This is a genomic window from Rhodococcus sp. RCBS9 (assembly GCF_029457415.1).
Classification (GTDB): Bacteria; Actinomycetota; Actinomycetes; order Mycobacteriales; family Mycobacteriaceae; genus Rhodococcus_F; species Rhodococcus_F qingshengii.
In genome coordinates this window covers 4,407,198-4,637,883 of record NZ_CP120422.1, presented here as the reverse complement: position 1 = coordinate 4,637,883, position 230,686 = coordinate 4,407,198, and the positions used below count along the sequence as shown (strand labels likewise).

General features: G+C 62.1%; 177 protein-coding genes and 4 tRNA genes (2 of these 181 only partly in view). 44 read left to right on the top strand and 137 right to left on the bottom strand.

The window, feature by feature from the left end:
- The 19 genes from rpsE to rpsJ form a co-directional block, all read right to left on the bottom strand.
- On the bottom strand, positions 1-562 hold the 5' portion of the coding sequence (gene rpsE / locus P0M12_RS21705) for a 30S ribosomal protein S5 (RefSeq protein WP_003940718.1). 110 nt of this gene lie to the left of the window's left edge; the window shows 562 of its 672 coding nt (coding positions 1-562); the start codon lies at positions 560-562; its stop codon lies beyond the left edge, outside the window.
- 31 nt (positions 563-593) lie between these two features.
- Positions 594-1,001: a 50S ribosomal protein L18 gene (rplR, locus tag P0M12_RS21700; RefSeq protein ID WP_003940996.1), complete on the bottom strand. Its 408-nt coding sequence runs from the start codon at positions 999-1,001 to the stop codon at positions 594-596.
- A gap of 1 nt (position 1,002) precedes the next feature.
- A complete protein-coding gene (gene rplF, locus P0M12_RS21695; protein WP_003940970.1) occupies positions 1,003-1,542 on the bottom strand; it encodes a 50S ribosomal protein L6 in 540 nt (179 codons plus the stop codon).
- A gap of 14 nt (positions 1,543-1,556) precedes the next feature.
- Positions 1,557-1,955: a 30S ribosomal protein S8 gene (gene rpsH, locus P0M12_RS21690; protein WP_003940873.1), complete on the bottom strand. Its 399-nt coding sequence runs from the start codon at positions 1,953-1,955 to the stop codon at positions 1,557-1,559.
- Positions 1,956-2,406: 451 nt separating this feature from the next.
- On the bottom strand, positions 2,407-2,592 hold the full coding sequence (locus P0M12_RS21685; protein WP_003940698.1) for a type Z 30S ribosomal protein S14: 186 nt from the start codon (positions 2,590-2,592) through the stop codon (positions 2,407-2,409).
- 4 nt (positions 2,593-2,596) lie between these two features.
- On the bottom strand, positions 2,597-3,163 hold the full coding sequence (gene rplE / locus P0M12_RS21680) for a 50S ribosomal protein L5 (RefSeq protein WP_003940924.1): 567 nt from the start codon (positions 3,161-3,163) through the stop codon (positions 2,597-2,599).
- A 1-nt stretch (position 3,164) separates the two neighbouring features.
- Positions 3,165-3,482: a 50S ribosomal protein L24 gene (gene rplX, locus P0M12_RS21675; RefSeq protein WP_003941019.1), complete on the bottom strand. Its 318-nt coding sequence runs from the start codon at positions 3,480-3,482 to the stop codon at positions 3,165-3,167.
- Positions 3,482-3,850 carry a 50S ribosomal protein L14 gene (gene rplN, locus P0M12_RS21670; RefSeq protein ID WP_003940951.1) on the bottom strand — a complete coding sequence of 123 codons (369 nt, stop codon included), beginning with the start codon at positions 3,848-3,850 and terminating at the stop codon, positions 3,482-3,484. The genes rplX and rplN overlap by 1 nt, the downstream gene beginning before the upstream one ends.
- 346 nt (positions 3,851-4,196) lie before the next feature.
- The gene (gene rpsQ, locus P0M12_RS21665; protein WP_003941020.1) at positions 4,197-4,478 is read right to left on the bottom strand and encodes a 30S ribosomal protein S17; all 282 of its coding nucleotides are present in this window, start codon (positions 4,476-4,478) and stop codon (positions 4,197-4,199) included.
- Positions 4,475-4,711 (bottom strand): 50S ribosomal protein L29, encoded by a 237-nt coding sequence (gene rpmC, locus P0M12_RS21660; protein ID WP_003940734.1) that lies wholly within the window; start codon positions 4,709-4,711, stop codon positions 4,475-4,477. Before rpmC ends, rpsQ begins: the two co-directional genes overlap by 4 nt.
- Positions 4,711-5,127: a 50S ribosomal protein L16 gene (gene rplP / locus P0M12_RS21655; protein ID WP_003940899.1), complete on the bottom strand. Its 417-nt coding sequence runs from the start codon at positions 5,125-5,127 to the stop codon at positions 4,711-4,713. Before rplP ends, rpmC begins: the two co-directional genes overlap by 1 nt.
- 3 nt (positions 5,128-5,130) lie before the next feature.
- Positions 5,131-5,937: a 30S ribosomal protein S3 gene (gene rpsC / locus P0M12_RS21650; protein WP_003941003.1), complete on the bottom strand. Its 807-nt coding sequence runs from the start codon at positions 5,935-5,937 to the stop codon at positions 5,131-5,133.
- The gene (gene rplV, locus P0M12_RS21645) at positions 5,937-6,341 is read right to left on the bottom strand and encodes a 50S ribosomal protein L22 (RefSeq protein ID WP_003940717.1); all 405 of its coding nucleotides are present in this window, start codon (positions 6,339-6,341) and stop codon (positions 5,937-5,939) included. The genes rpsC and rplV overlap by 1 nt, the downstream gene beginning before the upstream one ends.
- A complete protein-coding gene (gene rpsS, locus P0M12_RS21640; RefSeq protein WP_003940820.1) occupies positions 6,338-6,619 on the bottom strand; it encodes a 30S ribosomal protein S19 in 282 nt (93 codons plus the stop codon). Before rpsS ends, rplV begins: the two co-directional genes overlap by 4 nt.
- Before the next feature lie 13 nt (positions 6,620-6,632).
- Positions 6,633-7,469, bottom strand: coding sequence for a 50S ribosomal protein L2 (gene rplB, locus P0M12_RS21635; protein WP_003940895.1), 837 nt, complete (start codon positions 7,467-7,469; stop codon positions 6,633-6,635).
- A gap of 39 nt (positions 7,470-7,508) precedes the next feature.
- Positions 7,509-7,814 carry a 50S ribosomal protein L23 gene (rplW, locus tag P0M12_RS21630; protein WP_003940990.1) on the bottom strand — a complete coding sequence of 102 codons (306 nt, stop codon included), beginning with the start codon at positions 7,812-7,814 and terminating at the stop codon, positions 7,509-7,511.
- A complete protein-coding gene (rplD, locus tag P0M12_RS21625) occupies positions 7,811-8,485 on the bottom strand; it encodes a 50S ribosomal protein L4 (protein WP_003940723.1) in 675 nt (224 codons plus the stop codon). Before rplD ends, rplW begins: the two co-directional genes overlap by 4 nt.
- Entirely contained in the window at positions 8,482-9,138 is a 657-nt protein-coding gene (rplC, locus tag P0M12_RS21620) for a 50S ribosomal protein L3 (protein ID WP_003940826.1), read from the bottom strand. The genes rplD and rplC overlap by 4 nt, the downstream gene beginning before the upstream one ends.
- A 17-nt stretch (positions 9,139-9,155) precedes the next feature.
- Positions 9,156-9,461 carry a 30S ribosomal protein S10 gene (gene rpsJ, locus P0M12_RS21615; RefSeq protein WP_003938093.1) on the bottom strand — a complete coding sequence of 102 codons (306 nt, stop codon included), beginning with the start codon at positions 9,459-9,461 and terminating at the stop codon, positions 9,156-9,158.
- A gap of 552 nt (positions 9,462-10,013) precedes the next feature.
- Between rpsJ and P0M12_RS21610 the strand changes: the two genes are divergently transcribed.
- The 5 genes from P0M12_RS21610 to P0M12_RS21590 all read left to right on the top strand — a co-directional run bounded on the left by P0M12_RS21610 (position 10,014) and on the right by P0M12_RS21590 (position 15,073).
- The gene (locus tag P0M12_RS21610; protein ID WP_277376803.1) at positions 10,014-10,490 is read left to right on the top strand and encodes a hotdog fold domain-containing protein; all 477 of its coding nucleotides are present in this window, start codon (positions 10,014-10,016) and stop codon (positions 10,488-10,490) included.
- Between the two features lie 85 nt (positions 10,491-10,575).
- Complete coding sequence (locus P0M12_RS21605; protein WP_042922406.1) at positions 10,576-11,100, top strand: chorismate mutase family protein; 525 nt, start codon at positions 10,576-10,578, stop codon at positions 11,098-11,100.
- Positions 11,097-13,181 carry an aminodeoxychorismate synthase component I gene (gene pabB, locus P0M12_RS21600; RefSeq protein ID WP_277376801.1) on the top strand — a complete coding sequence of 695 codons (2,085 nt, stop codon included), beginning with the start codon at positions 11,097-11,099 and terminating at the stop codon, positions 13,179-13,181. Before P0M12_RS21605 ends, pabB begins: the two co-directional genes overlap by 4 nt.
- A gap of 8 nt (positions 13,182-13,189) precedes the next feature.
- A complete protein-coding gene (locus tag P0M12_RS21595; protein WP_269614507.1) occupies positions 13,190-14,089 on the top strand; it encodes a prephenate dehydrogenase dimerization domain-containing protein in 900 nt (299 codons plus the stop codon).
- A gap of 6 nt (positions 14,090-14,095) precedes the next feature.
- Positions 14,096-15,073, top strand: a complete 978-nt coding sequence (locus P0M12_RS21590) for a diiron oxygenase (RefSeq protein WP_277376800.1) — start codon at positions 14,096-14,098, stop codon at positions 15,071-15,073.
- A gap of 121 nt (positions 15,074-15,194) precedes the next feature.
- Here the strand turns inward: P0M12_RS21590 and P0M12_RS21585 are convergent, their stop codons facing one another.
- Complete coding sequence (locus P0M12_RS21585) at positions 15,195-16,052, bottom strand: glycosyltransferase family 2 protein (protein ID WP_064073940.1); 858 nt, start codon at positions 16,050-16,052, stop codon at positions 15,195-15,197.
- 404 nt (positions 16,053-16,456) lie between these two features.
- Here P0M12_RS21585 and P0M12_RS21580 point away from each other — a divergent pair, with 404 nt between their 5' ends.
- From P0M12_RS21580 to P0M12_RS21560, 5 genes are all read left to right on the top strand, one after another.
- Positions 16,457-17,428, top strand: a complete 972-nt coding sequence (locus P0M12_RS21580) for a daunorubicin resistance protein DrrA family ABC transporter ATP-binding protein (RefSeq protein ID WP_020969036.1) — start codon at positions 16,457-16,459, stop codon at positions 17,426-17,428.
- Complete coding sequence (locus P0M12_RS21575) at positions 17,425-18,288, top strand: ABC transporter permease (RefSeq protein WP_054781949.1); 864 nt, start codon at positions 17,425-17,427, stop codon at positions 18,286-18,288. Before P0M12_RS21580 ends, P0M12_RS21575 begins: the two co-directional genes overlap by 4 nt.
- Positions 18,285-19,145, top strand: a complete 861-nt coding sequence (locus tag P0M12_RS21570; protein ID WP_058039006.1) for an ABC transporter permease — start codon at positions 18,285-18,287, stop codon at positions 19,143-19,145. The genes P0M12_RS21575 and P0M12_RS21570 overlap by 4 nt, the downstream gene beginning before the upstream one ends.
- A gap of 118 nt (positions 19,146-19,263) precedes the next feature.
- Positions 19,264-20,301, top strand: a complete 1,038-nt coding sequence (locus P0M12_RS21565) for an alpha/beta hydrolase family protein (protein WP_058039005.1) — start codon at positions 19,264-19,266, stop codon at positions 20,299-20,301.
- 86 nt (positions 20,302-20,387) lie between these two features.
- Positions 20,388-21,290: an alpha/beta fold hydrolase gene (locus tag P0M12_RS21560; RefSeq protein ID WP_064443511.1), complete on the top strand. Its 903-nt coding sequence runs from the start codon at positions 20,388-20,390 to the stop codon at positions 21,288-21,290.
- Between the two features lie 173 nt (positions 21,291-21,463).
- Here the strand turns inward: P0M12_RS21560 and P0M12_RS21555 are convergent, their stop codons facing one another.
- The 10 genes from P0M12_RS21555 to P0M12_RS21510 all read right to left on the bottom strand — a co-directional run bounded on the left by P0M12_RS21555 (position 21,464) and on the right by P0M12_RS21510 (position 87,843).
- Positions 21,464-36,868, bottom strand: a complete 15,405-nt coding sequence (locus P0M12_RS21555; protein ID WP_277376798.1) for a non-ribosomal peptide synthetase — start codon at positions 36,866-36,868, stop codon at positions 21,464-21,466.
- Between the two features lie 273 nt (positions 36,869-37,141).
- The gene (locus tag P0M12_RS21550; RefSeq protein ID WP_277376797.1) at positions 37,142-50,992 is read right to left on the bottom strand and encodes a non-ribosomal peptide synthetase; all 13,851 of its coding nucleotides are present in this window, start codon (positions 50,990-50,992) and stop codon (positions 37,142-37,144) included.
- 93 nt (positions 50,993-51,085) lie between these two features.
- Entirely contained in the window at positions 51,086-79,873 is a 28,788-nt protein-coding gene (locus P0M12_RS21545; RefSeq protein WP_277376796.1) for a non-ribosomal peptide synthase/polyketide synthase, read from the bottom strand.
- Positions 79,874-80,330: 457 nt separating this feature from the next.
- Positions 80,331-80,936: a 3-oxoacid CoA-transferase subunit B gene (locus P0M12_RS21540; RefSeq protein ID WP_039973146.1), complete on the bottom strand. Its 606-nt coding sequence runs from the start codon at positions 80,934-80,936 to the stop codon at positions 80,331-80,333.
- A gap of 41 nt (positions 80,937-80,977) precedes the next feature.
- Entirely contained in the window at positions 80,978-81,733 is a 756-nt protein-coding gene (locus P0M12_RS21535; RefSeq protein WP_007730192.1) for a CoA transferase subunit A, read from the bottom strand.
- A 3-nt stretch (positions 81,734-81,736) separates the two neighbouring features.
- Positions 81,737-82,564 (bottom strand): CoA ester lyase, encoded by an 828-nt coding sequence (locus P0M12_RS21530; protein WP_003942031.1) that lies wholly within the window; start codon positions 82,562-82,564, stop codon positions 81,737-81,739.
- Positions 82,561-83,049, bottom strand: a complete 489-nt coding sequence (locus P0M12_RS21525) for a MaoC family dehydratase (RefSeq protein WP_054186882.1) — start codon at positions 83,047-83,049, stop codon at positions 82,561-82,563. Before P0M12_RS21525 ends, P0M12_RS21530 begins: the two co-directional genes overlap by 4 nt.
- Complete coding sequence (locus P0M12_RS21520; protein ID WP_007730190.1) at positions 83,046-84,209, bottom strand: acyl-CoA dehydrogenase family protein; 1,164 nt, start codon at positions 84,207-84,209, stop codon at positions 83,046-83,048. The genes P0M12_RS21525 and P0M12_RS21520 overlap by 4 nt, the downstream gene beginning before the upstream one ends.
- Positions 84,209-86,248, bottom strand: coding sequence for an acetyl/propionyl/methylcrotonyl-CoA carboxylase subunit alpha (locus tag P0M12_RS21515; RefSeq protein WP_042453639.1), 2,040 nt, complete (start codon positions 86,246-86,248; stop codon positions 84,209-84,211). The genes P0M12_RS21520 and P0M12_RS21515 overlap by 1 nt, the downstream gene beginning before the upstream one ends.
- 5 nt (positions 86,249-86,253) lie before the next feature.
- On the bottom strand, positions 86,254-87,843 hold the full coding sequence (locus tag P0M12_RS21510; RefSeq protein ID WP_007730188.1) for a carboxyl transferase domain-containing protein: 1,590 nt from the start codon (positions 87,841-87,843) through the stop codon (positions 86,254-86,256).
- Positions 87,844-87,941: 98 nt separating this feature from the next.
- Between P0M12_RS21510 and P0M12_RS21505 the strand changes: the two genes are divergently transcribed.
- Both P0M12_RS21505 and P0M12_RS21500 read left to right on the top strand, forming a co-directional pair.
- Positions 87,942-88,541 (top strand): TetR/AcrR family transcriptional regulator, encoded by a 600-nt coding sequence (locus tag P0M12_RS21505; RefSeq protein WP_003941968.1) that lies wholly within the window; start codon positions 87,942-87,944, stop codon positions 88,539-88,541.
- Between the two features lie 63 nt (positions 88,542-88,604).
- Positions 88,605-89,336 carry a GTP pyrophosphokinase family protein gene (locus P0M12_RS21500; protein ID WP_007730187.1) on the top strand — a complete coding sequence of 244 codons (732 nt, stop codon included), beginning with the start codon at positions 88,605-88,607 and terminating at the stop codon, positions 89,334-89,336.
- Positions 89,337-89,491: 155 nt separating this feature from the next.
- Here the strand turns inward: P0M12_RS21500 and P0M12_RS21495 are convergent, their stop codons facing one another.
- A complete protein-coding gene (locus tag P0M12_RS21495; protein WP_003942027.1) occupies positions 89,492-89,752 on the bottom strand; it encodes a GlsB/YeaQ/YmgE family stress response membrane protein in 261 nt (86 codons plus the stop codon).
- 188 nt (positions 89,753-89,940) lie between these two features.
- Between P0M12_RS21495 and dctA the strand changes: the two genes are divergently transcribed.
- Both dctA and P0M12_RS21485 read left to right on the top strand, forming a co-directional pair.
- A complete protein-coding gene (gene dctA / locus P0M12_RS21490; RefSeq protein ID WP_209921411.1) occupies positions 89,941-91,338 on the top strand; it encodes a C4-dicarboxylate transporter DctA in 1,398 nt (465 codons plus the stop codon).
- 551 nt (positions 91,339-91,889) lie between these two features.
- The gene (locus P0M12_RS21485; protein WP_277376795.1) at positions 91,890-92,744 is read left to right on the top strand and encodes a glycosyltransferase family A protein; all 855 of its coding nucleotides are present in this window, start codon (positions 91,890-91,892) and stop codon (positions 92,742-92,744) included.
- A 45-nt stretch (positions 92,745-92,789) separates the two neighbouring features.
- Here P0M12_RS21485 and P0M12_RS21480 read toward each other — a convergent pair whose 3' ends face one another.
- From P0M12_RS21480 to P0M12_RS21470, 3 genes are all read right to left on the bottom strand, one after another.
- A complete protein-coding gene (locus P0M12_RS21480; protein ID WP_277376794.1) occupies positions 92,790-94,154 on the bottom strand; it encodes a PQQ-binding-like beta-propeller repeat protein in 1,365 nt (454 codons plus the stop codon).
- Positions 94,151-95,596: a hypothetical protein gene (locus tag P0M12_RS21475; RefSeq protein ID WP_277376793.1), complete on the bottom strand. Its 1,446-nt coding sequence runs from the start codon at positions 95,594-95,596 to the stop codon at positions 94,151-94,153. The genes P0M12_RS21480 and P0M12_RS21475 overlap by 4 nt, the downstream gene beginning before the upstream one ends.
- A gap of 183 nt (positions 95,597-95,779) precedes the next feature.
- Entirely contained in the window at positions 95,780-98,026 is a 2,247-nt protein-coding gene (locus P0M12_RS21470; protein WP_277377930.1) for an MMPL family transporter, read from the bottom strand.
- Positions 98,027-98,250: 224 nt separating this feature from the next.
- Between P0M12_RS21470 and P0M12_RS21465 the strand changes: the two genes are divergently transcribed.
- On the top strand, positions 98,251-99,699 hold the full coding sequence (locus P0M12_RS21465; protein ID WP_277376792.1) for a hypothetical protein: 1,449 nt from the start codon (positions 98,251-98,253) through the stop codon (positions 99,697-99,699).
- A gap of 55 nt (positions 99,700-99,754) precedes the next feature.
- On the opposite strand, the gene P0M12_RS21460 is transcribed toward P0M12_RS21465, so the two are convergent.
- The 24 genes from P0M12_RS21460 to mftA form a co-directional block, all read right to left on the bottom strand.
- On the bottom strand, positions 99,755-100,867 hold the full coding sequence (locus tag P0M12_RS21460) for an NDMA-dependent alcohol dehydrogenase (RefSeq protein ID WP_209921396.1): 1,113 nt from the start codon (positions 100,865-100,867) through the stop codon (positions 99,755-99,757).
- Positions 100,868-100,914: 47 nt separating this feature from the next.
- Positions 100,915-102,414: an aldehyde dehydrogenase family protein gene (locus P0M12_RS21455; protein ID WP_019744236.1), complete on the bottom strand. Its 1,500-nt coding sequence runs from the start codon at positions 102,412-102,414 to the stop codon at positions 100,915-100,917.
- Positions 102,415-102,522: 108 nt separating this feature from the next.
- A complete protein-coding gene (locus P0M12_RS21450; protein ID WP_003942072.1) occupies positions 102,523-104,190 on the bottom strand; it encodes a helix-turn-helix domain-containing protein in 1,668 nt (555 codons plus the stop codon).
- 4 nt (positions 104,191-104,194) lie between these two features.
- The gene (locus tag P0M12_RS21445; RefSeq protein WP_039973143.1) at positions 104,195-105,832 is read right to left on the bottom strand and encodes an AMP-binding protein; all 1,638 of its coding nucleotides are present in this window, start codon (positions 105,830-105,832) and stop codon (positions 104,195-104,197) included.
- 207 nt (positions 105,833-106,039) lie between these two features.
- Positions 106,040-107,317 (bottom strand): MFS transporter, encoded by a 1,278-nt coding sequence (locus tag P0M12_RS21440; RefSeq protein WP_125052559.1) that lies wholly within the window; start codon positions 107,315-107,317, stop codon positions 106,040-106,042.
- A 331-nt stretch (positions 107,318-107,648) separates the two neighbouring features.
- Complete coding sequence (locus P0M12_RS21435; protein WP_065455895.1) at positions 107,649-108,188, bottom strand: hypothetical protein; 540 nt, start codon at positions 108,186-108,188, stop codon at positions 107,649-107,651.
- A gap of 142 nt (positions 108,189-108,330) precedes the next feature.
- Positions 108,331-109,629, bottom strand: coding sequence for an HAD-IB family phosphatase (locus tag P0M12_RS21430; protein ID WP_158170592.1), 1,299 nt, complete (start codon positions 109,627-109,629; stop codon positions 108,331-108,333).
- A gap of 82 nt (positions 109,630-109,711) precedes the next feature.
- Positions 109,712-110,485 carry an ethanolamine ammonia-lyase subunit EutC gene (eutC, locus tag P0M12_RS21425; RefSeq protein ID WP_007730164.1) on the bottom strand — a complete coding sequence of 258 codons (774 nt, stop codon included), beginning with the start codon at positions 110,483-110,485 and terminating at the stop codon, positions 109,712-109,714.
- Positions 110,482-111,906, bottom strand: coding sequence for an ethanolamine ammonia-lyase subunit EutB (locus tag P0M12_RS21420; protein WP_019744243.1), 1,425 nt, complete (start codon positions 111,904-111,906; stop codon positions 110,482-110,484). Before P0M12_RS21420 ends, eutC begins: the two co-directional genes overlap by 4 nt.
- Positions 111,903-113,375 (bottom strand): ethanolamine permease, encoded by a 1,473-nt coding sequence (gene eat / locus P0M12_RS21415; RefSeq protein ID WP_003941913.1) that lies wholly within the window; start codon positions 113,373-113,375, stop codon positions 111,903-111,905. The genes P0M12_RS21420 and eat overlap by 4 nt, the downstream gene beginning before the upstream one ends.
- Positions 113,376-113,540: 165 nt before the next feature.
- The gene (locus P0M12_RS21410; RefSeq protein ID WP_158170593.1) at positions 113,541-114,101 is read right to left on the bottom strand and encodes a DUF779 domain-containing protein; all 561 of its coding nucleotides are present in this window, start codon (positions 114,099-114,101) and stop codon (positions 113,541-113,543) included.
- A gap of 91 nt (positions 114,102-114,192) precedes the next feature.
- Positions 114,193-115,716 (bottom strand): aldehyde dehydrogenase, encoded by a 1,524-nt coding sequence (gene adh / locus P0M12_RS21405; protein ID WP_007730158.1) that lies wholly within the window; start codon positions 115,714-115,716, stop codon positions 114,193-114,195.
- Between the two features lie 143 nt (positions 115,717-115,859).
- On the bottom strand, positions 115,860-117,173 hold the full coding sequence (locus P0M12_RS21400) for a helix-turn-helix domain-containing protein (protein WP_047268928.1): 1,314 nt from the start codon (positions 117,171-117,173) through the stop codon (positions 115,860-115,862).
- A 105-nt stretch (positions 117,174-117,278) separates the two neighbouring features.
- A complete protein-coding gene (mftG, locus tag P0M12_RS21395) occupies positions 117,279-118,760 on the bottom strand; it encodes a mycofactocin system GMC family oxidoreductase MftG (RefSeq protein WP_158170594.1) in 1,482 nt (493 codons plus the stop codon).
- Positions 118,757-120,154, bottom strand: coding sequence for a mycofactocin biosynthesis glycosyltransferase MftF (mftF, locus tag P0M12_RS21390; RefSeq protein ID WP_007730153.1), 1,398 nt, complete (start codon positions 120,152-120,154; stop codon positions 118,757-118,759). Before mftF ends, mftG begins: the two co-directional genes overlap by 4 nt.
- 97 nt (positions 120,155-120,251) lie before the next feature.
- Positions 120,252-120,944, bottom strand: coding sequence for a mycofactocin biosynthesis peptidyl-dipeptidase MftE (mftE, locus tag P0M12_RS21385; RefSeq protein WP_054186896.1), 693 nt, complete (start codon positions 120,942-120,944; stop codon positions 120,252-120,254).
- An 84-nt stretch (positions 120,945-121,028) separates the two neighbouring features.
- Positions 121,029-121,640, bottom strand: a complete 612-nt coding sequence (locus P0M12_RS21380) for a hypothetical protein (RefSeq protein WP_277376788.1) — start codon at positions 121,638-121,640, stop codon at positions 121,029-121,031.
- Positions 121,641-121,692: 52 nt separating this feature from the next.
- Entirely contained in the window at positions 121,693-123,642 is a 1,950-nt protein-coding gene (locus P0M12_RS21375; RefSeq protein ID WP_158170595.1) for a mycofactocin system FadH/OYE family oxidoreductase 2, read from the bottom strand.
- A complete protein-coding gene (locus tag P0M12_RS21370; protein WP_064689523.1) occupies positions 123,642-124,469 on the bottom strand; it encodes a mycofactocin-coupled SDR family oxidoreductase in 828 nt (275 codons plus the stop codon). The genes P0M12_RS21375 and P0M12_RS21370 overlap by 1 nt, the downstream gene beginning before the upstream one ends.
- The gene (locus P0M12_RS21365) at positions 124,466-126,397 is read right to left on the bottom strand and encodes a mycofactocin system FadH/OYE family oxidoreductase 1 (protein ID WP_277376787.1); all 1,932 of its coding nucleotides are present in this window, start codon (positions 126,395-126,397) and stop codon (positions 124,466-124,468) included. The genes P0M12_RS21370 and P0M12_RS21365 overlap by 4 nt, the downstream gene beginning before the upstream one ends.
- A 26-nt stretch (positions 126,398-126,423) precedes the next feature.
- Positions 126,424-127,602 (bottom strand): pre-mycofactocin synthase MftD, encoded by a 1,179-nt coding sequence (gene mftD / locus P0M12_RS21360; protein ID WP_003942047.1) that lies wholly within the window; start codon positions 127,600-127,602, stop codon positions 126,424-126,426.
- Positions 127,603-127,657: 55 nt separating this feature from the next.
- Complete coding sequence (mftC, locus tag P0M12_RS21355; RefSeq protein WP_003942089.1) at positions 127,658-128,875, bottom strand: mycofactocin radical SAM maturase; 1,218 nt, start codon at positions 128,873-128,875, stop codon at positions 127,658-127,660.
- Positions 128,876-128,951: 76 nt separating this feature from the next.
- Positions 128,952-129,239, bottom strand: coding sequence for a mycofactocin biosynthesis chaperone MftB (gene mftB / locus P0M12_RS21350; RefSeq protein WP_007728309.1), 288 nt, complete (start codon positions 129,237-129,239; stop codon positions 128,952-128,954).
- Positions 129,224-129,319 carry a mycofactocin precursor MftA gene (mftA, locus tag P0M12_RS21345; protein WP_277376785.1) on the bottom strand — a complete coding sequence of 32 codons (96 nt, stop codon included), beginning with the start codon at positions 129,317-129,319 and terminating at the stop codon, positions 129,224-129,226. The genes mftB and mftA overlap by 16 nt, the downstream gene beginning before the upstream one ends.
- 150 nt (positions 129,320-129,469) lie before the next feature.
- On the opposite strand from mftA, the gene mftR reads away from it, so the two are divergent.
- Together mftR and mftM are read left to right on the top strand one after the other, a co-directional pair.
- The gene (gene mftR, locus P0M12_RS21340) at positions 129,470-130,069 is read left to right on the top strand and encodes a mycofactocin system transcriptional regulator (RefSeq protein WP_003941984.1); all 600 of its coding nucleotides are present in this window, start codon (positions 129,470-129,472) and stop codon (positions 130,067-130,069) included.
- Between the two features lie 29 nt (positions 130,070-130,098).
- Positions 130,099-130,932, top strand: a complete 834-nt coding sequence (gene mftM / locus P0M12_RS21335; RefSeq protein WP_065352150.1) for a mycofactocin oligosaccharide methyltransferase MftM — start codon at positions 130,099-130,101, stop codon at positions 130,930-130,932.
- 6 nt (positions 130,933-130,938) lie between these two features.
- Here mftM and P0M12_RS21330 read toward each other — a convergent pair whose 3' ends face one another.
- Positions 130,939-131,142 (bottom strand): DUF4287 domain-containing protein, encoded by a 204-nt coding sequence (locus P0M12_RS21330; protein WP_003942010.1) that lies wholly within the window; start codon positions 131,140-131,142, stop codon positions 130,939-130,941.
- A gap of 141 nt (positions 131,143-131,283) precedes the next feature.
- On the opposite strand from P0M12_RS21330, the gene P0M12_RS21325 reads away from it, so the two are divergent.
- On the top strand, positions 131,284-131,496 hold the full coding sequence (locus P0M12_RS21325) for a TOBE domain-containing protein (RefSeq protein ID WP_003942061.1): 213 nt from the start codon (positions 131,284-131,286) through the stop codon (positions 131,494-131,496).
- Between the two features lie 16 nt (positions 131,497-131,512).
- Here P0M12_RS21325 and P0M12_RS21320 read toward each other — a convergent pair whose 3' ends face one another.
- Positions 131,513-131,938: a DUF6314 family protein gene (locus P0M12_RS21320; RefSeq protein WP_003941962.1), complete on the bottom strand. Its 426-nt coding sequence runs from the start codon at positions 131,936-131,938 to the stop codon at positions 131,513-131,515.
- A gap of 110 nt (positions 131,939-132,048) precedes the next feature.
- Between P0M12_RS21320 and P0M12_RS21315 the strand changes: the two genes are divergently transcribed.
- Positions 132,049-132,525: a MaoC/PaaZ C-terminal domain-containing protein gene (locus tag P0M12_RS21315; protein WP_003942052.1), complete on the top strand. Its 477-nt coding sequence runs from the start codon at positions 132,049-132,051 to the stop codon at positions 132,523-132,525.
- A gap of 233 nt (positions 132,526-132,758) precedes the next feature.
- Positions 132,759-133,547, top strand: a complete 789-nt coding sequence (locus P0M12_RS21310; protein ID WP_277376782.1) for a thioesterase family protein — start codon at positions 132,759-132,761, stop codon at positions 133,545-133,547.
- 11 nt (positions 133,548-133,558) lie between these two features.
- Here the strand turns inward: P0M12_RS21310 and P0M12_RS21305 are convergent, their stop codons facing one another.
- Positions 133,559-135,229 (bottom strand): anibiotic ABC transporter, encoded by a 1,671-nt coding sequence (locus tag P0M12_RS21305; protein WP_158170599.1) that lies wholly within the window; start codon positions 135,227-135,229, stop codon positions 133,559-133,561.
- Positions 135,226-136,161: an ABC transporter ATP-binding protein gene (locus tag P0M12_RS21300; RefSeq protein ID WP_003942009.1), complete on the bottom strand. Its 936-nt coding sequence runs from the start codon at positions 136,159-136,161 to the stop codon at positions 135,226-135,228. Before P0M12_RS21300 ends, P0M12_RS21305 begins: the two co-directional genes overlap by 4 nt.
- Positions 136,162-136,229: 68 nt before the next feature.
- Here P0M12_RS21300 and P0M12_RS21295 point away from each other — a divergent pair, with 68 nt between their 5' ends.
- The gene (locus P0M12_RS21295; RefSeq protein ID WP_007728322.1) at positions 136,230-136,724 is read left to right on the top strand and encodes a helix-turn-helix domain-containing protein; all 495 of its coding nucleotides are present in this window, start codon (positions 136,230-136,232) and stop codon (positions 136,722-136,724) included.
- Between the two features lie 83 nt (positions 136,725-136,807).
- Entirely contained in the window at positions 136,808-137,347 is a 540-nt protein-coding gene (locus tag P0M12_RS21290; RefSeq protein WP_064443509.1) for a hypothetical protein, read from the top strand.
- Here P0M12_RS21290 and P0M12_RS21285 read toward each other — a convergent pair.
- Genes P0M12_RS21285 through P0M12_RS21275 form a run of 3 tightly spaced genes read right to left on the bottom strand, consistent with a single transcriptional unit; the run spans position 137,344 to position 140,661 of the window.
- The gene (locus P0M12_RS21285) at positions 137,344-138,027 is read right to left on the bottom strand and encodes a response regulator transcription factor (protein ID WP_042453153.1); all 684 of its coding nucleotides are present in this window, start codon (positions 138,025-138,027) and stop codon (positions 137,344-137,346) included. The genes P0M12_RS21290 and P0M12_RS21285 overlap by 4 nt on opposite strands.
- On the bottom strand, positions 138,024-139,397 hold the full coding sequence (locus P0M12_RS21280; RefSeq protein WP_003941844.1) for a GAF domain-containing sensor histidine kinase: 1,374 nt from the start codon (positions 139,395-139,397) through the stop codon (positions 138,024-138,026). Before P0M12_RS21280 ends, P0M12_RS21285 begins: the two co-directional genes overlap by 4 nt.
- Before the next feature lie 58 nt (positions 139,398-139,455).
- Positions 139,456-140,661, bottom strand: a complete 1,206-nt coding sequence (locus tag P0M12_RS21275; RefSeq protein WP_003942060.1) for an iron-containing alcohol dehydrogenase — start codon at positions 140,659-140,661, stop codon at positions 139,456-139,458.
- 435 nt (positions 140,662-141,096) lie between these two features.
- Between P0M12_RS21275 and P0M12_RS21270 the strand changes: the two genes are divergently transcribed.
- On the top strand, positions 141,097-141,459 hold the full coding sequence (locus tag P0M12_RS21270) for an RNHCP domain-containing protein (protein ID WP_158170600.1): 363 nt from the start codon (positions 141,097-141,099) through the stop codon (positions 141,457-141,459).
- 11 nt (positions 141,460-141,470) lie between these two features.
- Positions 141,471-141,890 (top strand): RNHCP domain-containing protein, encoded by a 420-nt coding sequence (locus P0M12_RS21265; RefSeq protein WP_058038126.1) that lies wholly within the window; start codon positions 141,471-141,473, stop codon positions 141,888-141,890.
- Here P0M12_RS21265 and P0M12_RS21260 read toward each other — a convergent pair.
- From P0M12_RS21260 to mdo, 4 genes are all read right to left on the bottom strand, one after another.
- Entirely contained in the window at positions 141,879-142,226 is a 348-nt protein-coding gene (locus tag P0M12_RS21260) for a hypothetical protein (protein ID WP_158170601.1), read from the bottom strand. The genes P0M12_RS21265 and P0M12_RS21260 overlap by 12 nt on opposite strands.
- Positions 142,227-142,282: 56 nt before the next feature.
- A complete protein-coding gene (locus P0M12_RS21255; RefSeq protein ID WP_042921003.1) occupies positions 142,283-143,806 on the bottom strand; it encodes a VWA domain-containing protein in 1,524 nt (507 codons plus the stop codon).
- On the bottom strand, positions 143,803-144,885 hold the full coding sequence (locus P0M12_RS21250) for a MoxR family ATPase (RefSeq protein ID WP_063314739.1): 1,083 nt from the start codon (positions 144,883-144,885) through the stop codon (positions 143,803-143,805). Before P0M12_RS21250 ends, P0M12_RS21255 begins: the two co-directional genes overlap by 4 nt.
- A gap of 86 nt (positions 144,886-144,971) precedes the next feature.
- On the bottom strand, positions 144,972-146,246 hold the full coding sequence (mdo, locus tag P0M12_RS21245; protein WP_003942095.1) for an NDMA-dependent methanol dehydrogenase: 1,275 nt from the start codon (positions 146,244-146,246) through the stop codon (positions 144,972-144,974).
- Positions 146,247-146,607: 361 nt separating this feature from the next.
- Between mdo and P0M12_RS21240 the strand changes: the two genes are divergently transcribed.
- Positions 146,608-147,663 (top strand): ferredoxin--NADP reductase, encoded by a 1,056-nt coding sequence (locus P0M12_RS21240; RefSeq protein ID WP_003941851.1) that lies wholly within the window; start codon positions 146,608-146,610, stop codon positions 147,661-147,663.
- On the opposite strand, the gene P0M12_RS21235 is transcribed toward P0M12_RS21240, so the two are convergent.
- Positions 147,635-148,939, bottom strand: a complete 1,305-nt coding sequence (locus P0M12_RS21235) for a glycosyltransferase 87 family protein (protein WP_277376780.1) — start codon at positions 148,937-148,939, stop codon at positions 147,635-147,637. The two genes, P0M12_RS21240 and P0M12_RS21235, sit on opposite strands and share 29 nt — an antisense overlap.
- 38 nt (positions 148,940-148,977) lie before the next feature.
- On the bottom strand, positions 148,978-149,715 hold the full coding sequence (locus P0M12_RS21230) for a DNA alkylation repair protein (RefSeq protein WP_277376779.1): 738 nt from the start codon (positions 149,713-149,715) through the stop codon (positions 148,978-148,980).
- 361 nt (positions 149,716-150,076) lie between these two features.
- Here P0M12_RS21230 and P0M12_RS21225 point away from each other — a divergent pair, with 361 nt between their 5' ends.
- Positions 150,077-150,445: an SPW repeat protein gene (locus P0M12_RS21225; protein ID WP_003941901.1), complete on the top strand. Its 369-nt coding sequence runs from the start codon at positions 150,077-150,079 to the stop codon at positions 150,443-150,445.
- A 71-nt stretch (positions 150,446-150,516) separates the two neighbouring features.
- On the opposite strand, the gene P0M12_RS21220 is transcribed toward P0M12_RS21225, so the two are convergent.
- Both P0M12_RS21220 and P0M12_RS21215 read right to left on the bottom strand, forming a co-directional pair.
- On the bottom strand, positions 150,517-151,281 hold the full coding sequence (locus tag P0M12_RS21220) for an aspartate/glutamate racemase family protein (RefSeq protein ID WP_070162580.1): 765 nt from the start codon (positions 151,279-151,281) through the stop codon (positions 150,517-150,519).
- Positions 151,282-151,323: 42 nt separating this feature from the next.
- On the bottom strand, positions 151,324-152,559 hold the full coding sequence (locus P0M12_RS21215; protein ID WP_277376778.1) for an FAD-dependent oxidoreductase: 1,236 nt from the start codon (positions 152,557-152,559) through the stop codon (positions 151,324-151,326).
- A 127-nt stretch (positions 152,560-152,686) separates the two neighbouring features.
- Here P0M12_RS21215 and P0M12_RS21210 point away from each other — a divergent pair, with 127 nt between their 5' ends.
- The 5 genes from P0M12_RS21210 to P0M12_RS21190 are packed head-to-tail and all read left to right on the top strand — an operon-like array spanning position 152,687 to position 155,230.
- On the top strand, positions 152,687-153,154 hold the full coding sequence (locus P0M12_RS21210) for an Asp23/Gls24 family envelope stress response protein (protein ID WP_003941912.1): 468 nt from the start codon (positions 152,687-152,689) through the stop codon (positions 153,152-153,154).
- Entirely contained in the window at positions 153,151-153,528 is a 378-nt protein-coding gene (locus P0M12_RS21205; RefSeq protein ID WP_042453130.1) for a hypothetical protein, read from the top strand. The genes P0M12_RS21210 and P0M12_RS21205 overlap by 4 nt, the downstream gene beginning before the upstream one ends.
- A 1-nt stretch (position 153,529) precedes the next feature.
- Complete coding sequence (locus P0M12_RS21200; protein ID WP_003942043.1) at positions 153,530-153,709, top strand: hypothetical protein; 180 nt, start codon at positions 153,530-153,532, stop codon at positions 153,707-153,709.
- Positions 153,696-154,670 (top strand): DUF6286 domain-containing protein, encoded by a 975-nt coding sequence (locus P0M12_RS21195; RefSeq protein ID WP_007728390.1) that lies wholly within the window; start codon positions 153,696-153,698, stop codon positions 154,668-154,670. The genes P0M12_RS21200 and P0M12_RS21195 overlap by 14 nt, the downstream gene beginning before the upstream one ends.
- Complete coding sequence (locus P0M12_RS21190) at positions 154,667-155,230, top strand: hypothetical protein (protein WP_054187810.1); 564 nt, start codon at positions 154,667-154,669, stop codon at positions 155,228-155,230. The genes P0M12_RS21195 and P0M12_RS21190 overlap by 4 nt, the downstream gene beginning before the upstream one ends.
- A gap of 137 nt (positions 155,231-155,367) precedes the next feature.
- On the opposite strand, the gene tuf is transcribed toward P0M12_RS21190, so the two are convergent.
- From tuf to P0M12_RS21120, 14 genes are all read right to left on the bottom strand, one after another.
- A complete protein-coding gene (gene tuf / locus P0M12_RS21185; RefSeq protein ID WP_003941926.1) occupies positions 155,368-156,558 on the bottom strand; it encodes an elongation factor Tu in 1,191 nt (396 codons plus the stop codon).
- Between the two features lie 125 nt (positions 156,559-156,683).
- Positions 156,684-158,786, bottom strand: coding sequence for an elongation factor G (gene fusA / locus P0M12_RS21180; protein WP_007728394.1), 2,103 nt, complete (start codon positions 158,784-158,786; stop codon positions 156,684-156,686).
- A gap of 200 nt (positions 158,787-158,986) precedes the next feature.
- Complete coding sequence (rpsG, locus tag P0M12_RS21175; protein ID WP_003941856.1) at positions 158,987-159,457, bottom strand: 30S ribosomal protein S7; 471 nt, start codon at positions 159,455-159,457, stop codon at positions 158,987-158,989.
- On the bottom strand, positions 159,457-159,831 hold the full coding sequence (gene rpsL, locus P0M12_RS21170) for a 30S ribosomal protein S12 (RefSeq protein WP_003941908.1): 375 nt from the start codon (positions 159,829-159,831) through the stop codon (positions 159,457-159,459). Before rpsL ends, rpsG begins: the two co-directional genes overlap by 1 nt.
- Before the next feature lie 409 nt (positions 159,832-160,240).
- The gene (locus tag P0M12_RS21165) at positions 160,241-160,786 is read right to left on the bottom strand and encodes a DUF3558 domain-containing protein (protein ID WP_058227502.1); all 546 of its coding nucleotides are present in this window, start codon (positions 160,784-160,786) and stop codon (positions 160,241-160,243) included.
- Positions 160,783-161,331, bottom strand: coding sequence for a DUF3558 domain-containing protein (locus P0M12_RS21160; RefSeq protein WP_047268916.1), 549 nt, complete (start codon positions 161,329-161,331; stop codon positions 160,783-160,785). The genes P0M12_RS21165 and P0M12_RS21160 overlap by 4 nt, the downstream gene beginning before the upstream one ends.
- Positions 161,332-161,414: 83 nt before the next feature.
- On the bottom strand, positions 161,415-162,026 hold the full coding sequence (locus P0M12_RS21155; protein ID WP_003942008.1) for a TetR/AcrR family transcriptional regulator: 612 nt from the start codon (positions 162,024-162,026) through the stop codon (positions 161,415-161,417).
- 60 nt (positions 162,027-162,086) lie between these two features.
- Positions 162,087-162,872: an enoyl-CoA hydratase family protein gene (locus P0M12_RS21150; RefSeq protein WP_047268915.1), complete on the bottom strand. Its 786-nt coding sequence runs from the start codon at positions 162,870-162,872 to the stop codon at positions 162,087-162,089.
- A gap of 13 nt (positions 162,873-162,885) precedes the next feature.
- On the bottom strand, positions 162,886-164,046 hold the full coding sequence (locus tag P0M12_RS21145) for an acyl-CoA dehydrogenase family protein (RefSeq protein WP_003942033.1): 1,161 nt from the start codon (positions 164,044-164,046) through the stop codon (positions 162,886-162,888).
- The gene (locus P0M12_RS21140) at positions 164,046-166,031 is read right to left on the bottom strand and encodes a biotin carboxylase N-terminal domain-containing protein (protein ID WP_058227501.1); all 1,986 of its coding nucleotides are present in this window, start codon (positions 166,029-166,031) and stop codon (positions 164,046-164,048) included. Before P0M12_RS21140 ends, P0M12_RS21145 begins: the two co-directional genes overlap by 1 nt.
- An 8-nt stretch (positions 166,032-166,039) precedes the next feature.
- Complete coding sequence (locus P0M12_RS21135; protein WP_003941989.1) at positions 166,040-167,638, bottom strand: carboxyl transferase domain-containing protein; 1,599 nt, start codon at positions 167,636-167,638, stop codon at positions 166,040-166,042.
- Positions 167,635-168,783 carry an acyl-CoA dehydrogenase family protein gene (locus tag P0M12_RS21130; RefSeq protein ID WP_007728404.1) on the bottom strand — a complete coding sequence of 383 codons (1,149 nt, stop codon included), beginning with the start codon at positions 168,781-168,783 and terminating at the stop codon, positions 167,635-167,637. Before P0M12_RS21130 ends, P0M12_RS21135 begins: the two co-directional genes overlap by 4 nt.
- Positions 168,780-170,501 (bottom strand): acyclic terpene utilization AtuA family protein, encoded by a 1,722-nt coding sequence (locus P0M12_RS21125; protein WP_058227500.1) that lies wholly within the window; start codon positions 170,499-170,501, stop codon positions 168,780-168,782. Before P0M12_RS21125 ends, P0M12_RS21130 begins: the two co-directional genes overlap by 4 nt.
- Positions 170,498-171,319 (bottom strand): TIGR03084 family metal-binding protein, encoded by an 822-nt coding sequence (locus P0M12_RS21120; protein ID WP_058227499.1) that lies wholly within the window; start codon positions 171,317-171,319, stop codon positions 170,498-170,500. Before P0M12_RS21120 ends, P0M12_RS21125 begins: the two co-directional genes overlap by 4 nt.
- A gap of 109 nt (positions 171,320-171,428) precedes the next feature.
- Between P0M12_RS21120 and P0M12_RS21115 the strand changes: the two genes are divergently transcribed.
- Genes P0M12_RS21115 through P0M12_RS21105 form a run of 3 tightly spaced genes read left to right on the top strand, consistent with a single transcriptional unit; the run spans position 171,429 to position 173,658 of the window.
- Positions 171,429-172,229: a crotonase/enoyl-CoA hydratase family protein gene (locus P0M12_RS21115; protein ID WP_003942035.1), complete on the top strand. Its 801-nt coding sequence runs from the start codon at positions 171,429-171,431 to the stop codon at positions 172,227-172,229.
- The gene (locus P0M12_RS21110) at positions 172,226-173,086 is read left to right on the top strand and encodes an EamA family transporter (RefSeq protein ID WP_058227497.1); all 861 of its coding nucleotides are present in this window, start codon (positions 172,226-172,228) and stop codon (positions 173,084-173,086) included. Before P0M12_RS21115 ends, P0M12_RS21110 begins: the two co-directional genes overlap by 4 nt.
- Before the next feature lie 44 nt (positions 173,087-173,130).
- Positions 173,131-173,658, top strand: a complete 528-nt coding sequence (locus P0M12_RS21105) for a gamma carbonic anhydrase family protein (RefSeq protein ID WP_003941993.1) — start codon at positions 173,131-173,133, stop codon at positions 173,656-173,658.
- A gap of 40 nt (positions 173,659-173,698) precedes the next feature.
- Here the strand turns inward: P0M12_RS21105 and P0M12_RS21100 are convergent, their stop codons facing one another.
- The 7 genes from P0M12_RS21100 to P0M12_RS21070 form a co-directional block, all read right to left on the bottom strand.
- Positions 173,699-174,685, bottom strand: coding sequence for a pirin family protein (locus tag P0M12_RS21100; RefSeq protein ID WP_039972959.1), 987 nt, complete (start codon positions 174,683-174,685; stop codon positions 173,699-173,701).
- Between the two features lie 20 nt (positions 174,686-174,705).
- A complete protein-coding gene (locus P0M12_RS21095) occupies positions 174,706-175,179 on the bottom strand; it encodes a MarR family transcriptional regulator (RefSeq protein WP_042453108.1) in 474 nt (157 codons plus the stop codon).
- Positions 175,166-176,260, bottom strand: coding sequence for an LLM class flavin-dependent oxidoreductase (locus P0M12_RS21090; protein WP_007728412.1), 1,095 nt, complete (start codon positions 176,258-176,260; stop codon positions 175,166-175,168). The genes P0M12_RS21095 and P0M12_RS21090 overlap by 14 nt, the downstream gene beginning before the upstream one ends.
- A gap of 147 nt (positions 176,261-176,407) precedes the next feature.
- Entirely contained in the window at positions 176,408-177,940 is a 1,533-nt protein-coding gene (locus tag P0M12_RS21085; protein ID WP_058227496.1) for a DHA2 family efflux MFS transporter permease subunit, read from the bottom strand.
- Positions 177,937-178,407, bottom strand: coding sequence for a MarR family winged helix-turn-helix transcriptional regulator (locus P0M12_RS21080; RefSeq protein WP_003941890.1), 471 nt, complete (start codon positions 178,405-178,407; stop codon positions 177,937-177,939). The genes P0M12_RS21085 and P0M12_RS21080 overlap by 4 nt, the downstream gene beginning before the upstream one ends.
- 89 nt (positions 178,408-178,496) lie before the next feature.
- Entirely contained in the window at positions 178,497-179,462 is a 966-nt protein-coding gene (locus tag P0M12_RS21075) for an NADPH:quinone oxidoreductase family protein (RefSeq protein WP_003941986.1), read from the bottom strand.
- Positions 179,463-179,541: 79 nt separating this feature from the next.
- On the bottom strand, positions 179,542-180,198 hold the full coding sequence (locus tag P0M12_RS21070; protein WP_039972951.1) for a TetR/AcrR family transcriptional regulator: 657 nt from the start codon (positions 180,196-180,198) through the stop codon (positions 179,542-179,544).
- 65 nt (positions 180,199-180,263) lie between these two features.
- Here P0M12_RS21070 and P0M12_RS21065 point away from each other — a divergent pair, with 65 nt between their 5' ends.
- Together P0M12_RS21065 and P0M12_RS21060 are read left to right on the top strand one after the other, a co-directional pair.
- Complete coding sequence (locus P0M12_RS21065; protein ID WP_218679928.1) at positions 180,264-181,253, top strand: NAD(P)-dependent alcohol dehydrogenase; 990 nt, start codon at positions 180,264-180,266, stop codon at positions 181,251-181,253.
- A gap of 44 nt (positions 181,254-181,297) precedes the next feature.
- The gene (locus tag P0M12_RS21060; RefSeq protein ID WP_218679927.1) at positions 181,298-182,056 is read left to right on the top strand and encodes an acyl-ACP thioesterase domain-containing protein; all 759 of its coding nucleotides are present in this window, start codon (positions 181,298-181,300) and stop codon (positions 182,054-182,056) included.
- On the opposite strand, the gene P0M12_RS21055 is transcribed toward P0M12_RS21060, so the two are convergent.
- Complete coding sequence (locus P0M12_RS21055) at positions 182,053-182,253, bottom strand: hypothetical protein (RefSeq protein ID WP_003941897.1); 201 nt, start codon at positions 182,251-182,253, stop codon at positions 182,053-182,055. The two genes, P0M12_RS21060 and P0M12_RS21055, sit on opposite strands and share 4 nt — an antisense overlap.
- A gap of 73 nt (positions 182,254-182,326) precedes the next feature.
- Between P0M12_RS21055 and P0M12_RS21050 the strand changes: the two genes are divergently transcribed.
- A complete protein-coding gene (locus tag P0M12_RS21050; protein ID WP_007728426.1) occupies positions 182,327-182,824 on the top strand; it encodes a histidine phosphatase family protein in 498 nt (165 codons plus the stop codon).
- A gap of 13 nt (positions 182,825-182,837) precedes the next feature.
- On the opposite strand, the gene P0M12_RS21045 is transcribed toward P0M12_RS21050, so the two are convergent.
- Positions 182,838-183,845: an LLM class flavin-dependent oxidoreductase gene (locus tag P0M12_RS21045; RefSeq protein ID WP_277376774.1), complete on the bottom strand. Its 1,008-nt coding sequence runs from the start codon at positions 183,843-183,845 to the stop codon at positions 182,838-182,840.
- Positions 183,846-183,933: 88 nt separating this feature from the next.
- Here P0M12_RS21045 and P0M12_RS21040 point away from each other — a divergent pair, with 88 nt between their 5' ends.
- Complete coding sequence (locus P0M12_RS21040; protein WP_003942070.1) at positions 183,934-184,320, top strand: glyoxalase superfamily protein; 387 nt, start codon at positions 183,934-183,936, stop codon at positions 184,318-184,320.
- Positions 184,321-184,484: 164 nt separating this feature from the next.
- On the opposite strand, the gene P0M12_RS21035 is transcribed toward P0M12_RS21040, so the two are convergent.
- The 27 genes from P0M12_RS21035 to P0M12_RS20905 form a co-directional block, all read right to left on the bottom strand.
- A complete protein-coding gene (locus P0M12_RS21035) occupies positions 184,485-188,441 on the bottom strand; it encodes a DNA-directed RNA polymerase subunit beta' (RefSeq protein ID WP_003941914.1) in 3,957 nt (1,318 codons plus the stop codon).
- Positions 188,442-188,558: 117 nt separating this feature from the next.
- Complete coding sequence (gene rpoB, locus P0M12_RS21030; RefSeq protein ID WP_003942068.1) at positions 188,559-192,065, bottom strand: DNA-directed RNA polymerase subunit beta; 3,507 nt, start codon at positions 192,063-192,065, stop codon at positions 188,559-188,561.
- A 461-nt stretch (positions 192,066-192,526) separates the two neighbouring features.
- Positions 192,527-193,390: a hypothetical protein gene (locus tag P0M12_RS21025; RefSeq protein ID WP_065352141.1), complete on the bottom strand. Its 864-nt coding sequence runs from the start codon at positions 193,388-193,390 to the stop codon at positions 192,527-192,529.
- A 45-nt stretch (positions 193,391-193,435) separates the two neighbouring features.
- Positions 193,436-194,164: a hypothetical protein gene (locus P0M12_RS21020; protein ID WP_315872977.1), complete on the bottom strand. Its 729-nt coding sequence runs from the start codon at positions 194,162-194,164 to the stop codon at positions 193,436-193,438.
- 99 nt (positions 194,165-194,263) lie between these two features.
- The gene (locus P0M12_RS21015) at positions 194,264-195,511 is read right to left on the bottom strand and encodes an MCE family protein (protein WP_007728444.1); all 1,248 of its coding nucleotides are present in this window, start codon (positions 195,509-195,511) and stop codon (positions 194,264-194,266) included.
- On the bottom strand, positions 195,508-196,785 hold the full coding sequence (locus tag P0M12_RS21010) for an MCE family protein (protein WP_003941859.1): 1,278 nt from the start codon (positions 196,783-196,785) through the stop codon (positions 195,508-195,510). Before P0M12_RS21010 ends, P0M12_RS21015 begins: the two co-directional genes overlap by 4 nt.
- On the bottom strand, positions 196,782-198,035 hold the full coding sequence (locus P0M12_RS21005; protein ID WP_003941941.1) for an MCE family protein: 1,254 nt from the start codon (positions 198,033-198,035) through the stop codon (positions 196,782-196,784). Before P0M12_RS21005 ends, P0M12_RS21010 begins: the two co-directional genes overlap by 4 nt.
- Positions 198,035-199,030 carry an MCE family protein gene (locus P0M12_RS21000; RefSeq protein ID WP_003942053.1) on the bottom strand — a complete coding sequence of 332 codons (996 nt, stop codon included), beginning with the start codon at positions 199,028-199,030 and terminating at the stop codon, positions 198,035-198,037. The genes P0M12_RS21005 and P0M12_RS21000 overlap by 1 nt, the downstream gene beginning before the upstream one ends.
- Positions 199,027-200,106 (bottom strand): MlaD family protein, encoded by a 1,080-nt coding sequence (locus tag P0M12_RS20995; protein ID WP_003941932.1) that lies wholly within the window; start codon positions 200,104-200,106, stop codon positions 199,027-199,029. Before P0M12_RS20995 ends, P0M12_RS21000 begins: the two co-directional genes overlap by 4 nt.
- The gene (locus P0M12_RS20990; RefSeq protein WP_003942007.1) at positions 200,103-201,464 is read right to left on the bottom strand and encodes an MCE family protein; all 1,362 of its coding nucleotides are present in this window, start codon (positions 201,462-201,464) and stop codon (positions 200,103-200,105) included. The genes P0M12_RS20995 and P0M12_RS20990 overlap by 4 nt, the downstream gene beginning before the upstream one ends.
- A complete protein-coding gene (locus tag P0M12_RS20985; RefSeq protein WP_003941894.1) occupies positions 201,461-202,321 on the bottom strand; it encodes an ABC transporter permease in 861 nt (286 codons plus the stop codon). Before P0M12_RS20985 ends, P0M12_RS20990 begins: the two co-directional genes overlap by 4 nt.
- Before the next feature lie 5 nt (positions 202,322-202,326).
- The gene (locus P0M12_RS20980; protein WP_277376771.1) at positions 202,327-203,121 is read right to left on the bottom strand and encodes an ABC transporter permease; all 795 of its coding nucleotides are present in this window, start codon (positions 203,119-203,121) and stop codon (positions 202,327-202,329) included.
- 9 nt (positions 203,122-203,130) lie between these two features.
- Entirely contained in the window at positions 203,131-204,252 is a 1,122-nt protein-coding gene (locus P0M12_RS20975) for an ABC transporter ATP-binding protein (RefSeq protein ID WP_007728450.1), read from the bottom strand.
- Positions 204,253-204,511: 259 nt separating this feature from the next.
- On the bottom strand, positions 204,512-204,898 hold the full coding sequence (gene rplL / locus P0M12_RS20970) for a 50S ribosomal protein L7/L12 (protein WP_003941857.1): 387 nt from the start codon (positions 204,896-204,898) through the stop codon (positions 204,512-204,514).
- Between the two features lie 78 nt (positions 204,899-204,976).
- The gene (gene rplJ, locus P0M12_RS20965; protein WP_003942074.1) at positions 204,977-205,561 is read right to left on the bottom strand and encodes a 50S ribosomal protein L10; all 585 of its coding nucleotides are present in this window, start codon (positions 205,559-205,561) and stop codon (positions 204,977-204,979) included.
- Positions 205,562-205,980: 419 nt separating this feature from the next.
- On the bottom strand, positions 205,981-206,673 hold the full coding sequence (locus tag P0M12_RS20960) for a hypothetical protein (protein ID WP_042453090.1): 693 nt from the start codon (positions 206,671-206,673) through the stop codon (positions 205,981-205,983).
- Between the two features lie 134 nt (positions 206,674-206,807).
- Positions 206,808-207,527 carry a 50S ribosomal protein L1 gene (gene rplA, locus P0M12_RS20955; RefSeq protein ID WP_003941982.1) on the bottom strand — a complete coding sequence of 240 codons (720 nt, stop codon included), beginning with the start codon at positions 207,525-207,527 and terminating at the stop codon, positions 206,808-206,810.
- A 109-nt stretch (positions 207,528-207,636) separates the two neighbouring features.
- The gene (gene rplK / locus P0M12_RS20950; RefSeq protein ID WP_003941896.1) at positions 207,637-208,071 is read right to left on the bottom strand and encodes a 50S ribosomal protein L11; all 435 of its coding nucleotides are present in this window, start codon (positions 208,069-208,071) and stop codon (positions 207,637-207,639) included.
- 66 nt (positions 208,072-208,137) lie between these two features.
- Positions 208,138-208,974, bottom strand: coding sequence for a transcription termination/antitermination protein NusG (gene nusG / locus P0M12_RS20945; protein ID WP_003942049.1), 837 nt, complete (start codon positions 208,972-208,974; stop codon positions 208,138-208,140).
- A gap of 84 nt (positions 208,975-209,058) precedes the next feature.
- On the bottom strand, positions 209,059-209,562 hold the full coding sequence (gene secE, locus P0M12_RS20940; protein ID WP_003942030.1) for a preprotein translocase subunit SecE: 504 nt from the start codon (positions 209,560-209,562) through the stop codon (positions 209,059-209,061).
- A gap of 31 nt (positions 209,563-209,593) precedes the next feature.
- A tRNA-Trp gene (locus P0M12_RS20935) sits at positions 209,594-209,666 on the bottom strand.
- Between the two features lie 173 nt (positions 209,667-209,839).
- Positions 209,840-210,265 (bottom strand): (3R)-hydroxyacyl-ACP dehydratase subunit HadB, encoded by a 426-nt coding sequence (gene hadB, locus P0M12_RS20930; protein ID WP_003941909.1) that lies wholly within the window; start codon positions 210,263-210,265, stop codon positions 209,840-209,842.
- On the bottom strand, positions 210,252-210,806 hold the full coding sequence (hadA, locus tag P0M12_RS20925; protein WP_019744315.1) for a (3R)-hydroxyacyl-ACP dehydratase subunit HadA: 555 nt from the start codon (positions 210,804-210,806) through the stop codon (positions 210,252-210,254). The genes hadB and hadA overlap by 14 nt, the downstream gene beginning before the upstream one ends.
- Before the next feature lie 86 nt (positions 210,807-210,892).
- Positions 210,893-211,060 (bottom strand): 50S ribosomal protein L33, encoded by a 168-nt coding sequence (gene rpmG, locus P0M12_RS20920; protein ID WP_003941903.1) that lies wholly within the window; start codon positions 211,058-211,060, stop codon positions 210,893-210,895.
- Between the two features lie 61 nt (positions 211,061-211,121).
- Positions 211,122-211,194: transfer RNA gene (locus P0M12_RS20915), tRNA-Met, on the bottom strand.
- A 45-nt stretch (positions 211,195-211,239) separates the two neighbouring features.
- A tRNA-Thr gene (locus tag P0M12_RS20910) sits at positions 211,240-211,312 on the bottom strand.
- Between the two features lie 331 nt (positions 211,313-211,643).
- Positions 211,644-211,726: transfer RNA gene (locus P0M12_RS20905), tRNA-Tyr, on the bottom strand.
- Between the two features lie 224 nt (positions 211,727-211,950).
- On the opposite strand from P0M12_RS20905, the gene P0M12_RS20900 reads away from it, so the two are divergent.
- The gene (locus P0M12_RS20900; RefSeq protein WP_003941854.1) at positions 211,951-212,442 is read left to right on the top strand and encodes a YajQ family cyclic di-GMP-binding protein; all 492 of its coding nucleotides are present in this window, start codon (positions 211,951-211,953) and stop codon (positions 212,440-212,442) included.
- Positions 212,443-212,513: 71 nt separating this feature from the next.
- On the opposite strand, the gene htpX is transcribed toward P0M12_RS20900, so the two are convergent.
- Together htpX and P0M12_RS20890 are read right to left on the bottom strand one after the other, a co-directional pair.
- Positions 212,514-213,377, bottom strand: coding sequence for a zinc metalloprotease HtpX (htpX, locus tag P0M12_RS20895; RefSeq protein WP_007728460.1), 864 nt, complete (start codon positions 213,375-213,377; stop codon positions 212,514-212,516).
- A gap of 154 nt (positions 213,378-213,531) precedes the next feature.
- Positions 213,532-214,581 carry a polyprenyl synthetase family protein gene (locus P0M12_RS20890; RefSeq protein ID WP_037129929.1) on the bottom strand — a complete coding sequence of 350 codons (1,050 nt, stop codon included), beginning with the start codon at positions 214,579-214,581 and terminating at the stop codon, positions 213,532-213,534.
- A 98-nt stretch (positions 214,582-214,679) separates the two neighbouring features.
- Here P0M12_RS20890 and P0M12_RS20885 point away from each other — a divergent pair, with 98 nt between their 5' ends.
- Positions 214,680-215,948, top strand: a complete 1,269-nt coding sequence (locus P0M12_RS20885) for a geranylgeranyl reductase family protein (protein WP_042925612.1) — start codon at positions 214,680-214,682, stop codon at positions 215,946-215,948.
- A gap of 55 nt (positions 215,949-216,003) precedes the next feature.
- On the opposite strand, the gene P0M12_RS20880 is transcribed toward P0M12_RS20885, so the two are convergent.
- The 4 genes from P0M12_RS20880 to menD form a co-directional block, all read right to left on the bottom strand.
- Complete coding sequence (locus P0M12_RS20880) at positions 216,004-216,702, bottom strand: demethylmenaquinone methyltransferase (protein ID WP_003941879.1); 699 nt, start codon at positions 216,700-216,702, stop codon at positions 216,004-216,006.
- Between the two features lie 37 nt (positions 216,703-216,739).
- Positions 216,740-217,885 carry a glycosyltransferase family 1 protein gene (locus P0M12_RS20875; protein ID WP_197523597.1) on the bottom strand — a complete coding sequence of 382 codons (1,146 nt, stop codon included), beginning with the start codon at positions 217,883-217,885 and terminating at the stop codon, positions 216,740-216,742.
- Positions 217,886-217,953: 68 nt separating this feature from the next.
- The gene (locus P0M12_RS20870) at positions 217,954-218,397 is read right to left on the bottom strand and encodes a DUF3592 domain-containing protein (RefSeq protein WP_003941990.1); all 444 of its coding nucleotides are present in this window, start codon (positions 218,395-218,397) and stop codon (positions 217,954-217,956) included.
- Entirely contained in the window at positions 218,394-220,007 is a 1,614-nt protein-coding gene (menD, locus tag P0M12_RS20865) for a 2-succinyl-5-enolpyruvyl-6-hydroxy-3-cyclohexene-1-carboxylic-acid synthase (RefSeq protein ID WP_158170611.1), read from the bottom strand. Before menD ends, P0M12_RS20870 begins: the two co-directional genes overlap by 4 nt.
- 68 nt (positions 220,008-220,075) lie before the next feature.
- On the opposite strand from menD, the gene P0M12_RS20860 reads away from it, so the two are divergent.
- The gene (locus P0M12_RS20860) at positions 220,076-220,678 is read left to right on the top strand and encodes a flavin reductase family protein (protein WP_039972961.1); all 603 of its coding nucleotides are present in this window, start codon (positions 220,076-220,078) and stop codon (positions 220,676-220,678) included.
- A gap of 58 nt (positions 220,679-220,736) precedes the next feature.
- A complete protein-coding gene (locus P0M12_RS20855) occupies positions 220,737-221,564 on the top strand; it encodes a siderophore-interacting protein (RefSeq protein WP_042453072.1) in 828 nt (275 codons plus the stop codon).
- A 66-nt stretch (positions 221,565-221,630) separates the two neighbouring features.
- Here P0M12_RS20855 and P0M12_RS20850 read toward each other — a convergent pair whose 3' ends face one another.
- Genes P0M12_RS20850 through P0M12_RS20840 form a run of 3 tightly spaced genes read right to left on the bottom strand, consistent with a single transcriptional unit; the run spans position 221,631 to position 223,767 of the window.
- On the bottom strand, positions 221,631-222,077 hold the full coding sequence (locus P0M12_RS20850) for a hypothetical protein (RefSeq protein WP_003941973.1): 447 nt from the start codon (positions 222,075-222,077) through the stop codon (positions 221,631-221,633).
- Positions 222,078-222,125: 48 nt separating this feature from the next.
- Positions 222,126-223,121 carry an o-succinylbenzoate synthase gene (locus tag P0M12_RS20845; RefSeq protein WP_158170612.1) on the bottom strand — a complete coding sequence of 332 codons (996 nt, stop codon included), beginning with the start codon at positions 223,119-223,121 and terminating at the stop codon, positions 222,126-222,128.
- Position 223,122: 1 nt separating this feature from the next.
- Positions 223,123-223,767, bottom strand: coding sequence for a PaaI family thioesterase (locus P0M12_RS20840; protein WP_037129937.1), 645 nt, complete (start codon positions 223,765-223,767; stop codon positions 223,123-223,125).
- Between the two features lie 83 nt (positions 223,768-223,850).
- Between P0M12_RS20840 and P0M12_RS20835 the strand changes: the two genes are divergently transcribed.
- Both P0M12_RS20835 and P0M12_RS20830 read left to right on the top strand, forming a co-directional pair.
- Positions 223,851-224,744, top strand: coding sequence for a 1,4-dihydroxy-2-naphthoyl-CoA synthase (locus tag P0M12_RS20835; RefSeq protein WP_024487301.1), 894 nt, complete (start codon positions 223,851-223,853; stop codon positions 224,742-224,744).
- A gap of 28 nt (positions 224,745-224,772) precedes the next feature.
- Positions 224,773-225,162: a VOC family protein gene (locus P0M12_RS20830; RefSeq protein WP_003941917.1), complete on the top strand. Its 390-nt coding sequence runs from the start codon at positions 224,773-224,775 to the stop codon at positions 225,160-225,162.
- 97 nt (positions 225,163-225,259) lie between these two features.
- Here the strand turns inward: P0M12_RS20830 and P0M12_RS20825 are convergent, their stop codons facing one another.
- The 5 genes in view from P0M12_RS20825 to P0M12_RS20805 are tightly spaced (at most 60 nt apart) and all read right to left on the bottom strand, a layout consistent with a single transcriptional unit that may run on beyond the window.
- The gene (locus P0M12_RS20825) at positions 225,260-225,619 is read right to left on the bottom strand and encodes a hypothetical protein (protein WP_003942018.1); all 360 of its coding nucleotides are present in this window, start codon (positions 225,617-225,619) and stop codon (positions 225,260-225,262) included.
- A gap of 2 nt (positions 225,620-225,621) precedes the next feature.
- Positions 225,622-226,380 (bottom strand): ABC transporter ATP-binding protein, encoded by a 759-nt coding sequence (locus P0M12_RS20820; RefSeq protein WP_003941866.1) that lies wholly within the window; start codon positions 226,378-226,380, stop codon positions 225,622-225,624.
- On the bottom strand, positions 226,377-227,120 hold the full coding sequence (locus P0M12_RS20815; protein WP_007728482.1) for an ABC transporter ATP-binding protein: 744 nt from the start codon (positions 227,118-227,120) through the stop codon (positions 226,377-226,379). The genes P0M12_RS20820 and P0M12_RS20815 overlap by 4 nt, the downstream gene beginning before the upstream one ends.
- Complete coding sequence (locus tag P0M12_RS20810; RefSeq protein ID WP_003941895.1) at positions 227,113-229,371, bottom strand: ABC transporter permease; 2,259 nt, start codon at positions 229,369-229,371, stop codon at positions 227,113-227,115. Before P0M12_RS20810 ends, P0M12_RS20815 begins: the two co-directional genes overlap by 8 nt.
- Before the next feature lie 60 nt (positions 229,372-229,431).
- Positions 229,432-230,686: the 3' portion of an ABC transporter substrate-binding protein gene (locus P0M12_RS20805; protein ID WP_003942040.1), read on the bottom strand. Its footprint extends 170 nt past the window's final position; the window shows 1,255 of its 1,425 coding nt (coding positions 171-1,425); its start codon lies beyond the right edge, outside the window; its stop codon occupies positions 229,432-229,434.

The window sequence follows — 230,686 nt, the reverse complement described above, 5'->3', positions numbered from 1 at the left end:
CCTTGAGCGCAGCAACGGTCGCATGCACGACGTTGATGGCGTTGTCGCTACCGAGCGACTTCGACAGGATGTCCGCGATACCAGCGCACTCCAGCACGGCGCGCACAGCGCCACCGGCGATAACACCGGTACCGGGGCTTGCCGGGCGAAGCATGACGATGCCGGCAGCAGCCTCACCCTGAACGGGGTGAGTGATGGTGTTGGCGATCATCGGGACGCGGAAGAAGCTCTTGCGAGCCTCCTCGACACCCTTCTGGATGGCCGCGGGAACTTCCTTGGCCTTTCCATAGCCGACGCCGACCAGTCCGTTGCCGTCTCCGACGATCACCAGAGCGGTGAAGCTGAAGCGACGACCACCCTTGACGACCTTGGAAACGCGGTTGATCGTGACAACGCGCTCGATGAACTGTGACTTCTCCGCAGCGTTTCCGCCACGGCCACCGTCGCGACGGTCACGGCCGCCACCACGGTTGTCCCCACGAGCGTTGCTGTTGTCACCGCTGTTGGGGCCATTCTGTCCGGCGGGTCCGCTTCCGCCGTCACGCCTTTGACGTCCCGGCATCAGGCTGTCCTTCCGTTGAAAATGTTGGTCATCAGAACTTCAACCCGCCTTCGCGAGCCGCGTCTGCCAGGGCCGCGATGCGACCGTGGTAGCCGTGTCCGCCGTGGTCGAAGACAACTGCTTCCACGCCGGCAGCCTTGGCGCGCTCGGCGATCAGCTGACCGACCTTCGCGCTCGCAGCCTTCTTGTCGCCTTCTGCCACGCGCACGTCTGCTTCGATGGTCGACGCGGAGGCCAGGGTGTGGCCGGCCAGGTCGTCCACGAGCTGGACGTGGATGTGGCGCGAGGACCGGTTGACGACCAAGCGGGGACGCTCGGGCGTGCCGGAGACCTTCTTGCGGAGACGGAAGTGACGACGCGTCTTCGAGAGACGACGCTTGGTGGACGCATCCTTGCCCAGCGGAATCCGCTTGGCTTTCTGGTTTGCAGTCTGGCTCATATCACTTACCCGTCTTTCCGACCTTGCGGCGGATCTGCTCACCCTCGTAACGCACGCCCTTACCCTTGTACGGGTCCGGACGACGGAGACGACGGATGTTGGCCGAGATCTGCCCGACCTTCTGCTTGTCGATGCCGGACACCGAGAACCGGGTGGGCGACTCGACGACGAAGGTGATGCCTTCAGGAGCCTCGATCGGCACCGGGTGGCTGAAGCCGAGCGCGAACTCGAGGTCCTTGCCCTTCAGTGCCACACGGTAACCAACACCGTGGATCTCCATCTTCTTCGTGTAACCCTCGGTGACACCGGTGATGATGTTCGCAACCAGGGTCCGCGACAGACCGTGCAGCGCGCGGCTACGACGCTCGTCGTCGGGGCGCGTGACGCTCAGCGAGCCGTCCTCTGCCTTTTCGATTGCGATGGGCTCGGAGATGGTCAGCGCGAGGGTGCCCTTGGGACCCTTGACGGTGACATCCTGGCCGCTGATCGTGACGTCAACGCCCGCGGGGACGGTGACCGGAATCTTTCCAATACGCGACATTGTGGTGGCCTCCCTTACCAGACGTAGGCGAGGACTTCCCCGCCTACTCCTTGATTGGCCGCCTGGCGATCGGTGAGCAGACCGGACGACGTGGAGATGATGGCCACGCCGAGGCCTCCGAGGACCTTGGGCAGGTTGGTGGACTTCGCGTAAACCCGGAGACCGGGCTTGGAAACGCGACGCACGCCGGCGAGGCTACGCTCGCGGCTGGGACCGTACTTCAGATCGACGATGAGGGTCTTGCCGACCTCTGCGTCTTCGGTACGGAAATCGGAGATGTAGCCCTCGCGCTTGAGGATCTCGGCGATGTTCGCCTTGATCTTCGAGTGGGGAAGCTTCACCTCATCGTGGTACGCCGTGTTGGCGTTGCGCAGACGCGTCAAGAAGTCTGCGATGGGGTCAGTCATGGTCATAGGTCGACCTCGACACCTTTCTCGCTGTGGTTCCCATGCAACACCGGACGAATCCGATCGTGGGCCTCCAGCAATTCGGCTGGGCCGTCCGACTTGTGTCAGACGGCGTAAGTTACCGCACCGAGCTGAACGCATGCGTCAGCCACGGCAACCGCTCTAGTGTAGGGAACTTTGGCGCAGGTGTCCACCGGGATCCCATGTCGCCTCCCCCACTGCCGCCCGAAGGATGCGATCGGGAAGCTATCGACGCACCCCGAAATCTGAACTGCTCGTTCGGCACCGAAGAACGACACCGACGAACGATGATCGCTTTCAACCAGAGTCGCAGCGGGGCAGTTCTTTTCAGGATCGGCACGATTCACATCTCGATGAAAACCACGAATGGGCGTGGGTTCCAAAGGAACCCACGCCCATTCACATGCGTGGTGTGACGAAGCCCAAGGGCCTCAGATCACCAAGAGCTCTTGCGAACTCCGGGAAGCTCGCCGGCGTGAGCCATCTCGCGAACGCAGATACGGCACAAGCCGAACTTGCGGAACACCGAGTGCGGGCGACCGCACCGCTGGCAGCGGGTGTAGGCGCGAACCGCGAACTTGGGCTTCTTGTTGGCCTTGTTGACCAATGCCTTCTTAGCCATGCGCTCAGTTCTCCTTGAACGGGAAGCCGAGGTGCTTGAGCAGTGCACGGCCTTCTTCGTTGTTGGTTGCGGTGGTCACGACGGTGATGTCCATGCCGCGGGGGCGATCGATCTTGTCCACGTCGATCTCGTGGAACATCGACTGCTCGTTGAGGCCGAACGTGTAGTTGCCGTTGCCGTCGAACTGGTTGCCCGAGAGACCGCGGAAGTCGCGGATACGGGGCAGAGCGACAGACACGAGGCGGTCCAGGAACTCCCACATGCGGTCACCACGGAGGGTGACGCGTGCACCGATGGGCATACCTTCGCGGAGCTTGAACTGCGCGATGGACTTACGTGCCTTGCGGATCTCGGGCTTCTGGCCCGTGATCAGCGACAGGTCATGGACAGCGCCGTTGATCAGCTTGGCGTCACGGGCGGCGTCGCCGACGCCCATGTTGACGACAACCTTGACGACGCCGGGGATCTGCATGACGTTCGAGTAGTCGAACTCGCTGTTGAGCGCGTCCTTGATCTCAGCGCGGTAGCGTGCCTTGAGGCGCGGCTGGACCTTGTTTTCGGTGGAGGTCATGTCAGATGTCCTTCCCGTTCTTCCGGGAAATCCGAACGCGCTTGCCGGACTCTTCGTCGGTGCGGTAGCCCACGCGGGTGGGGTTTCCGTCCGAGTCGACGACTGCAACGTTGGAAACGTGGATCGGGGCTTCCTGCGTGACGATGCCGCCGGAGGATGCTCCGCGCTCGTTCGCGGAAACCGCGGTGTGCTTCTTGATTCGGTTCACGCCTTCGACGAGGACCTTGTCGGTCGCGGGGTAGGCCTGAATGACCTTGCCCTTCGCGCCCTTGTCCTTGCCGGCGATGACCAGAACGGTGTCACCCTTGTGCACCTTCATCACAGCACCTCCGGGGCAAGCGAAACGATCTTCATGAACTTCTTCTCGCGCAGCTCACGGCCGACGGGTCCGAAGATGCGGGTTCCACGGGGATCACTGTCAGCCTTGATGAGCACTGCAGCGTTCTCGTCGAACTTGATGTAGGAACCGTCCGGACGACGGCGCTCCTTGGTCGTGCGAACGATGACGGCCTTGACGACCTCACCCTTCTTGATGTTTCCACCGGGGATTGCGTCCTTGACGGTGGCGACGATGACGTCACCGATCCCGGCGTAGCGACGTGACGAACCGCCGAGAACGCGGATGCAAAGGATTTCCTTGGCACCCGTGTTATCAGCGACGCGAACTCGCGACTCCTGCTGAATCACTTGATCTCCCTAGACCTGGAATTTCGTGCGCAACGGATTACCGACCCGGTGCGCGCGGTCATTGTTGCCACCTGCGTCGTGTCTGAGCTGCAGTCCCACCGACTGACGTCGGGAGACGATCACTGCAAGCACCGTTCGAGCTGCGCACGTGAAGACACACCTCTGCCACAGGCAACCGTTCTATTGTAGGGAAGGGTTCACCGAATACCAAATCAGCCGTACTCGACGCAACTCGAACCCTTCGCCCGGAAAGCCCCGAAAGCCCCCGGAAAGCCGAATGGCCCACTCCCCCAAGGGGAAGCGGGCCATTCGGTGATACTCGATCAGCTCGAGGATTCGATCAGGCTTACTTGGCCTTTTCGAGGACCTCGACCAGACGCCAGTGCTTCGTCGCGGACAGCGGACGGGTTTCCATCAGCTGAACGCGGTCGCCGACGCCGGCAACGCCGTTCTCGTCGTGCGCCTTCACCTTGGTCGTACGGCGGATGATCTTGCCGTAGAGCTTGTGCTTGACGCGGTCTTCGAGCTCGACCACGATCGTCTTTTCCATCTTGTCGGACACGACGTATCCGACACGGACCTTACGGCTCGCGCGCTCTTCTGTGCTCACTGCTTTTTCCTCACTCATGCCGCGTCACCTGCATCCGGACCCACAGCGAGTCCGAGCTCACGCTCACGCAGGACGGTGTAGATGCGCGCGATCTCGTGACGAACGGTGCGCAGTCGTCGGTTGTTGTCCATCTGGCCGGTAGCCATCTGGAAACGAAGGTTGAAAAGCTCTTCCTTCGACTCACGGAGCCGGGTGACCAGCTCGTCTTCACTGAGCTCGCGGAGCTCTGCTGCTGGGGTTCCAGTAGCCATCAGAACTGCTCCTCTCTGGTCACGATCCGGCACTTGCACGGGAGCTTGTGCATCGCGCGGCGCAGGGCCTCACGAGCAATCTCCTCGTTGGGGTATGTCATCTCGAACAGAACGCGTCCGGGCTTGACGTTGGCAATCCACCACTCGGGCGAACCCTTACCGGAACCCATTCGGGTTTCGGCCGGCTTCTTCGTGAGGGGGCGATCCGGGAAGATGTTGATCCAGATCTTGCCGCCACGCTTGATGTGCCGAGTCATGGCGATACGAGCGGACTCGATCTGCCGGTTGGTGATGTAGGCAGGCTCGAGAGCCTGGATGCCGTAGTCACCGAAGGTCACCTGGGTACCGCCCTTGGCGGCACCCGAACGGCTCGGGTGGTGCTGCTTGCGGTGCTTGACCCGCCGTGGGATCAACATGCGTCAGCCCTCCTGATTCTGTTCAGTTGCGGGAGCATCGGCGGTTGCGGTCGCTGCGCGGCCGGCCTCGGTGCTGGTCGCAGTGGTACCGGTGGCACCGGAACGACGCGGACGGCTCGGACGCTCACGACGCGGGCGATCCCCGGCCGGTGCGGCCGTGTTGGCGGCGAGCTCACGCTTGCCACCGACGATGTCGCCCTTGTAGATCCAGACCTTGACGCCGATGCGACCGAAGGTGGTCTTGGCCTCGTAGAGGCCGTAGTCGATGTCCGCACGAAGCGTGTGCAGCGGCACACGGCCTTCGCGGTAGAACTCCGACCGGGACATCTCGGCGCCGCCGAGACGACCGGAGCACTGAACGCGGATTCCCTTGACGTTGGGCTGACGCATGGCCGACTGGATGGCCTTGCGCATTGCACGACGGAAGGCAACGCGGTTCGAGAGCTGCTCGGCCACACCCTGTGCGACGAGCTGTGCTTCAGCTTCTGCGTTCTTGACCTCGAGGATGTTCAGCTGAACCTGCTTGCCGGTCAGCTTCTCGAGCTCGGAGCGGATGCGATCGGCTTCGGCGCCGCGGCGGCCGATGACGATGCCCGGACGTGCAGTGTGGATGTCCACGCGAACACGGTCACGGGTGCGCTCGATTTCGACCTTCGCGATTCCTGCGCGCTCCATGCCGGTGGCGAGGAGCTTACGGATCGCGACGTCTTCCTTGACGTACTCCGCGTACTGCTTGTCTGCGTACCAGCGAGACTTCCAGTCGGTGGTGATGCCGAGACGGAAGCCGTGCGGGTTGATTTTCTGGCCCACTACTGAGCACTTCCCTTCCGGCGATTACGGGTCGATGTTCCGGTCTTCGGCAGGCTCTCCACGATCACGGTGATGTGACTGGTGCGCTTGCGAATACGGAACGCACGTCCCTGTGCACGCGGCTGGAACCGCTTGAGGGTCGCGCCCTCGTCCACGAACGCCGTAGCAACGACAAGCGTGCTGGGGTCGAGGTCGAGGTTGTTCTCGGCGTTGGCTGCTGCGGAGGCGATCACCTTGGCGACCGGCTCGCTCGCTGCCTGCGGCGCGAACTTCAGGATGTTCAGGGCGTCTTCAACCGAGCGCCCGCGGACCAGGTCCACAACTCGACGTGCCTTCATCGGCGTAACGCGAACGTGCTTCGCTACAGCCTTGGCAGTCGGGTTGGCGGTTTCGGTGTTGCTCATCGCCTCTTCGCCTTCCGATCATCCTTGATGTGACCCTTGAACGTGCGGGTCGGTGCAAACTCTCCGAGCTTGTGTCCGACCATGGAGTCGGAAACGAACACGGGGACGTGCTTGCGGCCGTCGTGAACTGCAAACGTGTGGCCGATGAAGTCCGGGATGATTGTCGAACGACGGGACCAGGTCTTGATGACCTGCTTGGTTCCCTTTTCGTTCTGTACATCCACCTTCGCGAGGAGGTGGTCATCGACGAACGGGCCCTTCTTAAGGCTGCGTGGCATCCTTCACTCCCTCCTAGCGCTTGTTCTTGCCGGTGCGGCGGCGACGGACGATCATCTTGTCGCTTGCCTTGTTCTTGCGGGTACGGCCTTCAGGCTTACCCCACGGGCTGACCGGGTGGCGTCCACCTGAGGTCTTGCCCTCGCCGCCACCGTGCGGGTGGTCGACCGGGTTCATCACGACACCACGAACGGTCGGGCGCTTGCCCTTCCAACGCATACGGCCGGCCTTGCCCCAGTTGATGTTCGACTGCTCGGCGTTGCCGACCTCGCCGACGGATGCGCGGCAGCGCACGTCGACGCGACGGATTTCACCGGAAGGCATACGCAGCGTGGCGTAGCTGCCTTCCTTACCGAGGAGCTGGATGCTGGCGCCTGCGGAACGAGCCATCTTGGCTCCGCCGCCGGGACGCAGTTCCACACCGTGGATGGTGGTACCAGTCGGGATGTTGCGCAGCGGCAGGTTGTTGCCCGGCTTGATGTCGGCGCCTGCACCGGACTCGACCGGTGAACCCTGCACCAGGCCCTTGGGGGCGATGATGTAGCGCTTCTCACCGTCTGCGTAATGCAGGAGTGCGATGTTTGCTGTGCGGTTGGGGTCGTACTCGATGTGAGCGACCTTTGCCGGGATGCCGTCCTTGTCGTTGCGACGGAAATCGATCAGTCGGTATGCACGCTTGTGTCCGCCACCCTTGTGACGGGTGGTGATACGACCGTGTGCGTTACGTCCACCGCGACCGTGCAGCGGGCGAACCAGCGACTTCTCGGGGGTCGACCGAGTGATCTCGGCGAAGTCCGAGACGCTCGAGCCACGACGGCCCGGTGTTGTCGGCTTGTACTTACGGATTGCCATGAGTCTTCTCGTCCTCTATGTCTCGTCAAGTCCCGGCGCTTACGCGACCGGTCCTCCGAAGATCTCGATGGGCTTGCTGTCAGCGGACAGGGTCACGAGCGCGCGCTTGGTGTCCTTGCGCTTGCCGTAACCGAATCGGGTCCGCTTACGCTTGCCCTGACGGTTGGCGGTGTTGACGCTGGTCACCTTGACGCCGAAGACCTTCTCGACGGCAATCTTGATCTGCGTCTTGTTCGAGTCCGGGTGCACCAGGAAGGTGTAGGTGCCTTCCTCGATCAGTCCGTAGGACTTCTCGGAGATGACCGGAGCGAGCAGGATGTCGCGGGGGTCAGCGATGGTGCTCACTTGGCGTCCTCCTTGTTCTGAGCGCTCTCTGCGGGCCCGTGGATGAACGCGTTGAGTGCCTCGACGCTGAACACGACATCGTCTGCATTGAGCACGTCGTAGGTGTTGAGCTGGTCGGGTGCAATGGGATGCACGCCTTCCAGGTTCTGCACGCTCTTCCAAGCGGCTACATCCTGGCGACCCACGACGAGCAGCAGCTTCTTGCGATCCGAAATCTCGCCGAGGAACGCGATAGCGCCCTTGGTCGAAGGCGTCTGCCCTGCAACCAGTTCGGTGATGACGTGGATGCGCTCGTTGCGTGCGCGGTCAGAGAGGGCTCCGCGAAGAGCGGCTGCCTTCATCTTCTTGGGGGTGCGCTGGCTGTAGTCACGCGGCTGCGGGCCGTGAACGGTTCCGCCGCCGACGAACTGCGGTGCGCGAGTCGAGCCCTGGCGTGCGCGGCCGGTGCCCTTCTGGCGGTACGGCTTCTTGCCACCGCCGCGGACGTCGCCGCGGGTCTTGGTGGAGTGGGTTCCCTGACGAGCAGCTGCGAGCTGCGCGACGACAACCTGATGGAGAAGCGCGATGTTGGCCGGAGCGTCGAAGATCTCAGCGGGGAGATCGACGGTGCCGTTGGTCTTGCCGCCGGCGACCTTGACGTCCAGGGTCAACTTGGTCTCGGTGCTGGTCATGCCCGTGCACCACCCTTCACTGCACTCTTGACGATCACGAGGCCGCCCTTGCGGCCGGGGATCGCACCCTTGATCAGCAGCAGGCCGTTCTCTGCATCCACCTTGTGGACCGAGAGGTTCTGCGTCGTGATGCGGTCGCTACCCATGCGTCCGGACATGCGCATGCCCTTGAACACGCGGCCGGGAGTTGCACAGCCACCGATGGAGCCCGGGCGGCGGTGAACAGCCTGGGTACCGTGCGACGCGCCCTGTCCCTTGAAGCCGTGACGCTTCATGGTTCCGGCGAAGCCCTTGCCCTTGCTGGTTCCGGTGACGTCGACGTATGCGCCGTCCTCGAAGACCTCGGCGGTGAGCTCCTGGCCGACCTCGTAGTCGGAGGTGTCCGCAACGCGGAGCTCCACTACGTGGCGACGCGGGGTCACACCAGCCTTGGTGAACTGGCCGGAAGTCGGCTTGTTCACCTTGCGCGGGTCGATGGCGCCGAACGCGAGCTGAACGGCGCTGTAGCCGTCACGCTCTTCGGTACGGATCTGGGTTACGACGTTCGGCCCAGCCTTCACGACGGTGACCGGGACAACCCGGTTGTTCTCGTCGAAGACCTGGGTCATGCCGAGCTTGGTGCCCAGGATTCCCTTGATCTTGGTATCAGTCATTGTTTTTGTCTCCGCCGTCACTGAATGTTCACGTCGACACTGGCCGGAAGGTCGATGCGCATGAGCGCGTCAACCGTCTTCGGCGTCGGGTCGAGAATGTCGATCAGCCGCTTGTGAGTACGCATCTCGAAGTGCTCGCGCGAGTCCTTGTACTTGTGCGGCGAGCGGATGACGCAATATACGTTCTTCTCGGTCGGCAACGGCACAGGTCCAACGACGCGGGCACCCGTACGGGTTACCGTCTCGACGATCTTGCGCGCTGACGCGTCGATCGCCTCGTGGTCGTAGGCCTTGAGCCTGATGCGGATCTTTTGTCCCGCCACGCTTAGTGTCCTTTTCTTGCCGCGTTTCGTAGCCCGCCTGGTCAGGCTCGAGCTACCTCGTCTGCACAGTCCTTGCCTGGACGATGACACGACGAACACTGAAGCGATCGGGACCAAGTCCAAGTTCTCGGGAGTACCGAGATTCGGATCGAGATCAGGATCTGCTGCCGCTGTTCGTTTGTCATTGTTCTCCGGTACACGCGGTCGGGCGTGTCGCCTTCTCACTCATCCTGCGCCGGACAATCTTTCGATTATCTGGCACGTGATGCGTACCGGACGTGTTCGATGTCGAACACAAAGTAGGTACTGCTGCCGTCCTGCATTACTTCTCGTCTTGCATGGTCACAGTCGTTGACCCGATTACCCTGACGGGATCTGCGATCGATCGTCTGTGACGTCTTACCCTTACCCGATCACGGCCGCAATCGACCGCGTCCCGGACAAGGCAACCCGACCAGTATGCCGTACCTGGCCCAAATCCTCAACTCCCCCGAACTGCCTTTTCCGAGTGAGCTGCGCGACAACAACCTTACTCAGAAGTAAGATACGCCTATGACTACCTCCAGCCCTACCTATCGCGGATGGCAGAAATTGCCGGACAACTCCCTCGGACATGCAGTTTTCTCGGCGGCGATGTCCATTCGCGTGCCCTATTTCGCCTCTGTTCTCCCCCGGGTGACCAAGTTGGAACCAGGGCTCTGCGAGGTCCGCTCCCCCAAATGGTGGGGCGTCCACAACCATCTCGGCACTTTTCACGCGATCGCTGCCTGCAACCTCGCGGAGGTCGCGATGGGCATGCTGAGCGAAGCGACGGTTCCGAACTCCCACCGCTGGATCCCCAAGTCGATGAAGGTCGACTACCTCGCCAAGGCCGAGACCGGCCTGCGGGCGGTCGCCCGACTCGAGACTTTGCCGGACTTCGCGGCGATCGAGAGTGGCACGGAACTTCTCGTTCCCATCTCGATCTTCGACCGGGGCGGCAAGGAAGTAGTCCACGCCGAAATCACCACCTGGGTCTCCCCCAAGTAGGCACTCACGAACCCGCCTGCATCGCAACCTGATTCGCCCGCCAAACAGGTTTCGCAGAATTAGGCACCACCGCAGGTTTCGGCGAATGACGATCGTGGAACACCTCCCCGAACGGCGATGGTCGGTCGGGGTGCCGGTGTCCGGAGGTGGGTTGCGTTCCGGGCACCACATTGTCGACCTCGCGTCACGCCGAGCACCGGGAGGCCTCGTGGAAGAGTTCTTGACCACAACGAGTTCCGAAGCAGGCACGCAGACCTCGTCGTATCCGGACGAGGCCGAGGGATTGGACAGCTTCCGGCGCGACCTCGACGCCATCGACGCTCTACTTCTCGAGACGGTGCGGCAGCGGCTGGAACTCTGCCTGCGCATCGGCGAGTGGAAGCGCTCCCGCGAGGTTCCGATGATGCAACCCGGCCGCGTGCGCGTCGTGCAGGAGCGGGCGCGTGAATTCGCTCGTAGACACGACCTCTCTCCTGACTTCTTCAACGCCCTGTACGAGCTGATGATTGCCGAGACCTGTCGACTCGAAGACCTGGTGATCAACGCACCTGTTGAGGAGGAGGACACTGTTCGGGAATCCGTCGGACCGAGATCAGGATCATCGACATGAGTTCCCGCACCCTTCTGGTGGACAATTACGACTCGTTCACCTACAACCTGTTCACCCTGTTGACCGAGGTCAACGGGGTTGTGCCGACCGTGGTCCGCAACGACGCGGATTGGGATTCCCTCGATCTCGCGTCGTACGACAACGTGGTCATCTCCCCAGGTCCCGGCCGGCCGGATCGCGACCGTGATTTCGGAATCAGCCGCCGTTTCATCGAAGAAGCGCCTCTCCCACTTCTCGGTGTCTGTCTCGGCCACCAGGGCCTGTGCGAGTTGTTCGGCGCGGACGTGGTGGTTGCGCCCGTACCGATGCACGGCCGAATTTCGCTGATCGATCACGACGGCTCGGGCATTTTTGCCGGACTTCCGTCGCCGTTCCGAGCTGTTCGCTACCACTCGTTGACCGTCGAGAATCTGCCGAACGCCTTCGTTCGTACCGCGTGGACGTCCGACGGTCTGCTCATGGGTGTCCGGCACCGGACCAAGCCGATGTGGGGCGTTCAGTTCCATCCGGAGTCCATCAGCACCGAGTTCGGCATAGATTTGCTCGCGAACTTCCGCGATCTGTCCGTGGGACGCACTCTGGATTCGGTGATCCGACCCGAACCTGCTCCGCAAACACCCGACCTGCGGCCGGCGATCAACTACGACGTCGACGACGTGATTCTCGATTTTGCAGTGGACCCGTCGGCGGCCTATGCAGCACTGTTCGCCGACGGCACGAACGCGTTCTGGCTGGACCGCGCGGCAACCGCAGAGCCGAGTGCGCGCTTTTCGATTCTCGGCGATTCGTCGGGGCCGCTGGCTGAGTTCATCACGTACGACGTGCAAGCCGAGGTACTGACTGTCAGCCGAAAAGGCTTGTCCGACGAGCACATTCGAGTTCCGTTCTTCGATTACTTGGACGCACAACTCGCGACGCGCTTCGTGCCCTCCCATCCGGAACTCGACTTCAACCTCGGCTACGTGGGCTACCTCGGCTACGAACTGAAAGCACAGACCGGAGGAAGGGCAGTCCATCCGGCACCCACTCCTGATGCTGCTCTGGTGTTTGCCGACCGCGCCGTCGTCATCGATCACACCGCGGGCCGCACTCACGTTTTGAGGTTGCGCGAGAAAGTCCGCGACGCCGGCTATGACGATTGGCTCGAATCGACCGTCGACACCTTGGCGCGGATCGGCGCGGACCTTCCGGAACGCACCCCGGTTCCGCTGATCAGCGACACCGTCTGGACGCAGGCTCGCCTTCGGCATGATCGCGATCAGTACCTGTCGTTGATCGGAACGGCCCTCTCGGAGATCCGGGCGGGTGAGTCCTACGAGGTGTGTCTGACCAACATGGCGAGCGTCGACGAGACGATCGATGCACAGCAGGCGTTCGAGTATCTGCGCTCGATCAATCCGACGCCGTACAGCGCACTTCTCGACTTCACCGGCATCTCGGTGGTCTCGGCCTCGCCTGAGCGGTTCCTTCGTGTCGACTCGGCCGGCAACGTCGAGTCCAAGCCGATCAAAGGGACCCGCCCGCGCGGCGTCACCCGAGCGCGTGATGCTGCCCTACGGCAGGACCTGCTCGACAGCGAGAAGGACCGCGCCGAGAACCTGATGATCGTGGACCTCACCCGCAACGACCTCACCAAGGTCTGCGTTCCGGGAAGTGTCCACGTTCCGAGGCTGTTCGCGATCGAGTCGTACTCGTCCGTTCACCAAATGGTGTCGACGGTGCGCGGACACCTGAGTCCGGGGTCGTCGGCGGTGGACTGTGTGCGTGCCGCGTTCCCCGGTGGATCGATGACCGGCGCCCCGAAGGTACGGACGATGGAGATCATCGACCGTCTCGAATCCGGCCCTCGTGGGGTCTACTCGGGATCGATCGGGTACTTCGCGCTCGGTGGCGCCGCGGACCTCTCGATCGTGATCCGGTCGCTGGTCTGTACCGAGAGCGGCGTGACCTTCGGAATCGGCGGTGCCATCACAGCGTTGTCCGATCCGGAAGAAGAATTCGACGAGACCACGGTCAAGGCGTCCACGCTGCTCCGTGCGCTCGACGCGGTGTCCTCGCGGGTCCTCGAGTACGGCGGGTAGATCCAGCCATGACGGCGTCATCAGGCACAGCGACGGTTGTCGGCGGGCTGGGTGCCGTCGGATCCATGTTCGTCGAACTGCTTCGCGCCGGGGGGTCGACCGTCACCGTCGTCGACCCAGCAGGCAGCGATCCCGACGGAGATGTAGTCGTCGGAGACATCACGAAACCCAGTGAGCAAGTCCTCGCGCACGTGGAGTCCTCGCGCATCATCGTGCTCGCGGTTCCCGAACAGGTCGCTCTAGCCGCACTACCGAGCCTTCGGACATCCGGCGCTCTCGTTGTGGACACGCTGTCGGTCAAATCGCGGATGGACGCAGCAATCGCCGACGCCGGCCGAGAAGGGGAGTTCCTCGGACTCAACCCCATGTTCCGTCCGTCGCTCGGGCCGCGCGGTCGGGCCGTCATCGCAGTGCCGTACGTCGGCGGTCCGCAGTCCGACAGATTCCTCGACGTCGTGCGCTCGTGGGGCGCGTCGGTCGCGGTGATGGACGCCGATCGTCACGACCGGTTGGCTGCGGCCACCCAGGTTCTGACACACGCGTCGGTGCTGGCTTTCGGCGTTGCCCTGGCCGAACTCGGAGTTTCCGCGGACGAACTCCTCGCGGTCGCCCCTCCCCCGCATCGGGCCTTGCTCGCGCTCCTGGCGCGTGTAGCCGGCGGCGAACCGGAGGTGTACTGGGACGTACAAGCGGGCAATCCGTACGCAGGTGCGACACGAAAAGCACTGTTCGATGCCACCGCACAGGTGGACAGGGCGGCCGAGACCCTCGGCGACTTCACGACGCTGATGAAAACCGCCGACGCAGCGCTCGACAATCGCTCAGGCGAATTGAACGCGGAGTGCCAGAGCTTGTTCGATCGCATTTCCGAAGGGCACGGAGAGATCGCCGAAGGGCACAGAGAGTAGGGCACGATGAGACCTGGAGTGAGTCCGCCCAGCCTCCCGGAGTACGACGCCTCCGATCCGGTCGAGAGTGCAATCGTCCGCCGCCTTGCGAGCAATTGGGCGCGCCGGGCAACCGTGAAGAAGGCGGAACCGGAACTGGACGATCTCTTCGATTCGTCGCTGTCCGACTACCCCGAAGCACTTCTCCCGTTCGCGGAGCATCCGACCTACCTGGCATTGAGCCCCGAGCAGAAGCAACGCCTGCAAGCCTGGGCATGGATCGCGTTCAACAAGAACGTCATGGACATCGAGAAGTACGTCGTCAATCCCGGCTTCGACGTTCTCGCCGAAGACCGACTCGGCGTCGGTCTCGGAGATTGGGCTGCAGTGGCGGTCAATCAGGCGATGGTCGACGAGCAATATCACACGCTCATGCACTTCAATGCCAGTTCAGCGACCCGTCGAGGCAGGGGCTGGGGGCTGCCGGCGAAGGCACTGCCAGACGTCCTGACGGTCCGCACGCGGGCGCAAGCTCTCGACGCAGCCGAGGGGCCTCGCAAGATTGCCCTGACACAGTTGGCGTTCATGACCGTCGCCGAGGTGTCGATCACCGCATACCTCGACCTGATCTCGGACGATCCGGGCGTTCAGTCGATCAACCGCGCGACAATCCGGTTGCACGCTCGCGACGAGTACTGCCATGCCTCGATTGCCGGGGAACTGGCGGTGCTGGTCTGGGATTCCCTGGGTGGTGGAGATCGCAGCTATCTACTCGAAGGTTTCGAGGACGCAATGCGTGCGTTCAGCGGGACCGACTTCGGCGCGTGGCGAGCAATCATGGAAATTGAAGCCATACCTGGAGGACGGAAGATGCTCGACGATGTCGCATTGGAACCGCACAACGAACTGTTCGTGCAGGACTACAGTGGAATAACGTCCCTGCTCCAAAAGCTGCAAGTTACACCAGAAGTAACAATCGCTGCAGATAAATATTCTGCCAGTTAATCCCGTGCAATAAAAGAAATAGTTCGCAACGAACGAGAACCAGCAATAGTCCGCAATTATCGGGCACTCCCGATTTTTCAGCTAGACACGAGCGTTCTCGAATAAATACCGGACGGATTTATCAAGAAAAGACGGGAAGATCCCGCGCCCGCTGCCTCCGACCCAAGACCCGAGACGAGAGTTGTCCGGAATCCTTGTCATAAATTCGATAAAGAGGCCACAAGATTGCATGCAGAATACTGTCTGCTGCAATCAAGAATGTTAACTTCCAATTCGATACACCATGATGCTCGAGGGTTTTCTTCGATGCTCGATTATATCGTGCATACACTCGCGGCGAACTAACTCCACGTCTACCCGAAACCTTTGCGGCCATGCTCGAGATCTGCCCCACTGCGCAACGAACATGCGCCATGCAGAGGGATAGATCGATATCCTCATGAATGTCGGTTCGATCGCTGACCGCACCCCTAACGGCCAACCAAGCCGACCGACGCATCGCCATGTTACTGCCTGGAACTGCAACAACGGGCCGAACCGCCCCCTGAGCCCCGCGACCGAGTCGCCAATTCGTCCATCGGCGCTGAAGGCCGGCGATCGGAGATTCATAAAGGTAAGTCAGGCCAGTTACGCCCGAGAAATCGTCGCGACGCTCGAAGAATTCGTGAACCGCAACGGCCCAGTCTTCCCCCACGATCGTATCCGCGTCGATACGTCCGATAATTTCTCCACTCGCCGCGTCAAACCCTTTGTTTCTCGCATGCACCACCCCGGGGCGGGATTCTTTGAGAAGCCGAACCTTGGGACAACTACTTTGATACTTCTCGATCAACTCGGAAGTGTTGTCCGAGGAATTATTGTCAACGATGATGATTTCGTCGACATATTCACCTTGAGCAATGAGCGCTTCGATGCACGTTTCGATGTATTCAGATTCATTAAAAGCCGGAACAACCACCGACAACGTCGCGTTCGCCATTTCCCAACGGTATCGCGAATCTCTCCACAAGACATCGAGCAGCGGGCCCAGGGGACCAACCGGAAGGAATCGGGGGACTTTCGTCACCGGTCAAATCAAAGACCTCCGGTCCGCGCAACCGAATACCCACCTGCGCAGATGCGCTGAAAATCTATTTGGTCATTCGTTCAATTAGAAGAGATCTTTACGTTACAAAGAATATTTGTGATTCTTGCCACAAGGTGAAATCGAAGGTGAGAGTTGCTGGCAGGAGCCACATACTCCCTCTCACGCGTCCGATTGCCCGAGTGTCGGTTTGACCCTCCGGTAACATCTGAGCGGAGATCACGGATAGAAGACAGAAGGCATCTGTGCGCCCGTCGGGAGCGCGTGCCCGTTCCGACAATGCAGACAGCGGAGTGTTGATGCCCTTTTCCACGGACGCAGCGGTACTAGTGGAGGACGTACACAAGTCCTTCAAGAACGTGCACGCGCTGCGAGGGATCAACTTCACCGCCCCACGTGGGACAGTGCTCGGCATCTTAGGTCCCAACGGCGCAGGCAAGACGACGACGGTGAAGGTCCTCTCCACGCTCATTCGTCCCACCAGTGGACGCGCGATGGTGGCTGGCTACGACGTAGTGCGCAATGCTCCCGAGGTTCGACGCTCCATCATGATGACCGGGCAGTTCGCCGCCCTGGACGATTCACTCACCGGCCGGGAGAACATCGAACTGTTCGGCAGGTTGATGGGTCTCGACCGAATGTCGGCGAAGGTGCGCGCTGCCGACCTGCTCTCTCAATTCGACCTCGTCGAAGCAGGATCTCGAGTAGTGAGGAACTACTCCGGCGGTATGCGCCGACGAATCGATATCGCGTGTGGCCTGGTTGTTCGCCCCGAGGTCGTTTTCCTCGACGAGCCGACCACCGGCTTGGATCCGCGCAGTCGGCAGAGCGTCTGGTCGCTGGTCCAGTCACTGAAGGAGCAGGGAATCACCGTGCTCCTGACAACTCAGTACCTCGAAGAGGCAGATTTACTGAGCGACAACATCATCGTCATCGACAAAGGCGCAGTCATTGCTGAGGGGACTGCTGACCAACTGAAGGCGCGAACCGGCGCAAGCTTCTGCGAGATTGTGCCCGCAGATCTCAAACAGCTGCCTCATGCGGTCCATGCCCTGGGCAATCTGGTCCCCCGCGACTTCAGATTCGATCTGGCACAAGAAAGCGGTCGCATCGCTATCCCCGCACCTGTCGGCGCAGGAACCCTCTCCGAAGCGCTGCGTCGTCTGGACCACGCACGGATTCCGCTTGCAGACATCGCGCTTCGTCGCCCGTCACTCGATGACGTCTTTCTTTCACTCACAGGTGAACAGCACGTAAGCGAGACGCCGTGACGACAACTACAAAATTCGGGGTCGATCAAGTGACTGTCCGCGGGGAAAGTCGCAGCAAGATTGCAGTCCCCGAGGCTTTAAGCGTTGGAAAGCACCGCCGACCGCATCCATCAGCGATCAATCAGTGGTGGGTGCTGACTGCACGCACCGTCAAATCGATGGTCAAGCGCTATGAGCTGCTCGTTGCAGTCATCGCACCGCTGATCTTCACGATCGGGTTCTACCTTCCCTTGAAGTTCGTCATGCAACTTCAAGGGATCAACTACGCGCAGTTCTTGATGCCGATCATTGTCCTGCAGGCGATGGCATTCACATCGATCTCGGCTGCTCAAATGTCTTCGACCGAATCGATCACCGGCTTCAGCAACCGGATGAAAACCATGCCGGTCGTCGGCCCGATCCCGCTGCTGTCCCGTCAATCCAGTGGGTTCGTCAGATCAACAGTCTCGCTTGCTGCCGCATTGGCGTTCGGCCACTTGATCGGTTTTCGATTCTCAGCCGGAGTCGGGCAGGCCGTCTTGTTCTGCGCTGTCGCCCTGGCGTTCAGCACCTGCCTGTCCTTCGCTGGTGACGCCATCGGCTCATTGTCGAAGAGCCCGCAGGCCACCAGTCAAGCGCTGACATTGCCACAGTTGATTCTGGGGATGTTGTCCTGCGGTTTTGCGCCCGAGACCGGCTTTCCCGAGTGGATTCGGCCGTTTGTACGCAATCAACCGGTATCGCAGTTTTCATTCGCCATGCGTGATCTTGCACAAGGCGGAGTCACCTGGAGCGTCCTGTTTCCCGTCGTTGCGTGGACTATCGGGTTGATCGTCGTGTTCGCGCCACTCGCGTTCTGGGCAAGTATGAGGCGGTCATGAACGAACCGACAGATCGATTCATGGCTGTAGTCCGCCCGGTCGAGGGGTTCAACTTCCCTTACCCGGATAAAGCGCTCCCCGAGAACTCGTTCAAGGCGCTGGTCGTGCACAGTGGGATTCAGGCTAAACGCCTGCTGCTCACCTGGCTGCGAGATCCGTCGACGGCCATTCAAGCCCTCATATACCCAGCATTCATGTTGCTCATGTTCCGGGTCGTATTGGGCAATTCGATTACAGCAGCAACCGGCCAGTCGAGTATTTTCGGGACAGTTCCACTGATCATCCTCGTAGGCGCTATGTTCGGGTCGATTGCGAGCGCCGTCGGCCTCAAAGGTGAACGCGCGTCCGGACTGCTGAGTCGATTCTGGACGCTCCCCGCGCATCGCGCCTCGAGTCTCGTCGGACGCATGATCGCAGAAGCAGTCCGAGTTCTTCTCACGTCAATCGTGATTCTCGGCGTCGGCTATCTGCTGGGGTTCCGATTCAATCAAGGTCCGCTGGCGGCCTTCGCGATCTTGGCGTTGCCCGTCATTTTCGGCGTCGGTTTTGCCATGATGGTGACGGCCCTGGCCACTGTCTCCGACAACTTGCCGCTCGTCGAAATCGTATCCATCTCGTGCACACTATTGATGTTCTTCAATTCCGGATTCGTCCCTGTGATGGCCTACCCGAAGTGGCTTCAACCAGTGGTGGCAGAGCAACCGATGTCCGTCGCTATCGACACGATGAGAGGGCTGTCGTTGGGCGGTCCTGTGGCGGAACCCCTCGTCAAGACGCTGATCTGGTCCATCGGCATGATTCTGGTCTTCGTCTACCCAGCAATTCGGGGATACCGACGCGCCGCGGCGATGTCGTAACGAATACAGACCGCAAACCGACTTCACAGTTCGAGAAACAAGTGGCACCAGGGATGAGCATCGATGTACCCGTGCCACGCAACGAGAGGTATCTAACTTGACGCGTACAAGGCAGTCCATGTGGAGGCGCGCTACCGGTGTCGCCGCGGTGACGATGGTGTGCGCTCTGGTTCCGGCCGGTATCGCAACTGCGTCGCCTGTCACTCACCAGGGCGGCGGAGATTCGGTGGAGCCCGTCACGAGTGGTTCTTACGTCGTCTCAGTCGAGCAAGTGAACGATCGCCAAAAGATCGTGAATGTATACGCGGCGTCGATGGACCGCGTTGTTCCAATTCAGGTCATCACTCCTGCCGATGACTCCGCGCCCCGTCCCATCCTGTACTTGCTCAACGGAGCCGGTGGTGGACAAGATTCCGCTACTTGGGAGTACCAGACCGATGTCGTCGACTTCTTCCAGGACAAGAACGTCAACGTCGCGACGCCAGTTGGTGGACGCCTGTCGTACTACACCGACTGGCAGAAGGAAGACCCGAAACTTGGTAAGAACATGTGGAGCACTTTTCTGGGTAAGGAGCTCCCCCCGTTGCTGAACAAGCAACTTGGCAGCAATGGCGAACAGTCGATTGCAGCAATCTCGATGTCGGGTACTTCTGTGCTCAACCTGGCGATCGAGTACCCAGGTTTTTACAACTCCGTTGCCGCATTCAGCGGGTGTGCTCAGACCAGCGATCCGCTCGGCCAGCAGTTCGTCAAGACCACCACGGAGTGGATCGGCGGCGTTGACGACGTGCAGAACATGTGGGGTCCGTTCGACGGCCCCGGTTGGCGGGAACACGACCCCCTTGTGAACGCTGAGAAGCTGCGTGGCACACAGATTTACATGAGCACCGGCAGCGGGCTCCCCGGTTTCCCCAATGACACCCCTGCTAATCCGCGCATCCAGGACGGCCGCGCTGCGATGTTCGACCAGATCGTTGTCGGCAGTCCGATCGAGCTTGCAACCAACCTGTGTACCTCCAACATGGCGAAGCGGCTCTTCGAACTGAATATTCCGGCAGTAGTGGATTTCCGACCAACAGGTACCCATTCATGGGGCTACTGGCAAGACGATCTACACAAGTCCTGGCCATTCATCGCACAGTCTCTGGGCGTCTGATTCAAGTGCCTCGTGCTGGCTTCAACTCCAGCACGAGGCACCGATTAGCTTCATAGGAGGAATCAGCGGTGCGGTTCATTCGGATCATGCTGGTCGTACTGGGAACGTGTTTCCTGCTGTCTGGCACCTCAGTTAGTGCCCTGGCGGATGATCGAGAACCCAGCCCTGGTTTCGCGACTATGGGTCCATCGCCGGCGGGCTCCAACAACTGGAATTGCGTTCCGAGCGCCGATCATCCTCGTCCGGTAGTTCTCATCCATGGAACAACCGCGAACATGGTTGATACCTGGGCTGAACTTTCCCCGCAACTTGCTGATCTCGGCTACTGCGTATTTGCTCTCAATTATGGAGGGGCACGGGAAATCTTCAATCCCAACGCTCTCCAATGGGGTATCAGGGACATTGCGACTTCAGCGAAAGAGCTTGCAACCTTCGTTGATTCAGTTCGCCGTCATACGGGTGCAGGCCAGGTGGATCTCGTAGGCCACTCCCAAGGGGGAGTCGTCGCTCGCCAGTACCTGAAGTTCGACGGTGGTTCGACTCCGGAAGATCCGTCGAAAAACGCCGTCCATTCTCTGGTCACCCTCGGCGCTACCAACCACGGAACGACCTTCGGCGGCTTGCAAGCAAACGCCAAACAACTCTCAGATATGGGGCTTCCTGGAGACCTCTTGGTTCAGGCGATTTGGGGACCAGCCGGTGTTCAACAACTTCAAGGGACACCGCTGTTGACTGAGCTCAATGCGGGCTCGGAAACCCAACCGGGAGTTACGTATACCGTAATCGCGACCGCTCACGACCAGATTTCAACCCCTCCGGAAGCTTCGTTCCTTACCGCAGGCCCCAATTCCGTTGTAAACAACGTCTGGGTCCAGGATGGATGCCCAGGCAACACTGCCTCGCATGCGGGGCTGGTTCGTGACGCGCATTCGTTGGACCTCGTAAAATCCGCGCTCGATCCGGAATTCACGCCGATCCCCTGCGCATAGCTGCCCCAGACGTCGAGATGGTCAGCCGCAGCGGTCGAAATCGCACGCTCGACAAACTCCGATCGACAAGCGTGCGCTGTCACGGGTGAACATGACCTCCTACAAGGCCAATCACGAAGAGCGAAGCATACGAGCCTGGCCGTCGCCCGACCAGGCTCGTATACGCCGGTTGATCAATCAGCGGCGCCACCGCGCAACACACGCTCAATGATCAGCCCGATAGCGCGAACGCCTTCAGGAGACATCATCTCCAGGTGGTGAACGTCGACCATTTCATCCGTCAGTTCTCCTTGCGCGTACGGACCCCAAACCTTATCGGCTTGCTTTGCGTCCGAACGATCCAACGAACTCACGAAGGTGATCGGCCCCCCGAACGACTGCGGCCGATGGGCGTTGATCAGCTTCGCCGAAATCGCAATGCTTGTGAGCAACCGCTTGATCGCAGACGCATCGAGTCCGATTCTCTCTCCGTCGACAGCCGTCAAGATCTCTGCAGACCTTTCGACCGACAATTCATCGAGCTTTTCGTTCTCGCCGAAGACAATCCCCATTGCAGCCAACTCAGCGCGCACCTGGACAGCGTGCTCTGATTCGTCGCGTGTTTCCGGCGAACCGTCCAGCAAGATCAACGCCTCAACGATCTCGCCTCGCTCCTCCATCTTCGCCGCAACCGCTTGAGCAATGATCGCGCCGAGCGACCAACCGAGAATTCGGTACGGGCCTGACTGCTGAACCCGGGTGATCTCATCCACGTAGCGATCCGCGTAATCGTCAAGGGATCGTCCTTGGAATGCCTCATCAGTCAGAACAGGGCTCTGCAATCCATAAAGCGGAATCGAACGGTCCACAACAGCCGCCAACGGCGCAAAAGGCCACGCCAGTCCAACGAGTGGATGAACACAGAACAACGGCACATCGCTCCCTGTCGTTCTCAGCGGCAGAAGCGTTCGTAGTGCATCATCGGTTTTCGCATCGAAGCCCACCCGAATTCCGAGTGCAATTCGTTCTGCAAGTTCGCTGACCGTCGAAGTAGCGAAGATGAGTCGCAGTGGGACCTCCACGGAAACTGCTGCGCTCAGCCGAGCAGCAACCCTCGCTGCGACCAATGAGTTGCCACCCAACTCGAAGAAGCTGTCGTCCGCTCCGATGTGCTCGACACCGAGAATCTCCGAAAAGACGCTTGCGACAAGTAGTTCAGCTTCGGTAGTGGGAGCCCGGAACACCGCAACCTCGAACACCGGCTCCGGCAACAACTTCCGATCCAACTTCCCCGAAGCATTGAGCGGCAACGCATCCAACACCACAAACTGCGACGGCACCATATACGACGCCAACCGCTCCCCCACACCCACCTTCACCACATCAACATCAACCGAAGACCCCACCGCAGCAGTGACATACGCAACCAACTGATCACGCCACACCACCACCACCACAGAACCCACACCCACCTGATCCCGAACCGCAGCCTCGATCTCCCCCAACTCGATCCGCTGACCACGCAACTTCACCTGAAAATCACTACGACCGACATACTCGAGCTCACCCGACACACCGATCCACCGCACCACATCCCCCGTGCGATACATCCGCGAACCCACCCCACCGAACGGATTCGCCACAAACCGCTCCGCCGACAAATCCACCCGCCCGAAATACCCACGAGCGACCTGCACACCCGACAAATACAACTCACCCGCAACACCCACCGGCACCGGACGCAACCGCGAATCCAACACCAACACCGACGAATTCCACACCGGAGCACCCATCGGCACCACCACACCCACACCATCGAGCGGACCCGCCGCCGTCGCATGCACCGTGAACTCCGTCGGACCATACAAATTATGAACCTCAACCGACGGCAACACCGACAACACCCGACCCACCACCGACGCCGGCAACGCCTCACCCGCCGCGAAAATCACCCGCAACGAACCCAACCCACCACCACCGAGACGCGAAATCGTCGCCTCCGACGTGTCGACCAACTGATCGACGAACACCTCCAACATCGACGGCACAAACGAGACCATCGACACCGACTCCGCCGCCACCACCGACGCCAAATACCCCGGATCCCGATGACCGTCATGAGTAGCCACCACCAACCGAGCACCCACCGCCAACGGAACAAACAACTCCCACACCGACACATCGAACGTCACCGGAGTCTTGAACAACACCACATCAGAACCCGACACCGCATAACGCTCCGCCAACCACGACACCTGATTGACCACACTGCGATGACTGACCGCCACCCCCTTCGGCCGACCCGTCGACCCCGACGTGAAAATCACATACGCCGTATTCCCCGACCGCAACGGCGCAACCCGATCCACATCCGAGACAGGAGCATCCGAAAAACCAGACACATCAACAACATCAACCTCGACCACCGGCACCACACCAGCATCGAAACCAACATCAGAAGTACTGACCACACACACCGGCGACGCCGCCGCCAACACATACCCATTACGCTCCGCAGGCTGATCCGGATCCACCGGAACATACCCACCACCAGCCCTGAGCACACCGTAAACCGCAACCAACAAATCAACCGACCGACGAACCGCAACACCCACCAACGACTCCGGCCCCACACCCACCGAAACCAAATACCTGGCAAAACGATTCACCCGAGCATCGAACTCCGCATACGACAACGACACACCCTCGAACGAGAGCGCTACCGCATCCGGAGACGCCGCCACCTGCGCATCGAACCCGTCCAACACCGACACACCCGCAACCTCACGAGCCGTATCATTCCACCCCTCGAGCACCAACGAACGCTCAACAGAATCCAAAATATCAACGTCACCAACAATGGTTGACCGATCAGCAACGACGGCAGCCAGGATGCGTTCGAATCGGGTTGCCATCGAGGCCACCGTCGACTCGTCGAACAGATCCGTCGCGTACGTGAACTGCGCCGCCATCCCGGCCGGGGCACCGGACTCGTCGAACTGCTCGACCATGGTCAACTGCAGATCGAACTTCGCCGCCACCGCGCCGGTATCGACGCCCGCAACCTTCAGATCGCCCAACTGCAACCCGGTCTGGCGTGCGCTCTGGAACGAGAGCATCACCTGGAACAACGGATTACGCGCCTGCGACCGCGCCGGATTGAGCACCTCCACCAACCGCTCGAACGGCACATCCGCATGCGCAAACGCACCCAGATCGCCCTCACGAACCCGACCCAACAACCCCGAGAACGACTCCGAAGAATCCACCTCGGTCCGCAACACCAACGTATTGACGAACATCCCGATCAAATCATCGAGAACCTGCTCACCACGACCCGCCACCGGAGTACCGATCGCAATATCGGACGTCCCCGACAACCGCGACAACAACACCGCCAACGCCGCATGCACCACCATGAACAACGACGAATTCGACTCACGCGCAGCGTCACTCAACGACACATGCACATCACGATCAATCACGAACGAATACGCAGCACCACGATTGGACGCCACCGCCGGCCGCGGACGATCAGCCGGCAAATCCAACTGATCCGGCAACCCCGACAACGCCGACTCCCAGAAACCGATCTGACGCGAAATCAACGACGACGGATCATCTTCCGAACCGAGAGTCTCCCGCTGCCACAACGCGTAATCCGCATACTGCACCGCCAACGGCGTCCACCCCGGCACCTCACCCCGAGAACGAGCCTCGTACGCCACCATCACATCACGCGTCAACGGCCCCATCGACACACCATCACCACTGATGTGATGAACCACCATCGCCAACACGAACTCCGACTCCGACACCGCGAACAACCGCGCCCGAACCGGAACCTCCACCGCCACATCGAAACCAGCCGACAAGAACTCCGTCACCGCACCAACGACATCGGACTCCGACACCGCCACCGGCGACAAATCCAACCGCACCCGATCCGCAGACAACACCTCCTGGAACCCGACACCGTCGACCTCCGGATACACCGTCCGCAAAATCTCATGCCGACCAACAACATCCGACACCGCAGCCTGCAGAGCCTCCACATCCAACAACCCCGACAACCGAATCGCCACCGGAATATTGTCAACATTGGATCCCGGGTCGAATCGGTTCAAGAACCACATCCGCTGCTGCGCCAACGACAACGGCACACGCTCCGGACGCACCCGAGCAGTCAACGCCGCCCGCGCACCCGAACCAACCTCCGACTCCACCCGAGCAGCCAACAACTCCACCGACGACGCCTCGAACAACACCCGCACCGGAACCTGCGCATCGAGCGCCTGCCCCAACCGAGCCGCCACCCGAGTAGCAATCAAAGAATTACCACCCAAAGCAAAGAAATCATCATCCAACCCGACACGCTCGACCCCGAGAACATCCCCGAACACCGACGCGACGATCTCCTCCACCGCCGTCACCGGAGCCCGGAACACCGCAACCTCGAACACCGGCTCCGGCAACAACTTCCGATCCAACTTCCCCGACGCATTCAGCGGCAACGCATCCAACACCATGATCAACGACGGAACCATGTACGACGGCAACACCGCACGCAGCGAATCCGTAAGCGCTACAACATCAACCACCGCACCCGACACCGGCACCACATACCCAACCAAGCTGTCACCCGACTTGGCCGAAACAACAGTCACTGCAGATGCGGATACCGATGCATCAGCCACCAAAGCCGACTCGATCTCCCCCAACTCGATCCGCTGACCACGCAACTTCACCTGGAAATCACTACGGCCGATGTACTCCAGCTCCCCCGACGCATCCCACCGCACCAAATCGCCCGTGCGATACATCCGACCGCCCCCGCTGCCATCGGCAAACGGGTTCGCAACAAACCGATCCGACGACATTGCGGCCCGCCCGATATACCCGCGCGCCAACTGAATGCCCGATAGATAAAGCTCGCCGACAACACCCCTTGAAACCGGGTGCAGCCTGGAATCCAGGACTAGCAGCCCTGTATTCCACACAGCAGAACCAATCGGGATCGACACGGTCTCGTCCGATGTGACTTCATGGAAGGTCACATCAATTGCAGCCTCGGCAGGACCGTACAAATTCTCCAAGCGTGCTGATGGCATCACTCCGAAAACTTCCGCGGCAGTGCCAACTTTCAAGGCCTCGCCACCGGAAAACACCAGCCTCAAGGAAGGAATATTGCTGGCATATTCGGCTGAAATGAATAGGGCCATCATTGCAGGCACGAAGTGCGCGACCGTGACCGCATGCTCCCGGATCAACTTCGCTATGTACTGAGGGTCACGATGGCCATCCGGTTCGGCGATCACCATGCGCGCGCCTACTTGGCACGGCCAGAACAACTCCCAAAGTGAAACGTCAAATGTGGACGGAGTCTTGACCAGCACCACGTCCGACGGGTCCAAATTGTATCGATCCTGGCGCCAAAGCATCTGGTTTACTACGGCGATATGCGATACCAGGACGCCTTTCGGCGTCCCGGTAGAACCGGAAGTGAAAATCACATACGCAGGGTGATCTCCCCGAAGAGCAGACAGTCGCTCTGAATCGGTGATCGGATCAGTCGAATACGTATGCAGGTCAAGACTGTCAACATCAACCCAGGAAGTCGGCAACTTCGCGTCGAGTCGACCATCAACCGTAAAGTCACGCGAGTACAAGACAACGGCCGGCGCCGCCGTTCGCAAAACATAAGAGACGCGTTCAGTCGGATGCGATGGGTCCAGGGGTACATATCCGCCACCTGCACGAATCACCGCATGGGCTGCGATCACCCAAGATATAGACCGCCCCATGAGCACGCCGACCAGAACCTCAGGTCCAACACCTTGCGAAATCAGATGTCGGGCCAATCGATTGACGCGCGAATCGAATTCGCCATAGGTCAAGCTTTCGTCACCGTAAATCAGCGCAACATCCATAGCGCGCTGAGCCGTACCGACGACATCCACCAATCGCGTCGCGGGCAGATCCCGACGACTGGCGCGCGATCTGTTGTAGATCTCAATTCGTTCAACACCATCAAGAAGATCGACTTCTCCCACCAGCGCCGATGAATCGTCGAGAACTGTGCGCAGGATGCGTTCGAATCGGGTTGCCATCGAGGCCACCGTCGACTCGTCGAACAGATCCGTCGCGTACGTGAACGTCGCCGCCATCCCGGCCGGGGCACCGGACTCGTCGAACTGCTCGACCACGGTCAACTGCAGATCGAACTTCGCCGCCACCGCGCCGGTATCGACGCCCGCAACCGTCAGATCGCCCAACTGCAACGCGGTCTGCTCCATGTTCTGGAACGAGAGCATCACCTGGAACAACGGATTACGAGCCTGCGACCGCGCCGGATTGAGCACCTCCACCAACCGCTCGAACGGCACATCCGCATGCGCAAACGCACCCAGATCGCCCTCACGAACCCGACCCAACAACCCCGAGAACGACTCCGAAGAATCCACCTCGGTCCGCAACACCAACGTATTGACGAACATCCCGATCAAATCATCGAGAACCTGCTCACCACGACCCGCCACCGGAGTACCGATCGCAATATCGGACGTCCCCGACAACCGCGACAACAACACCGCCAACGCCGCATGCACCACCATGAACAACGACGAATTCGACTCACGCGCAGCGTCACTCAACGACACATGCACATCACGATCAATCACGAACGAATACGCAGCACCACGATTGGACGCCACCGCCGGCCGCGGACGATCAGCCGGCAAATCCAACTGATCCGGCAACCCCGACAACGCCGACTCCCAGAAACCGATCTGACGCGAAATCAACGACGACGGATCATCTTCCGAACCGAGAGTCTCCCGCTGCCACAACGCGTAATCCGCATACTGCACCGCCAACGGCGTCCACCCCGGCACCTCACCCCGAGAACGAGCCTCGTACGCCACCATCACATCACGCGTCAACGGCCCCATCGACACACCATCACCACTGATGTGATGAACCACCATCGCCAACACGAACTCCGACTCCGACACCGCGAACAACCGCGCCCGAACCGGAACCTCCACCGCCACATCGAAACCAGCCGACAAGAACTCCGTCACCGCACCAACGACATCGGACTCCGACACCGCCACCGGCGACAAATCCAACCGCACCCGATCCGCAGACAACACCTCCTGGAACCCGACACCGTCGACCTCCGGATACACCGTCCGCAAAATCTCATGCCGACCAACAACATCCGACACCGCAGCCTGCAGAGCCGCCACATCCAACAACCCCGACAACCGAATCGCCACCGGAATATTGTTCGCCGACGACAACGTATCGAAACGGTTCAAGAACCACATCCGCTGCTGCGCCAACGACAACGGCACCCGCTCCGGACGCACCCGAGCAGTCAACGCCGCCCGCGCACCCGAACCAACCTCCGACTCCACCCGAGCAGCCAACAACTCCACCGACGACGCCTCGAACAACACCCGCACCGGAACCTGCGCATCGAGCGCCTGCCCCAACCGAGCCGCCACCCGAGTAGCAATCAAAGAATTACCACCCAAAGCAAAGAAATCATCATCCAACCCGACACGCTCGACCCCGAGAACATCCCCGAACACCGACGCGACGATCTCCTCCACCGCCGTCACCGGAGCCCGGAACACCGCAACCTCGAACACCGGCTCCGGCAACAACTTCCGATCCAACTTCCCCGACGCATTCAGCGGCAACGCATCCAACACCATGATCAACGACGGAACCATGTACGACGGCAACACCGCACGCAGCGAATCCGTAAGCGCTACAACATCAACCACCGCACCCGACGCCGGCACCACATACCCAACCAAGCTGTCACCCGACTTGGAGTCAGAGTGCATCACGACGACGGCGTCGTTTACGTTCTCATGCGTGAGCAGGGCTGATTCGATCTCACCCAGTTCGATCCGCTGACCACGCAACTTCACCTGGAAATCACTACGGCCGATGTACTCCAGCTCCCCCGATTTGGTCCATCGAACCAAATCTCCGGTGCGGTACAACCTGGCGCCGGCTGATCCGAATGGATCGGCGACAAATCGCAGCGCCGTCATAGCAGGCTCACCGTGATATGCACGAGCCACCTGCGGTCCACCCAAATACAGTTCACCGGCCACACCCACCGGCACTGGCGCCAACCGGCCGTCAAGCACAACAGTGGACGCGTTAGCGACGGGCGTACCGATCGGGACGACCACCGCCTCAGGAGTCGCCTCCCAAGCTGTTACCACCTCGACCTCGGCAGGCCCGTACCAGTTGTGCAGGCTCGCCGAGGCGTACCCGCTGAATCGGCGTACGGTGTCGGCGCTCAACGCCTCTCCTGCGACAAAGACTCGACGCACCGATTCCGGCAGCGGCGCGGGCACCGCGGACATGAATGCGCTCAACATCGACGGAACGAAATGCACCGTCGTGACCCGCTCTTGAGCGATGGTTTTCGCAAGATAATCTGCGTCCCGGTGTCCATCGGGAACCGCGATGACCAGTTTCGCGCCAGTTTGGAGAGTCCAGAACAATTCCCAGACCGAAATGTCGAAGGTGATCGGCGTTTTGTGCAGTACCACATCCGAGCAATCAAGCCTGTAGGTCGCCTGAGCCCACACCAACTGGTTCACCGTTGCGCTGTGTGTAATGGCAACGCCCTTGGGTCGACCTGTCGAACCTGAAGTGAAGATCAGATACGCCGTGTTTTGCGATCGCAAAGGCGAATTGCGTTCAGAGTCGGCAATCCGGCGAGATGGGAACCCGTCCAAGTTCAGAGCCTCGACAGTCACCATCCGTCGACCCGTCGACGCGAACTGATCGCGAGCGGTAGTCAGAATCAGTACCGGATCCGCCGCCTCTACGACGTACTCGGTGCGTTCTGCTGGATGATCTGGATCGATAGGAACGTAGGCGCCCCCAGCCTTCAGAACGGCGTAGATCGCAACCACGAGGTCAATGCTCCGACGCATCGCCACACCGACCAACTGCTCAGGTCCGACTCCTTCGGAAATGAGGTGACGCGCGAGTTGATTGACCTTGGCATCGAACTCCGCATACGTAAGTTCAATTGCGTCCATGGCCAACGCGACAGAGTTAGGCGTCCGCGCAACCTGCTCGTCGAACAACGAGACCAGCGTCGCATTGTCCGAGCACAAAGATCCGGCCGAAACAGCTTGTGCCAGTACCTGTTCACTCTCGCTCTGTGAGAGTACGGGAATATCACCCACCAGTACGTCCGGAGTTGCGGACACTGTGCTCAGAATTCGCAACAGACGATCGACGAATTCCAGCACCGTTGATTCGTCGAACAGGTCGGTTGCGTAGTTGAACGACCCGTGTATCCCTGAGGGTTCTCCAGACTCGCTGATGACCTCGGACAGAGTGATCTGAAGGTCGTATTTCGCCGTTCCCGAGTCCGCTTCGATCCCGGAAATCGTGAGTTCTGGCAACACGAACTGCGTTTGCGCAAAGTTCTGGAACACCAACAAAACCTGGAACAGCGGTGAGTGCGCAGTAGAACGCACGGGGTCGATCTCATCCACCAACCACTCGAACGGCACATCCGCATTGGCAAACGCCGATAGATCGATTTCACGCACCTGCTCCAGGAACGAACCGAATCCCTCCGACGCTTCGACGTTCGTGCGTAAGACCAGCGTGTTGACGAACATACCAATCAGATCGTCGAGTTCGGCCTCCCCGCGTCCTGCGACAGGAGTACCAAGCACCACGTCCGTGGAACTGCTCAGTCTGGACATCAAAACAGCCACAGCCGCGTGAATGACCATAAAGACAGTGACGTTGTGACCCTCTGCAAGCCTCGACAAGTCTGAATGAAGGCGTGCATCGATCGTGAAATTGACTGTCGCTCCGCGTAACGACTGAATCGCGGGCCTTGCACGATCCAAGGGGAGATTCAAAACGGGGGGGACGTCAGCCAACTGAGTTCGCCAATACGCAATTTGCTTCGACGCGATCGAGTCCGGGTCACCATCTGAGCCCAACATCTCGCGTTGCCACAACGCATAGTCCGCGTACTGCACTCCGAGAGGTGCCCACCCCGGAACCACCCCCCGAGATCGGGCCTCATACGCGACCATGACATCGCGCCCGAGTGGCCCGACTGAGGAACCGTCTCCGGCAACGTGGTGGATCACGACAACCAACACGTAGTCGCCAGAGCCAAGGCTGAACAGTTTCGCTCGAACGGGGACCTCAGCACCGACGTCGAATCCCTGTCCGACAACCTCTGCTACGCGCAGCATTACAGACTCGGCGTCGACCTCGACTGGACTCAAGTCCAGCACGACCTCTTCGGGTGGAACAATTACCTGCATTGGTCCATCTGGATCGCTTGGGTACAACGTTCTGAGCGACTCGTGCCGTGCCAGGACATCGGAAACAGCAGCTTTCAGCCCCGCCACGTCCAGCTTCCCTGAAAGCCGGATCGCGAGAGGGACATTGTAGACCGGCGACTCTGGGTCGAGTTGGTTCAGAAACCACATCCGTTGCTGTGCAAGGGACAACGGCACCCGCTCCGGACGCACCCGAGCAGTCAACGCCGCCCGAGCACCCGAACCGATCTTGGTCTGAACCCGGGCAGCCACGCGCTCGACCGAGGACACCTCGAACAGCACCCGTACCGGAACCTGCGTATCGAGCGCCTGCCCAAGGCGGGCAACCATCCGAGTCGCAATCAGCGAATTGCCACCCAAAGCAAAGAAATCATCATCAAGCCCGACCCGATCCACACCCAACACCTCGGCGAAAACCGAGGCAACCGACTCCTCCACCGGAGTCACCGGAGCCCGGAACGCCGCAGCCTCGAACACCGGCTTCGGCAACAGCTTCCGATCCAACTTCCCCGAAGCATTCAGCGGGAACGCATCCAACACCATGATCTGCGACGGCACCATATACGACGGCAACACCGACCCCAACGAATCCACAAGCGCCGCAACATCAACCACCGCTCCCGACGTCGGCACCACATACCCCACCAACTGATCACCGGTCTTGGTCGACACCACCGCCACCGACGACACCGACACCGACACATCGGCCACCAGGGCCGACTCGATCTCCCCCAACTCGATCCGCTGACCCCGGAACTTCACCTGGAAATCAGTGCGCCCGATGTACTCGAGCTCCCCCGACCAGCCCCACCGCACCAAGTCCCCCGTGCGGTACATCCGATCGCCGACACTGCCATGAGTGAACGGATTCGCGACGAAGCGATCCGCCGACAAATCCGGACGAGAAACATACCCACGAGCCAACTGATCACCCGCAAGATACAACTCTCCCGCAACACCCGCCGGCACCGGACGCAATCGCGAATCCAAGACGAAAACCTGCGAATTCCACTGCGGCACACCAATAGAAGCCACACCACCGTGGACAGCATCCGTCACATCCGCGAACGTGATCGACACCGCGGCCTCGGTCGGACCATACAAGTTGTGAACCCGCGCGCTTGAAACAACACCGAAATCGCGCACCGTCTGCGCCGGCAACGCCTCACCGATGACGAACACATCACGTAGCGAATCCAACTGGCTGGCAGAGACTTCCCCCGCGAACACCGACAGCATCGTCGGCACGAAGTCCGTCACCGTCACGCGCTGATCAGCGATCACCGACGCCAAATACCCCGGATCCCGATGACCGTCATGAGTGGCCACCACCAACCGAGCACCCACCGCCAACGGCAGGAAGAACCCCCACAAAGACACGTCGAACGTCGTCGCAGTCTTCTGCAGATACACATCCGACCCGGTCAGAACATACTGCCCCTGCATCCACGCCATCTGATTGACGATCGCCGCATGCGAAACCGCCACACCCTTCGGCTTCCCCGTCGACCCCGACGTGAAAATCACATACGCAGCATTCGAAACACGCAACGGCGCAACACGATCCACATCAGAAACAGGCGCATCCGAGAATCCGGACACGTCCAGCTCGTCTATCAACACCACATCGAATTTACTCGGCAACACCACACCGTCACCAGCAGTGGACAACACACAGACCGGTGCCGCGGTCTCGAGAATATGACCATTGCGCTCGACCGGATGATCCGGATCCAACGGCACATACGCCCCACCCGCAGCAACCACTGCATACATACCAACCACAAGGTCAACCGACCGGCGCATCGCCAACGCCACCAACGACTCCGGCCCCACGCCCACCGAAATCAGATACCGTGCAAGACGGTTCACCCGAGACCCGAACTCCGCATACGTCAGAGACTGCCCCTCGAACACCACCGCCACCGCATCCGGCGTCGCCGCCACCTGCGCAACAAACCCGTCGAGCAACAAAGCACCAACAGTCAACTCGTGAACAGTGTCATTGACCGCCACCAGCACCTGCGAACGCTCGCCCTCACCGAGCAACTCCACATCCCCGACAACCGAATCAGGCTCCGCCACCATTGCTTCCAGAACACGCACCAACCGCTCCGCAAACGAAACAACTGTCGACGCGTCGAACAGATCCGTCGCATACGTCAACGACATCGGCATCCCCACACCGACGCCGTCCTCCTCCAACGGCGTCACCGTCAACTGCAGATCGAACTTCGCGATCTCGACACCGGCGTCGAAACCGGCAATCGACAGTCCCGGCAACTCCACGACATCCTGCGCCATGTTCTGAAAGAACAACGCAACCTGGAACAACGGATGATGGGCCTGCGACCGCGCCGGATCAAGCACTTCCACCAAACGCTCGAACGGCACGTCCTCGTTGCCGAACGCCCCGAGATCGACCTCACGAACCCGACCCAATAACGCCGAGAAAGACTCCGAAGAATCCACCTCGGTCCGCAACACCAACGTATTGACGAACATACCAATCAGATCGTCCAGCTCCGGCTCACCCCGCCCTGCGATCGGAGAGCCCACCACAACGTCGTCACTACCGCTCAGCCGCGCCAACAACACCGCCAACGCCGCATGCACCACCATGAACAACGACACATTACGATCAAGCGCCAACTGCTCGAGCGCTCGATGTAACCGCGCGTCTATCGAAAACTGGTAACTCGCACCCTGATTGGATGCCACCAACGGCCGCGGGCGATCCGCCGGCAGCTCGATCCGCTCCGGCAACCCCGCCAACACCGACGTCCAATACCCCAACTGCTCAGACATCAACGACGACGGATCACCCTCGGACCCCAACACCTCACGCTGCCACAACGCGTAATCCGCATACTGCACCGCCAACGGCGCCCACCCCGGAACCTGTCCACCCGCACGCGCCACATACGCCATCGACACATCACGCACCAACGGACCCATCGACACACCGTCAGCAGCGATATGGTGAATCACCAACGCCAACACAAACTCCGACGAACCCGTCTGGAACAAACGAACCCGTAATGGCACCTCGACCGTGACATCGAACCCCTCTGCCACCACTGGCGTCAGCACACCGAGCAAGTCGGCCGCGTCGACAGTTTCGGGCAATACAGTTTCCACGAATTCGTCCACCGGAAGTACTTGTTGGAACCCGATGCCCTCGAATTCCGGATAGACGGTCCGCAACACCTCGTGCCGCGCAACAACATCCGACAGCGCTGCGGACAGTGCCGAAACATCGACGGCACCGGACAACCGCAACACGATCGGAATGTTGTTCACACCAGACACAGAGTCGAATCTCGACAAGAACCACATCCGCGACTGTGCAAGGGAAAGAGGTATCCGCTCCGGACGAGAGCGAGGGGCCAAGGCAATTCGCACACGCCCCGCTGAATCTGACAAAACAGATGCAAGACCGGAGACTGTCGAGTACTCGAAGAGCGTTTTGACCTGAACCCGCACATCGAAAGCCGCACTGAGACGCCCGGCCAATTTCGCAGCAATCAACGAGTTGCCGCCGAGTTCGAAGAAGTCGTCGTCAGCGCCGACTCGGTCCACCCCCAAGAGTTCTTCGAATATGCGCGCGACCACGACCTCACCATCGGAGGATGGCGCTACAAACTCTCGGGCCTCGAATACGGGATCAGGAAGTGCTGCTGAATCCAGCTTTCCTACTGGCGTCAAGGGAATCTCGTCGATGACAACGACAGCCGCCGGAATCATGTGACGGGGAAGATCCGTCTTGACCACTGCCAGGACGTCATCCCCGGACAGCACGGCTCCAACTGCAGGAAGCACATAAGAGATGAGAGCCGTTTCACCGCTGGGCAACACTCGCCCGAGCGTTGTCACGAACTCGACCCGTTCGTCGAGTGCGATGACCGCGTCGATTTCAGTCAACTCGATGCGGAAGCCACGGATCTTGACCTGGGAATCGGACCGTCCGACGTATTCGACGCTACGATCGCCGGCAGCACTTTCCGTCCACCGCACCACGTCCCCCGTGCGGTACATTCGTTCACCCTGTGCCCCAAAGGGATTCGCGATGAATCGATCGGCCGTCATACCTGCCAAATTGTGGTATCCGCGCGCAACCTGCGGCCCTGCAAGATAGAGCTCACCCGTAGTCCCCGTCGGTACAGGCTGCAAGCGGGCATCCAATACCAAAGACGCTGCACCACGAATCGGACCACCGATCGTGACGGGATCACCCGCGCCGAGTTCCGTCATGTTCGTGACGATCGTCATCTCGGTCGGGCCGTACGCGTTGACAAAGTGGCGTCCGGGCGCCCACTTCGCGACCAACTCTGGCGGACACGCTTCACCCGCGACCACGACGACAGCAACATCGTCGAGTCCAGATGGATCCACCGATGCGAGCACCGAAGGAGTAGCGCCGACATGCGTCACTCGCTCTGTCTTGATCAGCTCGGCTAGCTCGGGCCCACCGTAGATGCTCGATGGGGCAATCACCATGACGGCGCCAGCCCCGATCGTCTCGAGTAGTTCGAAGATCGATACGTCGAAGCTTGGAGTCGTGAAGTGCAAAACCCGCGAATTGCCGTCGAGCGACAGCATGCGAATTTGCTCTCGCTGCAGGACGGCTAGCCCCGAATGCGAAACAACAACACCCTTGGGTCGCCCTGTGGAGCCGGATGTGTAGATGACGTACGCGGCGTGCTGCTCACGCAGTGTCCTTACCCGCTCGTCATACGTCACTGGCGCGCCGGAGACAGCGGCCAACGACTCGACAGTGTCCGAAGCATCGATCGAGATCCACCCGACCGAGTCGGTTAACCCGGCGCGTGCACCCTTAGTGGTCAACCCGACCGAAACTCCAGAATCGCTGATCATGTAGGCCACGCGATCGGCTGGATAGTTCGGATCCACCGGGACGAAGGCGGCGCCGGACTTGGCGACTGCCCACAGTGCCAGAACGGACTCGATGGACCGCGGTATCGAAATTGCAACCCGATCCTCTGGCCCCATGCCGCCGGCGATCAACAATCTCGCCAAACGAGACGATTGCTCGTCCAACTCTGCGTATGACAGCGAACGTCCTTCGAACCGCAACGCCTCCCGCTCGGGCCCCAGCTCGACGGCCGCCGCCAGCAGTTGCGGAAGCAACGAGGTGCTGGCACGACGGCCGCGTGCCGGACGCTCTCGACGTGCCTTGCGAGCTACCGAAGTCCCTGGCGTCACACCATCGGAGCTCATGCGGTCACGACCTGCACTCGAACGGCATGCTGGAGGAACACGTGCTGCGTCAAGACAATTTCACCTTCGCTTTGGTACTGCAGTTCGATCAGTATTCGCAGGAATCCGATCACTTCCGAGGTTCTACCCTTGACCTGGGCAAATCGCGTTCGACGTCCCGGTAAAGCCCCAATAGTTGATCGGACACACCGAACCATTGTTACAGCTGTCGCGGAGTGGACATCATCGGACTGTTCGGGATATGGGAGTCCATCAACTTCGTGAACGGCGGCGTCAGCTCAGAGTCCACGTCGCGGGATCACACGCCAGGCGTAGATCTGGCAAAGCTCCTTCGACAACACCTGTGAAGACGTCTGTCGGACCAACCGCGTGCGAAACCCACTCCTCTGCAAGTAGCTCCTGTACCTCTGCGTCCTTCGCCGCTTCCGAGTACAGCAGTACGACGCCACCGACCGCTCCGCCAAGCAGAATAGTCAGAATCGATGTTTCGTCTTCCTCGGGACCGAAGTACATCAAACGCGATTCATAGTCGACATCGTGCTTCTGCGACATCGCGTCCAACTTCGCTGCGAGCTCTCCATGGGTGATCTGGCCAGGGTGCGAACCGGGAACCACGACCGCGATGTCGTCCGCGCTCAGCGGACGAAGCCGGTCCGTGTAGTTCACGGAACGACTCGAGTACGACGCCACCAACTCGATAACATCTGGCTGGTCCAAGTCGAGGCTCGTGTCCAGCGGTACGTCAGATTCGGCCTCACCCGAAATCAACGCCAAGGCCACACTCGGAGCCGTTTCTGTCCCACGTGCTGCTCCTGTAGCTCCTACCAGAGCTGCCGCGCCGGCTTTGGACAGCGCCCAGGCCGCCACCACCAGTTCGATGCCACGCAATCCTGTGATCCCCACCGTGTCGCCCGGACCGATCCCAAGATTGATCAGGTGGCGAGCGAGGCGAGATGATCGTGCATCGACCTCGTGGTAAGTCATTTCCTCCTCATCGCACACGACTGCGACAGCATCAGGATCAGCCTCTACGGAATTTGCCAATCGCTGTGGCACGAGTCGGCCCGTCGGAGCGCCAACGGCCGGGGGCGGCGTTGTGTCCACGGAGCCGAGGACTTCTGCTCGTTCGGAGTCGGTGAGCAGTTCGATGTCACCAATCGGACGTGAAGGATCCGAGGAGACCCGATCTAGAACGCGGACGAAGCGCTCGACATGTGCGTCGGCGGTTGCTTGGTCGAAAAGGTCCGCAGCGAAAACCAAATGGCCGAGCAACCCTCCCGTTACCGGATCTGAACTGAGATTGAGTTGGAGGTCGAACTTCGCAGTCGCCTCCACACCCTCGACAGCCGTGATCTTCAAATCCGGCAGACTGAACGAGGCTCCTGCCATCGGTTCGACCGACAGTGCAACCTGGAAGAGCTCGCTCGCTGACGCCGACAAGGCGCCGGTTACTTCCTCGAACGGGATGTCTCCGTTCGCAAATGCCTCGAGATCGACGTTTCGGACGAGCGAGACCAAGTCGCCGAATCCCGCTCCGAGATCCGGAGCGGTCCTGAGTGCAAGCGTGTTGACGAACATTCCGACTATGTCGTCCAGTTGCTGCTCACCTCGCCCGGCCACTACCGTTCCGATCGCGAAATCTCGGCTTCCACTCAACCGTGCGATGAGTACTGCAAGCGCAGCGTGCACAACCATGAACAATGTGGCGTTGTGTTCGCGCGCAATCTCGTTGAGCCGCGCCGCCGTCTCCGCGTTGACGGAGAACTCCGAGACACCGGCACGTGCAGACATCTGCGCGGGTCGCTGACGGTCGGAAGGCAATCCGGGCGTCGACGACACACCGTCCAACGTCCGGCGCCAGAAGTCGAGTTGCCGTGCAGCCTGTGAGCCGACCTCGCCAGCGCTACCGAGTACTTCGCGCTGCCAGATCGCGAAGTCCGCGTACTGAACAGTCAACGGCGTCCACGACGGCGCGGTGCCGCGCACGCGAGCCTCGTAGGCGACCATCATGTCTCGGGCAAGAGGTCCCATCGATTCACCGTCAGCGGCGATGTGATGAGCGACCAAGACGAATATGAAGTCTGCCGGGCCCAACTCGAGCAACCCAGTGCGTACAGGTACCTCCTGAGCTACGTCGAATCCGGTCGTCACCAACTCCACGACGCGATTGAACGCCGCGGCCTCGTCGTCCACCTGAATCGTTTCGAGAGGCGAAAGGAGTTCGTCGATCGCGACGATTTTCTGAACCGGCCCTTCGATGTCACTCGGGTAGCTGGTCCGGAGCGACTCATGTCGAACCAAAACGTCGTGAAGAGCCTGGCGCAAAGCCGCGACATCCAAGTTCCCTGTCAATCGCAGAGCCAACGGAATGTTGTATGCCGCAGAACCGGGATCCATCTGGTTTACCAACCACATTCGCTGCTGGGCCAAGGACAGAGGAAGACGTTCTGGACGTTCCCGCGCCTCCAACTCCATCCTCGCACCGGAACCTGCGGTCTTTTGGACTACTACAGCCAAACCTTCCACTGTCGAGTTCTCGAACAGCACGCGCACCGGGACCTGCGCATCGAGTGCCTGCCCCAATCTTGCTGCCAACCTGGTAGCGATCAACGAATTACCACCCAGCGCAAAGAAATCGTCATCCAGACCGACCCGCTCCGTGCCCAACACATCTCCGAACACCGACGCAACAATTTCCTGCACCGCTGTGACCGGCGCCCGAAACTCTGCTGCCTCGAATACCGGTGACGGGAGAGCCTTTCGATCCAATTTGCCCGACGCATTGAGTGGAAGCTCGTCGAGGACAAGAACCTTCGAGGGCACCATGTACGTCGGAAGCACGGCCCGGGCAGACTCCAGAACTTCCGACGCATCTACTGCAGTTCCCACGACATACCCGACCAGGCTGTCGCCGAACGTCGCATCGCTGTGCAGGACGACCACCGCATCTGAAACCGCCTCGTGCGAGATCAGAGCAGATTCGATCTCGCCGAGTTCGATACGCTGCCCCCGCAGTTTGACCTGGAAATCCGATCGGCCGATGTACTCGAGCTCGCCCCGACCGTTCCACCTGACGAGGTCGCCGGTTCGATACAACCTGCTGCCGCCATCTGAGGCGCCCCTTTCCCCGCCCGCAAAGGGGTTGGCGACGAAACGCTCCGCCGTCAACGCCGCTCGGTTTCCGTATCCGCGACCGACACCGACACCACCGACATACAACTCGCCGATCACGCCCGGCGGCACCATACCCAACGACCGATCCAGAACGAACAGATCCATGTTCGGCACCGGTGCACCGATCGGAACGCTGACGGTGTCATGCGCAGTCACCGCGTGGAACGAGACCACGTCCGACGCTTCCGTCGGGCCGTAACTGTTCACCACGCGTACTCCGCCTGACAACAAACTGCCAAGACGATTAAGCCGGATCGACTCGCCTCCAAGGAACACAACATCGAGAACGCTCAAAGCAGACTCCTCGTCGGAATCCACCACGGCTTCGAACGCGCTCGGCGACATGTTCGCCACTGCAACGTCACCGTGCCCGACGCGAGCAACGATCGCATCCGGATCGAAACCGTCCGAGGCAAGCACTACGCTCCGACCGCTGCTCAACGCTGCCCAGACGTTCTTCTGCGTCAAGTCGAAACTCGGTGACGACGCGATCAATAGACCACCAGTTTCGGGCAACTCGCTGCGGTACCAGGCCACCGTGTTCTCGATGCCGGCCATCGGCACCAACGTCGGCTTCGGACGACCCGTCGAACCGGATGTCGAAATGACATACCCCAAGCGGTCCCCCGCACCGAGTTCACGCCATCGATCCGTCGGCCTCTCCACCATCGGCGAATCGCGCATGATGCTGTCGAGGACGATCACGTCCACCGCCAGATCGAGAGTCGTCGTACTCACCGCGCATCGGGCACCGGTGTCGGCGATTATCGCTTCGATCCGATCCTGTGGGTACGACGGATCGATCGGCCCGTACGCAGCACCCGCCTTCCACGCCGCCAACATACCTACGACCCACTCGACCGACCTCGGCACGATCAACGCGACGACGTCATCCGGACCGACGCCGGCCGCCGTCAATCGCTCGGCCACCACGTTTGCGTAGGCGTCGAGCTGCCCATAGGTCAGCGCCTCGCCATCGCACTCGACGGCAAGAGAATCAGGCGTCCGCCCAACCTGTTCTTCGAACATCGCAGTCAAGGACGCGCCTGCCAACGCTGTGCGCCCACCAGCGGACCAGCTGAGAAGGTTGCTGCGCTCAGCAGCGGTAAGTACGTCGATATCACCCAACCGAACTGACGGATCAACAGTGATCTCAGCAAGGATGCGCCCGAACCTGCCGGCAAAGCCTGCCACCGTCGACTCGTCGAACAGATCCGTCGCGTACGTGAACTGCGCCGCCATCCCCGCCGGGGCACCCGCCTCGTCGAACTGCTCGACCATGGTCAGCTGCAGATCGAACTTGGCCGCCACCGTGTTGGCGTCGATTCCCGCAACTGTCAGATCGCCAAGTCGAAGCACCGACTGCTCCATGTTCTGGAACGACAGCATCACCTGGAACAACGGATTACGCGCCTGCGACCGCGCCGGATTGAGCACCTCCACCAACCGCTCGAACGGCAGATCTACGTGCGCAAACGCACCCAGATCGCCCTCACGAACCCGACCCAACAACCCCGAGAACGACTCCGAAGAATCCACCTCGGTCCGCAACACCAACGTATTGACGAACATCCCGATCAAATCATCGAGAACCTGCTCACCACGACCCGCCACCGGAGTACCGATCGCAATATCGGACGTCCCCGACAACCGCGACAACAACACCGCCAACGCCGCATGCACCACCATGAACAAGGACGAATTCGACTCACGGGCAATTTTTTTCAAAGAATGATGCTCTGGCGCGTCGATAACGAAAGCGTGTTTGGCGCCACGATTGGACGCCACCGCCGGCCGCGGACGATCAGCCGGCAAATCCAACTGATCCGGCAACCCCGCCAACGCCGACTCCCAGAACCCGATCTGACGCGAAATCAACGACGACGGATCATCTTCCGAACCGAGAGTCTCCCGCTGCCACAACGCGTAATCCGCATACTGCACCGCCAACGGCGTCCACCCCGGCACCTCACCCCGAGAACGAGCCTCGTACGCCACCATCACATCACGCGTCAACGGCCCCATCGACACACCATCACCACTGATGTGATGAACCACCATCGCCAACACGAACTCCGACTCCGACACCGCGAACAACCGCGCCCGAACCGGAACCTCCACCGCCACATCGAAACCAGCCGACAAGAACTCCGTCACCGCACCAACGACATCGGACTCCGACACCGCCACCGGCGACAAATCCAACCGCACCCGATCCGCAGACAACACCTCCTGGAACCCGACACCGTCGACCTCCGGATACACCGTCCGCAAAATCTCATGCCGCACAACAACATCCGACACCGCAGCGTCCAACGCCGCCACATCCAACAACCCCGACAACCGAATCGCCACCGGAATATTGTTCGCCGACGACAACGTATCGAAACGGTTCAAGAACCACATCCGCTGCTGCGCCAACGACAACGGCACCCGCTCCGGACGCACCCGAGCAGTCAACGCCGCCCGCGCACCCGAACCAATCTCCGACTCCATCCGCGCAGCCAACAACTCCACCGACGACGCCTCGAACAACACCCGCACCGGAACCTGTGCATCGAGCGCCTGCCCCAACCGAGCGGCCATTCGAGTAGCAATCAAAGAGTTTCCGCCGAGTGCGAAGAAGTCGTCATCCAGACCCACTCGCTCGACCCCGAGTACCGCCGAGAAAACAGAAGCGACAATTTGTTCTACCGGCGTGACCGGGGCCCGGAACACCGCAACCTCGAACACCGGCTCCGGCAACAACTTCCGATCCAACTTCCCAGACGAGTTCAGAGGCAACTCGTCCAAGACCATGATCGCGTTCGGAATCATGTAGACAGGTAGCGATTCAGGAAGCGCATTCCTCAAGACTTCTACGTCGATCACAGAATCCGGGACCGCGATCACATATGCGACCAGCTGATCGCCCATATCGGTGGATGCCACAGTGACCACACACTGAGCTACCGTCGAATGCGCCAGCAGAGCTGACTCGATCTCACCCAGTTCGATCCGCTGACCACGGAATTTGACCTGAAAATCGGTACGCCCGACATACTCGAGTTCGCCTGCGGTGTTCCACCACACCAGGTCCCCGGTGCGATACATCCGACTGACACCGGGATTGATTTCACCGTTCGTGTCGCTCGCCTCCACAAATGGGTTCGCGACAAAACGATCACTGGTGAGATCGGGTCGCGCGACGTAACCGCGCGCCAGTTGATCACCGGCCAGATACAGCTCACCCGCAACGCCTACCGGCACCGGCTGCAACCGACTGTCCAACACGTAGACCTGCGAGTTCCACTCGGGCACCCCGATCGGAATCCCTGTTGATTCCGATCCATCGACCTCGTAGTAGGTGATCGAGACCGCAGCCTCGGTTGGGCCGTACACATTGTGCAGGCCTGCAGACGACACCTGAGCGAATGCACGCACCGTCTCGACCGGCAATGCCTCACCGATCACGAATACGTCCCTCAGTGACACCAATGCGTGTTCCGGAACCGAAGTCGCGAAGACGGTCAACATCGATGGAACGAAGTCCGTCAGCGTCACCCGATGATCTTCGATCAGACGAGCCAGATACGCGGGATCTCGATGGCCGTCGTGAGATGCCAGCACCACTCTCGTACCGGACAAAAGCGCAGTGAAGTATCCCCACAACGAGACGTCGAATGTCGTAGCAGTCTTCTGCAAATAGACGTCTTCTGGGCCGATGGCGTACTGATCCTGCATCCACAGGACCTGGTTCACGATGGCGTGATGCGACACCGCAACGCCTTTGGGCTTGCCCGTGGAACCCGAGGTGAAGATCACGTAGGCGGCATTCACATCATGCAGACGACCGCGACGATCAGCATCGGAAATGACTGAAGCCGAGTAGCTCGAAAGATCGACATTGTCGATCAACAGCACGTCGGCGCCGTTCGGCGCTACGAAAGCGTCCCTCGTCGTCGACAGCACACAGACTGGATCGGCCGTCGTGAGGATGTGCCCGATTCGCTCGGCGGGGTGATCGGGATCCAAGGGCACGTAGGCTCCGCCCGCGGCGATCACCGCGTACATACCTACTACCAGATCGAGCGATCGACGCATCGCCAAGGCCACCAACGATTCGGGCCCGACACCATCTTCGATCAGCTTGCGTGCCAATTTGTTCACACGTTCCGACAACTCGCCATAGGTCAGCGACTGGCCGTCGAACACCACGGCAACAGCATCGGGTGCCAACGCAACGCGAGTGTCGAACAGCGAAGCCAATGTCTCACTGTTCCCGACGTCATGTGCGGTGGAGTTGCGCGCAGTCAACAGCGACTCGCGCTCGGCCTCGTCCAACAGCTCGATGTCACCCACGGTGATCGACGGATCCACGACCACCTGTTCGAGGATCCTGGTGAACCGATCGGCGAATCCACGAATCGTCGACTCGTCGAACAGATCTGTGGCGTATGCGAACTCGGCGAACATGCCGTCTTCGAGCGCATCTTCGACGCGGGGAGCGAGAGTAAGTTGAAGATCGAATTTCGCGATACCGGCATCGAACTCGACGCCTGAGACTTCCAATCCCGAAAGCTCCAAAGCATCCTGCGACATGTTCTGGAAGAACAACGCGACCTGGAACAGCGGGTGATGTGCCTGCGATCGGGTGGGATCGAGCACCTCGACCAGCCGCTCGAACGGAACATCGCCGTTGCCGAGCGCCTGAAGGTCTGTCCTCCGCGTTGCCGAGACGAGCGCACTGAACGAACTGGCGAGGTCAACAGGAGTCCGCAGGACCAGTGTATTCACGAACATACCGATCACATCGTCGAGCGCCTTTTCGCCTCGCCCTGCAACCGGAGTACCGATCACGATGTCACTGGTACCGGACAACCTTGCGAGAAGCACGGCGAGGGCCGAATGCACCACCATGAACAGCGATGCGTTCCGCTCGCGTGCGAGTGAGTCCAAGCTCGACCGAATCTCTTCGCTGACGGAGAAGCGATACGTAGCGCCACGATTCGAGGCGACGACCGGGCGGGATCGGTCAGCCGGTAACGCAAGCACTTCCGGAGAATCACGGAGGACGGAGCGCCAGTGGTCCAGCTGAGCCGAGATCAACGAATCCGGGTCGTCCTCGTCGCCGAGGACCTCCCGCTGCCAGAGTGCATAATCGGCGTACTGTACCTCGAGCGGAGTCCAATTCGGAACGCCGTTCGAAACCCGAGCGGTGTAGGCAACCATGACATCCCGAGTCAACGGGCGCATCGAGAAGCCGTCCGCTGCGATGTGGTGCACAACGAAGGCCAGAACGTACGAATCCTCTGCAAGTTCGAACAACCCGACTCGAACCGGAACGGTTGACGTCACGTCGAAACCCTGGAGCGCGAAACTCAGAAGTTCGTTGTGAATATGCGAGGCGTCGATGACCTTCGGTGTCAGTTCAACCGGCACCTCGGACGACGGGAGGACTACCTGGTGTCCTTGTCCACCTTGCTCCGGATAGACGGTCCGGAGCGACTCGTGGCGTTCGATTACATCAGAAATCGCATGCCTCAGCGCCGAAACATTCAGGACGCCTTTGATATTCAATGCGATTGGAATGTTGTTGACGGCAGAATCAGGATCGAAGCGGCTGAGGAACCACATTCGCTGCTGAGCTAGTGAGAGTGGGATCAACGCCGGCCGTGGGCGGGCCACGAGCGCGGTCCTCCCTCCTGCCCCTGCGATCAACTCAACCTGCGCTGCCAAACCTTCGACAGTCGAAGCATCGAACAACACCCTCACCGGAACCTGAGTGTCGAGCGCTTGACCTACGCGAGCCACCAACTGCGTTGCGACCAAAGAGTTTCCGCCGAGCTCGAAGAAGTCGTCATCCAGACCGACCTGTTCCAACCGGAGAACATCTCCGAAGACGCCGGCCACAGCGATTTCGGCGACACTCGACGGTGCCCGAAACTCGCGCGCCACGAACACCGGATCCGGAAGAAGCTTCCGATCCAACTTCCCCGACACACCCAACGGCAACTCTTCCAGCACCATCACCACCGCCGGCACCATGTAACCCGGCAGACGACCCGCAACAACTCTCTTCAACTCGTCAACGTCCACCACACCACCAGCGGCCGTAACGTACGCAACCAACACATCCTCACGCACAACCACAACTACCGACGACACCGACTCGTGCTCACGAATCACCGACTCGATCTCACCGAGCTCGATCCGCAAACCGTGCAACTTCACCTGAAAGTCACTACGCCCGATGTACTCCAACTCGCCCGACGCAGTCCACCGCACCACATCACCGGAGCGATACATCCGCCCACCATCACCCGAGAACGGATTCGCCACAAATCGATCCGACGACAAATCCGGCCGACCCACATACCCACGAGCCAGCTGAACACCCGCCAGATACAGCTCACCCGCAACACCTACCGGCACCGGACTCAATCGAGAGTCCAGAACAAACACCTGCGTATTCCATACCGGAGCACCGATCGGCACCCCCAGAACATCCGCCGGCACCACCTCGTGGAACGTCACATCCACCGCCGCCTCGGTCGGACCATACAAATTGTGCACCCCGACACCCGGCAACACAGCCCACACATCGGCAACAACACTCGCCGGCAACGCCTCACCTGACGCGAACACCCGAGTCAGCGAAACACACGCAGCCACAGACGAATCCGTCACGAAAACCTCGAGCATCGACGGCACGAAATGCACCGTCGTCACACCCTCCCCCACAATGACCGACGTCAAATACCGCGGGTCACGATGCCCATCCGGCACAGCCACCACCAACCGAGCACCAACCTGCAACGGCCAGAAAAGCTCCCACACCGACACATCGAACGTGAACGGCGTCTTCTGCAACACCACATCCGACGAATCCAACCCGTACTCGTCCTGCATCCACGCCAACCGATTCACAATCGCCGCATGCGAAACCGACACACCCTTCGGACGCCCCGTCGACCCCGACGTGAAAATCACATACGCCGCATTGCCCGACCGCAAAGGCGAGACCCGATCGATATCCGAAACAGAGTTATCCGAAAAACCAGACACATCAACAACATCAACCTCGACCACCGGTACCACACCGGCATCGAATCCAACGTCAGAGGTACTGATCACGCATACCGGCGACGCCGACTCCAACACGTACGCATTGCGCTCCGCAGGCTGATCCGGATCCACCGGAACATACCCACCGCCAGCCTTGAGCACGCCGTAAACCGCAACCAACAAATCAACCGACCGACGTACCGCCACACCCACCAACGACTCCGGTCCCACACCCACCGAAACCAGGTACCGGGCAAGACGATTCACCCGCGAATCGAACTCCGCATATGACAGCGAAACACCCTCGAACGACACAGCTACCGAATCCGGCGACGCCGCAACCTGAGCATCGAACACGTCCACCAACGACACATCCGCAACCTCATGCGCAGTGCTATTCCACGACTCGAGCACCAAAGATCGCTCACCCGAATCGAACATATCCACATCACCAACCCGAACCGAGGGATCGGCAACCACTGCTTCGAGAACTGAAATCAACCGCTTTCCGATTGATTTGGCAGACGACTCGTCGAACAGGTCGGTCGCATAGACCAGTGCGACGGTCAAACCACCGACCTTGTCCGCGGTATCAGATTCCCACACAGTGAATTGGAGGTCGAACTTCGCGGCCGACGACTCTACGTCCAGTCCGGAAATGCGCAGTCCCGGAACCTCCAGACTTTGCTGCATGCTCTGTCCCAAGTTCTGCAGCGAGAGCATCACCTGGAACAACGGGTTCCGTGCCTGAGACCGGGCGGGGTTGAGTACCTCCACCAGTCGTTCGAATGGCACATCGGCGTGCCCGAAGCCGCTGAGGTCGGATTCGCGCGCCCGCGAAATCATGTCCCGTGCCGAAGCTTCGAGATCAACCTCCGTGCGGAGGACGAGTGTGTTGACGAACATTCCGATCAGGTCGTCGAGAGCTTGATCGCCTCGACCGGCGACCGGAGTGCCGATCACGATGTCCGAAGTCCCCGACAACCGCGCCAGCAGAATCGCCACGGCACTGTGCAACACCATGAACAGAGATGCGTTGTTGTCGAGCGCAATTCGATTGAGAGCCTGGTGGAGATCCGGCTCGATCGTGAATGTGTGCCCGGCTCCCCGGTTCGACGCGACGCGCGGGCGCGGGCGGTCCGACGGAAGATCGAGCTGATCGGGGATACCGGCCAACGCGTGGCGCCAGTAGTCGACCTGGCGAGTGATCAGAGAATCCGGGTCGTCTTCACTGCCGAGAACCTCGCGCTGCCACAGTGCAAAGTCGGCGAACTGTACGGGCAGCGGAGCAAGATCGTGCGAAATTCCCTGTGTCCGAGACACATAAGACGAAACGATGTCCTTGGTCAACGGTCCCATGGAGAACCCGTCACCGCTGATGTGATGGACGACGAACACGAGGACGAATTCGTCGGCGGCGAATTGGAAGAGTGCCGCCCGAATCGGAACCTCGGTGGTCACGTCGAATCCCGGAGTCACGAAGTCGGTCACGCGCTCGACGATCGCCGACTCGTCCACCCGTATGGGAGTCAGGTTCGGTACCACGGCTGCAATGTCGACCAGGCGCTGATATCCGACGCCGTCGACCTCCGGGTACACAGTCCGAAGGATCTCGTGCCGCTCGATCAAATCCTCGAGTGCGCCTTGCAACGCATCGACATCGAGCGCTCCGCTGAGCCGCAGCGCGACCGGAATATGGTCGACTGCCGATTCTGGTTCGAATCGATTGAGGAACCACATGCGCTGCTGTGCCAAAGACAGCGGAACCAACTCGGGGCGCTCGCGAGGGATCAGGGGAACGTGAGCCTTGCGGTCTTCTGAGATTTTCGCTTCGTCGATGAAGACGGCAAGTTCTGCGGCGGTGGGTGCGTCGAAGAAGTTGCGCATGTCGATGGCGATGCCGTGTTCGGCATTGATCCGCGCAACCACGCGAGTGGCGAGCAATGAGTTGCCGCCCAGTTCGAAGAAGCCGTCATCTGCCCCTACCCGATCCTGCCCAAGTAGATCGGCAAAGATCGCGACCACACCGGCCTCGGTGGGTGTCGCGGGCTCGCGATACTCAACCGTCTTCGACGCGAATTCGGGTGTGGGCAAAGCCTTTCGATCCAGTTTGCCGCTGGCGTTGAGCGGAAACTCGTCCAGTTCGACGAACATGGCAGGGATCATGTAGTCGGGTAGCCGTTCGCCAAGCGACGACGTCAGATTCTCAGAATCGATACCCTCGGCGACGATGTAGGCCACCAAGTTGTCACCGATCGTTTCGTCCGAATGGACGATCACCACGGCTTGGGAAACACCTTCGCAATCGAGCAGTGCCGCCTCGATCTCACCGAGCTCGATGCGCAGACCGCGGAGCTTGACCTGAAAGTCGGTGCGACCGATGTATTCGAGCTGACGGTTCGCTCCGGCACCGCGCCAGCGCACCAGGTCTCCGGTTCGGTACATCCGGGATCCGTCAGTAGCGCCGGGCCGCGCCACGAAGCGGTCTGCCGTGAGATCGGGACGCGACACGTATCCCCTGGCCAGCTGAATCCCGGCAAGATAGAGCTCTCCTGCTACACCCGACGGCGAGGGCCGCAGCGCATCGTCGAGCACCAGGAGCTCGGTGTCCGCAACTGCTGCACCGATCGGCACCGACACCTGATCCTGCTCGCCGGTTTCGTAATAAGTCACGTCGACGGCGGCTTCGGTCGGGCCGTACAGGTTGTGGAGTCCAGCGCTGCTGACCTCGCGCAGACGTGCCGCCGTTCGAGCCGGCAACGCCTCACCGGAAGCGAACACGTAGCGAAGGGTTTTGACCTGCGCAACAAGGGGTTCGGCGACGAACACGGCGAGCATCGACGGCACGAAGTGCACCGCCGTCACTCCGCGCTCGATCATCGTGCGAGCCACGTACACCGGATCACGATGTCCGTCGGGTTCCGCGATCACCAGCGATGCACCGACCTGCAGCGGCCAGAAGAACTCCCACACGGACACATCGAAAGTGAAGGGTGTCTTCTGCAAGATCACGTCGTCGGCAGTGAATCCGTACTCGGTCTGACGCCATTGCAGGTTCGCGACGATGGCACGGTGAGAGACTGCAACGCCTTTGGGGCGTCCGGTCGATCCGGACGTGAAGATGACATACGCAGTGTTGTCCGCGCGCAGCGGCGCCAACCGGTCGGCGTCGGTGACAGTTGTCTCGGCACGACCCGACAAGTCGAGGGTGTCGACGTCGAGCGTGGGCGTACCGTGCGGCAGCACCACGGCATCGGACGTTCGTGTGAGCACAGCCGTGGGCTTCGCGATCTCGAGTACGTAAGCGAGACGGTCGGCAGGATGATCCGGGTCGAGTGGAACGTACGCGCCGCCGGCCTTGACGATCGCGTACATCGAGACGAGGAGATCGATCGATCGACGCATCGCGAGACCGACGAGGCTGTCCGGTCCGACACCTGCCGCGACGAGTTCACGGGCCAGGCGGTTCGCCCGCGCGTCGAACTGCGCGTAAGTGAGCTGCGTTCCGGCGTAATCCAGCGCGAGCGCATCCGGCGTCCGCTCGACCTGCTCGTCGAAGAGTCCTGCGAGGGTCACGTGTGCATCGGACTCCGACGCGACCTCCACGATCGAAGTGCCGTCGGTGATGAGACGGTCGACCACCGCGCCGAGACCGTCGGCCTCGCTGCCGATCAGCTCTGGCAGCACCGTGGAAACGACAACAGGAACCAGGGCATCCGCCCCCAATGCCCCACCCATCGCGGTGTCGAGAGTGACCAACTCGTCATTGAGTCGTCCGTAGCTGATTTCGGTTCCACCGTGGCTCAGAGCCACACGATCAGGATCTACCGCCGCAACTGCAGCCACCAACTTCGGCAGATCTTCGATCGTCAGCGACTGCGGTCCCGGAATACCGACGGACATCTACACTTCCTCCAACTGACTTTCGTGAAGTGCGCCCCGGTCGAGCACAGCGTTCTGCTCGGCCGGAGGCGTTCACTGGGCAAATACTGAATGTTACCCGGCCGTACCCCCACGGCCCGCTGACACCGACTGTGCGTCAGCTATCACCGAGCTCACAAGTGTGGCGAGACCGTCGACGCCAAGTGCCGGCAGGATGCCCGGAACAAGTCCGGCGAGCGACACAGAAACCAGAGCATCGGGGGCGAGAGCAGCCCCCATGGCGGTACGCATGGCAACGAGCTTGGTCGACAACTCACCGAAGGTGACAGCCTGATCACCGTGGGTGAACGCAATTGCCTCAGGATCGGCGGCCGCCGCTGCGGCTGCCAGTTCGGGTAGGTCCGCCGCGGACTTCGGCTCGGCAGCGCTCGCTTCCTCGCGTTCCTGCTCGGTCACGATGTCGATCGTGCGAATCACGACCCCGGGATCGGTCACCAGTTCTTCGAGCACCCGCCCGAATCGCGCCGCAAAAAGCGCGATGGTCGATTCGTCGAACAGGTCGGTCGCATAGGTGAAACGCATCCTCAGCCCGGACAGCACCCCGGCATCGTCGAATTGCTCGATACCGGTGAGCTGCAGATCGAACATCGCCTGGTCGAAACCGTTGTCGACCGCAGAGAGCTCGAGGCCCGGGAGCTGGAACGTACCGAGAGCCATGTTCTGGAAGGTGAGCATGACCTGGAAGAGCGGCGAGTATGCGTGAGAGCGCTCTCGCCCCAGTTCGTCGACCAACCGCTCGAACGGTACGTCGGCATTGGCGAATGCCGACAAGTCCTTGTCCTTCACGTGTGCCAGAACGTCGACGAACGTCGAAGCAGGCGCGATCTCCGTTCGCAAGACCAACGTGTTGACGAACATCCCGACAAGATCGTCGAGCGCCCGCTCACCTCGACCCGCGATCGGCGTACCGATTGCGATGTCGTTCGATCCACTCATCTTCGCCAACAGCACGGCCAGGGCAGTGTGAACCACCATGAAGACTGTCGAGTTCTGCTCCCGTGCGATCGTCGCGAGCCGGTCCGTGGTCTCGGAATCGACGGCAAACTCGAATTCCGCACCGCGCATGCTGGCCCGCGCCGGCCGCGGCCGGTCGGTCGGCAGTTCCAGAAGCTCCGGAGTGCCCTTGAGCTCGTTCACCCAGTGCGCGAGTTGACGGCCCAGCTGACTGTCCGCGTCCTCCGGCGATCCGAGGACATCACGCTGCCACAGCGTGTAGTCGGCGTACTGCACCTCGAGCGGAGCCCACTCCGGGGTCTCCCCGCCGGTACGTGCGGTGTACGCAACCATGGTGTCTCTGATCAACGGAGCCATCGAGAAGCCGTCACCGCTGATGTGGTGAATGACAACGACGAGGACCCGCTCGGATTCGTCGACCTCGAAGAGACGGATTCGCAACGGAACGGCTGTCGTGACATCGAAGCCCTCGCGAACTGTGTCAGCCACCTGCTCGGCGACCGACGCTTCGTCGGTTGCGATCACTTCCAGTCCCACCGCCGCTGCGGAGCGAGGCAGGATCATCTGAACCGGTCCGTTGCCCCGGTCCGGGTATACCGTCCGGAGCACTTCGTGACGCTCGATCAGATCCGACACCGCTGAGTGAAGTGCGTCGACATCGAGTGCGCCGGACAGCCGGATCGCGACGGGGATGTTGTACGCACCCGAGGTCTTGTCGAACTGATTGAGCACCCACATACGTTGCTGCGCCAACGACAGCGGAATCTCGTGCGGACGCACCTGAGCCACCAACGGTGGGCGGCCACCAGATCCCGCGTGTTCGAGAACCCTCGACGCCAATGCCCCGACAGTCGACGCCTCGAAGATCACGCGGACCGGAATCTGCGCGTCCAACGCCTCACCCAGCCTCGACACGACCTGCGTCGCGACGAGAGAGTTTCCGCCGAGCTCGAAGAAGTCGTCGTCGAGTCCGACCCTCGCCACACCGAGTACGTCAGCGAACACACCCGCCACGATCTCTTCGACGGGGTTGGTCGGCGCACGGAATTCGGTCGCCTCGAATTCGGGGTCGGGCAGGGCTTTGCGATCGACCTTGCCGTTGATGCTGAGCGGTAGTTCGTCCAAGACCATCAATGCCGCCGGCACCATGTAACTCGGCAACTCAGCCACAAGAGTCCGCTTCAAGGTTTCGACATCGATGCTTTCCCCGCTTTGAGGAACGACGTAGCCGACAAGTCGATCACCGATACGCGCATCCGACTTGGCCACCACCACAGCGGAGTCCACGCTGGCCTGCTTGCGAAGAAGCGCTTCGATCTCACCGAGTTCGATGCGGTAGCCACGGATCTTGACCTGGAAGTCGGCGCGCTCCACGTAGTCGAGTTCGCCGTTCTCCGTCCACCGGACGAGGTCGCCCGTGCGGTACAACCGCGAACCCGCGTCACCGAAGACGTTGGCCACAAATCGTTCCGACGTCAGATCCGCGCGACCGTGATAGCCGCGAGCAAGCTGGGCACCGGCGAGGTAAAGCTCCCCGGTGACTCCGACGGGGACCGGATGCAAACGCGTGTCGAGCACGAACACCTGCGTGTTCCATTCGGGGGCACCGATCGGCACCGAGGTCGTATCGTCCGAACCGACGACGTGCGCTGTCACCGAGACGGCGGCCTCGGTCGGACCGTACAGATTCACCAACTGCGCGTCGCTGAGTTCTGCGAACTCGGTCGCGGTCGCGGCCGGCAACGCTTCACCGATCGCAAGCACCTGACGAAGTGATTCCGGAAGGCCATTTTCCGATGCCGACTGCAACATCGCGAGCATCGACGGCACCGCGTGGAGCGTCGTGATCTTCTCCCGGGTCATCAGGTCGAGCAGGTAGCTCGGGTCCTTGTGACCTTCGGGTTCGGCAATCACCAGTCGTGCACCGGAAGTCAGTGCCGACCAGAACTCCCAGACCGAGAGGTCGAACGTTGCCGCGGTCTTGAGCACCATCGCATCGGATCGGTCCAGGCTGTACTGATCGCGCTTCCAGAGAATCTGGTTGACCACCGCCTGATGCGAGATCGCGACGCCCTTCGGTCGCCCCGTCGATCCCGACGTGAAGATCACGTAGGCGGTGTTGCCCACTCGCAGTGGAGCAATCCGATCCGCATCGGTAACCGTCGCTTCCGCGTAGGACGCGAGATCGATCGTGTCCACCTCGATCACGGAATCACCGAACGCCGGATTCTTCGCAGTGGTCGAGGCGGTGAGGACGCAGACCGGATCTGCCATGGTCAACACGTACTCGATGCGGTCCGCCGGGTGGTTCGGATCGATCGGTACGTATCCACCACCTGCCTTCACCACCGCGTACATGGCGACCAGCAGTTCGACCGATCGCTCGATTGCCAACGCGACCAACGACTCCGGACCGACACCGGTTGCAATCAGATGGCGTGCGAGACGGTTCACACGTGCATCGAACTCGGCGTAGGTCAGCGACGTGTTCCCGGCGATCACTGCCACCGCACCCGGGTTCGAACCGACCTGCTCGTCGAACAGTTCGACCAGAGTGACTCCCGGGACGGAGTGATCGGTCTCGTTCCAGCGGTTCAGGATCCGGTCGCTCTCGGACGAATCCAGCAGCGCGAAGTCGCCGACGGTCAACGACGGATCGGACGCGATCTCCGCGAGCAATCGCACGAATCGATCGGCGAAGTCCTGCACGGTCGACTCGTCGAACAGATCATGCGCGTAGCTGAACATCGACGTGATGCCGGCTGCAGATCCGTTCGCGTCGTACCGATCACTGACGATCAACTGAAGATCGAACTGCGCGACCCCGTTGTCGATATCGACGCCCTTGACGGTGAGCCCCGGAAGCTCGAGCCCTCCGGTTTCCATGTTCTGGAAGAGGAAGCCGACCTGATAGAGCGGATGACGAGCGGTCGAACGTGGTGGGTTGAGCACCTCCACGAGTCGCTCGAAAGGAACGTCCGAATGTGCAAATGCTTGAAGGTCGGTCTCCCTGACACGTCCGAGCAGGTCGAGGAACGGCGCGCCGCTGTCGATCTGCGTACGGAACACCAAGGTGTTCACGAACATGCCGATGAGATCGTCGAGTGCCCGCTCACCACGTCCTGCAATGGGTGTACCCACCGCGATGTCCTCGGTTCCGGACAGTCGAGCCAACAACATCGCGAACGCAGTGTGCGTGAGCATGAACAGCGTCGAATTGTTTGCCCTGGCAAGACCGCTCAACCGAGCATGCAACTCTGCATCGATATCGAAGTGCAGGTAACCACCGCGGAATGACTGCGTCGCGGGGCGCGGCCGGTCGGCGGGAAGTGCAAGCTGATCAGGCAGCCCGGCAAGAGCATTGCTCCAGTACGCAATCTGCTGCGAAGCAATAGATCCCGCGTCTTCCTCACTGCCCAGCACCTCTCGCTGCCACAGGCTGTAGTCGGCGTACTGAACGTCGAGAGGAGCCCAGGACGGTGTGTACCCGGCAACCCGCGAGGCGTATGCGGTCACGACATCCCGAGCGAACGGTGCCATCGAGGAACCGTCGGCGGAAATATGATGAATCGCGACACCGAGTACGTATTCGTCGGAAGCCAACTGGAACAACCGGATACGAATCGGAATCTCGCGTGTGACGTCGAAGCGCGTCGACGCCAGCGCGACCAACTCACCTTCGAGTTCGTCCACGCCAGTCGGTTCTGCGACGATTTCGTCCGACCAACTCGACACGGGCTTGACGACCTGCACCGGACCGTCTCCGATTTCCGGGTAGACGGTTCGAAGTGATTCGTGCCGCCCGATCACATCAGAAATCGCCGCGCTCAGCGCCGAGACGTCAAGATCGCCCTGAAGGCGCAGCGCCATCGGGATGTTGTATGCCGCTGCACTCCCGTCGAATCGGTTGAGGAACCACATACGCTGCTGCGCCAACGAAAGCGGAATCCGCTCTGGCCGCTCGACCGCGGTCAGCGCGACTCGCCCACCCGACCCGGTCCGGCTTTCGGCGTGCGCTGCGAGATCCTGCACCGTGGATGCTTCGAACAGAACTCGAACCGAAAGTTCGGTGTCGAGAGCATCGGCGATTCGTTTGATCGTGCGAGTGGCGTTGAGAGAGTTGCCGCCGAGCTCGAAGAAATCGTCATCGAGACCCACACGATCAACACCCAACACCTCGGCAAACACCGACGCAACGATCTCCTCCACCGCCGTCACCGGAGCCCTAAACACCGCAACCTCGAACACCGGCTCCGGCAACAACTTCCGATCCAACTTCCCCGAAGCATTGAGCGGCAACGCATCCAACACCACAAACTGCGACGGCACCATATACGACGCCAACCGCTCCCCCACACCCACCTTCACCACATCAACATCAACCGAAGACCCCACCGCAGCAGTGACATACGCAACCAACTGATCACGCCACACCACCACCACCACAGAACCCACACCCACCTGATCCCGAACCGCAGCCTCGATCTCCCCCAACTCGATCCGCTGACCACGCAACTTCACCTGAAAATCACTACGACCGACATACTCGAGCTCACCCGACACACCGATCCACCGCACCACATCCCCCGTGCGATACATCCGCGAACCCACCCCACCGAACGGATTCGCCACAAACCGCTCCGCCGACAAATCCACCCGCCCGAAATACCCACGAGCGACCTGCACACCCGACAAATACAACTCACCCGCAACACCCACCGGCACCGGACGCAACCGCGAATCCAACACCAACACCGACGAATTCCACACCGGAGCACCCATCGGCACCACCACACCCACACCATCGAGCGGACCCGCCGCCGTCGCATGCACCGTGAACTCCGTCGGACCATACAAATTATGAACCTCAACCGACGGCAACACCGACAACACCCGACCCACCACCGACGCCGGCAACGCCTCACCCGCCGCGAAAATCACCCGCAACGAACCCAACCCACCACCACCGAGACGCGAAATCGTCGCCTCCGACGTGTCGACCAACTGATCGACGAACACCTCCAACATCGACGGCACAAACGAGACCATCGACACCGACTCCGCCGCCACCACCGACGCCAAATACCCCGGATCCCGATGACCGTCATGAGTAGCCACCACCAACCGAGCACCCACCGCCAACGGAACAAACAACTCCCACACCGACACATCGAACGTCACCGGAGTCTTGAACAACACCACATCAGAACCCGACACCGCATAACGCTCCGCCAACCACGACACCTGATTGACCACACTGCGATGACTGACCGCCACCCCCTTCGGCCGACCCGTCGACCCCGACGTGAAAATCACATACGCCGTATTCCCCGACCGCAACGGCGCAACCCGATCCACATCCGAGACAGGAGCATCCGAAAAACCAGACACATCAACAACATCAACCTCGACCACCGGCACCACACCAGCATCGAAACCAACATCAGAAGTACTGACCACACACACCGGCGACGCCGCCGCCAACACATACCCATTACGGTCCGCAGGCTGATCCGGATCCACCGGAACATACCCACCACCAGCCCTGAGCACACCGTAAACCGCAACCAACAAATCAACCGACCGACGAACCGCAACACCCACCAACGACTCCGGCCCCACACCCACCGAAACCAAATACCTGGCAAAACGATTCACCCGAGCATCGAACTCCGCATACGACAACGACACACCCTCGAACGAGAGCGCTACCGCATCCGGAGACGCCGCCACCTGCGCATCGAACCCGTCCAACACCGACACACCCGCAACCTCACGAGCCGTATCATTCCACCCCTCGAGCACCAACGAACGCTCAACAGAATCCAAAATATCAACGTCACCAACACGCACCGAAGGATCGGTGGCTACGGAGGAGAGCAGTCGAAGAACTCTGTCCAGCAACGCAGTTGCGTAGTCGGCATCGAAGAAGTCCGGTAGGTACCGCAGCGTCAAGTGCAACTGCTCGTCGAGTGCGATCAGCAGGGTCAACGGGTAGTTCGTGGAATCGTCCGAGGCAATGTCGTCGATCATCATTCCGTCGAGAACATCCGCCTGTGCGGCGAGGCCCTCACGGTCGACCGGGTACGACTCGAATACAACCAACGTGTCGAACAGTGTTCCGACGTCCGCTGCTTTCTGGACATCGGTCAAACCGAGATAGTGATGATCAAGCATTCTCGCCTGCTCGATCTGGACCCTGGCAACCAATTCTTCGACGGACTCCGCGGCGTCGAGGCGCACCCGCACGGGGAGGGTGTTGATGAACAACCCGACCATCGATTCGACGCCGGTGAGCGCCGGTGGCCGGCCGGACACTGTTGCACCGAAGACAACGTCGTCGGTTCCGGTCAACGCACCGAGCAGGACCGCCCACGCGCTCTGCACGATCGTGTTGGCGGTGACCCCGAGTCGTGCGGCCAGAGCGGTGAGCGCCGCGGTTGTCTCCGACGACATCGACACGTTCAGCTTCTGTGACAGCGCGGTGAATTCCTGTCCGCCTGTGACCTGAGCAAGCAGCGTCGGCTCTTCGACGCCGGAAAGCACATCCGCCCAGGCTGTGAGTGATCGATCACGATCCTGATCGACAAGCCACGCCAGGTAATTGCGATAGCTACGCACACGCGGAAGAACCGAGTCGTCACCACGCGTCGCGTACAGCGCCAACAGGTTCTGCAAGAGCAGTGGCACCGACCAACCGTCGAGAATAATGTGGTGATTCGCCACCACCAAGCGATAGTCCCCCTCCGCCATGGTGACGAAGGTGAACCGAATCAACGGCGGTGACGCCATGTCGAAGTGTGTCGCCTGGTCAGCCGTCAAAACTTCGTTCAGAGCTGCCTCACGGTCGACGGCCGCAATATCGCTGAGATCGATGTTCCGCCACGGGACTGGAACGTCTTCGAGGACTATCTGGACCGGCGTTCCGTCGTCGTCGGCCGTGAATGCCGTTCGCAGGTTCGCATAACGGTCGATGATTCCCTGTGCTGCAGTGCGCAAGCGGTCGGCATCCACCTTCCCGGACAGAGTGAGAATCATCTGCACCGAGTAGAGGTCGACGCTGGATTCTGCCAACATCGCGTGGAAGAGCAAACCGGACTGCAGCGGTGCCAGGGGCCAGATGTCGGTCACCGTACCGAATCGATTCTCGAAGCCGTCGATATCTCGTTGGCTCACGGAGACAAGCGGCACGTCGGACGGTGTGAGTCCACCGGCTCCGACGGAGCGAGAATGCTCCGCCAGGGCAGTCAGTGCTTCGACCCAAATCTGTGCAAATGTCTCGACACTCTCGCCGTCGATGGCACCGACGGGGTATGCGAAAGAGGCCTCCAGAACAGCACCGTCTGCGCCGTCGTTGACGATCGCATTGATGTCGACGACCTTGTTTGCGGGCATGTCGACGTCTTCGGGTGCCGACACGTTGGCGAAATCGCCGGCCGGCAGCCACCCGAGTCCCTCGACGCCTGCCGGAAGATCCTCGGCGACAACTCGTCCCAGGTAGTTGAAGCTGACCTGTCCCCCGGCGAAGCGAGAAAGCACTGCGCGCGTGTCTTCGTTCAGGTAGCGCAGCAGTCCGTACCCGACGCCCTTGTCCGGGATCGCCAGAAGCTGTTCCTTCACTGCTTTGATCGCGTGTCCCGCCGAATCACCTCCGGCGAAAGCGTCACCCAGATCTACCTCGGAAAGATCGAGACTGATCGGGAAGGCAGCGGTGAACCAGCCAACGGTCCTTGACAGATCCGCGCCAGGAATCACGGCTTCTTCGCGACCGTGGCCCTCGAGTTGCAGCAAGGCAGACGTCGAGTCGATTCCGGCTCGGCGACGCCACTCGATCAGCGCGAGTGCCAGTCCAGCGAGCAGGCCGTCGTTGGCGCCGCCGTTGAAAACCTCCGGCAGCGTGGTCAACAGAGTCTCCGTCACCTGAGTGGGGACCGTCACGCTTATCCGCTGAACCGTTGCCGCAACGTCGACGGCAGAGTCGTACGCCCTCTTACCCAGCACCGGGTCCGGTGTCTGCAACACCTTCCGCCACGTATCCAGCTCGGCCACACGCGAATCCCGATGGGCCTCTTCGGACAAAGCATGAGCCCAGCGTCGCATCGACGTACCGGTCGGCTCGAGAGCAACATCCCCCGTCGTTCCGGCTACATCCCCCGTCGTTCCGGCTACATCCCCCGTCGCTCCGCTCGCCCCGGCCATCTGAGCCGCAGCCGACACCAGATCCGGAACGATGATTCGCCAGGAGACCCCGTCGACGATCAGGTGATGTGCAGCGATGATCAAGCGCCCGGTGCGAGTGGGACCGAAGTCGACCCACACGAACTGAACCATTACGCCGTCCGCCGGATTCAACCGGCCGAGAGCCTCGTCGAGGCCCTTGGAAGCCGTGAGAACAATTGTCGACTCGTCCGCAGCCGCGTCGACATCGACGCGGCTGAGCAGATCCTCGACGTCCACGGTTCCGGGCTCGGAGACCGACATCCCCCATCCGCGACCGTCGGAGATCAGCCGCGAGCGGAACATGTCGTGGTGGTCGACGACTGCAGCGAGTGTTCGCACGATGTCGGCTCGCTGCACTCCGAGTGGAAGCTCGAGAGTCATCGTCTGTGTGAATCGGTTGTAGCTGCCACCGCGCTCGACCATGAATCGTTCGATCGGCGTCAACGGCATCCAGCCGACTCCACCGCCCGGCAACTCCTCGAGCACCACCGCGGCCTCGACGTCGGCGGCATACTTCGCCACTTCGGCCAATGCCGCGACAGTCTTGCTCTCGAAGACGTCACTGGGTGCGAATACGACCCCACGTGCCTTCGCACGAGAGACGAGTTGGATGGACATGATCGAGTCGCCGCCCTGAGCGAAGAACGAGTCGTCGGTGCCGATGCGATCCAGGCCGAGAACGTCCGCGAAGATCTCGCTCAGGATTTGTTCCATCTCGGTGACCGGGGCGCGGAATTCCTTGGTCTCGAAAACCGGTGCTGGGAGCGCTTTTCGGTCCAGCTTGCCTGCCGGACTGAGCGGCATGTCCGAGGAGACCATGACCGAAGCCGGAACCATATGGGCCGGAAGGGTTCTGGAGACGAATTCGATCAATTCCGCCGAAGTGACCGAAGCGTGCTTTCCGGTGAACACGTACGACACCAGCGCCGGGGCACCCGACGGCAGGGTCGTACCCATCGTCGCAGCGAACTCGACCTCGGGGTGTGCCGTCAGCGATGCATCGATTTCGCCCAGTTCGATACGGAAACCGCGAATCTTGACCTGGAAATCGTTGCGGCCCACGTATTCCACGGCGTAGGTGGAGGGTGCCGTTCCAGCGACCCAGCGCACCACGTCACCGGTTCGGTACATTCGCTCGCCCGGATTACCGTGCGGGTTTGCCACGAATCGATCGGCACTCAAGCCTGGACGACGATGATAGCCGCGGGTCACCTGAGGACCGGACAGATACAGCTCGCCCGAGACTCCCAGTGGAACTGGATTGAGTCGTGTGTCCAGGACGAATGCTGCCATGTCACCGATCGTGGCGCCGATGTCCATTCGGTCACCGGGCAGAAGCGGAACGCTGACGTTCGTCACGATCGTCGTCTCGGTCGGGCCGTAGACATTCAGGAATGTCCTGGGAGCCGAAGCCGACGTGGCCGATCCGTCCCCTGTCGTCCACTTGCTGATCAGTTCCGGCGAATACGCTTCGCCACCCACGCCTACCACCGTCAGGTCGTCCAGGCCGCTCGGGTCCATCGACGCCAGGGCAGCGGGTGTGATGAACGCATGCGTGACTCGTTCGCTACGGAACACCTCAGCCAGTTCGTCGCCGCCGTACACGCCAGGCGGGACGATGACCATCGTCGCGCCGGTGGCCACCGCGAGGAACAACTCGAGCATCGACGCGTCGAAACTCGGTGACGCGAAGTGCAATGTCCGCGAGGTGGGCTTCACGAGGTAGTGCGCGGCCTGCGTGACACTGAAGCTCGCCAGTCCCGCGTTGGTCGCGACAACGCCCTTCGGCAGTCCTGTCGTGCCGGAGGTGTAGATGACCCAAGCCGGATGAGCAGTCGTCAGTGCACGGACACGTTCCTCGGCATCTATTGGCGCTCCGGACACTCCGGCGATCATCTGTTCGCCGAGCGGTCCGTCCACGACCAACCACTCGACGTCGTCGGCGAGATTCGGACGTTCGACGTCGAGGGTCAGGCCAACCTTCGCACCCGAGTCGCTGAGCATGTGCGCGATACGGTCTGCCGGATAGTGCGGATCGATCGGAACGACCGCTGCCCCGGTCTTCGACACTGCCCAGACCGCGAGTACCGATTCGACGGATCTCGGAATCGACACCGCCACAAGATCTTCAGCCCCGAGACCACGGTTGATCAAAACGCGGGCCAGCCTCGACGACCACTCGTCGACCTCGCGATACGTCATGGACCTACCGGCCGCGGCCTGCGCCGTGCCGGGGTAGCGCAAAGCGACGTTGTCCGGGTAGCGCGCAGCAGCGTCGGCAAGAATCTCGGCCAACGGCGCCTGCGCTACTCCTGACGAAGCCCTTTGACTCGTCAGAACCTCACGCTCGGACGCGTCGAGGATTTCGATGTCACCCACTGAAGTTGCGGGGTCCGTCGCAATTCCGTTCAGAATGCGCATCAATCGTGCGGCGAATCCGCGGACGGTCGATTCGTCGAACAGATCCGTCGCGTACGTGAACGTCGCCGACAGCCCTTCTGATACCTCACTGATCGTGAGCTGCAGGTCGAACTTGGCCACGGTCTCGTCGATTTCGAACTCGGCCGCCGTCAGACCGGGCAGAGCCAACGAGTTCTGCCCCAGGTTCTGAAATGCCAATGCCACCTGGAACAGCGGGTGATGTGCCCTCGACCGAACGGGATCCAGCACTTCCACGAGCCGCTCGAACGGAAGGTCCGAGTGCGCGAACGCCTGAAGGTCGGTTTCCCGAGCCGAGGCCAGAAGTGTTGTGAACGCCGCCGAAGGATCAACCTCGGTACGCAAAACCAGGGTGTTGACGAACATTCCGATCAAATCGTCGAGTTCGGATTCACCTCGCCCGGCCATCGGTGCACCGATGTTGATGTCCGTTGTTCCCGACAGACGAGCGAGAAGCGACGCCAGAGCCGCATGGACCACCATGAACATCGACGCATTGTGTTCCCGGCCCACGCTGATCAGCCGCTCATGCAATTCCTGACCGATCGAGAATTCGAATGTCGCTCCCTGACCGGAGAATACCGCCGGCCGAGCCCGATCCCCCGGAAGATTCAACTGTTCGGGCACGCCGTCCAGTGCTTGCGCCCAGTAAGTGATCTGTTGCGCGATGACGGACTGCGGATCGTCCTCGGACCCGAGAACCTCACGCTGCCACAACGAATAGTCGGCGTACTGCACCGGCAACGGCGTCCAGGTCGGAGCCTGGCCGTTGGTTCGGGCGTAGTAGGCGGTCATGACGTCGCGGGTCAACGGGCCCATCGAGAAACCGTCGGTCGAGATGTGATGCACCACGAATACCAGAACGTGCTCGTCGGCCTTGATCTGGAAAAGCTTGGCGCGCAACGGCACCTCGGCCGTCACGTCGAAGCCTGCCGCTACGAAGTTCGTTACCTCGGAAACGATCTCCGAATCCGAGACTGAGGTTGCAGCGAGGTTCACGTCGACATCAGCCGGTGCAACGATCTTCTGGTAGCCGACGCCGTCGACCTCGGGGTAGACCGTGCGCAGAACCTCGTGACGGCCGATAACGTCGGCGACCGCTTGCTCCAGCCCCAAGACGTCCAGTTCTCCGGTGAGAGTTATCGCAACCGGGACGTTGTTCCCTGCCGAGCTCGTATCCAACTGGTTGAGGAACCACATGCGCTGCTGCGCCAACGACAACGGAACCCGAACCGGACGCACCTGCGCAGTCAACGCCGCACGTGAACCGCCACCGACATGAGAACCCAAACGAGCAGCCAACGCCTCCACCGTCGACGCCTCGAACAACTCCCGCACCGACACCGAAGCATCCAACGCCTGACCCAACCGAGACGTCACCTGCGTCGCAATCAGCGAATTACCACCGAGCGCGAAGAAATCATCATCCAAACCAACACGCTCGACGCCCAGAACATCCGCAAACGTCTGCGCAACAACCTCTTCCACCACCGACGTCGGAGCACGGAACACCGCAACCTGCAACGACGGAACCGGCAACGCCCGACGATCCAACTTCCCGTTCACCGTCAACGGAATCGAATCCAACACCACAAACGCCGACGGCACCATGTACTCCGGCAACAACGAACCCACCGACACCCGAAGATCGTCGACCGAAACGCTCACACCCGCAGCCGGAACCACATACGCCACCAACCGCTGATCACCCGGAGAATCCTCACGAACAACCACCGCCGTCTGCGCCACCGACACATCCGCCAACACCGCAGACTCGATCTCACCGATCTCGATCCGGAAACCACGGATCTTCACCTGATCATCCGCGCGACCCAGATACTCCAAATCACCAGCACTGTTCCACGACGCGACGTCACCCGTGCGGTACAACACCTCGCCGGCATTGAACGGATTCGCCACAAACCGCGTCGACGTCAACCCCGCCTGACCCAGATAACCCCGAGCCAACTGAACACCAGAGACATACATCTCACCCGCGACACCAACAGGCACCGGAGCCAAACGCGTATCGAGCACGAACACCTGCAGACCCGAAATAGCCTGACCCACAACACTCGCCGACGCATCCGCCGCCAACGCAGCATCCAACACACGATGGCTCACATGCACCGTCGTCTCCGTGATGCCGTACATGTTCACCAACGTCGGCGCGAAGTCACCGCGGCGGCCGTACCAATCCGACAAGCGACGCAACTCGAGCGCCTCGCCGCCGAAAACAACCCACCGCAACGACAACTCAGCAGCCCGACCGGATTCCGACGCCAACCGATCAGCCTCGGCCAACTGATAGAACGCCGACGGCGTCTGATTGAGCACCGTCACCCGCTCAGCAGCAAGCAACTCCAAGAACTGCTCCGGCGACCGCGACGTCACATAATCCACAACCACCAACGTGCCGCCGTACAACAGCGGACCCCACAACTCCCACACCGAGAAGTCGAACGCATAACTGTGGAACATCGTCCACACATCGGATTCGTCGAACCCGTACACACCCTCGGTATTCGCAAACAACTTCGCCACCGTCGTGTGCGGAACCTGCACACCCTTCGGGCGACCCGTCGAACCCGACGTGTAAATCACATACGCAACATTCGACGACCGCAACGGCGCAACACGATCCGCATCCGAAACCACCGAGCCATCGAACTCCGACACATCCACCGCGTCGATATCAACCACCGGCAAACCAGCGGGCAACACCAACTCACGCCCGGACCACGAAATCGCAGCCACCGGAGCAGCATCAGCCAACATGAACTCGACACGATCAGCCGGATACGACGGATCCACCGGCAAATACCCCGCACCGGACTTCACCACCGCCAACAACGCCACCACAAGATCCGCCGACCGCGGCAACGCCACCGCCACCAACGACTCCGGACCACAACCCTGAGCAATCAACCTGCGCGCCAAACGATTAGCCCGCACCGACAACTCACCATACGACAACGACTCGCCACCGAACCGCACCGCAACCCGATCACCAAACCGCGCAGCAGCATCATCGAACCACGCCGACAACGTCGAATCCACACCACTGTCGACACCCGTGTCGCTCCATGACAGAACGCGATCCAACTCACAGGCGCTCATAACATCCACGTCGCCAACGGCAGCGGCCGGATTCGCGACAACGCCACGGAGGACGGACACGAACCGATCAGCGAACTCGGCCGCTGTCGACGCGTCGAACAGATCCGTCGCGTAGGTCAGGGTGCCGGACATACCGGCGTCAGCGGCGTCTTCAAGTGTGAATTGCAGATCGAACTTGGCCAGTGCTGCGTCGAATTCCACAGCAGCGGCGGTGAGTCCGGGCAGTTCGAGAGCACTCTGTCCAAGGTTCTGGAACGTCAACGCCACCTGGAACAACGGATGACGAGCCTGCGAACGAACCGGATCGAGAACCTCCACCACACGCTCGAACGGAACATCCGCATGCGCGAACGCCTGCAAATCCACCTCACGCGCCGACGCCAACAACTCGGCAAACGACATCGACGGATCAACCTCGGTACGCAGCACCAAGGTATTGACGAACATACCGATCAGATCGTCGAGCTCGGCTTCACCACGACCCGCGATCGGGGCACCGATCGCAATGTCGGTCGTCGCGGACAGTCGTGCCAACAGCACCGCCAGAGCCGAGTGAACAACCATGAACGGAGTTGCGTTCGTTGCCTTGGCCAGTTCGTCCAGCTCAGACCACAGCTGCGGTTCGATGGTGAAACTGTGATTGGCGCCGCGCCCTGAAGCAATCTCGGGACGCGGACGATCACCAGGCAGATCCAACTGCTCCGGAAGATCAGCCAACGCATCCGACCAGAACGCAATCTGCTTCGCGATCATGGACTGCGGATCGTCCTCGGACCCGAGAACCTCACGCTGCCACAACGAATAGTCGGCGTACTGCACCGGCAACGGCGTCCAGGTCGGAGCCTGGCCGTTGGTTCGGGCGTAGTAGGCGGTCATGACGTCGCGGGTCAACGGGCCCATCGAGAAGCCGTCGGTCGAGATGTGATGCATCACGAACGACAACACGAAGTCGTCATCGGCGACCTGAAAAAGCTTGGCGCGCAACGGAACCTCGACAGTAACATCGAAGCCCTGGGCGAAGAACGAATACAGCTCCGCCTGGATTCGGTCGTTTGTGACGCGTTCTGCGCCGAGATCGATCGAGACATCTTCTACCGAGCAGATCTTCTGGTAGCCGACGCCGTCGACCTCGGGGTAGACCGTGCGCAGAACCTCGTGGCGGCCGATAACGTCGTGAACTGCCGAATTCAGGGCCGCCAGATCGAGCGCACCCGTGAGCCGAACGGCAACAGGGACATTGTTGACAGCAGAATCGGTGTCGAATCGGTTGAGGAACCACATGCGCTGCTGCGCCAACGACAACGGAACCCGAACCGGACGCACCTGCGCAGTCAACGCCGCACGTGAACCGCCACCAACATGAGAACCCAAACGAGCAGCCAACGCCTCCACCGTCGACGCCTCGAACAACTCCCGCACCGACACCGAAGCATCCAACGCCTGACCCAACCGAGACGTCACCTGCGTCGCAATCAGCGAATTACCACCGAGCGCGAAGAAATCATCATCCAAACCAACACGCTCGACGCCCAGAACATCCGCAAACGTCTGCGCAACAACCTCTTCCACCACCGACGTCGGAGCACGGAACACCGCAACCTGCAACGACGGAACCGGCAACGCCCGACGATCCAACTTCCCGTTCACCGTCAACGGAATCGAATCCAACACCACAAACGCCGACGGCACCATGTACTCCGGCAACAACGAACCCACCGACACCCGAAGATCGTCGACCGAAACGCTCACACCCGCAGCCGGAACCACATACGCCACCAACCGCTGATCACCCGGAGAATCCTCACGAACAACCACCGCCGTCTGCGCCACCGACACATCCGCCAACACCGCAGACTCGATCTCACCGATCTCGATCCGGAAACCACGGATCTTCACCTGATCATCCGCGCGACCCAGATACTCCAAATCACCAGCACTGTTCCACGAAGCGACGTCACCCGTGCGGTACAACACCTCGCCGGCATTGAACGGATTCGCCACAAACCGCGTCGACGTCAACCCCGCCTGACCCAGATAACCCCGAGCCAACTGAACACCAGAGACATACATCTCACCCGCGACACCAACAGGCACCGGAGCCAAACGCGTATCGAGCACGAACACCTGCAGACCCGAAATAGCCTGACCCACAACACTCGCCGACGCATCCGCCGCCAACGCAGCATCCAACACACGATGGCTCACATGCACCGTCGTCTCCGTGATGCCGTACATGTTCACCAACGTCGGCGCGAAGTCACCGCGGCGGCCGTACCAATCCGACAAGCGACGCAACTCGAGCGCCTCGCCGCCGAAAACAACCCACCGCAACGACAACTCAGCAGCCCGACCGGATTCCGACGCCAACCGATCAGCCTCGGCCAACTGATAGAACGCCGACGGCGTCTGATTGAGCACCGTCACCCGCTCAGCAGCAAGCAACTCCAAGAACTGCTCCGGCGACCGCGACGTCACATAATCCACAACCACCAACGTGCCGCCGTACAACAGCGGACCCCACAACTCCCACACCGAGAAGTCGAACGCATAACTGTGGAACATCGTCCACACATCGGATTCGTCGAACCCGTACACACCCTCGGTATTCGCAAACAACTTCGCCACCGTCGTGTGCGGAACCTGCACACCCTTCGGGCGACCCGTCGAACCCGACGTGTAAATCACATACGCAACATTCGACGACCGCAACGGCGCAACACGATCCGCATCCGAAACCACCGAGCCATCGAACTCCGACACATCCACCGCGTCGATATCAACCACCGGCAAACCAGCGGGCAACACCAACTCACGCCCGGACCACGAAATCGCAGCCACCGGAGCAGCATCAGCCAACATGAACTCGACACGATCAGCCGGATACGACGGATCCACCGGCAAATACCCCGCACCGGACTTCACCACCGCCAACAACGCCACCACAAGATCCGCCGACCGCGGCAACGCCACCGCCACCAACGACTCCGGACCACAACCCTGAGCAATCAACCTGCGCGCCAAACGATTAGCCCGCACCGACAACTCACCATACGACAACGACTCGCCACCGAACCGCACCGCAACCCGATCACCAAACCGCGCAGCAGCATCATCGAACCACGCCGACAACGTCGAATCCACACCACGATCGATCTGGCCGGCACTGAAGCGGGACAGCAGGTTTCGTTCTCCATCGACCAAGATGTCAACGTCACCCACCGCTACGGTGGGATCAGCAGTCACCGCACGGAAGGTCCTTACCAGCCGATCACCGAATTCCACAACGGTCGACTCGTCGAACAGATCCGTCGCATACGTCAAAGAGGCGGACATTCCGGCGGGTGCGCCGGCCTCGTCGGTTCGTTCGGTCAGGGTCAACTGGAGGTCGAATTTCGCCAGCGCAAGATCGGCACTTTCGATCGACACTTCGAGGTCGCCCAGTTCGAGCGTTGTCTGTTCGTGGTTCTGGAACGTCAATGCCACCTGGAACAGCGGATGACGAGCCTGCGAACGAACCGGATCGAGAACCTCCACCACACGCTCGAACGGAACATCCGCATGCGCGAACGCCTGTAGATCCACTTCACGCGCCGAAGCCAACAGATCCGTGAACGACATCGACGGATCAACCTCGGTACGCAACACCAAAGTGTTGACGAACATACCGATCAGATCGTCGAGCTGCGCCTCACCGCGACCCGCGATCGGTGTACCGATCGCGATGTCGGTCGTTGCGGACAAACGAGAAAGTACGACGGCGAGCGCTGCGTGAACAACCATGAACGGTGTCGAGTTACTGCTGTGCGCAATCGAATTGACAGCTTCGTGCAGGGTGGCGTCGATATCGAACTCGACCTCGGCTCCGCGCCCTGAAGCGACCTCGGGACGCGGACGATCGGCAGGCAGATCCAACTGCTCCGGAAGATCAGCCAACGCATCCGACCAGAACGCAATCTGCTTCGCGATCACGGACCGCGGATCGTCCTCGGACCCGAGAACCTCACGCTGCCACAACGAGTAATCGGCGTACTGCACCGGCAACGGCGTCCAAGCCGGCACCGACGCTCGTGTACGTGCTTCGTAGGCAACCATCACGTCACGGGTCAACGGACCCATCGAGAAACCGTCGGTCGAGATGTGATGCACGACGAACACCAGGACGTATTCGCTGTCGCCGACTTTGAAGAGCTTGGCGCGCAACGGGACTTCGGACGTCACGTCGAAGCCGACTGTCGCCAGCTCGGCGACGCCCGCAGCCAGGCGATCTTCCGTGATCGACACGGGGCTGAGATCGACGACAACGTCTTGGACGTCGAGGACGTCCTGATAGCCGACGCCGTCGACGTCTGGATACACAGTTCGCAGTGATTCGTGTCGGCCCACGACATCGATCACGGCGGCGTCAAGAGCTGCCACATCGAGGGCGCCCGAAATCCTGATCGCCGCCGGGACGTTGTTCACTGCCGACGCGGGTTCGAACCTGTTCAGGAACCACATGCGCTGCTGCGCCAACGAAAGTGGGATCCGAGCTGGCCGGGGCTGCTGCACCAGTGGGGCGGTGGCGCCCGAACCGGCGTGCAGCTCGAGCCGGACGGCGAGTGACTGCACGGTCGACGCTTCGAAGAGCGCACGAACCGGAACGCTTGTGTCGAGCGCCTCTCCCAGCCGAGCGGCGACACGGGTCGCGATCAACGAGTTGCCGCCGAGTTCGAAGAAATCGTCGTCGCGGCCAACCTGTGCGACTCCGAGAACTTCGGAGAACACCTGCGCGACAGTCTCTTCGACGGTCGTGATCGGCGCCTGGTACACCTTGGACTCGAATACGGGCGAGGGCAGAGCCTTGATGTCCGTCTTGCCCGCGGTGGTCAACGGAATCGAATCGAGCACCAGTACCGAGTCGGGGACCATGTAGCCGGTCAGGAACGTCGACACCGACTCGATGACCTGTGCGGGATCCACCTCGGCGCCGGCCTGCGGCACGACGTATGCAACGAGACGATCTCCGAAGTGATCGTCGGAACGAACGAGAGCAACAGCTTGCGCAACGCCCGCGCAACGGGTCAGCGCGGCCTCGATCTCGCCGAGTTCGATACGGAACCCACGGATCTTGACCTGGAAGTCACTGCGGCCCACGTACTCCACTGCGCCACCGTCGATCCACCGGACCACGTCACCCGTGCGGTACAACCGCTCTCCCGGCGCCCCGAACGGGTCTGCGACAAAACGACCCGCTGTCAATGCCGGCTGTCCCAGGTATCCACGAGCGACCTGAACACCCGACACGTACAACTCACCTGCGACACCAACCGGAACGGGCTGCAAGCGGCCGTCCAAGATCCGCGCGGCCATTCCCCGAATCGGGCCGCCGATGTTCATACGATCAAACGCGGTCAGCGTATCGCTGATGTTCGAGGCGACTGTCGACTCCGTCGGACCGTACGCATTGAAGAATCCACGCACACCGCCATCCGGAAGCGGCACCGCCCACTTGGCAACGAGAGACCGCGAACTGGCTTCGCCACCGACGACAACCACCCGCAACGCGTCGAGCCCGCTCGGATCCACTGATGCCAGCGCAGCGGGCGTCACGAACGCATGCGTCACGCCCTCCGAGCGCAAGATCTCGGCCAATTCCGCGCCGCCGTACACCGTCGTCGGCGCAATCACCATCGTCGATGCTGCTCCGAATGCCATCAGCAACTCGAGAACAGAAGCATCGAAACTCGGCGAGGCGAAATGCAGCGTTCGAGCATCCGCGGTCAGCGCATAGCGCTCGACCTGCTCGGCGCAGAAGTTCGCCACACCCGCATTGGTGACCACAACGCCCTTGGGCAGACCCGTGGTGCCAGAGGTGTAGATGACGTAAGCAGGCTGCCGCTCGTCGATCGCACTGCGTCGATCCGAATCACTCACCGGCGCGCAAGATTCTGCCGCGCACGCCGCCACTGTCTTCTCGTCGTCGAGAACAACCCACGTCAACGCCGACGGCAATCCTGCCTCGACGTCACTGAGCGCAAGACCCAGCACCGCACCGGAATCGGAGATCATGTGGGCGATACGGTCAACCGGATACGTCGGGTCGACGGGCACGAATGCAGCACCCGTTTTCACCACTGCCCACAGAGCGAGAACCGAATCGGCCGAACGCGGAATCGCGATCGCGACCCGATCCTCCGGCCCGACGCCCTTCTCAATCAGAACACGAGCGAGTCGCGACGACCGCTCGTCGAGTTCGCGGTAGCTGATCGACTGACCGTCGAAGCGAATCGCATCCGCCGACGGATCCAAAGCGGCCGCCGCTGTGAGGATCTCGACCAGGGTTCCCGAGACCGACTGACCTCCATGAACATCGGCCAGCACACCCCGCTCGGCCGCATCGAGAATATCGATGTCACCGACGACAATCGAAGGAACCGACACGACGGTCTCGAGGATACGAACCAGACGCCGAGCAAACCCCTCGACCGTCGAAACGTCGAACAGATCTGCAGCAAACGTGAATTCGGCCGAGAGCCCTTGCTGGATCCCGTCTTCGCCGATCGACTCTGTTACTGCGAGTTCGAGGTCGAACTTGGCAGTGGTCGTGTCGATTTCGGCGGCCTTGATCGCCAGTCCCGGCAGTTCCAATGCCGTTTGCGCGAGATTCTGCAAGGACAGCACGACCTGGAACAGCGGATGTCTGGCCTGCGACCGGGCGGGAGCCAAGACGTCCACCAACCGCTCGAAGGGCACGTCCGAGTGAGCGAACGCTCCGAGCGCAGAATCACTCGCCGCAGCCAGCAGATCCGTGAATGCCTGGGCCGGGTCGACCTCGGTCCGCAGAACAAGCGTGTTGACGAACATGCCGACGAGATCGTCGAGCGCCTCGTCGCCACGACCGGCAACGGGAGTGCCCACGGCGATGTCCGAGGTCCCGCTCAGTCGGGCCATCAGAACGGCAAGCGCCGAGTGCAACGCCATGAAGAGCGTCGCGTTGTTCTCCCGTGCCAGCGCGTCCAATCGACGGTGCACATCCCCGGAGATCTCGAACGCGAATCGCTCGCCGCGCATCGACGCCACATCAGGCCGAGACCGGTCCGACGGAAGCTCGATCACATCCGGTAGGTCTGCCAGAGTCTCGGTCCAGTACGAGATCTGCTGCGAGATCAGTGATTCCGAGTCGTCTTCCGACCCCAGAACCTCACGCTGCCACAACGAATAGTCGGCGTACTGCACAGTCAACGGCTGCCACGCCGGCGCGATCCCGTCCTTGCGTGCCGAGTAGGCAATCATGACATCGCGAGCCAGGGGCGCCATCGACCAACCGTCAGCGGCGATGTGATGAACCACGATCGCAAGGGTGTGCTCGGTGTCGCTGACCGTCAACAGGCGGACACGGATCGGCACGTCGACAGTGACGTCGATCGCTGAGGATCCGATTGCAGCGACTCGACTTTCGAGCTCGTCCGGATCCGAAACCGACTCCACGGTCAGCCCGCCGAACGCCTCCGAAAGCGACAGAATCGACTGCTTCGGTCCGGAAGCCCCGTCCGGATATACCGTTCGGAGCACCTCGTGCCGGGCCAGTACGTCCTCCAGCGCCATTTCCATCGCGGCAGTATCGAGATGACCAGTCAGGTGCAGAGCAAAAGTGATGTTGTAAGCAGCTGAGTCGGTGTCGAAGCGGTTCAGGAACCACATGCGCTGCTGCGCCAGCGACAACGGAATTTCCGCGGGACGCACCTGTGCGACGAGCGCCTTCTGCCCGCCGCTACCTACGTGCGACTCGATGTGTGCGGCGAGCGCCTCGACGGTGGAAACGTCGAACAGCGTTCGCACCGGCACCGTAGTGTCGAGCGCCCGCCCCAATCGGGAGGTGACCTGAGTAGCCACCAGGGAGTTGCCACCGAGTTCAAAGAAGTCGTCGTCGAGGCCGACTCGTTCCACTCCGAGAACATCCGCAATCACCTGCGCGACAATCTCTTCCACCGGCGTGGTGGGTGCACGAAACTCGCGGACCTCGAAAACAGGCTCCGGCAAAGCCCGGCGATCCAATTTGCCCACCGGGGTCAACGGAACCTCAGCGAGTTCCATGATGACGGACGGAACCATGTAGCTCGGCAGAGCCTCCGCCACGAACGAGGCGAGCACGTCCCGATCGAAACTCGACCCGTCAGCCAGTTCGACGTAGGAAACGAGGGTTGTGACACCCGCCGCGCCTTCGCTTCCGACCGTCACCGCGAAGCGCACAGACTCGTGCGAGGACAGAACTGCGTCGATCTCACCGAGTTCGATACGGAATCCGCGAACCTTGACCTGGAAGTCACTGCGGCCGACGTATTCGAGAACCCCCGCGTCACCGCGCGCGTCTCCGCCGGTCCAGCGCACGACATCGCCGGTACGGTACATTCGCTCGCCATCCGGCGAATACGGGTTGGCGACAAACCGTTCCGCAGAAAGGCCTCGCCGCTCATGGTAGCCGCGAGCCAATGCAGCGCCCGCAAAGTAGAGCTCTCCCCTGGTACCGACTGGAACAGGATGCAGACGCTCGTCGAGTACCAGTGCCGACATGCCCTCGACGGGACGCCCGATGTCGATCGATCGGCCGATCGCGAGATCGCCGAACGACGAGATGATAGTGGTCTCGGTCGGACCATACCCATTGAAGTAGGCGCGCCCTGGGGCCCATTTCGCCAGCAACTCGGGAGTGGTCACGTCACCGCCGACGGAGACGACTCGCAATTCAGGCAGCTCTGCCGGCTCCATGGTCCCGAGTACTGCGGGAGTGATGATCGCGTGTGTGACCTTCTCGGAATGAAGAAGATCCGACAACTCGTGTCCACCGATAATTGTCGACGGAACGATCACCAAAGTTGCACCCGCGGAGAAGGCGACCATCCATTCGAGTACCGACGGGTCGAAGCTCGGTGAACAGATATGGAGGAAGCGCGAGGACTGTTCTACCTCGTAGCGACGCTGTGCTGCGTCTCTGACCCCACGGAGTCCACCGTGAGTGACGCTGACACCCTTCGGTTTTCCCGTGGAACCGGATGTGTAAATGACATATGCAACGTGAGAACTGTGAATCGGAGCGATTCGGTCCTCGTCCGTGACCGGCGCTGAAGATTGCGCCGACAGTTCTCCGTTCAGCGCCTGGCCGTCAAGGACCAACCATTCTGTGACCGCAGGAAGCTGATCTACGAACTGTCCCGACGTGAGTCCCATCGCGGACGAAGAATCGGCCAGCATGTGCCGGACACGATCTTCCGGATAACTCGGGTCGACTGGGACGTATGCCGCCCCTGACTTCGCCACCGCCCATACTGCACAGACCATCTCGTACGAGCGAGGAAAGGCGAGAGCAACAATGGTCTCGGGGCCGGCGCCACGTCCGATCAGAACCCGTGCGAGCTTCGACGACTGCTCATCGAGCTCTCGATAGGTGATCGATCGACCCTCGAAGCGCACAGCAACCGAATCCGCCTCAGCCGTGCCGGACAGGAAGATGTCGACGAGACTCTGCCGGGGCATCGTGTCATCCGCGGCTACGACCGTCAGATCGGTGCGCTCGGAGCGTGAGAGCAGGTCGATATCGCCGACGATCGTTTCAGGTCGGGTAGCCACGGCATCGAGGATGCGCACGAACCGAGTAGCGAAAGTGTTCACCGTGGCCGGATCGAACAGGTCCGTGGCATAGGTGAAGGTGGCGCTCAAGACGTCCGAGTCTTCGCTGCCTTCAGGATTCTCGGACACCATGAGCTCGAGATCGAATTTGGCGACCGGTACTTCCAATTCAGCTGCAACTGCTTTGACACCTGAGAATTCCAGTTCGCGTCGTCCACTGATCTCCGCAGTGAGCGCAACCTGGAACAGCGGGTGTCGAGCCTGCGAACGCGCCGGACTCAGAACTTCGACCAACCGCTCGAACGGCACATCGGCATGCCCGTAGGCAGACAAGCCCGATTCCCTTACCCGAGCGAGCAACTCTTCGAATCGTTCGTTCGGATCGACCTCGGTGCGAAGCACCAGGGTGTTCACGAACATGCCGATCACGTCGTTGAGCGCTTGATCGCCTCGCCCACCGATCGGGGCACCGATCGCGATGTCGGAGGTACCACTGAGCCGGCTCAACAGCGTTGCATATGCCGCCTGCAACACCATGAACAGCGAGACGCTCCTCGAGCGCGCCAACTCGTTCAACTTGCGCGTCGTGCGTTCGCTGATCTGAAAATGGTGCTTGGCGCCGTGATTGGACGCGATGGCAGGACGAGGTCGGTCGGTCGGCAGATCCAACTGATCCGGCAGATCGGCAAGTGCCCGGCGCCAGAAGTTTATCTGGCGAGACGACTCCGAGCGCGGGTCTTCGTCGGATCCCAGTGCTTCGCGCTGCCACAGGGCGTAGTCGGCGTACTGAATTGGCAGCGGCGTCCACGCCGGCGCAGACTTCTCACTTCGCGCCGAGTAGGCGACGAGAAGGTCACGTGCGAGCGGACGGAACGACAGTCCGTCTGCAGCGATGTGATGGAGAACCATCACCAGGACGTAGTCCGTCGGAGACACCTCGAAGAGGGCAACCCGTACCGGGATTTCGAGCGTCACGTCGAAGCCGCGAGACGCCACGTCGAACAGCGCCGCGTCGAGATGCGAATTCCGAATCTTGACCGGATTCAACTCCACCGCGGCCCGGTCGACCGGCAGAACCAGCTGTTGCGCGGTTCCGTCGACATCAGGGTAGATCGTCCGCAAGGACTCGTGTCGCTCGAGAAGATCCATCACCGCGGCATGCAGGGCGGACGGGTCCACCGAACCGGTGAGCCGGACCGTGAACGGAAGATTGTAGGCGGGCGTCGACGGATCGAGACGGTTGATGAACCACATGCGCTGCTGCGCAAGCGAGAGCGGGACGACCTCGGGACGAGGCTTGGCGATCAGCGGGGTGAGCTGCCTGGCGTTGCCCGCCACCGACTCGGCGCGGGCCGCCAGGGTGGCGACCGTGGTGGATTCGAAGAGCTCTCGAACGCCGAGTTGCACTCCCAATGCCGAACCCACTCGCGTCACTAATTGTGTTGCAACCAGAGAGTTTCCACCGAGCTCGAAGAAGTCGTCATCGATACCGACGCGCTCGACACCGAGAACGTCGGCAAACACGTCCGCCACGATGCGTTCGATTTCGGTGCGGGGCTCGCGGTACTGCTTCGCACTCGCGAACACCGGCTCGGGCAACCCGGCACGATCCAATTTGCCACTCGTGTTGAGCGGCAACGCATCGAGCACCATCAACGCGGCCGGAACCATGTACGACGGGAGGCTTCGGCCGGCGAACTCACTGAGCACCGCAGCATCGATGTTTCGGCCTGGACCCGGCACGACGTAGCCGACCAATTGATCACCGGTCGGGGTGACGGTCACCAAAACGACAGCCTGCGAAACGTCGGGGTGCGCCAGAAGGACGGTCTCGATCTCGCCGAGTTCGATGCGCTGCCCGCGGAACTTCACCTGGAAGTCTGTACGCCCGATGTAGTCGAGATTTCCGTCCTCACGGCGACGAACGAGGTCGCCGGTCCGGTACATACGCTCACCGGCCGTGCCGTACGGATTGGCTACGAACCGATCCGAGCTCAGGTCCGGTCGACCAACGTATCCGCGCGCGAGTTGAACGCCGGCGAGATAGAGCTCACCCGGCTGCCCGATGGGGGTCGGGCGAAGTTGTCCGTCCAGTACGTGCGCCTGAGTGTTCCACTGCGGCATACCGATCGGCACGGAAGTAGTATCCGTGGCCACGGCCTCGTAGTACGTGACCGATACCGCGGCTTCGGTCGGACCGTACAGGTTGTGCAGTCCGGCTCCACAGAGTTCGCGGAAGGCGGAAGACGTCTCGGGCGGGAGCGCCTCGCCGATGACGAACACGTGGCGCAACGAATCACAAGATCCGGCAGGTGCATTCGCAGTGAACAGCGTGAGCATGGATGGCACGAAGTCGGTGATCGTGACGCCGAGCTCCGCGATCTTGTTCGCCACGTAGATCGGGTCTCGATGACCGTCCGGAGTCGCGACGACGAGCGTGGCGCCGACCTGCAACGGCATGAAAAATCCCCACAGCGACACGTCGAATGTCGTAGCGGTCTTCTGCAGGTAGATGTCCGACGCCGAAAGCCCGTACTCGGCGTTCATCCACTGAAGCTGATTGTTGATCGCCGAGTGAGTGACCGCGACACCCTTGGGTCGACCGGTCGAACCCGAGGTGTAGATCACGTACGCAGTGTTCGAGAAATGCAAGGGAGACAGGCGATCCGCGTTGACGATCGGTCTGCTGTCGAGCTGCCCATAGTCCAGTGTGTCGATCTCGATGACCCGTGTGCCCGAGGGCAGATCCACGTCGTCCCGCGCAGTGGTCACAACACACGTGGGCTGCGCCGACTCGAGAATGTAGGCGGTGCGGTCGGCTGGGTGGTCGGGATCCACCGGTACCCAGGCTCCGCCGGCCTTGGCAATCGCGTACAGACCGACCATCAAGTCCAAAGACCTGCGGATCGACAGTCCTACAAGCGATTCGGGCCCAACACCCATGGCGATGAGTTGACGAGCCAAACCATTTGCGCGAGAGTCGAATTCGGCGTACGTGAGGCTGGCGCCTTCGAAAATGACAGCGGTGGCATCGGGAGTTCTCTCGACCTGACGCTCGAATGCTTCGGTGATGGTCTGCGAGGCAACGTGGAAGCCGGTGCGGTTCCACAAGGCAACCTTGTTTCGCTCCTCGTCGGTTGCGACAGGAAGATCCCAGACCTTGCGGCTCGTTTCGGCCGAGACGAACTTCTCGAGAAACTCCACGAACCGCGAGTGATTTCGCTGGGCGTCCGCGGGCGCGTACAGATTGGGATTCGACTCGAAGTCGATGTGTGTGCGGGTATCGCCGACGCTCTGATACAGGTTGACACCGAGGTCTTCGATCAAACCCGTGGACAAGATGTGAAGTTCGCCGACGAGGGGCCCGAACGCCAACTCGGTGGAAAACATCATGATGTTGATCCACGGGCCGAAGAATCCGCCCCGGCCCGGCCCGTCACCGCCGCGAACCATGTCCTCGTGTCGGTATCGCTGGTGGCGCAGTGCGCCGGACATTTCGTTCCTGACGTCGTCCAGAAGCTCCTGGACGGTGGTGTCCGCAGTGACGGTCAGTCGCAGCGGCACGACGTTGGAGACCATGCCTCCGGATCGACGCAGCACGGCTGTTGTTCGACCGGAAACGGGCAGACTCAGCGACACGTCCTCTCGCCCGGTCATCTGAGCGAGGTACGCCGCAAACGCCGCGACGACAGTGCCGGCAACAGTGGTCTTCTCGATGCGCTCGAGGAACCGCCCGAGCAGAGCCTCGACGTGGTTGGACAGCGCTGCACTGTCGATCCGACTGACTGGAGCCGGCGCGGCACTTCGACCCGCGAGGCTCGAGATCTCGTCGAGATTCTCGATCTTGTCTGCCCAGTACTTGCGATCGGTTTCGAAACGACTCGACTGGCGGTACTTGTTGTCCACCTCGTAGACGTTCCGGAGATCGGAGGCCTCACTCGGCTCCGGATCCCGGCCCTCCACGCGCGCCGAGTACAGCTCCGCCACACGAGTGACGAACGTCGACGCACCGAATCCGTCGAGAATTGTGTGGTGGACCCGCGTGTACCAGTAGTAGCGATTCTCGCCGAGCCGCAGGATCGTGGCAGAGATCAAGCGGTCCGTGAGCATGTCGATCGGCCGGCTGCGATCTGCTCGCATCCACCGCATGGCAGCGTCGTGCGAGTCGTCTTCACTACGAAGGTCGACGTAACCGACCGAATCATCGAGTGTGGGGTCGATGATCTGGTAAGGCTGGGCGTCGATCTCGAAGATCCGGACGAAGGCCGACCCGATTTCGCGACCGGCGTCTGCGCAGGCCTGCCGAAGGGCGTCAAGTTCCAGAGCACCACGGAGTTCGACGTACTGAGCGATGTTGACCGGAACGGCGGGATCGAGGTGTTGCGCGAACCACATACCGAGCTGGGCCGCGGAAAGCGGGAATGCGTCGGATCGCTGAACGTCTTCCGGCGAGCTGCCGACCTCCGGCTTGCCGCTCCCCAGTTCTCCGTTACCCAGCGAATTCACGCCCACAGCCTCTCTTCCACACCATTGCGCACCCGTGCGAGCCGAACGTCCGATTCGCAGCAGCTACCGACCTCATCCAACCTCGACGAGCCAGAACCACCCATTGTCTCCGATACATAGGTGACAAGAGAAATCCATACCCCGGTGTATCGACGGTTTTGTTGCAATTCGTTACAAATCGCCCAGCTCATCTACCCCCCGATCGCATTGCCGAAACGCACCGTTCAGACGCGGCGCGCGACACCTCTCCCCCTGGGACAATCAATTGCAACCGACGATCTACACCCCAATCCACATCAGTCACCTCGGACAATTTACAGGGCCGCCGGGTACTGGGTGTCTGAGCTCGAACAAGATTCGACAGTCGCTGATCGAGACTATCGGTACTCGCCGACAGACCGACGAAAGAACGCGCCGACCAGCGGTCGGCGCGTTCTTCGATTTACGGTACGAAGCTTCAGGAAAAGCCCACACCAGTCACACTCTTCAGGTGCTCGCTGCTGACCCCTGGAGCCAGCTCCACAAGCTGCAGCCCGTCCGCGGTGACGTCCAGCACTGCCAGGTCGGTGATGATCCGGTTGACGACGCTCTGACCGGTAAGCGGCAGCGTGCAGGCCTCGACGATCTTGGGATTGCCGTCGCGGTCGGTGTGCTCCATCACGACGATGACGCGGCGGGCACCGTGGACCAGGTCCATCGCCCCGCCCATGCCCTTGACCATCTTGCCCGGCACCATCCAGTTGGCAAGGTCACCGGTCTTCGATACCTGCATCCCGCCGAGCACCGCGGTGTCGATGTGACCACCGCGGATCATGCCGAAGGAGAGAGCCGAGTCGAAGAACGCGGCGCCTGAATTGACGGTGACGGTTTCTTTACCGGCATTGATGAGGTCAGCATCGACCTGATCATCGGTCGGATACGGTCCGGTACCGAGGATGCCGTTCTCGCTGTGGAGGACCACCTTGACGCCCTCGGGCAGGTAACTGGGGATCAGCGTCGGCAGGCCGATGCCGAGGTTGACGTACTCCCCCGGCCGCATCTCGGCGGCAGCGCGAGCGGCCATCTCGTGGCGAGTCCAACCGATACGGGTTTCCTCTGCACTGGTCACTTGGTGCCTCCTGAGACGGTCCGCTTCTCGATCCGCTTCTCCTGTGGGCCTGTGTGTACGACGCGCGCGACGAACACTCCAGGTAGGTGCACGTGCGCGGGGTCGATGTCGCCCGGCTCGACGAGGTTCTCCACCTGCGCGATGGTGATCCGGCCGGCCATGGCAGCAAGCGGGTTGAAGTTCATCGCCGTCTTGTTGAAGACGAGATTTCCTTCGGTGTCACCGTAGTCCGCATGCACGAGCGCGAAGTCAGCGGTGATCGCCTCTTCCAATACATACGTGCGGCCACCGAACACTGCCGTCGCCTTCGGTGGCGACGCCACGGCGATCGAACCGTCCGGGTTGTATCGCCACGGCAAGCCGCCCTCGGCGATCGGGGTGCCGACGCCGGCCGGAGTGTAGAACGCCGGGATGCCGGTACCGCCTGCTCGCAGCCGCTCGGCCAGCGTCCCCTGCGGCGTCAACTCCACTTCGAGCTCACCGGCGAGATACTGGCGCGCGAACTCCTTGTTCTCCCCCACGTACGACGCCGTCACCCTGGCGATCCGGTGCGCGCCGAGCAGAATGCCGAGACCGTAGTCGTCGACACCGCAGTTGTTGGAGAACACCTCGAGATCGGTGGCGTCGCCGTCGGCGATCGCCGCGATCAGTGCGTCGGGAATACCGCACAGCCCGAAGCCGCCCACTGCGAGCCTGGATCCGCTCGCGATGTCGGCAACTGCCTCAGCTGCCGTATTCACGACTTTGCTCATCCGTTAGTTCTCCTTCTGCTGAAAGATTCCGGCTCGGTGAAGAAGCTTCTCGGCGTGACGGAGAACGGGAGCGTCGACCATCTTGCCCTCGAACGCGAACACACCACGTTCAGTAGACACCGCGGCAAGCACTCGTGTGGCCCAGTCGATCTCTTTTTCCGAAGGTGCGAAGGCCCCGCGGATGACCTCGACCTGACTCGGATGGATCGCAACCTTCACGTCGAAGCCGACTGCGACGGCATCAGCGGACTCGACGCCCAGGCCGACGAGGTCCTTGATGTCGAGGTACACGGAATCGACAGCCAACCGGCCGTAGCTCTTCGCGGCCAGGAGAGACGTCGATCGGACGTGCTTGGCAACGTCGCGGTACGAACCGTTCGGGTGCCTGCTCGAGTTGCCGCCGAGACCGGCAACAAGATCCTCGGCTCCCCACATGACACCGATGGCGTTCGCAGCAAGCGCGATGTCGGCCACGGCGAGGGCTCCTCGCGGGGACTCGACGAGCGCAACCACGTCCGCCGGTGCGAGCGAGAGGACGTCCTCGGCCGATTCGCACTTGGACAGCATGAGACGCGAATAGTGTGTGCCGTCCAGCGCGATCAGATCGAGTTCGTGATCAGGCGTACCGACCGGATTGACGCGCACGACCGTCCGCTCCGGATCGAGAGGCGTGTCGATCAGGGCTGCACGTGCGGCTTCCTTGTCGGCCGGAGCCACACCGTCTTCGAGATCGAGGATCACGACGTCGGCAACAGCCGCGGCCTTCGCATAGCGCTCGGGACGATCCGCCGGGCAGAACAACCACGCCGGCCCCGGCGGTGTCCACGTCATGAGGACACCTCTGCCGGACGCAGTTGCACCAGTGTCTTGCGCGTGGCCAGTGCGACGACGTCACCGTGCTGGTTACGCCCGGTGTGCACGAGCGTCACGATGCCTTCACCTTGACGGCTCTTCGATTCGCGCTTGTCCGCGATGAGCGTCTCGGCATACAAGGTGTCGCCGTGAAAGAGCGGCTTCGGGAAGCTGATCTCGGAGAAACCGAGGTTCGCCACGATGGTGCCCTGCGTCAACTGCGCGACGGACAGGCCGACGATGGTCGACAGGGTGAACATCGAATTGACCAGCCGCACACCGAATTGAGTGTCCTCGCTGTACGCGGCATCGAGATGCAACGCCTGCGTGTTCATGGTCAAAGTCGTGAACAGGACGTTGTCAGCCTCGGTCACCGTCCGGCCTGGGCGATGCTCGTAGATCGCGCCGACCTCGAACTCCTCGAACCAGAGCCCGCGCTGAGTGATCTTCTTGGGGTTCGTCACAGCCCTGCCTCACGAGCGATGAGCATCAACTGCACCTCGGTCGTTCCCTCACCGATTTCGAGGATCTTGCTGTCACGGTAGTGGCGCGCGACGGCGTACTCGTTCATGAAGCCGTATCCGCCGTGGATCTGCGTGGCGTCACGGGCGTTGTCCATGGCAGCTTCGGAGGAAATCAGCTTGGCGATAGACGCCTGCTTCTTGAACGGCTTGCCCGACAACATGAGTGCGGCCGCGTCGTAGTACGCGGTACGTGCGACGTGGGCACGAGCCTCCATACGCGCGATCTTGAACGCGATGGCCTGGTTGTGTCCGATGGGGCGACCGAACGCCTCGCGTTCCTTGGCGTACTTGATCGACTCGTCGACGCAGCCCTGGGCGGCACCGACGCTCAACGCGGAAATAGCGATGCGGCCTTCGTCGAGGATGCGCAGGAAGTTCGCGTAGCCGCGGCCGCGCTCACCGAGCAGATTCTCTTCGGGGACACGAACATCGGCGAACGTGAGCGGATGGGTGTCGGATGCGTTCCAACCGACTTTGTTGTACGCCGGTTCGGCCGTGAAGCCGGGCGTCGTGGTCGGCACGAGGATCGTCGAGATCTCCTTCTTGCCGCCGTCCTTGACACCCGTGACCGCGGTGACCGTCACGAGCTTGGTGATGTCGGTGCCCGAGTTGGTGATGAACTGCTTGTTGCCGTTGATGATCCACTCACCGCTGTCGAACTTCGCGGTGGTCTTGGTTCCGCCGGCGTCGCTACCCGCACCGGGTTCGGTCAGGCCGAAGGCAGCCAACGACTTGCCGCTGGTGAGCTGCGGAAGCCACTCCTGCTTCTGTGCCTCGTTACCGAAACGGTAGATCGGCATGGCACCAAGGGACACACCAGCTTCGAGAGTGATCGCGACGCTCTGGTCGACCTTGCCCAGCTCTTCGAGCGCCAGGCAGAGTGCGAAGTAGTCGCCGCCCATTCCGCCGTACTCCTCGGGAAACGGCAGGCCGAACAGTCCCATGTCGGCCATCCCGGCCACTACCTCGTACGGGAAGGTGTGGTTGGCGTCGTGCTCGGCAGCAACCGGTGCCACTACGGTCTTCGCGAAATCCGCAACCGTCTTGGCGAGCTGCTGGTATTCGTCCGGAAGCGCTCCGGTGGCAAGGTAATCGGACATCAGGCGTCTTCCTTCTGCGTCGTGTTCTCGGTCTTTACTTCTGCAGTCTCTTCGTCCGCGACAGGTACCACGCGGGCCAGAACCTGATCCACCATCACCTGATCGCCCTGACGGACAAGCACTTCCACGATCCCGTCGATCGGGGACGTCAAGGAGTGCTCCATCTTCATGGCCTCGACCACGACGAGTGGTTGTCCCGCGCTCACTGCCGCGCCGTTCTCGACGTTGACTGCGATGACGGCACCGGGCATGGGGCTGGCGATTTCGGCGTCACCGGCATGCTTGTCCTCACCGCGAACGCTGACTTCGGCTACCTCGCGCACGTGCCAGGTTCCGCCGCCTGCCAGCCACAGACCGCCATCGGTCTGGGCGACGACAAACGTGCGTCGACGTCCGTCGATCACCACCGCCAGTTCGGATCCCGTCAGGGTCGCGCTGAATGCGCGAGGCTGTGAACCTTCGACCTCGACCTTTGCATCCGCGGGAACGCCGACGATCGCAACGTGCGCCGTTCGGGTGCCGGCGGAGAGCCTGATGCTGGTCGGAGCGGGAGTTCCGACGCGCCACCCACTCGGGACGTCCCAGGGATCAACGGATTCCGAAGTTGTCCACCGCGAGAGCCAGCGATACGCCGCGGCAGCAATGAGTACCTCGTCGGAGGCGTCGGCTGCGACAAAGTCTTCGACGCGACGATCGAGCAGACCGGTGTCGAGGTTGCCCGCGATCACATCCGGATCAGCGAGGAGGAACCGTGCGAATTCGATGTTGGTCACGACTCCGAGCACTGCGGTGTCACCGAGTGCGCGATCGAGCTTGCGCAGTGCGCCCGCGCGGTCGGGAGCGTGGGCGATGACCTTGCTGAGCATCGGGTCGTAGTCACTGCCGACGACGGTGCCCGCGAGCAGTCCGGAATCGACGCGCACGCCGGAACCTGACGGCTCGACCAGATCGACGACGCTGCCGCCGGTCGGCAGGAATCCACGGCCCGGATCCTCCGCGTACACACGAGCTTCGATGGCGTGCCCGGTCAGCGTGATGTCACTCTGGGAGAAGGCCAACTTCTCCCCTGCTGCCACACGGACCTGCCATTCGACCAGATCCAGTCCGGTCACCATTTCGGTGACGGGATGCTCGACCTGCAGTCGGGTATTCATCTCCATGAAGAAGAACTCGTCCGGCTTGTCGGCGGAGACGATGAACTCCACGGTGCCGGCGCCGGTGTAATCGACGCTTCGAGCGGTGTTGCAGGCTGCCGCGCCGATCCGGTCACGGGTCACCTGATCGAGCAGCGGCGACGGAGCCTCTTCGATGACCTTCTGGTGACGCCGCTGCAGGCTGCATTCGCGCTCACCGAGGTGGACGACGTTGCCGTGCTGGTCGGCGAGAACCTGGACCTCGATGTGCCGGGGCCGCAGGACGAATCGCTCGAGGAACAGGGTGTCGTCGCCGAACGACGACGCGGCCTCACGACGGGCACTGCGAAGAGCCTCGGCCAGGTTGGCCGGATCCTCGACCAGGCGCATTCCCTTGCCACCGCCGCCTGCCGAAGGCTTGACCAACACCGGGTAGCCGATGTCCTCGGCCGCTGCGATCAGTTCTTCGTCGGTCAGATTCGGGCGAGCGATACCCGGGACCACCGGCACGTCGAACGCGGCAACCGCATTCTTCGCGGTGATCTTGTCACCCATCACCTCGATGGCGTGCTCGGAGGGGCCGAGGAAGGCGATTCCGGCAGCCGCACAGGCAGCCGAGAATGCCGAGTTCTCCGACAGGAAGCCGTAACCGGGGTGAATACCCTGAGCACCGGTGGACTTGGCAGCGTCGATGACCTTGTCGATGACGAGGTAGCTTTCACGCGCCGCGGCCGGTCCGATGTTGACGGCAGTGTCGGCCTCGCGGACGTGGCGAGCATTCGCGTCGGCGTCGCTGTAGACGGCGACGCTGCGAATTCCCAACTCACGCAACGTGCGGATCACGCGAACCGCGATCTCACCGCGGTTGGCCACGAGAACAGTATCGATAGTGCGCAACTCAGTCATTTCGCTCACATCCGGAAGACGCCGTAGGAGACCGGCTCGATCGGCGCGTTCGCGCACACCGAAAGGGCCAGGCCGAGAACAGTTCTGGTATCTGCGGGATCGATGACACCGTCATCCCACAGCCGCGCAGTGGAGTAGTACGGATTGCCCTGAGCCTCGTACTGCTCGCGGATCGGCGCCTTGAAGGATTCTTCGTCCTCGGCCGACCACGGATTACCCGCGCTGTCGAGCTGCTCGCTACGAACCGTCGAGAGCACCGAAGCTGCCTGCTCGCCGCCCATGACCGAGATGCGCGCGTTCGGCCACATCCACAGGAAGCGAGGTGAATACGCGCGTCCACACATGGAGTAGTTGCCGGCGCCGTACGAGCCGCCGATGACAACTGTCAGCTTGGGGACCCGCGCACACGCGACTGCCGTGACCATCTTGGCGCCGTGCTTGGCGATGCCGCCGGCCTCGTAGTCGCGTCCCACCATGAAGCCCGCGATGTTCTGCAGGAACAGCAGCGGCACACTGCGCTTGTCACACAGTTCGATGAAATGTGCTCCCTTCATGGCGGATTCGCCGAAGAGCACGCCGTTGTTGGCGATGATGCCGACCGGGTGGCCCTCGATGTGCGCGAAACCGGTGACGAGCGTCTTGCCGTATTCAGCCTTGAACTCCTGGAACGCGCCACCGTCGACGAGCTTGGTGATGACCTCGTGCACGTCGTACGGAGTACGGGGATCAGTCGGAACGACGTCGTACAGCTCGCTCTGATCGGCGACGGGCGGAACCGTGGAGATGACGTCCCACGGGCGCTCGGACCGGGGGCCGAGCGTGGCAATGATGTTGCGCACGATCCGAAGTGCGTCGCGGTCGTCCTCGGCCAGGTGGTCGGTGACGCCGGAAACCTTGGAGTGCAGGTCGCCGCCGCCGAGCTCTTCCGCCGTCACGATCTCGCCGGTGGCTGCCTTCACCAGCGGCGGGCCGCCGAGGAAGATGGTGCCCTGGTTGCGGACGATCACTGCTTCGTCGCTCATCGCGGGCACGTAGGCGCCGCCCGCGGTGCACGAACCGAGAACCGCGGCGATCTGGGGAATCCCCTTGGCGCTCATGGTCGCCTGGTTGTAGAAGATCCGGCCGAAGTGCTCACGGTCCGGGAAGACCTCGTCCTGGCGCGGCAGGAAGGCGCCGCCGGAGTCGACGAGGTAGATGCAGGGAAGGTTGTTCTGCAGCGCAACTTCCTGCGCGCGCAGGTGCTTCTTCACCGTCATCGGGTAGTAGGTGCCGCCCTTGACCGTCGCGTCGTTGGCAACGATGACGCACTCGCGACCCGACACACGACCGATACCGGTGATGACGCCGGCGCCCGGGCACTCGTCGTCGTACAGGCCGTTGGCCGCCAGTGGGGACAGCTCGAGGAACGGGCTGCCCTGGTCGAGCAGCGAGTCGACGCGATCTCGCGGCAGTAACTTCCCTCTGCTCACGTGACGCTCGCGAGAGCGCTGGTTGCCACCCAGCGCTGCTTGCGCCAGTTTCTTCTTCAGTTCGTCCACCAGAACGGTGTGATCGGACCGGTAGCCCGATCCTTGCGTGATTCCACTGGGAGTCATCCCGCCGCCTTCGCCATGAGTTAATGCTCGATAACTGAAACTAGATTAACTATGATTAACTGAGTTGTCCAGAACACAAGCGAAGAAAGATCGAGAGAATGACCTCTGAGCAGGTAGCAGCTCCGACGCGACGCGATCAGATGAAGGCCGACCGTCGACGTCAGCTCTTGGACGCCGCCGCCCGGTTGATCGCCGAGCGCGGATTCGTGAGTGTGCGACTCGAAGACCTCGGCGCCGCCGTCGGCATCAGCGGCCCGGCCGTGTACCGGCATTTCCCCAACAAGGATGCCGTCCTCGTGGAACTTCTCGTCGGCATCAGCACGCGCCTGCACGAAGGCGGCTCTGCGGCAGCGGAGGCAGCGGACTCACCGAGCGCCGCACTCGACGCACTGGTGGAGTTCCACCTCGACTTCGCGCTCGGCGAGCCGGACCTGATCCGCATCCAGGACCGCGACCTCGAAAGCCTGCCGGCCGACGCGCGTCGACAGGTACGCCAGACGCAGCGCAAGTACGTCGAGGTGTGGGTCGGGGTGCTCGAGCAACTCGATCCCCAACTCGATCAGGCGGACGCACGAATCAAAGCGCATGCCACCTTCGGTCTGATCAACTCGACCCCTCACAGCGCCAACCCCGCTTCGCCGGCACGCGCGCGTCGAGTCCTGCGGGATATGACGCTCGCCGCACTGCGCACCCACTGAAACCGGACACGGCACAATCGGTGGCAGACTGGTTACACCAGCTAACAGATGAGGGTGCCGAACGTGGAAGACAGCAGTGGGGTCAGCAGGGCCGATTTCGCCGAACTGCGGACCGAGTTCTCCCGCTTCATGATGTTGTACCAATTCGGAATCTCCGAACTGATGACCAAGGTGAACATCCTCAAGGACGAGTTCACTCACATCAATCAGTACAGCCCCATCGAACACGTGACGTCACGGGTCAAGTCGCCGGACAGCATCCTGCGTAAGGCTCAACGCCTGAACATCCCGCTCACGATCGACGACATCTCGAAGAACATCTTCGACATCGCTGGAGTACGTATCACCTGCAGCTTCATTTCCGACACGTACCGAATCGCCGAGATGCTCACCAGCCAGACGGACCTTCGGGTGATCGAGCGCGAGGACTACATCGCCGATCCGAAACCCAACGGCTACAAGAGCTTGCACTTGATCGTCGAGGTCCCGGTTTTCATGAGTGACCGCGTCAGGCACGTACCGATCGAACTTCAGATCCGCACGATCGCGATGGATTTCTGGGCGAGCCTCGAACACAAGATCTACTACAAGTACAACCGCGAGGTTCCCGTCGAACTCCTCGACGAACTCACCGAGGCTGCAGCCGCGGCACACCGCCTGGACGTCAAGATGGAACGACTCAACGACGAGTTCGCCAAAATCAAAGCGCTACCGCATCCTGACGACGAAATCCTCGAGCAGGATCTGCCGGCGCAGTTCCTCGAGGCGCTGCATCTTCAGCGACGGGCGCTCTGAATTCGGTCCCCCTCCCCTGAGCGAACGCGCCTTTCGGCGCATCTGAGGCGACGAAAGTGCCGTTCGCTCACAACTGGGGTCGGACAACTAGGGCAAACCAAAAGTGCGCCCTCCCGAACTTCGGGAGGGCGCACTTCGCGAATTGCGTTGGCTTGCTATTTCTTGCCCGTGACGGCGCTGTAGCCGATCGAGAGCACGGCCGCCGCGGCGATGCTGATGATCCAGCGGATCCAGTCGATTCCACCCGTGTCGCCCTTGTCCGAGATCGCTCCCCAGACCCAGTACCCGATAAGCGCTCCGGCGATACCCAGCACGACGGTCACGATCATGCCGTACTGCTGCTTACCTGGCAGTACGAGACGAGCCAGGATTCCGATGACTGCGCCGAAAATGATGGTTCCGATAATTTGCCCCATGACAGCCCCTCTCACACGTCGTGCATGCACGCGGACGGAAGATCACCGCTCAGAGAAACAATAACCACAGTCACACACAACTGTCGCTTGTTGACCGAATTGTTGTCCGAGATGCAACCTCGACGCGTTACATCCACGACATTCGCGAGTTATTTTTTCGCAATCAAGCGGACCTACCGTTCCCATCCATGCCAACTTCCGTAAAACTGCCGAACAGCGAGCTCGCGCGACTCGCCAACAAGCCGCCCTGGTACCGATCACTGTTCGTGCAATTGATCGCCGCTATCGTCATCGGTGTTCTCATCGGCTGGTTGTGGCCGGAATTCGGCGCGAACCTCAAGCCCCTCGCCGACGGGTTCATCAAGCTGATCAAAATGCTGATCGCGCCGATCATCTTCTGCACCGTTGTGATCGGGATCGCCCACGTCGGGGATCTGAAGGCCGTGGGGCGTATCGGCGTCAAAGCACTCATCTACTTCGAGGTCGTGACCACCTTCGCCCTGTTGTTCGGGCTGCTCATCGGAAATCTGATGAAGCCGGGTGCGGGATTCGACATCGATCCGGAGACGCTGGCGAACGGTGCGGACGCCGTGGCCGCCAAGACCGGAAGTGGCGAACTTCCCCACACCGTCGAATTCCTGCTCAATATCATTCCGGTGTCGATAGTTTCGGCCTTCGCCGAGAACGCACTCCTCCAAGTCCTCTTCTTCGCCGTACTGTTCGGGCTCGCATTGGCCAAGGCGGGCGAGAGTGGACCACCGATCGTGTTCGAACTCGTCGATCGTCTGAGCCATCTGTTCTTCACGATTATCGGCTGGATCATGAGACTGGCGCCGTTGGGCGCTTTGGGCGCGATGGCGTACATCGTCGGTCAGTACGGGATCGCTTCGCTCGGAAGTTACGGAAAGCTGATCGCCGCATGCTATCTCGCCGCCGTCCTGTTCATCCTCATCCTGGCCGCGATAGTCAGGTACCTCGCGGGCGTGAACCTGTGGAAGTTCGTCAAGTACATCAAGGACGAACTCTTCCTCGCTTTGGGAACGGCGTCGACCGAAGTAGTTCTGCCCCGAATCATGGTCAAGCTCACCAACGCCGGATGCTCGCGCACTACAACAGGATTGGTGGTGCCTACCGGCTACTCGTTCAATCTCGACGGCGCGACGCTGTACCTGTCGATATGCATGCTGTTTCTGGCGCAGGCACTCGGCGTGGACCTGACACTCGGTGAACAGATCACTGCCGTCCTGGTTCTGATGCTCACCTCGAAGGGAATGGCCGGCGTGCCGGGATCGTCATTCCTGGCGCTGTCGGCCACCGTGGCCGCAATCGGTCACGGCGCAATTCCAGTTGCCGCAGTCGCTCTCCTACTGGGCGCCGATCGAATCATGGATTCGATGCGGGTGTCGGTGAACCTGCTCGGGAACTGTGTCGCAACCTTCGTGGTCGCCAATTGGGAGGGGCAGCTCGACAAGGAGCGCATGCGCCGAGTGCTCGACGGAGAAGACGTTCCACCGCTCGAGGAAGTCGATTCGATCACGGGGAAAACCGTTCCGGCACCCGAAACCGAAGGCATCCTGACCCGATAGGTAGGTGCCGGCTGCTGTTTGCACATCGGAAATCGGTGCTGAAGAGTCGCGGGGGGCAGACTTCACTGGAAAATCCAGACCGACAGCTACAAAAGCAAATATTTGCAGATGGCGACAACCCGGCCGACGAGGGACCGTTGAATCTACAAATACGACACTTGCGCTGCACCGACTCCACTTCACTGAAAAGCAACTTGCGACATCCAGATATTGCCCGGCGGTTGCCGCAGTGGCGATTCACAATTCAGCGAACGGGCAGCATTATATTTGCCGGAATTAGAAGGACTAAAGTCCGGTGTTCGACCGACGAATAGACTCGAGTGGGTAAAAATCAATCAGTTCCGAAAGGCTTATTCTGCATGCATTTATGCCATGCCAGCTGCACTTATGCTGATAGTTTCCCGCAATAAGCTGTTGCAGGATTGGTCATATGGCCCTCGGTTCAAATTGTCCGAATGGTCACCTATTGCTATCGTAACCTTTGCGAAGGACTGGACCCGATTGCCCAGCAAAGGAATACAGTGACCGCATCCATGCAGGATATTGAACACTTGTCCACTAATCGACTTTCGGTGGTTGTTCCGGTATTCAACGAAGAGAACGCGGTTTCCGGCTGCGTCGAGCGTCTACTGACCCAGTCGGAAATCGATGAGATTCTGATTGTCGACAACAACTCGACGGACGGTACTGCATCGATCATCCAGGAGTTCGCCGAGAAGTACGACAAAGTCAGATATGTCTTCGAGGCCCGCCAAGGCGTCGTACACGCCCGGAACGCGGGCTTCGACGCCTCGACCGGCAACATCATCGGTCGTATCGACGCGGACACACGAGTACAACCGGGATGGGCAGATGCGGTCAAGGGTTTCTTCCAACGCAGCACCGCTCATTCAGCGGTTGCCGGACTCACCTACCTCTTCGAATCGCCGTTTGCTCGAATCCACCGCTACGCACTGGACAGGCAGGTGAAACAGGGGAAGTTCGATTGCGAACGTCAAGTACTCGCTGTCGCCGGAGCGAACATGGCGATCAGAAAGAGCGCATGGCTGTCCGTCCGCGAGCAAGTCAGTGACCGGCCGGACATCCACGAAGATATCGACCTTTCACTGTGCCTTCGGGAGGAAGGGATGACGATCGGTCAGATCGCCGACATGCGAGCAGAAACGTCCGGTCGACGCGGTGAAACCCCTCCGTTGGAGTACCTGAAGTACAACCAAGCATCCGAATCGGTTCTGCACCTTCACAACATCATGAATTGGCGCCTCAAACTGACCATCTGGGGCGACTCGATGCTCCACGCGCTCGTGTGGCCCGTCTACCGCATCTACAACTTCGAGCAGGAGCGCCTGGAGTTCAGGCGCTTGTTCGGCATGTCGAAAGGTCGAATCATGCCAGTTCACCAGTAACCCATCGAATTTCGCTAATCACCGAAGGTTCGCAGCCACCGAATTTCACGACAGTTTCAACGCCGTGATGCGGTCTTCACTGGAACGCAATAGCACCTTCTCCCCCGCCCACAGCTCGCGCGGCATCATCCAAGGCGTGAACTCGTCGTCCCCGTCCCGGTCCACCCGAATTTCCCAACTACGTTGGCCTGTACGGACATTCGTTCCGTAGACGTTTCCCTCGTCGATAACGACATCGCCGTGCCAGACAACCTCCCCGGCGCGCTCGGCGTTCGATCGCCACAGGACCTCACCGGTGAGCAGGTCCACGAACTGGACCTCGGGCTCGGAACCAGAACGGGTCACGGCAACCACGTTGCCGATCACCGCCAACGACTGTGCGGTGTCGAAGACTTCACTGTTGGACCACAACTTCTCACCCGAAGTCCGGTCGAAACCGCTGTGTCCCAGAATGATCGGAGTCGATCCTCCTGCGGGATTATCTCGGCTGTATCGCCCGCCGTAGTACGAGGACTCCGAGGGCAGTTCGTCTGTCCTGGCGAACTCGCGCCCGTTCTGATCGAGCGCGTACTCACTTGTCGGACGGCCATTGCCTTCGCAACCGCCATCCGACACCAATGTCACGCCGTCCGACGATGTGTGCGCGGTCGAGCAGGTGGAGTAACCGTGCACCCAGCGCTGTTCACCCGTCTTCAGATCGAATCCCAGAGACTCGTCGAGAGTGATCACGCCCAGAGCGCCGTGCACCGACATCACCGGATCGACGTATCCGGCTTCCCACGATCCACCGACGTCGAACGCTTTGGACCAGTTCGCTTCCGGATCGTCGACGGTTCCGCTGTGCACGCGAACGTCGTTGCTCTCGATATCACCCTCGAGCGCGAGGACCGTGTCACCCGAGATAACCGCGATGATCGGTGCCCACGGCGTCTTGATGTCTCGACGCTCTCCTGTCTCGATGTCGAAAAGTGAGTACGAACCACCGGATACGTACGGCCCGGAGAAACACAGCACCGAACTGCCGAGCAGAGTCTCGGAGCAACCACCGACGTCGACCGCCGACGTGCGCCAACGGACAGTGCCGTTGTCGGCATCGAGTGCGACCAATTCCGCGTCGTCCAACGAGTATGCCTGGCGGTCCGGCATACCGATCATCGTGACCACGAGTGATCCGGCGTCGATGAATCCGCCCATGTCCATGTTGAATTCGGTTCCAACAAGCGGGCTCCGGAAGATCGCGAACTCGCGCCCGAGAATCTCGGAGGCCTCGACGCTCCATAGCTGCGACGAGATCGCTGTCGGGTCGGAACTCGTCGACGTGACCACCGTGGCGATGGCGGCAGTGACGGTGACTACGGCTGCGGCGGCCGCGATCCGAAGTCGCGATTTCGGGGAGAATCTGGTGCTCATCGAATCTCCAAGCCTTCGGTCGTCGCGAGAAACTCCAACTGCTCGAACGTCATCGGCACGTTCGGGATCGCAGCCGACGACGAAACCGAGACTTGGGTCCCATTCGGGCGGCTGACGACCACCGACCTACTCGTTTCCTGCGTCGATTCTGCTTTCGAGCCGTCATTTGTCATGGGCACGGTCGCGTAGTTCCGTTCGTCTCGCTCGATCACGGATCCATCCGGTCGCGTCACGACATCCAAGGGGTGCCCGTCGTAGGAAGGGTCGTATTTGTTGGGCTCCGTAGGGAGTGGTTGTCCGCCGGTAATTGTCATGTTGAGCGTCGACTCGCTGTCTCCCGTCCGGGTGAGAAGTCTCTGGCATGCAGTGGACTTGTCATTCTCCGCCACCGTCAAAGTGCCCGGTCCGGTATCAAGAATCGGAAAACCCGGAGGTACAGCGCGCCATCTGACTTCGAGTACCGCGTTGAGACGTTCGATCGTCGCGCGATCGAGTTCGGCCACGTCGCCAGGGTCTCGGGGGATCCCGTGGCACCCGGGCGAAAGCGGTGCCGTACCCGGCGGAGCAGGCGTCGTGATTCGCAGTTGCGGCAGGCTGACCAAGGACACCAGTTCGTCGATGGTCAGTGGAAGCGCGCCGCTTGCCTGAACCTCGGCGCCGACTCGATCGGCAGTGTCATCGAGATAGGCGTGAACTCGTGTGCCATCGATGCCGTAAAGGAACGCCGAACGAGAGAGAGTGCGTTGTCCGTTGATTTCACTCCACGAGTCCTGCACGTCCACAACTGAACCATCGGCGAGTGAGCGACGTTCGACGAGAGAACCGGCAATGCACGGAGGAACCGGCGCCTTACTGCTGTTGACCGAGACCGACAGTCCACCACTGGCCTCGCCTCGAAGTATTGTCGCCGACGCATCAGTGGACGCCAGATCCTCGATCGTCCATCCCTCGGGCAACTCGTCCGAGGTCGACGGTGCCGAGATCGGACCGAACTGGAGTGATCGGCTCGGACTGGCGAACTTGATCTCGACGCCGTCCGGAATCGCATCGGCGACCGCATCCGACATCGATACAGCTTTGGCGCCGGAAAACCACGGAAAACGTGGGTCGTCGTACGCGTCGTCGCCACCTGTCGATGTGAAGATCGAGATTCCCTGTTCGTCGTCCGGCGCTTCGACGCTTTCACAACCCGGAATCGTGGTCGGGTACACCGCGCTCGGCGTGACGTACGAGAATTCAGGCAGGTCCTCCGGCGCCATCTCTTCCGGTGTGGACGTTATGCTGATCGACGAAGTCGCAGCTACCGAGATGTCATCGGACGGCGAACTGATCCACCGATCCACCAGCCCGGCAACCACTGTCCCGCCGGCGATCAGGGAGACGACCGTCAGCGCGAAGGTCCACTTCTCCACCCGATTCGAATCGGTTTGCTCCTTCGACACGTACCCTCGCAGTCACCGTCACGGCTCGCCCCCGATGCGCGTCGCCTCTGGAATTCCTGTCGCGATCACAGCAATTTCTGTTACCAACCGGATGGTTTCCTATCGCGCGGGCTCCGTATGAACACAGAAGAACGGGGTGCCAGTTGCTGTGCAACCGGCACCCCGTTCTAACGACCCGAGTGCTTACACCCTCACAGGCACCTGATTCGGATCTGGATCGGAATCCGGATCCTGCTCGATCGGAATCCGTCGAATCGCTTCACCCTCGATGTCGACGTTCGGCAGGATCTTGTCGAGCCACGCCGGCAACTTCCACGCTGAATCACCGAGAATCGACATGACCGCAGGTATCACGATCATGCGGATGATGAAGGCGTCGAAGAAGACTGCCGCCGCGAGGCCGAAGCCCATCATCTTGCTTGTCGTCTCCGAGGACAGCATGAATGCGCCGAACACGGAGATCATGATGATGGCCGCCGACGCGACCACGCGAGCACCATGGGTGTAGCCGGAGATGATGGCGTCCTTGGCCGACAATCCGTGCACGTATTCCTCGCGCATTCGCGTCACGAGGAACACTTGATAGTCCATCGCCAACCCGAAGACCACACCGATCATGAAGATCGGCAGGAACGAGATGATGGGTTGTGTGTGCTCGATCAGCCCGAAGTCGCCCTCCTGGAAGATGGCCACCGTGGCGCCGAAGGTCGCACAGACGGAAAACAGGAATCCGAGAGTTGCGGTCAGCGGCACCAGGATCGAGCGGAAGACGACCATCATGATGATGAACGCCAGCCCCACAACCACGATGAGATACGGGATGAGCGCGGAACTGAGCTTCGACGACATGTCGGCAACGATCGCGGTTTGCCCCGCTACACCGAGTTCTGCGCCTTCCGATTTCACCGTCGATCCGTAATCCCGGATCTGATTCATCAGCTCGTGGGTTTCGGGGCCGCTCGGCGACATCTGCGGGGTGACCGCGATCAGCGCAGAGTTGGCGCCCGCCATCGGGTTTGCTGCGTCCGGTCCGTTTCCGACCCACATCAACTGATCCGGAGTTGCGACGTTGTCGATGCCCTTGATGTGCGCGACAGTGCCTTCGGCAATCGCGGTGATGTCGGTGCCGTCAGGCGCGTCGAGCACGACGAACAATTCGCCATTGACGCCTTCACCGAACCCACGTTGCAACAGGGCAAGTGCCGGCCGCTCTTCGTCCTGAGTGAACGAGAGTCCGAGTTCGAGCTTCGTCATCGGAATAGCCGCGATCACCAGAAGCACCAGCGCAGCACCCGCGATCGGCCACGGGTACTTGGTGACTATCTTGGCCCAGCGATGTCCGTTGGATTCCATCGTCTCGGGCTCGTCACCGTGGCGCAGCCCGGGGATACGAGGCGAGAACGCGAATCGGCCGAAGATACCCAGAACCGCTGGGATCAATGTGATTGCGCCGAGCACAGCGATGATGACGGCAACCGCTGCCGAGATTCCCATCTGCGTGATCATCGGAACCCCGACCACCGCCAGGGCCGCCAGCGCAACCACCACTGTCAGGCCTGCGAATACGACAGACGAACCGGCAGTACCCACTGCGCGCCCGGCAGCGGCTTCCCTCGTTCCGCCCAAATTGAGCTCACTGCGGTAACGCGACACGATGAACAACGCGTAGTCGATCGAGACTGCGATGCCGATCATCGTGACGATTCCCGTGACGCCTTCGTTGATGTCGAAGAAGCCCGAGCCGAGGGTGACAGTAAGAGTGGCCAGCGCAATTCCCAGAATTGCAGTGAACAACGGGATGAACGCCGCGATGAGTGCACCGAACGCCACGATCATCACGATGAACGCCACCGCGAAGCCGAGCATCTCCGACAGACCGCCCGCGGCCTGCACCTGCATCATCGAGCCGGTTCCTTCGACTTGCAAGCCGCCGGTGCGGAACTTTGCCATCAAGTCGAGGAACGCGGTCTTGTTGGCCTGCGTCTGATCCTCGATGCGAATCGACTGATTGAGCTGGATCAGCCCGACCTTGCCGTTGTCGCCGAGAACGGCCGACGCCACCGCTGGATTGGCCTCCGCGAGAGTGACCGGATTGACGATCTTCTCGGGATCGACGATGTCCGGCAACGTCTTCGCCTGCGCGATCAACTGATCGATCTGATCGCTGTGCGCGGCAAGCCCGTCGTCTGCCGCGATGAGAATACTGGTCGACGCCTGAGTTTGCTGCTCCGCTGCAGCTGCAAAGTTCTCGTTCATCAACTCGGTCGCACGCTGTGAATCGGTGCCCGGAAGGTTGAATTCTTTGGAGAACGTCGGATTTGTGGCGCTGATAGCGCCCCCCACCACCGCGATCACGATAATCCACGCGGCCACCACAAGATACTTGTGGCGGAAAGCGAACTTCCCCAACCTGTAAAGATACGTAGCCAACGTAGGCCTCTCTCGCCGTGGACTGGTCTGTCCGAAGAACACGGAGTCTTTCGGTGCCAAGGTCATACGGTACGGACCGACCGGCTCGTTGGCACCTGGTATATCTGCGAAAACGGCATATCCGGCGCGCTCTCCGAGTCCTTTTCAGACCGCTCGGTACCGTGGACACGACACGGGCAGGCGCCTCACCAGAGCAGACGTCGCGTAGTACGAAAGGCAATCCCATGAATCACGGCCAGGCCGTCGATCGCGATCTCCTCCTTGCAGGCCAACAGCGACTCGACGCGCTGGGCCCACGATTGACGGGATCACCTTCACACCACGCGGTGGTGGAAGAAGTCGCGAACGAACTGACCGAACTGGGCCTCGAAGTCCGGCGTGATTCACACACTTTCGAACGCTGGGATCTACCGGCGACACCTGACGGACTTCGCATCGAATTGCCGACGGGACCGATCAGAGTTTCGTCCGCATTCCCCTACTCCGGATTGACCGGGCCACAGGGAATCTCCGCTCCCCTGGTCTACGTCAGCGCGCGACGCCCCAAGTGGTCCTTGGCCAAGGGCGCGATCGCAGTGATCGAGGTCCCGCACATCGATCTCCCCCGCAAGCTACTGGTCAGCGAGTGGGGTCCGATCGCCACCGACGAGACACTTCGAAATCCGGTTCTCTCCGCAACCCTTCTTGGCCCGAAAATCGACAAGGCCCGCAAAGCCGGAGTGCTCGGCGTGATCGCGGTGTGGCGTGACATCGCTCCGGACAACGCACTGGGACAATATCTTCCGTTCACGCAGCCGTACCACGACATCCCCGCCGTCTGGGTGGCCGGCGACGAGGGCAGGAAGGTTGTCGCTGCAGCTCGTTCCGGCCAGCGGGCCACTCTGGTTCTGGATGCAACTCTGCATCCGGACACCCGGACCGACACGGTGTGGGCGGTATCCCCGGGGACATCACCGGAAGAGACGATTCTGCTCATCACTCACAGCGACGGAACCAACGGCGTCGAGGAGAACGGGCATCTGGGAATGTTGGCCTTGGCGCGTCACGCCGTCGCGCAGCCGCATCGACGGTCGTACGTTTTTGTGCTGACGACCGGCCACCTTCGCATTCCAGCGGTGTCCAAGCACGGACAGGCAACGTCCACCTGGCTCGAAGCACACCCCGAGATGTGGAAGGGCGAAGACGGTCAGGCGCGCGCAGTAGCGGGGATCGCAATCGAACACCTCGGCGCACTGGGTGATACCGAGAACACCTCGACCGGCAGCTATTCGTTGGAGACCACTCCGGAACCGGAACTGCTCTACGCGACGAGTCGGGAAGTACACGACATCGTTGCACCGCTGTGGCGCGACATCGGGGCAGGCGATCGCCGAATCGTGGCGCCAGGACCGGTCATTCATTTCGGTGAGGGTGAACCGTTGTTCGAGCGGAAGATACCGGCGGTCGCCTTGGTGACGGCGCCGCAGTACCTGCTCGCTCTGCGTGACGCCGACACAGTCACGCACGTCGATCTCGACGCGATGGTCAAACAGGTCGAAAGTTTCCGCGATCTGCTCGACGCCTTCGACGCAACCGACACCGCGGCTTTCGGTCCGGTGGTCTCGCGCTCGGCGTTCGCGAAGTTCTCGGCGCTACTTCAGTTGATGCAGATTTTGTCGAAAGCCAAGAAATAGTGCTGTGCGCCTTTATTAACCGCGGGCGGTTAATAAAGGCGCACAGCACTTGGGGTTACTTGTCGTGAATGATCACGCCACGGATGTTCTTGCCGTCACGTAGATCCTGGTAGCCCTTGTTGACGTCTTCGAGGCTGTAGGTGTTGGTGATCAGTTCGTCGAGCTTGAGCTGACCGGCATCGTAGAGACGCAGCAGTCGCACGATGTCGTACTGCGGATTCATGGACCCGAACAACGTGCCCTTGATCGTCTTCTGATTCAGCGTCAGGTCGGTACCCGACACGTGAACGGTCAGCTTGGCGGGGTCGGCGAGTCCCGTGATCACCACGGTGCCACCCTTGCCGATCACTGCCGTCGCTGCACTGACCACGTCCTCGTCGACGGTGCCGACAAGGATGAGCGCAGCGTCGGCACCCTGTCCCCACGTCAGCTCGTTGACCTTGGCAGCAGCGCTCTCGGCGTCTGCAAAGGCATGGGTTGCACCGAACTTCAGTGCGGTCTCACGCTTGAGAGCAACCGGATCGACCACAACGACGTACTTGCAGCCGGCCGAAACGGCGCCCTGGACGGCGTTGATGCCGAGACCACCGATGCCGTAGATCACAGCGGTGTCACCGGCGCGAAGGTTACCGGCATTTACTGCCGTTCCCCAACCCGAAGGCACGCCGCAGCCGACGACCACCGCTGTCTCCAAGGGAAGCCAGTCGTCGATCTTGACTACCGAGTGCTGAGAAATGGTGGCGCGCTCGGAGAACGTTCCCAACATGCACATTCCGCCGAAATCCATTCCGTTGCCGTGGAAACGGAAGGAACCGTCGGGCATCGAGCCTTCGAGGATGGTGGCACCCATGTCGCAGAGGTTCTGGCGACCGGTCGAGCAGTAGCGACAGGTGCCGCAGTTGGGGATGAAGCTACACACGACATGGTCGCCCGGCTTGACCTTCGTGACGCCTGGGCCGACCTCTTCGACGATGCCCGAGCCTTCGTGTCCGCCGACGATCGGGTAACGCGGCGGGAGATCACCGTCGGTCAGGTGCAGATCCGAATGGCACAGTCCGGCAGCGGTGTACTTGATCAGTACCTCACCCACACCCGGGCCGTCGAGGTCGAGTTCCATGATCTCGAAAGGCTTTCCGGGCTCGAGCAGTACAGCAGCTTTGGTCTTCACTGGTGATCTCCTTGATTGTCGGACGAGAGAATGAGCGATGGGGTCGGTCAGAGAGCGATGTTGACGGCCTTGGTCTGGGTGTAGAGATCGATAGCCGAAGCGCCGAGCTCGCGGCCCCAGCCGGACTGCTTGTATCCACCGAAGGGCATTGCAGTGTCGAAGCCGTTGTACTGGTTAATCCACACCGAACCGGCCTTCAAGCGCTTCGCCGTGCGGTGAGCCTTGGAAATGTCCCGGGTCCAGATGCCGGCGGCCAAGCCGTAGATGGAATCGTTTGCGGCAGTGATCGGTCCGTCGTCCGCGTTGAACGGCAGCGCCGCCACGACGGGTCCGAAGATCTCCTCCTGAACGATGGAGAATTCGGGCTTGACGTCAACGAAGACGGTCGGCTCGACGAAGTAGCCCTGATCGCCCCAGCGGTTGCCGCCCGTCAGTGCACGTGCGCCGTCGGCGATTCCCTCACGCAGGTAGCCGGTCACCTTGTCGAACTGCTCCTGCGAGACCAGCGGTCCGAGCTGGGTGGTGGGATCGAGGCCGGGCCCGATCTTGACCTGGCTCGCTGCGTGCGCGACGGCCTCGGTGAACTTCTCGAAGATGGTGTCCTCGACGTACAGACGAGTACCCGCAACGCAGCACTGTCCGTGGTTGAACAGCCACGCGTTGAGCGAACCCTCCACCGCGGAATCGAAATCGGCGTCGGCGAACACGATATTGGGGCTCTTGCCACCGAGCTCGAGCGTAACCTTCTTCAGATTGCCCTTGGCGGCGTCGACGATCTTCTTACCCACCTCGGTGGAACCGGTGAACGCAACCTTGTCCACGTCGTCGTGGCCGGACAGAGCAGCACCTGCATCGCCGAAGCCGGGAACGATGTTGACGACACCGGGCGGGAAGCCTGCTTCTTCGAAGACCTCCGCGAGAAGCAGTGCGGTGAGCGGGGTCTGCTCAGCGGGCTTGAGGATCACCGTGTTGCCGGCGGCGAGCGCGGGGGCGAGCTTCCACGACGACATCAGCAGCGGGAAGTTCCACGGCACGATCAGTCCACAGACGCCGATCGCCTCACGCAGGGTGTAGGCGTGGAACTCGCCGCCCGGAGAGAAGGGCATCGACACGTTGACGGTGCTGCCTTCGATCTTGGTGGCCCAACCCGCGTAGTAGCGGAAAACGTCTGCGGCCCAAGCTACGTCGACGGCGGTGGCGATGGCAACGGACTTGCCGTTGTCGAGAGCTTCGAGCTGACCGAATTCCTCGGCACGAGCACTGAGAATGTCGCCGACGCGCCAGATCATCCGCTCGCGCTCGTTTGCCTTCATACGTGACCAGGGGCCGTCCTCGAAAGCCGTTCGAGCGGCACGTACCGCGCGGTCGATGTCTTCAGCCTGACCGTGTGCCACGTCTGCGAGCTTCTGTCCGTCAGCCGGGTTGTACGTCGCGAAGGTCTGACCCGAAGCGGCGTCGACGAATTCGCCGCCGATGTAGAGCTTCTTCGGTCCGTTCAGGAAACCCTGTACCGCTGAACTGATGGTGTGTTCGGCTACTGCCGTCATCGGAAACTCCCCTGAAGTAGTGAGGTGCGAATGTGATGCACGCCATACTTCCGCGCTTCCAGGGGTGCTAACTGTCCGAACTTTGTACAACTGAAGTCGGACAGCAAACTACACAGTGATGTCGAGCGCCCGCATCCGTGTATAGAGAGTGCTTCGGCTGATTCCGAGTTGCGCCGACGCGTGAACCTTGTTGCCGCCGCAGTCTTTCAACGCTCCGATGATCGCCTGGCGCTCGGCTTTCTCCCGCCCTGCCAACCGCGACACCTTGGTCGTGGTGCGATAGTCCTCGGGCAGATCAGCGACGTCGATGCGATTGCTCGAGCGTTCATCCGAGGCGCGATTCAACACGACGCGCAATTCGGCCAGGTTGCCCGGCCAGTTGGCCGCCGCGAGTGCTTCGGCAGCGCTGGCGGTCAACCTCAGTTCTGGCGAGATCCCCTCCAACATGACTTGTGCCAACTCGGCGATCTCAGCCTGTCGCTCGCGCAGTGGGGTGATGACAACCCGGGAGGCGCATCGTGAGAGCAGCGCGGCGATGGTCGGCGGAAGATCAACTGCCGCTCCGCTGGTCAGTACGATTTTCGGCCCCTCGGCGCTGGCGTCGATCAGGTCTGCGACCAGCGGCAACACCGAGTCAGGAAGGAGTTGTACCTGTTCGATCACGACCACGCCCGAACGCTTACGGGCTGCTCGCACGAGATCGGTGACCCACTGCTCACGGCCGTCGAACGCGATTCGCGTGGCATCGAGCCAACTCGCATCGACACTGCCGACGACATCCGATGCTGCCGAGGTTCGGCCGGATCCCGCTTCACCAGAGATCGCCACGGCGGCAGAGGTTGCCCGCGCCCGCATCAGGTCGCGCCGCAGTCGTTCGCCCGGAGACGGTGCCCGCTCGTGCGTTCTGCGGATCGGTGCCCGTTCCCGTTGGAGTGGTTCGACCAGGAAGAGCGCACCACCGTCAGCCCCGGAAATCCGGTCGGCTTGAACTCGCGCCAGAGCGCCGGACGCCAATTCGACTGTCACCAATCGTGATTGGTCCGGATTCAGGTCGGCAATCAAGGAACGGAGCGATACATGGTCTGCGGTGTCGAGCAGATCCAAAGCGGTTCGGTTGCTCAGCAGGATGTCGTCGCCGATGGCCGCGACGGCAATGTGGCGCTGATGTGAAACTCGCTGGAATGCGTCGACCAGCCGCTGCTCCGATGCTTTCGAGCCTTCGAGCAGCCGTTTCTCGATGTCCGCTGCAGCACGCGCAAGGAAGGGCGCGAACAGTGGGTTGGCCTGCGAGACAACGCCGGTCATGTCGAGAATGCCTTCGACACGACGTGTGACGGGATGCAGGATCGGCTGTCCGTAGCAGCTCAAACCCTTGAGGCTGTCGAGGAAATGCTCGTCACCGTGGATCACCACGCTTCGTCCGACCTCGAGGGGTGTACCAAGCGCGTTGGTGCCGGCGTGCTCTTCACCGAAGCGTGAGCCGTTGACGACACCCAACCGCTCGATCGTTCGCTCGACGCGACTGTCGGAGTACACCGAAGCGACCACGCGGCATTCGCGATCGGCAAGCAGCACGCAGAAACCGGTGCCCGCGATCTGTTGCGAAACTTCGTCGAGCACGGGTGCGGCGGCCCGGAGCAAACGAGACTCACCGTCCTGCTCCTCGGTGTCCACGGCGATGGCCGACGACGGGTCGAGGCCACTGAGTCGAGAACGCTTCCAGGAGAGCGCGATCTCGGGGCGTACCGGCTCACGCTCCCCTGGGTTCGCGGACATACTCTCAGGCCTGACCGATCAATTCGATCGCCTGTTCTCGCATCGCGATCTTGCGGACCTTGCCCGTGACTGTCATCGGGAACTCGTCGACGACATGGACGTACCGCGGAATCTTGTAGTGCGCGAGCTTGCCGGTGCAGAACGCGCGGACCGAATCGGCGTCGAGATCGTCTGCACCTTCGCGCATCTGGACCCACACCATCAATTCCTCGCCGTACTTTGCGTCGGGTACGCCGATGACCTGCGCATCGAGAATGTCGGGATGGGTGTAGAGGAACTCCTCGATCTCACGCGGATAGACGTTCTCGCCACCGCGGATGACCATGTCCTTGATGCGTCCCGTGATGGCGACGTATCCGGCCTCGTCCATGACTCCGATGTCTCCGGTGTGCATCCACCGGGCAGCGTCGATCGCCTCGGCGGTCTTCTCCGGGTTCTCCCAGTATCCGAGCATGACCGAGTAACCACGCGTGCACAGTTCACCCGGCTCGCCACGGGGCACCGTCAATCCGGTTGCCGGATCGACGATCTTGATCTCGAGATGCGGCCCTACCCGTCCGACCGTTTCGGTGCGCTGCTCGATCGAATCGTCCGAGCGGGTCTGCAACGACACCGGCGAGGTCTCCGTCATGCCGTAGCAGATCGACACCTCCGACATGCCCATGCGATCGATGACCTGCTTCATCACCTCGACCGGGCAGGGCGAGCCCGCCATGATGCCGGTGCGAAGGGACGACAGATCGAAGCTGTCGAAGTCCGGCAACGCCAACTCCGCGATGAACATCGTCGGAACGCCGTAGAGGGACGTGCACTTTTCGGCCTGAACGGCTTCGAGCGAAGCACGCGGATCGAAAGCCGGACCCGGAATGACCATGGCAGCACCATGACTGGTGCACGCAAGGTTGCCCATCACCATGCCGAAGCAGTGGTAGAACGGCACCGGGATGCACACCCGATCGACCTCGCTGTAGTGGCACAACTCGCCGACGAAATAGCCGTTGTTGAGGATGTTGTGGTGACTGAGCGTCGCGCCCTTCGGGAAACCGGTAGTACCCGAGGTGTATTGGATGTTGATCGCGTCGTCGGCCGACAACGCGGCCTGGGCTGCGGCGAGCGGAGCCGGATCGCTTGCCTGCGCCGCCAAGCCGTCTGCAAGCACCGCGTCCCACTCGGGTGAACCGAGCAGGAGCACCGACGTCAGATCCGGGCACTGCGGCCGCACCGTCTCGATCATCGACGCGTAGTCCGAGGTCTTGAAGCTGGCCGCAGACACCAGCGTCGAGATCCCGGCCTGCTCGAGTACGTACTGCAACTCGTGCGAGCGGTACGCCGGATTGATGTTGACCAGGATCGCGCCGACCTTTGCCGTCGCGTATTGCGTGAACGTCCATTCCGGACAGTTGGGAGCCCAGATTCCTACCCGATCGCCCTTCCCCACACCACGGGAAAGTAGTCCGGCAGCGAGCCCGTTCACCTGCTCGGCGAACTCCCGGTACGTCCATCGTCGACCGCTGGCGTGGTCGATCAACGCATCGCGGTCGCCGTGTGCGGCAACCGTGCGATCGAGGTTGTCTCCGATGGTGTCGCCCAGCATCGGACCGTCCCATACTCCGGACGTATAGCTGGGCAGCGGCGTACTCATGTGTTCTGTCCTCTCCGGTTACCTGTTCAGGCACCTATGAGAGGGGCCGCCGCAGCGGACCCTCTCATCTACGAATTTACTCGATTCGGTGTGATGCACGACATACTTCCCGGTGCGGGGTGGCCGTAACTGTTCAGAGTCCGGACACCCCACCCGCCTGCTGTGCGCCTTTATTAACCGCCGGCGGTTAATAAAGGCGCACAGTGTTTAGAGGGCGTGGTCCTTGGTCTCGACGAGTGCCCAGGTGCAGACCAGACTCAACACACCCAGGATCGCCAGCATGACTCCGATGGCCATACTCCCGTAGGCCGAGGCCAGCGGTGCGGCGATCAGCGGCGGCACTGCCCCACCGAGCACTCCGGCGAGGTTGTAGCCGAGGCCGGCACCGGTGTAGCGGTAGCGGGTCTGGAACATTTCCGGAAGCAGCGCACCGCAGGGGCCGTAGGCGATTCCGAAGATCATGAGCGTGCCGAACATTCCGATGATGAACGCGATCGGCGATCCCGTGTCGAGGAGCGGGAACAGCACCAGCGCCCAGACGACGGCCAGACCACACGAGATCATGATGACCTTGCGGCGCCCGATGCGGTCCGAGTACAGAGCGGAAACGACGATCGCCGCACCGAAGACAACCGCGGAAGCGATACCGACCGACAGGACGAACGGACGGGAGAAGCCGAGGGTCTTTGTTCCGTAGCTCGTCAGGAAAGCCGTGCCCATGTAGAAAAACGCGAACAGGCAAGCCAGGGCGCCTGCCGAGAGCAGGATCTCCTTGGTCTGGAACCGCCAAGCATCCAGGAACGGGAGGGTGCGTGGTGCTTCGTTCTTCTGCTCAGCGACGCGCTCTGCCTGCTCCGCCTTGAAGACGGGAGTCTCCTCGATAGCGAGTCGCATGTAGAGGCCGATGCCGACCAACACGATGGAGAACAGGAACGGGATACGCCAGCCGTAGTCGAGGAAAGCCTGGTTGGTGTCGCCGAGAACTGCGCCGGTGATGAGGAAGGTACTGCTCGAGAGAACGAAGGCGATTGCAGGGCCGAGCTGCGGGAACATCGCATACAGACCACGTTTGCCCGGCGGAGCGTATTCCGCGGTGAGCAAGGTTGCGCCTGCCCACTCACCACCGACCGCGAAACCTTGGCCGAATCGCAAGAGCACCAAGATGATCGGGGCCGCGACACCGATGGTTGCAGCACCCGGCAGCAAGCCGATCAGGAGCGTCGAGATACCCATGAGCAGGAGCGTCGAGATCAGCGTCTTCTTGCGACCGATGCGATCACCGAAGTGTCCGAACAACATTGCGCCGACGGGCCGGGCGATGAATGCGACTGCGAAAGTCGCAAACGATGCGACAGTTCCCGCAGTGGCACCGAGCGCGGGGAAGAACACCGTCGGAAAGACAAGTGCCGCAGCGGTTCCGTAGATGAAGAAGTCGTAGAACTCGATAGTCGTGCCGATGCAACTCGCGATTGCGACGCGCCGCACACTGGTGGTGTTCTGCGGGGGCTGCGTCGCACCTGCGGCACTCGCACCCCCGGCGCCGGCGGCACTGGTGCCGCCTGTGGGAGAGACTGTGGTCACTCGATTCCTCCGTGGTCCCGTGGTGTCGCCCTGTGGGCATCACCGTCGATAGGAGGAAAGGTAGTGATGTGGCTCACCCCCGCACTACCCCCGAAAGGGGGTAGGAGTGACCTCGGTCACGACTTGTATGCAATGGTAACGAGTTTCACGGCTCTTCACATGCCGTGGGCCGCCCGATTCGTTCACACGAATCGGACGGCCCTCGAGAAACTGCGTCACGGTGCAACGCTACGGATCAAGCCTTACCGGCAGCCCCGAACAGTTCCTGACGGATCTCGCCCCACACCGTGGCGTAGGAGTCGATGATCGGTTCGGAAATCCACTTGGACTCCCCCGCTTGCACTTTCGCGAGAGCATCCGAGAAGAGATCCTGGTAACGAGACAACCGCGGAACGAATGCCGACAGATCGTCGAACAGGTTTGCAGCCCGGCGATCCAACTCTGCAAGGGAATCCGCATCTGCGTCGTCGATGAACGCGGCGAACTCCTCGTCCAAGGGAAGGAACGCCTCGTACACCTCACCGATGGAGTCCTCGTCGATCGAGACGCGCTCGGCGTCCAACTGATCTTCGAGTTCTGCCAAACCTTTCTCGGTCAGGCTGATGGCGTTTTCCGCTTCGACCGCTTTGCCCTGCGCGACAAGTGCGTCGTACGCAGCTTGACCGGAAGCCGAGCTGACGCCCAGGTGCTCGGCCAGGACGACCGCTCCGACCCGCTCCTTGAGACGTACTGCTTGGAGCAGTGCCAACTCGTCCACATTGCCAGCGAAGGCCATCGATTTCTCCCACTCACGTGCCGCCTCTGCGGCTCCAGCATCACAGCGGACACCCGTGGGTTTCCGCAGCCCGACAAAGGGCTCGACAGAATCAGATCACACCCCGATCGATCGTTGTGAAGTCACCGCGACAAGTCGACCGTCACGCGACGGTATCGGCCTGATCGGGGATCACGCTGCCGTCTGGGCGGGTCACGGCACCTTTTGCCCCGGCCGCGTCGGTGTAAGCATCGGTCGAGCAGTGATAGGGAGCGTCTGCCCGGGACTTCGGTTCGATGAACATGGGGTTGACCAGCCATTTCCCGTCACTGTTGTCGTAGGCATTGCACATCAGTTCGGGATTGTTGCGGTTGATCACCAGGCGCGCGCCGGTCGCATCTCCGAGGAACGTCACGTCGGTGACAGAATCACCGGCAGCAAATACCTGACGTCGATCGGCGGCCAACTGCTCGAACGCCGTAGGCCCTTGAACCCCGTAGACAACCTCGTTGACCTGGCACCGCTTGCCGTCGATGTACGGAATGACCGAGTCGTCGCCGTCCGCAACGCCACCACACCCACGCAGGCGCCCGGTGAGAACCCCGCCCTCGACGATGGGCCGAACTCCCATCACGTGATCGGCGTCCAATCCCAGCTGTTCCGCCCAGACTCGAACGACCGGTTCGGCCGACGCGGAGATGATTCGCACGTCGAATCCATGAGCGCCGAGGGATTTCACCAAATCTTCGATTTGCGCGTAGTACCGCACCGAGCCGTCGACTTCCGTCGTACCGACGGTCTGATCGGATCCTTCTGCAGCAGCGAGATTCTCGGCACGGGCTGCGCGAGCGTACTCGGTGATCTCGTCCTCGGTGTGCCCTGCCATCAACTGCACGGCCCACGCGTATGCGGCTTTTGTCCGGCGGTGATCGTAACCGTCGAATGCGGCCTGCCCGTCGCGAGTCTTCTCTTCGAGTACCGCAACGATCTCGTCCGCGCAGTCCAAGTCGGTGCTGGTTGCCAACGGTTGCCCCGGCGCGGTCTCGGAGCCGCACGCGGCGGAAAGTGCGGCAGCGCCGGCTGGCGTCATGAAGCGGCTGGTGGTTGCCCAGTCCCCTCCGGCAGGCTGTAACACCTTGTTGTTCTTGATCATCCAGAATGCGGTGGCGCTTCCGATGTCGTTCTTGACAACTGTGTTGTCCCAGTCGAAGAGCGCCAACGGAGCTCCGTCATCGACATCACCTGCAGCTCCACACGTTCCGAACTCCGTCATCATGGCATCCAACCTCACACGGTTGTCGCCGTACCACGCCAGACTGGGATCCAACGCAGCACAGGATGAACCACTCTGCGCCACATCTTCTTTCGGGGCGCTCTCGGCCGAACTACATGCAGTTGCACTCAACAGGACACTACCTACCGCCAACGCACACAGGGCGCGGGCATGCAGCGAACGGAACATCGATTCCCTCGTTTTCGTCGTGATTCGGGTACGACGGCATACCCGAGTGTCGATCGACCCGGGTATGCCGTGCAGTTGTCAATTAATCGAGCGTCAGCACTTCTCCCGACGCAACGGCGTCGGCGCGAGAGGTGTCCTTGAGGTCGACGCCGGAGCGGCCCAACTGGCGCGCTCCCGTCACCAATCCCAGGACGACACGAGCAGCCTGCTCGTATCCGAGTCCCTCGGGTGGGTGGACATTGGAAATGCAGTTTCGATCCGCGTCGGTACGACCGACGCGCGGAAGGTGAGTCAGATAGATCCCGACGCTGTCCGCAACGGAGAGCCCTGGACGTTCGCCGATCAGGACGATCGCCGTCTGCACTCCCATCGCGGCAGCGATGTGATCACCCAGTGCCACACGGGCATTCGTGGCGATCACGGGCGGCGCGATCGAGTACCGCTCCCCCAACACCGTGACCAACGCAGACAGTAATTGCTCGCCGTGGTCCATCAGTGCGCGCGGCGAGAGTCCGTCGGCGAGGATGAACCCGATTTCCTTGTCGGAACTCGAGATCGCACCCAGGTCAGCCGGCTGGCGCCCAAGGTCGGGTCTCCGGAGATACTCACTGCGGGTGGAGACGCTGCTCGCGACCACCACCGGCGCCCCGATGCCCACCCCTTCGACCCGACTGGCAAGCGTCTCGGAGTCGAGTGGCTCGTGGACCGCGTCGCGGGCTGCGGCGTGAGCTGCCTTGAATTCGAGAACCCGCTTGGTGGGCAACGAATCTCCGGCACGCCCCAGCCCGATACGCGATTGTGTGGTCTTGCGCAGTGGACCCCAGAAATCGAGGATCGGTGCCTGATCTTCGGTCATGAGTTCACCGTCAAAGCCCGCAACGGCGACATTTCGGCATCGATCGGAAGAACCCGACCGTTTGCGTCGGTCATCCCCAAGTTGTGGAGCCAGGTCTCGAACTCCGGGGCGGGCTGCAAACCGAGAACCTTACGCACATACAGCGCGTCGTGGAACGCCAGACTTTGATAGCCGAGCATCACGTCGTCGGCGCCGGGCACCGCGATCACGAACGCCGCGCCGGCGACGCCCAGCAAGGTGAGCAGGTTGTCCATGTCGTCTTGATCGGCTTCGGCGTGGTTGGTGTAGCAAACGTCCACTCCCATCGGCAGCCCGAGGAGTTTTCCGCAGAAGTGATCCTCCAAGCCCGCGCGAATGATCTGCTTGCCGTCGTAGAGATACTCGGGACCGATGAAGCCGACCACGGTGTTGACCAGCAGCGGTTCGAGATCACGTGCCACTGCGTATGCCCTGGTCTCGAGTGTCTGCTGATCGACCGGGGCTCCGCCGGTGCCGTAGTGGGCACCTGAGCTGAGGGCGGACCCCTGCCCCGTCTCCAGGTACATGACGTTGTTGCCGACCGTCCCGCGGTTCAAGGAGCGCCCGGCCTCGTTGCCCTCACGCAGGAGCGGAATGTTCACTCCGAAACCGGAATTGGCGCCTTCGGTACCGGCAATCGATTGGAAGACAAGATCGACCGGCACCCCCGATTCGATCAGTCCGATCGTGGTGGTCACGTGCGAGAGCACGCACGACTGAGTCGGGATCTCGAATCGCTGACGGATGTCGTCGAGCAGGTGGAGCAGATCCGAGGTGGCCTGGGGTGAGTCCGTCGCGGGGTTGATACCGATGACGGCGTCGCCACATCCCATCAGGAGACCGTCCAATGTGGCCGCCGCGATGCCGCGTGGATCGTCTGTCGGGTGGTTTGGCTGGAGTCGGGTGCTCAGCCGGCCGGGCAGTCCGATGGTCGTACGGAACCCCGCGGTCACGGTGATGGCCTTCGCGACGGCGATCAGGTCCTGATTGCGCATGATCTTGCTGACCGCCGCAACCATCTCGGGGGTGAGCCCGGGACTTACGGCGGACAACCGTGCGGAAGCTTCCGGCGCCGACGCGGTCTCGAGCAACCAGTCTCGTAGTCCGCCGACAGTCAGGTGCGCCACCGGCGCAAAGGCCAGGCGATCGTGGCTGTCGATGATGAGCCTGGTTACCTCGTCGTCCTCGTACGGAACCAACAGATCTTCGAGGAACACCGTCAACGGAAGATCAGCCAGAACCCATTGAGCAGCAGCACGTTCGGCGTCGGAGCTTGCCGCGCAACCGGCTAGTTCGTCACCCGACCGCAGTGGTGTCGCTTTTGCCATCAGATCGACGAGACCGTCGAACGAGTAGTTGGTTCCGGATACCTGCTGGTGATACTTGGCCATCCCGCGACTCATCCCAATTCTTCTTCCGCCTGTGCAAGTACAGCAAACTCCTCGTCCGGCGAGTTGGCAACAAGGTGGTGACGACTGTAGAGACCGAAGTACGCCATCAGAACTCCGAAGGCAACCAACGTCAGCAATGCCGCAACGGGATCGACCAGGAAGGTGGCCACCACCGACACTGCCGCGATCACGAGCGCAAACGAGGTGGTGGCGATACCGCCGGGCGTGCGGTACGGGCGCGGCATGTTCGGCTCACGCTTACGAAGAACGATGTGACTCACCATCATCAGGACGTAGCTTACTGCCGCGCCGAACACCGCCATGTTGAGCAACATTGCACCTTCACCGGTGAGTGAGAGCGCGAAGCCGATGATTCCGGGTACGACGAGCGCGAGAGTGGGGGCCTTGCGCTTGTTGGTCACCGACAGGTTCTTCGGCAGGTAGCCGGCGCGGGAGAGCGCAAACGTCTGGCGCGAGTAGGCGTACATGATCGAGAAGAAGCTCGCGACCAGACCGGCAAGTCCGATGTAGTTGACGGCCTTTGCCGCTCCGCTGTCCCCCAGAGCCTCGACGAGCGGATTTCCGGAGGTGGACAGGGCGTCTGCGCCGAGCGCACCGGTGGCGAGGAAGAGAACCGTTGCGCCTGTGACGATCAGGATCAACATGCTGATGATGATGCCGCGGGGGACGTTCTTCTCCGGCTCACGTGCTTCCTCGGCGGCCAGCGGTACACCTTCGACCGCAAGGAAGAACCAGATCGCGAAGGGCACGGCGGCCCAGATTCCGAGCAGACCGAATGGCAGGAACGACGACGATCCGACTGCGCTGGTGTCGACGGCGATATCGGTGAGGTTGGACGAATCGAAAAGGCCGACAGCCGAAACCGCGAACACGACCAGGCCGACGAGTGCAATGGCGGTGATGATGAACATCGCCTTGAGTGCCTCACCGGCGCCGGTGAGGTGAATGCCGATGAAGATCGCGTACACCGCGAGGTACACCCACCAGCCGTCGGTGATCCCGAACAGGTTCAGGGACTCGACGTACGCACCGATGAAGGTCGCGATCGCTGCGGGTGCTATCGAGTACTCGATGAGAATTGCTGTGCCGGTGGCAAATCCGCCCCAGGGCCCCATGGCCCGTCTGGCAAACGTGTATCCACCACCAGCGGCAGGAAGTGCCGACGACATCTCGGCCATACCGAGCACCATCGCCAGGTACATACCCGCGATGACAACCGCCGCGATGAGAAGGCCACCGAAACCACCTTCGGCCAGACCGTTGTTCCAGCCGGCGTAGTCACCGGAAATCACATAGCTGACACCCAACCCCGCAAGCAGCACCCACCCTGCTGTTCCCTTTCGGAGTGTTCGTTTCTCCAGATACGAATTGTCTTCCGCATGGAAGTCTGCGCCGTCGTGGTGTGCACCCGCGGCACCGGCGTTTTTGCCGGTTGCGTGGTCGGAAAGAGACATGTCCATCCTCTGAATCGGTCAAGAATGAGACGACGCACGGTGGATGCGTCGCGTGAAATGAACGGTATGTGGGCGATGTACGGAGAAGGTCGCCTGGAGATGACCGTGCTGTTAACTGGCTGTCATGTGAGCGGCCCCGAGTCTGTTCAGATCTTCTTCAGGCTGCCGTTCTCAGGATCGGGCGGCCGCGCCCGGCACCGGGCAGGCGTCGACGGCCTCGGCGACCACCTGGGGAACCGTCGGGGGCAAAGGACGCACGCCCGCTTCCCAATCAGCGCCCACGAGAATGCTCGACGCGCCGAGTGCTTCGTTTTCGTCCGGTGTGAATGCCCTTGCTCGACTGAGGAATCTGAATCCTTCAGGAGACTCCAGGCTGAATCCACTGCCGCGGCCGGGCACGACGTCCAGTACCAACTGGGTGTGCTTCCAGGCTTCGAACTGTGATCCGGAAATCCAGACCTGTACAGCGTCGGTTCCGGTGGGAAGGTCTTCGGGAGTCTGTCCGACAGCAAGTCGGAGATCGACGATTCCGAGTAGTACGTCACGGTCCCCGACGATGAATTCGCCTGAGGGATAACACATCGGGGCCGAGCCGTCGCAGCATCCGCCGGATTGATGCATCATCAGTTCGCCGTGAGTCCCGCTGAGGCGGCGCAGGAGGTCAGCCGCCCCAGCGGTGGTCACCAACCGGGGTGGAACGGCGCCGGTATCGGGTGTGTCCGTGGCGCTCATTCCAACCTCCGTGTGTTTGTGCAGGTTTCGCGTGTTGCAGTCTTGCTCACCGGCACCCGCAGCGAGGGGCTCACGGGTGCCGGTGGGTAGATCAGAAGAAGCCCTGAGCCTTCTGGGCGTAGCTGACCAGGAGGTTCTTGGTCTGCTGGTAGTGCGAGAGCATCATCAGGTGGTTCTCGCGGCCGATGCCGGACTGCTTGTATCCACCGAAAGCGGCGTGTGCCGGGTACTGGTGGTACGTGTTGGTCCAGACGCGACCGGCTTGGATGTCGCGGCCTGCGCGGTAAGCAACTCCGCCGTCGCGGGACCAGACACCGGCGCCCAAACCGTAGAGCGTGTCGTTGGCGATTTCGATGGCCTCGTCGTAGTCCTTGAACGAGGTGACCGAGACGACGGGTCCGAAGATCTCTTCCTGGAAGATGCGCATCTTGTTGTTGCCGGTGAACACCGTCGGCTGGACGTAGTAGCCGCCGGACAGGTCTCCGCCGAGTTCGGCTCGCTCACCACCGGTGATGACCTTGGCGCCTTCGGCCTTGCCGATCTCGATGTACGAGAGGATCTTCTCGAGCTGATCGTTGCTGGCCTGGGCACCGATCATGGTGTCGGTGTCGAGCGGATCCCCTTGGCGCACAGCCTTGGTGCGGATGGCTGCCATCGCGAGGAACTCGTCGAAGATGTCTTCCTGGATCAGCGAACGTGACGGGCAGGTGCAGACCTCGCCCTGGTTGAGGGCGAACATCGTGAAGCCCTCGAGTGCCTTGTCCTGGTAGTCGTCGTTTGAGGCGAGAACGTCGGAGAAGAAGATGTTGGGGCTCTTGCCACCGAGTTCGAGGGTGACGGGGATAAGGTTCTGCGACGCGTACTGCATGATCAGGCGACCGGTGGTGGTCTCACCGGTGAACGCGATCTTCTTGATACGCGGGCTGGACGCGAGCGGCTTTCCGGCCTCGACGCCGAAGCCGTTGACGATGTTGAGAACACCGGCAGGCAGCAGGTCACCGATGATGCCGATGAGGTGCAGGATCGAGACTGGCGTCTGCTCGGCAGGCTTGAGCACGATGGCATTGCCGGCAGCGAGGGCGGGGGCAAGCTTCCACACGGCCATGAGGATCGGGAAGTTCCACGGAATGATCTGGCCGACTACGCCGAGCGGCTCGTGGAAGTGGTACGCCACGGTGTCGGAGTTGATCTCCGAGAGCGAACCTTCCTGTGCGCGAATAGCTCCCGCGAAGTATCGGAAGTGATCGATGGCGAGCGGAATGTCGGCGTTGAGGGTCTCGCGGATCGGCTTGCCGTTGTCCCACGACTCGGCGAGTGCGATGGATTCGAGGTTCTCCTCCATACGATCAGCGATCTTGTTCAAGATGATCGCGCGCTCGGCGACCGAGGTCTTGCCCCAGGCCGGAGCTGCTGCGTGCGCTGCGTCGAGAGCGAGTTCGATGTCTTCTGCGGTGGAACGAGCCACATCACAGAAATTCTGTCCGGTCACCGGTGTCGGGTTCTCGAAGTACTGACCCTTGACCGGAGCAACCCATTCGTTGCCGATCCAGTTGTCGTATCGAGACTGGAAGGACATGATCGCGTCGGCGGTACCTGGGCGGGCGTACACGGTCATTGCAAGCTCCTATGTAAACGTGATCTTCCTGGGCGCACCCACCAAATCGGTGACTGCAATCCCACCCCCCGGTGGGGTGTGATTCACAACACTAGGAGTTGCAACGTTGCAAGTACGTTGCGTGCGAGAAACGCAGATGATTCTCAGATGCCCAATTGGCGGTCGAGGAGATCAATTCTAGCCTGGACCTGCGAATACAGCGGAGATTGAGGATCCAACGTGGACAGGTAGGCCTCCCACACGACTGAGTCTTCGCGGCCGTGTACCGACGTGGTCCACCGGGCCAGAAGGTTGGCGTCACCTCCACGCAGCAGAGCTGCCTGGACCCTGGTGCGTAGTTCTTCCCGCACCTCTTCGATGCCGGGAGACGCCGAGCCCGCCAGCACCGGGCCCGAATACAGTTTCATCGCCGTCGCTGCGTCGCCTCGATCCAACGCTGCCCGCACCTCGCCGACATCTGTCGTGAACTCCGTGATGATCCGATAGGGGCGCGAAGCCAGCCGGTCGGCACCGAAAACCTTACGAAGCCGCGACATTTCCGCGCGAATGGTCACTGCGTCGAGTTCGCCCTCGTCGAGCAGGACCGCAAGGTGGTCGGAGCTGAGACCCTCCGGGTGTTCGGAAAGCAGAAGGAGAATCTCGGCGTGACGCTGCGAAATCGGGATGCGGTCACCGCCGCGAACCAGCGTCGGCCGGCCGGCACCGAATGTTTCGAGGCGCGGAGCCGTGGCACTGAGTGGGATGGGCGAGTTCAAGAGATGGAATCGCAATTCCGATTCGGCGGCCGCGACAGTTGCACGGATCAGTGACAGCACTTCGGGAACCGCAACCCTGGGACCACCGGTGATGTCGATGGCACCAAGGATTTGCCCAGTGGTGGGATCGTGGACGGGTGCGGCCGAACAACTCCAGTCGTGCACGGTTCGGTTGAAATGCTCGGATCCGAAAATCTGTACGGAGTGATCGAGAGCAAGCGCCGTTCCCGGCGCATTGGTGCCGACACGATCTTCGCTCCAATCGGCGCCTTCGACGAAGTTCATGGACAACGCCTTGTCCTTGGCCGAGTTGTCACCCTCCACCCAGAGCAATCGACCGTGTGCGTCACTGATCGCGATCAGTAGTCCGGTCTCGGCAGCATCTTCCACCAGGAGTTTCCGAATCACCGGACGGATCAGTGACATGGGATGCGCGGAGCGATATTTTTCGAGCTCCAACCCTTCGAGCATCTCAGGGTTGCCGACCACATCGGGATTTACCCCCTTGTTGCGGCTACGCATCCAGGACTCGAGTACGACCGAGCGGACATGGGAGTCGTCGGTCAGCCCCTGGCCGGGCACGCCGCGGGCATCGATGAACGACTGATGGGCAGACGAAAGTCGCCGCGCGAGTAACGCGACGTCATCGCCTGGCCTGACCGCCACCCACGGGTTGCCGGGCACAGCCTGTTCACGTGCCATATTTTGCGTTCCTCCGCTCCGTGGACCACTGTAACGCCGATCACAGCCCATAGGCGAGAACGACCATTCGGTATGACTGCCGACCCAGCCTGCTGCCCCTCGCGGTCACTCGTCGCCGAGCAGAATGGCGCTTGCTCGTTCCGCGACCATCACCGCGGTCGCATGCGGGCCGCGGGTCGGGATCGTCGGCAGGATTGACGTGTCAACAATACTGAGTCCTTGCGCGCCGATCACACGGCACCGACCGTCGACGACTGCGAACGGGTCCGCCTCGGCACCCATCAAGCAACTACCGGACATATGCAGCGACGTTCCCAGGCGGGATTCGACCCACTCATCGGTGTACTCCATGACGGGGCGATCGATCAACCCCGTCTCGGCGATCGACTCGAGAAGATTCTCGGCGATCCGCATCCCTTCCCGAATGGCAGCTCGATCGTGCGCCGACGCGACGTAGTTGTACCGAATACGCGGCGCCCCAGCGGGATCCCCCGATGCCAGCTCGATGCTTCCCCGGCTGTGCGGCGCCATGAGGACCACTCCGACGCCGTGGTCCATGCGAGGCACACCGGGAACCAGGTCTGTGAAAGATGCGGTGTACGGACGGATTTCGATCTCAGCGAGGTTGAGGGCTGTCTCCAGCACCGGAGTCTGCGATCGAATCGTGCGGGGCTTCGAAAAATGGTACGGCAGCAGCACTTCCGGGTGGTCGACGAAGTTCTGTCCGACGCCCGGTCGATCGAGAACGACGGAAACTCCTTGCTCTACAAGTTGTTCCGCTGGACCAACACCGGAATTGAGGAGAATGTGCGGTGTCGCCACCGCACCCGAACACACGACCACATGGTCGGCACGAATGCGTCGGACATTGCCGTCGCCGAGAACGTCGACGCCGATCGCACGGGTACCCGAGAACGCGATGCGAATGACGTTCACTCCGGATTCCACCCGCAGATTCGGCCGGTGCAACGCCGGCATCAGATACCCGATCGCCGTACTGATCCGACGATGATCCGACACGTTCAGTGGCACTCGGCCCACCCCGAACGAGTCCGGCGCATTCTTGTCGACGTCGTCGGGAAAGCCTGCTCCGAGCGCTGCCGCATGAAACTCGCCGCTCAGTGGATGTAGTTGGTCCCACGCTCGACGCTCGACCGGGATCGGTCCGGCGGTCCCGTGGAACTCGCCCTCGAAATCACGATCCGTTTCGGACTTCTTGAAGTACGGCAAGACGTCGTCGTATCGCCATGAACTCGGCCAATTCTCGAAATCAGCACGGGTCGCGCGGGTGAAGTACGCACCGTTGACGGCTCCGGATCCACCGAGTGTCCGCCCCCGCGCAATTGTGGACGCCCGACGCGGCGTCAGTTCGACCGGATAGGTCCACGTGTATTCGCTCGCAGGTCCGACCGGCAGTCGGTACGGATCACCCAGGACGTCCGGGAGTTCGAGCGCCGATCGATATCCGCTTCCCGATTCGAGGAGCATCACCGTGGCGGATGGATCTTCACTGAGCCTGGCTGCGACCACGCAACCACACGTGCCACCACCGACAACCAGGAAATCTGCGTAGTCGGCTTCTGTCACTTGGTGATTCGAGGTTTCAGCGCCGCCCAGTCGCGGGCGTCGAATGCGCCACGCCAGAGTCCGGCTCCATACGCGATGTCGTCGGCTCGTTTGAAGAAGACGTACCGAACCGGTCCCAGCCCGCCTGGCTCACGGTGGCGATACCAGTCCACCAAACCTTCGGTGACTGCTGCAGCGACGGCCAGCCGCCGAATTCGCCTGGAGGCGATCACCGCCAGGAGCGTCACGGGCCAGTAGTGACGACACATTGCCGAGGCGAGTTGCCAGAATCCGCCGACAACTCCCTGCGCGGTGAGGATCGCCGCGATCCGGGTGGGTTGACTCAGGCCGGTGAACATCTTTCGCAGCCGGTAAACGGTAAACAGCAAAGCGCCGAGTGCGCCGGCAAGACCGGAACGGGTCAGTGTTGCAGCGGCGATACACGCGAAGAGCGTCGAGAACGACATCGCCATCGGCGGAACCGAACCCTCGTGTCTTGCAGCCAACGGCGCCGCACCCGTGCCGTAGAACGCTCTCCTGGCGAACCACTTGTCGAACTGAACTCGATGATCGTGGGCGACATGCGCAACCGGTTCGTACCTCAGTCGCCAACCCGCAGCCTGCAGTCGCCAGCAGAAATCGACGTCCTCGGCTACTTCGAGACTCTCGTCGAAACCGTTGCATTCGAGTGCCACGTCGCGCCGGACGATCACGGCGGCGCTGGGGACATAGGCGACCGGACTGCCCGACTTCACCGCAGCTTCCTTGCGTCCGAGGTCGAGAGACGATCGCATGTTCTCGTACCGCGCCAGCGCCGTCCCGTACGGATCGAGGGCGACGATGCGGGGTGCAACAAGGGCAACCCCCGGATCGCTGAAGTGGCCCAACATCAACTCGAGCCAACCGGCACGCGGTATGACGTCGGAGTCCAGAAAAGCTACGAAACGTGTTTGGGCCGAACGCAATCCCGAGTTTCTCGCTGCCGAGGGTCCGCGGGCACTCTCGTGCCGGACCACTGTGATGGTGCCGGTGCCCGGGCAGGCGCGACGGGGCTCCACCGGCACTTCCGAACCGTCGTCGACAACGATGACGGTCAGATCCTTGAGGACGGGCAATAGGCGTTCGACGCCGGCCTGGTTGTCCTTGACCGGAATCACGACCGTGACATCGGCAGCGGACGGCGTCGACATCGGACGAGGATTCGCGACACCTGAATCGAGAAGGTGTCGCGCAACCGCAGCGCTCTGCTGATCGACCACCTCGAGGAAGCCGTCACCGATCATCGCCGCAGCCGTCGGCGCCAGCTTGAGCATCCGCGTCGGAGATCCGCCGATGAGTACCCGGCCACCCGAGTACGTGCGCACCTTGGGGTCCAACCGAATGCCGAAGCCGTCGGGGAGTCTTGCTGGTCGCATCAGATGATCGTAAGGGACGTAGCCCGTCGTGCTGCAACTCGTCGCAGCCTCGAAAGCCGTCGCAGGTGGACCGTCCGCCCCCACTCGGTCGTGGTCGTCACCGAAGCCTCCCATCTGGACCAGGCTCCCACCGGGCCAGTCCATCCGTCACGCGTCCTACCAACTCACCGAAGATGTATGCGCCGTCTTCGGCGGTAGCCCCGACTGGATTGCCGAGAACGCCGTTTTGCGACACAGCGACCATACCGCCCGAACGCATTCCTGGCATCAGGTCCGCGATAGGAGACAAATTTCCTGTCTCAGCAAGGCTCATGTGCACCAAATCGGGCGAAAGGTGCAGCAATAGGCTCGTTTCAGTGTGTCCGGCATGCGCGTCGGCACCCGGAACAGCGCACGGCGCCCAAGCAGCATCACGCCCCTCATACCGCAGAAGTGCCACCGCTTTGGCCAATGCGGGACCATTTCCGCCGTGGCCGTTGACGAACAGCACCCGCTTCGTCCATCTGAACGCCGACCTTCCGTATTCGACGACGACGGTTTCCATAGCCTCGGCACCGATCGAAATCGTGCCGGCAAACCCTTCGTGTTCGCCGCTCGCCCCGTATTCGATGGCCGGGGCCACGACGACGTCGGGCAGAGCCTGTGCGACTGCTCTCGCGATCCGAGTGTCGGTATCGAGAGGCAGGTGCGGTCCGTGTTGTTCGAAAGAACCGACCGGGACCACGACGGTGAGCGCAGTGCCCTCGAGCGCAGGACTCGGGATGGCAGCAAGGTCACGCGGAGAACTCATCCCCCGATCGTATTGGTGCGGGCCCCTCCCACCGCAACACTGCATGCGGATACACCGGGGCATTGTTGTGCCCCGGCGTATTCGTCAGTTGTCGCGGTTCACGCCGCTGTCGGTGGGCTGTTCCCGCCGATCGGCTGTTGATACGGATCGATCGACATCGGTGGATAGAACACCGTTTTCCGATCCGGGCCGATCTCCACCCGCCACTCGGTGTGGTGCACCCACCGGAACGCCGTCCTCGCGTTTGCCGTACTGCTTCTCGATCCGCCGGATCGCCGCCCGCACCGCATCACAATCCGCAATGTTCTGCGACGCCAACCCCAACAGAATCCCGCGAGCCTTGTCCACATCCGCCGGCGTCATGTTCTTCGGCGGATGCTGACAAAACGACGCCACCTGCCGCGCCTTCAACGCATCCACGTCACCACGATGAAACGCATCCGCGACAACAGGTTCGAGCATCAACAACCGCGCCAACCCGACCAGCAGACTGCACTCACCGATCTCCAGATTCGTCGAACCATGCAACCACTGCGCGATCGCCCGAAAACCCTTCCCACCGAGAACCTCCCGGGAAAACATCTCCACGATCAGCAACACCAACCGCGACTGCAACTCGTGCCGGGCGCGCACCAGATCCAGAACCTCACCCTTGAGGCCCTCGCTATCCAGTTGCCACGCTCCCCGACTGTCCATGCCCAAAGTTTAATCGAACACACTTTCGATAACCAGAGACAAAACGGACGACTTATATCGCCAACGCGGCCCGATGCCCCTCGATGACGGCCGCGTGCGAACGCCTCGGAGACAAGGCGTCACCGATGCGAAATTTCTCGAAACAGCTTCCCTGCAAGGTGTTCCACAACTCGTCGACAGGTTCCTGCTGTGTCGCGAAGACCACCCAGTCGACTGCAACTTCCTCGGTCACACCCGTCGGAAGGTGAACCAAGCTCACGAGCGGCGTGGCCCCAGCACTCACCGAAGTCACCATCAGATCTGTCCGTTGACCGATCGACTTCTCGAACGCCCGGCGGTTCCACCCCTCGAAATCCAGGGTGATGCTCAGGTCCTGCGCGACCACCATGCCGTTGGTCGCGATCGTGACGGCACAGCCTCGATCAGCGAGGAACTCAGCCACCGACGTACCTTGATGGAATCCCAGTTCGTCGTAGACGAGCACCGTTCCACTCGGCAGAATCTTGCCGTCGAGAACGTCTCGAACACCCACCACACGCTCTGATCCACCCGCCCACGCCGGTCGCACAGGCCGCGCTCCGGTTGCAATCACGACCACCTCGGGCGCGCGCTCCTCCACGATCGCGAGATCGGCTCCAGCATCCAACTCGATCGTCACACCGCTTCGGCGACACTCAGATTCGAGATTCCGGACGAGGTCGGCGAGCTCACGGCGAGCCGGTACCACCGAGGCGGTAAGAATCTGTCCCCCAAGTCTTCGTTCACGCTCGAACAGCGTCACCGCATGACCTCGCTGGGCCGCTGTAGCCGCAGCTTGCAGGCCGGCGGGGCCGCCACCGACCACCACCACCGTGCGGCCCCGTCGCCGCGGCATCGGCAGCGGTACCGATTCCCGACCAGCGCGCGGATTTGCGGTGCACCCCAACCAACGTCCCAGACCCATCCGCCCGACGCATTCCTGGTTGCAGGACAGGCAGGTTCGCACCTGTACCGATTGACCAGCACGCGCCTTGTTCACAAAATCCGGATCGGCGATCTGCCCGCGAACTACGCCCACCAGATCGCATACACCGTCCTCGAGTGCAGCTTCGGCTTGCTCCGGCGTCTTGAAACGGCCGACTCCGACGACTGGAAGATCGATGACCTCCCTGATCGCAGACGGGACGAAGTTGGCGTAGCCGGTGGGTACAGCCATCGATGCTTCGACCAGATGCAGTGTTTCCGTGGCCATTCCGACGGTGGTGTTGATGTAGTCGACGTGACCGTCAGCTTCGATGAGTTGGGCGGTGGTTACCGCGTCGGACAGTTCGATGCCACCCCGCGTTCCTTCGTATCCACTCAGGCGCACACCGAGCACACGATCCGGGCCGATGGCCTTACGCAGTACCCCGAGCACTTCGAGAAGGAAACGCGCACGATTCGCCACGCCCCCGCCGTAGCGATCAGTGCGCAGGTTGGTCGAGGGTGCGAGAAACGCGCGCACGATGGACGACTGCGACGCCTGCAATTCCACCCCGTCGAAGCCACCGGCAACGCAGTTGCGCGCAACAAGGGCGAACCCTGCGAGAATCTCGGCAATGTCCGCGTCGTCGACAGCCTTGGGCACCTCGCGGAACAACGGATCCGCAACGGCGCTCGGCGCCAACAGCGGCGATCGCGAATAGGTTCCAGCGCCCTGACCCCCATTGTGGTTGATCTGCGCGAGAATCGACGAACCATGCGCATGAACGGCGTCGGTGATCCGCCGGTATCCCTCGATCGCTTCCGGCCGATAGCCCGCAATCATCTTCTCGTACGGTCGATCCGAAGGATGCGTCGAGTGCTCCTCGGTGATGATCAGACCCGCACCGCCGCGTGCCCGCGCCTCGTAGTAGCTCGCGTGCTGCTCCGTCGGCAACCCGTTCTCCGCGTAATTGGTCAGGTGTGCGGAGAACACGACCCGATTGCGGAGTGTCAGGTTGCCCAGGCGCAGTGGCGCGAAGAGGCGCGGGTACGGCGTCATCAGACCTTGGAGTTTCCTTGATCGAGAGCGATATGACTTGCCGTGACGGTGCGGGAACCGTCACCGGCGAGCCACAGGACGGTATCGGCGATCTCGTCAGGTTCGGCGAAAGCGATGTCCGAGAGGATCGGAGTGAAGTTGGGAAGGTACTGCGGAAACTTTGCAAATACCTCGAGAGCGCCCTGGTCGACCCCCATCGGCGTATTCACTCCGTAAGGATGGATCGAGTTGACCCTGATCTTGTACTCCCCCAGTTCCTTTGCCGCGGCCTGCGTCAGACCGACGAGACCGAACTTGGCGCTCGCGTAGTGCGCCTGTCCGGGCAGCGCCTTGAGTCCGGCCACCGAACTGACCACGATGATCGATCCACCGCGCCCACCCTCGATGATCGCCGGCACCGAGGCCTTGAGGGTTTTCCAGACTCCGGTCAGGTTGATGTCGATCAGGGTTTCCCACTGCTCGTCCGACATTTCCCAGAATCGATTCCAGTTGCAGACCCCGGCGTTGGCGACCACGATGTCGAGACGTCCGAACTGTTCGACGCCGTCCTTGACCACCGCGGTGAGCGCTGCGCCGTCACGGACATCGACCTCACGGGCGAGGATCTTCCCGCCCTCCGCTTCCACCAGACGTATCGTCTCGGCAAAGTCCTCGGAAGTTGCTGCGTCGTAGGAATTGTCCGACGCCACCGACGCGCATACGTCGACCGCGATGATCGTTGCTCCCTCGCGCGCCATCTTGACCGCGTGCGCACGTCCTTGACCGCGCGCTGCGCCGGTGATGAAAGCAACGCGACCTTCGAGCGAACGAACTGAACCCTGTGTCATGAGATAGCCCTCTCTGCAGAATTGAAACTCGTTCTAGTAGTAAACCCTGCAAAGCGCCCTTCGCGGATGGATTCGAGAACAGTTCTCGGGGCAACCGAGTCGCCCACCTGAATGTCGGCCTCTTCCTTCAGCGTTTCGTTCGGCAGACGAGGCGAGCAGTCGATCACCACTTCGCACTCGAGCTGTGACCGCTCGCCGGTATGGACGTGTTCGACGCAGACGGCCCCTCGAGCGATTTCGGTGACACGTGACGCGAGCACCCTGGTGACCCCGGCCTGCTGGATGCGCGTGTTGGCGCCGACCAGATCCCCACTCGCACCGAGCCTCGAACCGACGATGCTGTCGGGAGTCACAATCGAGACGGAGATGCCATGGGCCGCGAGTGCTTCTGCGAGCGCCACCGCGATCGGTCCACCGAGGGGATCGATCAGCGCGACCGGACCCGGCCCCACGGTGCTCAACTTCTCGAAGGCTTCCGACGCATCCAACCATCGAACCGAATCGTCGACCGGATACGTCGGCGGCCTCGCAGCACTACCGGTGGCAACGACAACAAACTCGCCCCGGCTGCGTGCGTCACCCAGGTCTTGGGCGTCGAGCGCCGCCCCGGTCCGCATCGTCACGCCGCTACGACGGCATTCGTCCTCCAACCACTGCGCGAGGAGTGCGAACCGGCTACGGCCGTCACCTCGCGCAAAAGTTCGGATCATGCCGCCGAACTGCGATGAACTCTCGACGAGTGTGACCGAGTGCCCCGCCACCGCCGAGATCCGTGCGGCTTCCATCCCAGCGGGGCCACCCCCCACGACCAGCACGGCTCCCGGTGTCGAAATCTGCTCTCGCTCATCGGGGTCCACCGTCTCGAAACCCGCGCTCGGATTCCCGACGCATGTCACGACAGGATTGCGAGGATCACGCACGAGGCACGTCTGATTGCAGAGCACACACGGCCGGGGACGATCGCCGCGCGCGGCTTTCACAACCAGGTCCGGGTCTGCGATCTGGGCCCGGGTCATCTCGACGAACTCACCTACTTCCAGCGCCGCGTGAGCGTCGGCGATGTCCACGACGCTCCCCTGCACGACAACAGGAATCGACAGAGCGGCCTTGATCTCACGGCACAGATCGAGGTTGAAGTTCGGCGGGCAGTGAAAATCGGGGCGGTACCGGTCAGACGAATAGAGTCCGCCACGAACGACGACAAGGAGATCGAGGAACGGAGACACTTCACGCGCGATACCGATGGCAAGATCGGGCGTCAGGCCCGCCCATGGAGCTTCCTCGTCACAGGACAACCGCAGGGAGACAACGTGATCCGACCCGACTTCCTCGCGCACTGCCGAGATGACCTCGCGAACAAGAGCAACGCGATCGCTACCGTATCGGTCTTGCCGAGTGTTGGTCAGACCCGAAAGGAATTGTCGCAGAATGCTTCGAGGACCGGCATCGAGTTCCACTCCGTCCATTCCCGAAGCGACGGCCAGCGCCGACGCCTCACGGAAGCCGGCTATCAACTGGTCGATTTCCGCCTGCCCCATTGCCATCGGCAACTCACGCGTCACCGGGTCGGCCACTCTGGACGGTCCCCACAGCACCGACTGGGAGTATGCGCTCGATCCCTGCATCCCGGTATGACCGAGCCCGGCCAGAACCAGCGTTCCGTACGGAGCACATGCAGCCTCGATCGACTGCCACCCCGGGCCACATTGCGACGCCAACGGCGCCCGCTCGTACGGCCAGTCGTTCTCCGATACCGAGGCCACTTCGGTGACGACGATCCCGGTTCCACCCTCGGCGCGGCGCTGGTAGTACGCACGGTGCCGATCGGAAAGCGAGCGTCCCACAGCAAGATTGGTCTCGTGCGGACCGAAAACAACCCTGGACTGGACGAGGCGTCCGGCCAGGGTCGTGTGTTCGTCGAGTGTCAACTCACAGCTCTATCGGAGCCGTAATCTCAGCTGGCACCCAATGTGCGTGTGAAGCCTTCCGGAATCACCAGGTCCGCCGGGCTCAGTTCGGTGATGGACGAGTGGCCGAGGCCCATCAGCCCCGAGTCGATGCCCATCCGCATGAGGTCGAGCACGTTCTCGACACCGGCCTGGCCGTTGGCCGAGAGGCCCCACAGGTAGGCGCGCCCGAGCATGACGGCCTTGGCTCCGAGTGCGAGCGCCTTGACGACGTCGCCGCCGCGTCGAATGCCGCCGTCGAGAACAACTTCCACCTGATCGCCCACGGCCTCGGCAATTCCCGGGAGCACACGGATCGGCGCCGGGGTGCCGTCGAGGTTGTTACCACCGTGGTTGGAGACCGAGATTGCGGAGACACCGGCGTCGACAGCTCGCTTGGCGTCGTCGATGCGCATGATGCCCTTGAGCATGAACGGTCCACCCCACTGCTCACGAAGCCAGGCGATGTCTTCCCACGTCGGAAGCGGAGTCTGCATCCACTCGCCGTATGCGCCGAAGAACGTCGGTGCAGGCTGGCCGGGAGCCGCGAGGTTGGGGGTGGTCAGGTCCGGGATCTTGCCGGTCTTTGCGAACTCGAGCAACCACTTCGGGCGCATGATTCCCTCGGGTGCGAACTGGAACATCGCCTTGAGGTCCATCTTTTCGGGGATGGACGGGCTGCCCCAGTCGCGACCGTACGAGAAGGACCAGTCGGTGGTGATGATCAGGCCCTTGGCACCGGCAGCGCGAGCGCGCTCCATACGCTGCAGGAGCACGTCGCGGCTACCGACCCAATACATCTGGAAGAAGACCTGCGGGTTGGCCGCGGCAACTTCTTCGATGGACTTGCTGGCAAAAGAACTCAGTCCGATGGCTGTTCCCCGTGCTGCAGCCGCACGGGCTACCGCTACTTCACCGTCGGGGTGCACTGCCTGCACACCGGTCGGTGAAATCATGACGGGCAACGAAATGTCCTGGCCCATAATGGTGGTGGACATCTCGCGCTTGTCCGACAGCCCGGCAGCGTGGGGAGCGAAACCCAATTCGCTGAATGCCGCGACGTTGTCGTCGACCGTCAGCCCTTTCTCGGATCCCGCTACCAACGCCGCGTACACGGACTTGGGCAACCTCTTCTTCGCACGGCGCTGTGCTTCTGCCACCGTCTCGAAGAAAGCATTCTTAGCCATTGAACTGACCTCTCTGGGGTGCAGCTTTCGCCGCACTGTCGGTATCGCGCAGTAGTTACTGCATTCCCGCAAGCGGGTTTTCGTCACAAATCTTGGCGGGCGGACGCATCATCAGTGTCAGTGGCACCGATGCGCGTGGGGTCTTACGTTGACCGGAACGGGAGTGGTCGACACTGGACTTCGGGACCTCGCCCGCCGACGCCAGTGCCATTTCACCGTTACCGATGACGCACTCGGGGTCAGGTCCGTCCATCGGCAGTCCGGTGAAGAACTTGGCCGCCATGCAGCCGCCGCGGCAGGAGTCGTAGTGGTTGCACTTGCTGCAGGCGCCACCGGTTTGGGGCGAGCGCAGCTCCTCGAACAGGTCCGAGTGCTGCCAGACTTCCTGGAATCCACCGTCTTTCACGATGTTTCCGGCGAGGAACTGCTCGTGAATCGCGAAGGGGCATGCGTACACGTCACCGACCGGGTCGATCAGGCACACGACGCGGCCCGCACCACAGAGATTGAGACCGGGCAGTGCATCGCCGAAGGCGGAGAGGTGGAAGAACGAGTCGCCCGTCAGGACGCCTTCGCCATTGGCGACCAGCCAGTTGTAGAGCTCACGCTGCTGCTCCGGACGCGGGTGCAGGTCGTCCCACACGTCGGCGCCGCGGCCCGAAGGACGCAATCGAGTGATGCGCAGGGTCGCGTCGTACTTGTCCGCGAGAGCCTTGAACTCGTCGAGCTGACTGACGTTGTGCCGCGTGACGACCACCGAAATCTTGGCGTCCTTGAAGCCGGCTTCCTTCAGGTTCGCGAGAGCGCGCTCGGCCATCGCGAACGAACCAGGCCCGCGCACAGCGTCATTGACCTCAGCGGTGGCACCGTCGATGGAAATCTGCACGTCGACGTAGTCACTGGCTGCGAGGCGCGCCGCGACCTTCTTGTCGATCTTCACGCCGTTGGTGGAGAACTTCACACCAACCTGGTGGTCGGTCGCGTAGTCGACGAGCTCCCAGAAGTCGGAGCGTACCGTCGGCTCGCCGCCACCGATGTTGACGTAGAAAACCTGCATACGCTGCAGCTCGTCGATGATGGACTTGCACTGTTCGGTGCTCAGCTCGTTGGGGTCACGACGACCCGACGACGAAAGGCAGTGCACGCAGGACAGGTTGCAGGCGTAGGTGAGTTCCCACGTCAGGCAGATGGGGGCGTCGAGTCCGAGTTCGAACTGATCGACGAGGCGACCCACCTTGGCGGGCGGGGAGGGCTGTTCAAGAACTGAGGTCATGGCTGTGTCCTCGCGAAGAAATGAAGCGGGCGAACGTGCGGAAGGGCTGTTCCGCACGTGGGGGCGAGCGTCTGGCTCAGACAGGCACGATCATGTGCGAGTCGGCGAGAGTGCTCAGCGCGCGGGCATATTGGGGAGCCGCGTCATCTTCGATGCCTTGCGCACGTAGTGCGGACCGGACATCAGGATGGTCTGGCAACGCCTTGACCACCGCAACGATGGTCGTGTTCTTCAGGAACGACAGCTTGCGTGTTCCGAAGTGGTAGAGCAACGCCCCGAAAGGTTCGGGGCGAAGCGCTACCTGCGGGTGGAGTTTCCACCCCGCATCGAGATCCAAAGCAGACACGGTCAGTACACGCCGCACATGCCGTCGATGGAAACTTCCTCCACGAGGGACTCCTCGATGAGGTCGTTCTCGAGCGCCTTGTTGTCACGATCTGACATGGATTCCTCCTGCGGTCGCACTCCGTCTGGAAGTCTGTAGATCAGACTTCCAACCTGGGAGTTGGTGGTCACTAGTGGGACTTCACTGTGACTCGGTTCACCACTGTAATGGCATCGAGTGCAGAATGACACACATGGAGCGAAAAAAGTATGCGTAGCCGCAAGAAACCGTCCGCTCGGATAGGTCGTCGCCCCTCCACAACGAAGGAGGGAATCAGCACGATCGGGATCGAACTGTTCTCGACAGTCGGCTTCAACGAGGTGAGCGTCGACCAGATAGCCGACGCCGCCGGCATCGCGCGTCGGACTTTCTTTCGCTACTTCCCGTCCAAGAACGCCGTTCCCTGGGGAGACTTCGACGGACATCTCGACGAGATGCGCGAGCACCTGGATTCACTGCCCGCTGATATTCCGTTGGTCGACGCACTCGAATCCGCATTGTTGACGTTCAACACCTTCCCACCGGAAGAGACTGCGGTACATCGCAAACGGATGGAATTGATCCTCGAAGTTCCGACGCTTCAGGCATACTCTGTGGTGATGTACGAAGGTTGGCGGCAGGTGGTCGCCGACTACGTCGCACGCCGAATGAATCTCGAGCCGAGCGATCACGGCCCACGCACGGTCGGCTATCTTCTGCTCGGGGTCGCGATGTCGGCGTACGAGCAGTGGCTCACCGACGATTCACTCGAGCTACCGGAACTCTTGAAAACAGGTACGCAGTCCTTGCGGACCGGTATCAGCACCTGAGAAAGCATCACCACCCGAGAAAGGCGATCATGTCCACCATCACGAACGAACCCGTCCTGGATTCCCTGGCGCCGTCGACGCCGGGCTTGTGGTCGTTCGGGCATGTCACCGTCGAACGCGTCGAGTCCGGTCCGATCTCGCTCGATCGCCGACGCGGTCGCCTCCACGTCAAGCACTCCCTCACTCCCGCCGATCTGAGTGAGCGACTCGTCGCCGGAGTCACCTCGTCGATCCAGGACGCGGAGTTCGGTCAGGACGAATTCGAGTTGACGATGGTCGGCCTGGTTCGCTCCACCGTGGACGGCGCTCTCGAATCCTGGACCACCTACTACCGGAACTCACTTGCCGAACTACTGGACGGCACTGCAGATTTCGCGCCGATTCACGACAAAGCCGAAGAGCTGGTCCGCGGTTCCGTGCTCGATCTGGGTTCCTGCTTCGGTTTCCTGCCCCTGCGGCTCGCGCGCGCCGGAATGGACGTGACCGCCACGGACATCCTGCCCGGAACGATGATCCTGCTCGACGCGGTTGCCCCCGAACTCGGCATCACGATCGACACGGTGATCTGCGACGCGGGTGAAGTACCGGCACCGGACAACAGCGCCGACACCGTCACCGCGATTCATCTCCTCGAACACGTCGACGACGCAGTCGGCGAGGCCGTGATCGCGCAAGCACTCCGGATCGCGCGTCAACGGGTCGTCATTGCCGTCCCCTTCGAAGACGAAGCCACCGCGTGCCACGGCCACATCCGCACTTTCGATCTCGAGTCACTGCGTGCGGTCGGCCGGCAGAGCCGTGTGCCGTTCGAGGTATTCGAGCATCACGGCGGCTGGTTGGTGCTGGACGCTTCGGCCGCCTGAAAAGAACTACCCTTCTTTCAGCGTATGGGCGACAAGCGCATTCGCGTGCCCATGACCCATACCGTGCTCCGACTTCAACCAGTTGACCAATTCCATGTGCTTCGTGAGGTCTGAGCTTCTGATCAGCTCTTGCCATTCACCGATCGGCCGACCGTACTTCTTCTCGATCGACGGAAAATACGACGCCGGGCCTTTCGCGGGTTCAGTCATGACCGGAATCTACCTCCACCGCCCGACAATATTCGCGCACCGGCGGCGCCCGCATGTCCGCACCTGCGGAATCGCTGGGTAGATACGCGACCATCGCATTATGGTCGAAGAACACCCACCCGAGAGCACAGGAGTTCAGCGATGCGACTGTCCACACGAAATCAACTCACCGGCACCATCACCGAGGTCAACCTCGGCACCGTCATGGCGACGGTCAAGGTGAAGTTGGACGGCGGGAATCAGATTGTGACCTCGTCGATCACCCGCGATGCCGCACTGGATCTCGATCTTGAACCAGGCCAAGCCGCAACGGTATTCGTGAAGTCCACCGAGGTGACGATCGGCGTCGAGTAACTGGCGAGCGATGTGATCAGGGCCGGGTGAGATGCGTGGTCATCGTGTAGTCCTTGCTCGGCCCCGTCACGGTCCAGACGACAGTCCAGGTCGATCGATCTCCAGCAGTGACGTCGATTCGCCCGCGGTAGGTATCCGCACCGCACAGGTGCTCGACTTCCTCCCCCGGCGCCCAGTCGTGGAACTCTCTGCCGTCTTCGAATGTCACGGCCCACTCGAGGCCGCGCTCGGCAATGAACAGAGTTCGGAACACGGGTAATTCCAGGTCGCCGTCACGCAGCGTGCCGCTCTCGTACCAGCGCATCCGACCGTCACCGGCGTCGGAGATAGTGGTCTCGCCGAATACATGCTTGGTGGAACCGGAAAGGCGGTCGACGATGTCCCGCTCGAAGTGCCACTTTCCTACCAGCGCCCTCGGCTCGATTTTCGCGTCGTCGACCATGTGGCGATTCTAGTGACCCTGCATTGCCCGACGACACCGGAGACCGACTCGAACACACTGCGAGAGTATGTTCCGAGTACACCCGGAACACGCAGGAGATTTTCACAACCATGAACGATTCGGCCGCCCTTCACAAACGCGCAGTGTTCGCCGAGGATCTCGAGATCGGCCAAGTGATCCCATTGGGTTCGTATTCGGTGACCGAAGAGGAAATCGTCGAGTTCGCAACTCAGTGGGATCCCCAGTGGTTTCACGTCGACAAGGAAGCCGCCGAGTCCGGCGTCTTCGGCGGGTTGATCGCCAGCGGGCTGCACACCCTGTCGATCTGCCAGAAGTTGGTGGTCGCCAGTCTCTACGACCAGTGGAACGTGATCGCCGGGAAAACCATGCGCGACGTGAGCTTCCTCCGTCCACTTCGCCCCGGTGACACCCTGAGCGGAAAGGTCACCGTCGACAACGTCGTGTTCGACAATCGCGCGCGAGGATTGGTGACCATCACAGCGAAATTGGTCGATGCACACGGCAATCGCGTTCTCGACGTGGTCACTGACGCGTACCTGCACTGCCGCTCGACTCGCGCGCAGTGAATTATCGGTAAATTTCGCACCACATTGTCCGAATTGCCGTACTTTCAGTGACGTTGCGACGCAACAATACCCATCCCTGCAATCAGGAGTTCCTCACATATGAGCAGCCTCGGCGAGATCAATCCTCTCGGCATTCTTCAGATCCTCATCTACATGCTCTTCGGTGGGTCGTCCAGCACTCCCGAATAGACCCTAGCTTGCCATAGCCATAGTCAGCATCTAGGGTGCTGACTATGGCAATTACTAGTCAGGCATCAGTGGCGGCCGCGCCGTCGACCGACGCAGCGCGTCATCACACCGAATTCGACTCCAGTTGGCGGAGTTTCGACGGCATCCAGGGTGGACTCGCAATTGCACGGATGCTGCGAGTGGCGGCCAACGCGTCCGGAGCCGAACCGCTGGCAGTTACGGCGCACCTGGACCGCCCCGTTCCTCCTGGGCCGGCCGAGTTGACTGTCGGCGAGATGCAGGGCGGGCGGACCGTCAGTTGCCACGTCACGCTGACCGGTTCGGGATCCGCTCTCGTTCGGTTGGCCCGCGACATAGGAGCTACAACAATGTCCGCCCCTGTCGCCGAACCGGCTCCGGCCGACCCGTCAACCCTGCCGCCGCTGGAGATCCCGGTGGATTTTGTGCCGTTCGCCCAGCACCTCGACATCCGGCCGATCAATTCCGCGAGGCCGTTCGCCGGTGGCGACTCCCCTGAATTCGACGTTTGGATCCGCCTGCTCACAGACCTCGATTTCACGGCCCAAGAGCGTGCCGCGGTCCTTCTCGACGCGCTTCCGCCCGGACTGTTCGCGACACTGACGATGCCCGTGGCCATACCGACCATCGAGTTCACCGCGCATTTCACCCCGGAGCACCTCACGGCAGATCCCCGAACACTGTCACCGTGGTATCGCCTACGCCACGGGACTGCCTGGGCGACGAACACTCTCTGTGTTGACGAATCCGAACTATTCGACTCGACCGGACGACTTGCTGCTCGAGCTCGCCAGCTTCGTCGAATTCTGAGTTGAGTTCAGCTCTCCTACACCTGGAGGTCGCGACGACGGAACGCAACAAGCGATGCTGTCGAAAGCACCACTGCCACAACGATCATTGCCAGCAGTGGCAGAACTGTCACCGGCTCGGCAGGGGCACCCGGCACGTGGGTGAAGGGCGACAGATCCAGCACTACCTGCGGAAGCTTCAGCAACGTGCCAAGTTGCCCGAGCACGATGCATGCCGCCAAGATTCCCCAGGAGAGCGCCGACGCGTACGTCGGAAACAGTCCGAAAGCCAACGACACCAACCCCACGACTACGAGCACCGCAGGCAGATAGGCCAACGCGGCGCCAGTCATGCGAAGTGTGTTGCCGCCGATGTCGTCCGTGACGAGCCCGAAGGCAAATCCGGTGAAGGCACCCATCAAGACGTGCGCGAGGATCACGCCGCCCACAACCACACCCAGGTGAGAAAGCATCCACCTCCACCGCGACAAAGACGTTGCCAGCAACGGTTCGAGCCGTCCCGAAGTTTCCTCGCCCCGCATCCGGAGAAGACTCTGGACCGAATACGCCGCGATGACTATCGACGTGAGCCCCAGAGCAGTGGCCAAGTAGGAATCCACCAGATCCGATCCGCCGCCGCCAAGTTTCTCGAACATCTCCGCGGTCTGCTGCGACGATCCCACCATCGCGTCGATCTCGTTGCCCACAGCGCCGTACGCGAACCCGAGTATGACAACGGCAAAGATCCACCAGAACATCGTCATTCGCTGCATGCGCCACGCCAGGCCCCAAGCCGACGGTAGCCACGATGCCGCGACTGGCGGGCCGGGTCGGGGCTGAACGAGTCCCGCTCCCTGATCGCGATGGCCGATGAGAACAAAAGCCACCACCACGTGCACAGCCGCGAATCCGATCAGCAACAACAGGATCCACCAGGCGTCGTCGTCGAAAGGTCTGATCTGTTGTGCCCATCCGATCGGCGAGAGCCACGACAACCAGCCACTGACCACGCGAGTTCCGTCGTCGACGACCGTACTGTTCACGTCGCCGATCGCGCGCAGCATGAACGCAACGCCGATCGCGGCACCCGCCAGGCCGTTGGCCGTACGAGCACCGTCGGTGATCTGCGCCGTCACGGCTGCCACTCCGGCAAACGCGATTCCGGTCCCACCTATCGAGGCGCCCAACGCGAACGAACCGACGACAGGCAAACCGACGGCGATCGATCCCAGTGCAATTCCCAGTGCAAGAACGACGTTCGCACCGACCGTTACGATCAGTGCGGAGGTCAGGAGCGCTCGTCGACCTACCACCGCTGCACCGATCATCTCGGCTCGGCCGGTCTCCTCGTTCTGTCGCGTATGGCGAACCACCGCAAGGGTGCTCATCAATGCGGCCACCAACGCGAACACGAGCACCGACTGACTGGCGACTATCGCGCCCTGCGAATCACCGGACACGATCCCGTTGGTCGCCAGCGCGACCGGCGATACCGCGGAACTGACTGCGATGTTTCGTAATTCCTCGGGTGTCGAGTACAGCCCGGTCACACTGGCGACAACCAGCAGCATGAACAAGACGATGGAGATAACCCACACGGAGAGCTGAATTCGGTCCCGCCGCAAAGCCAGCCGAACCAGTCGGCGTGTGCCGGTGAATTGACTTGCCGAGGCCGGTACCGGTGGAGCGGCCTCGACAGCAACGGTCACGGCCGTACTCCGGTCTCGGCTCGCAGGTGTACCGAAGTCTCCCTGGCCCGTTCGTCACCGTAATGCCGCAAGAAAAGTTCTTCGAGAGTCGGCGGAGTGGAAGTGAGCGCCACGATTCCGAATCCGACCAAGTACGTCATGAGTGGTCCGAGTTGCGCGCTGTCGACTTCGCAGGTGACGTGGTTACCGTCGATCACCGCGTCGTGGACACCGCCGAGTCCGTCGAGTCCACCGATCGGACGCTGCGTCTCCGCCGCGACGGACGTGCGCGTGAGATGCCTGAGTTCGGACAGTGTTCCCTCTTCCACCGTCCGCCCGTCGCGGATGATGCTCACACGATCGCACAGCGCTTCGACCTCGGCGAGGATATGGCTCGACAGCAGTACCGTCTTTCCGGCGTGAGCCACCTCCTCGACGCAGTCCTGGAATACCGCCTCCATCAACGGGTCGAGCCCCGATGTGGGTTCGTCGAGGACGTAAAGGTCGACGTCGGACGAGAACGCGGCCACGAGTGCAACCTTCTGCCGGTTACCTTTCGAGTACGTACGCGCCTTCTTGGTCGGGTCCAATTCGAAGCGATCGAGCAACTCGCTGCGGCGTTTTCGGTCCAAGCCACCGCGCAGGCCCGCCAACAGATCGATAGCCTCACCGCCGGTGAGGTTGGGCCACAGATTCACGTCGCCAGGCACATAGGCGAGACGTCGATGCAAAGTAACAGCGTCTCGCCACGGATCGCCGCCGAGAACGGTTGCGTCTCCGGAGTCCGAGCGGAGCAGGCCGAGGAGCACCCGAATAGTGGTGGACTTTCCGGAACCGTTCGGCCCCAGGAATCCGTGCACTTCACCCGTCGAGACGTCGAGGTCGAGGCCGTCCAGCGCGCGGGTGGTACCGAAGGTCTTGACGAGGCTTTTCACTGAAATTGCCGCACCCATGAATTTGACCGTACGCCGATTTCACAAATGTGTGAAGATAGAAAAGACGGAAAGATCGAAGGGTTCCGATGACCGACACCAGCCACACCGTTGCACCGGACGAGAGCCGACACTATGTCGAGCGACTCTCACTCGTACTGAGCGACATGGGTTTTCCGCCGATGCCCGCCCGCGTCTGGGCCGCGTTGATGACCAGCGAGACACCCTCGTCCACGCCAGGAGATCTCGGATCTCGGTTGGGAGTGAGCCCCGCCGCCATTTCCGGAGCCGTCAGATACCTCCAGCAAGTCGGATTGATCGAGCGTGTGGCCGTCCCCGGATCGCGGCGTCAGCACTACTGCGTCAGCGTCGACATGTGGGCCGACGCGTTTGTCACGAAACAGTCCTCGCTCTACCAGGTCTCGGCAGTTGCGGACGAGGGCATACGAGTCCTCGGTGAAGGAACAACCGCCGGCGATCGTATGGCAGATCTGCGCGACTTCTTCGACTTCATGGCCGCGGAAATGCCGCGAATGCTCGCGGACTGGCGCTCCCGGCGAAAAGACCGGACACCTGGCAGGTAACTTCAGGTTTACCCGCAATTTCGGCGGGGTACCTCAATTCTCGTTCCAGCATGGTCAGGTGCGGTGTAATCGAGGAGTTGCTGATGAAGCTGTCGATCAGGGGCGCGAACACTTCACCGACTCCACCCTTCGCGCGTACCACTTCACCCGAAACCTGTGAACGATCGATTTCCCTGAATCGCACCGCCGCCGAGGCATTCGCCGGTGATCACCATGCACTGTCGAAACTACTGGCCCGGTTGCACCCTCGCGTCGTTCTCTACTATCGCGCCAGACTCCTCGGGACGCCCGTCGCGACATTCGCCGACGATCTCGCCCACCAATGCACCCTGGACGTCGTCACACGAATGTCCGACACGATCTCGGCCGACACACGCATCGAGACCTTCGCGTACGAGTTGGCCTCTCGACGAATTGCGTCAATTCCCCAGTCACGCAACATCGACGGACAATTCAAACGCCCGCGTCGCCTGACCGACGACCAACGTGAGGTTCTGGTACTACGAATCGCAGTGGGTCTGACTGCCGAGATGACCGCGTCGACTCTGCGCACAACTCGTTCGAGCGTGCTCCTCCTACAGCATCAAGCGCTGCGCGCCTGGACGGTCTCCGAGCAGAGCTAGATCAGACCTTGCTTACTCGCGGCATAAACGGCCTCTGCTCGACGGCTCACCTCGAGTTTGCGCATGATGTTGCTGACGTGAAACTTGACGGTGGTCGGTGAGATGAACAATCTCTCACCGATCTTGATGTTGGACAAGCCGTTTGCGAGGAGTCTGAGCACTTCGAGTTCGCGATCGGTCAATCGTTCTTTCGACGACGACTGCCCGTTGAGCGATCGCACGACAGCTGACGCGCTGCGCGAATCGAACGCACTCTCACCCCGCGAGACCGCCCTGATCGCACGCACCAATTCGGTGGTGTCGACGTCTTTGACGACATAGCCGCGAGCACCCGCGTGCACCGCTCGCACCACCAGTTGATCGTCGAGAAACGTGGTGAGAACCAACAGTCCGAGGCCGGGATGCGCCGAGGACAGCTGGCCACACAGGGTCAGTCCCTCGTAGTCCGAACTGGCGGAGAGTTTGAGATCCATCAGGACGATGTCCGGGCCGACCTTGTCGACCACGGCGAGTGCCTCGGCGAGGGACGACGCCTCCCCCACGATCTCGAGATCGCTTTCGCGCTCGAGAACCGAGCGGAGCCCTTGCCGCAGAATTGCATGGTCGTCGACCAGGACGATTCGAACCAATCCCAGAACCGGCGATGCTCCGCGGGTGATGACGGGACGCGCAGTAGTCATGATTCCTCGCTCTCGATTTCAGTGGTGGAGCAAAGGTTTTCCATGCCCGAGTCGAACGGCAGTGGTAGTCGCACGAGAATCTGAATCCCACCGATCCGCGCGCGCCGTACTTCGAGCGCACCACCCAACTCGAGTGTTCGCGCCTGCATGTTCGCGAGACCGCGATGGCGGCCGTCGACGTCGTTGGTGGCTGCGAGTTTGAGGATCAGACGCATTCGCGCAGGGTCGCCGTCACCGTCGTCGGAGACCGACAGCAACACGGAGTCCGCCCGATAGGTCAGACGTAGCACCGCCCGATTCGCGTGAGCATGGACCGCTGCATTGAAGAGAGCTTCCCCCGCGATCCGGAGAAGAGCGTGTTCGGCATCGCCCGGAAGTTCGGTCGGGGTACCGCCGACGCGAACGCTCACCGCCAACTCGTCCGGCATGTGAACCACGCCGAGTTGCTCGAGCATCTCGGGCAACGACGTCCGGTCCGCGTCCGACGAATGATTGAGCGCGTAGATCGCCGAACGAAGCTGCTCGACCGCCCTCCTGGTCAAATCCTTTGCCAAGTCCAGTCTTTCACTGCGTTCAGCCTCCGGGATGTCACTCCGGCAGACCTCGATCTGCATGCCGGCCGACAACACCGCCTGTGTCACACTGTCGTGCAGTTCGCGGGCGATCCGGTGACGTTCGTCGTCGACCACTTGGTGCCGGTGCGCCACTCCGAGTTGACGCTGAGTGGACTCCAATTCGCTGTTGCGCACCGCAAGGTCGGCTGCAGTACGATTGGCCTCCGCATACGCATCTTCGGCACGCTCGAGCAGTAGTTGTCCGCGCTGATAGAGCGCCGAATTCTGCAGAGCCACAGCAGTCTGGCTGGCCAGAATGCTGAGCACGGCTCCGTCCGTCGTGTCGAGGGTTCGGTTGGCCGGCGTCCAGGCTGCAAAGGCACCTACCACGCCGCCACCGAGCACGATCGGCACAAACGCGTAGTGCGCGTCGATCACCGAGTTGGATTCGATTCTTCCGTACCGGATGTCGTCGAGGCATTCGACGACATCCTCCGGAAGTGGCGGTCCCTCCACATTGTCGACCAGAAAAGGGGTGGCGTCCGGGCCGAGAACCAGTCGCCGTGGTCCGGCGTCGGGCAAAGTTCCGTCAGCCAAGGCGAAGACAATCCAGTTGGCACTCAGATGCGCACGGGCAGCTTCCGCGACCGCGCAGACGAGGGTTTCCGGCCCCTCGACGGTGCGCACCAAAGCCCGCGAGATCAACTCCAAGGCATGCACGACGCGTTCGAGGCGCTCGGCCGCACCGCGATACTGCGGGTAGAACGAACTCTTACCCGATCGTAATCCGGTGAGCCGGGACAGGTCCGCGGTCATCGCCTGCACCAATTCACAGCGGCCCTCTTCACAGCGTCCATCTTCACAGCGTCCATCTTCACAAGGCACCTCGGAACAACGCCACCATCTGTTCCTGCGTCGCTTCCCTGGGATTGGTGGACATGCAGGCGTCGAGCAACGCGAAGCTGGCAAGTCGACTGAGGTCTTCCTCTCGAACACCCAACTCCCCCAGCCCCTTCGGCACACCGACCTCCCGGGCGAGACGTTCGACACGGTCGGCCACCGCCAGCGCTGCTTCCTCCGGGGTGCCGCGCTGCTCGGGAAGACTCAGTGCCGCAGCGATGGCGACAAAGGGGGCGGCGTCCGTGGTGGAATTGAACCGGATGACGTGGGGCAAGAGAATTCCGTTGATGACGCCGTGCGGAAGGTCGAGCATGCCGCCCACCTGATGGCTCATGGCGTGCGCGGCTCCGAGTATCGCGTTGGTGAACGCCAACCCGGCCTCGAGGCTCGCCTGCGCCATCACCGATCGAGCTTCCATCTCCATCGGGTCCTGGATCGTGTGCACCAGATTCTCGGTCACGAGGCCGACAGCGCGGAGCGCGTGATGATCGGTCAACGGATTGTGCGCCAGTGAGACGAAGGCTTCGATTCCGTGCGTCAGTGCGTCCAATCCTGTTGCCGCATTGAGCCACTCGGGCATCGTCGTGAGCAACCGCGGATCGATGACCGTCACATCTGGAACCAGCGCCCGGCCGATGATGGTGATCTTGGTGCCGCGGGTCGTGTCCGTGACGATGCAGAACTGCGACACGTCCGCGCCCGTGCCGGACGTGGTGGGAACCATCACCAACGGCGGGATCGGTTTGGTCGCCTGATCTACCCCCTCGTAGTCGAGTATGTTGCCACCGTTGGCAGCGAGGACGGCTACACCCTTAGCCGCGTCGATGACGGAACCGCCGCCGAGCGCGATGATGACGTCACACTCACCTTCCTGGTACACCTCGAAACCGGCCGCGATCTCGAAGTCCTTGGGATTGGGCGTCAGCCCTGACCACACCGTCGCCGTCAATCCCTGCTCCGTGAGATGGTCTTCGAGTTCGCTGACCCATCCCGCGTCGATCAGACCGGGATCGGTGACCAGGAATGGTCGGAACCCGCCGAACCTCAGAGTCGCGTGTGCTGCCTCGACCAGGGAACCGATACCGAAGACGATCTCGGGGGCGTGAAATTTGACCAGTCGAGCAGCAGTGCCGCGGCGATGAACACCGTGGTTCACAGCATCCGGGTATGCCACGGACACGACCCCACTCTCCTCTCGCTGCTCTGAGATCTCCGGTCGGGATTTCGCATCCGTCGCTCTCAGCGCATCAACTCCCACGTGCACAAACTGGTGTGATCCACCTTACAATCGCTGGCCCCGAGCCTACGCGGAGAGCAGTCGGGGCACACCCACCGAAGGAGAGGCGCTTACCTACCCGTTCGGGCAGGTAAGGCGTCTCGGGAAAATGAATGGCGCGGCGGGAAGGTCCCGCTGTACTTTCGGTTGCGGCCAGAGTGGCCCGTAGAACCGATTCAGAAGGTGTTTATGACCCAGCCCGCGCCGAGCGCGCCTCTCGCCCCTGCACTGCCGGCAACCTCGAGGGTCACATGCTGATCCTCGAAACGTCGGACTGACAGCCGCGAGGCCCCCTCGGCCTGCTCCTACTGCTTTGTTCACTCAGCTAGGAGTTCTCCAGTGCCTCAATCACACAATTCCATCTCGAAAACCGACACCTTCTCGTGCATTCAGTGCGGACTCACAGTCATGACGTACGGCCCCGATGGTGATCGCCGAAACCACTGCCCCAGTTGCCTGCATTCCCGACACCTGTTCGACCAGGTGGAAGGTGGACCGTCGGACTGCGGAATGCGGATGGCTCCCATTTCGATCGCAGTACTGCGCAGTGGCGATTGGATAATCATCCACCGCTGCGCACAGTGCCTCGAGCTCACCTCCAACCCCGTCAGCCGAGACGACAACCAGTTGTTGTTGATGAGAATGGCAGTGCGGCCGCTCGCGCAACCGCCCTTCCCGCTCGAAGCCTTCGGCGACTTGTGAGGGGGAATCAGATGCCACGTAGGAATCCCAGCACCCGCGCGCGGCGGGCACCGCAACGGGCCAAGCACGTACTGCACGGAATCGGCGGAGAACAGGGATCGAGCTTCCGTTGTCTCACATGCCGTTTGGACATCTCCACTGCGGCGCCGGGTACCGCTCATCGGAACCACTGCCCGAACTGTCTGGCCAGCCGCCACGTGGACGGTCGCGTTCCGGGCGACCGAGCACAACAGTGCCGAGGTGCCATGGCGGCGCTGTGCCTGTCGGTCCGTCAAGACGGTGAATGGATGCTCGTTCATCAGTGTATCGAGTGCAATACGTTGAAAGTCAACAGGATTGCCGGCGACGATAACGTCTTGGTCCTGCTGCGCTTGGCGCTACGTCCGTTGGCAGACCCTCGCCTGCGCTCGCGCGCGTTGCTAGCGCTCTGATGATTCGTCCGGTGTAATCGTGCGGTTCTGCGCACGATTACACCGGACGAACACCACGAACACGATCCCGGCGAGCAAGCCGACCGCCGTCGGTCCGAGGACCAGTCCCGAGTACAGCCACGGGGCAGGTTCTGCCGGAAAGAGGTCCATGAATATGGGTCCGGTGTATGTCGGTTCGGAAAACGGCTCCCGATAGGATCCTCCGGTGAGAATGTGCGGTGACGCCAACGACTTCCACCACCACTGAAACACGCCGAGCGCCACAACCCCACACACGGCGCCGAGCACTGTCAGCGCCGCGATCGGTCGCCAGATCGATCCCCTGATTTCGGACATGAGATCAAACTAGTTCACGACAGATCGCGCAGTGACATCGGTGAAGTGCACTGACATCAGCGAAGTGCGTGCCCCAGCTCGGCGGCCTTTGCCATCAGTTGCGCGGCATCTCGGGCAACAACAACCTCGTCGCAGATCTCCGAATACTCCGGCATCGCGCACGATGCCTGGTTCCAGTAACGCTGTGGTTCAGGCGTGATCCAGGCCAGACGGTGGACCTTTCGGCGGAGTTCCTCGAGCTTGTCCGCCTGCGGGGGCAACCCGTTGCACCGACCGTCGCCCACGATGATGACAGACGTCCGTGAGTTCAAGGTGTTTCCGTGCTCGTCCAACAATTCTGTGAGCACCCGCCCGTAATCGCTGCTGGCTTCCAGATCCAGACCCGGGTGCGCGAGTACCGCGGCCAGTGCGCCGTCACCACTACTGGCGAGAAGGGTGTCGGTCACGTCGACCGGACGATCGACGAAGGCGAGGACTTCACAACGATCTGCTCGGCGATGCATTGCCTGAGCCAAGCGCAGAGTGAACGCGGTGATGGGGCGCACGGACAGCGACACGTCGGCGATGAGAAGTAGTCGAACACGATCGGGGCGAGGAGCTTTCACGACCAGATGGAAGGGTATCCCGTCGGTGCGCAGGCTCGAACGCACCGTGCGCCGCATGTCGAGATGCCCACGAGAGCGCTCACGGGGCCGAGGTCTGGACGGTCCTCTCATCCGCCGAAGCACTTCGTGGCACGCGAGTTCGATGTCGTTGTGCGTTGCGCCCGCGGCAGATTCACTGTCGGGCGCATCGGGAGCGGTTTCGGCGAGTGCAGCGGCCGAGAGCGCTTGCACGAACGCTTCGACCGCCTCGACGAGCCGGTTCAGTTGCGCCTGCGTCAGCGGCCCGTCGTCGGAGACGTCCGCATACGCTTTGCTCGGGTCGTAGGCATCCAACCAGGCGAGGATCGACGTCGGATCGTCCCAGGACAACGAGCCGACCACTGCTGCAGCAACACTGGTGCTCAGGTCACCGACCACCGCCGATGCTGCACGGTCCACGTCGACCGTGTAACTGACTCCGCGTCGACCGGTCTCCGAACCGGTATCGACCGACAGTTCGGCATCGCTCGACGTCATCGACACATCGTCGTCGTCCTTGTGCGGGTTGAAGCCCTTCTCCGCTTCCGGAGTGTCGAAGTAGTCGCCGACCTCGGCCGCACGCTCGTTGTACTCGGCGTACCGACCAACTTCTTGATCCTCGTCGATCCCCAGCGCGGTGGGCAGACCGTCCGCCACCTCGGCGCGCGAACCCATCCGCTCGCCGTGCGCTTTGCCTGCGGCCGGCCGGAACAGCGCGTCGAATGCCCGATCGAAACCGGCCTGCTCGTGAGAGTACTTGGCGCACACTGCCCGAAGACATGCTCGCAACGTCTCACGATCCGAAGCGCCGACCATCGCGAGAACACGCCGAACCTCGATGACCTCGGCCGGTGACGCGGAAACTCCGGCCGCCCTCAGCAATCGGCCGAAACTCGCGGACACCACGTCGAGAACAAACGACGGTTGCCACACGGCAAGGCCACCGAGCGTCGTCATCGCGTCGAACGGATTCCGCTGCCGCCGCGGATTCCCTGTTGATGAGGGTCACGTCCACCCGTGCCCCGGAACACGGCCGTCGTCGTGTTGGCGGGTTTGCTTGCCACCGTGGACCGCTCGATCGGCTCGCCGCCGTCACGCGACGGTGATTCGAGACGCTTTCCGTCGAATCGTTCCTTGGCCAGCGTCACATCGGACGAGTACTTGAGCAACGCCGTGAGCAGGATGTCGCGCACCTTGGCGTCGGAAGCGGTGTCGAATCCGCCGGCCGCGAGCACTGTTGCCGCTCTGGCCGCGTCGATGACCTCCGAGATGGACGGACTCTTGCGCAGCGGGAGGTCACGCAGGATGCGAGCCAATTCGACAACCTCGGTGGCCGTAGCCGAATCCACCTCCGGCGCTCGGGCCGTGACGATCTCGCGTTCACGCTCCGACGTCGGATAGCCGAGATGGTAATGCAGACAACGACGCTTGAGCGCGGGTGAGAGCTCGCGGGTGTCGTTGGACGTCAGGATGACCCAGGGCTGCGAGCGGGCAACGAACGTACCGACCTCGGGAATGGTGATCTGCTGTTCGGCGAGAATCTCGAGGAGCAGTGCTTCCATCGATTCCTCGGTGCGATCTACCTCGTCGACCAGAAGCACTACCGGATCGGGTGAGAGGATTGCTTCGAGCAGCGGTCGTACGGACAGGAAGTTCTCGGAGTACAAACCGAAATCCTGATCGGCCAGAAACTTGGACGCTTCGGCGACGCTGTCGAATTCGGAAACCTGATCGCTGATCCGGTCGCGGAGCATCTGCACGTGCAGGAGTTGCTTCGCGTAGTCCCATTCGTACAGGGCGCGATTGTCGTCCAGCCCTTCGTAGCACTGCAATCGCACCAGTTTGCGGCCCCCGATCGCAGCCAGAGACTTCGCCAGTTCCGTCTTGCCGACACCGGCCGGACCTTCGAGCAGGAGCGGGCGCCCCAGCGCCGTCGCCAGATGAACGACTACCGCGAACTCGTCATCGGCAATGTAGTCCTGCTCTCGCAGAGCATCTTTCACTTCGATTCCGCTGGAGAAACTGCGACCGGACATGGAACACCTTTCATGGGGGGGCAAGCCCCTGTGCGCCTTTTTGGTAGTGCGGGCTACCAAAAAGGCGCACGGGGCCGAAGGCCCTGCTAGAAGTACGACTTGTTGATCGCGTGATCGACAACCGGGATCATCGACTCCACGGTGACCTCACGGGGATTGCCCGGGGTGCACCAGTCGTCCTGAATGTGCTCGGAGATGGCGCGCACAGTCTTCTCGTCACCCTTGATGACATCACCACGGCCCTCGTACTTCTTGGTGTTCATCTGGTTCTTCGCGTACGAGTCGGTGCGAACCTGACCGAAGTTGTCGGGGATACCGACGTCCTTGGCCAGACGGATGGCAGCCTCGACGGCAGCATCTGCGGCCTGAACCGTGGTGAGGTTGCGAGTGTCGACACCGAGTGCGCCGGCCAACTGGGCGTAGCGCTCGTAGCGCGAAGGCAGGTTGTACTCCCACACACGCGGCAACGCGATGGCGTTGTTCAGACCGTGGTGGCTGTCGAAGAAGGCACTGACCGCGTGCGAGATCGAGTGAACGATGCCGAGGCCACCGGAGTTGAAGGCCTGCCCGGCAATGTACTGCGCGTTCATCATTCCCTCGCGGGCCTTGAGGTTGCGCGGCTCGAAGACGGCCTCGCGCAGGTTCTTCGCGACCAACTCGACCGAGTAGATCGCGTTACCGAGCGAAGGCGCGAAATCGAGACGAGACACGAAAGGCTCACTGCCGTGCGCGAGTACGTCGAAGCCGCAGTACGCGGTGAAATGCTGAGGGCAGGTGTAGTAGAGCAGCGGATCGTCGATCGCCAGGGTGACGATGGTCGCCTCGTCGAAGCCCACCCACTTGTGCGGGTTGTTCATGTCCGACGTGTCGGTGATGACGTACGCCCACGACGTCTCGGAACCCGTTCCGGCCGTGGTGGATACGGCGATATGGGGCGGGTTCTCCTTGTTGGTGGACTTGGCGAAGCCCTCGAACTCGTTGATGTTGCGACCGTCGTGTGCGATCACGACGCGAGCGCCCTTGGCGGCGTCGTGGCTCGAACCACCGCCGATCGAGATGATCGAGTCGCACTTCTCCTTCTGGTAGAGAGCCGCGGCCTCCATGACGTTGTAGTCCTTGGGATTCGACTCGACCTTGTCGTAGAGCACGACCTCGACACCCTGGTACTCGATCTTGCCGACGAGTTCCTCGATGATGCCCGAACCGCGCAGACCGGTCGTCATCAGAAGGGTGCGCTTGAAGCCGAGGTTCTTGGCCTCCACCCCGATGATGTCGTGAGCGCCCACACCCATCAGGGCGCGAGGGAAGGGGTGGAACTCCTTGATGGGAAAGTCCCAGATCTGGTTGAGCTCGATAGCCATCGGTATCTCCTCAGGGATGTGCACGAATGTGACTGCGGGAGGGATTCGAGCCGAATCTTTGTGACCGGCGTCTCACCTGGTTCCCACTGTGTACCGACAAACAGCCCGTGCACAGACTTCGGCAGCTCAACCGCCCGGACGCCGCTCACGAACCGCCCGTTCGGGCAGGTCGACGCCACCCCGGACTGCCAGGACGGCTGGATCAGACCGCCATGGTTCCCGCTGATCGGGAACGTGTTGCTCGGCGACTACGATCCCCAGTAGCTTTTCATCACTGCTAACATTGAACTAGAACACGTTCTAGATGTTGCACTTCACTGACCTGCGCTTTACCCAGCTTCACGAGAGGACTAGCTTCGCGATGACGACAGTCGAGGTACCGCACAGCTCGCGATCGGCGGTACTCACCGTGTCCGGAGTCATCGAAGAGACTTCCGACGCCCGGTCGCTGGTGTTCGAGATTCCCGCAGAACTGAAGGACAAGTTCGACTACAAGCCAGGTCAATTCCTGACCCTGCGCATCCCGAGTGATCAGACCGGCTCGGTCGCACGCTGCTACTCGCTGGCCAGTTCACCCTTCACCGACGACGCCCCCAAGGTGACCGTCAAGCGAACCGTCGACGGCTACGGCTCCAACTGGTTGTGCGACAAGCTCCAGGTCGGCGACACCATCGAAGTGCTGCCGCCGTCAGGTGTCTTCACGCCCAAGTCGCTCGATCACGACTTCCTGCTCTTCGGTGCAGGCAGCGGAATCACTCCGGTGATCTCGATCCTCAAGTCCGCCCTCACGCAGGGCAGCGGCAACGTCGTGCTGATCTACGCGAACCGCGACGAGAAGTCCGTCATCTTCGGCGCCGAACTTCGCGAATTGGCAGCGCAACACCCCGGCCGCCTCACCGTTGTCCACTGGATCGAAACCGTGCAGGGACTCCCCGCCGTCTCACAGTTGGCGACACTGGCCAAGCCATTTGTCGCGTACGAGGCCTTCATGTGCGGTCCAGGCCCCTTCATGGACGCCGTCCACAAGGCACTGGCAGAGGCCGGCATGCCCCGCACGCAGGTTCACGCCGAGGTCTTCAATTCACTCGCGGGTGACCCGTTCCGTGACGTCGAGGTAGCCGAGGTCTCCGACGAGGAAGCAGCCGACGCCGCAACCGTCGAGGTCGAACTGGACGGTGAAACCCACACCCTCGTCTGGCCGCGCAAGCAGACGCTCGTCGACATCATGCTCGCCAAGGGCCTCGACGTGCCGTACTCCTGCCAGGAAGGCGAGTGCGGGTCGTGTGCCTGCACCGTCACCGAAGGCGAAGTTCAGATGGACAACTCCGAAATCCTCGACGCCGAGGACGTGGCGAACGGCTACATCCTCGGTTGCCAGGCGAAGCCGATCACCGATCACCTGAAGATCGAGTTCTGAAGCCTGCTTCGATGCATGACGGCCCCTGATTCCCTGCGGAATCGGGGGCTTCGTCATGTTCGGAGTCTCCCGAGTCCCGCCGCGAAACCCACGCAGGCGCCGTTGTGGGCAACCGCCACAGCGCAAGAATCAGTACGAGGGTCACGATCAGGAAACCCTCACGAAGGACCAACCCGAACGGCAGCAGGAGCGGTGACGTCGCGATGAACTGCTGTCCCATACTCGGCCCGCAGTAGACGATGGCCAACCCCAGAGCGGCCGCACCGAACTGCAGCGGCGATCGAAGCCGAAAGAGAACCGTGACGGCAGCAGGCACGAGATACACCCAGTGGTGAATCCAGCTGATCGGCGAAAGAATCGGCGCGCTCAATCCGATCACCAACGCCGCATCGACCGCTCGCCCGACGCGATAGACATCTCGGGCGATCCATAGCGCTACCCCCGCGCACAGCACGGTCGACGGCATCGCCAGAGACGCTGTCCATGGGCCCAGCGCGGCAAGTCCGCCCTGCAGCGAACTGTTGCCGGCACTCGCGATCGCCTGCCCGCTCAAATCCACCCGGTCGCTGAGGTTCCAGACGACGTCCGACCAGAAGGTCCAGCTGACGGCCGGGTCCACCACTGCTGCGACGGCGGTCGCCGCGGCAAATCCGATCGAACTCCAGATCGCGAGTCGCCACTGCTTCGTGACGACGAAGTAGACGATGAAGAGAGCCGGAGTCAGCTTGATCGCGGCCGCGACGCCGATCAGCAGTCCTCGCGGAAACCACCGGCCGAATCTCGAATCCTCTCGGCGAGTCACATCGAGCAGTACGAGCGCCATCAGCACCAAGTTCACCTGGCCGAATGAGATGTGCGCACTGACGATGGGAGTCACCGACACGGCCAGGACCAATGCCGCCATGACGAGCGGCCGCTTGGGGACGCGAGCGGGAGTGAACCTCGCAACCGTCCACACCAACGCCGCGATGCACAATCCCGACCACAGCAGATAGGCAGTCCACCAGTCGAAGAGGACAGTCGGCCAGAGGAAGATCACCGCGAATGGGGTGTAGGTGAACGGCATACCCTCGTCGACGATCAACGGGCCGGACAGATTGCCCTCGTAGATGTTCGATCCCGCTGCGAACGCCTGGGCAGCGTAGCGGTAGACGAGAAAATCAACGGGTTCGACGGCTCGAACGGAGTACACGAGATAACACAGAGCTGCGACGCCGGCAGCGATCAGTGAACCGATCGTCACAATTCGAGACGCCTCGACACGGGTGGCGGGCATACCGAGAATCGTCCCACAACCTACCGAGCGGTACTTCGCTAGCGGGCCGCCCGGAAGTGCGCTCGCTCGTCTGCGGTCAGGTGTTCGCACGCGTAGCTCAGTGCCGTGCGTCCCATGCCTGCTGCATTCTTCGCGAGGAAACCGGTCAACAAATCCCGGTCCACCCGCTTGCCCACCTCGCGGAGCATCCAGCCCATCGCTTTCTGGGTCAAGTCTCGTCGATCACCCAGCACCTGCGCGGCAAGCTCGAGCGTGGTCGACCCGTCGCCGCGAGTGATGAATCCGTACGTCGTCAGCAGCGCCACCCGTCGTCGCCACAGGTCACCCGAATCGGAAAGCTCGAAGATCAGCCGGCGATCTCGGTCGTACAGCCAGCCGCCGAGGATCTGTCCGGCGGACGAATCCACGAGATCCCAATTGTTCACCCGCCCGTCCTCGACAGCGCTGAGATAGAAGTCGGCGATGCGGGCGCGACTCTCGTCGTCGAAAAATTTTGGGCGACTGACCTTTTCGAATCGAGCAACCAGGATCAACAGACCGGCCAACCGATGCTCGTGGACGTCGCTGTCGAGAAGGAGGCGTACCTGAGGCAACTCGAGACCGACATGCTTCTTCACCACCGAACGCGTCTTCGGTACTCGCACGCCGATGAAGACGTCACCCTCGCCGTACTCCCCCGGCGCTGTCTTGAAGAACTTCTGTAGCTGGACGGCATCCGCGGGATCCGCGAGGTCGGCCAACTGTTCGATCACGTCCTGGGCACTCGATTGCGTCACCCCAGAACCTTCTCACGGGTCGTCTGTGCGGACTCTTCGATTCTCTCAGCGTCCTCACACCGTGTGCCCTGCTCGGCCACAGGTCGGCAGACGACACTCGAGGACAGTCAGTGAAAGGACCACCCATGATCACCGCCGCTATCGCATTCACCACTCTCACCCTCATGGCACTCTCGGGACATATCGCGGCCAGCGCTCCGCGCGGGCTCGTGGCAATCCGGACGAATAGTCACAAATCTTGATATTCGAGCCTCCACATCGCCTCTAACTGCAACGCGAATGCAATTGGCGGAGAGTTGATCTCGATCTGCCGCGGGCGTGTACTACAGGTGGACACACTCTCGTCTTTGGAGGTCTCGTCATGAAGTCGTGGAATCGAATGCAAGATGCCGTCGCGGTGGTTCTCGGCGTCTTTGCGGCTCTCTCGCCGATGTGGCTCGACACCACCGATCGGGCAATGTGGTCACTCGTCGTCCTGGGTGTCCTGGTTGCACTGTCGGGTCTGGCGCACATGGCACGTCCGGACATGGCCATGGCGGATTACGCGATGGGCGTTTTCGGCGTCTTGATGTTCATTTCACCCTGGGTCATGAGCTTCGACGCTCTACGCGGTGCGTCGTGGACGGCCTGGGTGGTCGGGGTCCTGACCGTTGTGGTCGCGGTGAGTGCGATGCCGGTGATGAGTGCGCGGATGCATCACGGGGGTCACGGCGGCGTAGCCGCACATTGACGGAGCGGCGTAGCCGCCCATTGACAGAGCGGAGTAGCTGCCCGTTGATGAATGGCTGAATACAGATTGGATCAGGCTTTGATCGCGCCCAACAACCGCCCGGCGTCGAAGGCTTCGGCGCTGGGCGGTAGCGCGCCCGGACGACCACTCACGAAAACCTCGACGGTTCCCGATCCTTCACCCGCGTCACCGAGCCCGTCGATCCGCCGCAGGGTCTGTCGTGCAACGGCTTCGGCACTGTCGAAGAGTGTGACGCCGGCGGGTAGCCGCGCTGCGATTTCGTCCGCGAGCAGTGGGTAGTGCGTGCAGCCGAGGACAACGCCGTTGACGTCGTCCGGCGTCCGTGTCACTGCGGATTCGATAGCTGCAAGTGCGGCTGCACGATCACCGAGGTCTATCGAATCGGCCAGGCCGTGGCACGGCACCCCGACGACCTTGGCGCCGTTGCCGAACTGTTCGATCAGATCGGCTTGGTACCGGCTGGCAGTCGTCGCGGCGGTAGCCCAGATCGCCACTGAATCGCACGCGGCGGCCGCGGGCTTGATCGCGGGCACCGTTCCGATGACCGGCACACCCGGCCCGACCAGTTCGCGGACGTGTGGGAGAGCGGTGACGCTCGCGGTATTGCATGGAAGAACGATGACCTGAGCCCCACGATCGAGGCTCCGCCGCACCGCACCGAGTACCCGGTCGACGACCCACGGCTCGGGCTTGGGCCCCCAGGGGGCGCCGTCCGGATCGAGGGACAGCACAAGATCGAGATCCGGGCGCAGGCGTCTGAGCCACGCAGAGGTAGGGAGCAGGCCCAGTCCCGAGTCGATGAGTGCAACGATCACCGCACAAATCTATCGTCTCGGAACCGGTCCTGCCTCATCCGTTCAGGCCGGTGTGGACTCCAACACGTCCGAGATGGGCGTGCCGGCTGCGATCTTCGCGCGCATCTTCATCACAGCTCCCGCGCTACCGCCGCCGACGACAGCTGCCAGCACACCGTCGCGCTCGTAGTATGCGACGAACTTTCGGCCGTCGTCCTTCACGATGTGAACGGTGTCCGTGGGTGCGACGGTCCCCAATGCCTGGATCTTGACATCGTACTGATCGCTCCAGAAGTACGGAACCTGCGCCGGCGCATCCGGATCACCCGTTCCGGTGATCGCTCCCGCCAGGATCTTGGCCTGGTCCCCAGCATTGGTCCAGTGTTCGACACGCTTGCGTCGATCTCCGATCTGCCAGGACGCGACGTCGCCGACCGCCCAGACGTGTTCGGTGCTGGTGCGGCCGACGCCGTCGCAGAGCACTCCGTTGTCGAGTTCGATCCCCGAACCGTCGAGCCATCCCGTGACCGGCACCGAACCGACTCCGATCGCGACCACGTCGACCGGGATTTCCGAACCGTCGCTCAAGGTCGCAGCGGCAACCGCTCCGTCGCCGGACAGCGAGGTCAAGCCCGTACCGACTCGGACGTCGATGCCCTCGTTCCGATGCAGACGTTCGACGAGGGCGCCGACGGTGGGGCCGAGCACCGACGCCAGCGGCGTCGGCTGGGGTTCGAGCAACACGACGTCGACGCCGTGAGACTTCATGCTCGCGGCCAGTTCGCAGCCGATGAAGCCTGCCCCGACGATCAGCGCACGCTTACCGGGAGCAAGGTCGGCGCGGAGGGCCAACGCTTCCTCGATGGAGCGCAGAACGTGCACTCCGGACAACTCCGGAAGGCCGGCGATGCGACGCGGAGTCAGTCCGGTCGCGATGACCAACTCGTCGTAGTCCAGGGTGGATCCGTCGGCGAACGCCACCGACTTGGCGACCGTGTCCACCGAGGTTGCCGGCGAACCGAGCTTGAGATCGACCTTGTTCTCGACGTAGAACTCGGCCGGACGCAAGGTCGTCTCGTCCTTGTCGCCGCGGATCACTTCCTTCGACAACGGAGGCCTGTCGTAGGGCAGATGCGTTTCTCCACCCGCGAGCGTCAATTCACCTTCGAAACCCGCTCGTCGCAGTTCCTCGACGGCCCGCAGTCCCGACAAACCCGCACCCACGATCACTATCCGTGCCACCACGTACCACCCTGTCCGACCCACGTCACTTGCAGCGCTCACTATGAACGCCGTCACTATTTGCCTCCGACTCTGCCATACCAAATGCCGGAGTAGGTGTGGTGCATCCCGCATGGTCACCTACCAGTCACTACAGTTGGAGGTACTTCAGACGCACGCACTGACACATGAGCAGGGAGCCCCCATGACCAGCGATTCCAGTGAAAAGAACAGCGTCCGATTCGGCGCCGACGGTGGCGCGGAACTAGTCAGCACCCAGGGTAAGACGATCATCGCCGACGCCGTGGTCGCCAAGATCGCCGGTATCGCGACCCGCGAGATCAACGGCGTGTACGACGTCGGCGGGGGCACAGCGCGTGCGGTGGGGGCACTTCGCGACCGCATACCGGGCGCCCGCGTCAACCATGCCCAGGGCGTGGCGGTGGAGGTAGGCGAGAAACAAGCCGCCATCGACATCGGCATTGTCGCCGAGTACGGCGTCGCACTCCACGAACTGGCGGTAGGTATCCGCCGCAACGTCATTGCCGCAGTGGAAAGCATGACGGGTCTCGAGGTCACCGAGGTCAACATCACCGTCTTCGACGTCATGCTCTTCGAGGATGCAGAGAGCGGCGGCAGTACCGATCCGGAAGCCAAGCCGAGGGTTCAGTGAGTACCGCCGACGCCGGCCGCGAGATCGACGCGGCCGAGGTAGTCGCCGACGCGGTTCTTGCCATCCCGGAAGTGGCAGATCTGCACGGAGGACAGTTCGGCGAAGTGGGAACCTACCTCCCCGGACGCCGCATCACCGGCGTCGTCGTCGACGAAAACTCCTGTGCTGTACACATTTCCGTTCACTATCCGGCCGACGTTCGCAGCGTCGCCGAGCGCGTACGAGCGGTGGTGGCGAGATTGGTCGACGTACCGGTGAACGTGACCGTCGGCGACCTGTCGACAGCGGGATATCTACCCGTTGATGCCGAAAACGCAGTCACCGAGCCTGCCACCGTCACAGACATTGCACCGAACATTCGAGAAGGGAACTGACATGAACAGCACCACCGTCGGACTGCTGGTCGGTCTGCTCCTCGCACTCGCCGGAATCATGGGTGGGTTCAGCGGTTTCGTCTTCGCAGTCCTGCTCGGCGCCGCCGGTATGGCGATCGGAGCACACCGCGACGGACATCTCGACCTCGGCGCGATCCTCCGAAGCCGTGGCCGTGGCTGAGCCGTCCGATCCCAGCGCAGCGGACGATCCTGGCCTACGCGGCTCCTTGGTCATCAAGGACCGTGCGATGGCCAAGATCGCCACGGCCGCAGCGGTGAACGTCCCGGGGGTGGTCCGCCAGTCCGGTGGCTTGACCCGCCTGACCGGACGCGATCTTCCGCGAGCCGACATCTCGATGGGTAGCGACGCCGTCGCGATCAATCTCTTCCTCGCCGTGTCCTGGCCGTGTTCGGTCACCGAGTTGACCGGCCGGGTGCGAACGGAAGTCGGTCGCAGCGTCGAATCGCTGACCGGGCTTCCACTCCACGACATGAACGTGATGATCGCGGCAACCGAGGGTTCTGACGACTCCTGTGTTTCCGGCGTCGAGATCGCGGAGGGCCCGGCACAGCAGGCACTCTCGGATCCGATTCCGCCGCGGGTCCCCTCTGCGAACCCGGCGGCCGCGGTTTCGGCCGTCGTCATCGCGTGTGGTCTACTCGCACTCGCCTTCGTCGTCTCGCGCGAATGGTTCATCAACCGTGGAACTTTCGAATCGGCACCCTGGATCCGAAACTCCGTGGAGTGGACGTCTCGTCTGCACTGGCAACCGTGGCTACTTCCGGTGGCGATCGCTGCCGTTGTCGCGGGTGTTGTCCTGATAATGTCGGCGATCAAACGCCGTGCGAAAACCCATGTCCCACTCGGGAACCCGAGCGCATCGACGGTGTGGATGCGGCCGACTGACATTGCACGTCTGTGCAGTAGCCACGCAGCGGTCGTTCCCGGCGTCGGCTCGGCTCACACCAGCGTCGACCGTAAACACGTCAAGGTCCACATCGAATCGACCGGTGGCGATCGAGCTGAACTTGCCGCAGCCGTCGACGCGGCGGTTCGGCCCCACCTCGCGATACTGCAGCGGCCACTGCAACTTTCGGTTGTCGTGCGAGAAACTGTAGTACGACGAAAGGACGCCTCGTGAACCGTTGGATCTCCGCGGTCGATCGGATCATCGTCCTCATCGTCGGAATCGCACTCCTCGCGGCGGGCGCATACGCCATCGCGTGGGACGCGGGCGCGTCGCTGATTCGAACCTGGGTGTCACGCTTCGATCGGGAGGTCCTCTTCGGCCTTCCGGAGGAGCCGTGGTGGCACTGGGTACTGTCGGGCACCTTCGTCCTCTGTGTCTTCGCCGGTTTCGGGCTGTTGTACCTGAACCTTCGCCGGCGCCGCACAAGCGCAGTCACATTGCGGCACAACGAATCCGGTACCGACGTCAGCGTGGATCTCGGACCCGTCGCAGACGGCGTAGCGGCCGAGCTCGCTCAGCTGACCGGCGTGCGGAGCACCAAGAGCAAAGCGACGGTCGATCGCGGATTGCCGACGCTGTCGATTGTCGTCACTGCAGATCCGTCGATCGACGTCGCCGGATTCACCGCTTCGGCCGAACGTATCGCCGGCGCAACCAGGCGCAGCCTGGACGGCTCGACCGTCGCAGTACAGGTTCTGCTGCACCTCGACCGGGTGGAAGCCAACAAGTAAGTAAGAACCACGCAGGCACCCGATCACCGAACACTCGATCACAGGCCACCCGATGGAAGACACAGAAAAGGCGCTCACTCCCCGAAGGGAATGAGCGCCTTTTTCAGTGCTGTGAATCAGCTAGCGAGACAAGAGTCTCACTTGATGATCTTGGCAACCTTGCCGGCGCCGACCGTACGGCCGCCTTCGCGAATTGCGAAGCGCAGGCCCTCGTCCATGGCGACAGGCTGGATCAGCTTGACGGACATCTCGGTGTTGTCACCGGGCATGACCATCTCGGTGCCCTCAGGCAGCGTCACGACGCCCGTAACGTCCGTGGTACGGAAGTAGAACTGCGGGCGGTAGTTGTTGAAGAACGGGGTGTGGCGGCCGCCCTCGTCCTTCGACAGGATGTATGCCTGGCCCTCGAACTCCGTGTGGGGAGTCGTGGTGCCCGGCTTGACGACAACCTGTCCACGCTCGACATCTTCGCGCTTGATGCCACGAACGAGCAGTCCGACGTTGTCGCCGGCCTGGCCCGAGTCGAGCAGCTTGCGGAACATCTCGATACCCGTGACCGTGGTCTTGGTCGAGGTTTCCTTGATGCCGACGATCTCGACCTCTTCGTTGACGTTGACAACGCCACGCTCGATACGACCGGTGACAACGGTGCCACGGCCGGTGATCGTGAAGACGTCCTCGACGGGCATGAGGAAGGGCTTCTCGGTCTCACGAATCGGGTCCGGGATGGACTCGTCGACAGCAGCCATCAGGTCGAGAATGGACTGCGTCCACTTCGGGTCACCCTCGAGTGCCTTGAGTGCCGAGATCGGAATGACGGGGGCTTCCTCGTCGAATTCCTGAGCGGCCAGCAGTTCGCGGACCTCCATCTCGACGAGCTCGAGGATCTCGTCGTCGTCAACCATGTCGGCCTTGTTCAGGGCGACGAGGATGTAAGGAACGCCAACCTGGCGAGCGAGCAGGACATGCTCGCGCGTCTGGGGCATCGGGCCGTCGGTAGCTGCGACGACGAGAATAGCGCCGTCCATCTGAGCTGCGCCGGTGATCATGTTCTTGATGTAGTCGGCGTGACCCGGTGCATCGACGTGCGCGTAGTGGCGCTTTTCCGTCTGGTACTCAACATGCGAGATGTTGATCGTGATGCCACGAGCCTTTTCCTCGGGAGCCTTGTCGATCTGATCGAAGGCCGAAGCCTCGTTCAGGTCGGGGAATGCATCCGCGAGAACCTTGGTGATGGCCGCCGTCGTCGTGGTCTTGCCGTGGTCGACGTGACCAATGGTGCCGATGTTCACGTGCGGCTTCGTCCGCTCGAACTTCGCCTTCGCCACTTTGTGTCCTCCTGGACTGTTGTTGCTTGCCGTATGCAGCAGTGCGGTTGGTTGTTACTAGGTCGTGCTTCGTGCCGGAAGAAACCGAGGTTACTTGCCGGCGCGGGCTGGGGAGCTCGCTGTGCTTACTCGCCCGTCGCCTTGGCGATGATTTCCTTCGAGACGTTCGCGGGAACCTCTGCGTAGGAATCGAACACCATGGAGAAGTTCGCTCGGCCCTGGGTCTTCGACCGCAGGTCACCGATGTAACCGAACATCTCCGAGAGCGGAACCAGCGCCTTCACGACACGGGCACCACTGCGTTCCTCCATGGCCTGGATCTGGCCACGGCGGGAGTTGAGGTCGCCGATCACGTCGCCCATGTACTCCTCGGGCGTTGTGACCTCGACAGCCATGAGCGGCTCGAGAATGACGGGGCCGGCCTTGCGGGCGGCTTCCTTCAGTGCCTGCGAACCGGCAACCTTGAACGCCATTTCCGAGGAGTCGACGTCGTGGTAAGCACCATCGAGCAGCGACAGCTTCAGGTTCACGAGCGGGTAGCCGGCGAGAACACCGTACTGCATCGCGTCCTGCGCACCGGCATCCACGGAGGGGATGTACTCGCGCGGGATACGTCCGCCGGAGACCTTGTTCTCGAACTCGTAGGTAGCACCGTCTTCGCCCACGAAAGGCTCCAGAGCGATGATGACCTTTGCGAACTGGCCCGAGCCACCCGTCTGCTTCTTGTGGGTGTAGTCGTGCTTCTCGACCTTCTTGGTGATGGTCTCGCGGTACGCAACCTGCGGCTTACCGACGTTCGCCTCGACCTTGAACTCGCGACGCATGCGGTCGACGAGGATGTCGAGGTGGAGCTCGCCCATACCGCCGATGACGGTCTGACCGGTCTCTTCGTCGAGTTCGACCGAGAAGGTCGGGTCCTCTTCGGCGAGCTTCTGGATCGCGACGCCCAGCTTTTCCTGGTCGGACTTGGTCTTGGGCTCGATGGAGACCTGGATGACCGGCGCGGGGAACGACATCGACTCGAGGACGATGGGGCTCGCCTGATCGCACAAGGTGTCACCGGTGGTGGTGTCCTTGAGGCCGATCATTGCGTAGATGTGGCCGGCTACGGCCTCGTCTACCGGGTTCTCCTTGTTGGCGTGCATCTGGAAGAGCTTTCCGATGCGCTCCTTCTTGCCCTTGGTTGCGTTGAGCACCTGAGCACCCGGATCGATACGACCCGAGTACACGCGGACGAAGGTCAGCTTGCCGAAGAACGGGTGAGCAGCGATCTTGAAGGCGAGAGCCGAGAACGGCTCGTCCTTGCTCGGCTTGCGAGTGATCTCTACTTCTTCGTCACCGAGCTTGTGGCCGATGACCTCGCCGATGTCCAGCGGGTTCGGAAGGTAGTCGATGACAGCGTCGAGCATGGGCTGAACGCCCTTGTTCTTGAACGCGGAGCCACAGAGAACCGGGTACAGCTCGGAGGCGACCGTCATCTTGCGGATGGCGCCCTTGATCTCCTCGATGGTGAGCTCTTCGCCGCCGAAGTACTTCTCCATGAGAGCTTCGTCGGACTCTGCAACCGTCTCGAGCAGCTTCTCGCGGTACTCGGCAGCCTTCTCGACGAGATCCGCGGGGATCTCCTCGATGGTCGGAGCGGTTCCCGTCGGGACCACGCCGCGCCAGGTGATGGCCTTCATCTCGACCAGGTCGACGACGCCGTCGAAGTCGTCCTCAGCGCCGATGGGCAGCTGGAGAACGAGCGGCTTCGCGCCCAAGCGGTCGATGATGGTCTGGACTGTGAAGTAGAAGTCCGCGCCCATCTTGTCCATCTTGTTGACGAAGCAGATGCGCGGAACGTCGTACTTGGCAGCCTGACGCCAAACCTGCTCGGACTGCGGCTCGACACCCTCTTTACCGTCGAAGACAGCAACTGCGCCGTCGAGCACGCGCAGCGACCGCTCCACCTCGACCGTGAAGTCGACGTGGCCGGGGGTGTCGATGATGTTGATCTGGTTGTTGTTCCAGAAGCAAGTCACGGCGGCAGACGTGATCGTGATGCCGCGTTCCTTCTCCTGCTCCATCCAGTCCGTCGTCGACGCACCGTCGTGCGTCTCACCGATCTTGTAATTGACACCGGTGTAGAACAGGATGCGCTCGGTGGTGGTGGTCTTGCCGGCATCGATGTGCGCCATGATGCCGATGTTGCGGACCTTGTTCAGGTCAGTCAGCACTTCCTGTGCCACAGGTTTCTTCCCCGCTCGTTGCTTGGTTTTCGGGTGTCGGCCTTATCGGTGTGTTCCACCGTCAGGGCCATGGTCTTTCAATTATGTCTCTGCCGAGGCGAACCTGGCCACCTGCGTCCGGAATCCGTCGCGATGATCAGGCCGCCAACGGCGACAAGCGTCGGAGCCCCACCCGATGGCAGTTGCTCCGACGCTTTACATCACCAGCGGTAGTGGGCGAATGCCTTGTTGGCTTCGGCCATCTTGTGAGTGTCTTCGCGACGCTTCACAGCTGCACCGAGGCCATTGCTGGCATCGAGGAGCTCGTTGGCGAGACGCTCGACCATGGTCTTCTCACGACGTGCACGCGAGAAGGTGACCAGCCAGCGCAGTGCCAGCGTGGTGGAACGACCGGGGCGAACCTCGACCGGCACCTGGTAGGTAGCGCCACCGACGCGGCGGCTACGAACCTCGAGTGCAGGCTTGACGTTGTCCAGGGCGCGCTTGAGGGTGACGACCGGATCGGTGCCGGTCTTCTCGCGTGCCTGCTCGAGAGCCTGGTACACGATTCGCTCTGCGGTGGACTTCTTGCCGTCCAGCAGGATCTTGTTGACGAGCTGCGTCACCAACGGGGAACCGTAAACCGGGTCGTTGATGAGCGGGCGCTTCGGAGCGGGGCCCTTACGTGGCATTAGCTCTTCTCCTTCTTGGCGCCGTAGCGGCTGCGTGCCTGCTTGCGACCCTTGACACCCTGGGTGTCGAGGGAGCCGCGGATGATCTTGTAACGGACACCCGGGAGGTCCTTCACACGACCGCCACGGACGAGCACCATGGAGTGCTCCTGAAGGTTGTGACCTTCACCGGGGATGTACGCGGTGACCTCGACCGAAGTCGTGAGGCGAACACGTGCGACCTTACGGAGCGCGGAGTTCGGCTTCTTGGGGGTGGTGGTGTACACGCGAGTGCACACGCCACGACGCTGCGGGCTGCCCTTGAGGGCTGCCGTCTTGACCTTGGCGGTCTTGTCGCGGCGACCCTTGCGGACCAGCTGGTTGATGGTTGGCATTTACCGGCTTTCTTGTGACGAACAGACTGCTCGAGCGAACTCGGGCCGTTCGAAAACGTGGCTGTTCTGAAATTAGGGATCTAGCAGTTGGAGCAAGAGAGCTGCTGCTCCTCACCCACCTCAGAGTCTGTACTCAGCACTTTCATGCCGCGCACTGCCCCCGAGGTCGGGCGTGTCGCATACCCCCACACAGGCAGCCGGATGCTCGTTCATCAGCAGTTTCTGCTCGAACGCGCGCACGGCAATACCTAGCTAGGCACACAGATCGGCCCGGGCATGCCGGACACGACCCATAACGATACCTGTCGGCGCGCCACGAGGTCAAAGCGAGGCCACGGTGATAGTGACCTCACGCTCTGACCAGAGACTCTGGCTGCACACTCAGACCACGCAGCCGGACCGGTCGCGATCAGATGCTGCGGTTCAACGTCAACGCGCCGAGCTTTGCCGCAGCCTCGCACGGATCCGCGCCGCCTTGCGGCTCGGTGACCCACCAACCGAACACTCCCCCGGCCGGTGCGCTCGCGCTCACCCCGCAGCTCTGCGGATCGGCCGGCTGGCGAACCTGGTACCCGCCACTGCCGTTGATGTCGATTTTCGCCACCACGTATCCCAGGTGCTCGAATGCAGCGCGCTCGTGATCGAGGGTGCCCGTCTCGAACCAGTTGAAGGTGATCTTGATCGGACCCGCGGTCCCGATGCCGTCCCAACGGCAGATAGCGCCGAAGAACCCACGCCCGACGGCGTCGGCACCCACGGCACCGGCGATCTGCTCGTCGGTGACGGCTTCGCATTCTTGGAGGACGTTCGCGAATTCCTGGCTGTCACTACCGCCGTAGCTGCCCTCCGCACGGGGAGTCCCGGTGACCACGGAGCCGCACCCCGTGAGTAAAACCAGCGACCCAGCCAGGGCGAGCCCGATCCTTACGCGCTTCACGGCGCCCTCGAACTTCACTGTGCCCTCGAAACTGTTTTTTCCATCAGATCCCGCGCCACCGTGCATGGATCCGCGGTCGGTGGCAGCAAACCGTAGGTGATCGACCAGTGCACGAAGTCTCCGCCGAACGCGATACCCAACTCGCACAACGAACCTGCCGTGGACGCGATGAAGCCTTGATGACCGCCGATCGTGATGTCGTCGGCAGGACGTCCGAGCAGGTCGGACCCGGCCCGTTCGCGGCCGATCGGGCTACCGCGGTACCAGGAGAAACTGACGCTCGGACCGTTCGAACCGGCGACTTCCCACTGGCAACCGACGCCGTTGCGCGTCGTCGTCGCAAAAGTGCCGAGATTGAAGGCGTTGACAACTTCCTCGTCGGTCACCGAGCCGCATTCGGCGAACATCGGGCCCGGATCCGTAGGTGCGAGTGCCTGCGAACCCGCACCGTCGCCCGGCTGATCGACGGACCCGTCGCCGGAGCTGCAGCCGACCACGGCCGAGAGCACGGCAGCCGAGACCAATACCGAAGTCCCGATCGAAGTGAGAGTGCGTGCGGCCATGGAGCCGACTGTACTTCTCGGTGGCCCCCGACACACGCCACGTGCGCGTCGAGAGCACCGGCGCCGGCCCCGCCGCTACCGATTCAGGGAGTTGCCACCGGTACCCGAACAAGTGTGGAATCCAATTGCGCCGCCCACTGTTTGACCACCTCGGTGCGTCGGCGCGAGTCGTCTGTCAAGACATCAGCCAGCCCCAGCCCGCGGGCCAGGTCCAGGGTCGCCTGTACCAAGCGGTGCGTCACCGGGTCGGAGTCGTCGACACCCAGACTCTCGACGGCCATGCGGTGCGCGATGCGCCCGAATCGTTCCTCGAGGGGCAGTACGCGGGCACGCAGGTCGGGGTCGGAGGCAGCGGCCGTCCACACCTGCAGTGCTGCTTTGAACAGAGTCCCGGTGTAGTACTCCACCAACCGCGAAATGATCGCCTCGGTTCGTCCGGCACCCACCGGAAGGTCGGTCGATTCCTTTCGTGCCTGATCCATCCGGGCGTCGAACATCACCTCGAGCGCCGCGGTGATGAGGTCCTCGCGGGTCGGGAAGTGATGCTGCATCGCGCCTCTGGACACCCCGGCACGCTGCGCGACGACGCTCATCGTCGTTGCGCTCCACCCGAGTTCGGCGAGACACTCCACAGTCACTTCGAGCAGGTGGGAGCGCGTGACTCGACTTCGGTCCTGCTTGGGCTCTCGAGTCATCGCGCCGCCATCCCTTCTACTTCTGTGTTCCAGCGCTTCTGTGTCCCAGCTGCGCAGTTTCTACTGCGCCCAGGCTGCTGGACGCTTCTGCAAGAAAGACATCATGCCCTCACGAGCCTCGTCAGAGGAAAACAGCCGAGCCGACTGCGCGATCATCTCCTCGCCGTCCCGGTCGAATCCGGCCAGGACCGAACGCGTCGTGATCCACTTCGATTCGGCAAGTCCCTGCGGTGAACATTGGCGCAGGGTGCCGAGCAGTTCGGTGATCGACTCCCCCGTGTCCTGCGACGCGGCGGTGACGAGTCCGATGGATTCGGCCTCGTGCTGGCCGAACTTCTCTCCGGTGAGCAGATAGCGGCTCGCAGATCGCTGGTCGAGCCTCGGCAGGACCGTGAGCGAAATGATGGACGCTGCCAAACCCAACCGTGATTCCGTCACCGCGAAGGTGCTCGCCGGTCCGGCGACGACGATGTCGCACGCCCCGACAAGACCCATGCCTCCGGCCCGGACGTGACCGTCGATCCGCCCGATCACCGGCTTGGGAAGCTCGAGAATGCTGCGCAAGAGTGTCAGCATCCCCCGTCCTCGCTCCTTGACGGCGTCCTCCGGTGATGCGGACGAACCGGAGGCCTCACTCAGATCGGCTCCCGCACAGAATGTTCCACCGGTGTGGGTGAGTACCACCGCTCGAACTGCCGGATCGGCGGCAGCCGCCGTCAACCCAGCCTGCAACTCCGTGACCAACCGCGTCGAAATCGCGTTGCGGTTGTGGGGTGAGTCGAGAGTGATCGTGGCAGCACCGCCCGATACTTCGTACCGTACGTATGGCTTGTCCTGATCCGTCATGAGTCGCCTCTTCCTAGTAGGACCGTGGCAGACCGAGGGAATGCTGTGAGACGAAGTTGAGGATCATCTCGCGGCTCACCGGCGCGACACGGGCGATACGAGCCGCACCGAGCATGGCGGCCAGTCCGTATTCCTTCGTCAGTCCTGCGCCGCCATGCGTCTGGATCGCCTGATCGAGCGCCTTGATGCTGGCTTCAGCGGCGGCGTACTTTGCCATGTTCGCGGCTTCGGCAGCACCGAAATCGTCACCGCTGTCGTAGAGCACCGCGGCCTTCTGCATCATCAGCTTGGCGAGCTCGAGTTCGATCTTCACCTGCGCGAGTGGATGCGAAATACCTTGGTGCGCACCGATCGGCGTCTTCCACACCGTGCGCTCGTTGGCGAACTTCACTGCGGCGTTCAGGGCGTAACGGCCCATGCCGATGGCCATCGACGCACCCAGGATGCGCTCGGGGTTGAGGCCGGCGAACAACTGCATCAAGGCGGCATCGGCTTCGCCGACCAGAGCGTCGGCCGGCAGACGGACGTCGTCGAGGAAGAGGATGAACTGGTGGTCCGGTTCGATGATGTCCATCTCCATCTGCGTCTTCACGAATCCCGGAGAATCCGTGGGGACGATGAACAGAGCGGGCTTGAGCTTGCCCGTCTTGGAGTCCTCGGTCCGCGCAACGACGAGGACCGCGTCAGCCTGATCGACACCCGAGATGTAGATCTTGTTGCCGCTCAGGATCCAGTCGTCGCCATCCCTGCGTGCCGTCGTGGTGATCTGATGAGAGTTGGAACCAGCGTCGGCCTCGGTGATTCCGAACGCCATGATCTTGGAGCCGTCGGCGAGGCTGGGTAGCCACTGCTGCTTCTGCTCCGCCGTGCCGTACTTGCCGATGATGGTGCCGCAGATGGCCGGGGATACGACAACCAGGAGCAGACCGGCACCCTGCGCCGCCAATTCCTCCTGCACCAGCGCGAGTTCGTAGATGCCTGCACCGCCGCCGCCGTATTCCTCCGGCAGGTTGACGCCCAGGAATCCGAGTTTGCCCGCCTCGTTCCACAATTCGGTGAGCGGCTCCCCCTTTCGCGCCTTGGGCAGCACGTAGTCGACGTAGTTGAAGCGCTCACCCAGTTTGGAAACGGATGCCCGCAGTTCCTTCTGCTCTTCGGTCTCGATGAAACTCATCATGCTTCCTCTTCTGTAGCGGGTTCTTCCACACGAGCGAGTACCGATCCGACCTCGACCTGCTGGCCGACGGCGACCGGAAGTTCCACCAGGACACCGGCAGTCGGCGCGGTGACGGTGTGTTCCATCTTCATGGCCTCCAGCCACAGAATCGGCTGGCCGGCGGTGACGGTGTCACCGAGTGCGGCACCGAGGCGGATGACCGATCCCGGCATCGGAGCGAGCAACGAACCGGCGGCGACTTCTGCCGACGGATCCACGAAGCGCGGTGCTGCCGTCAACGCGACGGGTCCGAGCGAGGAGTCGACAAAAATCTCACTCCCGTAGGCCGCAACGTCGAACGAGCGCTGTACTCCGCTCTGCTCGAGCACTACCCGGGTCGCAGTTGCCGATACCAGGCGCACGTCGTCGAAGCCTTCTGCACTCAGCACGCCGCTTCGGCTCAGGGAGTAGCGGACGTCGTAGTCGCCCGACGCAGTGGAATAGCTCTTGCTCTGCGGCTGCGACGGGAGGTTGCGCCACCCGCTGGGCAAGCGGCCGATGACGCGGGCCGACGCCCGGTTGTGCGCGGCATCGGCAAGTGCCGCCGCCAGCGCCGAGAGTCTTTCGGCGGCGGTATCGACCAAGGGCGTAGACAGCTTCTCGAGGTCGTGAGTCTCGAAGAAGGCAGTGTCGGTGTCTCCGGCAATGAAGGCGGGGTGGGCCAGGACGTTGACGAGCAGGTCGCGGTTGGTGCGCAGCCCGTGAATCCTGGTGCGCGCCAGCGTCGATGCGAGCAGCCGGGCAGCTGCGGTCCGCGTCGGCGCGTACGAGATGACCTTGGCCAACATCGGGTCGTAGTGGACGCCGACAACACTGCCGTCGACGACGCCGGAGTCGAGGCGAACGCCCTGCTCACGCAGAACACTGAATTCTTGCGGGTCACCGGGCAACTCGATGTGGTGGACGGTTCCGCTCTGCGGCTGCCAGTTCTTGGCGGGGTCCTCGGCGTACAGGCGCACTTCGATCGAATGCCCACGGATCTCCGGCTGATCGTCCGGAAGTGCTTCACCTGAAGCGACCTGCAATTGCAGTTCCACCAGATCGAGTCCAGTGGTGCACTCGGTGACCGGATGCTCCACCTGCAAACGCGTGTTCATTTCGAGGAAGAAGAAGTCGCCTTTTTCGTCAGCCAGGAATTCAACGGTTCCTGCCCCCTCGTAACCGATGGCGTTGGCTGCGAGCCGCGAGGCGTCGAACAGCTTGTCGCGCATGGCGGGGATGCGTTGCACGAGCGGCGACGGGGCCTCTTCGACCACCTTCTGATGCCGACGCTGGATCGAGCACTCGCGCTCCCCCACCGCCCACACCGCACCGTGGCGGTCGGCCATGACCTGAACCTCGATGTGCCGACCGGTTTCGAGGTAACGCTCACAGAAGACTGTCGGGTCGCCGAAAGCGGACTGCGCCTCACGCCGCGCCGCTTCCAGTTCGCCGTCCAGCGCAGACAATTCACGAACGACACGCATTCCGCGTCCGCCGCCGCCCGCCGACGCCTTGATCAGCACCGGCAGATGAGCCTCGGTCACCGCGGCGGGATCGAGTTCGGAGAGCACCGGCACTCCGGCGGCGTCCATGATCTTCTTGGACTCGACCTTCGACCCCATGAGCTCGATGGATTCGACGGGCGGGCCGATCCACGTCAGTCCCGCGTCGATGACGCTGCGCGCGAACTCCGCGTTCTCGGAGAGGAATCCGTATCCGGGGTGAATCGCGTCGGCGCCCGAAGCCTTGGCGGCGGCGATGACGAGCTCACCCCGCAAGTAGGTCTCGGCAGGCGTGTTACCCGGCAGGCGAACCGAAGCATCGGCTTCGGCGACGTGCGGGCTGTCGGCATCTGCGTCGGAAAATACCGCGACCGTGCCGATTCCGTTCTTGCGGCAGGTTGCAAAGACACGGCGGGCGATTTCGCCACGATTGGCGACCAGTACTGAAGTGATTGTCACGGCGTGCCTCACATACGGAAGACGCCGAAGTTCTCGGTGCCTTCGATCGGGGCGGTGGCGATGGCCGACAGGCACATTCCCACCACGGTGCGGGTGTCTCGGGGATCGATGACGCCGTCGTCGTACAGACGACCCGACAGGAACATCGGAAGTGACTCGGCCTCGATCTGGTTCTCGATCATCGCGCGCATGCCGGCGTCGGCCTGCTCGTCGAATACCTGGCCGCGGGCCTCGGCAGCAGCGCGTCCCACGATGGAGATGACGCCGGCGAGCTGCGCACCGCCCATGACGGCGGACTTGGAACTGGGCCAGGCAAAGAGGAACCGCGGATCGAACGCGCGTCCGCACATGCCGTAGTGACCGGCGCCGTACGACGCTCCGAGCAGGATCGAGATGTGCGGAACCTTGGAGTTGGCAACCGCATTGATCATCATCGATCCGTGCTTGATCATGCCGCCCTCCTCGTATTCCTTACCCACCATGTAGCCGGTGGTGTTGTGCAGGAACAGCAACGGCGTGTTGGAACGATTGGCGAGCTGGATGAACTGCGTGGCCTTCTGTGATTCCTCACTGAAGAGCACTCCACGTGCGTTCGCCAGGATGCCGATCGGGTAGCCGTTGAGCTCTGCCCACCCGGTCACGAGGGAGGAACCGTAGAGCGGCTTGAACTCGTCGAAGTCGGAACCGTCGACGATACGGGCGATGACCTCACGCGGATCGAACGGGATCTTCAGGTCGGCCGGAACGATGCCGAGCAACTCTTCCGGATCCTCGAGCGGTTCGATGATCTCCGCGCGCGGCGCCGGCCCCTTCTTGGTCCAGTTGAGCCGCTTGACGATCGAGCGCCCGATGCGGATCGCGTCCTGCTCGTCGGCGGCGAAGTAGTCGGCCAACCCGGACTTGCGAGCGTGCATTTCGGCGCCGCCGAGTGCCTCGTCGTCGGATTCCTCACCGGTGGCCATCTTGACCAGCGGCGGGCCTGCGAGGAACACCTTGGAGCGTTCCTTGATCATCACGACGTGGTCGGACATGCCCGGGATGTACGCACCGCCGGCCGTCGAGTTACCGAAGACCAGTGCAATGGTGGGGATTCCGGCTGCGGACAGCTGAGTGAGGTCACGGAACATACGCCCGCCCGGGATGAACACCTCTTTCTGCGTCGGCAAGTCTGCGCCGCCGGACTCTACGAGGGAGATCACCGGGAGTCGGTTCTGCATGGCGATGTCGTTGGCGCGGAAACCCTTACGCAGCGTCCACGGGTTGCTGGTGCCGCCGCGCACGGTGGGATCGTTGGCGACGATCAGGCATTCGACACCTTCGACGACGCCGATACCGACCACAGTGCTGGCGCCGACCGGGAAGTCACTCCCCCACGCAGCGAGGGGACACAGTTCGAGGAACGGTGAATCCTGATCGAGCAGGAGTTCGATCCGCTCGCGTGCCAGGAGCTTTCCCCGCTTGTGGTGCCGCTCGGTGTACTTCTCGCCGCCACCCGCCAACGCCTTGGCGTGCTCGACCTCGATCTCGGCGAGCTTGGTGTTCATGGTCGAAGTTGCGGTCTTGTACACCTCGGAATTGGTGTCCAGTGTTGACCGGATGACACTCATGACTGATACCCCAATCGCTTGGCCGCGAGGCCGGTGAGGATTTCGGTGGTTCCGCCACCGATTCCCAGAATTCGCATGTCCCGGTACTGCCTCTCCACTTCGCTTTCCTGCATGTATCCGAGGCCGCCGAACAGCTGAACAGCTTGGTTCGCAACCCATTCGCCCGTCTCGACTGCCGTGTTCTTCGCAAAGCACACCTCGGCGATCAGATCGCCGTCACCGGCCATGTACCGCTCGATCACCGAGTGCGTGTACACCTTGGCGACGTCGATCTTGCGGGCCATCTCGGTGACGGTGTTCTGCACGGCCTGCCGACTGATCAGGGGGCGACCGAAAGTCTCACGGGCGCGGCACCATTCGAGCGTCAGCTCCAGGCAACGTTCTGCACTGGCATACGCCTGCGCGGCGAGCGCTACCCGCTCGGAGACAAATGCCTGGGCGATCTGCGCGAAGCCGCTGTTCTCTGCACCGACCAGATTCTCCACCGGAACCCGGGCGTCGACAAAGGAGAGTTCCGCGGTATCGGATGCGCGCCAGCCCATCTTCTCGAGTTTGCGCGAGACGGTGAATCCCGGTGTGCCCTTCTCGATCACGAGCAGTGAGACACCACCCGCGCCGGGACCACCGGTGCGCACCGCTGTAACGACGAAGTCCGCTCGAACGCCGGAGGTGATGAACGTCTTGGCGCCGTTCACGACGTAATGATCGCCGTCGCGCTTGGCTGTAGTTGTCAGGTGCCCGACGTCGCTGCCTCCGCCGGGCTCGGTGATGGCGAGCGAGCCGATCTTGTCGCCGCGCAGGGTCGGCTTGACCCACTTCTCGATCTGCGCCTCGTCGCCGGCCGCGATCAGGTGCGGCACCGCGATGCCGCAGGTGAAGAGCGATGCGAACAGCCCGCCCGACGCACCTGCCTGATGCATCTCCTCACAGATCACGATGGAATCGACGGCGTCGCCGCCCTCACCACCGGCCGATTCGGGTGCGCTGGCCCCGAGGAGTCCGAGAGCGCCTGCCTTGCGGTGCAATTCGCGCGGAATCTCGCCGTCTCGCTCCCACTGCGTCAGATGCGGCAGAATCTCCTGGTTCACGAATCCGCGTACGGTCTCGCGAAGCGCAAGCCTTTCCGGTGTGGTCCACACGGTCACCGTGAATCCTCTTTCTCGTCAGTTACGGGGAGTAGCGAAATCGGGATGTCGATGTGGCGCGAACGCAGCCATTCACCAATTCCCTTGGCCTGCGGATCGAACCGCGCCTGCGAGGCGACACCCTGACCGAGGATTCCCTCGATCACGAAGTTGACGGCACGAAGGTGCGGAAGCTGGTAGCGAGTGACGTTCAGGTCTGCTGCTTCCGGTAGCAGTTCCTTGAGCATCTCGACGGTCAGTGTGTGCGCCAACCACTTCCACTGATCGTCCGTGCGAACCCAGACGCCGACGTTGGCATTTCCACCCTTGTCGCCACTACGGGCACCGGCGATCGTGCCGAGTGGTACCGACAGCGACGTCTGTGGCGGCAACGGCTCCGGACGCTCCGGTTCGTCGACGGGTTCGAGGTCCTGCGTCAACGTGGACGGAGCGATGTCCACGCGCGTGCCGTCCGGCAGTACGGCCACGTGCGGCACCGATCCCGCGTCGACGTAGCCGGGGGTGAACACTCCGTACGGTTGGCCGTTGCTCGGCGGAGCCGTCAGCGAGAAGCCGGGGTAGCTGGCAAGTGCCATTTCCACCGCAACCGCGGAGAAAGGACGACCGATCACCTTGGGGTCGGAATCGCGAACCACGCAGCGCAGCAACGCACTCGCGGTTTCCTCGGTGTCGGAATCCGGATGATCCGTGCGAGCGAGAGTCCAGACCAGTTCGGCGGGCTTCTTCGTCAGCCAGGATTCGAGCTGAGTCTTCGCCAGATCGGCCTTGGCCTCGATGTCGAGACCCGTGAGGATGAAGGTGGCCTCGTTACGGAACCCGGCCAGCGTGTTCAGCGAGACCTTGTACTGCGGCGGCGGAGCCTCGCCCGTGACGCCGCTGATCAACACCCGGTCCGGGCCTTCCTGGGTGAGCACTGCGTTGTCGATGCGGGTCGTCACGTCCGGGCCTGCATAGCGTCCACCGGTGATCTCGTACAGCAGCTGCGCCGTCACCGTGCCGACGCTCACCTCGCCGTCCGTTCCGGCGTGCTTGGTGATGACCGAGGTTCCGTCCGCGTTGATCTCGGCGATCGGGAAGCCAGGCCGGCCCAGATTGGGAATCTCTGTGAAGAACGCGTAGTTGCCGCCGGTGGCCTGGGTTCCGCACTCGATGACGTGGCCCGCCGCGACAGCACCGGCAAGCTGATCGAAATCATCTCGCTTCCAACCGAAATGGTGAGCGGCCGGACCGACGATCACCGACGCATCGGTGACCCGTCCGGTGACCACGACATCGGCGTCGGCCGACAATGCTTCGACGATGCCCCAGGCGCCGAGGTACGCATTGGCCGTCAGCGGGGAGCCGAGTCCGAGTTCGTCTGCCCGAGAGACCAGATCGTCACCCTCGACGTGGGCGATCTTTGCGTTCAACCCCAGCTTGGTGTTGACCTCGCGCAACGCGTCGGCCAGTCCGGCCGGGTTGAGACCGCCTGCATTCGCGACGATCTTCACCCCCTTGTCGAGCGCAAGGCCGAGCGTGTCCTCCACCTGCCGCAGGAACGTCTTCGCGTAGCCGAGCGCCGGGTCCTTCATCCGGTCCCGCCCGAGGATCAACATCGTCAGTTCGGCCAGGTAGTCGCCGGTCAGGTAGTCGAGTTCGCCGCCCTCGAGCATCTCGCGCATCGCCGAGACGCGGTCGCCGTAGAACCCGGAGCAGTTACCGATCCGTACCGAACTCATTTGCCCACCTTCGATGCTCGTCCCTCACCGCTGGATCCGACGGCGGCTCGTCCCTCACCGCTGGGTCCGGCAAAGGCCTGCGCGAACCCGAGCCACTCGTCCGCGTCGGCACCCACGGCGACCAGATCGAGATCGGCGCGATTGGCGCGCTGGGTGACCAGCAAGCAGAAGTCCAACGCCGGCCCGGTGACCTTCTGCGGCGCATCTTCCGGCCCCCAGGCCCAGAGCGACCCGTCCGGCGCGGTCAACTCAACCCGGAAATCGTCGGCGGGCGGCGTCTTCTCGTTGACCGAGTACGCGAAGTTTCGCGTCCGCACACCCAGGTGAGCGATGTTCTTGATGCGCGCCGTCGGAGCGCGTTCGACGCCGAGTGCGTCGGCAACGTCCTGCCCGTGCGCCCACGTCTCCATCAGTCGCGCGGTAGCCATGGAGACACCGCCCATGGGCGGGCCGTACCAGGGGAACTTGGTTCCGGCCGGGGCGGCGGTGAGCGCCTCGACGAGAGCGGTGCGCCCCGCTCGCCAATCGGCGAGCAACTCCGCCGGCTGGCGGGCCGCCTGTTCGGCAGCACCGTCGTCGACAAACCCTGCCGGGTTCACGAACGCCGCCTTCAACTGCTCCGCGAAACCGTCCGGGTCGGTGATCGCCAGGATCGCTGCACTGTCCGTCCAGTGCAGGTGCCCGATCTGATGTGCGATGGTCCACCCTTCCGCAGGCGTCATTGTCGCCCACTTCTCCTCGGGCAGATCCGCAACCAGGGCGTCGAGGCTCTCGCCTTCGGCCCGCAAGTCATCGATGAACGTCTGAAGTTCGGCCATGCGACCAGCATCACACCCACATCCATAAAAATCAAGCACGAATGATTGTTATTGCGAAATCCTGTGGTGAGAGACTGAGTTCAACTGCCATCGACAACCAGGAGCACCCATGAGCGACGCCGTACTGATCTCGCGAACCGGCGATGTGGTCACGTGGACCCTCAATCGCCCGGACACCCGCAATGCGATCTCCGAGATCGACATGATCGAGGCCCTCGAAGACGCAGTCACCGCGGTCAACCGAGATCAGAGTGTGCGCACGGTCATTCTGACGGGGGCCGGATCGGCCTTCTCCTCCGGCGGCAACGTCAAGCACATGCGAGACAAGGAGGGCATGTTCGGTGGCGCACCCGGCGAGATCCGCCAGGGCTACCGGCACGGCATCCAACGCATCCCGCTCGCGCTGTACACGTGTGAGGTGCCGACCATCGCGGCGGTCAACGGCCCGGCCATCGGAGCGGGCTGCGACCTCTCACTCATGTGCGACCTCCGCATCGCCTCGACCGCCGCAGTCTTCGCCGAGAGTTTCGTCAAGGTAGGACTCATCCCCGGCGACGGCGGAGCGTGGCTGCTCCCGCGCGCGATCGGCAACGCCCGCGCGGCCGAGATGGCGTTCACCGGTGAACCGATCGATGCTGCGAGAGCACTCGACTGGGGTCTGGTCTCGCAGGTGACCGAGCCCGAGGAATTGCTTTCCGCTGCGCACGCTTTGGCGGCTCGAGTAGCCGCCAATCCCCCGCAGGTACTCCGCATGACCAAAAAGCTCCTCCGCGAGGGCCAGCACCAGAGCCTCGAGAGCTTGCTCGAACTCTCCGCCGCCATGCAGTCGATCGCCCACCACACCCGAGATCACCACGAAGCCGTCGCCGCGATGCTCGAGCGTCGAAGTCCCGAGTTCACCGGAGAATGAAGGCCGGCAGTCAGCTACTGCCGGTCGGAGCAGTCCTCACGTCGATACTGTCGCTCCAGTTCGGCGCGGCATTCGCGACGACATTGTTCTCGCAGATCGGACCGGCCGGAGCCACGACGCTGCGGCTGACGATCGCCGCGATCATCCTCGGCGTCATCGTCCGCCCGCGATGGAGCAGATGGTCGAACCGGCAGCGCAAAGGCATCTTCGCACTGGGCATCGCCCTCGCCGTGATGAACGGCGCCTTCTACCTCGCCCTCGACACGGTGCCCATCGGAACGGCCGTCACCATCGAGTTCCTCGGACCGCTCACCCTGGCCGCAATTCTGTCTCGTCGGTGGGCCGACGGAGCATGGGTGCTGCTCGCCTTCGGCGGAGTGTTGCTGCTCGGGTTAAGCGATCACGGCGAATCCGGTTTGGACCCGATCGGGGTGATGTTCGCGTTGATCGCCGCTACTGCGTGGGCCGGATACATCGTGGCCGGTTCCCACCTGGCCGCGACGCTCCCGAGCGCCGACGGGTTGGCAGGCGCAAGCATCGTCGCGGCCGTATTGACGCTGCCCTTCGGCGTCGTCTCGGGAGGAAGTGAACTACTGGATCCGACGATGCTCGCCGCAGGCGCAGCCGTCGCCGTCCTCTCGTCCGTCATCCCGTACAGCTTGGAAATGTGGGCGCTGCGCTCTCTCGCCAAGAAAGTCTTTGCCGTCCTCATCGCCCTCGAACCCGCAGCGGCCGCACTGGCCGGAGTCCTCGTGATCGGGCAAACGCTCGACGCATTCACACTCGTGGCCATCGCACTGGTGGTGACCGCGGGTGTCGGCACTGTCGTCATGAATCGAAAACCCACAGCGAAGTAGTCCAGGTACCGTCAGAGCACGTCATTCCAACGCACAGGAGAACCATGACCAACCCGATCATCGCCACCGTTCTCGGTAACACCCCGCAGATCGACGAAAGTGCGTTCATCGCACCCAACGCCACCGTTGTCGGCGCGGTGACCATCGCTGCGGGAGCCAGCATCTGGTACGGCGCGGTTATCCGCGGCGACGCAGAATCGATCTCCATCGGCGCTGACACGAACATTCAGGACAACTGCACCGTGCACGCCGACCCGACGTTCCCCGCAGTGCTGGGCGAACGAATCTCGGTCGGCCACAACGCAGTGCTGCACGGGTGCACCGTCGAAGACGACGTTCTCGTCGGCATGGGTGCCGTGGTGCTCAACGGCGCACACATCGGCTCGGGGTCACTGATTGCAGCCGGCGCCGTCGTGTCTCAGGGGATGCAAATCCCACCTGGATCACTGGTCGCCGGCGTGCCCGCCAAGGTCAAACGTGAACTCTCCGAAGGCGAAAAGGCCGGTATCACCGCCAACGGCGCCGGCTACATCATGCTCGCGAAGGCTCACCAGGACATCGAACAAGCCTGATCGAAACGGCGCTCGCGGCCGGTAGCAGCAAGAGCAACGACTAGCCTCGGGGCCGCAACGTACTGTTCGGCAACTCGGGTGCCGGGAGCGCCGGACCGTCGTATCCCGGCACGACGCCGAAACGCCGGTCCGGGACGCTGCCGTCGAATCCGGAGGCAAGCTCGGCCTGCCACTTGCGTCGATACTCGACGATCTCTTCGTGTGTACGGCCCATGAAGTTCCACCACATGATGACCTGCTCGCCCAACGGTTTCCCGCCGAGAAGTAGCAGTCGAGCCGGTTCGGATCCCGGATTGCGCAAAGTCAGTTTTCCGAAACCCGGTGCTTGATAACCCAACTCGGCCCAGCCGACAGTGGTACCACGCAGAACAACCGATCCTTGATCGACGATCACGCCGTGCTCATGTGAACGATCGACATCGAGGGCGATCTCGGCCCCAGGATCGAGAATCACCTCGGCACCGAGTAATTCGGTGAAGGTAGACACCGGAGACGTTTCACCGGCGAGCGAACCGAGGAACACACTGAGCGTGACACCATCGGTGGTCACCGGCTCCGGTCGATAGTGAACGAACGCGGGTGCGGTATCGCGCGCCGCATCCGGCAGCGCCACCCACAACTGCATCCCGTGCAGAACCTTCGTATTCGGCGTCGACACCTCGGAGTGCGCGATCCCACTCCCGGCCGTCATCAGATTCAGTTCACCCGGCCGCACCATCGCATGGGAACCGATGCTGTCACGGTGCTCGATCTCTCCGGTGAACAGCCAACTCACCGTCTGCAAACCGGTATGCGGATGCGGCGGCACATGCATGCCCGGTCCTGAGCCGACGTCATCCGGACCGTAATGATCTGCAAAACACCATCCCCCGATCAGCGAACGCTCGCGTTGCGGGAGGGTGCGTCGCACTCGCATGGCCCGCGGGCCACCGAGCGGTACGTCGCGCGGGGTGAGGATCTGAATCTCGCTCTCCGCCGGATGGCCTTCGCATTCCTGCTCGACGGGCTGCGCTTCGAGGTTACTCATATCGTCCATCCTGCCTCCAGTCATGACTGCGCGAGACGCAGACGCGTGCACAATTCGGCCAACAGTCGAAGTTCATCCGCGTCCAGGGCCGGTCCGACGTGGCGGCGGATGCTCGCGGCATGACGGCGACCCACTGATTTCTGCAGCGCTGCACCCGTTTCGGTGAGTTGCACGATCGTCCCGCGGCGATCCTGTGGATCAACACTTCTCGTTACCAGACCTTCGCCCTCCAACCGTTCCACCAGGCGACTGAGCGAAGGCTGGCTCAGCAATATCTCCCGATTCAGGTCATGCAGGCGAAGGGAACTACTCGGCGCAAGACTCAGCGTGAACAGCACGTCGTACTCGCGCATCGACACCTGATCCCAGACGTCGTCGGCAGAGAGCCGCCGCAGCACCGACACCTGGGCGCGAAACAAGGCTTCCCAGGCGTCGGTGGCGAGTTCGGTGGTGCTGACCGGAACCTCAGGCGGTTGCTCGTCAGGCAGTGACACTGCTTGCCTCACGAGCCGCCTTCATCGACGCGTGAGTGGGCGGGTTGTCCGGCACATGTGCTGGCCGCCTGGCCGCGAACTCACGGCGCAGAACCGGAACAACTTCCTCACCGAGCAGATCGAGCTGCTCGAGCACCGTCTTCAGCGGCAGCCCGGCGTGATCCATCAGGAACAGCTGGCGCTGGTAGTCGCCGAAGAAATCGGCAAACGCCAACGTCTTCTCGATGACCTGCTCAGGGGAACCGACGGTCAGCGGCGTCTGCTCGGTGAACTCTTCGAGTGAGGGCCCGTGGCCGTACACCGGAGCATTGTCGAAATACGGACGGAATTCCTTGACCGCGTCCTGACTGTTCTTGCGCATGAAGACCTGACCACCGAGACCGACGATCGCCTGATCCGCGGACCCGTGGCCGTAATGCTCGTAACGCCGGCGGTAAAGATTGATCAGCTCGATGTAGTGCTCTTTCGGCCAGAAGATGTTGTTCGCGAAGAATCCGTCGCCGTGATACGCCGCGATCTCCGCGATCTCGGGGCTGCGGATCGAGCCGTGCCACACGAACGGCGCGACGCCGTCCAGCGGGCGCGGTGTGGACGTGAATCCCTGGAGTGGAGTGCGGTACTCCCCTTGCCAGTTCACGACCTCCTCGTCCCAGAGCCGGCGAAGAAGTTGATAGTTCTCGAGCGCCAACGGGATACCGGCGCGAATGTCCTTGCCGAACCACGGGTACACAGGCGCGGTGTTTCCGCGACCCATCATCAGATCGACGCGCCCCTCGGCGAGGTGTTGAAGCATCGCGTAATCCTCGGCGATCTTCACCGGGTCATTGGTGGTGATCAGCGTCGTGGACGTGGAGAGCGTGATCTTCTCGGTCTGGGCCGCGATGTATCCGAGCATCGTGGTCGGAGATGACGGCACGAACGGCTTGTTGTGATGCTCGCCGGTCGCGAAGACGTCGAGACCGACTTCCTCGGCGTGCTTGGCGATGGTCGTCATGGCCTTGATGCGCTCGTGCTCTGTCGGGGTCGCCCCCGTCGTGGGATCAGTGGTGACGTCACCGACCGTGAAGATTCCGAACTGCATGGTTGCTCCTCCGCGAACTAGATCCATGCGTTTGCATGTAACTGATCAAACATTCAACCATCCAGCTGTATTCCACGGCAAAAAGGTGAGGGCGGCACACAAGATGTGTGCCGCCCTCACCTGGACGAACGATCTACCGAAAAGCGGTCAGTGCATAACGATCGGCGTTGCCGTCTCGCCCTCGGCCACCGGCCTGGTGGTCTTGCTCCGCGGCAGGAAGAACGCCGGGATGAGGGTCAGGACGATCAGCACAGTGGCAACGAGGAAGGTGTTACCGAAGGCATCCGACGCCGCACTGAGAATCGAATTCGCAGCAGACTCCTCCGGACTTCCCGGTTCGGTCGGAATGTGCGAGGCCGCACCGACCATCGTCGTGTCGAGGCCACGATCGAGAAGCTGGTTGGTCAAGACCACCGACATCACGGCGGTACCGATCGAACCTGCGGTCTGCTGAACGATGTTCATCAGGGTGGAGCCGCGAGCAATCTGCTCGTTGGAGAGCGTCACGATAGCTGCGGTCATCAGCGGCATCATGGTGCAACCCATACCGAGGCCCATGACGAACAAGGCACCCATCAGCAGCCACGTCGGGGAATCCGAGGCAACCTGTGTGAACACACCCAAGCCGATCAGAATCAACGGCAAACCGGTCAGGACGATCTTGCCCGGGCCGATCTTGTCGACCAGTCGACCAGCGATCGGCATGGTGACCATAGCGCCGAGACCCTGCGGAGCCATCAACAATCCGGCAGCGAGCGTGGTGTGACCGCCGACCTGGATGAAGTAGCTCGGGAACAGCAACCCGGCGCCCATGAAGGCGACGATGAACAGCGACGTCGTGATGACGGCGGTGGTCAACTGACGGTTCTTGAACAGGTGCAGGTCGATCAGCGGGTGATCCTTGTTGAGCGCGTGGAACACGAAGGCGATGATCAGCGCCAGACCGATACCGGCCGACACCAGAACCCGAGCCGACGCAACCGTTCCCACCTCAGGGATGGACGACACACCGAACAGGAACAGCGCCAGGCCGGGCGACAGCAGGATCATGCCGAGGAAGTCGAAGGACTCCGAAGGCTTCGCCTTGTCGGACGGCAGAATGATGAATGCTGCTGCCAACGCGATGATGCCGATCGGCAGGTTGATCAGGAAGATCCAGTGCCAGCTCGCGGCCTCGATCAGCCAACCACCGAGGATCGGGCCACCGATGGGGCCGAGCAGCATCGGGATTCCGAGAACTGCCATGACGCGACCGACGCGGTCCGGACCGGCGGCCCGGGTCATGATGGTCATACCGAGCGGCATCAACATGCCGCCGCCGAGGCCCTGGAGCACACGGAAGCCGATGAGCGAGGTGATGTCCCACGCCATCGCACAGGCGACCGAACCGAGCACGAACAGCACCAGGGCCGTCATGTAGAGGCGCTTGGTGCCGAAACGGTCGGCAGCCCAACCGGTAACCGGAATGACCGTCGCCAAAGCGAGGGTGTAGGCCGTCATCGTCCACGCGACGGTGGCGTACGAAGTTTCGAAGTCCTCGGCAAAGGTGGTGAGCGCGACGCTCACCACGGTTACGTCGAGAATCGACATGATGGCGCCGAGCACCACCACGGAAGCGATCTTGAGGACCGCCCCGTCAAGTTTGTCGGACGCCGGTGCCGGCGCGTTCGGCGATGTCATCGCGAAGTCTCCTGGTTAAGTGCTCGCAGATAGTCACCCGCGAGAATGGGCTTGAGAGCCTCGAACAAACGAATCCGCTCTGGCTCAGGAACACGCGACGCGAATTCGCGAAGCTGGCCGCGCTTGCACTCGATGTGGTTGGTCGTCACCTTACGACCGGCCTCCGACAAGGAAACCCGCTTGACGCGTCGGTCCCGCTCGTCTTCACGGCGATCGACCAGACCCATGTTCACGAGCTGATCGATGTTCCGCCCCGTAGCTGCCACCGAGAGCCGAAGCTCGTCGGCAACCTCGTTGATCGGGATCGCCGCATCACGTTGTGCAAGTACGAACAGCACACGCACCTGAGAGAACGAGAGATCCAGTTCGATCAACGCATCGATCGACTCCGAATCACCGGCGCTCATCAGGCGAGTGAACAACTCGTCGAGTGCTCCATACAGGTCATCAGAATCGGAAGCGATCACCTGGCAAATGGTAGTGCGGTTGCAACTATTGTCCAAATGAAAACATGTTGCAACTTATTATTTGGTGACCACCATCACGTTGCGAAGAATCATTCCTGCAGCAAGATGGCCTTTCCGAGAACTTTGCCGCTTTCGAGATCAGCCAGGGCAACTGCTGCGTCGGCAAGCGGATACCGTGCCTTGACCAGCGGACGCAAGCCGTTTCGGACGTGTTCTACCAGCGATGCGTGTACCTCGGCTACCGCCTCGGGATTGGTACGCGTGAACTCACCCCATGCCGCGCCGACAATGCTGATATTGCGAAACAGCACCCGGTTCACCTTTACCTCGGGAATACCGCCGCCGGCGAATCCGATCACCACGAGTCGTCCTTCGGGTGCCAGAACCCGGACCGCGTCGTCGAACGCATCGCCGCCCACCGGATCCACCACGATCTGAGCGCCGACGCCGTCGGTCAGTTCCCGAATCCGCTCTCCCCATCCCGGAGCCAGCGCGACCACCTCGTCGGCACCGAGCTCACGCAAGAAGTCATCGACGCCCTCGCGTCGTACCACGGCGATCACCCGGGCACCGTGCGCCTTGGCCAGCTGGATGGTTGCCGTTCCGACTCCGCCTGCAGCGCCGAGCACGACGACAGTCTCCCCCGCGACGATCTTCGCGCGACGAGCGAGCGCGAACTCCATCGTCTGATAGTTGATGATCAGCGAGGCCGCCTCGTCGAAGGCGAGTCCGTCCGGAATTCGGAGTACCTGCGCCGGGTTGACGGCAATCCGCTCTGCATACCCACCCAGATACGCGGCCGCGAGAACACGATCGCCCGGAGCGAAACCCGACCCTTCCGGCGCGGAGACCACGACGCCCGAGATCTCCGCGCCGGGAATGAACGGCGGTTCCGGGCGGATCTGATACTTGCCGTAGGTGATGAGCAGGTCCGGAAAGCAGACGCCACTTGCCTTCACATCGATGAGAACAAGACCTTCGGCTGCGGGCTCGGGAACCTCCTGCGCGACAATTCCTTCGGGACCGGACAGTTCCGTAACCACCATGGCGCGCACAGAAAGCTCCTCTTCGGGACATCTGAAGTCTGGACCGGTAACCCGGTTTTCTCGACTTTAACCCGGTACTCACGTCAGATCATCGTTCGCTCCCGATGTGCAGACGTTCGAGTCCGTCGAGAATCAGATCGAGACCGAAAGCGAATTCGGCGGCGTAGCTGTATCCCGGAGCAAGGACGTGCTTGGTGGTCAACTCGGCCAGGTGCGGATACTGACCGCTCTCGAACGAGCCCATGATCGCCTTCGCCAGTTCCGTCGTTTCCTGCGCTGTTTCGAACGGCAAGCTCACTTCTTGCAGCACGAAGCCGTAGATGTACGCATCCATGATCGAAAAGGCATGCGCAGCAAGGGCGACGGGAAAGTCGGCGGCGCGTAGCGTTCCGATGACGGCATCGTGGTGGCGCAGGGTCGCGGGACCAGGCGTCGTTCGGGACTCCATCAACGGAGTTGCCCACGGGTGCCTCCCCAACACTTCCCTTGTCGATACCGCTCGCACGTGAAGTTCCGTGCGCCACGGGCGTCCCGGCGTCGGCAGATCGATCTCCGCGAAGACCGCATCGACCATTCCGTCGAGCAGATCCCCTTTGTCCGAAACATGGTTGTACAGAGACATCGCTTCGACGCCCAGTTCGGTGCCCAGCTTCCGCATGGTCATCGAATCGATTCCGACGGAATCGGCAAGCGCGACAGCAGCGTGTACGACGTCGTCTCGGGTCAATCTTGCGCGCTTCTCCACGTTGACAGAACTTACACCGTAAGTGCAATACTTACGCTGTAAGTATTCGACGAACGGAGACTCGCATGCCGAAGGAACTGATGACCGCCGTCGTACAGGATCGCTACGGCGAGGCCGACGTTCTCTACCTCGACCACATTCCGCGCCCCACTGTCGCCGACAACGAAGTGCTGATACGCGTCGAGGCCGCGTCCGTCGACCGCGGGGCATGGCATCTCATGGCCGGACTGCCATATCCGTTGCGCCTCGCGGGTTTCGGGCTGCGCAGACCTAGGAACCGGGTACGCGGACTGGACGTATCCGGCCGAGTCGAGGCCGTCGGCAGTTCGGTGACCCGCGTGGCAGTCGGCCAGGAGGTATACGGGATCGCGGTCGGTTCGTTCGCGGAGTACGCACGCGCACTCGAGACGAAGATTGCCGCAAAACCTGCCCGGTTGTCGTTCGCACAAGCAGCAGCGGTGCCGGTCTCCGCCCTCACAGCGTTGCAAGCCGTGCGCGACCACGGCCGCGTGCAGGCGGGCCAATCCGTCCTCGTACTCGGCGCATCCGGTGGCGTCGGGATCTACGCGGTGCAGGTGGCAAAAGCCATGGGCGCTCACGTCACCGGCGTGTGCAGCACCTCGAAAACCGATACCGTCCGCTCCATCGGTGCCGACGAGGTTCTCGACTACCGCGTCGACGACGCCACCGACGGATCGCATCGGTACGACGTCATCATCGACACCGGCGGCAACCGCCGACTGCGAGATCTTCGACGGGCGCTCACACGCACCGGAACGCTGGTGATCGTCGGCGGCGAGAACGGCGGACGGTGGCTCGGCGGAACCGATCGCCAAATACGCGCACAGTGCTTGTCTCCGTTCATATCTCAGAAAATGGGCACCTTCATCGCTTCGGAGAACGCCGACGATCTGGAGGTCCTGACGCAGATGATCGACGCAGGTGACATCACCCCGGTGATCGACTCCGTTCATCCCCTTGCCGACACCGCCGTCGCCGTGGCACGAATGGTCGACGGCTCCGGCTGCGGAAAGCAGATAATCGCCACTCGCTGAAAAGCCTGACAGAATCGGCTCACTCCAGCGAACAGGAATCTCACGTGAACCCAGATCTCACGCTCGCGCAACAGCCGGACCGAGGACCGATCTTCGTCAAGTCCCGCCCGGTCCGCACCGGCGACATCGACGTCGCCAAGCAGGTCAGGCTCGACGCCGTCGCCCGCTACCTGCAGGACATCGGCAACGACAACATCGAGGCCGCGGGAGCCATCGACACCCATCCGCTCTGGATAGTGCGTCGTACGGTCGTCGACGTCGTACGCCCGGCGATCTGGCCGGAAGAGTTGACGATGACTCGCTGGTGCTCCGGCTTCTCCACGAGATGGGCGAACATGCGTGTGCGCTTCGACGGCAGCAACGGCGCGCTGATGGAAACCGAAGGCTTCTGGATCAACATCAGCGCCGAGTCGGGCATGCCCACGCGGATGAGTGACGACTTCATGCGGCCACTGGAGGAATCCACCGACGAGCATCGCCTGAAGTGGAAGCGGGTACTCGCCGAGAACGCACCGGAGGCGGACGACGCCGGTGTTCTGGACACGCCGTTCGCTCTGCGCGCCACGGATATCGACCCGTTCGACCACGTCAACAACGCCGTCTACTGGCAGGCAGTCGAAGAGGTCCTCAGCGCTCGCACCGAGCTACGGACAGTTCCGCATCGAGCACTGATCGAGTACCTCTCCCCCATCGTCTCCAGCGACGACGTCGTCCTGCGCAGCCGCGTCGACGACAAGACCGTCACGGTCTGGTTCCTGGTCGGCGAAGCGCTCCGCGCAGTTGCGCAGGTGAACGCCCTCTAACGCAGTTTCTGGGTCGCGACAGCCGCGACACCGAACACCAACGCAAGAAGAATCGCGGCCCAGAAACCGAAGAGCCACCACACCACGCCGAACACGACCACTGCCGGGGCAACGGTGATGAAAGCGATGGTGGGGCTTTCGCGCACCACCTCGAGTGCAGTTCGGGCATTAGTTCGATCGAGCTTCTTACCGGCCATCGAAAACCTCCTTCAAGGTCCTGACCATCCAGAGTAACCGGACTGACGGGCACAAAGCGGATACCGTGAACGCATGGCCGACCACCGCACCCTCGTCCTCATGCGACACGGCAAGTCCAGCTACCCCGAGGGCATCCGTGATCACGAGCGTCCGCTCGCCGAACGGGGCCTGCGCGAAGCCCGCATCGGCGGCGAATGGATCCGCGAAAACGTCCCGCCCGTCGACGCCGTTCTGTGCTCCACCTCCCGGCGGACCGTCGAAACCCTTGCCTCGACGGGAATCGAAGCTCCCGCCGGGTTCGAGAAGTCCATCTACGGCGGCTCACCCGCAGACGTCATTGCAGCTGCGCGAACCACGTCCGACCACGTCAAGACGCTCCTGATCGTCGGACACGAACCCGGAATTCCCTGGACTGCACTCGATCTCGCATCGAACGAAAACTCCGAAGCGGCGCAACGTATCCGCGACAAGTTCCCGACTTCGGCGATCGCCGTCCTCTCCGTACCGGTGCCGTGGACCGAACTCGACGACTCCGTCGCCACTCTGCTCGAGTTTCACGTGCCTCGTTAGATCAACCACACTGCTAAACCACCTCACGCAGTAGGCGGTCCGAAAGTGCAAGCGCGTCACGGTCGTACGTCGACGTGGACGCCAGCAATTCGTCGGCACCGGTTCGCTCGGCCAGATCGTGAAGCTGCTGCTTCACCTCGACGGGCGTCCCGTGCAGCGCCGAAGCCGTGAACGACTCGATGCGCCTGGCGTTTCGATCACTGCGCGGGGCGCGCCTGATCTCGTCCGGCGACACGAGCGGCGGAAACTCCCCTGTCCGTGACGATTCAGCGAGCGCGTACGCCTCCGGGATCAGCAACTCACGCGCCGCGTCGGTGGTATCGGCAACCGCCACTTCGAGTGAAACCACCACATAGGGTTCGGGATGAGCGTCGGTGGGCCGGAAGGCTCGGCGGTACTCGTCCAACGCATCCACCCGGTCGGTGCTACCGATTCCGAGTATCGGCCCGCCCACGACCACCGGAAACCCCAGCTGCGCTGCCACTTTCAAGCCTGTGCGCGTGGCGAGCACGAAGATCGGGACTCCAGTCTGCGACGCCGGCCGTGCCGTCACTGCCGCAGAACCCTCCAGGTAGCGCCTCACCTCTTCCAGATCCGACACAAACGTGTCCGGAGCGTCCTTGCCACGTCGTAGTGCCTGACGAACAGGCTCCGTGAATCCCAGCGATCGGCCGAGGCCGAGATCGATTCGCCCCGGGTACAGAGCCTCCAGCATCAGGAACTGCTCGGCGACGATCAGCGGTTGGTGATTCGGCAGCATGACCCCACCGCTGCCGAGTCTGATATCGCGCGTATGCGCGCCGATCGCGGCAAGCAGTACTGCCGGCGACCCGCTCCCGATCCCGGGCACCGCGTGATGCTCGGCCACCCAGAACCGGTGGTAGCCGAGAGCGTCGGCGTGCGCGGCACGTTCGACGGAATGCGTCAGAGCTGCGGAGTCGGGGTATCCGCTCCTGGTTCGGGATCGGTCGAGCAGTGAGAGAAGCACCCTCGGAGCAACAAGGAATTCGGAAAGTTTCATCCGGACGCCGAACGAGGACCGTTTCTGACCGCAATACCCGCAACACTGGACCTGTCGCCGGAATTCACCATCACATGAAGGGCACGTCATGGACATCAAGCTCGAACTGGTCGCCATTCCCGTCACCGACATCGACCGCGCCAAGGACTTCTACGTCCGCCTCGGATTCAATGCCGACCACGATCACACGGTCAGCGAAGACCTGCGATTCGTCCAGCTGACCCCTCCCGGTTCGGCCTGCTCGATCTGCATCGGCAAGGGAATCACCGACGCCGAGCCCGGCTCGGTCGTCGGCATGCAGGTAGTGGTCAAGGACATCGAAGAGGCCGAGCGCGAGTTCAAGAGCCGCGGCATCGACATCAGCCCGATCGACGACCAGGCCTGGGGGCGGTTCATCTACTTCGCCGACCCCGACGGGAACAAGTGGGCCGTCCAGGAGATCGTCATCCCGGACCTCAGCGGCAGCAACTCCTGAAAACGTCCCACTCCTGACATGAAAAATCCCCCCACCTCTTTCGAAGTGGGGGGATTTCTACGAACTAACGCTTAGCGGTAGTCGTCACATGCGACTACCCGACTAGCGGTAGTCGTCACATGCGACTACCCGACTAGCGGTAGTCGTCACATGCGACTACCCGACTAGCGGTAGTCGTTGCTGAAGCCGTAGTCGTCCAGCGGAACTGCAGCACCGGTGTTCTGGCCGAAGCCGTCCGGGCTGTAGTACTGGTCATCGTACGACGGCACTGCGTAAGCAGCGGCGCGTGCCTCTTCGGTGGGCTGAACCTGGATGTTGCGGTAACGGTTGATACCGGTACCGGCAGGGATCAGCTTGCCGATGATGACATTTTCCTTCAGACCGATCAGCTTGTCCGAGCGGCAGTTGATAGCCGCGTCGGTCAAGACACGAGTGGTCTCCTGGAACGATGCCGCGGACAGCCACGAATCCGTCGCGAGCGACGCCTTCGTGATACCCATGAGCACCGGACGGCCGGCTGCGGGCTCGCCACCCTCGGCGACAACGCGGCGGTTTGCCGACTCGAACTCGGCGCGCTCGGTGAGCGAACCGGGCAGGAACTCGGTGGCACCGGAATCGATGATCGTCACGCGACGAAGCATCTGGCGCACGATGACCTCGATGTGCTTGTCGTGGATCGACACACCCTGGCTCCGGTACACCTCCTGGACCTCGTTGACCAAGTGGATCTGAACCTGACGCGGACCCATGACTCGCAGGACCTCGTGGGGATCGGCAGCACCTTCCATGAGCTGCTGTCCGACCTCGACGTGGTCACCGTCAGCCAAGAGGCTTTCGCGACCGTCGGCGTGCTTGAAGACACGCAGACGCTGACGCTTGCTGAGCTTGTCGTAGACAACCTCTTCGCCGCCGTCGTCCGGAACGATGGTGATCTTGTAGAAACGATCGCCGTCTTCGAGCTGTACCCGACCGGTGACGTCCGCGATAGGAGCCTTGCCCTTGGGCACACGTGCCTCGAACAGCTCCTGGACACGCGGCAGACCGCCGGTGATGTCATCTCCTGCGACACCACCCTGGTGGAAGGTACGCATGGTCAGCTGAGTACCGGGCTCACCGATCGACTGTGCGGCGACGATACCGACAGCCTCACCGATGTCGACCAGCTTGCCGGTGGCCATCGAGCGGCCGTAGCAAGTGGCGCAAACGCCGGTGCCGGTGGTGCAGGTCAGGACCGAGCGGACCTTGACCGTCGTGATGCCGGCTTCGAGCAGAGCATCGATCGCGGGGTCACCGAGATCGTGGCCACGCTCGACGATGACGGTGCCGTTCGCGTCGACTGCATCGGCCGCCAAGGTACGGGCGTACGTGCTGGTCTCCACGTGAGCATCGCGGATCATCGTGCCGTCGGCCTGCTTCTCGGCGATCGTGGTGACGATGCCGCGCTCTGTTCCACAGTCGACCTCGCGGACGATGACGTCCTGCGAAACGTCCACCAGACGACGGGTCAGGTAACCCGAGTCGGCGGTGCGGAGTGCGGTATCGGCCAGACCCTTACGAGCACCGTGCGTGTTGATGAAGTACTCGAGAACGGTCAGGCCTTCCTTGAAGGAAGACTTGATCGGACGCGGGATGAACTCACCCTTCGGGTTTGTCACCAGGCCCTTCATACCGGCGAGCGAGCGAACCTGAGTCATGTTGCCGGCTGCGCCGGACTTCACGATCATCGGGATCGGGTTGCTGTCGGGGAAGTGAGCCTCCATGGCCTTGCCGACCTTGTCGGTCGCTTCCTGCCAAATGGTGACCAGAGCGCTGTTGCGCTCCTTCTTGTCCAGAGCACCACGCTGGTACTGCTTCTCGATCTTGTCGGCCTGAGCCTCGAAGTCCTCGATGATGGCAGGCTTCTCCGGCGGCACGAGCACGTCGGAGATCGAGACCGTGACACCCGAACGGGTGGCCCAGTAGAACCCGACGTCCTTGAGCTTGTCGACGGTCTGAGCAACCACGATCATCGGGTACCGCTCGGCGAGATCGTTGATGATCGTCGCCTGGCGCTTCTTCGGCATCTGCTCGTTGACGAACGGGTAGTCCGCCGGAAGCAGCTCGTTGAAGAGCACACGGCCGAGTGTCGTGGTGGCGGTCCAGCCGTCACCGTAGTTCCAGCCCTCGGGGAACAGTTCGTTCTCGAGGTCGCGCGGCGGACGCTGCTGCGTCAGACGCACCTTGATCTGAGCCTGAACCGAGAGCGCGCCGCGGTCGACTGCCATCTGAGCCTCGGCGGGCGAGGAGTACACGCCCTGCTCTGCCTCGTCGTTGGTCGGAGCAACGAGCTCACCGGTGACACCCTCGTCGAGACGGGTCAGGTGGAACAGACCCGTGACCATGTCCAGACGCGGCATGGCGAGCGGGCGACCCGAAGCAGGCGAGAGGATGTTGTTCGAGGACAGCATCAGGATGCGTGCCTCGGCCTGAGCCTCTGCCGACAGCGGGAGGTGAACAGCCATCTGGTCACCGTCGAAGTCGGCGTTGAAGGCCTCACACACCAGCGGGTGGAGCTGAATGGCCTTGCCCTCGACGAGCTGCGGCTCGAATGCCTGGATACCCAGACGGTGCAGCGTAGGTGCACGGTTGAGCAGCACGGGGTGCTCGGCGATGACCTCTTCGAGGACGTCCCACACCTGGACGCGCTTGCGCTCGACCATGCGCTTTGCCGACTTGATGTTCTGCGCGTGGTTCAGATCGACCAGACGCTTCATCACGAACGGCTTGAACAGCTCGAGAGCCATCAGCTTGGGCAGACCACACTGGTGCAGCTTGAGCTGAGGACCGACGACGATGACGGAACGACCCGAGTAGTCGACGCGCTTACCGAGCAGGTTCTGACGGAAGCGACCCTGCTTGCCCTTGAGCAGATCGCTCAGGGACTTCAGCGGGCGGTTACCCGGTCCGGTGACCGGACGTCCACGACGACCGTTGTCGAACAGGGCGTCGACCGACTCCTGCAGCATCCGCTTCTCGTTGTTGACGATGATCTCGGGAGCACCGAGGTCGATCAGTCGCTTGAGGCGGTTGTTGCGGTTGATGACGCGGCGGTACAGGTCGTTGAGGTCGGAAGTCGCGAAACGTCCACCGTCGAGCTGAACCATCGGGCGAAGCTCCGGCGGGATCACCGGAACAGCGTTGAGGACCATGCCCATCGGCGAGTTGCCGTTGGTCTGGAATGCCGCAACCACCTTGAGGCGCTTGAGTGCACGCAGCTTCTTCTGGCCCTTGCCGCTGCGGATGGTCTCGCGGAGAGACTCTGCCTCGGCGTCGAGGTCGAAGTTCTGCATCAGGATCTGGATGGACTCTGCGCCCATCGCACCCGTGAAGTACTCGCCGTAACGGTCGACCAGCTCGCGGTACAGGAGCTCGTCGATGATGAGCTGCTTGACGCTCAGCTTGGTGAAGGTGGTCCAGATCTCGTCGAGACGATCCAGCTCACGCTGCGCGCGGTCACGGAGCTGACGCATTTCGCGCTCGCCGCCGTCCTTGACCTTGCGGCGGACATCGGACTTCGCGCCCTCTGCCTCGAGCTCGGCGATGTCGGCTTCGAGCTTCTGCGCACGTGCCTCGAGATCGGCGTCGCGCTGATCTGCGACGGTCTTCTTTTCGACCTGCATCTCGGCTTCGAGGGTGGACAGCTCGTTGTGACGGAGCTCCTCGTCGACACCGACGATGACGTAGGCAGCGAAGTAGATGATCTTTTCGAGATCCTTCGGAGCCAGGTCGAGCAGGTAACCGAGACGGCTCGGAACACCCTTGAAGTACCAGATGTGCGTGACCGGTGCGGCCAGTTCGATGTGACCCATGCGCTCACGACGAACCTTGGCGCGAGTGACCTCGACGCCACAGCGCTCACAGATAATGCCCTTGAAGCGGACACGCTTGTACTTACCGCAGTAGCACTCCCAGTCCCGAGTGGGGCCGAAGATCTTCTCGCAGAAGAGGCCGTCCTTCTCGGGCTTGAGCGTGCGGTAGTTGATGGTCTCCGGCTTCTTGACCTCGCCGTAGGACCAATTGCGGATGTCCTCTGCACTGGCCAAGCCAATGCGGAGTTCATCGAAGAAGTTGACGTCGAGCACGTAACTTCCTTTCCCCGTTGGGGTTACGGTTGCCGGTCACCCGGCAACCTGACTGCCAATTCAAATGTGAACTACGCCCCCGGGCCGCTCTCTCAAGAGCAACCCGGGGACCGAAACCTAGTTCGCGAGGTCGTCGACCGTCGCAGCTTCGTTCCTGGACAGGTTGATGCCCAGGTTCGCTGCGGCCCGCTCCAAGTCCTCGTCGTCGCCGTCCGCCATCGTGATGGCCGCGCCGTCCGAGGACAGCACCTCCACGTTGAGGCAGAGCGACTGGAGCTCCTTGAGGAGCACCTTGAACGACTCGGGGATGCCGGGTTCGGGGATGTTCTCGCCCTTGACGATGGCTTCGTACACCTTGACTCGACCGACCACGTCGTCAGACTTGATGGTCAGCAGTTCCTGCAGCGTGTAAGCCGCGCCGTAGGCCTGCATCGCCCAGCACTCCATCTCACCGAAGCGCTGGCCACCGAACTGGGCCTTACCACCGAGAGGCTGCTGCGTGATCATCGAGTACGGACCGGTCGAACGAGCGTGGATCTTGTCGTCGACCAAGTGGTGCAGCTTGATGATGTACATGTAACCGACCGAGACCGGGTACGGGAACGGCTCGCCGGAGCGGCCGTCGAACAAGGTGGCCTTTCCGTCGGGTCCGACCATCTGCTCGCCGTCACGGTTCGGCAGCGTCGCGCCGAGGAGACCGGTGAGCTCGTCTTCCTTCGCACCGTCGAACACCGGGGTGGCGATGTTCGAGTCGGCCGGAGCGGACAGCATCTCTTCCGGCAGGGTCGCAGCCCAGTCGGGACGAGAGCCGTCGGACGCGATCTGAACGTTCCAGCCGGTCTTGCCGATCCACCCGAGGTGGGTCTCCAAGACCTGACCGATGTTCATACGACGCGGGACGCCGTGCGTGTTCAAGATGATGTCGACAGGCGTGCCGTCCGAGAGGAACGGCATGTCTTCCTGCGGCAGGATCTTGCCGATGACGCCCTTGTTACCGTGGCGGCCGGCGAGCTTGTCGCCGTCCTGGATCTTGCGCTTCTGTGCCACGTAGACGCGGACCAGCTCGTTGACACCGGGAGGCAGATCGTCGTCTTCGTCACGCGAGAACACGCGGATTCCGATGACCTTGCCGGTCTCACCGTGAGGAACCTTGAGGGACGTGTCACGAACCTCGCGAGCCTTCTCACCGAAGATGGCGCGAAGGAGGCGCTCTTCGGGGGTCAGCTCGGTCTCGCCCTTCGGCGTGACCTTTCCGACCAGCACGTCGCCGTCACGAACCTCGGCACCGATACGGATGATGCCGCGCTCGTCGAGGTCGGCGAGGACCTCGTCGGAGACGTTCGGGATGTCGCGAGTGATTTCCTCGGCACCGAGCTTGGTGTCGCGGGCATCGATCTCGTGCTCCTCGATGTGAATCGAGGTCAGGACGTCCTCTTCCACGAGACGCTGCGACAGAATGATCGCGTCCTCGTAGTTGTGGCCTTCCCACGGCATGATCGCGACGAGCAAGTTCTTGCCCAGCGCCATCTCACCGTTCTCGGTGCAAGGGCCGTCGGCCAGAACCTGGCCGGCCTCGACACGCTGTCCCTCGTCCACGATCGGACGCTGGTTGGCGCACGTGCCCTGGTTGGAACGCGCGAACTTGCGCATCCGGTACGTCTTGCGGCTTCCGTCGTCAGCCATCACCGTGACGTAGTCCGCAGAGATCTCCTCCACGACACCGGTCTTCTCGGTGATGATGACGTCGCCGGCATCCACAGCTGCACGCAGCTCCATGCCGGTTCCGACGAGAGGTGCCTCGCTGCGAACCAGCGGGACAGCCTGACGCTGCATGTTCGCGCCCATCAGGGCACGGTTTGCATCGTCGTGCTCGAGGAACGGAATCATCGCGGTTGCGACGGACACCATCTGACGCGGCGAAACGTCCATGTAGTCGATGTCCGAGGACGCGACGAACTCGACCTCGCCACCCTTACGGCGGACGAGAATCTTCGAGTCGGTGAAGCGACCCTCGCGGTCGATGGCCGAGTTGGCCTGCGCGACCACGTGGCGGTCTTCTTCGTCAGCGGTCAGGTAGTCGACCTCGTCGGTCACCTGTCCGTCGACGACGCGACGGTACGGGGTCTCGATGAAACCGAACGGGTTGACGCGGGCGTAGACCGACAGCGAACCGATCAGGCCGATGTTCGGGCCTTCCGGGGTCTCGATCGGGCACATGCGGCCGTAGTGCGACGGGTGAACGTCGCGAACCTCGAGGCCGGCGCGCTCACGGGACAGACCACCCGGGCCGAGGGCGGACAGACGACGCTTGTGCGTCAGCCCCGACAGCGGGTTGTTCTGGTCCATGAACTGCGACAGCTGGGAGGTTCCGAAGAACTCCCTGATCGCAGCGACGACGGGACGGATGTTGATCAGCGTCTGAGGCGTGATCGCCTCGACGTCCTGCGTGGTCATGCGCTCACGAACCACACGCTCCATGCGGGACAGGCCCACGCGGATCTGGTTCTGGATGAGCTCGCCGACCGTACGCAGACGACGGTTGCCGAAGTGGTCGATGTCGTCGACCTCGACGGGAACCTCGACGCCGCCCGGAGCCGTCATCGAGGTGTCACCTGCGTGCAGACGCACGAGGTACTCGACGGTGGCGACGATGTCTTCTTCGGTGAGAGTGGATGCAACGATCGGCTGACCCGCGTTCAGGCCGAGCTTCTTGTTGATCTTGTAACGACCCACGCGAGCGAGGTCGTAGCGCTTGTCCTTGAAGAACAGGTTCTCCAGCAGGGTCTGCGCGCTCTCCTTGGTGGGGGGCTCGCCCGGACGCAGCTTGCGGTAGATGTCGAGCAACGCCTCATCGGTGCCGGCGGTGTTGTCCTTCTCCAGCGTGGCCATGAGGATCTCGGAGAAGCCGAAGCGCTCCGTGATCTGCTCGGTGGTCCAGCCGAGTGCCTTGAGCAGGACGGTGACAGGCTGACGACGCTTGCGGTCGATACGGACACCAACGGTGTCGCGCTTGTCGACGTCGAACTCGAGCCATGCGCCGCGACCCGGGATCACCTTGACGCTGTGCAGATCCTTCTCGGTGCTCTTGTCGACGCTCATGTCGAAGTACACACCGGGGGAACGCACGAGCTGCGAGACGACCACACGCTCGGTGCCGTTGATGATGAAGGTGCCCTTGTCGGTCATCATCGGGAAATCTCCCATGAAGACCGTCTGGCTCTTGATCTCACCAGTGTTGTTGTTGATGAACTCCGCGGTGACGAACAACGGCGCCGCGTAGGTCATGTCCTTGTCTTTGCACTCGTCCGTCGAGGCCTTGACCTCGTCGAATCGAGGGTCGGAGAAGGACAGCGACATAGTGCCGTTGAAATCCTCGATCGGAGAAAGCTCCGCGAGGATGTCCTCGAGACCACCGGACACTGCATTGTCGCCGAGTGCCGCTGCTCGTTCACGCCAACTCTGCGCGCCGATCAGCCACTCGAACGAATCTGTCTGTACGTCAAGAAGCCCGGGAACTTCGAGGGGTTCGCGAACTTTCGCGAACGAAACCCTCTTCGGGGCTCCGGGGATTCCGGAAACTGCCTTGGTCTGGCTAGAGACTGCCAAGATGCGTCCTTCCAGCACCTCACGCGGGCCGCTCCGTGCTGTTGCGACCGCCGCTGTATCTGCTTCGAATTTCGCTGGTTACAACCCGAACGAAACCCGTCGCAGAAAGCAAGAAGTACTTGACTTCGCAGCGGTTGAGACGAGGGGTGGACAGGAGGCAGCCAGCGCAACGTCCAAAAGTACACCCTTACTCTGGAAATGTCGAGTCGGGTGTAACTGAGGGTCGAATTCAGATACTGACGTGAGACTGCCGATCACTCGTCCGTGCATGTTCACCGATCAGAGTGGACCTTGCGGACCGCTCCGTCAAGGGCGAGAGCGCGTGTCGCAGCATTCGAACATTCGTGACGCGCATTCGAACACTGCCACCGGGAGTGTAGCCAGCAACGGCGTCACATACGAAAAATCTGGACCGACATCGTGCGTCGATCCAGATCTTCGCGCTGGTGCGCAGGTGCTACTGGTCGCGAATCTCCGAGCTACTGGTCGCGAATCTCCGAGATCAGCCAGTTTCCGTCCTGCTTCTCCAGACTCACGATGACCATTCCGGAGCGAGAGTCTGCCGCCACGCCGTTCTGCGTCGAGCTGACGTTCAGTTGGGCGAGCAACTGCGCCCGGTCCTTCTCGAGCCGTGTGATCCCGATCAGCGGGACATCAGCGGTCGTTGCCGTCTGGGTTTGTTCGACGCCGGCCTTCTGTGTGTCCTTGTACTGCGTCAGCTGATCGCGCATCGACTGGTTCAAGCCCTGGACACCCTTGTCGAAATCGGCGTCGAACGTGTCGGGAGAGAACGTGAAGACTGCAGCCAACGCCGACGGCGTCACACGAAGAACCTCAGCCGTGGCGCCTTCGTCCACCCAGGCGATGTCGTCCGTCTTCGCGCCGACTTTGAAGAAGGCGATGCCGGCGAGGATCGCGACGATGACCGCTGCGGCCCCCAGGATCGCGACCAGGCGCCAACCGGCCTTGGATTGTGTAGGTGTTGTCGCCGACTCCCCCGCGCCCGTCTCCGGGGTAGCAGGGGCCTTGGGCTCGTCTGCGACGGTTTTCGCCGGTTTGGTCAGATCGGGGCCCGGTGTGGATTCCGGAGCGTCGGTTTCCGTCTTCGGCGGCTCGATTTCTCCGGACTCTGCCTTCGTGAGCGTCGGCTTCGCAACCTCCGGCTTCGCAACCTCCGGCTTCACAGCCTCCTGTGTTTCTTCTTCCGGCTGTTCGATCGTGGGCTCGACCGGATCCGAATCGGACGTCCCCGCGGGGACGTTGAGCGAGCGAGCGCTTCCCGCGATCTTCGGCCGACGGTTCTGCGGGGAGGACGGTCCGCCGGTACGACGTTTGGGTGGCATTACGCGCTTCTCCTTCGAGGGATGTCGGTGTGCAGGTTCGACGAACTACTGGCCACCGGAATCACCACCCTCGGTTGTCGGTGCGGGAGCACCGGAGGCAGGTGCCTCGGTCCCCGAACCGGGTGCGGGCGTTGCGTCAGGAGCAGGCGTGGAGCCGTCGGTGGCCGGCAGGGTGCCGGAGCCGAGATCGAGTCGCGATCCGATCGGATCAGCCGACTGCGCCTTCCAGACCCCGTCGATCTCGACCATGCCCAGCCGCATGCCGAGCTGATTCTTGACGAACTGGTTGCCCTGGGTCGTGGTGACACGAACGACGACCAGTGCCGTGGCGGTCCGGTCATCGGTATTGAGCTCGGTCAGCGCGGACTGAACGACTTCGGTGTCAGCCTTCGAGCCCGAGTTACGCAACTCGTCGGTGATGGAATCCTGAACGGTCTGCAGATACGTCGTCATCTCGTCACCGGTCACCGAAGAACGCATGTTCTCGATCGACTGGTCGAGATTGGCCGAATCCGCGTTGTTGAGGTTGATCGCGACTTGCTGCGCACCGATAAGCGCGTCGTCACGCATCTCGGCGGTGGTGCGGTCGGTGGTGAGCGCCCGAACGTACGGGACGCCGAACACACCGAGCGCAACCACGGCCGCCAGAAGCAAGACACCGACCGCAATCAGAGACGCTGTCAGCCCCTTCGGTCTACCGGTTGTCGGCGCTCCCGATTCGACTTGCTCGGGCCCGCCGGACTGCGGGGAACTGTTTCTCTGAATCACACTCACTACCCTACTTACCTGTTTTGCCCAGCCTCTGGCCGCGAATCGTCAACTGCCACAACTCAGTAGCCTGAACTGCACAAACTCGACCACATTCGGATCGGTCTACTTCGGTGTCACTCCGAGCAACGGCGCCAACTGCGTCGCGATCGGGTTGAGGTTCAACTTGTCCGGATCGACCTTCGGCTTGAAGTCCCAAGGCTGGATCGTGTCGGGATCGGCGTACACCACGCGGTTGGCACTGCGGACGCCCGTCTCGCTGCCCAGCGGCGTCTCACACGACGCGGCGGTGTTGAGCGGGAAGTCCTGCTGGGTGTCGTCGAAATTGGGATTCTGACGCTTCATCTCGTCCAGGATCGCCATGGTGCCTTCGTAACCCACCGTGCACGAGAGCGGATTGTTGGTCTCCAGCACCAAGCCCTGATGGACCGTTCCGTCGCCGGGAGCAACCGTCGGTGCGGCAGCGGCCAGGCCGGGAAGGAAGATCAGGAACGGCTGCAGCGCGATCGTTCGCGGCGCAAGCGTCTCGGTGGTCGCGGCAAGATTGGTCAGGTCAGTCGTCAGGCTCGGGCCCGCCTCGTTGATGAGGGCACCGATCTGATCGCTGGCCGGGATGCCGTTGTCGATCAAGCGACGGATGTCCGGATCGCTGGTCCGCAACTGCGCCGTGACAGCATCGAGATCGGTACTGAACTGCTTGATCGCGGAGGACTGATCCGACTGCGTCGTCAATACCGTCTCACTGTTCCGAATCAGCGCGAGCGTCTGAGGCAGAGTGTCGAGCCCGGACTGCGAGAGGCCGGACAGCGAATCGGCCAGGACCTGAATGTCCTCGCCCTTGCCGTTGAACGCTGCACCGAGTTCGACGGCGACGGTGTGGAGCGCGTCGACGGGCACGGACTTGACCAAGCCGTTGGCACTGGTCAGCACATCCTCGATCGGGATCGGAGTTGTGGTGTCCCCCACCGCGATCACCGAGCCGTCCTCGAGAAACGGTCCCTGGTCGGTATCGGGCTGAAGGTCGACGTACTGCTCACCGATGGCGGAGCGGTTGGCCACGACGGCACGGGCCGAGGCGGGAATCTCCGGAGCACTGTTGTCGATCTTCAGGTCGACCTGAATTCCGTCCTCGGTCAACGACATGTCGCCCACTCGCCCGACCGGCACGCCGCGATACGTCACCTCGGCGTTGGTGAAAATTCCACCGGACGTGGCCAATTCGGTCTTCACCGTGTACTGACCGAACCCCATGAGGTTGTCCAGGCGCACGTACTTGGCGCCGACGTAGATGAGACCCAGGAGCGCAACCACGACAAAGCCGACGAGCTGCCATCTGACCAGAGCTGATCTCACTGTCCATCACCGCCGATTCCGAACTGTTCCAGCATTCCCTGGATGGGGTTGAGTGGGTTCGCCGCGGGCGCCGGCGTTGCCGGGTCACCCGCTGTTGTGGCGGGAAGGCCGGCGACAACGGGAACCTGCGGCAGGATCGGAGCGATCGGCAGCAGTGACACTGTCGGCCACCCCGGTCGCGGCCCGTTGCCGTTGTAGTACGGGTTGGAGGGGTCGACCACCGGCTTGGGATTGCCGAACTTGGGCTGGCGGTATTCCGGTTCTCCCTGCCCGACACCGAGACCCGAGAGTGTATTGCCGATCTGCAGGTCGACACTCAGGAAGAGGTTGACGGAACCACCCTGTGCAATCTTCTCGACACCGTCCGGGAACGGGAACGTCGGAAGGAACGGAAGTGCCCCCACGAAGTCGTCACCGGAGTCTGCGAGCGCCTGCAGCGTCGGACGCAGAGCCTGAAGATCAGCGATCAGATCGTCCTTGGACTGTGTGAGGACGTCGGTTCCCACTGTTCCGAGTCGATCCACCTGAGCGAGCATCTGCGTCAGCTGCGGACGCTGCTCGTTGAGAACCTGTGTCGCAACGGGGAGTTCCTCGAGAATCTTCCCGATCTTCTCGTTCTGATCGTTGACGCGAGTCGAGAGCACATCCAGGCCGTCGAGGGCGCGTGTGATGTCGTCACGCTGCTCGTTGAGTCCACCGATGAGTGTGTTCGCCTGCTCCAGAAGACTTCTCGTCTTGCCTTCGCGACCGTCGAACGCGGCACCGAGTTCTTCGACGATGGGCTGCAACTGGCCCACACCGCCGCCGTTGAGCAGCAGCGACAATGCGCCGAGAACCTGCTCGATCTCCGTGGCGTGGCGAGTGCGATCCAGCGGAATGAGGTCACCGTCGGCCAGCTTCGCAGAGTCCGGTCCGGACGGCGGGGCCGACAGCTGGATGAACTTCTCGCCGAGCAGGTTGGTCTGCTCGACCGCGGCAATTGCGTTGGCGGGCAGATCAACCGACGAGTCGAGGATGATTCCGACGTCCGCGGTCCATCCGTCCGGTCCGACCGACACGTCGTCGACTCGACCGACGGGAACGCCGTCGACCTTCACAGCGGACTGCGGAACCAAGTCGAGCACGTCGTCGAACTGAATGGTCAAGTGCATCGGATCGGAACCCACATCAGGACCGCCGGGAAGCGGGACAGCGTAGATCCCCTCGGACGAGCAGGCGGTTGCCGAGATCAGGACGGCGCACAATCCGGCGCCGACTATCAATGAACGCTTCACTCGCCCTCCCCGTTTCCACTGGTCAGTCGCGGTGACACGACGCCGGGCACAGTGCCCGGAACTACCTGCATCTGTCGTTCGGAACCGGCAAGGATGCCGAAGGGAAGGTTCAGGCCTGCAGCCTGATTGGCTGCGTCGGTCATCGCAGCGACGTTTGCGCACTGGTCGATAGCCGGTTGCATCTGCCTTCCCAATGCCTCGAACCGCGGATCACCGGGCAACAGCTTGCCGAGGTCCATCAACTTGCAGAGCACGCCGGCCGGGTTCTGAAGATCAGGGAACGCCAGACGTGAAGCCAGCACACCTGATTCGGCGTCGTACGAGTTGACCAAGTTGGAGATCGCCAGCGGAAGCATGGTGAGCGTGTTGGCCAGTGCTTCCTTGTTGTTCGCCAATGTCTGTGTCGGTTCGACGAGACCTTCGGTTGTCTGGACCAGTTGATCGCGGTTGTCGGCCACGAACTTCGCGACGTCGCCGAGCGCAATCGAGAGCTGGTTCAGAGCGGCACCGAGATCGTCGCGCTCACCTGCCAGGAATCCGGTCAGGTCCGACAACTGCGTGTTGAACTGGCGCACCTGCTGATCGTTGGCCGCGAGAGCGCCCACAAAAGTATCCAGGTTCTTGATGGTGAGCGAGATGTTGTCACGCGAATCGTTGAGCGTCCGTGCGGCATCCGAGAGGTTGGTGATGCTGTCTCCCAACGCTTCACCGTTGCCCTCGAGGTTGGCCGCACCTGTCTCGACGAAATCGGACAGTGCTCCGTTCTTGTTGGCACCTTCAGGACCGAGCGCCGACGCGAGTTCGTCGATGCTGGAGTACAACTGGTCGACCTCGACAGGCGTCGCCGTCTTCTCGATCGGAATTACTGCACCGCTGGCCATCTTGTCGCCGCCGGTGAAGACCGGTGTCAGCTGGATGTAGCGGTCGGCAACCACCGAAGGCGTGATCTGAGCGGCACTGGCACCCGCGGGAATGTCGATCCCACGATCGACACGCAGCTCGACCTTGACCTGATCTCCCTGGGGTTCGACGGATTCGACGGTGCCGACCTTGACACCGAGAACACGAACGTCGGAACCGTCGTAGATACCCACCGACTTGTCGAAGTAGGCGGTGATCTTGGTGGTACCGGCGCGAGTGAACACCCACCACAGCGCGCCACCGATTACGAGTAACCCGATCAGAACAGCGGCGATGATCGCGACCGAGCGCTTCTTGGAGCCGCTTCCGGCTTCGGCAGTATCAGCCATCAGTTGCCTCCCAACGTACGAACGGGGTCACGGTAGCCCGGAATGTCCGGCAGACCCGGCGGAAGGAGGTTCACGACGACCTGGTCGAACCAACGGCCGTTGCCGACCACGTTGGCATACAAGCGAATGAAGGGTTCGTAGAGCTTCAGTGCCTTGTCCAGGTTCTCGTTGTTTGCCTTCAGGATGTCGATGACGCCGTTGAGCTGCGTCAGCGCCGGCCCGATTGCCGCCTCGTTGTCACGAACGAGACCGGTGAGCTGCTGAGAGACGCGCTGAGTTCCGGTGAGCAGCTGCGAAATCGCTTGCTGGCGATTGTTGAGCTCCTGCACCAGTAGTCCACCGTCTCGGATCAGCTGGGTGAATTCCTTGTTGCGGTCAGCAAGAATCTGCGACGTCTTCCCGGTGGCGGCGAAGAGCTTCTGCAAGTCCTGATCGCGGCTCGCGATCGTCTGCGACAGCCGACTGACACCGTCGAGCGAAGCGCGGACATCGCCAGGTGTCTCGGAGAATGCCTGGGACAACGTCTCCATGCTCTTCGCCAACTGGTCGGTGTCGATGTCGCCGACGGTGTCCGCCGCGGCCGAGAAGGCCTGAACGACGTCGTACGGAGAGGTGGTGCGCTCTAGCGGAATCCGATCCTTGGGATCGAGGTTGTCGGTTCCGCGCGGATCTAGTGCGAGGTACTTCTGTCCCAGAATGGTCTTGATCTGAATGGACGCAGAGGTTTGATCTCCCACCCACGCGTCACTGACCTTGAAGTCGACGAGAACACGGTCACCGTCGAGATCGACGGAAGTGACCTTGCCGACCTTCACGCCGGCGATACGAACCTCGTTACCAGGCTTGAGACCCGCGGCTTCGGAGAACTCGGCGGAGTAGGACGAGCCTGCTCCCACGAACGGAAGCGAATCGAGGAAGAACGCGGACAAAGTGGCCAGCAGCACCACGAAGATACCGATGGCTCCGGCCATTGCCGGACTGCGACGTTTACTCATCGACCTTGCAACTCCCTCATACCGTCTTGAGTGCATCGCGTGGCCGCGTTGGTGTAAATCGGCTGATTGACCGTCGGCAGGCCGGTGGGCAGATTCAGCGACGCAGACTGTCCTGGACCGGCAACGATGTCGATTCCGCACAGATAGAACTGGAACCAGGAACCGTAGCTCGCTACGCGTGCGAGCTTCTCGAGCTTGACCGGCAAGGTCTCGAGCACCGCGTTGACGTCGTCACTCCGACGATTGAGTGTGGTCGCCAGCGTGTTGAGTGCCGTGATCGAGCCCTGAATCGACGGCCGCGTCGGCTCGAGCAAGTCTGCCGTCGCGTCGGTCAGACCTGCGAGTGAGGTGACGGCCGAACCGACCACCCCACGCTCGTTGGCCAACCCGGTGACGAGTTGCTGGGTGTTGACGATCAGTGAATCGAGGTTCTTGTCGTTCGCGTTGACGGTGTCGAGAACGTCGTTGAGGTTCTTGATCACCGCGCCGATGACCGCGTCCTTGTCCGCGACGGTGTTGGTCAGGCTCGCGGTGTTGCGCACGAGCTCACTGATGGTGCCCGATTCGCCTTGGAAGACCTGGATGATCTGGTACGACAGCTTGTTGACGTCGTCCGCGCTCAGGGTGGTGAACAGCGGCTTGAAGCCGTTGAAGAGTGTCGTGAGGTTGACTGCCGGGCGCGTCTGAGACAGCGGCAGGGTATCGCCGCCGGTGATCTTCTTGCCTTGGCTGCCTTCACCTTGCGAGAGCGAGATGTACCGCTGCCCCACCAGGTTGCGGAACCGGATGGTGGCGATGGAACTGGCCGGCAACCAATCACGGTCGGATACCGAGAACTGGACCTCGGCCTGGTTGTCGTTGACGATGGCAATCTTCTCGACCTGGCCGACACGAACACCGGCAATGCGAACCTCGTCGCCCTCGTTCAACGAAGTGACGTCGGAGAAGACGGCGTTGAACTTGGTGCCGCCACCGCCGCCGAGGTTGGCGATACTGGCTGCCAGCAGTCCTGTCGCCAGGACCGTCACCACAACGAAGATGATGAGCTTTGTCAGCGGAGCTGCGAGTCCTCTCATTGGACGCTCACCTCCGCACCTGCGAATGCCGGAGCGCTGACCATCGTGGTCCACGCCGGAACATCGTCCGGCGCAACACCGTTGGCCTGTCCGTAGATCACCTTCAACGTATCCTCTTCGAGTTTCGAGCCCGCGTAGCCGGCCTGCTGCGCAGGACCGCTGTTGTTGGTCGAGAACAACTGAGGTCCGGAGCCCTCGGGTGCAGGCAGGAATTCCATGGTGGCGGGACCTGGATTGCGGGAAGGAACCTGGTAGGAACCGTCACCGTACGAACCGCCGGGGTACTGCGGGAACGGACGACCGGGCTCGGTGACGTTGTCGTAGCAAACCGGGCCGCGGTTGTCGACGAGCCGTGGCTCGTCCTGGTTGGGCAGGTAGCGACCCTTGGGGTTCACGATCTGAATACTCGCACGCACACCAGGATTGGGCGCGTCGGTGGACAGGATCTTGGCAGCTTCCGGAGCGGTGTCCGAGAAGCCCTTGAACGTGCACCCGAAGGTCGGAGAGTACTGGGCCAGAAGCTGGAGAGCTTCCTTCGAATCCGCAGCGAGCGTGATGATCGAGGACGAGTTCGCTTCGAGGAAGGCTGCGGTGTCCGACGATGTCACGGTGAGCGACGCCAGCAGTGTCCGCAACTGGTCCTGCTTCTGCACCACCGTGTTACCCGTGGTCCGCAGATTGTCGAGAGCGTTGATCAGATCGGGCGCAGCGTCCGAGTACGTCTGGGAGAAGTCCGCGAACTTGCGCAGATCCTCTTGCACCGCGGGCAGTTCGGTATTGACGCCGCGGAAGATCTCCTCGAGACGATCGACCGTCAGACCGAGCTCGGCGCCGCGTCCCGTCAGACCCTGCGCGAGAGAACCGAGAGTGTTCGCCAGATCCTGCGGCGGAATCGCCTGCAGAAGTGGGAGCAGTCCGTCCAGAACGTCGCCGACCTCGACAGCATTGCCGCTCTTGTCCTGGTGGATCACCGTTCCCGCGGAAATCGGGGTCGCGGTGGTTCCCTCCGGAATGATCAGGGAGACGTAGCGCTCACCGAAAAGCGTCTTCGGGAGCAGACGCGCCGTGACGTTGGACGGAATGAGATCAGCCTTGTCCGGCTCGATCGCGAGGACCGAGGTGACCTGGCCGTCTTTCGTCGACGCGGATCGCACCTCGCCGACCAGCAGCCCACGGACCTTGACGTCCGCGTTGGGTGGCAACGCATTTCCGACTGTGTCGGTCACGAGGTCGATCTTCACGACGTCCTTGAACGTCTTGTTGAAGGTTCCGATGGTGAAGGCCAGGAACAATGCCAACACCACGAAGAACACGAGTCCGAGCACACGGCGGCGCAGGACTGACGGAGCCTCGATCATCCGGCCACCCTCACTGTCGTCGTGGTGCCCCAGATTGCGAGGCTGAGGAAGAAGTCGAGAACGGCGATCGTCACGATTGCGGCGCGAACAGCGCGGCCGACGGCCACACCGACACCTGCGGGACCACCTGAGGCATGGAACCCGTAGTAGCAGTGGATCAGGATCAGCACGAAGGCGAATACCAGGACTTTCGCAAACGAATACAGCACGTCCTGCGGTGGCAGGAACAGGTTGAAGTAGTGGTCGTAGGAACCCGTCGACTGCCCGTTGAAGACCGTGCTGATCACTCTCGAGGCGAGGTACGCCGCGAGTAGACCCACGATGTACAGCGGAATGACGGCGACGAAGCCGGCGATCATGCGCGTCGTGACCAGGAACGGCACCGACGGAACTGCCATGACCTCGAGCGCGTCGATCTCTTCGGAGATTCGCATGGCACCGAGTTGGGCGGTGAAGCCACAACCAACCGTGGCCGAGAGCGCAAGAGCCGCAACGATCGGAGCGATCTCACGGGTGTTGACGTATGCGGAGAGGAAGCCGGTCAGGACCGAGCTACCCAACTGCTCCAGAGCGGCGAAGCCCTGGAGGCCGACGACGACACCCGTGAATCCGGACATCATCGCGATGACGCCGATGGTTCCGCCGATCACTGCGAGCGCACCGCTACCGAAGGTCACTTCGGCGAGTAGTCGAAGCGTCTCCTTCCGGTACCGATGCAGGGTGCGCGGGGTCCACGCGATGGCGCGCGCGTAGAACGACATCTGCTCGCCCGCGCGGTCCAACGCGTTCACTGGAATTCTGGCTACTTTGCGACTCTTCAGCAGGAACTGATCGCCGCGGCCTCGTGCGATGGTCATTTAGGTCAAGATCCCTTCGCCGGCACGATCTGGAGGTACACCATCGTCAGAATCAGATTGGCGAAGAACAACAGCAGGAACGTGATGACGACAGCCTGGTTCACCGCCTCACCGACGCCCTTCGGGCCACCGGACGGGTGGAGTCCCTTGTACGCGGAGATCACACCAGCGATGACACCGAACACCGCGGCTTTGATCTCACCGCTCCAAATGTCCGGTAGCTGCGCAAAAGCTGAGAACGACGAGATGTAGGCACCGGGGTTACCGCCCTGCAGGATCACGTTGAAGAAGTAACCACCCGCGATACCGACGACGGACACCAGTCCGTTGAGCAGAACAGCGATCAGCACCATCGCGAGGACACGCGGAACCACCAGGCGCTGAATCGGATTGATTCCGAGGACTTCCATCGCGTCGATCTCTTCACGGATGGTTCGAGAACCGAGATCGGCCGTCACGGCCGATCCGGCCGCACCGGCGACCAGCAACGCTGTCACCAGGGGGCTACCCTGCTGGATCACCGCCAGGACGCTGGCAGCGCCAGTGAACGATTCTGCACCCAACTGCTTGATCAGCGAACCGGTCTGCAGTGAGACGACGGCGCCGAAAGGGATGGCTACCAATGCCGTCGGCAAAATTGTCACGCTGGCGATGAACCAGGCCTGCTCGATGAACTCACGGAACTGAAATGGACGCCGGAACGTATTCCTGACGACTTCGACAAACAGTTCGACGATGTTTCCGGCCTGAGTTAATGCTCCGTTGACCGGACTCAGAACCGAGTTGCGGGTAACCCCCATCCGATATGCCTACCCTTGCCCGTGTGTCGTGTTTCCGTAGGGATCGCCCTCGTATGCAGGAATGACCTGCGTGTCTTGCGAGTTGTCGTTCCACTCCCCCTGATAGCCGCTCGCTTCGGCGTACTGGGGATCGTACTGCCCAGTTCCGTCAACCTCGTCGAGGCTGTCCTGAATCGCCGCCTGTGCGTTAGCTGGGAGGGTGTGCATGATCTGACGGACGCGCTCCTGGCGACGACGAACAGCCTGACGCTCCGGGTTTCCGGGGGTGGCCTTCATCTGCGGCACGATGCCCTCGACGTCGTCGACACCACCGGCGTGGTGACCGGCGTCGACGAGCGCCTGCTCGTGCGCCATCTGAGCCTCGTCCTTCTCCTCCGACATACCGATCGGACCGATCATCGTTCCGTTGAGGAACTGCTTGACGACGGGCTCGTCCGAGGTGAGCAGCACCTCACGAGGACCGAACATCACCAACTGACGACGGAAGAGCATGCCGATGTTGTCCGGCACCGTGCGTGCGAGGTTGATGTTGTGCGAGACGATCAGAATCGTCGCGTCCGACTGGGCGTTGATGTCGATCAGCGTTTGGCTGATGTACGTCGTACGCACCGGATCCAGACCGGAGTCGGGCTCGTCGACGAGGATGATCTCGGGATCGAGAACGAGTGCACGCGCCAGACCGGCACGCTTGCGCATACCGCCGGAGATCTCACCGGGAAGCTTGTCCTCGGCGCCGACCAGACCCGTGAGGTCCAACTTCTCCATCACGATCTTGCGGATATCGGATTCCGACTTCTTGGTGTGCTCACGAAGCGGGAAGGCGATGTTGTCGTACAAGTTCATCGAGCCGAACAGTGCGCCGTCCTGGAAGAGAACGCCGAACAGCTTGCGGATCTCGTAGAGCTCCTTGGAGGAGCACTGCAGGATGTCCGTGCCGTCGATGACGATGGAGCCTTGTTCAGGGCGGAGCAGTCCGATCAGGGACTTCAGGAACACCGACTTACCGGTACCCGAAGGCCCGAGCAGTGCGCTGACCTCACCCGCGGGAAGTGTCAACGACACGTCCTGCCAAATCCTCTGCGACCCGAAAGACTTTGTCAGTCCTTGTACCGCTACCTCGACTCCCACCATTACCTCCGCGACGTCCGTTGCATGCATGCACCCGTGTGGGTTGGGTCACTCTATCGCATGGGAGTGGTACCCGTGACTGCGAATACTACTAACGAGTAGGGAAGAAGCATAATTCAGATCACAGCCTAGTTCGGACACCCCTCCCACCTGCATGAATTCCGGCATATCACCCGCGAAAAAAGTTCAAAAAAAGAGGGCCACTCCCCGTGGGGAGTGGCCCTCTTCGTTACTACTCGCGAAGAGCAGCGGGAAAACCGTCTTACTTGATGACGATCTTTGCGCCGGCAGCTTCGAGCTTTTCCTTGGCAGCCTCTGCGGCGTCCTTGGCAACCTTCTCGAGGATGGCCTTCGGAGCGCTCTCGACGAGGTCCTTTGCTTCCTTCAGGCCGAGGCCGGAAACGACCTCACGGACGACCTTGATGACCTGGATCTTCTTGTCGCCAGCCGACTCGAGGACGACGTCGAACTCGTCCTGCTCTTCAGCAGCTTCTGCGCCGGCAGCCGGTGCGCCTGCAGCGGCGACGGCGACGGGAGCAGCAGCGGTGACCTCGAAGGTCTCCTCGAATGCCTTAACGAACTCCGAGAGCTCGAGGAGGGTGAGCTCCTTGAACTGGTCCAACAACTCTTCGGTGCTGAGCTTCGCCATTGTGGCGGTCCTTCCTGTAAGTCCCATGTCGCTGATCCGCGACCGGGCGGGGTTATAGCAGTGATGCGCGGGTGCGGATCAGCTTTCGGCTTCGGCCTCGGCCGGAGCCTCGGTGGCAGCCTCTGCGGGGGCCTCTGCGGCTCCGCCTTCTGCAGCCTTCTTCTCCTGCAGGGCAGCGGCCAGACGGGCCATCTGCGAAGCGGGAGCATTGAACAGGCCTGCGGCCTTTGCCAAGTTGCCCTTCATCGCGCCGGCAAGCTTTGCCAACAGGATTTCGCGGGATTCGAGATCCGCGATCTTGTTGACCTCTTCCACGGACAGCGCAGCGCCGTCCATGTAGCCGCCCTTGATGATGAGCGCCTTGTTGTCCTTAGCGAAGTTCTTCAGAGCCTTCGCAGCGTCGACCGGTTCGCCCTTGATGAATGCAATGGCGGTCGGACCAACGAACAGGTCATCAAGGCCCTCGATGCCAGCCTCTGCGGCGGCACGCTTGACCAGGGTGTTCTTGGCGACGGAGTAGGTGGCACCTTCTCCGAGAGCGCGTCGCAGTGTCGTGATGTTGCCAACCGAAAGGCCACGGTATTCCGTGACCACAGCGGCGGTCGAACCCTTGAACTGCTCGGTGATTTCCGCAACTGCGGAAACCTTCTCAGGCTTTGCCATACTTCGCCTCCTCTCGTGACAGTCGTTGTCCCACTCAGGAACCGCTGCACCTCATCGGGGTGAACCCGAGAAGACACAGTCCGCGACATGCAAAACGCCCCGGCGCAAGCGCACGGGGCGTACAGAGGAAACATGAAGAAGAGGCTTACGAATCAGCGTAACGATGCAAAGCGAGGCAGTGCATAACCAGGCAAACTGTAGAACCACTACATCAAGCTATCCCCCTACCTCGTTCACCTACGTGGGCCGCCGGGCACTCCCGGACTTTCAACCACACCCATCACTGAGTGCAATCACCAACGGTCTTGGGTAGAACATGATTTTGGGGTGAAGTTCATATCCAGCACTGAACTCCGCCTCGAAGACTACCTGACTGCTCGCTGCACAACCAAATCGAGTTCGTCACGCACCCGATTCCTTCAAGCACCGATAGCCCTGGCGATCTTGTGTTCGATTGCTGCCCGAGCTCGGTCCGGCAACACCAGCAATCCATCGAGTTCCTTGTGGGCCTTCCGGTACGCACTCTGACGTTCCTGTGGCGTCGCGCCCTCGTCCATGGCCAGTCGCAGCAGACGTTGCGCCCTTACCAGGCGTTCTTGTTCGTCGAGGGTGAATCCGCTCCGTCGGCGGCGCTTCGCCTCAGCTTCCGCGATTTCGAAGGCGATCGAGTAAGCGTGCACCGCCTCGCGGTACTCGGTTTGTGCCTGCTGGTTGCCGATCATCGTCTCCGGATTGCCTGGGCGAAGCAGATCGGCACGATATTTGGCTCGATGAAAATCGGCGGTCAAAGGCTCGCGCATGTCCGTCATCATCGGGGTGTCGAGCAGTGTGACCGGATCGAGCTCGTACGAGAACCATCGGGCGTCGACCGCATCGTGCTGCTCGATTGCCTTGGCCAGCTCTCGGCGCTGTGTTTCTTCGTCGGCGTGATGTTGTGCGTTGGCTTGCGCGATGGCGACCTTGGTCTGCTGCTTGAGCCGGAAGCGCTCTTGCCGGCGCTCGATCCGCCTTTCGTTGGCAACCGCGACACCCTTCAGCGCCCCACCGATGGTGCCGCCGAAAACGAAGATCAGCCACCAAAAGTTTCCGAGGAACTGGAACGCTTCGTGCATACCCCGATGATGCCACCGTTAGATCGATACCACCGATGGACCGATACCACCGGCAGGGATCACCCTCTCCCGAAACGACAAGAAGGCCGGCAGGGAGTGATCCCTGCCGGCCTTCTTGTTCGTATGCGGACTGCTTACGCGTCCGCAGCATCCTCGAGGAGGTTGCGAGTACGGTTCGGATCCACCGGGATGCCCGGACCGGTGGTGGTCGAGACCGTGATCTTCTTCACGTAGCGACCCTTGGCCGACGAGGGCTTCGCACGCAGGATCTCGTCCAGGGCTGCGCCGTAGTTCTCCACCAGCTTCTCATCGTCGAACGATGCCTTGCCGATGACGAAGTGCAGGTTGGCCTGCTTGTCGACGCGGAAGTTGATCTTTCCGCCCTTGATGTCGTTGACAGCCTTGGTGACATCCGCCGTGACGGTGCCCGTCTTCGGGTTCGGCATCAGGCCACGCGGTCCGAGGACACGGGCGATGCGGCCGACCTTGGCCATCTGATCAGGAGTCGCGATTGCGGCGTCGAAATCGACCCATCCACCCTGGATGCGCTCGATCAGGTCTTCTGCACCGACTACGTCAGCGCCTGCAGCCTCGGCTTCTGCTGCCTTCTCGCCAACAGCGAACACGATGACGCGAGCGGTCTTACCGGTGCCGTGGGGCAGGTTGACCGTTCCGCGGACCATCTGGTCAGCCTTACGGGGGTCGACGCCCAGACGAACTGCAACCTCAACGGTTGCATCCATCTTGGTGGACGACGTCTCCTTGGCGAGCTTTGCAGCCTGAAGCGGGCTGTAGAGCTTGTCTGCGTCGATCTTCTCAGCGGCGGCGAGGTACGCCTTGCTGCGCTTTGCCATTTGTTCTGTCCTTACTTGTCACTGCAGCGAATTACCTGTGCAGTGGTGAATGGTTCAGTTGTGGTCGGGGCCTGGCCGGCCCTCCCACGTAATGCTGTGGAGCGGACTATCAGCCCTGGACCGTGATGCCCATGGAACGAGCGGTGCCGGCGATGATCTTCGCGGCCTGCTCGATGTCATTGGCATTGAGGTCTTCAGCCTTGGTCTTCGCGATTTCGCGCACCTGATCCATGGTCACCGAGGCAACCTTGGTCTTGTGCGGTTCGCCGGAGCCCTTGGCGACGCCGGCTGCCTTGAGGAGCAGCTTGGCGGCGGGAGGGGTCTTCAGCTTGAAATCGAAGGTCCGGTCTTCGTAGACCGAGATCTCGACCGGCACAACGTTGCCGCGCTGGGACTCAGTCGCCGCGTTGTAGGCCTTGCAGAACTCCATGATGTTCACGCCGTGCTGACCGAGCGCGGGACCCACGGGAGGTGCAGGGTTAGCCTGACCTGCCTGGATCTGCAGCTTGATGAGCCCGGCGAGCTTCTTCTTCTTTGGGGGCATCTCTAGTTCCTAGTTTCTAGCTTGGGTGTGTGTCTTGCGTCGAACAAATTGCAAGTTTTGGGGTGGTCAGATCTTCGCGACCTGGTTGAAGTTGAGCTCAACCGGGGTTTCACGACCGAAGATCGACACGAGAACCTTGAGCTTCTGCTGCTCGCCGTTGACCTCGCTGATGCTGGCCGGAAGGGTTGCGAACGGGCCGTCCATGACGGTGACCGACTCGCCGACCTCGAAGTCGACCTCGATGAGGGGCTTGCCGAAGGACTCGGACGGTGCCTCGCCTGCTGCGACGGCGGCCGCTGCAGCCTGCTGCTTCTTCTGCTCCTGCTGCGGGAGCAGGAACTTGACGACCTCGTTGAGGGTCAGCGGCGAGGGACGCGACGTGGCACCGACAAAACCGGTGACACCAGGCGTGTTGCGCACGGCGCCCCACGACTCGTCGTTGAGCTCCATGCGAACGAGGATGTATCCGGGCAGAACCTTGCGGTTGACCTGCTTGCGCTGGCCGTTCTTGATCTCGGTGACCTCTTCGGTGGGAACTTCCACCTGGAAGATGTAGTCGCCGACATCGAGGTTCTGAACGCGAGTCTCGAGGTTGGTCTTGACCTTGTTCTCGTAACCGGCGTACGAGTGGATGACGTACCAGTCACCCGGGGCGCGGCGCAGCGCAGCCTTGAGTTCGGCAACGGGATCCTCGACCTCGAGCTCGGCGGCGGGAGCGGCCTCGTCGGAGTTCTCGGCATCGTCGGAGATGACGTCCTCGGTCGCTGCAGCGTCTGCATCAGTGCCTTCGGCAACGTCTGCATCGGTGCCTTCGGCAACCACGACGTCTACTTCGGCTGCCGCCTCGGCAGAAACACGCTCTTCGGCCAAAGCCTCATTCGTGTCGTTCTCGGGGGTGCTCACTGGGGCACTCGCTTCCTCTCGTTACTCGGACCCGGGTCGGGTCTTGTCGCGCTCGCAGGCAAAGACGCCCGACTGCTACGGCGATCAGCCGAACAGCCAGGTGACACCCTTGATCACAGCGATATCGACGCCGCTGATGAAAGCGACCATGAAGACCACGAACGTCAGCACGACGCTGGTGTAGGTGATCATCTGCTTGCGGTTCGGCCAGATGACCTTACGGAGTTCTGCGATGACCTCGCGGAAGAATTTGCGCAGGCGCTTGAAGATGTTGTCCTTCTTCGCCTTGGGCTTCTTGCCGGGGTTCGTTGCAGTCGGCTTGGCCGAAGATGTCCGGGATGCCGTCCGGGCCGGAGTCTTCACGGTGGACGCGCTGACCGAGGCGCCGCGTGCAGCGCGCTTGCCGGTCGGCTTGTTGGAAACCCCACTGGATGCGGAGGGAGCCTTTTCGGCACCGTCCTTGTCCAACGAAAGATCGGAACGCGTAGTCGCGTCAGCTGCAGTGTCGTCGACACCGGTCGAATCGGCAGACGGTGAAGTCTCCGCATCCGAAGTGTCGGCGTCGCGCTTGGCGCGCTCCTCGCTCACGTCGTTCCTCTCAGTCGCTGGCATCCGGGGGCAGGGGCGACAGGACTTGAACCTGCAACCTGCGGTTTTGGAGACCGCTGCTCTGCCAGTTGAGCTACGCCCCTTTGGTTGACCTCGACAGGTAGACCCTGCCTGAATCAACCGTTCTGCGATCACACAACATACGCGCTACCCGAGGTGAATGTCTTGCAACATTCAGGGCAGCGCGCAGCGCTGAGGAATCCCAGAAATCTCAGTGTACTTCAAAGCCCCGGAACAAACACAATCCGCCCTGCGATCAGGCTAGACGGACCGTGGCAGTGGCACGACCGAAGATCTTCTTACCTTCGGACTTGGCCACAATTGCCAGTACTGCGGTCTTGCTTTCTTCGTCGATCGACTTCACCTTGGCGGTGAACTCGATCTCGGCAGCCTTGTCGGCTGCCACGATCACCGGGCTCGTGAACCGTACGTTGTACTCGGTCACTGCGCCCGGATCTCCCAGCCATTCGGTGACGTAGCCGGCACCGATGCCCATGGAGAGCATGCCGTGCGCGACGACGTCCGGCAAGCCGGCAAGTCGTGCGACCTCGTCACTGAAGTGAATCGGATTGGGATCTCCCGAAACACCCGCGTAGTTGGCGAGGTTTCCACGCGTCAGGGTGACGGACTTCTCGGGGAGAAGTTCGCCGACACTCACGTCGGAAAATTTACGAAGCGACATGCATCATCACGTCCTTGACTGCGTGGGCGATGTTCTCGTCCACTTCCCCACCCGTTCGAGCAACAAGCGTCGTCCACGTGGTGACGACGGCTTCGTCGTTCTGATCGGTGATGATGTTCTTGGTCACGATGATGTCGCTACCTGCGGCCTGCCTGAACGAATCCAGGAAGACGTCGCAGAAGAGTCGGTCACCGACCTGCATGGGCTTGTGCAGCACCAAGCGCTGATCGGTCTGAAGAATCTGACTCAGGTCGTAGCCTGTGACGATCTCTTCGAACAGACGTCGCTGAGCAATGGCACCCACGATGGCGACGAACGTGATGGGAGCGATCAGGCCGTCGTATCCGAGGCCCTTGGCTGCCGACTCGTCGTAGTGCGCGGGATGGGCGTCCTGGACGGCGCGAGCGAACTCGCGTACCTTCTCGCGTCCGACCTCGTAGAAGTCTTCGACACGATAGTGGTGACCGACCATCTGGACGGCATGAGCGGCCGGGTCCGTAGGGACCTCGGCCGCTGCCTGGTTCTCTTGCAAATCTGTCACGCGGTGAGACTCTCTTCTAGCTAGGACCCGAAGACGCAGGCCCAGAGAGGGTCTTCCGCGAAAATCGTCGTCCTGTTAAGGACTTACTACTTCGACTCGCGATGCGACTGGTGGGTTCCGCAGTTGGGGCAGAACTTCTTGAGCTCCAGGCGATCGGGGTCGTTGCGCCGATTCTTCTTGGTGATGTAGTTGCGGTGCTTGCATACCTCGCAGGCCAAGGTGATCTTGGGCCGAACGTCGGTCGAGGAGGCCACGGGATGCCTTCTTTCGGGTGTATCTGATTACGAGCAATCAGGGTGGATCATGCATATTGTGTAGCGGTGACCGGACTTGAACCGGCGACGCAACGATTATGAGTCGTTTGCTCTACCAACTGAGCTACACCGCCTCGGTGTCGAGTGTCGCGCGGAAAGCACGGCACCACAATCCAGCGAGCCCCCTAACGGAATCGAACCGTTGACCTTTTCCTTACCATGGAAACGCTCTACCGACTGAGCTAAGGGGGCGTGGCTCAGGAGCGCGTTGCCGCTCTCTTGAAGCCTCCGAAAGATTACACACGAACGAGCGCCAGCACCAAATCCGCTGGTCATCGGGGCAAAAATGGTGCCGGAGCCCATTGTTGCACCGATCGAGGCCGCTGGCGAGGGCTTTGCGGGAACCAACTTGACCCCGCACTCCCCCTGAAACCATCCCCCGGGGCCCATCCCGAGGTCCCTGAGCCTCCGACACCCCTGAGCCGAAGCCGGCGCCTGCGTCGCCAACGCGCGCTCGACCTCGGTACACGCACAAAAAAAGTCAGCCCCGACTCTCGCGAAGAGAATCGGGGCTGACTTGGTGTGGCAGATGTAGGATTCGAACCTACGTAGGCATAAGCCGACGGATTTACAGTCCGCTCCCATTGGCCGCTCGGGCAATCTGCCGTGCTTGCACCAGGCTTCGATCCGGCGCATTCGCAAGTATATCGCGACGTGCGGCGGCCGAAAACGGCTTCCTCGGTGCGGTGAGAAGAATACAACGAACACACCCCCATTTTGCAAACCGGGTGGTAACGGGCGGTGCCGACCCGATAACGTCGAGGTGTCCACCGGTATGGAAGGTGGGCGGAACTCGATGTTCGTGAACTACCGGAAAGCGGGAGTGTGAAGTGGCTGATTCGTCCTTCGACGTGGTGAGCAAGGTTGACCGTCAAGAGGTGGACAACGCCCTGCATCAGGCTGCCAAGGAGTTGACCACGCGTTTCGACTTCCGAAACACGGGAGCGTCGATCGAGTGGTCTGGTGAAGAGACGATCACGTTGAACGCCGACACCGAGGAGCGACTGCTGGCCGCCCTCGACGTGTTCAAGGAGAAGTTGATCCGTCGTGACATCTCGCTGAAGGCATTCGATGCCGGCGAGCCGGCGCAGTCCGGAAAGATCTACAAGCTGTCCGGAACCTTGGTCCAGGGCATCAGCAGCGAGAACGCGAAGAAGATCACCAAGAAGATTCGCGACGAGGGCCCCAAGGGCGTCAAGGCGCAGATCCAGGGTGAGGAACTTCGTGTGAGCAGCAAGAAGCGCGACGACCTCCAGGGCGTCATCTCCCTGCTCAAGGGTGAGGACTTCGGGATCGCCCTGCAGTTCGTGAACTACCGGTAGTAGGGGCTGCGCCCCTGTGCGCCTTTTTGGTAGTTCCGACGACCAGAAAGGCTCACAGGGGCCGAAGGCCCCTACATCCCCGCCATCTTCTCCAAACGCTCGATCCGGTCCGCCATGGGCGGATGCGTCGAGAACAGCTTGCTGACCTTGTCCCCCGCCCTGAAGGGGTTGGCGATCATCAGGTGGGACTGCGCCGCGAGCTTGGGCTCAGGCGGCAACGGCGCGGCTGCGACGCCCGACTCGAGCTTGCGCAGCGCCGACGCCAACGCCAGCGGGTCACCGGTGAGCTCGGCTCCCGATTGATCCGCCTGGTACTCGCGAGAGCGCGAGACGGCCAGCTTGACCACGGTTGCCGCGATCGGTCCCAGTAGGGAGACGAGCAGCAGCGCGATCGGATTGCTTCCCTGCCCGTTCCCTCGGCCGCCGAAGATGCTCGCGTACATCGCGAAGTTGGCCAGGCCAGAGATGACGCTGGCCATCGCGCCGGCCACGGACGAGATCAAAATGTCCCGGTTGTAGACGTGGGAGAGTTCGTGCCCGAGCACGGCACGCAGTTCGCGTTCGTTCAGGATCTGCATGATGCCGCTGGTCACGCACACCGCGGCGTGCCGAGGGCTACGACCGGTGGCAAACGCGTTCGGGGCGTTCGTGGGGCTGACGTACAGCCTGGGCATCGGTTGGTGCGCCGTCGTGGCGAGTTCGCGCACGATCCGGTAGATCGCCGGTGCCTCGACCTCGGTGATGGGCTGGGCGCGCATCGATCGAAGCGCCAGCTTGTCGCTGTTGAAGTACACGTAGGCATTCATGCCGACGGCAAACAGAACGGATCCCCACAGAAGGAACGGGCTGTTGAACAGCGAGCCGATGAAGACGATCAGCGCCGACATCCCCACCAACAAGCCGAATGTCTTCGCACCGTTCGCGTAGCCGTGCAAACCGCTCACCTCTTGCCTCGCTGGAGCCGAAGGCTCACCCGAACTCCCCGGTGTATGCACCGGTTCTGTTCAGTCAACGAAGGACAGGGTCATCAGGGTTCCCACCCCAGTGACTGTCGGGGTTTCCACCCGGTAGCCCCGATTCGCCGAGGTGTCAGCCGACTCGTTCGATCGTGTAATCGACGAGACGCACGAGCGCTTCGTTGGCCGGTCCCTGCGGGAGCTCAGCCAACTGAGCTTTCGCCGCGACGGCATACTCGCCCAGCTTTGCCTTCGCCTTGACCATGCCCGGCGAACGCTCGAGCAGTTCGAGGGCCTCTTCCACCAGGGCATCTTCGGTAACCGGGCCCGCGAGAAGCTCCCGCAGGCGATCTGCGTCGGCCCCTTCTTCGCGGAACGCGTACAGGACGGGCAGGGTGTGGACTCCCTCGCGCAGGTCGGTGCCGGGCGTCTTGCCGGACTGCGCCGAGACGGACGAGATGTCGATGATGTCGTCGGAGATCTGGAACGCGGTGCCGACGGCGTCACCCAGGCGCTCGAGGCGCTCGATGTGAGCTGCGTCGGCGCCGGAGAAGGTGCCGCCGAAGCGTCCCGAAGCAGCGATCAGCGAACCGGTCTTCTCCCACACGACCTTGAGGTAGTGCTCGACCGGATCCTGCTCCTTCTTGACACCGATCGTCTCGCGCATCTGGCCGGTGACCAGTTCGGCGAATGTTTCGGCGATGATCCGAACGGCCTCGGGTCCGAGCGTCGACACCAGTCGTGATGCGTGCGCGAACAGATAGTCGCCGGCCAGGATCGCCACGCTGTTTCCCCAGCGGGCATTGGCGCTGGGTGCTCCGCGCCGCATGGACGCCTCGTCCATGACGTCGTCGTGATAGAGCGTCGCCAGGTGAACGAGTTCGGTGACAGTCGCTGCGGTGATGATCGACGGATCGTTCGGCACCGGTCCGAGTTGCGCGGTCAGGATCGTGAACAACGGACGGAAGCGCTTTCCACCAGCTCGCGCGAGATGCAGCGCGGCCTCGGTGAGGAAGTCTTCTCCGTCGGACAGCTCGCTGACCAACAACTCCTCGACATCGGAGAGTCCACCACGCACTACTGCGGCGAGCTGTTCGTCGCCCAGGTCGATGCCTGCAACGACGGTGCTCGATGCGGTTGCGTCGGCAGCAGTCTTTTCGGTGCTCACGATGTCAGTACCCATTCCTGTCGTCAGTGACGGCTCGGTTCCCACGGTAGTGAACCTAGCGGTTCGCACTCGGGACGGCCTCGCCACGGTGGCGATCGCGAGCCTGGGAAGATGTGAGTGTGTCCGTAGAAGAGCAGTCCCCCGTCGTCGATTCGCTTCCGAACGAAACCGACATTGTGGTCATCGGCGCAGGTCCCGCGGGTTCTTCGGCCGCGGCGTGGGCCGCCCGCAGCGGCCGAGACGTCGTGCTGGTGGACGCTGCCGTCTTCCCGCGAGACAAGACTTGTGGTGATGGACTCACTCCGCGCGCCGTGGCCGAACTGGATCTCCTCGGCCTCGGCGAGTGGGTTCGGTCACACACGACGAACAAGGGACTACGGTTGTCCGGCTTCGGACAAGAACTCGAACTCGAGTGGCCGGGGACGTCGTTCCCGCCGATCGGCAGTGCGATCCCTCGGACCGAACTCGACGACGCCATTCGCCGGTGCGCCGTCGAATCCGGCGCGGTCATGGTCGAGGGCACCAAGGCCGTCGACGTCGAACTCGACGGTGATCGAGTAGCCGCCGTCGTACTCGCCGGCCCCTCGGGACGAAGCACCCTTCGTTGTCGGACGCTGATCATCGCCGACGGCGTTCGCTCGACGCTCGGCAAGAAGCTGGGACGGCAGTGGCACCGGGACACCGCGTACGGCGTCGCGGCACGCGCGTATGTCGCGACGCCGCGCAGCGCCGACCCGTGGATCACCTCGCATCTGGAACTGCGGGACACCGAGGGCACGTTGCAGGCGGGGTACGGCTGGATCTTCCCGCTCGGCACCGGCGAGGTGAACATCGGCGTCGGGACACTGGCGACGTCCAAGCGCCCGGCACCAGGTGCCCTGCGACCCTTGCTGGACCTCTACACCGATCAGCGCCGAAGCGAGTGGCAGTGGAGCAGCGAAATACATTCCGTCGCTTCGGCTTTGCTACCCATGGGTGGAGCCGTTTCCAACATCGCCGGACGCAACTGGGCCGTGATCGGCGACGCCGCAGCGTGTGTGAACCCGCTCAACGGTGAGGGCATCGACTACGGCCTCGAAGGCGGACGTCTGGTGGTCGAACAGCTCGGCGCCGACGATCTGACGGAGCTGTGGCCGACCGTGCTTCGGGAGCACTACGGGCAGGCGTTCTCGGTCGCGCGCCGGCTCGCAGGCCTGCTGACGGTTCCGCAGTTCCTGCCCGCGTCGGGTCCGATCGCGATGCGCTCACGGGCACTGATGACGGTCGCCGTTCGGGTGATGGGGAACCTCGTCACCGACGCCGACGTCGATCTGACGGCGAAGGCCTGGCGGGCGTCGGGGGCCGCGTCGAGAAAGATCGACTCCCGGCCGCTGTTCGGTTGAGCAAGTGCTGTGCGCCTTTATTAACCGCCGGGGGTTGATAAAGGCGCACAGCAGTTCAGGCAGTGGCGTAATGCAGCGCCACGATGCCGCCGGTGAGGTTGCGCCACTTGACGTTCTTCCAGCCGGCAGCCTCGATCTTGCGGGCCAACTCTTCCTGGGTCGGCCAGGCGCGGATCGATTCGGCGAGGTACACGTAGGCGTCGGGGTTGCTGCTGACGGTGCGTGCGACCTGCGGGAGCGCCTTCATCAGGTACTCCATGTAGACCGTGCGGAAGGGCCCGAAGACGGGCGTCGAGAACTCGCTGACGACGAGACGTCCGCCCGGCTTGGTGACGCGGGCGATCTCACGCAGTCCGGCTTCGAAGTCGGAGACGTTGCGCAGGCCGAAGGAAATCGTCGCGGCGTCGAACACGTTGTCGGCATAGGGCAGGTACATCGCGTCACCTGCGACCATCGGAACTTTGCGCGAGATTCCGGCCTTGAGCATTCCCTTGGAGAAGTCGGTGGCGACGCACCAGGCACCGGAGCGCCCCAGTTCGACGGTCGAGACTCCGGTTCCGGCGGCGAGGTCGAGTACCTTCTCGCCCGGCTTGAGGTCGAGGGCTTCGCGGGTGGCCTTGCGCCAACCCTTGTCCTGGCCGAAGGACAGCACGGTGTTGGTGAGGTCGTATCGCTCCGCGACGTCGTCGAACATCGACGCGACTTCGTGCGGTTGCTTCTCGAGAGTTGCTCGGGTTCCGTGTGTAGTGGCCACACCCGAAACGCTACCAACCCTCGGGCAGCGAGGGCGTTCAGGCTGCTCTGGCACCCGTTCGCCGCCCGAGGCCCTGCACGTCCTCGTAGTGACGGAGCAACTCTTCGCAGATTGCCGGCCAGGTCCGGTGCAGCACCGAGCGCCTCGCCGCGGAGCCGAACTGCACCCGCAGATCACGCTGACGAAGTGCGTCGACTGCGCTTGGCAGGAGTTCGGTGAACCTGTCCGTCGGCAGGAGGTAGCCGTTGCGGCAATGCGAGATCAGGTCACGTGGTCCGCCGGCGTCCGGTCCGACGACAGGCACACCGCTCGCGAGGGCTTCCTGGACCGCCTGGCAGAAGGTCTCGTGCTCGCCGGGGTGAACGAATACGTCCAGGCTCGCATAGGCGTCGGCCAGCGCGGTACCGCCCAGTTGTCCGGTGAAGATCGCGTCCGGCATCAGTCGTCGTAGGTTCTCGCGGTCCGGGCCGTCTCCGACGACGACGATCTGCACACTGGGATCGCCGGCCAGGGCCGCCAATCGTTCGACGTGCTTTTCGGGCGCGAGGCGACCGACGAAGCCGACCACCAACCGGTCGCTGTCGCCGATCCAGGACTGCCGCAACACCGAGCTACGACGCGAAGGCGCGAATCGTTGTGCGTCGACGCCGCGGGCCCATCGGTGCACGCGCGGAATGCCGTGCTCTTCGAGGGCGTCGACTGCCGACGTGGAGGGCGCGAGGGTCCTGTTGCAGCTCTTGTGGATTCGACGGGTCCACGCCCATGCGGCGCGGCTGGTGACGCCGAGCCCGTAGCTTTCGGCAAATCCGGCGACGTCGGTTTGGTAGACCGCGACGGTGGGGATTCCGAGGCGTTTGGCGACGGCCACTCCTCCGGCGCCGAGCAGGAACGGTGACGCCAGATGGACGACGTCGGGCGCGAAGGTCCGCACGGCCGTGGTCAATCGTGGTTGCGGCAGGCCGACGGGAAGTGAACTGACTTTGGGCACCATGACGGCTGGCACCCGAACCACCTGAACGCCTTCGTGTTCGGTGGCGGCAGAGGTGTCGGATCCGACAGTGTCCGGCGCAATGACCATGGCGTCGTGGCCAGTGCGATCGAGGTGTTCGAGCACGCGTAGTACCGAGTTGGTGACGCCGTTCATGTTGGGCAGGAATGACTCCGCAACGATGGCTACTCTCACACCGAGAACGGTGACAGGGCCAGGAAAAGTCCACGTCATGTTCGTGTGAAGTTCGGGCGAAGCGCGAACTAACTCGAGGCGACCGGCGCCGAACTTGCCGCCTGCGCTTCCCGCTTGCGCAGGTACCAGATCGACGGTCCGGCCAGGAGCCACGTCACGACGATCACCGATCCGGCCGGGATCAGTGCCACCGTCGCGTTACGTCCTGCTACCCGAACCAAATCGGGCTCGGTCCTGTAGTACTCCACCTCGATGCGCTGTCCCACAGTCAGATTGGTGGGGTAGAGCACGCCGAGTTCAGGGTTGTGATTCGCGCCGTCCGGTGTCACGAAGCTGATCGCCGAACGTAGCGAGCCCGCCGAGAGCACCTCGGCGGTTGCGGTCCCCATGTTCGATTCGATGGTCCGATCGTTGCGCCAGGCACCGAGAACCAGAATCACCGCGAGCACGGAAATGCCGACCGCAACCACCAGCACACCGATGCGGAGGCGACGCAGAACCGTTTGCGTCACAGCTGTGCCCGCACGGAAGCGTGGAGTTCGCGCAGCCCACTGCGATCCGTCGCGACCTCGAGCACACGAATGCCGTTGGCCGGTTGCGCCAGCGTCGTTGCCAGGGCGTCGACGGTGACCGCTGCGTGCGGCACGCGGTAGGCCGCACAGAGCGCGGCCAGGTCCATGCCGTGCGGAGTTCCGAAGACTCGCTCGAAGACTCCGGCGTACTGCGGGTCGCCTTGTTCGAGGAGCTCGAAGATACCGCCGCCGTCGTCGTTGGCGACGACGATGGTGAGGTCGCTCGGCCTCGGCTCACCGGTCCCGATCAGCAGCCCGGACGCGTCGTGCAGGAAGGTCAGGTCGCCCATGAGAGCGACGGTCCGGCCGCCCTCGTACGCCAACGCGGCGCCCACCGCCGCCGAGACGGTGCCGTCGATACCTGCGACGCCGCGATTCGACAGCACCCGCACGGCGGGCTTGGGATAGCTCACGAGGGCCGCGTCGCGAACAGGGTTGGATGCGCCGAGCAGAAGCTGGTCGCCGTCCGCGAGAGCATCCATCACAGCAGCTGCCACGTGCAGGCCGGTGGCCTTGGGGTGGGCGTCGAGTTGCTTGCGGACGGCAGTTTCGGCGTGTTCGGTCAGCGCGGCGCATCGAGCGATCCAGGCGGGATCGGGAGTCCCGGTGACCACTGCTCTGGTTCCGGTGGCGAGTACGTTGCCGGATACGTCCGGCCAGCGCGGCCCGGTAGTCAGCGCGTAGACGTCGACGCCCGGGTCGGCCAGCACCTTCGAGACCTGACGATGCAACGTCGGGCGGCCGGTGATGATCGCCTGCTTGGGCTTGAGTTGCGAGAGCGCGAGTGGATGCAGTGCGATCCCGTGCATCGGAGCCGTCGGCTCGGCCACCGTCGGCAGGCTGGCCAGCTCAGGCCGAAGCGCACTACCGTGTCCGGAAATGACCACCGTATCTGCGGTGAGGTCCAGATCGACGGGAACGTCGAGCGTCGCATTCTGGGTGGTGGTCCAGGCCGCACCGCCGGGACGGCCCTCCGGGACCGGCCCCTGCACGTGCACGTCCGGCACCAGCGGCTCACGAAGTGGAATGTCGAAATGCACCGGACCCGCGTTTCCGGATCGGGTTCCGCGGGCAGCGGCGAGGACCCGGCAGACCGCCGAGCGCCACTGGCTGTTCTGCGTCGAATCGTCCTCCGCCAGGCCCAGGCTGATGGTTGCGCGGACTTGACTGCCGAAGAGCCCGAGCTGCTCGACGGTCTGGTTGGCGCCGGTGCCGAGCATCTCGTACGGCCGGTTGGCGCTCAGGACCACCAGCGGCACTCGCGCGTAGTTGGCCTCGAGGACAGCGGGTCCGAGATTCGCGACGGCGGTCCCGGAAGTCATCACGATGGGGACCGGTCGTTTCCCGGCGATTGCCAGTCCGAGTGCCAGAAAGCCTGCTGTCCGCTCGTCGATCCGCATGTGCAGACGCAACCGGCCGTCGAGGTCGGCGGCCTGGAGGGCGAATGCGAGGGGCGCGTTGCGAGAGCCTGGACACAGCACGACTTCACGCACGCCACCACGAACCAGTTCGTCGACGACGGCTGTGGCTTGTGCAGTGGACGGATTCACGCCTTCAAGAGTGTCAGATGTTCGGGCGCAAGCATGCCCAGGGGCGGGGACAGCGGCATTATGTGTGGGTGCGCACACTCTTCGATCCAGCCGAGCTCGAACCCCGCCGGTTCTATCAGTTACTCACCGCTTCGGTGGTCCCCCGGCCGATTGCCTGGGTGTCCACCCTGTCGGCGGACGGCGTCGGCAATCTGGCTCCGTACAGCTTTTTCACCGTGGCAAGTTCGGCGCCGCCGATCGTGCAGTTCACGTCGGTCGGACGCAAGGACAGTCTGCGCAACATCGAAGCGACCGGCGAATTCGTGATCAACCTGGCGACTGCCAGGCTTGCCGACGTGGTGAACCAGAGTTCCGCCTTCTACGACGCCGAGGCCGACGAGTTTCTCGAGTTGAACATCCGTAGCGAGCCGAGCGAGCGGGTTCGCCCCGTACGGGTCGCCGACTCCCCGATCGCCATCGAATGCACGCTCCACCAGGTCATCGAGGTCGGCAATTCATTTGTCGTGATGGGAAATGTGGTGGCGGTCGCAGTACGTCCCGAGGCTGTCGCCGACGACGGCCTACCGGACTTCGCGGCAATCGCACCGATGAGCCGACTTGGCCGAGCGCAGTGGGGTCTTCCTCCCGAAGTCGTCGAAAAGGACAGACCCACCACTCCACAGCGACCGTAAATCAGGTTAGGGTTACCTGATTAGGTACGAGTAACAGATAATCAGGGAGCAACCAGTCATGGCCAAGCGCGCCAAGTTCGTGAAACCGGCCTCACGCAGCATCGTGTCGGCGCAGGTCGTGGCGAACAAACGAATCAGCCCCAGCTTCATCCGGGTGACCATTGCCGGCGAAGAGCTGTCCACCATCGCTCCGATGGGTGCCGATCAGTGGTTCCGCATGTTCATCCCGCAGGTCGGCCAGAGTGAACTCCGGTTGCCGAGCGCGGCCAGCAATCTCTGGTATGCGCAGTACCTGTTGATGTCCAAGGACACGCGACCCGTCGTGCGCAACTACACGATTCGCGCCTACCGTGCCGCCGGATCCGGTCTCTTCGGCGAGACCACGGAGATCGACATCGACTTCGCTTATCATGGCGACATCGGCCCGGCATCCGCGTGGGCGGACACCGCGTCGGCCGGCGACGAGGTCGCCCTCTTGGACGAAGGCTGCATCTACAACCCCACACCCGAGGCCAAGTGGCAACTGCTCGTCGGCGACGAGAGCGCACTTCCCGCGATCATCGGCATTCTGGAATCCGCGCCCGCAGACCTGCGTGCCGAGGTCTTCGTCGAGATTCCGAACATCGAAGACAAGCAAGACATTCCGGAGTTGGCGAACGTCAACGTGCATTGGCTCGTTCGCGAGGACGAACACGCGACGCCGGGTGTTCTGACCCTCGAGACCGTCCGCGCCGCCGAACTGCCCGAGGGGCCGTCGTACACCTTTGTCGCCGGCGAACAGGCACTCACCACCGGGCTGCGTCGGCACCTCGTGAACGACCGGAAGTTCGCCAAAACCGACATCACCTTCACCGGCTTCTGGCGCCACGGACATTCGGCTCACTGACAAACGCACCGAAAACGACGAGTGGCCCGAGAGAAACTCCCGGGCCACTCGTCGTTTTACGTTCGCTTATGCAGCGTGCTTCTGGATCACATCGCCCAGACGCGGCAGAGCTGCAGTCACATGCTTCTTCGCCGAACCGCGCAGCTTCGAGTACATCGACTTGACGACGGCCTTGTCGCTGCCCTCGATACGCTCGTCCGTCACCTCGAGGAGGGAATCGGCAACCGCGTCACCGCGGGCGCTGATGAAATCGGCGAAGCTGCCTTCGCCGGAAGCCGAGAATTCCTGCCAGTACGGCTCGAGCTTTGCCACGAAAGCCGGCAGAAGCGCGGTGACGGCGTCCGGCACGATGGACGGGCTCACCTTCTTGACCGCGCCGTAGCCACCCTTGAGAGCCAGCCCTGAGGCCCCCGACTTATCCGAAACCTCTGCGTCGATCAAGGTCTGCACGTCCGCGACGACCGCGGGAACCCGTGATTCCTCGAGCAGGGTTTCGTTCAGAGCTGCAACCACTTTCGATCCCTTCATTCTTCACTGATGTTCATCAGGTCGCGCCCGAGACTATACGAAATTCGGCTGGTCCCTACTGCCGAGTATCCGATGGCAGCGCCGAGCCCGCTCCAGCCACCAGTCACGCCGGTCCGCGGGCGCGGCCAGCGTCTCGAGCAGAACCGGATCAGGCTCGACGGCACCCACCGACAAAGCACCGTCGACAGCTGCCCCGGTGACCGCGACATCCCGGACGAACAGGCCGCCGGTACCGAGTCCGCAGGCAAACGGAAGGGTGGGCAACGCTGCCGCGGCCGCCAGTCCCGCGGACATCCCCACAGCCGTGTCCAGAGCACTAGAGACCACCACCGGCACCCCGTAGTCCGCCAGCTGCGCCGACAGCGCCACCACAGCACGCATTCCGCCCAGCGGCGGCACCTTCACGACGGCCACGTCCGCTCCGCCCGCTCGTACGACGCGCAGCGGGTCCTCGGCACGGCGAATGCTCTCGTCGGCAGCGATCCGCACACCGGTCCCCGCGGCGCGGACCCTGACCAGTTCCTCGACGCTTGCACAAGGCTGCTCGGCGTATTCGAGTTCACCGTCATCGGTGATCGCTCGCAAGGCCGTGATCGCCTCGTTCACACTCCACCCGCCGTTGGCGTCGACGCGCACGTTCGGGATGTGCCGACGCACCTCGTTCACCCGGGCGACGTCCTGCGCCAGCGACTGTCCCTTCTCGGCGACCTTGACCTTGGCTGTCCGGGCGCCGGGGAAGCGCTCCAGCAATTCCGGAACGGCAGACGCGTCGATCGCCGGCACGGTCGCGTTGACGGGAACTGCGTCACGAAGCGCAGGCGGCGGACCCAGCCACGCCGCTTCGATACCCGCGAGCAGCCACTGCGACGCCTCTTCGTCGTCGTACTCGACGAAGGGTGCGAATTCTCCCCACCCGGCCGGGCCGCGAACGAGCAGGGCCTCACGAGTCGTGATGCCGCGAAAGCGAACTCGCATCGGTAGTGCGAGCACCACGGCGTCCGCGATCAGATCGTCGAACGAGGGGAACATGTCAGGGCTGTCCCGGAAGCAGTTCGATCATGAGCGCCTCACCGTCGGCGAGGAGCTTGCCGTCGAGATCGGTCAGGCGCGCGCTGACAAAAGTCTTGCGACCCTCGACCCGATCCACCTGCCCCTCGATCACCAGTTGTTGATTGAGCGGAGTGATCGCGCGGTAATTGATGTGGAGGTAGCCGGTGCGGGAGATCGGACGGCCACCCGCGTGGACCGTCATCCCGAAGACGTCGTCGAACAGCAAGGGCAGGACACCGCCGTGAGCGGCGCCGTTGCCGCCCAGGTGGTAGCGACGGAAGACGCCGGTACTGCGGACTCCTTCGGTGTCGAACTTCTCGACCATCCACGGGAGCATGAGGAGGCTGCCGCGTCCGGGCAATTGGATGTTCGAGCCCGCGGGCGACTTGCCTTCCGGGACCTCGTACGGAGTCAACCGATCGGCAAGCTCTTCGGCTTGCGTAGCGATGTCTGCGAGTACGTCGTCGGGAACATTGGTCGAGACGGCAAGGTCCTGCAACCTGCGCATCGCTTCGACGAAGCGGCCGAAGTCCGGACCTGCGGGAGTGTGCCGGAACCGTGGAAATCCGCCCCGCTTCTCACCGTCTGTGACGATCTCCGTGCCGTCTGCGGTTTGTTCGCTCATGACCTGCACGTTAGCGCGCCCGGGAACGTGTTCTACCTCAGGTATCCGTTAGACGCGCGAGCCGTGCCTCTATCGTGGCTCAGGTGACCTTCAACCCGCAGCTCTGGCGCCCTGTCCCCGGATTCGAGAACCTCACCGACATCACCTACCACCGGCATGTCAGCCAAGGCACCGTTCGCGTCGCCTTCGACCGACCGGAAGTACGTAATGCGTTCCGCCCGCACACCGTCGACGAGTTGTACCGCGCACTCGATCACGCCCGGATGACCTCCGACGTGGGAGCGGTGCTCCTGACCGGCAACGGACCGAGCGAGAAGGACGGCGGTTGGGCGTTCTGCTCGGGCGGAGACCAGCGCATCCGTGGCCGCAGCGGCTACCAGTACGCCGAAGGTGAAACGGCGGACACCGTCGACAAAGCACGCGCCGGGCGCCTGCACATCCTCGAGGTCCAGCGCTTGATCCGCTTCATGCCGAAGGTCGTGATCTGCCTGGTCAACGGCTGGGCTGCGGGCGGCGGCCACAGCCTGCACGTGGTGTGCGACCTGACGCTCGCCAGCCGCGAGCACGCACGGTTCAAGCAGACCGACGCCGACGTCGGAAGCTTCGACGGCGGCTACGGCAGCGCCTATCTGGCAAAGATGGTGGGCCAGAAGTTCGCTCGCGAGATCTTCTTCCTGGGTGAGACGTACACCGCCGAGGAAATGCATCAGATGGGCGCGGTCAACAAGGTTGTCGACCACGCTGAACTCGAAAACGTCGCGATCGACTGGGCCGGCAAGATCAACGGCAAGTCGCCGCAGGCACAGCGGATGCTCAAGTACGCGTTCAACCTGCAGGACGACGGGTTGGTCGGCCAGCAGCTGTTCGCCGGTGAGGCAACACGTTTGGCGTACATGACCGACGAGGCCGTCGAGGGTCGTGACTCGTTCCTCGAAAAGCGTGATCCCGACTGGTCACCATATCCCTGGTATTTCTGACACAGTAGGTGCGAGAGGGAGGTCGGACGTGGAGATTCTGAGCAGTCGGACGATATTGCGCCCGAGCGAGTACGAACGAACGCTGAGCTTCTACCGAGACACCCTCGGTCTGGCGATCGCTCGTGAATATCCCGGCGGCACAGTCTTCTTCGCCGGCCAAGGTCTGATCGAAGTCGCTGCGCACGGCGGCACCGGCGAGGGCGGCTTTCGCGGCGCGATCTGGCTGCAGGTCCGGGACCTCACTGCCGTTCAGACCGAACTGGTTCTCGCCGGGGTCAAGATCGCGCGCGAGGCAAGACAGGAACCGTGGGGTCTACACGAGATGTGGATCGCCGACCCGGACGGGACACCGATCGTGATGGTGCAGATCCCGGAGGACCATCCCATCCGACGCGATTCCCGGCCACCGTCCGCGTAGTCGAGACACCGCGGTAGTCGAGACACCGCTGTAGCCGAGCAGTGACAGATGCCCGCCACGACTTTCGTGGCGGGCATCTGTCGGTTCTTCGCAGAGATCAGTTGCGCGTGCTCAGCGCCTGAGAGATCTGATCTGTCTGTGCCTGGCCCTCGAGCAGTTGGCGAACCAACCACAGCCGCAGCACCTTTGCCACCGATGCGGCTAGGAAGAGTGCGGCACCGACCACTGTCAGGGCGAGGAAAACCACGGTGAGGATCTGGTACGACACCAGATCCCGCAGGTCCGAGAGCGTCAGCGAAGAGATGTAGACGACGAAGGCGCCGACCACTCCGACGACCATGAGCACCAGGCCCGCGATGCGCGTCGCCGCGTCGCCGCCTGCCTGCTTCTTGTCCAGCTTCAACTCTGCGATGTTCTTCTTGAATTCCTCACGGCGATCTTCGGCGAGAGTAGTCATCGTCATCCTCCTAGATAACTGGTAGAAAGTTCGTTTTCGATGTCGTGTGGATCGCCGGTCTTGACGACGCGTCCCTGCAACATCAGTGCGGCCGAGGTCGCGATGGGCAGCACCGCTCGCGCGAACTGCTCGGCGACGAGAATGGAAATGCCTTCGGCTGCAAGCGAGCCGACGACGTCGTACATCTGCGAGACGATTCGAGGTGCGAGACCCATCGACAGCTCGTCGAGCAGGAGCACCGTCGGGTGAGTGCCGAGTGCCCGTGACAGCGCCAGCATCTGCTGCTCACCACCGGACATCGATCCGGCCAACTGTCCGCGCCGCTCCCCCAGGATCGGGAACCTGCCGTACGCAACCTCTTCGAGTTCGGCCAGCCCGACGCCCGTTCCGGTGGCGATCCACAGGTTTTCCCGCACAGTGAGGTTGGCGAAGATCCCGCGTCCTTCGGGGATGGAGCAGACCCCCAGCCGAGCCAACTCCGAAGGCTCGACTCCGTTCACGACCTGGCCCGCGAGCCGGAACTCGCCGCGGGTGACCGGAAGGACGCCCGAGCAGATCTTGAGCGTCGACGTCTTGCCGCCACCGTTGGGTCCGAGTAGCGCCACCACGGCGCCCGGTTCCAGAATCAGGTCCACCCCGTGCAGAACTTCGATGGATCCGTAACCGGCGCGGACACCGGACAGTTCGAGCAACGGTTCGGCGCGGTCGGGGCTGCGTATACCCTCGTCGATTTTCGCCTCGCCAATTTTCGCTGACGTCATACCGCCTCCTCCTCGGTCCCGATGTAGGCCGCGATCACTTCCGGATCCGTCCGGATCTTCTCCGGATCACCCGAGGCGAGGACTGCGCCGTAGTCGAGCACGTGGATGGTCGAGCACACTTTCATCACCAGCGGAATGTCGTGCTCCACCAGACAGATTCCGAGTCCACCCGCAGCAAGTTCGGTGAGCATCTCGGCAAAGACCTCGGTTTCCTGCTCGGTCTGACCCGAGGCCGGTTCGTCGAGCAGCAGCACTCGCGGGTCGGTCATGAGCGCCCGTGCAACTTCGACGACGCGGGCGCGTCCGGTGGGGATGTCCGCGACGTCCTTGTCCGCGACATCCGTCAGCCCGGTCAGCTCCAGCAGACGATCCGTCTCGCTGTCCACGTCGATCTTGTTGCGGCCGTTCGCCTTGTGGATGTCTCCGGCGACGCGCAGGTTGTCACGCACCGACAGCGAGACGAACAGTTCGAGCCGCTGGAAGGTACGTGCCAGCCCGCGCCCCGCCCGCTTGTGCGGCGGCAGCTTCGTCACGTCGACGCCACCGAGGAACACCTGACCGGAGGTGGGTTTCTGCAGCCCGGTGATGGTGTTGAAGAGCGTCGTCTTGCCGGCACCGTTCGGTCCGATGAGTCCTGTCACCGTTCCGGGTTGCACGGTGAGCGAAACGTCCTTGACCGCGACGTGTCCACCGAAACGAACGCTCACACCGCGCGTTTCGAGAAGTGGTGTATCAGACATGGACGGTCAACTCCTTCGGCGAGCCACCCTGGTACTGAGGAATCCCCAGTTCGCGGTCGATCTCGTCACGGATCTCGGGGCTGTAAGGGACATCGATCCCGATGTCCTCGGGAACGACTGTCGCTTTGGCGGCCAGTTCCTCCGGAGTGAGAACCGCGCTGGGCATGACCATCTCACCGATCACCGGCAGCATGAACACCACCGCGATCGTGATGGACGCGAACCACCAGTTGCCGAGTACACCGGTCAGAGCAAGGACGTAGGTCAGCAGAACGACTGCGGCGCCGCCGATCAGAACAGGCTTGGCACCGGCGAGCCGTCGGTAGCCCTCGATCACGCTGTGGACCGTTCCGCTGGGGTTCGCGCCGACGCCGATGCCGATCAGTGCCGGGCTGACTGCCGCGATGTTGCCGAAGAGCAGCCACATTCCCTCCAACTCCGGTTGCGCCGAAGCCAGATTGGTGAACGAGACCATGATGACCGCAAACCCGATTCCGGCCATCAGTCCTCCGAACAGGGCGCCGGTGACGTATCCGATACCCGCGACGACGGTCAGCATGAGCAGCGAGAGGCTGACCATGATGGCAAAGCTCTCGCCCGAGACGGACCCCATGGCGCTCGACATCAGAATGCCGCCGAGACCGGCGATCCCCGAAGAGATCATGAAGACACTCAGCTTGAGCCGAACCAGGCTCTGTCCGAGCATGGCCGAACCGGCCGGGCTGTCCTTCATCGCAGCGAGTCGGCGCCCGTAGCCGCTGTTACGCAACGCGATGACGCCGACGCCGAGTATCGAGAACAGCGCGGTCACGGTCATCAGGAACACCGTCTCGTTGCTCAGATCGAGCGGACCGATCTTCAGCGGAGGGAGGGCGATGTTCCCGTCCTTGAACAGCGAGTACTTCATGCCGAACATCTCGTGTTCGGTGGTGTCACGAAGAACCATGTTGGAGAGGAACACTCCGAAGGCCATGGTTGCCAGCGCGAGATACAGCCCTCTCAGCCGCAGCGCCGGTAGGGCGACGAGGCCACCGATCACGGCGGTGACGAGGACTCCGACGACGATGCCCCACAGGTTGAGGTGCGCAGCCAACCCGGAACCGGAGATCCCGAAGTGGAAGGCCACGATGGTAGCGATAGCGCCGAAAGACACCGGCGCCAAGTTCAATTCACCCGCGTAACCGGTGAGGAGTGTGAGCGAGAGCGCGATGATCGCGAACGTCATTCCGATGGTCAGTGTGGTGACGGCGGAGGTCACCATCAGCAGACGGATCAGGTACACGATGACGATCAGTGCCACGCCCCAGACGACGGCCTTGCGCACGCTCGGAACGTGGTAACGCTCGCGAGTACGGGTGACCGCTCCACGCAACCGGTCCTGTGGGAGCACGATCAGCACCACGAACAGCGCGATCATCGGCAGGGAGACACGGAAATTCGACGTCCAACTCCAACTCGTCGGGAAGTACGCCAATACGTACGTACCGGCAAGCCCGAGGACCACGGCGCCGACGAACGTGCGCGGAATGCTGCGCAACCGGCCGAACATGGCCGCGGCAAACGCGTCGATCACCAAGAGTGTCAACATGTTCGCCTCGAGTGTGCCGCCACTGATCGGGGTGATCAGGATGCCGGCCAGGACTGCGAGCGTCGAACCCATCGCCCAGGACAGGGCCGCAAGACGCTCCGGATTGTGGCCGTTGAGGCGCAACAGTTCCGGATCGTCGACGACGCCGCGCATCGCGACACCGGCGCGGGTGCGCGTGAACAGGATGCGCAGGCCGACGGCGATGGCGATCGCAACGAGGATGCAGATCAACTCGTGGTAGCGGATGCTCGCGCCGAACACCGTGATCTTGGACTGGTCGCCGAAGAACATCTGCATCGTCCGAGCGGTCTCGGGGTGCCAGAACCAGTGCGAGATCGAGAGCATTCCGAGCAGGATCGAGACCGTCACAACGATTTTGGTGACCTCGGCGGTATCGCGCAGACCCTTCATGATCAGGACGTAGAGGCCGAGGCCCATCAGTGGCCCGACCAGGACGAGTGAAATCAGCAAGGCGACGAAAGTGGGAAGTTCCCAGCCGTAGCGCAACTGCCAGTAGATGAACGCACCGAGCATTGCCTGTGCACCGTGCGCGAAGTTGAAGATGCCTGACGTGTTGTACGTGAGTACCAGCCCGGAGGCGGCGATCGCGTACACCGACCCCAGGACCAGGCCCAGGATCGTGAAAGTGACAAAAGTGTTCATGGCTGAACCCTCGTTAGGGACTCGGGCGGCGGTTGGCGCTCGCCGCCCGAGTCGGAAGAATCAGGACTGCGGCTTGATGACGTTGGCGTTCTGGTACTTCGTCGACACGCGGTCAGCGCCGAGTTCGGTTCCCCAGGTGCTCTTGTCGGTCGCGACGAGGTACTTGGGGTCACACTTGAATTCGCCCGCGGTGGACGGGAACGCCTGCGCGTAGGTACTGCCCTTCAGCGAGGTCATGAGTCCGCAGGTGGCCGGCATGTTCTTGCCGGGATCGGTGACGGCGTGCAATCCGCCGCCGTCCCACTCGTGAATGTTCGAGAGTTCGTTCACCATGCACTGACGCGTCAGATCGCTACCGCACTCGTCCGCGGCGGCCGCCCACAGCAGGAACGACGACGCCGCCTGCATACCGAGGAGCGCGGTCTTGCCACCCTGCTCGGAGACCAGATCCACGTACTTCTTAACTGCGGGCACCTTGTCCGCGTTCTCGAGCATCTGGAAGGTCATGCCCGCGTTGAGGTTGTCGAGCAGTCCGGTGTCCTTGTTCCAATCGGAGACGGTCGCGCCGTACCAGGTGGCTTCACCGAAGAAGATGGGATCGATCCCGACCTGGTCGAGGGCCTTCACGAAGTTCAGCTCCGACGGGCTTGCCGATCGTGACGTCCAGATCCCCTTCGCGCCGCACTCCTTGTACTTCTCGGCGAACGGCACATAGCTCGATTCCCCCTCGTAGTTGAGTGTGACGCCGCAATCCTTGAGCTTGAAACCCGCAGCCTCGGCGATCGAGCGAATCTTCGTGGTGGAGCTGATGATCGTGGGCATCGTGCTGTTGACGACGTCGAAGTCGTTCACCAGATCGGGGTGCATCTCGGCCATCTGGAACCACTGCGAACCGTTCGCGTAGTCGACCGGGAACGGGACACCCTGGAATGTCATCGGTCCGTTGGCTGCGTCGGGTGACACGGTGAAGCCTGGCACGGACACCAGGTTGCACGCGACACGCGTCTGCTCGGCGGTCTGATCCATCGCGAAGCCGTAGCCGACCATCATGAACTGGCTCGCGCACGCTTCCTGCATGACCGAGTTGGCCTGCGTCATCGCGGCGTCGTAGTCGGTACCGACAACCTTGCGGCCGTTGATGCCGCCCTGATCGTTGCACCAAGAGATGAGCGCGTTCACCGCATCGCTCATTTCCTTGTTCAGCCCAGGAGACTTCACATAACCGCGGTCGTCACCGAACCCGATTTTGATCTCGGTGTCGCTGACGCCTTGATCGGTTGCGCCGGTGGCGTCGCCTTCACCACAGGGCGAATCG

Excerpts from the sequence above, each read along its gene's own strand:
- P0M12_RS21040 (WP_003942070.1), top strand. The coding sequence starts at position 183,934 with ATGGACATCAAGCTCGAACTGGTCGCCATTCCCGTCACCGACATCGAC.
- hadB (WP_003941909.1), bottom strand. The coding sequence starts at position 210,265 with ATGTCGCTTCGTAAATTTTCCGACGTGAGTGTCGGCGAACTTCTCCCC.
- rpsQ (WP_003941020.1), bottom strand. The coding sequence starts at position 4,478 with ATGAGTGAGGAAAAAGCAGTGAGCACAGAAGAGCGCGCGAGCCGTAAG.
- P0M12_RS21005 (WP_003941941.1), bottom strand. The coding sequence starts at position 198,035 with ATGGCTGATACTGCCGAAGCCGGAAGCGGCTCCAAGAAGCGCTCGGTC.
- P0M12_RS21685 (WP_003940698.1), bottom strand. The coding sequence starts at position 2,592 with ATGGCTAAGAAGGCATTGGTCAACAAGGCCAACAAGAAGCCCAAGTTC.
- rpsS (WP_003940820.1), bottom strand. The coding sequence starts at position 6,619 with ATGCCACGCAGCCTTAAGAAGGGCCCGTTCGTCGATGACCACCTCCTC.
- P0M12_RS21555 (WP_277376798.1), bottom strand. The coding sequence starts at position 36,868 with ATGAGCTCCGATGGTGTGACGCCAGGGACTTCGGTAGCTCGCAAGGCA.
- P0M12_RS21420 (WP_019744243.1), bottom strand. The coding sequence starts at position 111,906 with ATGAGTCGCGGGATGGCCAAGTATCACCAGCAGGTATCCGGAACCAAC.
- P0M12_RS21325 (WP_003942061.1), top strand. The coding sequence starts at position 131,284 with ATGCGACTGTCCACACGAAATCAACTCACCGGCACCATCACCGAGGTC.
- P0M12_RS21145 (WP_003942033.1), bottom strand. The coding sequence starts at position 164,046 with ATGAGTTTCATCGAGACCGAAGAGCAGAAGGAACTGCGGGCATCCGTT.
- mftA (WP_277376785.1), bottom strand. The coding sequence starts at position 129,319 with ATGTCAGATCGTGACAACAAGGCGCTCGAGAACGACCTCATCGAGGAG.
- P0M12_RS20815 (WP_007728482.1), bottom strand. The coding sequence starts at position 227,120 with ATGTCTGATACACCACTTCTCGAAACGCGCGGTGTGAGCGTTCGTTTC.
- pabB (WP_277376801.1), top strand. The coding sequence starts at position 11,097 with ATGAGTTCCCGCACCCTTCTGGTGGACAATTACGACTCGTTCACCTAC.
- P0M12_RS21550 (WP_277376797.1), bottom strand. The coding sequence starts at position 50,992 with ATGTCCGTCGGTATTCCGGGACCGCAGTCGCTGACGATCGAAGATCTG.
- P0M12_RS21255 (WP_042921003.1), bottom strand. The coding sequence starts at position 143,806 with ATGACGACGCTCGGTGGCCTTGCCGTGTGGCAACCGTCGTTTGTTCTC.
- P0M12_RS21400 (WP_047268928.1), bottom strand. The coding sequence starts at position 117,173 with ATGGCACGTGAACAGGCTGTGCCCGGCAACCCGTGGGTGGCGGTCAGG.
- P0M12_RS21520 (WP_007730190.1), bottom strand. The coding sequence starts at position 84,209 with ATGTCCGATTACCTTGCCACCGGAGCGCTTCCGGACGAATACCAGCAG.
- rplF (WP_003940970.1), bottom strand. The coding sequence starts at position 1,542 with ATGTCGCGTATTGGAAAGATTCCGGTCACCGTCCCCGCGGGCGTTGAC.
- P0M12_RS20975 (WP_007728450.1), bottom strand. The coding sequence starts at position 204,252 with ATGGTGGGAGTCGAGGTAGCGGTACAAGGACTGACAAAGTCTTTCGGG.
- P0M12_RS21330 (WP_003942010.1), bottom strand. The coding sequence starts at position 131,142 with ATGACTGAACCCGCGAAAGGCCCGGCGTCGTATTTTCCGTCGATCGAG.
- P0M12_RS21570 (WP_058039006.1), top strand. The coding sequence starts at position 18,285 with ATGAACGAACCGACAGATCGATTCATGGCTGTAGTCCGCCCGGTCGAG.
- P0M12_RS21530 (WP_003942031.1), bottom strand. The coding sequence starts at position 82,564 with ATGACGTGGACACCGCCGGGGCCGGCGTGGTTGTTCTGCCCGGCGGAT.
- P0M12_RS21515 (WP_042453639.1), bottom strand. The coding sequence starts at position 86,248 with ATGACTGAGTTGCGCACTATCGATACTGTTCTCGTGGCCAACCGCGGT.
- P0M12_RS21610 (WP_277376803.1), top strand. The coding sequence starts at position 10,014 with ATGACTACCTCCAGCCCTACCTATCGCGGATGGCAGAAATTGCCGGAC.
- P0M12_RS21495 (WP_003942027.1), bottom strand. The coding sequence starts at position 89,752 with ATGGGGCAAATTATCGGAACCATCATTTTCGGCGCAGTCATCGGAATC.
- P0M12_RS21050 (WP_007728426.1), top strand. The coding sequence starts at position 182,327 with ATGGCCGACCACCGCACCCTCGTCCTCATGCGACACGGCAAGTCCAGC.
- adh (WP_007730158.1), bottom strand. The coding sequence starts at position 115,716 with ATGACCGTGTACGCCCGCCCAGGTACCGCCGACGCGATCATGTCCTTC.
- P0M12_RS21110 (WP_058227497.1), top strand. The coding sequence starts at position 172,226 with ATGAAGGCCGGCAGTCAGCTACTGCCGGTCGGAGCAGTCCTCACGTCG.
- P0M12_RS21150 (WP_047268915.1), bottom strand. The coding sequence starts at position 162,872 with ATGACGGATCAGGACAAGCCATACGTACGGTACGAAGTATCGGGCGGT.
- P0M12_RS21280 (WP_003941844.1), bottom strand. The coding sequence starts at position 139,397 with ATGACCGCGGACCTGTCCCGGCTCACCGGATTACGATCGGGTAAGAGT.
- P0M12_RS20995 (WP_003941932.1), bottom strand. The coding sequence starts at position 200,106 with ATGAGAGGACTCGCAGCTCCGCTGACAAAGCTCATCATCTTCGTTGTG.
- P0M12_RS21560 (WP_064443511.1), top strand. The coding sequence starts at position 20,388 with ATGCTGGTCGTACTGGGAACGTGTTTCCTGCTGTCTGGCACCTCAGTT.
- rpsG (WP_003941856.1), bottom strand. The coding sequence starts at position 159,457 with ATGCCACGTAAGGGCCCCGCTCCGAAGCGCCCGCTCATCAACGACCCG.
- P0M12_RS21585 (WP_064073940.1), bottom strand. The coding sequence starts at position 16,052 with ATGGCGAACGCGACGTTGTCGGTGGTTGTTCCGGCTTTTAATGAATCT.
- rplA (WP_003941982.1), bottom strand. The coding sequence starts at position 207,527 with ATGGCAAAGCGCAGCAAGGCGTACCTCGCCGCCGCTGAGAAGATCGAC.
- P0M12_RS21435 (WP_065455895.1), bottom strand. The coding sequence starts at position 108,188 with ATGGCCTTCGCTGGCAATGTGGACGAGTTGGCACTGCTCCAAGCAGTA.
- P0M12_RS21210 (WP_003941912.1), top strand. The coding sequence starts at position 152,687 with ATGACCAGCGATTCCAGTGAAAAGAACAGCGTCCGATTCGGCGCCGAC.
- dctA (WP_209921411.1), top strand. The coding sequence starts at position 89,941 with ATGCCAACTTCCGTAAAACTGCCGAACAGCGAGCTCGCGCGACTCGCC.
- P0M12_RS21025 (WP_065352141.1), bottom strand. The coding sequence starts at position 193,390 with ATGCCACCCAAACGTCGTACCGGCGGACCGTCCTCCCCGCAGAACCGT.
- P0M12_RS21315 (WP_003942052.1), top strand. The coding sequence starts at position 132,049 with ATGAACGATTCGGCCGCCCTTCACAAACGCGCAGTGTTCGCCGAGGAT.
- P0M12_RS21310 (WP_277376782.1), top strand. The coding sequence starts at position 132,759 with ATGGCAATTACTAGTCAGGCATCAGTGGCGGCCGCGCCGTCGACCGAC.
- P0M12_RS21085 (WP_058227496.1), bottom strand. The coding sequence starts at position 177,940 with ATGACATCGCCGAACGCGCCGGCACCGGCGTCCGACAAACTTGACGGG.
- P0M12_RS21505 (WP_003941968.1), top strand. The coding sequence starts at position 87,942 with ATGACCTCTGAGCAGGTAGCAGCTCCGACGCGACGCGATCAGATGAAG.
- P0M12_RS20855 (WP_042453072.1), top strand. The coding sequence starts at position 220,737 with ATGGCCAAGCGCGCCAAGTTCGTGAAACCGGCCTCACGCAGCATCGTG.
- mftM (WP_065352150.1), top strand. The coding sequence starts at position 130,099 with ATGTCCACCATCACGAACGAACCCGTCCTGGATTCCCTGGCGCCGTCG.
- P0M12_RS21565 (WP_058039005.1), top strand. The coding sequence starts at position 19,264 with ATGTGGAGGCGCGCTACCGGTGTCGCCGCGGTGACGATGGTGTGCGCT.
- P0M12_RS21455 (WP_019744236.1), bottom strand. The coding sequence starts at position 102,414 with ATGACGGCAGTAGCCGAACACACCATCAGTTCAGCGGTACAGGGTTTC.
- P0M12_RS21595 (WP_269614507.1), top strand. The coding sequence starts at position 13,190 with ATGACGGCGTCATCAGGCACAGCGACGGTTGTCGGCGGGCTGGGTGCC.
- P0M12_RS20840 (WP_037129937.1), bottom strand. The coding sequence starts at position 223,767 with ATGAGCGAACAAACCGCAGACGGCACGGAGATCGTCACAGACGGTGAG.
- P0M12_RS20980 (WP_277376771.1), bottom strand. The coding sequence starts at position 203,121 with ATGGGGGTTACCCGCAACTCGGTTCTGAGTCCGGTCAACGGAGCATTA.
- rplP (WP_003940899.1), bottom strand. The coding sequence starts at position 5,127 with ATGTTGATCCCACGGCGGGTCAAGCACCGCAAGCAGCACCACCCGAGC.
- P0M12_RS20890 (WP_037129929.1), bottom strand. The coding sequence starts at position 214,581 with ATGGGTACTGACATCGTGAGCACCGAAAAGACTGCTGCCGACGCAACC.
- rpmC (WP_003940734.1), bottom strand. The coding sequence starts at position 4,711 with ATGGCTACTGGAACCCCAGCAGCAGAGCTCCGCGAGCTCAGTGAAGAC.
- P0M12_RS21540 (WP_039973146.1), bottom strand. The coding sequence starts at position 80,936 with ATGGCCGCTCGCGCTGCCGCCGAGATGCGGCCGGGGGAGTACGTCAAC.
- P0M12_RS21250 (WP_063314739.1), bottom strand. The coding sequence starts at position 144,885 with ATGTCCGGTCGCAGTTTCTCCAGCGGAATCGAAGTGAAAGATGCTCTG.
- P0M12_RS21135 (WP_003941989.1), bottom strand. The coding sequence starts at position 167,638 with ATGAGTGTCATCCGGTCAACACTGGACACCAATTCCGAGGTGTACAAG.
- rpsH (WP_003940873.1), bottom strand. The coding sequence starts at position 1,955 with ATGACCATGACTGACCCCATCGCAGACTTCTTGACGCGTCTGCGCAAC.
- rplV (WP_003940717.1), bottom strand. The coding sequence starts at position 6,341 with ATGAGCAACACCGAAACCGCCAACCCGACTGCCAAGGCTGTAGCGAAG.
- P0M12_RS21200 (WP_003942043.1), top strand. The coding sequence starts at position 153,530 with ATGAACAGCACCACCGTCGGACTGCTGGTCGGTCTGCTCCTCGCACTC.
- mftD (WP_003942047.1), bottom strand. The coding sequence starts at position 127,602 with ATGGCTAAGAATGCTTTCTTCGAGACGGTGGCAGAAGCACAGCGCCGT.
- P0M12_RS21160 (WP_047268916.1), bottom strand. The coding sequence starts at position 161,331 with ATGGCCGCACGCACTCTCACTTCGATCGGGACTTCGGTATTGGTCTCG.
- P0M12_RS21450 (WP_003942072.1), bottom strand. The coding sequence starts at position 104,190 with ATGTCCGCGAACCCAGGGGAGCGTGAGCCGGTACGCCCCGAGATCGCG.
- P0M12_RS21065 (WP_218679928.1), top strand. The coding sequence starts at position 180,264 with ATGCCGAAGGAACTGATGACCGCCGTCGTACAGGATCGCTACGGCGAG.
- P0M12_RS21580 (WP_020969036.1), top strand. The coding sequence starts at position 16,457 with ATGCCCTTTTCCACGGACGCAGCGGTACTAGTGGAGGACGTACACAAG.
- P0M12_RS21100 (WP_039972959.1), bottom strand. The coding sequence starts at position 174,685 with ATGAGTAACCTCGAAGCGCAGCCCGTCGAGCAGGAATGCGAAGGCCAT.
- P0M12_RS21605 (WP_042922406.1), top strand. The coding sequence starts at position 10,576 with ATGACGATCGTGGAACACCTCCCCGAACGGCGATGGTCGGTCGGGGTG.
- P0M12_RS20990 (WP_003942007.1), bottom strand. The coding sequence starts at position 201,464 with ATGATCGAGGCTCCGTCAGTCCTGCGCCGCCGTGTGCTCGGACTCGTG.
- rplJ (WP_003942074.1), bottom strand. The coding sequence starts at position 205,561 with ATGGCAAAGCCTGAGAAGGTTTCCGCAGTTGCGGAAATCACCGAGCAG.
- P0M12_RS21465 (WP_277376792.1), top strand. The coding sequence starts at position 98,251 with ATGAATCACGGCCAGGCCGTCGATCGCGATCTCCTCCTTGCAGGCCAA.
- mftF (WP_007730153.1), bottom strand. The coding sequence starts at position 120,154 with ATGCGACCAGCAAGACTCCCCGACGGCTTCGGCATTCGGTTGGACCCC.
- P0M12_RS20825 (WP_003942018.1), bottom strand. The coding sequence starts at position 225,619 with ATGACTACTCTCGCCGAAGATCGCCGTGAGGAATTCAAGAAGAACATC.
- P0M12_RS21320 (WP_003941962.1), bottom strand. The coding sequence starts at position 131,938 with ATGGTCGACGACGCGAAAATCGAGCCGAGGGCGCTGGTAGGAAAGTGG.
- rplR (WP_003940996.1), bottom strand. The coding sequence starts at position 1,001 with ATGAGCCAGACTGCAAACCAGAAAGCCAAGCGGATTCCGCTGGGCAAG.
- rplE (WP_003940924.1), bottom strand. The coding sequence starts at position 3,163 with ATGACCTCCACCGAAAACAAGGTCCAGCCGCGCCTCAAGGCACGCTAC.
- P0M12_RS21445 (WP_039973143.1), bottom strand. The coding sequence starts at position 105,832 with ATGAGTACGCCGCTGCCCAGCTATACGTCCGGAGTATGGGACGGTCCG.
- P0M12_RS21125 (WP_058227500.1), bottom strand. The coding sequence starts at position 170,501 with ATGAGTTCGGTACGGATCGGTAACTGCTCCGGGTTCTACGGCGACCGC.
- P0M12_RS21535 (WP_007730192.1), bottom strand. The coding sequence starts at position 81,733 with ATGAGCAAAGTCGTGAATACGGCAGCTGAGGCAGTTGCCGACATCGCG.
- P0M12_RS21265 (WP_058038126.1), top strand. The coding sequence starts at position 141,471 with ATGCCACGTAGGAATCCCAGCACCCGCGCGCGGCGGGCACCGCAACGG.
- rplB (WP_003940895.1), bottom strand. The coding sequence starts at position 7,469 with ATGGCAATCCGTAAGTACAAGCCGACAACACCGGGCCGTCGTGGCTCG.
- P0M12_RS21155 (WP_003942008.1), bottom strand. The coding sequence starts at position 162,026 with ATGACTCGAGAGCCCAAGCAGGACCGAAGTCGAGTCACGCGCTCCCAC.
- P0M12_RS20845 (WP_158170612.1), bottom strand. The coding sequence starts at position 223,121 with ATGTTCCCCTCGTTCGACGATCTGATCGCGGACGCCGTGGTGCTCGCA.
- P0M12_RS21240 (WP_003941851.1), top strand. The coding sequence starts at position 146,608 with ATGACGACAGTCGAGGTACCGCACAGCTCGCGATCGGCGGTACTCACC.
- P0M12_RS21225 (WP_003941901.1), top strand. The coding sequence starts at position 150,077 with ATGAAGTCGTGGAATCGAATGCAAGATGCCGTCGCGGTGGTTCTCGGC.
- mftE (WP_054186896.1), bottom strand. The coding sequence starts at position 120,944 with ATGAGTTCTCCGCGTGACCTTGCTGCCATCCCGAGTCCTGCGCTCGAG.
- mdo (WP_003942095.1), bottom strand. The coding sequence starts at position 146,246 with ATGGCTATCGAGCTCAACCAGATCTGGGACTTTCCCATCAAGGAGTTC.
- P0M12_RS21260 (WP_158170601.1), bottom strand. The coding sequence starts at position 142,226 with ATGTCCGAAATCAGGGGATCGATCTGGCGACCGATCGCGGCGCTGACA.
- P0M12_RS21375 (WP_158170595.1), bottom strand. The coding sequence starts at position 123,642 with ATGACGCCGTACCCGCGCCTCTTCGCGCCACTGCGCCTGGGCAACCTG.
- P0M12_RS21290 (WP_064443509.1), top strand. The coding sequence starts at position 136,808 with ATGAAGCTGTCGATCAGGGGCGCGAACACTTCACCGACTCCACCCTTC.
- rplL (WP_003941857.1), bottom strand. The coding sequence starts at position 204,898 with ATGGCGAAGCTCAGCACCGAAGAGTTGTTGGACCAGTTCAAGGAGCTC.
- P0M12_RS21045 (WP_277376774.1), bottom strand. The coding sequence starts at position 183,845 with ATGAAACTTTCCGAATTCCTTGTTGCTCCGAGGGTGCTTCTCTCACTG.
- mftC (WP_003942089.1), bottom strand. The coding sequence starts at position 128,875 with ATGACCTCAGTTCTTGAACAGCCCTCCCCGCCCGCCAAGGTGGGTCGC.
- rpsL (WP_003941908.1), bottom strand. The coding sequence starts at position 159,831 with ATGCCAACCATCAACCAGCTGGTCCGCAAGGGTCGCCGCGACAAGACC.
- P0M12_RS20820 (WP_003941866.1), bottom strand. The coding sequence starts at position 226,380 with ATGACGTCAGCGAAAATTGGCGAGGCGAAAATCGACGAGGGTATACGC.
- P0M12_RS21235 (WP_277376780.1), bottom strand. The coding sequence starts at position 148,939 with ATGCCCGCCACCCGTGTCGAGGCGTCTCGAATTGTGACGATCGGTTCA.
- P0M12_RS21380 (WP_277376788.1), bottom strand. The coding sequence starts at position 121,640 with ATGGACAGTCGGGGAGCGTGGCAACTGGATAGCGAGGGCCTCAAGGGT.
- P0M12_RS21510 (WP_007730188.1), bottom strand. The coding sequence starts at position 87,843 with ATGACTCCCAGTGGAATCACGCAAGGATCGGGCTACCGGTCCGATCAC.
- P0M12_RS21090 (WP_007728412.1), bottom strand. The coding sequence starts at position 176,260 with ATGCAGTTCGGAATCTTCACGGTCGGTGACGTCACCACTGATCCCACG.
- P0M12_RS21285 (WP_042453153.1), bottom strand. The coding sequence starts at position 138,027 with ATGACTACTGCGCGTCCCGTCATCACCCGCGGAGCATCGCCGGTTCTG.
- rplC (WP_003940826.1), bottom strand. The coding sequence starts at position 9,138 with ATGACTGATACCAAGATCAAGGGAATCCTGGGCACCAAGCTCGGCATG.
- P0M12_RS21410 (WP_158170593.1), bottom strand. The coding sequence starts at position 114,101 with ATGAGCGCCACGGACACACCCGATACCGGCGCCGTTCCACCCCGGTTG.
- eat (WP_003941913.1), bottom strand. The coding sequence starts at position 113,375 with ATGGACATGTCTCTTTCCGACCACGCAACCGGCAAAAACGCCGGTGCC.
- P0M12_RS21115 (WP_003942035.1), top strand. The coding sequence starts at position 171,429 with ATGAGCGACGCCGTACTGATCTCGCGAACCGGCGATGTGGTCACGTGG.
- P0M12_RS21590 (WP_277376800.1), top strand. The coding sequence starts at position 14,096 with ATGAGACCTGGAGTGAGTCCGCCCAGCCTCCCGGAGTACGACGCCTCC.
- rplD (WP_003940723.1), bottom strand. The coding sequence starts at position 8,485 with ATGACCAGCACCGAGACCAAGTTGACCCTGGACGTCAAGGTCGCCGGC.
- P0M12_RS21430 (WP_158170592.1), bottom strand. The coding sequence starts at position 109,629 with ATGTTCCGTTCGCTGCATGCCCGCGCCCTGTGTGCGTTGGCGGTAGGT.
- P0M12_RS20960 (WP_042453090.1), bottom strand. The coding sequence starts at position 206,673 with ATGCACGAAGCGTTCCAGTTCCTCGGAAACTTTTGGTGGCTGATCTTC.
- P0M12_RS21000 (WP_003942053.1), bottom strand. The coding sequence starts at position 199,030 with ATGAGTAAACGTCGCAGTCCGGCAATGGCCGGAGCCATCGGTATCTTC.
- rplX (WP_003941019.1), bottom strand. The coding sequence starts at position 3,482 with ATGAAGGTGCACAAGGGTGACACCGTTCTGGTCATCGCCGGCAAGGAC.
- P0M12_RS20985 (WP_003941894.1), bottom strand. The coding sequence starts at position 202,321 with ATGACCATCGCACGAGGCCGCGGCGATCAGTTCCTGCTGAAGAGTCGC.
- P0M12_RS21295 (WP_007728322.1), top strand. The coding sequence starts at position 136,230 with ATGACCGACACCAGCCACACCGTTGCACCGGACGAGAGCCGACACTAT.
- P0M12_RS21105 (WP_003941993.1), top strand. The coding sequence starts at position 173,131 with ATGACCAACCCGATCATCGCCACCGTTCTCGGTAACACCCCGCAGATC.
- P0M12_RS21370 (WP_064689523.1), bottom strand. The coding sequence starts at position 124,469 with ATGACACAGGGTTCAGTTCGTTCGCTCGAAGGTCGCGTTGCTTTCATC.
- P0M12_RS21480 (WP_277376794.1), bottom strand. The coding sequence starts at position 94,154 with ATGAGCACCAGATTCTCCCCGAAATCGCGACTTCGGATCGCGGCCGCC.
- P0M12_RS21055 (WP_003941897.1), bottom strand. The coding sequence starts at position 182,253 with ATGGCCGGTAAGAAGCTCGATCGAACTAATGCCCGAACTGCACTCGAG.
- rplK (WP_003941896.1), bottom strand. The coding sequence starts at position 208,071 with ATGCCCCCAAAGAAGAAGAAGCTCGCCGGGCTCATCAAGCTGCAGATC.
- eutC (WP_007730164.1), bottom strand. The coding sequence starts at position 110,485 with ATGACCGAAGATCAGGCACCGATCCTCGATTTCTGGGGTCCACTGCGC.
- P0M12_RS20810 (WP_003941895.1), bottom strand. The coding sequence starts at position 229,371 with ATGAACACTTTTGTCACTTTCACGATCCTGGGCCTGGTCCTGGGGTCG.
- P0M12_RS21300 (WP_003942009.1), bottom strand. The coding sequence starts at position 136,161 with ATGGGTGCGGCAATTTCAGTGAAAAGCCTCGTCAAGACCTTCGGTACC.
- P0M12_RS21120 (WP_058227499.1), bottom strand. The coding sequence starts at position 171,319 with ATGGCCGAACTTCAGACGTTCATCGATGACTTGCGGGCCGAAGGCGAG.
- mftR (WP_003941984.1), top strand. The coding sequence starts at position 129,470 with ATGCGTAGCCGCAAGAAACCGTCCGCTCGGATAGGTCGTCGCCCCTCC.